Consider the following 230,686-nt stretch of genomic DNA (forward strand, 5'->3'; position numbering starts at 1 on the left):
CCTGTGCAGCCTTCTCAATCAGTTCGATCAGCTGTCTTCTTCGGATCACATAAATACCTGTAGAAATAGTATTATATGGGGAAACCATTGGCTTCTCCTCAAATTCCTCAATCCTGCAGTCCTCATTCATGCGAAGGACACCGAAACGCTCAACCTCGGAAGGATCCGGACATGTAGTGCATACAACGGTAATGTCAGCGCGTTTCGCAATGTGATATTCCAGAACCTTGTTATAGTCCATCTTGTACACGCAGTCACCGGATGCGATGACAACATATGGCTCATGACTGTTCTTCAGGAAATTGAGATTCTGATAAATAGCATCTGCAGTTCCCTGATACCAGAAACCGTTTTCTTTGGTGATAGTAGGAGTAAATACGAAAAGACCGCCCTGCTTTCTTCCGAAATCCCACCATTTGGAGGAGCTTAAATGCTCATTCAGGGAACGTGCATTGTACTGAGTCAGTACAGCTACTTTCTGAATGCGGGAGTTCGCCATATTACTCAGGGCAAAATCTATGCTTCTGTAGCTTCCGGCAATAGGCATTGCTGCAATTGCCCTTTTGTCTGATAATTCTCTCATGCGGTTATTGTTACCGCCGGCTAAAATAATTCCGATTGCTCTCATGCTTTGTCACCGTCCTTTGTTGCAATTACCTGTCCGCTTTCCAGAATGCCATCCGGATAATCTGCCTGGGTGGTCACACCGGAAATCGCCGTGTTCTTTCCAATCTTAACATTATCCGGAATCACGGAGCCTTCTCCTATGGTCGCAATGCCAAATGCATATACCGCAGGTTTCTTTATATTAGGTGCTTCCTCGCCGCAGCCAAGAACCACATCATTTCCTATGGTTACGTCCTCTGCCACAATTGCCTTTTCCATGTTTACATTCTCACCGATGGTTGTATTCCGCATGATAATGGAATCCCGGATCACACTGCCCTTTCCGATCACAACATTCGATCCGATTACAGAATTATGTACTTCGCCATAGATTTCAGAGCCTTCACCGATAAGACATCTGTCCAGAACGGCCTCTTCTGAAATATACTGCGGCTGGATGATATCCCCCTTGGTGTAAATCTTCCAGAATTCCTCATAAAGATTAAACTCAGGAATAATATCAATCAGTTCCATATTTGCTTCCCAGTAGGAACCAAGAGTTCCAACATCTTTCCAGTAGCCATTGTATTCATAGGCGAAAAGGCGCTGTCCTTTATCCTTGCAATATGGAAGAATATGTTTACCAAAGTCACAACTCTGCTGATCCTTCAGTGCGTAAAGCGCTTCCTTCAGAACCGGCCAGCTGAAAATATAAATTCCCATAGATGCCAGATTGCTGCTTGGATGCTCTGGTTTCTCCTCAAATTCAGTTACACGGAAAGTCTCATCCGTTACCATGATGCCGAAACGGCTGGCTTCCTCAATAGGTACAGGCATACAGGCAATGGTCACATCCGCCTTATTTGCCTTGTGGAAGTCGAGCATAACCTCGTAATCCATCTTATATATATGATCTCCTGAAAGGATAAGCACATAATCGGGATTGTACTGCTCCATATACGCCATATTCTGGAAAATGGCATTGGCTGTTCCTGTGTACCACTCGCTGTTTGTGCTCTTCTCATAAGGTGGAAGTACGGTTACACCGCCTTCAGTTCTGTCCAGGTCCCACGGAACACCGATACCGATATGGGTATTCAGTCTCAGAGGCTGATACTGTGTCAGGACTCCAACTGTATCAATTCCTGAATTAATACAGTTACTTAACGGAAAATCAATGATACGGTACTTACCTCCAAAAGCTACTGCTGGTTTGGCCACTTTTTCTGTCAGTACCCCAAGTCTGCTGCCTTGGCCGCCGGCTAAGAGCATGGCAATCATTTCTTTTTTAATCATGCTATCACCTCTTGTTGTAGTTATGATTTATCATTATACCATACTTCCCATATTTAATAAACATATTTTACAATTTATTTGTTGATATTTTACTTTTTTTATCGTTATTGTACATGTTTTTTCGACACAACCGAATCTCTGATTGTTTTTTTTATTCATTTTGTACAGTAGTATTACTGTGTTTTGCGAAGCATACTGCTGTGAAAATCGTGAACAGCGACACTGTAGGAAAGGGAAATTATTGTATTGGTTACCGACTATCCAAAGAAATACTTTGCAATTTTCACAGTTCGGGGTATAATAAATGAAAGTAATTGTAAAAATTCATAACGATTCAGGAGGCTTTTCCTTCAATGAATATTGAATCGCTTCAAAAATGATTAGCATAAGGAGATTAACATGTATCAGATAGACTTCCATAAACCGCTTCATATCCATTTTATCGGTATTGGCGGAATCAGCATGAGCGGACTTGCTGAGATCCTTCTCGGCGAGGATTTCAAGGTTTCCGGCTCTGATTCCAAAGAAAGCCCGCTTACGGATTCCCTTACCAGGAAAGGTGCACGCATCTTTTACGGACAGCGCGCTTCCAATATTACAGACGATGTAGAACTTGTAGTTTACACTGCAGCCATTCATCCGGATAACCCGGAATATGCCAGTGCAGTGGAAAAAGGCATTCCAATGCTGACCAGAGCCCAGCTTCTTGGTCAGATCATGCGCAACTACGATACCCCAATCGCAGTTTCCGGAACCCATGGCAAGACCACCACTACTTCCATGATCTCCCAGATTCTTCTGGAAGCAGATGCGGATCCGACCATCAGTGTTGGCGGCATTCTTCCTTCTATCGGGGGAAATATCCGAGTAGGTCAGTCCGAAACATTTGTCACAGAAGCCTGTGAGTATACCAACAGCTTTTTAAGCTTTTTCCCGAAGATCAGTGTGATCCTGAACATTGATGCTGACCATCTGGACTTTTTTAAGGATATTGATGATATCCGTCATTCCTTCCGCAGATTTGCCCAGCTGCTTCCCGCAGACGGAGCCCTGATCATCAATGCGGATACGCTGCATTATCAGGATATTATCAAAGACCTTTCATGTAAAATTATTACATATGGTCTGGAGCATGAAGCTCAGTATCAGGCCACAGATATCACTTATGACAAATATGGACATGCATCCTTTACCGTTCTGAAGGATGGCAGAAAGGCCGGCAGTTTCTATCTGAAAGTTCCGGGCAGCCACAATGTTTCCAATGCCCTGGCAGCAATTGCTCTGGCTCGGCTTCTTCAGATTCCGAATGATGTCATTGTCAAAGGACTTGGCAGTTTCACAGGAACAGATCGCCGTTTCCAGTATAAAGGCGAAGTAGCAGGCGTTACCATTGTTGATGATTATGCGCATCATCCAACAGAAATCCAAGCTACTTTAAACGCTGCACACAATTATCCACACAAGAAGCTGTGGTGCGTATTCCAGCCTCATACTTACACACGTACCAAGGCTCTTCTTCCGGAATTTGCACAGGCTCTTAAGCTTGCCGATCATGTGGTTCTGGCAGACATTTATGCAGCAAGAGAAACAGATAATCTTGGAATCTCTTCCAAGGATCTGCAGGCACGGATCCAGGAGCTTGGTACTCCATGCGAATATTTCCCAACCTTTGATGAGATTGAGAATTTCCTGCTGAATAATTGTGAAGCCGGAGATCTGTTGATCACAATGGGTGCCGGAGATGTTGTTAAAATCGGAGAACAGTTACTTGGAAAATAATTGATTGCAATTTCAGCGGTTGTCATGTCCTTTTAAGACCTGGCATCCGCTGTTTTTGTTTTACCATTTTTATTGTCTCTGATCTGTTTTTCCTGGCAAAACGTGCATACCTTCTCATATCCACGGTCACAGACTGTTTTTGCCAAAAATAATTATCCACATTGAAAAAAGCTTGGAAATTCAAGAATTTAATAGTTATCCACATTATCCACAGGCTTATGCACATTTTTGCACTGGCCTGCATGTGGATTCTTATGTGTATAAAGTGCTTAACATAATACTACGACATAACTCGACAAAAATCACAGTTTTTCTTTAATTTTCCGCATTTTTCGGGTTTCCCATAAACATTATGTGCAACTTGGTTTCCACATTATCCACATTATCCACATAGTAGTCCACACACATTTTGTAAAAATCCCGGCAAAAAATCTCCTATTCTCATTTAAAAAGGGGTGTGCTATAATGCAAACACAATGAACAGTGATGATTCATATTCCCAGATAAGGAGTGTTTCCATGATCAGGTTACATAGTACAGGGCTTAATGATGCCACCATTTTATCCAATATTTTTATCGACCGTTTTATGCCAAAGGCAAATGGAGAATTTGTAAAAGTCTATATTTATCTGCTCCGTATGCTTGGCCGCCCGGAGGAAGCTTTCGGGCTTTCCCAGATGGCAGATTCCCTGTTCTGTACAGAAGGAGATATCCTCCGTGCGCTGAAATACTGGGAGTCTGAGAAGCTGATTACCCTCTTATACGAGGAAGCTGAATTGACAGGAATTACCTTACAGGCACCGTGGAATGAAGCAGATATGCTGGCTACGGTGACTCCCGCAGGTATCTGTAACGCTGGTTCGCTCGGAGATGTGCCTGATGCTTATCACATTTCTGCCCCAGAACCCACAGCCGGCATTCCCAGTGTCCCCACTGATAAACCGTTGCAGACTGATCAGGTCTCCCGCCGCAGCACCGATCTGCCTGTCCCCCCTTCTTTCTCCAAACCACTTTCCGAAACGAAAGCGCTTACCCCGGATCGGGTGAAGGAGCTGAAACAGAATGAAGATATTATCCAGCTTCTTTACATTGCCGAGCAATACCTCGGCAAAACGCTCACCCCCACAGAGACACGCAAAATCCTGTTTTTCTACGACGAGCTGCACATGTCTGTAGATTTGATCGATTATCTGATCGAATACTGTGTAGGACGTGACCACCGCAGCATCCGTTATATCGAGACGGTTGCCATGGCATGGAAGGAGGAAGGAATTACCACAGTTGAAATGGCAAAGGATTCCACCTCCCGCTACAGCAAAGAATATTTTTCTGTTCTGAAAGCGATGGGAATTGCCAACCGCAATCCTTCAGACGCGGAAATTTCGCTGATCAATACCTGGACCAGGGACTATGGTTTTGCCATGGAATTGATTCAGGAAGCCTGCTCACGGACAATTCTGCAGACTGGACAGCCAAGTTTTCCATATGCAGACAAAATTCTGCAGCGCTGGAAGGATAAAAACATCCGAACTTTAGGGGATGTCCGTCTTCAGGATGCCCAGCACCAGAAGCGCAAGCTGGAAAAAGCAGTGTCGAAGGCAGACAAGCCGAAATCCGCAGCCCCAAACCGCTTTAACAATTTCCATCAGCGTGACTACGATTTTGCTGAATATGAGAAGAAACTGCTTAACAAACCAAATTAAATCCTGGAAACAGATTTTTCTTTAAAACACATACGAACGTCTTATAACCTGGAAGGAGAATTTACATGCCCTTACAGAATTACCAATACGATACTATAATGCGGGAATACAACCGTCGCCAGGCCAGGAACCGCCGCATACAGGAAGAGCATCTTGCTGAAGCCTATGAGAAAATTCCCCGTCTGCGTGAAATCGACGAGGAAGTAGCTACTTTAAGTGCCAGGAAGGCCCGGGCCCTGATCAGCCGCCAGGAAGTCGGCATTGAAGATCTTCGCAATGATATTGCCCTGCTTTCCCAGGAACGCACTGCATTACTGCTTTCTTCCGGCTATCCTGCTGATTATTTGGAGATGAGCTACACCTGCCCTCTTTGCCAGGATACTGGCTATATCGGCAGCCAGAAATGCTCCTGTTTCAAGAAGGCAGAGATCGAACTTCTGTATACACAGTCAAATTTAAAAGAAATTCTTGAAAAAGAGAACTTTGACCACTTTTCTTTTGACTTTTATTCTGATACAATAACAAATGATTCAACGGGACTCACCGAACGTGAGACTGCACGTCGCGCGTATAAGATGGCGAAGGAATTTGTCGCTGACTTTGATAATTCTTTCCAGAACCTGTTTTTCTACGGCGACACAGGTGTGGGCAAGACCTTTCTTTCCCACTGCATCGCTCACGATCTTCTGGACAGTGCACACTGTGTACTTTATTTTTCTTCATTCGAGCTTTTTGATTTTCTTGCAGGCTCTGCTTTTTCCAGAGGCAGCGACGCTCCCGATGATGAACCGATTTTTGACTGTGACCTGCTGATTATTGATGACCTGGGTACAGAGCTTACCAACAGCTTTGTATCTTCACAGCTTTTCCTGTGCATCAATGAGCGGATCATGCGCAAGAAATCTACGATTATTTCCACAAACCTGAAGCTGGAAGATTTCTCAGCAACTTATTCTGAGAGAACCTTTTCCCGCATCGCCAGCAACTATCAGATGACCAAGCTTGTGGGAAAAGATATCCGCATTCAGAAAATTTTTTTAGGAGGAAAGTAAAGAATGGCACAAGAAGAATTGACTACACTTCCCGTTGGAAGACTGGGATTAGTTCCTTTGGAAAGCTGCAGGAGCCTTGGACAGAAAGTCGACGAATGGCTCGTTAAGTGGCGTAAGGAGCGTGAGCATTCAGAATCAGATTCTTTCGCCTTTGAAGGATACAAAAGAGATTCCTATACAATCAAAGTTCAGAACCCTCGTTTCGGTTCCGGAGAAGGTAAATGTGTGATCACCGAGTCCGTGCGAGGAGATGATGTTTATATTCTTGTAGATGTATGTAACTACAACATCTCATATCCAATTGGCAAATACACCAACCTGATGTCCCCAGATGATCATTATCAGGATCTGAAGCGTGTAATTGCAGCTATTGGAGGAAAGGCCCGCCGCGTGAATGTAATCATGCCATACCTTTATGAGGGTCGTCAGAGCAAGCGTATTGGAAGAGAGTCTCTTGACTGTGCTACTTCCCTTCATGAACTGATAAATATGGGAGTTGAAAATATTATCACTTTCGACGCACATGACCCACAGATTCAGAATGCCACCCCACTTCATGGATTTGAGACTGTTCAGCCTTCTTATCAGTTTATCAAGGCTCTTCTGAACCATGAACAGGGACTTCATATTGACAATGAGCATTTTATGATCATCAGCCCGGATGAGGGCAGCATGAGCCGTGCGATCTATCTTGCAAACATCCTGGGTGTTGATATGGGCATGTATTACAAACGCCTTGACTACTCCAAGAATATAGGAGGAAGACATCCGATTGCAGCCTATGAGTTCCTTGGTCCAAATGTAGCAGGCAAGGATATGATCCTGATTGATGACATGATCTCTTCTGGTGACACTATCCTGAAGATTGCTTCTCTTCTTAAGGACAGGGGTGCCGGCAGAATTTACCTTTGCTCCACGTTCGGTCTGTTTACAGACAACCTTAAGAAATTCGATGAAGCACATGCTGCTGGTGTATTTGACAAGCTTCTCACTACCAATATGGTATATCAGTCTGAGGAACTTCTTGCAAAACCATATTACATTTCCTGTGATATGAGCAAATACATTGCACTGATCATTGATACACTGAATCATGATATGTCTGTAAGCCATCTGCTGAATCCAGTTGACAGGATTAAACGCTGTGTAAACAAATATATGGCACAGTATGAGAAATAAATAAAATAATTTGAGGCTGACCCTTCCAGGTGTCAGCCTCTTGTTTTGTTATCATTTATTTGTAACTGTTCAGTACTTTCACAGTTACATGCTTCGCGATCACTTAACATTCACTGTAACAGTTTTCTAAAAAATGTCAGCCATATCCTTATTATTGGTAAAAAGCAGCACCTGTCTGGGCTGTTTTTTCAGCCACCTGAAAACTGCCATAAGCTTATCCTGATTCTTCCCATGGAAAATATCATCCAAAATAACTGGAAAAACAGTTTCATTCGTGAACAACTCAGCAGCAGCCATCTGAATAGAAAAATACAGCATTTCAAGGTTTTCCTTTTCCAGATTTTCTGCCAAAACAGTTCCCTCTTCCAGACACAGTTCCAAACTCTGTCCCTCATCTCCATAGAACTCTATATATTTTCCATCTGTAAGTTCCCTGAAAATTTGGGATGCTCGTATCCGAATCTTTCTGCCTTTCTCAAGATAAATACTGCGTGACAGCTCTTTAATGGTATCCATAGCCAGGTTCAAGGACTGTGTTTCCAGATCTTCAGAAGTAGGAAGTGACATTTCCAGCTCAAATTCCTGATATTCGCTCTGCAAATTCGTAAAAGCAGTCAGTTTCTCACCGTAAATTCCATCAATATCTTCTTTACTGGATTTCAGCTTTTCCTGCTGTGACTGCAAATACACTTTTTTCTTCTTTAGCTTTACAAACTCCATATGCAGCTTTCTTCGTGCAGTAAGTGTATAAACCATTGCCACAACAGCAGCAATGATGCATACATCCATTCCTATTTTAGACATCTCATCAGTTAACTGAAATCTTCCAACAATACCAATAATTCCCACAATAACGGCCAGAATACCTGCTATCACCATTCCCAGATTCTTTTTCTCTATAGTCTGCAGCTGTTCTTCAATCACAGTGGCTTCTTCTTTCCCTGCTGCCGAATAGATTTTTGCCTGCGCCTGAACCACCTGCCCCTTCTGGTCCCGAAGTCCATCCAGGTCATTCTGCAGACTTTCCAGTTTCTCGCTCAGTTTTTCCTGTTCTCTCTGAACTGCTTTCCTGCCACGTTCTTTCTGGGTGAGATATCCCTTGCGCCACATCTTCAGCATCTGCTCCGTTCTTCCAAGATCCACCAGACCATCTCCGCTTTTGCTGAGAACAGCCAGTTTATTCTGTAGTTCCTTTGCCATTTCCCTGGAAGAACTACCGCTAAGTGATTCTACCATAACAGTATTGTCGAACAGGTTCTCACTAAATCCCCCAAGGATCCTCTCGAGGGCTCCATTTTCCCCATTTAAAATTTCTCTGGTATCTTCACAGAACAGCTCACAATTATGGATTCCTGCCCCTGTTTCCCGCGTCAGGCGGTAATCTTTTCCATTGTGCTGAAACCATATAGTTCCACCATATTTTTCCCGGGAAGCTTCAGTTCCTGCTTTTTCATAAATTCCATTCTTTTCCTGCATTTCCTCAGGCACTCCAAAGAACATGCTCTTCACAAAGATAAACACAATGTTCATTTCTGTTTCTTTTAGTCCATAGAGCACATTTACTCCAGAGGTCAGTTCTATGTCTTTTTCCCGAAGCCCACCAAAATTATTTATTAATATGCGTTTAAAAATCATATAACCTTATTCCCTCGCACATACATCTCAATTTTACACTGCAATACATATTTTCTGTTACTATCTGCTTTGTGTCAGCTGGAATGTCTTGTCTCCAACAGTGCCTGCAAACCATAGTACAGGGCCTTATCTTCCACTGTATTTCTGTTTTTTTCCATAAAAAAGCAGATATAATCCCCTATCAAAGTTCCGGCATATTTTTTTTGCAGTTCTTCCAGATCATAAGCAGGTCTGGTCTCATCCAGTACTTCTGTAATATTTCCAAAGGATTTCAGTTTTTCCGGAATCAGAAAAAGCTCTGGTTTTCTTTTCCCTTGAAGAATTACACGATATATATTCAGTCCGCCTTTTTTAAATATCTCATCCTTCAAAGCTTCTTCAATAGATAGCTGGGTGCTTTCTTCATTTACATTGAGAAGAAGCTGACTATAGGTTCGAATAGAAAACGGCACAAATCTGGTTTTCACTTTTCCATTTTCAATCCTTCCCTCAATGTAGCCATGTGCTCCCAGATCATTGCTTTCAATTGGCTCAAGAGCTCCGCTGTAAGCAGCCACATCTCTTATTACGTTCTGGGGAGTATGGAAATGACCCAATGCAATATAATCAAAACCTGCTCCTGCAAGCGCAGCTGTATTTAATGGGCAATGGCTTTCATCACCGCCATGAGCTATAAGAATATGCACTCCATTATTTTTCACAGGGCGTACGCCATCATACAAGGGCTGTCTGATCTGTGAATGTTCATAGCTCATTCCATAAACATATACCTCGAATTGCGTATCTTTCACACAGGTTACCTTCTCTTCTGGAAAAAAAGTCACATTCGGTGCCCAGGTGAAAGTTCTGTAAAAAGAATTTTCTTTCAGATAATCCCTTTCTCCTGCCATTAAATATACCCTTGTTTCCGGTATTCCGGAAAATAACTCGTTTACTTCTTTCAATTCATATGGAAGTGGCTGACGATGGAACAAATCTCCGGCTATAAATAACAAATCCACCGGATTTTCGCGGATACCCGCAATAACCCGGCGGAATGTTTCCCAGATTTCATTCTCCCGCTTGTCACTCCATGGGCAGCCTCTGTCGGGCACTGCACCAAGATGTACATCTGCAAGATGAATAAATCTCATTCTTTTACCTCGTTTTATAAATCGCAGTTGTTAACTGTTCTCGGGAATGGAATTACGTCACGGATATTGCCCATTCCTGTGAGATACATTACACAGCGCTCAAATCCAAGACCAAATCCTGAATGACGTGTAGAACCATATTTACGCAAATCAAGATAGAAGTCATAGTCTTCTTCCTTCAGCCCAAGCTCTTCCATACGAGCTTTCAACTTACCATAGTCATCCTCTCTCTGGCTTCCACCGATAATCTCACCAATTCCAGGAACCAGGCAGTCCATAGCTGCAACAGTCTTGCCATCCTCGTTTGCTTTCATATAGAATGCTTTAATTTCCTTTGGATAGTCTGTAACAAAAATAGGTTTCTTAAAAATCTGTTCTGTCAGATAACGCTCATGTTCTGTCTGCAGATCACATCCCCAGGATACTTTATAATCAAACTTGTCATTATTCTTCTCGAGAAGCTCAATTGCTTCTGTATAAGTAACACGACCGAACTCAGAGCTTGCCACATGGTTCAATCTGTCAAGAAGTCCTTTGTCCACAAAAGAATTGAAGAAGTTCATTTCCTCCGGAGCATTCTCAAGAACATATCCAATCACATATTTCAGCATCGCTTCTGCAAGATTCATGTTGTCTTCAAGATCAGCAAATGCACACTCAGGCTCGATCATCCAGAACTCAGCTGCATGACGTGTGGTGTTGGAGTTCTCGGCACGGAAAGTTGGTCCAAATGTATATACATTACGGAATGCCTGTGCAAATGTCTCACAGTTCAACTGACCGCTTACAGTCAGGTTTGTCTCTTTCCCAAAGAAATCCTGAGAGTAATCAATATTTCCCTTATCATCTGTAGGAATATTATTCAGATCCATGGTTGTAACCTGGAACATCTCACCTGCACCCTCGCAGTCACTTCCTGTGATCAGCGGAGTGTGTACATAAACAAAACCTCTCTCCTGAAAGAATTTGTGTATTGCATATGCACAGAGGGAACGTACACGGAAAACAGCCTGGAAGGTATTTGTTCTGGAACGAAGATGTGTGATCGTTCTTAAATACTCAAGACTGTGGCGTTTCTTCTGAAGCGGATAATCTGGTGCAGATGTTCCCTCTACAGAAATCTCTGCAGCCTGGATCTCAAATGGCTGTTTCGCCTGTGGAGTCGCTACCAGAGTTCCCTTTACAATAATCGCTGCGCCTACATTCAGTTTGGAAATCTCAGCAAAATTGTCCATTGTATCATGGTAAACGATCTGAAGGGTCTCAAAATATGTTCCATCATGGAGAACAACAAATCCAAAGGTCTTGGAATCACGAACGCTTCGTACCCAGCCGCCTACGGTGATTTCCTGATCCAGGTATTTATCCCGTTCTCTGTAAATCTCTTTTACTGTTGTAAGTTTCATAATTAGTTCCTCTTTCTCCTCATTTTTCCAAACACTCATTTCTCTATAGTATAGACTATTCCTCTTATTCGCGCAAGGATATTTTTCCAGGGAATAAAAGAAGATCCTGTCTGTTAAGCTTCGACACTTTTGGACAAAGATCTTCTCTTCTGTAAGTATTTTCCTATTGCAAAGTTGCCTCATTCTCAGTATTTCTCTGAACGTTTAATGCAATATAAGATAATCCAGACAATACTTAAAAATTCGTTTGTAAGTCTTGGTGGTGTAATGAAGTCCATCATCGTCTGGCAGGTCAACTCCAGTTCCACTAATATTGGTACCATATCCATTCTCCATCAGATAAGAATACGTATCAATATATTCGAAAGTGCTGCCAAGAGCACTACCCACAACAGAATTGAATTTGCGGATTACTTCTTCTTTTCGGATTGCATTCTTACCAAGATATTCGATTGTCTTACTGTTTACCGGATTCACCGACATAAAGAACAGCTTGCAGTTCTTTTTCTGTAAGCTCTCAGCAATCTCCTGATAATAAGAAATATAATCATACATATTTCCAGGATCGTTTACTCCCAGATTAAAAATAACCGCAGTCGGTTTCAGAACGGAATAATTCTCTTCTGCAATAGAAAGAACCGTATTCATTCCCTGAGACTTCAGCCATTCAAGGCCCTTTCCCTCTTCGTATACAAAATCAATATCACGCAGCAGATTCGACTCATAATACCCTGAATTTAAATTTTGCAGCGTTCTCTGCATACGATTGGTACGGGAGTCTCCTACAAAAATAATGTGATTGTACCCCCGGCTGCTGCCATTTCCAATCTTCCAGCTGCTTGCGGATTGCAGAAGCTCTGAAAGAGTCAGGTCTTCCTCAGCGGAACGGTTAAACACAACTGCATACAGCTTTATGTTGCTGTTTACTGTAATAGTATCACCAGCTTCATAACGCGGTGCTGTGCTTTTTCCTAACTGGATATCCCATCCCATAAAGGTGTATCCGGATGCATTTCTTACAGACGGCAATGTATAAGAACTTCCAGATGCTACATTCTCTGTCTTGTAAACGGTTCCATCATTCTTGCACAAAGCCACCGTAAATGTTGTATCAGACTCGTAAACAGCATATAATTTTATATTTTTTTTGATTCGAATCTTCTGTCCCTCTGTATACGCCGCTTGGGAAGCATTCTTTTTAGTACTCCATCCAACTGCCTTATAGCCGCTTTTTTGTGGAAGCTCTGGCAAGGTAAGATATCCGTTTTTTGTAACAGCTTTGTTTAGTTTCTTAAATACTGTACTGGTGCTTCCGGTATTATCATAGAAATAAACTTTATATATACCAACTTTTTTACGCACCGCGTACAGATTTATATTCTTTTTCAGACGTATTTTTTTCCCCGCGGCATATACCGCTTTGGTATCGTTTTTCTGAGTGGACCAGCCAAGATTTTTGTATCCGGTAATTGCAGGAACTGCCGGAAGCTTAATTTTTTTCCCGGCACTTACCTTTATACGCAGCTTGGAATAAGATGTTTTTCCACTTTGATTCCAGAATCTGACAACTACGTTCTTAGTGGCCGCCTGTACAGACTGAACACCACTAATCCCAATTTTTCCATCATTTCTAAATGAAACTCCGAACAAAATCAACATTGTGGCCAACAGAACCCGGAAAATCCTATTTTTTCTTTTTGTTTTATTTTTCATAGGCACTCCTCTGCTTTTTAATGTCTCTCCTGCTTTCATCATCTGCACAGAAAATAAATAGTTCTTATTTCATCTTCTGTGCTGTCTTCAGTATAATCAAACGGACACATTCTTTCAACCCCAAAAGATTGTCTTTATGATTTGGTTACAAATTTTCAATAAAACGCATAAATGCAGCTCTGCCCTCTCCTGTACATTTGTAAACACCAGCATCTTCCAGCACGTGAACAAACACATTTCCAACTTCTTTATGAAGAACCTCTTCAATATTGTCTTTATCAAGATGATCGTACTTCGGAAGGAATTCTTTTACCCACTGCGCATGTTTTTCAATCTTCTCATTAGAAGCAACATCCTTGCCATCCAGAATATATTCTTCCAAAAGCTCCAGTTCTTCTTTTAGTCGCGCAGGGAGAACTGCCAAGCCCATAACCTCGATCAGACCGATATTCTCCTTCTTAATATGATGGTACTGTGCATGCGGATGATATACGCCAAGAGGATTTTCTTCTGTGGTAATATTGTTTCGCAGAGTCAGATCCAACTCATACATATCACCTTTTTTACGTGCGATCGGAGTGATCGTATTATGAGGTTCACCATCCGTTTCTGCAAAAATGAATGCAGCCTCATCTGTATAGCCTCTCCAAACCTCCAGCACATGAGTTGCCAGATCAATCAGGCGCTTCTCATCTTTATGACGGATACGAAGTACAGACAGCGGCCATTTTACAATACCAGCCTCCACATCCTCATAGCCCGGAATAGTTACATATTTCTCAATTTCAGCCTTTGCCATAGCAAACGTATAATGGCCGCCCTGGAAATGATCGTGACTGAGAATAGAACCTCCCACAATCGGTAAGTCTGCATTTGACCCCAGAAAATAATGTGGAAACAGCTTCACGAAATCAAACAGCTTGATAAATGTGTTTCTCTCGATTTTCATAGGTGTGTGCTGGAAATTAAATACAATACAATGCTCATTATAATAAACATAAGGAGAGTACTGCATTCCCCACGGACTATCATTGATTGTGATCGGAATGATTCTGTGATTCTCTCTTGCAGGATGATTTGCGCGGCCTGCATATCCCTCATTTTCCGGACAAAGCAGACATTTGGGATAGCTGCTTGATTTGATAAGCTTTGCCGCAGCAATAGCTTTCGGATCTTTCTCTGGCTTAGAAAGGTTGATTGTAATATCAATTGCTCCATAAGGAGAATCCACAGTCCATTTCTGGTCTTTCTTTACACGATAACGACGAATATAATCACTGTCCTGGCTTAATTTATAGAAATAATCTGTTGCTTCTTCCGGAGATTTCTCATATTTTTCCCAGAAAGACTTCTGTACCTGAGCCGGGCGGGGCATAAGACAGTTCATTAATCTTGTATCAAACAGATCTCTGTAAACCACACTGTCCTGAATCAGACCACGTTCTACAGCTTCGTCTAACAGTTCTTTCAGAACTTCTTCCAGATTAATATCAGAATATTCCTCTGCCGGTTCTGTGTATTCATCTTCTTTAAAAACATCAAGAAGAAGATTTGTTGTATAGTTTTTCTCACAGGCAGGAGTCAGCCCTGTCTCAATTCCATACTGTACCAGTTTTTTAATACTTTCGCTTAGCATTTTTCTGTCCTTTCCTGTTGCTTTATTTTTAACAGTCTGTCCTCCACCACAGACAGACTGTTAACCACCACTTTGCTGCATCTTTCACATCTAGCATTTTTTGCATACATGTTCAATATCGGACTGTACTGGCTTTCCCAACAGCCACTTTAAAGCTTCAGTTTCTCAACATAACTTATAAAAATATTGCCGGCCTTTTCAAACAGCTCCGTACTGTCATTCATACCGTAAGGATAAGTTTCCCCTTTCTGCGGATCGTACAGATATGTGTTATATTCATCATATCCAATGATCACAACACTGGTATTATCCTCGGTCTTGGCAATTACCGGACGCTGGGCGCTGACCTCATATAAGACACTGTCTAATGTACAACCAGACAAATCAATGATAGTACCCTCATCCCCAAGAGCCTCCTGCAGTGCTGTAACATCCAGGGATGCACTCTTCATTGCTTCCGGCACATCCTCCAGATTAAGAGTCAGCTTTGTCTTCTTATTTCCACGCTCCCATACATACTGCTGAGCACGATTCAGCACAACACCAGTCTGATCATCTGCTCTTTGAAGCGCAAGTGCAGGATCTGTGAATGTACTGTCCAATCCTCCTTTTGCATAAACATAGTAAATATCTTCCTCAGGAATCTGCGTATCCAGAATAATACGGTCATCACCTATATTTTTCATTTTTGCATAAACGACTAACGGTTCCTGAATTTCAGGCGTTTCAGTGAGAGCCAGTCGTATCTGAGTTCCGGTTCTGGAATTTGTCACAAGTTCCACGGATACAGTATTGGTCGAGGCTTTGGAATTATTCAGAATATTATCCTTGCTTACTGCTTTGTATCCTTTTTTTGTCTTCTTGGACAACTGAAATTCCATCATAGTGTTTCCCATGGTAATATCAGTTACATACAATCCATCCTGATGATATTCTTTTTTCAAAGTTCCATCAAATCCTTCAATACGGACCGTATGAATCCCCGTAGTCTCATGACCATTATCGTCTGCGATCACATCTCCATCAACTACGATTCCATAAACAAGATCTTCATTCATAAATCCATTCAGCACTAAAGACTGTCCTGAAGATGGTGCAAGACTCCTGGTTTCTAATGTTTCAAAATCTATTTCTTTTATATTTCCGGCGCTTTCACCTTCCTGAATGATCCATGCAGCATGTGCACCTGTATCCGAAACAGCAAAGTCATCTATTTTAATTCCTTCCTCAAGAACCTCACTGGTACCATCTGAAATGTTTATCTTATAAAGCTTATTTGCAAATAAAAGATAAAGAGCATTTTCTGTACTGACATAGGATAATGTTCCAAGATCCTCTTTCAGGAATTCGTAGGATTCTGTAGACGGAATAAATACTTTTTCTTCCACCACATTCTGATCATTGCTGTAATGATATACACAAACACCACAGTATCCTTCCCGAACGCCTCTGTTCATATATCCATAAAGAACAAAGTCCACATCTCCGTTATCTTCCACACGGATGATCTTTATATTATGCTGGTATCTGGAATCCCTGAAATCTCCATCCGTTTCTTTGCGAAAACTGAAAATTCTGGAAAATTTTCCATCATCAGGAGAATAAGACCATAAATCCCCTTCCTGAACGAAAGCAAGAACTCCTGCGTTTTCATTCATCATATATTCCACATTTTTGTCTCTGACTCCAAGTAAAAGCCCCTTGTCGGAAATGCTGATGGAGCTTTCCTCAAATACCTGTGATGCACTTCGTTTAAAATCCAGAAGCATGATTCTGGTTTCAGTATAACGCATCCGGTAAAATTCTGTCACATCATAGATTTCCTGGTTTCCATTTTCATCCAGTGCCGCAATCTGATATTCAACAGAAAGACTGGCTGTGGTTTCATTAATATCCTTCACTACAGGAATTCCCTTTCTGTAAATCTGAGGGTTCAGATTGCCCCAGCTGATCTGGGCAAATGTAGAATTGATATTAATGTCTGTATAGTTGGTAGACGTACTGGATGTGTCTGATTCCAGGTAAGCAGTCAGATCCTCGGCGGACGCTTTATCCAGACATTTTTCATAAAAGCTCGCAACAAACTTCACGTACTGAGCAGCATTCACATTGGATCTGGAAACTACTCTTGTATAGTAATAAGCTGTTCCCTTATTTGTCTCAAGAGATAATTGCAAAGAATACTCCTGATTCATCAAAAGATCACTGCTCAGCTTAATTGTTGTTGTCAGATAGCTGTCCTGTTTATCCAGACTTTTAATCTTACGGTTTTCCAGTACCTTACTGCCATCTGAAGTACGTATCTCATAGGAAAGGCTTTTCACCTTTGTATCATAGGCATTTATGACAAAGGACAGTTCCTTGGATGTATCAATAGGCGTCACACTGTCCCTGGTAAAATCAGACTGCATAGGCTGTGCATAACCATACATCCTGTTTGCATAATTTCCATCAAAATCAACCATTACCTCCGGAAAAACCGGATCATTCATATCAGAGCGGTCATCCGTAGTCTCACTATTCAGCAGGAACGAACTTCCTGCCACGCCGAGAACAAAAACAAACAGGAGAATCACTGCTCTGCGTAAAAATTTAATCATTCTTTCTCCTCTTAACTCTCTGATTGTACCTCCCCTTCACGGTACAGAAGTCTTTCCAGTGTAGGATTTATATGCAGTTCCTTCATAAGCTGCACTGTACTCTTCATATCTTTTGGTTTGCCTGTCTTTACAGCACGGATCAGCAAATTCTTGGGTGTATGCTCCATATCAATAAATTCCAGAATCTGAGTTTCGTATCCCATACTTTCCAGCAGATTGGCTCGAATTCCATCTGTCATCAAAGCAGCCATTCTCTCCTTAAGAATGCCATATTTCAGTACAGGCTCCAACACTTCATTTTTTATCTGTCTATTTACCTCATGCTGACAGCAGGGTACAGACAAAATAACTTTCGCTCCCCATTCCACAGCCTTCGCAAGAGCATAATCTGTAGCTGTGTCACAGGCATGCAAGGTTACTACCATATCAACAGAAGAAACACCTTCATAATCAGCAATATCTCCCTGATAAAAATGCAGTTTTTCATATCCATACTTTACTGCAAGATGATTACATTTTTCTATTACATCTGTTTTCAGATCCAGACCAATAATATTTACATCATAACCTTTCAGTTCTCTCAGATAGTAATACATGGCAAATGTAAGATAGGACTTTCCGCATCCAAAATCAAGAATGGTCACTTCCCGCTGTTGATCCAGTCTTGGAAGAATGTCCTGAATAAATTCCAGAAATCGATTGATCTGTCGGAACTTATCGTATTTTTGGGTAATAATCCTGCCTTCCTTATTCATAACACCAAGATCAACAAGAAAGGGGACTGGAATATTTTCCTTAAGTATGTACTGCTTTACACGATTGTGGGCCAATATCTGCGTGCCCTTGCTGAAGGTCTTGTCCTTTCCGAAAGCCAGACCTTTTCCATTTTCGGGATGACGTCTGGTCTTTATGGTCATCTTTCCTTTTTTGCTTACCAGAATAGTTCCATCCAGCGCCATCCCACTTGCCTGAAGCTGAGAAAAATCATGCTGCAGCCCCGCTTTTAAATATGAGATCAGTTCCTCTCTGGAATAATTTTTATGGAGCACCTTCGTCCCTACAGTTTCAGAAGCCTGATAAACCACCTTCCCCCGGATTTCTACCGGGCGTATTTTTACTTTGGATGGTCCGTCCCCTCTGCTGCCGCTTAGGATAGCTTGACACAGCTGTTCATTTATCTGTTCCTCTAAATATTCATCTATTGTTTTCATTTTTATTATAAATATTTTCTTTTATATTCTGTAATCGTTACTGTTCACTCCGCTCACAGCAACCTCTAATTGTCATTTTGATGCGTCTTATCTGTAAAAATCTCCCCTGCATCTTCTTCGTCGGCATCTTCTTCGTGATATTTCATGAAAAAGAAGCACTTCTACCAGATCACCAAGAAGTCCATCAGACATTGCTTCCATATCAGCCTCTGATCTTACTTCATCCACGATCTTCCTTCCAAGGTGATACAACATAAACCTGTCAGGATATTCATCGTAAAGCCGGCTGCCTTCATAATCCTGAAGATCACATTCTTCTTCCACTTTTTCCTGTATCTTTCTGGCAGTGTCCGGATAGTAGGATTTCATCAGAAAAAATTCCTCTTCTTGTTCCTTTTCTCCCCGGTAGAGCAAGGGATTTGCATAGCTTGTGTAAAATGGATAAAAATCTTTATATATCATATCAGCAATTTCGATTCCTTTTCCATTTCACTCTCATTATATGCAAGCTTCCGTTTTTCGGTCAATTGCACCATTTTTCAAATACGCGCCAGCATATTTAAAGTAAGCCTCACACTATGGTCAACAGCTGCTTTCTCAAATTCGCTGTAATCCATCTGCGCACTTCCATCAGCCTTATCAGAAATAGCACGGACAACCAGAAACGGAATTTCATTTAAGTATGCTGCCTGTCCAATGGCTGCACCTTCCATTTCAGTCGCATATGCTGAAAACTCTGATACAATTCGATTCTTAACATCCTGATCGCAGACAAACTGGTCTCCAGAAGCAATTCTTCCTTCAAATACCTGAATATCCGGATTTACTTCCTTACATACTTCTGCAGCAAGTCTGCGGAGATTATCATCTGCATTAAAGAAAAATACAGGCATTTGCGGAATCTGTCCCTTGCGGTATCCAAATCCGGTAGCATCCATATCATGCTGTACAACATCTGTGGAAAGAACAATATCACCGATATTAATATTTTTATTTAAGCTTCCTGCAATTCCTGTATTAATGATCGCATCTACTGAAAATACATCTGCCAGAATCTGAGCACAGATACCAGCATTTACCTTGCCAATTCCGGAACGCACTACAACAACCTTTTTCCCAGCAAGTATTCCCTCATAAAAATCCATGGAAGCTTTTTTTATAATTCGTACATCTTCCATTTTTTCTTTTAAAATCGCAACTTCAACTTCCATTGCGCCAATAATACCAATTGTTTTCATTTAGCATTCTCCTCTGTTTTTGAAAGTTAACTGCTTCTTCATCTGACATTATACCAAAACTTCTTGCTATATCCAACTTAAATTTGGCATGGAAACTTATAATATCTTCTGCTATAATGAGAGAAGGTGCAAAGCTATTGCTGTTCATAACCTGACCAGCGTTCCTGAGCTCCTGATTTTACATAACGATTGGAGGAAAAAACAATGGAATATAAAACAAAAGGTGTTTGTTCTATGGCAATTCAATATGATATTGATGATGAACAGAAAGTTCACAATGTGAAATTTATTGGTGGATGTTCTGGAAATACACAGGGAGTTGCCAAACTTGTAGAAGGTATGCCGGCGAAAGAAGTAATTGCACGCCTGGAGGGAATCCAGTGTGGACGCAGACCTACTTCATGCCCAGACCAGCTTGCCACTGCTTTAAAAGAAGCGATTTCATAATTACTTCCCCGGGATTTTTGTCCCGGGGATTTCTTTTCAGACTGTAACACTTACCCATCAGTTCTGTCCCATTTATCACATAAAGATTGGACATCCCTTGAAAACTTCTCCAGATCTTTGTTTGCACAGCCCTCGTTTTTGCGTATGACGGAAAGCAGTCTGTATCCAAGCGCAAGCAACTTTTCGTATACCTTTGCAGCCTTAGATGCTTTTTGTAACGCAGCAGGCTTCTGTATCTTAACGCCCTCTGCCTCGTACAGAAATTCGCCTTCAGCCAGATCAAATTCTGTTCCACTGAATGGCGCATATGCATCATAGTTCATCTCATCACGCAGTCTTGCAGCAAACAGTTCTGTCACAGTATCCTCGCCATGAGTAACAAACACTTTCTGAGGCTTTACTTCAAATGCTTTTATCCAGTCAACCAGACCATTTACATCTGCATGGCCACTGATTCCCGGCATACGGCAGATTTTTGCTGCAACGTGCACCGGTTCACCAAAGAGTTTTATTTCCTGAGTTCCTTCCAAAAGGGCGCGTCCCGGAGTTCCAACAGCCTGATAGCCCACAAAAAGAATGGTGCTGTCCTCCCGCCACAGATTATGTTTCAGGTGATGTTTAATTCTTCCTGCATCACACATTCCACTGGCAGAAATAATCACCTTACAGTCATCATCGAAATTGATTGCTTTTGAGTCTTCACTTGTTACGGATATCTTCAAACCAGGAAAGCTAAGAGGATTGATTCCTTTTCGAATAAGTTCCAGAGCCTCGTCATCAAAACAATCATATTTATGAATACCGAAAATATTTGTTGCTTCATTTGCAAGAGGGCTATCTACAAACACTTTAAAATTATCATGCCCGTGAATAAGGCCTTCTGCTTTTATCTGTCTGATAAAATACAGCATCTCCTGCGTTCTTCCCACTGCAAAAGAGGGAATTACCACATTACCGCCCCGGTCAAAGGTCTCCTGAATGACATCTGCCAGAAGGCGCACATAATCTGGTCTCTCTCCGTGGCTCCGGTCTCCGTATGTAGATTCCATTACCACGTAGTCTGCTTTTCTAAAATAGGCAGGGTCTTTTATAAGCGGCTGATTTTTGTTTCCTATATCTCCCGAAAATACAATTGTTTTTTCAACTCCAGCTTCACAGATATTCACCTCAATACTGCTTGATCCAAGAAGGTGACCTGCATCAATAAACTTTACTCTCAGCCCCTCGCCAAGAATTATTCCAGTCTCATATGGACAGCCTACAAAATTACGAATAACCCCTAATGCATCCTCCATGGTATAAGCTGGAACAAATTCAGGCTTCCCCTGACGTTTTGCCTTGCGGTTACGCCATTCTGCCTCAAACATCTGGATATGGGCACTGTCACGGAGCATAATATCGCAAAGATTACAGGTTGCCTCTGTGGCATATACAGGTCCTTTAAAGCCTTTTGCGTAAATAGCAGGAAGATTTCCGGAATGATCCATGTGTGCATGTGTTAAAAGCACAAAATCTAATTCTCCCGGAGGCACAGGAATATCTTTATTTTCATAATAATCAGGTCCCTGTTCCATTCCACAGTCTACAAGAAACTTTTTTCCTGCTGCTTCCAGATAATAGCAGCTCCCGGTAACTTCATGTGTTGCTCCAATAAAAGTGATCTTCATACAGATTCCCCCTTTTACCCGAACTCTTACTTATATTACATATATTTTTCTGTTTTTATGGCATAACATCTTCACTATTTATAATATGCTGAACAGAGCTGACAAATTTCGCTGAATCAGCCTGGCTTGCCATACTTCCGGCAAGAATACCGATTGCAGCAAGAACTGCAATCCCTGCTGCCTTTCCATATTTGTACCAGGGTTTATTTTCTTCTTTTTCAAACTGACGTAGCTTATCAGAAAATCCTGCAATAAAATCAATTTCCTCAGCTGAACTTTCTGTTGATTGAGCATCTTTTAAATTTTCCTCTTTGGACGCCTCGTTCCGGAATCCTGGAAACTTCACTATTTCAGCAGTCTTTGTATCATTATTCATAGCTTTTGCAGAATTGGCCTCATTTATTTTATCTTCATCCAGTTTGCCTTCTGCTTTCATTTTCTTTAAAAACTGCTGATACGCCTCATCCAGTTCCTCATCCGAAATCTCAAAATCATTTGCAGCATTTCCAAGAAGACTTTCTTCTATCATTTTTGCTTCTTTGATCATTTCAGCTTCTAACCGACTGTCGGTTTTCTCTCCTATCTTTTTTTTGTTCATTTTTTTCTCCCAGATTTTTTTCTTTTCTTGACAATTCCCTTTTAGGGGTTCATATTTATTAAATAGGTCGCTATTCACAAAGTGAACTGTAACTATTAAACACTTATTCAGGAGGATCCTATGAAGCATATTATCCTTACCGGCGGTGGTACTGCCGGACATGTTACCCCGAATATTGCTCTGATTCCCGCTTTACAGGAAAAAAGTTATAAAATTTCTTACATCGGCTCCTACAATGGTATTGAAAAACAGCTTATTGAGGAGCTTGGTATTCCTTACTATGGAATTGCTTCCGGTAAATTAAGACGATATTTTGATTTGAAAAACTTTTCAGATCCATTTCGCGTTATAAAAGGCTATTTTCAGGCTAAAAGTCTTATGAAAAAATTAAAGCCTGATGTAGTATTTTCCAAAGGTGGCTTCGTAACAGTACCAGTGGTAATTGCCGCAGGCAAACGCCACATTCCGGCAATCATTCATGAATCTGATATGACTCCGGGACTTGCTAATAAGCTTTGCCTTTCTTCCGCCACAAAAGTCTGCTGTAACTTTCCAGAAACTGTAAATAATCTTCCAAAAGATAAGGCAGTTCTTACAGGTACTCCTATTCGTCAGGAGCTTCTCCATGGTAATAAAGAACACGCTCGCGCATATTGTGGTTTTACTTCAGATAAACCAGTTCTTTTGGTAATTGGCGGCAGTCTGGGTGCTGCTTCTGTAAACGAAAATGTACGAAAAATTCTTCCTGAACTGCTGAAAGAATTCCAGGTTATTCATATTTGCGGCAAGGGAAAAACGGATGAAAGTATCCAGCTGACAGGTTATGTCCAATATGAATATGTTCAGGAACAGCTTCCTGACATGTTTGCATTGGCAGATGTAGTAATCTCCCGTGCAGGAGCTAATGCTATCTGTGAACTTGCCGCACTTTCAAAGCCAAATCTCTTAATTCCATTGTCCGCAAAGGCAAGCCGCGGTGATCAGATTCTCAATGCCCGCTCCTTCGAGCGCCAGGGTTACAGTATGGTACTGGAGGAGGAAGAGATTACAGAAGCGTCTCTCTTAGAGGCAATCCGCAAACTCTATCAGGAACGTAATAAATATATTGCGGCTATGTCTGCAGGCAAAAACTTAAATTCTATTCAGCATATTGTGAATCTCATTGAAGAATGTATTCATTCCTGATTTTACACTGCATACCTCTGTTATTTAACAGAGGTATGCTTTTTAATTTTACTCTTTTTCCAGTCTTAAAATTTCTGCTAAAAGCCATTTTCTGGCTCTAAGTACTCTGTTATTTACATTATTTCTTGTATAGCCAAATTCGCGCGCTACTTCTTCAGTAGATACACCTTCCATTACAACTCGCATAAAAATCATATAGTTAATTAAATTTTTCCGTCGCAGGCCTTCAAATGCCATTGATAAATATTTCTGTTTTTCCAGCCCCAGTAATGCCGCTTCTGCGCTTTCTGTAGTACGATACTGCAATTCAGCCACATCATTGTCAAACATTACTTCCCGCTTTACATATGATTTTCTCAGGTAGTCCCTTCCTTTATTGGTTGTTTTCCATACCACCAATGCGTGAAGCTTTTCTTCGCTGGAAGCATCCAGTCTCTCTTTTATTTCGTAAAAGTATGAAAATACCTCCTGTGTAACATCCTCGGCTGTAAAACGGCTTTGTACAATTCCATTTGCGATTTTAACAGAGACTTTATAATACCGTCTGTAAAATGTGTTAAATTCTTCGCTATTCATCTTGTGTACCCCGTTTTCTAGCAGCTTTTCAATTTCTCCAGGATTTCATTTTTCACCTCGTCTGTTAAAGTTCCAGGTTTCCAGGTAATTCCCACCTGATCTCCTTCATATCTCGGAATCAGATGCATATGAAAATGAAAAACAGTCTGTCCTGCCGGTTCGCCATTATTTTGTACAATGTTAAAACCATCGCACTTTAACGCCTCGGTCATTTTTGTGGCCATTTTCTTTGCCAGAATCATTGCTTTCGCAGCCATATCATCTGATATCTCATAGATATTAGCCGCATGCGCTTTCGGCAAGATCAAGGCATGTCCTTTACTTGCAGGACCCAGATCCAGAATTACTCTGAAGTCTTCATCTTCATACAATGTTGCTGATGGAATCTCTCCGTTTGCAATTTTGCAAAAAATACAATCACTCATAGTCTTATCCTCCCAAATAGAATATATAAATTATACGTCTGATAATAGCGAAAATCACATTTTTTTCCAAAATTTTTTAAAAAATTTTTGGAACAGTATTTTTTATTTCTGTCGAATAATCTCGATTTTTTAAGTACGATTTTATTTGTCATTTGTCCACTTCAATGATACACTTCACTTGAGGTGAGCTTATGAAAAATAATTTAATCTTAAACAAAAAACAGGATGAATTTCATCTGATACTATCACAATTTTCCCATGAGATACGCAATCCCATAGCACTTATTAACAGTGAGATTCAGATGATTGAAGACACACATCCTGAAGTTGTCTCATTTGATTACTGGAATGATATTACAGCTAATCTGGAGTATACCAAAGAATTGTTAAATAATCTTTCGGATTACAATAATGCCCATAAACTTGAACGGAAAAGAACTGCTTTTACTGCCTATCTTAAGGAAATTATTTCCAGTATCCAGCCCACTTACCAGTACCTGGGCATTACCTTAAAAACTGATATTTCGCCCTCACTGCCTGCCCTCTTTATTGATCCCGTTAAATTAAAGCAGGCTTTACTGAATCTGCTCAGAAATGCAGCAGAAGCAATTTCCTGTGCTGATGGAAAAGTAAAATTATGTGCTTTTTCCAGTGACCAAAGGGTACATATTGTCATAACTGACAATGGATGCGGCATACCGGAATCACAGCTGAATGAAATTTTTACTCCATTTGTAACATTCAAAGAGGGTGGAACCGGACTGGGGCTGGCAATCACCAGAGAGATCATCCAGGCTCACAGCGGAAACATTTATGCAGAAATTGAATCCGATGGGGAAACATCCTTCCACATTGTTCTGCCAGAAAAATTTCCCGGATGATAAAGAACTGCCGCCAGGATAAATCCACAAACCATGCCGCCAACATGGGCTGCATTATCTACACCAGTACTTGTAAAACCGAAATACAATGAGAATCCGGCCATGATCATCATCTGTCGTACGGAAATATCCTGAATTCTTCCATGATTTCGAATAACTACATAAAGCATTGCTCCCATTACTGCAAAAACGGCACCAGAGGCACCAGCTGACACTGCATAATCCGCTGATTTCATTTCCGTAATAAAAGAAAAAATATTTCCACCAAGACCGCCAAGAAGGTAAATTAAAATAAATTTAATCTTCCCTACAACCGGTTCCAGGCGCTGTCCCAGTACAAAAAGGACAAGCATATTATTGGCAATATGATAAATTCCAAAATGCAGAAACATACAGGTAAATAACCTGTATATCTCTCCATTTCCAAGAATCAGCGGTGGATAGGCGGCTCCACATTCAATCATGTGAGCAGTATTTTCTGATCCGCCGGTAAAATCAACAATAAGAAATATCAGTATATTCAGAAGTATAAAAAGAACCGTTATTGGTTCTTTTTTTATTTCTTCCACGCCATCACCTCGATATTTTCAGTCTACTTTCGAGACTGTTTTTGTTACTTTCTGATAATAGAATAAGTATAGCACAATTTCTCTGATACCTCAACAGATCAGACCCGGTAAATTTATAAATCTGTTATTTTATTTCAGAAACACATACCTGGCCTGCGCAAAGTCTATCTGATCCTGATCCTGAAGGCAATATTCCTCATCCCCTCTTAAAATTTTACCATTTACAGATGTTCCATTGCGTGAATTCAAATCCGTAAGATAATATTCTCCCTCCCGTTTCCGTATCTTCGCATGTATCCGGCTTACTGTAGGAAGATCGATCACCGCATCCGCTGCATTCTCCATTTTCCCAATTACCGTAAGTTCATTCTGAAGATAGATCGTAGCAAGTTCACCAGGTTCACGGCTTACAAGAGTTGCCGGTCCAGTAACAATATTCGCAGATAACACCACTGTTTCGCCGCAATTTTTTTGTGATATTGATATTTTTTCTTTTTGGTGCAATACTTCTGCTGTATTTTGCATTGAAGTCGTATTTCTTTCAATGCTATCTTTAAAGTTCACCTTATCTTTTCCTGAGTCTTCACTCACTTTTTTATTTTCTCTTTTATTCTGTATTTCCAGATGTCCCTTTTTCTCATGTCTGATGCAATTCTTATTCTTTATAACGGACACACCCCAGGTACACAACATTCCAATTACCATAATCCCAGCTGCCACTCCCAGAATAACCTGCATAGATACCCTCGGCAGATACCCCAGTGTTTCTGCGGCCACAACCACCAGTGCAAAAAATCCAGCTGCTACACACCAAATCAAAAATCCTTTAGACGTACCCCCAACATCTTTTTTCTTTTTTTCAGATAATTCTTCCTCCCAAAGCAACTCTTCCAGATGTTCTTCCTGAGGCTTTTCCTCTTTTGACTCCCCATAATTTTCAAACAGATCAATTTTCTCACTGCCATCTGAATTACACCTTTTCTCTGTCATAGTGCCTGATTCCTGCAAAATTGAGGAACCAACTGTTTTTTCTATTTCCTCTCTATCCTGATAAAGTTCCTTTTTTATATATTCCAAATGAAAACTGTCTTCCAAAGCTCTTCTGTATATTCCATACCCAAGCATTACAGCCTTTGAGTCTTCATGATCCAGAATCGGAAGAATATACTCTGTCAGTTCCTGAAATTTCTGTCTCACATCTTCATCATATCCAGGAAGATAACAAAAATAGATCTGTCTCTTTTCCACATCTACATACATATACTCTGGCTTCAATACTAACCTGCATGGATTCAGCAAATATTCTGACATATCTTCCATCACCTGCACAAATCCACCCAGGATCATCTGAAGATCTTCGTAACCCATTTTCTTTTCTTCATAAAGAGAAAGCAAAGACTGTTTGGAGGTAATGTCATAACACACCATAAACTGTCCATCAACTCCCTGCACTCTGCATTTAAGAATAGATGGAATCGAATTGCCAACCAGCATTCTCATCTGATAAGAAGAAGTATCTGGTTCTTCATTTTCATACAGCACAAGATAATTTCCATTTATATCTCTTTTATATTCTGATTTCATTTTTTACCCCTTCAGCTTATTTGACACCTCAGAAAGTCCCTTTACTTTTCGGATCCAGGTTACCGGTTTTATTACTTTTACACTTCCCTTTACCTGCAAATGACTGTTAAATCCTCCATATATGGAAAACATATCAAGATCATACGTTACCTGCACTTTTTTTCCTTCGCTGACCTGAAGTTTCAGGTTTTTGCTTTCATAAAATCCAGTGTTTCCAAGTTCTTTTCCTTTTTTTAATGCTTTATCACGGCTTTTCCCTTCTGGCCGTGCCGTTTCCAGACTGCCGTCAAGAGCTGCTTCGTAAGCCGCGGCTGTGAGCCAGACCTTATTATGTACGTAAAAAAACAAATACAAAGTTATCATCACAACCAGCAAAAGCAACGACATTAAAAGTGCTGCTTCTATTGTCATGCTTCCCTTTTTCATTCTCTTTTTCAATAAATCAAACCTCCAATATATCCCAACATAAGGAATGGAACGAAAGGCATCTCCGTCTTTTTCCCTTTGCCTGACAGAAATAACACCACAATCCCCCAAAAACAGCAGAAAAAAAGTCCCAATAAAAATGCTGACAATAGTTTCTCAAAAGGCAGTACTGTCCCAAGCGACAGAAATAAAAGACCATCTCCCATCCCAACAGCGCCTTTCGAGATGATACTGAGCCCGATCACAGCGGCCCCCATACAGACATTCCATACCAAATCCACACTCACAGTTCCAAGAAAGCAGGCTCTTATCATTCCCACAATTCCAAATACACCAATTGACAAAAGTGAAACTTCTCTTGTACGTATATCTTTCCAACTGTTAATTCCAAGAAATGCAAGAATGCAAATTCGTTCCATTATTTTATTCCCCTTTCATTTCTTCTTATTAACCACATCGTTTACATGCATGCAGATTACCAGCTTCCGACTCTTTTACCAGACGTACGGACCTTTTCAAGCCGCTGCAATTTTTGTCATTATGATATCGGTTTCCAGATTTTGTGATATAAACTGTACTTCCTGGAGCTTGCCCTCTACTGCAGCTTTCACATGCATGATATTTCTCTCCATTTTCATTTCGTCTGGAAGAAACATTTCCACCCGACACTTTAGTAACCGACAGATTGAGGTGACTGCAATTCAGCTTTTTGTGATACACCGAACCTGAAACCGTTACATACACCATATTTTCCGGTTTTTCATTCTCTTCACTATTCCCATTTCCTCTGTCCACGCCAGTCCAGGCATGAACCCTCACCTTGTTATACTGCCATTTAGCCGGAAGCGGTATCAATCCGCCAATTGGCTTGTATTTGTAAACATCAGGAAGCGTAATTTCTTCTACTCCGTCGCCTCCCACCACATACGCATACATTCCGGCTTCCTTTGCACTCTGGCACAATTTGCTCAAGTGTTCCGTCTGAATTCTGTATACATCCATAAAATGTATCATTGTCACCATTCCAAAGAAAAAGAGTGGAAGGGCAAAGGCCGCTTCTATCGTGAGACTGGCTTTTTTTACCTGCTCTTTTATTTCTTTCCCAAAGGCGCACAAAGACACTTTTCCGAAAAGACTTCTGGCAGAAAACGGGGACTTTCTGACAGACCGGATTCCCAGAGAACTCTTCCTTCTTGTTCTGCTCCTTAGAGCCTGTATATCTTTTCTCTTTTTTCTTTTAATCAATTTTCCATCTCCTTTCCGGGAAAGCATCCTTCTGCGCCTTTCTTATATAGTAATATGGCAAAAGACGATCTATTTTCCAGCTAAATATAGTGATATTCCCGCGTTACGGTAAACACTTTTCTTTTATTTGCCTTTACATCCACAGAAGCCTCCAGTGCAGTAATGCAATGATCCAGACAAAATTCATTCCAGTCTTCCATCTCCCGAAACGAACTTTCAATCATATCCATACCCCCTTTAACTTTTTGCGCCTTTGAAGTTGTCAATAAAAATATCTGCAAATAATCCTCATAGGATAACCCGTTTACATCGTTTTGCCTGTCCGTATCCAGCTTATCTACCAATGCCGGTAGCCCCTGCAGCGACAGCTGCCAGTTAGAGGCATTCTTAGTTAAAGGCACTTTTCCGCCGGCAAATAGCTCTCTTACATCCAGAATACTTTCAGCAAAAGCCCAGCATAGGATCAGCGCACCTTCAATCACCACAACTGCCGGTGGAATAAGAAATGCGGCTGCAATTGCCGCTGCCATGGCATGAATCTGCCCCATCATAAGCGCATCTGAAACCAGATATGCAACATTAAGTCCTTCCCGAACCATCAAAAGTTTTTTCGCTACATCTTTCAAATTTGCCTCATCACTGTTTTTCTTTCCAATAATGTACTCAATCTGATAGCTTAAGCCGCTCTTTCCTGGTTCTATATAGTTTCCCAGTTTTTCCATAAGATATTGCTGATACAAAACCTGAGAAAGCATACTTCCATCTGCTTTTACGGAATCCTCCATTGCCAATCCTGTTTCAAGTTTTCTTCCTGAAACCAATTCTTTAGTTTTTACCTTTTTGTCAGAAACTTCTTTTCCAAAAGGGAGAACCAGATCCAGAAGTCCCATTTTTCGTACTTTTCGAATTACTGGAATAGGATTTTCAACTTTTGCAGGAGGATTCTTTTCTGTCACAGACGGAAGCATTTTCCCATCTGTAAACCCATCCTGCCCATTCTGCTGTTCCTGTTTCTTTTTTTCTTCCAGCAAAGCCTGACTTTTTTGTTGTGCAGTATCCATTTCACTTTCATAATTTTCAATGGTTCCTTTACTTTCTATCTCATTGCCTTGTCGCTCCGCTTCAATTGTCTTTTTCTGCATATCTTGAATTTTGTTTAAAAGGAGCTTTGCCCCATGGCTTCCAAGAGTTTCTTTCATGTATTGGACTGCCTGCTGATAAAAGACTTCACCTTCTGAATCTGTCATCAGAAGATAACCGGAAATGCCACCCTGCTGTACTGACAATTTCTGACTATTTTGCTTCATCACAGGCTTCATATAAGATTCCAGATTATCATATATAGAGGCCAGATTCATTTCCTTTCCCCCACAGGCTCCGTCAACAGCGAACAAGTCAAAATCCTTTAAAAGGGACTTGTCATATTGTCCAAATAAAGAATACAGTCCAATATCTATCCCATTCAAAATCTGAGTTCTGGCCGCAGCCATTCTTGCTGACTCGAGTCCTGAGCTCAGCAGGGACAGAATAAGTCCAAGGGTTAAGGCCAGAAAAACAGTAATACTTCCTCTTTTTACCATGGCGCACCTCTCCTTTTCAAATCATTTTGTTAGTTGGAAATCATTTAAATAGAATTACTTTGCTTTGTGATCTTTGACAGAATATTCTTCACAAGACTGGTCAACTGGTCTTTAAAAATCATGACCAGTGCAATAAGAACTACAAGGATCAGAATAATTTCCACAACGCCTACAGCATCTTCTTCCCACAAAAATTCTCTCATCAGTCTGCGCAGTTCGCTCATATTTCTCACCTCCCTCAGCCTGAAAAATTTCCTTTGGCACTTTTCTTTTTAAATATGAAAATCGGCCTCCGGATTGGATTTATCCATAAAAGGACAGACAGGCCGGCAGCATAACAATAGCCATTACAACGCCCAGCATCAGTATCATTGGAAATAACAATTTGGTAGTTGCCGCTTCTCCTTGAACTTTTGCTTTTCTTTTCCTGTCATCCCAGGCTTCCACAGATTCTTTTTCCAGCATTTCTCCCATATGACGGCTGCCCTTCTGAAGATTCTGGATCAATAATGTTGCAAATGTTTTATATTTTACATGTCCGCACCTTTCACCAAAGCGGCGATAGGCTTCCATTTCTGAAATTCCACTCTCCATTTCATGGCAGGCAGTAACAATCTCTTCATATGCAATACGTTTTTCATTTTTGTTTTTATAATCCGAAGCCATCTTCCTAAACGTATTTCGAACAGTCATTCCAGCCTGCACCAACAAGGTGAACTTCATGATCAGTCCCGGATAGTCCATCATCAGTTCTTCATATCTTTTCGTTCTGGCTTTCTGCTCTTCTCGCGCAATTATAACAATCATGACAAATGCTGCTGCAAGGAAAATTGCTGTCAACATGTTTCCGGTAGTATCATAAGGTATTTTCCACTCCAGTTTTCTTCCTTCCCAGTCAGATGGAAGATAATAATACTCAGAGTCTTCCAGTTCGCTGTTATAATTTGCTACAAATTCCAAAAGCTTCTGTTCTTCGTCTTCCTCTTTCGTCAACACTTCCGGCTGCCCGGTATCTTCCTTTTCCAGTTCTTTTTCCGGGATCTGTACATAGACACTGCCTGTTTCTTCTCCTTCCACGGATACCATAAATTTTTCTTCATAAGCATTTTCCTCCTTTTTCAACTCATAACCGTCTTCAAATACCTGTCCGCCACCTTTTGTCCAAGTCAGCAGTCCTCCTGTTATATTTCCTGCCAGAGCAACCACAAGAAACATCTTTCTGCCTTTTACCGTACCAATGTTTTCTACATGGATCCAACCTAAAGTACTGCATACGGTCAAAAGCAATAATATAACAAAAATGACAATATGGAGCCACATCCACTACACCTCGATTTCCACAATTCTTTTCCCCATCCAGTAAGCAGCTCCATATACTGTAAGACAGACTGTCATTGCACAGATTCCAAATGGATTTCCGTAGAGAATATCCAGAAATCCCGGTGATGCCAGCTGCAGATAAAGAATAATTCCTGCCGGCATAAGACTCATGATCATCTGTTCCGACTTCTTCGCAGCCAGAGTCGCTTCAATTTCTTTTTTTACATCAATCTTATCGCCCAGCATTCGAGCCACTTTCTGAATTACATTTCCAAGATCACCACCGCTTCTTTTTGCTGTATACAAAACTGAAGCAAAGTTTTCAATATCCTCAACCTTACAGCGCTGCCCAAGATCCAGAAATAATTCTTCTACCGGCACACTCACTCTCTGTTGTGTCTCTATATAACGAAATTCAGCTACAATATCTTCATTCTTCGGATATAGCTGCTCTAGATCACGCACACAGGCAGAAACTGCATTTTCCACAGAATATCCAGCCTGTACCGCCACACTCATAGAATTCAATGCATCCCGAAACTGATAATTAAGGCGCCGTTTTCTTTCTCTGATCATCTGTTTCTTCTTCCACTTCAGAAAGAACACAGAAACCGGAACCACAAGTAACATTACCCAAGGTGTTTGATAGAACAAATAATCTACAGCACCACACAATGCTGCACTTTCTCCTATATATTTTAAAATTTCTTTCTGAGAATATCTGTATTTTCCATAATCAACTTTCTGCCTGATCATAATTTCACCCCCGCCCGTTCCAGTTTTTCTCTGTGCAGGAGAGGCTCCACAGGCACCAGACCACACCCATCCTGCCATTGATACAATGGTTGTATCCTGATTTCACCATCCGCATACGCACATACTTCTGAAACTTCCAGAAGTTTTCTTGATTTATCGCGCATACGTCCCAGATGCACAAGAATATCTACGCCAGAGGCGATCTGCCTTCTTACCGCCTGAAGCGGCAGATCCAGTTCCGCCATCAATGTCATTATTTCCAGTCTGGCCAGCATATCACGGCAACTGTTTGCATGAGCTGTTCCAAGACTGCCTTCATGCCCGGTGTTCAGTGCCTGAAGCATATCCATAGCTTCCCCACCCCGTACTTCTCCTACGATTATTCGATCCGGTCTCATACGAAGTGCAGACTTAATAAGATCTCTTATACTTACTCCCGGTGCTCCGTTTATGGTCGCTGTCCGGGCTTCAAGGCGCACCAGATTTGCAATCCCTTGAAGCTTCAGTTCTGCATTGTCCTCAATAGTGATAATCCGTTCATCTTTTGGTATGTACTCTGACAAAGCCCCCAGGAATGTGGTCTTCCCACTTCCCGTTCCTCCGCCAATTACAATTGAATACCGGGCCCTTACCAGTTTTTCCAAAAAGGACGCGCACTCTGGAGTTATACTTCCCAGTTCAATCAGCTTTTCCATTGTAATTGGAGTATCCGGAAAACGTCTTATTGTCAGAATTGGACCATTTAATGCTACCGGAGCCACAACCACATTGACTCTGGCGCCATTTTCCAGTCTGGCATCTACTATAGGAGATGATTCATTCACAATGCGATTGCATTTTCCCACTATCTGTTGTATCACATCCTCCAGCTTTTCCTGATCTGTAAAAGACTTCGGCCACCTTGTCAGTTTTCCTTTTCGTTCTACAAAAATAGAATCCGGACCATTCACCATAATCTCAGTTACAGTTTCATCTTCGATCAATTCCTGTAATACATCAAGCTTCCTGACGGAATAAAACAGTTCCTGGCGAAGCTGCACTTTTTCTTTCAGGCTCACTCCTGATTCCCGCAGAGTGTTTACGATCAGCTCATCAATCGTTTCCAGAATTTCCTGGTCTGTAAGTTCCCGGTAAACATCCAGCTTCTCCATGAGCATTTGTCTTAGTTTGCGAAAGATTTCCTGACTCATTCCTTTTCCTTTCTCAGAATTTCCCTGACATAATCTCCAAGTTCACTCCACAGCAGCCCTTCAATATAATTCTCCGGTGCCACGTTTCCTCCATGAAAAGGCGGGCGTACCTTTACAGTTCTGGTAAGAATCTGCGGATAATCCCAGATTCTTATCAGGTTTTCGAATTGGGCAATCTTGGATATGGATACCGGATCAGACAGCACTGGCATATAAATTCTCCGGCACATATCCAGAACTTGAAAAGTCCCATCTACAGCCCCTCCAATATCCAGAATCACAAATTCGTAATTACTGTGAAGTACAATCTCCTGTATCAGTTTTTCCCAGTCTTCCCATGCAGTTCCTCGTATGTCCTCTGGCGTACGTACAGGCGGAATGAAATCCAGATTGTTTATTGTCTGTACCATACTGTTCATCTTATAAATCAGATTTCCATTTTCCTGCCGTACAAAATAAAGAAGATCACTTAAATTCTGTGCGAACCCTTTTCCCAACATTTCTTCAAAGCCGGAGTATTCCTCCAGATTCAGATAAAGAACAGCTCTTTCTTTTGCCAGAATCTGTCCTAATGTAAGTGCAAACGATGTTTTCAGGCAGCGCCCCAAAGGAGAATATACTGCATAAATTTCCGTGGTCTTTTTCAGTACAGGAAAAACAGCCGGAGCTACTGCTTTCTCGGCTCCGTAACACGCCATCACTTCTCGCACAACATCTGAAGAGGCCTGATATTTATACACACTTGGATAACGGTCCAGATCCGGTGGGTGCACGCCTTCCGAAAGTATAACAATTTTACCAATTTCCAATTCCTGCACCTGACGGCACATAGCCTTCTGGGAAATCAGCAGCAACTCTATGTGATTCATTTTCCCATAGGCGATCAGACTCTCTACGTTGGTAAATGCCTGAATCTCAAATGGGATATTTTTCTTATGATTAAGATAATCCATAAAATTCAAGGCATAATCCACCTCAAGATCACAGACAGCAAAAATATTCTTCTTCAATAGACACCTCCCGCATAAAGCAATGCACTTAAAAATATAGGAACTGTGAAATGAAAGTTTTCCAACGGCATACCGCTTTTGTAATAGGGTTCTCTTTTTCCTGTTTTGAAATAAACACTGATGTAATGTAATAAGTAAAGAATTCGCTGGCAGACAATGCCGCTTGAAATCATAAGAGCAGCTGATATGACAGCTCCAATCAGAAAGGAATAGGAAATGCAATTGAGAATTTTCGTCGGTCCGATCATGCTTCCAATAACACTCAAGAGCTTGATGTCTCCGGCTCCCAGCATTCTGAATATGAATAAAATCCCCAGAATCAGTATCGGTACCAGCAGACCGCATATCCAAGATCCGAGACTGCTAACATCCATTTTCCATATTCGCGTAAACAAACTGACCAGTACACAAAAAAGCAGCCAGCCATTGTCTACCTTCGCTCTCTGAATATCCATCAGAGCGGCGCAGCCTGCCGCTATAGCAGGAAATATTCTGTAAAAAAGCATAGACGTACCATCCCTTCTTTTACATAGATTTACTAATAACAGGAGGCTATCTTGAAGTATTTTAGAGCCTGTTTGAGAAAGGCTTTCTGTATTTTATCTTTCGTAGAATAGGGAATAGTCGATCTGAAAAGATGACCTTCGATACCAGATGACTTCTGGTGAGTCTTATTATAGGTTCTCTATCTCCATTTGTCCAGTCTTTTTTTTACAAATTTTTCTAAAAAAACTATAAACCTTTTTGTTCTTGCAGTATAATATTAACGGAGGTAAAATTATGACAATATTAACATGTCTTGGTGACAGCATCACCGATTGTGAACACTGCTTTTCCAGAGATTTCCTTGGCAATGGCTATGTAAAAATGCTGTCAGACTGTCTTAAAAGGGACGGCTCAGACTATCAGGTACGCAATTATGGCACTGACGGCTTTACTATAAACAGACTTCTGCAGAGAATTCAGGGTGATTCTGATTTTACAAGTGATATTATAACAATTTTAATCGGAATTAATGATATTGGATTAATAATGAATACGGACAGAACACCGTTTCAGCAGAGGAATATGCTTTTTTCTTTTTACAAATGCTATGCAGATCTTATAACAATATTAGCAAAATCAAACTCGCGCATTATTTTAATGGAGCCTTTTCTTTTTCCCTGGCCTGCCTGTTATAGAACCTGGCTTCCTTTTCGCCAGAAAATATCACAAATGATCCACCAGCTATCAGAACAGTTTCAAATTCCTTATCTTACATTGCATGAGGAATTGAATGAAAAGGCGCGTCGTTATGGATATTCAGAAATTACTACAGATGGGATTCACCTTACTGAGCAGGGACAAAAATTTCTGGCAGACAGATTGTATAAATTAATTTGCGGCTATTCACCGTACTAGTACATCGTTTTCGAAATAACTATACCACTCACTTGTCTGTGAATCCGATTGCACAGGTATAAAAGCCTCGGCGTAGCCCGCTACGCCTGCGTTTTTATACCTGCACACTCGAATTCACATCCTACGCGATTGGTATAGTTATTTACGAAACGATGTACTAGAGCGTGTTTGAAAAAGGCTTTCTGCAAGATGTGTAAAAAGCAATCTGTCTTATAACAGACTATTTTCAGTTGCATTGCTGGATACAATTATGTATAATGACCCTAAACTTATAAAAGAAGGTTTTTTTATGGATAAAATCATTAAAGAAATTGAAGATATGTCACTAAATGCATGGCCCTCCCATAAAATGGAGCTTTATGATGGATGGATTCTCCGTTTTTCCTATTTTTATACACATAGAACAAACAGTGTGGAGCAGTTCGGAACTTCTACCCTTTCCTGGAGGGAAAAGGTTTCTTTCTGCGAAGCAGAGTATGCCCGACTGGGCAGCCCTGCAATTTTTAAGATCAGTCCTCTGGTTTCTCCGAATTTTGATTATCTTCTGGAAAACCGCAACTACGAAATCCAGCATACAACAAATGTTATGGCAGCCTCACTGGATGGAGCAGATCTTTCTGCGCCTTGCGATCAGGTAACTCTTACTGACGATATTCCAGATATTTGGATTGAAAGTCTTTTTGATCTGAAAGGCACCATTAATCCTGTTCACCGTGCTGTAGTTCCATCCATGTATCATGCCATCGTAAAAGACACCGTATGCGCCTCCATCTGGAGTAACGGAAAAATTATTGCAACCGGGCTTGGCATTCTGGATCGAAATTATATTGGATTGTACGCTATCCATGTTCGCGAAGATTTCAGACACAAGGGTTATGCTCGTCAGATTTGTACTGCACTTCTAAAAGAAGGAAAAAAGAAAGGCGCAACTAAGGCCTATCTTCAGGTAGTAGAGGGAAACACTCCAGCACGTAATCTTTATGAATCACTTGGACTTCATTATCTCTACACCTATTGGTTCCGGGTTCAGACACATACAAACTGAAAACTTTTCAGAGCATGTTTAAAAAAGGCTGCGATCAGTGTTTATCCTGATCACAGCCTTTTATTTGGGAATCGTATTTTTTGACTTATTCAACAAGTTGATTTCTCAAACAATCAACTTTCCAGTAAGTGCATTGCTTCATAATCCATCTTATGCCATATTATTTAATTTGGGGTTTTGTATATAATTCAGATCCTGGACTGCTGCCATTTATACGGTCTTCTTCTCCAGCTTAGCAGGTCTTATGTTTCCTACAACCATGCCTGTAAGCGGGCTGTAATAAAGAAGACTGGTAAGTACGGAGTAGATTGGAGTCATGATTGCAAACTGTACAAGACGTCCTGGCATAATTGCATAGAAGTTTGCTCCGATCATTACCAGTCCTGCAGTGGTCAGTCCAAGTGTTCCCACTACGCCAGAGACTGCAATTGCGACACACATAACAACAGTCTTTACTTTTCTGTTCTTTTCAGCCATTAGTTTTCCAGCCAGTCCGGGGATCACACCCCAGGCAACTGCTGATAAAGTAATCAGTGGATTAACTCCATAGCCTTTCATAAAACATCCAATAATATCGGCAACAGCACCTTCTACACCACCAGCTACAGGTCCCATCCAAAGACCTGCCAATACAGTGGCGACAGTCCCCAATGTAATTCGATATACACCAAGATCAATTACCAGAACGCGTGACAGCACAAGCTGGATTGCTACCAGCAGTGCAAGGAATACAAGAGTCTTAACACTCCATGTCTGTTTGTTTTTACGCATAAAAAAAACACCTCCATAATGATTAAAATAACAGAGTAGTTACCATAAATAATAATCCCTCCACATTATGAGATGTTCTCACATGTAGCAACGGGTGCGGAAAATATATCGTAAACAGTCCTGCTGCTTTTCGTTTCACGGCGACTCCCCAGCCAATGAACACTTGACGCATAAATTCCTACTTCGCTATTATTTATTTAAAATGATTATAGCACAAAATATAGAAATTTCAATATGTATTTGTTATAATATTCACATAAATAAATTAGTCGTTACTGTTTACTGGTAATGTTCCGCGAGTGTTTTTTGTGAACAAAGTTCACAGAAAACCCGAGAATCTTAGCGCGAAATCATGCGAATGCATGATTTCTGTGCATCGCGAAGCGCGTTACTGTTCACTGACAAATGTTTGTGCATACTCTCCTCTTTTTCGCATATTCTAAGAATATCTTCCCTTATATAGGAAAAATATTTGACAAAAAGGAGTGTTTCTATGAATATAAAATCCACAAACAAATCATCCTGCCAAAAACAGTCGCCACTACAGAATCCTTACAATGTTTTTTATAATAATTACATGAATACAAATGCTACTACAGAATGTACAGGACTTGGCTATCGTATGCCAGATAACTCGGAGGAATGGAATGCATGCCGAGAGGTTTTCGATTTTCTTCCTGTACCATTTCCGGATTCGGAGGATACAAAGCAACAATGAAAAATTTCACAAAACTATTACTTGGCTCTTTGGTACTGTTCTCTCTGTCAGGATGTACTGCCGGTGATATAATCACCAGCTATACTTCTACTTCTGATCAGAGTGAAACCACCTTACAGAACACTTCAGAAACGCCCAAACAGCGTGTTTATATGGATGAAATCAAAGGAACCCTTAAGGATTTCACCGGTGCCACCCTGACTATGGAAAGTCAGGAACAAACTTACGTTTTTGATCTTTCTGAAGCAACTTTGGAATGCGAAGATGGCATGATCACTGGAGATGAAATCAGTGTCATTTATGAGGGTCAGCTCTCTAACAAAGATACCAGCACTGTAAAAGCATTGAAAGTAGTAGACGACTTTCACAAAAAGCATCAGCTGGAAGTACGAAAGGCCTATGGGGAAGTACAGAGTCTGACTCCAAATACCATTACCATAAAAAATAAAAAAGGCAAAACAGCCACCTATCCAATCACTGGAACTGAACAATATTATCAGAATGGCATCCGCACCGGTGTATGGGTATACATTCATTTTAAAGGCAAGTTTGCTTCCAGTCAGGATACCCAAAGTTCTTCTCTTAATGCCAGTCATCTGAAAGTACTAAGCATTTCAGATATTGATCCGCTTACACTTCCAGATCCAACACCAACACCAGATCCTGCACAAGTTTCTGCCGATGACTCAGCAAAAGAACAGCAGATTCATGCAGAAATTCAGAATATTTCCCTGAATACGCTCACAGTTCTTCCCTCTGGCTCTGACAGCACAATAAATGTGGACTTGTCTCAGATTCCTTCTTACTTTAAAGGTGGAACAGCACCAGGCTCCTATGTAACCATAACTTGCACTGGACAATTTCAGGGAAATTCACTGGATGGTGTTACTGTTACAGCAGTCACCGGTGATGATCCGGATTCTCTTGGAAGCCGGGAAATTACCAGCTCAGTCAGCGGTACAATTATAGGCCATACAGCAAATACCGTCACACTTCAAACTGGCGATGGCGCAACCATAACCTGCTTTACAGAAGGGGCAAAGGATACCTCCACCAGTAATATGGAATCCGGCGCAGGTATCTGCATTACCTTTGATCCTACAAAATCCAAAAATTCCAACATTTATACATCTATCAAGATTCAGGACGCCTGAAGGTGTCCTGAATCCTTTTCTCTCCATCTGCCAGCCAGGCTCTCACATCCCCGGATTCTCCCAGAATGTCCATAAATGCCTGGTATTCATCCATTAAGCCCTTCCCATGTAAGACCATATAAGCTCCTGCATCACTTCCAAGAGCCACCTTTGCTCGGTACTTGTATGCCAGACGAAGGTTCTTTGCGGCCAGTTCTATAATAGGATCAAGCACTGATTCCTTATATCTTCCACATCCACGAAGATTTCGAATTGTCACAAGAGTAGGAACCCATACACTATCACTGTCAGCTAATTCTCTGATTGTTTCCGGATCAATATAATTTCCATGTTCTACTGAATCCACACCAGCTTCCACAGCTGCCTGTACACCATAAATTCCATTGGTATGGCTCATCACCGCCATCCCTTCTTCATGGGCAATATGTACCATCTCGCAGACTTCCTTCCTGTCTAAAGGCGTTCCGGTAATCTGTCCATGGTTATTAAAATCCAGAAGTCCTGTGGTCATAATTTTAATAAAATCTGCCCCTTTGTTTTTCGCTTCTTTCAAAAGGACATGGTATTCTTTCATAGTGTCAAAACCTTTTCCCACGATAGAGCCATAGTGTCCATTTTTATGGATGGCAAAAATAGGAGTACGATAATCAATTCCATATTCTGGTGCCAGTTTCCTGGCTCTTTCCGATACTCCTAATGCATCTCCACCATCTCTTACAAAGACAATCCCCAGCTCTTCATAAGCTTTCAAATGTTTCCGTATCACTTCATCGTTTACATGATCCTTATGAATAGAAATTGCATCTTTATAATTCAGTCCATCCATGATCAGGTGCGCATGACACTCTCCAAACATTTCTTCCTATAACACTGATTATCTTGAAAAATAATTCAGCTTTTCCTTTCTTCCGCAGAGCGTGTTTGAAAAAAGGACTTCTGCAAGATGTGCGTCACAATTTGTGGGAGATTTTGTCCGGAGGAGGGCATCGTAGCGGGCTATGACAACCGAATTCGGGCAAAATATACCGCAAAGTGGGGCGTACAGATTGTGGGAATGCTTTTTCAAACACGCTCTAATACGGATTTTTTTCAATCCTCTTTTATTATTTATTGCAACTATTCAGCGGGTGCTATTCCGCAAGGTGCTTTTGCGAAGGAACTGAACAACTGCTATTTATTTTCGAAAAAGGCTCGAATTTCTTTCTCGGAAGCCTGCACAGACCCCTGTACAAAGAAAGGCTTACCGCCTCCCCTGCCATTCAATACTGCATTCATCTCTTTTGTAAACTGACGTAAGTCTCCGTCTTTTTCTCCCATAGCATACTTATAGCTTCCATCTGCATTCCTGGAGAATACTGCACAACGCCCCTTACAGACCTGTAAAATTGCATCTGTAAGCTTCTGAACGCTTCCTGCTTCCATTCCTTCCTGGAATAAAAGCACATTCTCTTTTTCTTTCCATTTAGCAGCTTCGCCAACGATAAATTCTTCTTCTAACGCATGTACTCTTCCCTTCAGAGCAAAATTTTCATCCTGAAGCCTTGCTACCGCTGACGCTGTTTTGTCCATTTTCGCAGACAGCTTCACGGAAATCTGACGATTCTGTTCATTTACCATATTCAGATAATCAAGCACTCGCTTACCTGACAGCATTTCCATACGAACCCCCTCACGGAATTTCACCACAGAAAGCAACTTCACCATTCCAATTTCTCCAGTACGCGTCACATGAGTTCCGCAGCATGCGCAGGTATCTGCTCCTGGAAAGCGCACAATACGAACCCATCCGGAAAGCTCTTTCTTGCTTCTGTAATCCAGATTTTTAAGTTCCTCCTCTGTAGGATAAAAAATCTCAACTTCCTGGTTTTCCCAGATAATCTGATTCACTTTCGCTTCGATTTCGGCCATTTGTTCTTCATCCAGCATTCCGTTGAAATCGATGGTGATCACATCGCTTCCCATGTGGAATCCCACATTGTCATATCCAAATGCTTCGTGTACCAGCCCACTTACAATATGCTCTCCGGAATGCTGCTGCATAAGATCAAATCTTCTGCCCCAGTTAATTTTTCCTATTACATCCATACCGACTTCCAAAGGCCCATCTGTATAATGAATTAACTCTCCATCCTTCTCATGAACTTCCTTAACATTTATTCCGCCTAATATACCGGTATCACTGGGCTGTCCGCCTCCTTCTGGATAAAAAGCTGTCTGGTTTAAAATTATTTCATAGCCTTTCTTGCTCTCACGACACTCCAACACCTTGGCGGTAAATTCTTTTTTATATACATCTTCATAATATAACTTTTTTGTCTCGTACATAAATGCTCCTTCTTTCATAAATTAAACAGCAGGATTTATTTCTATCTTTTATTCACGAAACTGATTATAGTCTATTTATGCTCTTCCCGCAATTTTTATTTTTTCTTTGTATTTAGTCATTTCAGGACGTGTTCAAAATATGCCGCAATCTCCCACAAAGTGTGACGCACACCTTGCATAAAGCCTTTTCAAACACGCTCTAACCCATCCGATATCTATGAATTCTCTCATGCAAGCATGGCTCATTCATGGTTTCCATCCGGGACTTTCATAGTAAAAACACCTTGCAAAATAGTACCAGCTGAATAATTACAAAATTTTTATTTATTTTTGAAGAACTTTATCAGGCAGTCGCGTTATAATTAGAGAACGGACAGGAAGGAGGCTGATAACATTTCACAGGAAGAATATCTGGAATATCTGATTGACCAATACCAGAATCTGATATATTCCATATGTCTGAAATCAGTAGGTAATCCTTTCGATGCAGAAGACCTCACTCAGGAGGTATTCCTGTCTGCCTACAAAAGTCTCGCCCACTTCGATGGGCTTTATGAAAAAGCCTGGCTTAGCAAAATTGCAGTACGCAAATGCCTTGATTTCCTAAAAGCTGCCGGACGCCGTTCAATTCCAACGGAAGATATTTATTTCTCACAGCTTCCTGATCTGGAGAATCATTCTTCCCCAGAGGAACAGTATCTGCAGTCTGATTCGGAACAGCAGGTATTTCGGATATGCAGCAGCCTGAAAAGTCCTTACAAGGAAATTGCCATTGCTCATTTCTGTAAACAAATGTCCGTAACAGAAATATCGCAAAAAGAAGGCAAAAACCCTAAGACCATTCAGACACAGCTATATCGTGCAAAAAACATGTTGAAAAAAATGTTGGCAGAAAGGAGCGATTAAATGCATATCAATAGTAATGACCTGAATAATTTTCAAAATGAAGAGATGAACACTGATGAAATCATTGCATTTCTGGAACATATGAATCACTGCGACTACTGTCTTAACCAGCTTGTGGACGAATATACAGATCATGCATCCTCAGCTCCCGCCTATCTGAAAGGAACAATTATGGAACGTGTTACAGCTCCTGATATTCAGATACAGAAAACAGCAGCGGATGCCACCTATAAAATGCGGTTTTTCTATGAGGGGCTCCGCACTGTAGTCGGAGTCGTACTTGCACTGGTTATGTTGTTCAGCCTTGGGCAAATGGACTTCGTCTCGCCTCAGCTTCCGCAGTCCACAGCCAAATCATCTGAAACGCGCCGGGAAATTAGAACTTCATTACGTAATTTTTCAAATGGAATTACAGATGGAATCTCTGATGCTCCCCAGAAAGTTGTCAACTACATTAATTCTATTTCAAATACAATAACAAACGGAGGTAACTAACATGCAAAAACAAAAAAAGGGATTCCTGCTTTTTATCTCTTCCCTGATTCCTGGTGCGGGAGAAATGTATATGGGATTCTTTAAGCAGGGAATCAGCATTATGACTCTATTCTGGGCTATTATCGCAATTGCCGGAGGGCTTAATATCTCCTCTCTGGTTATCTTTCTTCCTGTATTATGGTTCTACAGTTTCTTCCATGTTCATAACTTGAAAGAACTGCCGGAAGAAGAATTTTACGCGATAGAGGATAACTATATTCTGCATCTTGACCGTATATTTCAGAATAATATCAGGCTCTCGCAAAAACATATTAAAATTGCGGCAATTCTCCTGATTGTTTTCGGAGTTGCTGTTTTCTGGAATGGTTTCCGTGATCTGCTCTTCTGGATTTTACCAAATTCTCTGGCTATTATTATACAGGATATCATGTACCAGATTCCTTCTGTTATCATTGGAATTCTGATCATCGTTGCCGGTTATCAGCTTCTTACAGGAAAAATCAAAAGCATCTCTCCTGACGAAAAAGCTGATTGTAAAAAAGATGTGTCAGAACATTATTGGCAGCCATATCGTCCTTATCAACAGCCTGTTGATAACAGCGCTCCACAAATGAATACAAAATCAGCACCTGCCTCAACAGTGTCTTCAACAACACAGCCAGATCAGAATGCGGATAATGTAATAAAGAATACCGATATCAAAATTTCGGATACTACTTCAGTTCAACCATTCATTACTGCTGAGCCAGACAATAATTCTGCAAAATAGAGTAACTATTCCAATAAAAGTCAGGTATCTGCCACATAATATTTCTAATAACTTTACCGCCGATAAATTTATTTTATCGGCGGTATTTTTATTGAGATTTCTCCAAAAGCCAGCTTACTCTGAGTGCCATCAGTCTCCTGAACCAGCAATTTCCCATCTGGACAAATCGCTAATGCTCTGGCACTTCTGCTGCTTTTATTATCTGTAATTGTAATTTCATTTCCCGGAACAATATTATGTTCCACGTATTCTTCTGACAATTTCAATTCCCGGGTTTCTTCCAGAAGATAGTTCACAATCTGCGCTGCAAGGCGGTTCCTGTCCGCAGTTCTGGAGGATTGTTCATCTTCGTAGATTCCTCCGGCAATTTCCTGAAGCTCTTTGGGGAATTGTTCCTGCTCAACGTACAAGTTCAGCCCAATTCCTACAATTGCAAATTCTATATTTCCACTTTCAAAATCTGTGACCGCCTCTGTAAGAATACCACAAACCTTACGGTTATCCTTGTACAGGTCATTTACCCATTTAATTCCAAGTTTTACACCGCATACTTCTTTCACAGCCTTATACACTGCAGTAGCTGCTGCAGTAGTGATCAGAAGACTGCCCTCCAGTGTCCCCTTCGGTTCCAGAATAACACTGAGATAAATCCCATTGCCTTTAGGAGAATAAAACTCCCTGCCTCTTCGTCCTCTTCCTGCTGTCTGCTCCATGGCAACAACAAAAGAGCCGTGTCCAGCCATTCCGCTCACAGCCAGCTGCCTGGCCTCCAGATTGGTAGAGCTGATTGCATCAAATATTTTTATCTCAACCTGTGGATCCTCCAGAAAAAGTCTGATTCCCTCTGCTGAAATCAGATTACTCTCTCTTGCAAGCATATATCCCTTATTCGGTCCGGCCTCAATGGGGTATCCTTCCTGGCGCAGACTGTTCACAGCTTTCCAAACTGCGGCTCGTGTACAGGAAAGCTCCCTGCCAATATCCTCGCCAGATAAAGTTTCACCTTTATGCTGTTCTAATAACTCCAAAAGTCTGGATTTAACCGTCATGCTTTTATCCTTCATAATTCTCCAGGGCTTTTCTTAAAAAATCCCGGTATTCTTTTCGCACATTCTCCGGTGAAATCACTCTCACGCTATTTCCAAGGGCAGCAAGCCAGCCATAAAACTGTGTACTTACATTCACCTGTACCCTGGTGACGGAGTGCTCATTGTCCTTGGACATGATCATAATATCCTGCCCAAATCGATCAATCATTACACCAACAAGATGGTTCTCAAATTCCAGATTAACTTTCTCTTCACGGCCTCCAAACATTCCAAAAGTACCGGCAGCAAATCTGGCACTGTCAAATTTCCGGAAGAGTTCGGCACCATTTCTTGCTTCATTCTCTGTAAGGATCTTCAACATTTTGTCTACGCGGTAATGCTTCACAATGCCACTCTTCTCATCAACTCCTATCAGATAATAATTACCATCCTGCCATATCATCTGCCATGGACTGATCTGATAGCGAGCTCCACCTTTCTTCAAATGTTTCTCCTTGGACACTGTCCATTCTGTATACTGGAAGCTGATCTGTCTGTTCTGTGAAATTGCTCTGTGTATCTCATCTACATTATAATAAATGCTCTCGTTTGTATTCTTCACCTGATCCAGTACGATTGCCTGCCGCTGCAGGTCTTTGGCCTGATAAATACTGGTAAGGTGCTCCAGTTTCTGGATCAACTGCCGCGATTTCCCAACAGTAAGAAATCTGGAAAACTGAACAGCATCTACAAGAAGCTTCAGCTCTGCAGTCTCAAACTCACGGCTTGCAAGATAAAAACCTGACGGTCTCTCTCTTCGATTCATAATATCCATTCCAAACACACGCAAAGTCTCTATATCGTCATATATCGTCTTCCGCTCTGCATGAATTCCCAGACTCTCCAGATAGGAAATCAGATCTTTCACACTCATGGGATGTGCCTCATCTGTTTTCTCAGAAAAGACTCGCATAAGATATAAAATTTTCAGTTTCTGCTGGAAAGATTTTGGCATATCCTTACTCCTATTTATCTGTCAATACCGCTACGACTCCAGAATATAATACCATAAAAGCAAAGAGCAGAGCAATAAGATCTGCACCATGAAAATCATAATTAAAGATCATAGCTCCCCCGATCATGAGCTCCAACGTAATAAAAAGTCCCAGTATCATGGCTGTGCTCCCGGAAAATTTCCTGCCGCGGCTCTCCTGTGTATCCTCCATATATCCCTCTGCAAGGGCAGCTCTTCTGCTGTTAATATTTCTGCCTGATTTCCACATAATATCTCCTCCGTTTCCCAAACTCCAATATCATCCGCCATCAAATACCGAACGTATTTTCCGAACATATTTTCTTTATGAGACTAGTCTACCACAATATCAGTCCTATAAAACGGTATGAATCCATCATTTTCGAATATCTGTTCGTTTTTGAGTGATAAAAAAACGTCTGAACCTGTTTTAAACAGAACCAGACGTTTTCCTTTTTACAAAATCTAAATGAACATGTTTACAGGCTTATTTATTCGCTATACTTTCATAGTAGTTAATCCACAAACATGTTTTTACATAAATCCGGCGAACACAGAAGCGGCGATAACAGTAAGAAGTCCGGCAACGGCAATTGCCAGGCTGCTCATAGCACCTTCTACAGGACCCAGTTCCATTGCCTTAGATGTACCTATGGCATGGGCTGAAGTTCCAAGTGCCAGACCTTTCGCGATAGGCTCCTCAATTTTTGCCACTTTAAGAACTGCCTCCGCAATCACATTTCCCAGCACACCAGTGATAATAATAACTGCAACCGTGATCGTAACAAGTCCGCCAAGTTCTTCCGATACACCCATTCCAATGGCTGTAGTAATGGATTTCGGAAGCAGAGTAACATACTCCGAATGGGAAAGTCCAAACAGCTTTGCAAAAATCAAGACACTGACCATACTTGCAAGTACACCGGAAACAATTCCTATAACGACAGCTTTCAGATTCTTACGAAGCAGAGTAAGCTGTCTGTAAAGCGGTACCGCAAGACATACTGTAGCAGGAGTAAGCAGATAACTGATATACTGACCGCCTGCATTGTAGGTCTTATAATCCACCTGCATAAGCTGAAGCATTCCCATTACACATAGAATTGCAATCAAAAGAGGATTAAACAGCGCCATTTTAAACTTTTTCTTCAGTAAAAGACCGACCTCATATCCAGCCAGACTTAATGCCGCCCCGAAAAACAGGGAATTTTCTATAAAATTTATCATTTCTTATCTTTCCCCCTGTCCTTTCTGATCACAAACTGAGTACTGCGTCCAGTAACTACCATTACAATGACGGTTGTCAGAATTGTTATGAGCACAACAGGAAGCCAGATTGGCTGCAGATCACCCCACGCTTCCAAAAGTCCCACACCTGCAGGAACGAACATAACCGGCATAATTTCAACCAGAAAATCTGCTGCTTCTTCCACCTGCTCAAGTTTCAGAATTCCGCTTGCAAGTGCTCCAAGCATCAGCACAAGACCATATACACTGGCCGGCACCGGAAGAGGCAAAAGGATATGTAATCCCTCACCCAACGCTGAAACCAGCAAAATAATACAAAATTGCCTCAGATACTTCACTTTTTGTCTTCCTCCTCGCTGTCTCCACAAAGAAGTTCATTTGCAATTTCCAGATAAGGCTGAAGCTCCTCAAGAGAAGCCCTGCCATTTCGCTTCATCTTTGTAATCCCTGGATACTGTGCAGGGATAGATCTTGTCATATTTCTGTCACCGTAGATTTTCACCATATCTCCATTTTCCAAGGTATCCCCGGCAATTAATTTATCATTTTTGTTATAAATTCCTTCCTTGGGAATCGCTGCCTTGAAAACAGTTTTTTTATCCATATCTACGAATACCATTTCCTTCAGTATATCTCCGGCTTCCACATAAATAGCTCTTATAGCTTCATTTTCCAGACGTGCTTCCTCCTGTTTGTCTTTCTGTGCCTGTCTGGCAACCAGATTCCAGAACGAGCCGCCTACTACGCCAAAGATCACCAGAAGAATGACAATTCCTACAATGAATTTTACATCGATTTCTTTTTTCTCCACTGCAAATCCTCATTTCTTTCATGGCTTTTTCTTCTGCCCTATTATACATTATCTTGTTAAAATTGCAATGTCATCTTTCGACAATTCTCTCCCCTGTTTTTCCCAATTTTTCTACAACATAATTGTAAAACTGTGTTCTGGATATTCCTTTTTTCCACATTGCGACTGTTCAGAGCACGATTTTTTCCACCTGCCAGCTGCCGTTTTCCACGGTCATAACTGCCATGGTCACGTCTCCACCAAAGCGGCTTCTGCCGCAGCTTCCAGGGTTCAGCCACAGCCTTCCGTCAATTTCTTTTGCAAAATACTGATGACTGTGTCCAAAAATCACCACCTGGGTATCCCCTAACTCCCAGGCAACATCTTTCCTGTCATGAACCATAAAGAATTTCACATTTCCCACTGTAAAGTTCAAGCTTCTTCGCAGATTCTGTGCCCAGTATCCATCATTGTTTCCTCGCACTACATATAAAGCGCCCAATGATCTTATAGTATCCAGAAGCTCCGGTCTGTCCACATCTCCAGCATGAAAAATGCAGTCACAGGACTGTAATATGTCCAGAACTTCTGTCCGTAAAAGACCATGTGTATCTGAAATAATTCCAATTTTAATTCTCTTATTTTCTATCATTTCACCGTTCCTTATACCACATTCATCTATATTTTTTCAAAAAACAGCCTTTTCCTCAAAACAGACAGATTTTCCCATACTCGCCGTCAAATCCAGGTTTACAGATTACTTCTCTGTTTCTAAGTTTCCGAATGCCTGAAGCAATCATGTGACTACTTTCTTTCTCAATATCCGCAATGGGAATTTCCCTTAAAATATCAAATTCATTTCCCAGTTTCTGAAGCATCTTTTCATATTCACCAGTGACTGTTTTGGTGGTTACAGCCTTTCCAACACAGGCAGAAATCACCTCAGGAAGAGGTACAATGCTCTCAAAAGGTCTGGCATTTTTTCTCACAAACCCATTTTCTCTATCAGCCAGATCCATAATTCTGTGATTCACTCCCATAGTCAGTTTTTTCCCACATATAGGACATATTCCATGATACTTTTCTGCTTCTTCCGGACTCAGACAGATGTGACATTTTCTGTGTCCATCATAGTGATATTTTCCCTCTTCCGGGAAAAATTCCAGTGTTCCAAGAAAACCTTTTCCATATTGGACAGCACCATAAAGTCCCTGATAGGACAATTCAATGTCCAGTAAGTTAGCCTCTCTTCCAAGCTTTGATGGAGAATGTGCATCTGAGTTTGAGATCAGCTGAAGTCCATCAAGTGCAGATAAACGCCAGTTCATAGGTGGATCTGAAGATAATCCCGTTTCCACAGCATGAACATATGAAGTAAGATCTTCAAAACATTCTTCCATGGTATCAAACCCTGATGCGGCACCAAAAAGCCCGAAGTGGGGAGTCCAGATATGTGCCGGAACCAGCATTCCATCGGCACAGTTTTCCAGTAAAATTTCCAGAAGATCGTGACAATCAAGTCCCAGTATTGGCCTTCCGTCTGAGTGAATATTTCCAATCTTTTCCAGTCTCCCAGCTATTTTATCTGCTTCTTCAAGGCCGGATAAAAGAAGTACATTATGCACCTTGCGGCACTTTCCATTCTTCTTATAGATAGAACTGATCTCCCCTGTAATTACGAAACGGGGAGCTCCCCCAGGAAGCATTTTCGCCTCTTCCAGCACATATTCATCTCTTAACCGATACAGTCCACTTTCTGCCGGAACCAGCTTTTCTTTCAGTTCCTCCCGCCAGGCAGGATGGGTAAAATCACCGGTTCCCACTAAAGAAATTCCTTTTTTTCTTGCCCACAGATCCAGATATTCCGGGGTTCCAAGCTTGCTTGTTGCCATGGAATATCTGGAATGAATGTGAAGATCTGCGATTATTTCCACTTAATTAACTCCATTTCCGTCATTTATATTTTGATTTGCAACTGCTCAAAATTCTCAAAACTATAGAAAAAAACACTTTCCAATGTGTTCTTTTTATTTCTTTTTATACCAGTTTGTAATCCATTTTCCTGCTGCTGTCAGATTCTTTGAGGACCATTTTCCTGTATTACTGCAGCCGGATTTTATAAATGCAGAGCTTTCTGCCTTATTTGACAGGCTCCATGCCATATAGCTGATATTGTTTTTATCCAGGAAAGTCAGCCACTTTTTTGCTTCAGCTTTATCAAGTCCACCATTTCCAGAAGCATCACAGATACTAAACTCGGATACAAATAACGGCAGTCCTTTATCAAGGGCAGCCTGTGCTTTATCTCTCAGCCATTCCTTATGTGTTGCTGCGTAAAAGTGCAGGGTGTACATTACGTTTTTCCTGTATTTCTTACTAACCGGGGAAAGCGCAGCCTGATCTACATCCTGTGACCAGTTGGGCGTTCCTACCAAAATCACAGCTTTTTTGTCATAGGTGCGGATACCTTTTATAATCTTTTCAGCGTATTTTTTTATTGTACTCCAGGATGTTCCTCCATTTGGCTCATTACAGATTTCGTAGATCACATTGGTATTATTTTTGTATTTTTTTGCCATTTTTTTGAAAAACTTCAAAGCTTCTTTCTGATTTTGCTGAGGGTTTCCATCACTTAAAATATGCCAGTCAATAATCACATACATACCTGCATTTGTGGCGTATTTTACACCGTTATCAATACACGCTTCCAGCTTACGCCGATTGGATGCATCCCCGGTACAATAGCCGTTATATTCAGCAGTATACATGGCAAGACGCACTGCATTTACCTTCCAGTTTTTCTTCATAAAAGTAAATGCACTTTGATTTACATACTCTGGATACCAGGACAGACCATGGGTGCTGATACCTCTAAGCTGTACTTTTTTCCCACTGCTGTTTACAAGCTGTGTGCTTTTTACCTGTAATCTGGGAAGCTTGGACGCAGCCGCTACCGGTACACAGAATGCACATAAAAATACGATTGCAATAAGCAAACCGAACCATTTTTTTCCTTTTTTTCTCATTAAAAACCCTCCTCCATTAATCTCCAGCCGTTGTCTTTTAGCCACTTTTGTCTTTCCCGGTAATCTGGAAGGATCTTCTCAACTTCTTTCCAGAATGCCTGGGAATGGTTCATTTCCCTACGGTGACAAAGCTCATGGACCACCACATAATCCAGCACCTCAGGAGGTGCCAGAATTAACAGCCAGTTAAAATTCAGATTTCCATTTGCGGCACAGCTTCCCCATCTTGTTTTCTGTTGACGCAGGGTAATTTTCCCATAGCTTACCCCTAACTTTTCTGCATAATATGCCACTCGCCTTGGAATTACCACGCAGGCTTTATTCTGCAGATGCTGTCTTTCCAGGGCAGACAGCTTTTGTACGTTCTCCTTCTGTGCATCTCTTTTCTGGATTTTTTCCAGATTTTTCAGGATCCATTCTTGTTTTTCTTCCACAAATTTCTGAATTTTTGCTTCGGAAAGACGGAGAGGCGCGCGTACAACAACACTGCCATCAGCCTTAATTTCCAGGCTCATAGTTTTGCGGCTGCTGCGGATGATCTGGTAGGAAATCTGAGAGCTCAGCATAGGATTTTCTCCATGTAAGCGTTCATTTGCTGCTCCAGTATTTCCATCTTTTCCCTGGTGTCTTTCTCCTTATATTCCAACCGCTTTATAATCCTGGAAATGTAATCCTTTTCTTTCATGATCCGCCATGTTTCCTTAAAATTCAGGTCATAATACTGCGCTGCATAGGATACCCAGTAATCTACGGATGTAATCCGGTCAGGAGATGAAACTGCCTCTTTTCTCAGGCAGGATTCCCATACCTTTGGAGATATTTTGCCTTCTCCGGCATGCTCCTGAGGGACACCGATCATAGCCTCCACAGAATCCACCAGCTTCACTCTGCAATTGTCCAGCTTGTCTGCATCGCGGATCATTTTTGCGTGGAAAAGAGTTCTTTCGTCCTGAATTCCTTCCAGCCTGAAATCACTGTGTCTGGCAATTGCCACGCGAATGAGCTCATCATAGCTTCGGTCTTCTATGAATCTGCTGATCATCGGATTTTCTCCCTCAAATAACAGTTGTACACCGAATGCAGCGTGATCCATAGTGTCCGGTGAAAAGCTGTTATAAAGACGAAGCTGTTGGAATCTTCCAATATCGTGAAGCAGGGCAATAAGCTCCGCAAGCTGTTGGTCTTCCTCATTCAAATGCATTCTGTGACCAATTTCACGAGCACTTTTTACCACCCCATATGTGTGAATGATTTTTAATTTTATCTTTTCATCTTCTCTGTCATATCCATTTAAATAATCCTCGAAAACGCCTCTTGCATGTTTAAAATCTATCTTCAAAATGCCTTCCTTTCCGCTGTATCTTTTGCACATCCAGAGCGAATATTAAGTAACCGCTTTTGTCAATGTGCAGATACTGAACAGCAGCTCTTTTAATCCTTATTATAAACCACCTGGTTTTCTTTTCCAATAAAAGCGTCAGATTTTCGAAAATTTCTACAGACTTGCGAAGGTTTGATGCATAACGTATAATACAAGACAATGATAACATATATTAATTATAAGCAAACAAATTTCGCTATTGTTTACATTTCGTTACGGTTCACTGGTAACGTTCCGCGAGGCGTTTTTGTGAACAAAGTTCATAGATAACACAATTCTGCATGCTTCGTGAAACTTGTGGATAATACTCATTTTCAGGGAGGATGCCATGGCAGATAAAATACCTGATATTTCACCAAACGTAGACGAAACCATGAAGGAGCTTGAAACCCATGGTTCTTTTGAGCTGCCAGTAGAAACTTATACAGATAATTGTGAGATTTTCCGCTCCTTATACAACCACTGGCATAAAGAAATGGAGATCATCTGTATTGACAAGGGAAACGGGCTTGCAAGGCTTAACCGGGAAACACTGCGTCTGAAAGAGGGAGATCTTCTCATTGTCAACAGCGGTGTTCTGCATGGAATCAAGTCAGATTCCAGACATATTTTATATTACAGAAGCGTGGTGTTTGACCTTAGCTTTCTGGCGGGTCCTGCAGGGGATCTCTGTCAGGAAAAAGTAATCTCCCTGCTTATGGAGAACCGGGCAGAATTCACCCATCTGATCACTCCTGCCAATGAAAATTATAATAATATTTTCCATCTTTTCTGCGAGATCCATAAATGCCACAAGGAAAAACCGCCCTTCTATTATATGAAGCTGAAAGGACTTTTCTATGGGCTTTTTTATGAAATGCTGGCAGGAAATTACATCATTACTACAGATGCCGAACAGAACAGGAATCTTTTATCTGTAAAAAAGGTCCTGGACTATATCAGTGCCCATTACCGTGAGCCTCTGTCTGTAAAGGAACTGTCCGGTCTTTCCAATTACAGTGAATTCTATTTTATGAAGCTGTTCAAACAGTATACCGGAAAAACAGCAGCAGCCTACCTGAATGACTACAGACTTGAAAAGGCAAAGTCCCTGCTTTTGCATACAGATGCATCTGTGACGGACATTGCTCTAGATGTAGGTTTTAACAATACCAGTTATTTTATAAAAAAATTTCAGGAAGCCAATCAGCTGTCCCCTCACAAATTCCGCAAAAAAATGTCATAACAGAACAGTTTTGTTGTATTTTTCTAAGAGATGCATATGCTAATATAACACCATCGAACAAAGGTGATGTCCACGGCATCAGGCATACCGGTGGATTTCAGACGAGCATCATTCACACGCTCTCGAAAGGAGAAAATAATTATGAAAGCTTTAGAAACTATGATCCAGAACATGTTCCACAAAGACTGCGCAGCATGTACCGACCAGGAAGTATACGAAGCACTTCTCACCTATACAAAAGAGCAGTTAGCTGCAAAAGGCTATCACGATGGCAAGAAAAAAATTTACTATATTTCTGCCGAATTTCTCATTGGTAAGCTTCTTTCCAACAATCTGATCAATCTTGGAATCTACGATGAGGTTGCAGAATTTCTGAAAAAAAATGGCAAATCTCTTGCAGAAATTGAATCCGTTGAGCCGGAACCATCTCTTGGAAATGGTGGTCTTGGACGTCTGGCTGCATGTTTCCTGGATTCTATTGCAACACTTGGACTTCCTGGAGAAGGTATTGGTCTGAATTACCATCTTGGACTTTTCAAACAGGTTTTTGAAGACAATCTTCAGCATGAAGTACCGAATCCATGGATCACTCCTGATTCCTGGCTGACTGCTACAAATGTAACTTATATGGTTCCTTTCAGAGGTTTTTCCCTGAAATCTACCATGTATAGTATTGATGTTGCAGGCTATGAAAACAAAGCAATCCACCTTAATCTTTTTGACATTGATCTGGCAGATGAGTCCATGGTTCATGATGGAATTACCTTTAACAAAAAGGATATTCTCCACAATCTGACACTGTTCCTGTATCCGGATGACAGTGATGAAGATGGACGTAAGCTTCGTGTTTACCAGCAGTATTTCATGGTCAGCAATGCCGCTCAGCTGATTCTGGATGAGGCAGTTTCCAAGGGAAGCAACCTTCATGATCTGGCTGATTATGCTGTTGTTCAGATCAATGACACTCACCCAAGTATGATCATTCCTGAGTTCATCCGCCTTCTTGGTGAGCGTGGAATTGACTTTGATGAAGCTGCTGAAATCGTTTCCAATGTATGTGCATATACCAATCATACAATTCTGGCTGAGGCGCTTGAAAAATGGCCAATCCATTATCTGGAAGACATTGTTCCACAGCTGGTTCCGATTATCCGCAAGCTGGATGAAAAGGTAAAAGCCAAATATCCGGCTGAAAATCTTGCTATTATTGACAGCAATAATCTGGTTCATATGGCACATATGGACATTCATTATGGCTTCTCAATCAATGGTGTTGCAGCCCTTCATACAGAGATTCTGAAGAACTCCGAGCTGCATCAGTTTTATGAAATTTATCCTGAAAAATTCAATAATAAGACCAATGGTATTACTTTCCGCCGCTGGTTAATGTATTGCAACCAGCCACTGACCAAGTTTATTTCTTCACTTATTGGAGAGGGTTATAAAAAAGATGCCGATGAACTGAAGAAGCTTCTTGCTTACAAGGATGATCAGAAGGTTCTGGATCAGCTGCTTGAGATCAAGACAAATGCAAAGAAAATCTGCAAGGATTTTGTTCTGGAAAATACTGGTATCGAGATCGATGAAAACAGTGTTTTTGATATCCAGATCAAGAGACTTCATGAGTATAAACGTCAGCAGTTAAATGCTCTTTATATTATTTATAAATATCTGGAAATCAAAGACGGAAAGAAACCGGAACGACCGATTACTTTCATCTTTGGTGCAAAAGCAGCTCCTGCTTATTACATTGCAAAGGATATCATTCATCTGCTTCTGACTCTAGAAACCCTGATTCAGAATGACCCAGACGTAGCACCTTATATGAAGCTTGTTATGGTGGAAAACTACAATGTAAGTGCTGCTGAAAAACTGATCCCTGCTTGCGATATTTCCGAGCAGATTTCCCTGGCTTCCAAGGAGGCAAGCGGTACTGGAAACATGAAGTTTATGCTGAATGGTGCTATTACTCTTGGTACTATGGACGGAGCAAATGTGGAGATCAGTGATCTGGTTGGCAAGGATAATATTTATATCTTTGGTGAGTCCAGTGATGAAATTATCAAGCATTATGAGAAGATGGATTACAATTCCAGAGCAATTTATGAGGGAGATGCTGATATTAAAAAGTATGTAGATTTTATTGTCAGCGAGCCGATGCTGAAGCTTGGTAAAGAGGAACATCTGAGAAACTTCTATAACGAACTTTTGAATAAAGACTGGTTTATGACTTTGCTGGATCTCAAAGATTATATTAAAGTTAAAGATCAGGTATTTGCAGATTATGAAGACCGTAACAGCTGGGCAAAGAAAATGCTTGCAAATATCGGTGAGGCAGGATTCTTCTCTTCTGACAGAACCATTGCACAGTATAATAAAGATATCTGGCATTTAAACTAAAAAGTGCATCCCGCGGCAGTATATATAGCTGTCGCGGGATTTTTTTTAACAATATTCACATTTTCACTCTGAAGTATTACTCTTTTTCTGTTACTGTCTGCAGAGTCAACAGTGATTTTTTTCCCATTACTGGTCACTCCGTGACCAGTAACTTTTTCCTAAGTTCATACAAAATAGCGCAGCATAAACTTGCAAAATCGAAGATTTCCAATTACAATGAATACATCATTCATGAAAGGATTTTACAAAATGACAAAGGAAGAACTCGCTCTTGAAGTAATAGATCGATTAAAGAAAGAATACCCCCTGGCAGATTGCACTCTTGATTACGACGAAGCCTGGAAACTGTTGGTTAGCGTACGGCTGGCAGCACAGTGTACAGATGCCAGAGTCAATGTTGTAGTGCAGGATCTGTATGCCAGATATCCGGACGTAGCCGCACTTGCAGCAGCTACCCCTGAAGAAATTGAAGCGATTGTAAAGCCTTGCGGACTGGGAAAAAGTAAAGCCAGAGACATCAGCGCATGCATGAAAATCCTGCATGAAAAATACCATGACAATGTTCCATGTGACTTTGACGCTCTTCTCGCCCTCCCCGGTGTAGGACGCAAAAGTGCCAATCTGATCATGGGCGATGTATTCGGTAAACCAGCTATTGTCACTGATACACACTGCATTCGTCTCACCAACCGGATTGGCCTTGTGGATGGAATCAAGGATCCTAAGAAAGTTGAAATGGCACTGTGGAAAATCATTCCGCCGGAAGAGGGAAATGACTTCTGTCACCGCCTGGTAAACCACGGACGGGAAGTCTGTACTGCCAGAACCAGGCCTTATTGTGACAGATGCTGTCTCGCTGATATCTGCGCAAAAAACGGAGTAGACTAAAGCAAAGGCTTTCTGCAGGATATGCAGGTTTTAAAGCTCCCTATAAAAAGGAAGCATTTTCGCCCGGATATTTTCTCGAAAATGCTTCCTTTTACGGTTATTCTCCCACACTTCTTCTCAACGCAAACATAAAAATCTTCTCAAATCCCACACTCACTGCAATAATGACAATTGTCCATGCAAACAGGTCTGGTGTCTCCAGATACACCTTGGCTTTGTATAATTTTTCACCGATGGAACCAGCAGGAATGCCGATTACTTCAGCCGCAATTCCCGCTTTCCAACAGAGACCAAGTCCCAGTTTACAGGCAGTAACTGCATATGGCATAACCTGGGAAAGATAGATAAATTGTAATTTTTTTCCCACTCCCGCTCCAAAGGAATCTGCCATCTCCAGAAGCTGTTTGTCCGTCTGCCTGATTCCTTCCAGAATATTTGTATATACCACTGGAAAAACCATGAGAAACGAAATAAAAACGGATAAGTTTCTGGATGGGATCCAAATCAGGCACAGAATGATAAAAGAAGCAACTGGCGTAGCTTTTATCACCATGATCAATGGCTCCATCAGCACTTCCACAGCAAAAAAAGCAGAAGAAAGCGCCGCCAGAACCGTTCCCAGGATCAAAGCCAGAGAAAATCCCAGTATAATCCTTACGAAACTGAACACCACAGATTTCCAGAAATCTCCCATTACAATCAATTCGGTAAGTCTCTTTATAACAGAAACAGGAGATGCCAGAAGGATCTCCTGTTTCAGCCACATACTGGTCAGCTGCCATACCATAATCCATACAGCAGCTGCCACAATTTTATAAAATATCCGATATTTTTTTGCCTTATCAGCGTTTATAATAGAAGTCCTCATCTGGTAACTGACCTCCGATTGTTTCCGGATTCTGCTCATTTAGTGTGTTCAGATAGCCGGAAAGAATGGTCTGCATTTCGTCGCCCTCCATGAATACAATACTGCATTCCGGAATGGCTTTTGCTGCAACTTCTGCCGGAATAATATCATGGTTTCCAATGATCTGGGCAGCTGCTTCTGTATCAGAATTTACAAATTCTACAGAGTCCTTATATGCATCCATAAACGCATCAATATCTGCTTCATGCTCTTTCAGATAATCATTTCTGGCAATTACAACACCTGTTACCAGCCTGCTTCCATCTGTTGCAGAAGACTCCCAAAGCTCATTCAGGTCAAGGGCCACACGAAGGTTCTCATTCTTCATAAGTGCAGTGGTTACAAAAGGCTGTGGAAGAAGTCCAACTGCTGTCTGGTCTTCTGCAAGCGCTGCTACAACCTCTGCATGCTCAGACTTGTACTCAATGGTCACATCCTTCTCCGGATCCAGTCCATTAGACTTCAGAACAGAGTTTAACGCATACTCCGGAGTCGCACCTTTACCACTGGCATAGATCGTTTTTCCCTTTAAATCATCTACAGACTGGATGGAATCACCATTCTCCACCAGATAAAGAACACCAAGAGTATTTACTGCCAGAACGCTGACGTTTTTATCTGTTTTCTGATATAAAACGGAGGCTAAATTGGATGGAACAGCTGCTACATCTACCTGTCCCTGAACGATCATTGGAACAATTTCATCTGGAGATGCAGCAAGGGAAAACTCGTAATTCTCATCGTCCAGAAGCTGTGCCATTCCCATTGCAGTAGGTCCCTTCAGTGCCCCAATTTTCATTACAGAACTGTCTGAATCCGTCTCATCAGCCGGCTCTTCTGATGTCTCATCTGCCGCTTCCGTTTCTTCATTCTGTTCTTCTGCCAATACAATATTTGCGCTTCCAATACCTCCAGCCATTGTTCCAACACCAAGTGCAGCGGCCATAAACCATGATAATGCTCTTCTCTTCATAGAATGTCCTTTCCGGATCTTTACCTGATCCCATCAGTTCGTAATAGGTTACTGTTCACTGGTAACATTCCGCGAGGTGTTTTTTGTGAACAAAGTTCACAGAAAACCCGAGAGTTGCGGCGCGAAATCATGCAAAGCATGATTTCTGTGCATCGCGAAGCGTGTTACTGTGAACGGAGTGAACAGTAACCGTAATAGAAAATATACTGCTGCAGCAGTCAGATATTTGTCTCTTGGATTTATAGTCAAACTATATGCGTCATAATCATTATCCAGATCAAAATATGGGCTTCAAAAAAGAGAAGTTCAGCTTTATCACAGTCAAAATGCCCTGGTTCTACCGATATTATGATTTATACTGTCTAAAGAAAAGGGTCAGACTGTCCAGGGCCTTGGCAAGGACAAGCGCTTCCTTCTCGTCCAGTACATCAAGCACTGCATCTGTCATTTTGCGGTGAAATTCCGCATGGTGATGATATGCCTTTCTTCCTTTCAGGGTGAGATGGATAAATACCACACGGCGATCCTGCTCACTTCGCTCCCTTGTGGCGTATCCCTTTTTTACAAGGCTGTTCATGGAAGTAGTCAGGGAACCTACGGTGATATTCAGTTTGGCCGCAATGTCGGACATTTTGTTCCCGCCAAGGCCTACAGCTTCAATAATATGCATATCATTATTCGTGATATCCTTATATTCTTCCGTAATGATCGCCTGCTCTTCCAGCTCCATAATCTCGTTGAACAGATGTACCAGTACATCATTAATAACTTCCCTGTTCTCCACTCTTTTCTCTCCTATAATGTGACAACATTATTTTCTATAAAACATTCAAGCAAATATTTACGGTAAGTATATCACAATTTGATATGTTTTTCTACAATTTTACAAATTTCTAAAACGAGTATAGCGCTTATTCAGTAATTTTTCCGGATCAAGCAACTGATAAGTTTCCAGGAATTCTTCTATTCTGTTTTTCAACTCTTCCATGGTATCTGCCATATTTTCTCTGGTAAGAGGCTGATTCTCAGGGATTACCTGCTCAATAATTCCAAGCTCCTTCAGATCTGCGGCTGTCAGCTTCATTACTTCTGCGGCTTCCTTTGCCCGTGTGCTGTCTTTCCACAAAATAGATGCAAAGCCTTCTGGTGAAAGAATTGAATAAATGGAATTCTCCATCATCCAGACCTGATCACCTACGGCAAGAGCAAGGGCTCCACCGCTGCCGCCTTCTCCGATTACAATAGAAAGCACCGGAACTTTAAGGCTGGAGAGCTCATACAGATTTCGGGCAATTGCCTCTCCCTGGCCTCGTTCTTCCGCCTCCAGTCCACAGAATGCCCCAGGTGTATCCACAAGGCAGATCACTGGTCTGTGGAACTTTTCTGCCTGCTTCATAAGCCGTAGGGATTTTCGGTAACCTTCCGGAGAAACCATGCCAAAATTATGGGCAATATTCTCTTTTGTACCATTTCCTTTTTCCTGGACAATCACAGTTACAGGCTTTCCTGCCAGGTATGCAATACCGCCAACCAGAGCCGGGTCATCACCAAAAAGTCTGTCTCCATGAAGCTCTGTAAAATAATCAAACAACCATGGAAGATAATCTTTTCCTGTTGGGCGTTCTTTGCTTCGTGCAAGAGAAACATGCTCCCAGGCAGATTTTTTTGCTGTGATTTTCGTCGTAAAATCCACATTCAATTTGCTGTTTACAGACATGCTATCAGCTGAATCAGATTTTTTTACAGAAATATTCTCTGCATTTTCCTGCCCGTCCAGACTTTCTGCGCAGTCATTTTTACAGTGCATTTTCAAGAGTCTGGCCAGTGTTTCTTTCATGTTCTTTCGTTCTGCAATCTGATCAATAAATCCATGTTCCAACAGAAATTCTGAACTCTGAAATCCTTTAGGAAGCTTCTGCCGGATCGTTTGTTCTATCACTCTGGGACCTGCAAAACCAATTAATGCACCTGGTTCTGCCAGGATAATATCTCCCAACATGGCAAAGCTTGCTGTCACACCACCGGTAGTTGGATTCGTAAGGACACTGATATAAAGAAGCCCGGAATCGCTGTGTCTTTTTAAAGCTGCGGAAGTCTTTGCCATCTGCATCAGGGATACAATTCCTTCCTGCATTCTGGCACCTCCTGAGCAGGCAAAAAGCACTACAGGCAGACGTTCCTGTGTTGCCCTTTCCACTGCTCTGGTAATTTTTTCTCCCACATTTTCTCCCATACTAGCCATGAGAAAACGGCTGTCACACACTCCAAGCACTACAGATATTCCGCCTATTTTTGCCTTTCCTGTGACAATTGCTTCGTCCAGGTTTGTCTTTTCCTGAAGCTTTTTTACCTTCTCTTCGTACCCTTTATAGGACAAAGGATTACTTATTGGCATTACCCTATCCCACTCTTCAAAGGTTCCTTCATCTGCCAGCATTTCGATTCTTCTCCTTGCATGAACACGGAAATAATTGCCGCAATGCGGACAGATATAGGCATTCTTTTTCACCTCATCTACAAATACAGCGGCCTTGCAGGCATTGCATTTCTTCAGCATACCATCCGGCACTTCTGGTTTCAGTTCTTTATCTGCACCTGCAGATTTGTTTGCAATTGTACGTTTAAAGGCATATCTAAGCTTCATTTACCTTCACTCCTCCGATCTGATGACTCTCCAGAAAGCCGATATCAAATACACCTTTCTGATAGTCCGGATCGTTCATAATTTCAAACTGATAGTCTACATTTGTATCAACACCCTGAATGATCATTTCTCCCAGAGCGCTTTTCATTTTTGCAATTGCTTCCTCACGGTTATTGCCGTGTACGATCAGCTTTGCAAGCATGGAATCATAATACGGTGGAATCTGATAACCATTGTAAATTCCTGTATCTACCCGGATTCCCTGGCCTCCGGGAAGATGAAGATCCGTGATTGTTCCAGGTGACGGGCGAAAATTTTTCCATGGATTTTCGGCATTAATACGACATTCTATAGCATGTCCCTGAATATGAATATCTTCCTGGGAAAAAGGCAGAGCTTCCCCGGAAGCAATCCTTAACTGCTCCTTAACCAGATCCAGACCGGTAACCCATTCTGTCACAGGATGCTCAACCTGAATACGGGTATTCATCTCCATAAAATAAAATTTCCCTGTCTTTTCAAGGAGAAATTCAATAGTTCCGGCATTTACATAATGTGCTGCTTTCGCCGCTTTTACTGCTGCAATTCCCATCTCTTTCCGCAGCTCTTCTGACACTGCCATAGAAGGAGATTCTTCAATCATTTTCTGATGATTTCGCTGAATCGAACAGTCCCTTTCTCCAAGGTGTACTACATTTCCATGACTGTCTGCAAGGATCTGAAATTCAATATGTCTGGGATGTTCCACAAAATGCTCGATATACATGGTTCCATCTCCAAATGCGATCTGAGATTCCTTCTGGGCTGTAAGAAATGCCAGTTCAAAGTCCTCCGGAGAGAAGGCAGTTCTCATACCTTTTCCACCGCCTCCAAGAGCTGCTTTTATGATGACCGGATAGCCAATCTGACTGGCCTCTCTTGCTCCTGTTTCCACATCCAGAATAGCTTTTGTAGTGCCGGGGATTACTGGAACTCCTGCTGCTTCCATGGTATTTCTGGCAATCTGTTTGTTTCCCAGATTCTGGATTACCTGTGATGGAGGTCCCACAAAAGTGATGCCGCACTGCTCACAAATCTGGGCAAATCTGGCATTTTCAGATAAGAAGCCAAATCCAGGATGTATTGCATCTGCACCGGATACTATGGCGGCACTGATAATACTTTCCATATTCAGATAACTTTTAACAGAAGGTCCCGGTCCAATACAGATGGCTTCGTCTGCAAGCTGCGTATGCAGGCTTTCTTTGTCTGCCTCAGAATACACTGCAACTGCTTCTATTCCCATTTCCCGACAGGCGCGGATGATCCTTACGGCAATTTCTCCGCGATTGGCAATTAATAACTTTCTGATCATAATTTCACCCTTCCGAGTATCGTTATATATATCTATCTAGCCCACCATAAAAGTAAGTTCCGCTTTCACTACAACCTTTCCATCCACAGTTGCCACAGCCTCTCCAACACCCATAGGCCCTTTCTGTTTCATGACTTTCATTTCCAGTTTTAGCTTATCTCCAGGCTGAACTTTCCCTTTAAACCGGCACTTATCAATGCCGCCAAAGTAAGCAATCCTGCCTTTGTTTTCAGGCTTGGAAAGAATCGCGACCGCACCTGTCTGTGCCAGTGCCTCCACGATCAGAACGCCTGGCATTACCGGCTCCTGGGGAAAATGTCCTTTAAAAAAATCCTCCCGGAATGTGACACATTTATAGCCAACAGCAAATTCTCCCGGTTCATAATCTTCGATGTAGTCAACCAAAAGGAACGGGTGACGATGAGGAAGGATTTCCTCAATTTGTTTTATATTTAAGTGATTCATATCTGCTCCTATTTCATTGAAAAACAAATGTATTTATCCTATTTTTGATAAAATGGTCTGCGTGTCAAAAGGGATTCTGACCTTTTAACATGGATATTATAAAATTTAGCTTCTTTCCATATCAACGGATTACAAATAACGGCTGTCCATACTCTACAGGCTGACCGTTTTCAACCAGAATTTCTGCAACTTCTCCATCAAAATCGCTTTCAATATCGTTCATCAGTTTCATAGCTTCTACAATAGCAAGAATCTGTCCTTTTTTTACTATATCTCCCACTTTTACAAAGGCAGGAGCATCCTCAGATGGAGCTGCATAGAATGTTCCTACCAGAGGAGATTTCACAGTATTTCCTGTTGGTTCTCCGTTGGAAATCATTGTATCTGAAGCCTGTTTTTTCTCACTTGCAGAAAGTTCTTTATCCGCCATTTTTCTATCTGGAGCCTGTTCTGAAATGCTATACTTTTCTCCATATACGAAACCTTTTTCTCCTGTTTCAGCACCAGATAATATGTTATTTTGCATGGTTCCAGGTATGATCACAGGTGCAATTTTATTATTTAAAGTCAGTTTCACTCCATCACTTTCATAGCAGAAAGACTCCAGATGAGAAGCTGATACATGGTCAACCAACTTTAATATCTGTTCAAATTCCATGATTTTTTCTCCTTATTTACAGCAATTTCTGCAGCAATTCATACTTTAAATGTAGCTGTTCAGTACCTTCAAAGTTACAGGCTTCGCAAACTGATATTACTCACTTTTACCTGTATTTTTTCATTAAAAGTACTGCGTTATGTCCACCAAATCCAAGAGAATTACTCATAGCATAATTTACTTCCTGCCGTGTTGGTCCGCCGATACAATAATCGAGATCCAACTCTTCTTCTGTCTCCTTTGTGCCTACAGTCTGATGAATAAAACCTTCCTCAATGGACTTCACACAGACAACAGCTTCCACACCTCCGGCGGCTCCTAAAAGATGTCCGATCATAGATTTAGTAGAATTGATTTTTACCTTCTTTGCCGCATCTCCAAGTGCTGCTTTAATGGCTCTTGTCTCAAAGAGATCGTTGTGATGTGTACCGGTTCCGTGCGCATTAATGTAGTCGATTTCTTCAGGTTGTACACCAGCTTCTTTCATGGCATCCGTCATAGCATGCGCCGCTCCGCTGCCGTCTTCAATCGGAGAAGTAATGTGGTAGGCATCGGCAGTTGCGCCATATCCCACTACCTCAGCATAGATCCTCGCACCACGTGCTTTTGCATGCTCAAGTTCCTCCAGAACAACAACTCCGGCTCCTTCTCCAATTACGAAACCGCCTCTTTCTTTATCGAATGGAATGGATGCACGATATGGATCCTGACTGGTGCTAAGAGCGGTCAGATTCGTAAATCCAGCCACACCAACCGGGCTGATCGCACCTTCCGTTCCCCCTGCGATCATAACTTCTGCATCGCCATACTGGATTGCACGAAATGCATCTCCGATACAATGTGTTCCAGACGCACAGGCAGTCACTACGTTGGTGCATTTTCCCCTTGCACCAAGCGCAATGGATACGTTTCCAGCGGCCATATTGCTGATCATTTTGGGAACAAGAAGAGGGTCAACCTTGGATGGTCCGCGCTGGATCAGTCTCTGATCTGCTGCCTCCATTGCAGGAAGGCTTCCAATGCCAGAACCCACAATTACCCCGATGCGGAAAGGATCTTCTTTTTCCATTTCAATTCCTGCATCTGCCATAGCTTCCTTTGATGCAGCCACTGCATACTGGGAAAACAACTCCATTCGTTTGGCAGCTTTAAAATCCATATAATCTTTTGCATTAAAATTTTTTACTTCTGCAGCAAGCTTCACCTTAAAATCTGCAGTATCAAATCTGGTAATTTCTCCGATTCCTACCTTACCTGTTTTTACACTTTCCCAGAAGGCCTGCACATTATTTCCCACAGGTGTTACTGCTCCAAGTCCAGTCACCACTACACGTCTTTTACTCATAACATTCCTCCGTCTACGCACAAAACCTGCCCTGTAATATATCTGGCTTCCGGTGATGCCAGGAATGCTACTGCCTTGGCTACATCCTCCGGTTCACCATAAGTTCCCATAGGAATATTCTTCAAGGTTTCTTCTTTTACCTTATCAGAAAGTACATCTGTCATGTCCGTTCTGATAAAGCCAGGAGCAACGGCATTTACGGTAATTCCTCTTGATGCAAGTTCCTTTGCTGCAGTCTTTGTGAGACCGATCACACCTGCTTTTGAGGCTGCATAATTAGCCTGTCCGGGGTTTCCGCCGATGCCAACAATGGATGCCATATTTACAATGCGTCCGCTTTTCTGCTTCAACATCTGTCTGGTCACATGACGAATGCAGTTAAAAGTTCCTTTAAGATTTGTATCTATAACCCTGCAGAAATCTTCCTCACTCATTGCCATCAGAAGCCCGTCTTTTGTAATTCCTGCATTATTCACCAAGATATCTATCTGTCCATATTTTTTTACTGTTTCTTTAATAAAAGCACCGCAGGCATCAAAGTCAGATACGTTGCACTGACTGGTTTCAGCCGAACCTCCGGCAGCAATAATCTCTGCTTTCACTGCCTCTGCTTTTTCTTTTGAACCATTATAATTTATAACTACAAATGCTCCCTTAGCAGCAAGTTCAAGAGCAATTGCTCTTCCGATTCCACGGGAAGCACCTGTTACAACTGCAATCTTTTTTTCTGCATTCATTCCTTGTTTTACTCCTGTAAAGTCAGGTGAATATCATATTTTTCCAGCACGACAAACATTAACTTTTCCTTTGTTAACCACTTCTGAATTTCTCCGTATCGGCTGCTTCTGATAATACCTGTATTATTTTAATTAACTGTTTTTGGTCTTATTTTCTACTGTGTATAAGATCTGAAATCTGTTCAAGATCTTCCACATTCTGAATATTATAGGTCTTCATTTCCGGCGCTATTTTCTTCATAAAACCAGCCAAAGTCTTTCCGGGACCAATTTCTACGAAAGTATCCACACCCTCCTGAATCATCTTTTCCACACTCTGCTGCCAGAGAACAGAGGAAGAAATCTGCCTTGCAAGAAGATTTTTTGTCTCGCTGATGTCTGTCACATACTGGGCGGTCACATTGGTCACATAAGGAATCTTCAGACCGGAAAGCTCTACTTTTGACAGTTCTTTTTCCAGTTCTTTTCCTGCATTTTGAAGCAAAGAGGAATGAAAAGGGCCACTTACTGCAAGGGAAAGTACACGTCTTGCACCGGCTTCTTTCAGCTTCACAGAAGCTTCTTCTACAGCAGGTTTTGGTCCTGTGATAACAATCTGTCCAGGGCAGTTATAATTGGCAATTTCAGCCTTTGTTCCTGCAATTGCGTTCTGGATCTTATCTGCATCAAGACCTATAACAGCTGCCATAGAGCCTTCTCCTGCCGGCACTGCGTGTTCCATAAGGATTCCTCTTTTTCGCACAGTTACTATGGCATCTTTCACACTCATTCCACCTGAAACAGCAATGGCACAGTACTCTCCAAGGCTTAATCCGGCAGTTATATCCGGATGAAGCCCACACTCCTCCACCACTTTTTCCATTGCAAGACAGGTGGTTACCAGTGCTGCCTGCGTATATTCCGTAAGGTTTAATCTGTCATTTTTTTCAAAGCAAAGAGCTTTCATATCCAGAGAAAGCCATTGACTTGCCTGGTCAAAAACCTGTCTGGCAGAGGGATACTTTTCATAAAAATCCTGTCCCATTCCAGCCTTCTGTGCTCCCTGTCCAGGGAAAAGAAATGCGATCTTACTCATAAATTCCAGTTCCTTTCAACAACGCATCCGTCTCTTTTACCAACTTTCTGATCAGTTCCTGACAGCTCATCTGCTCCTTCACAAGTCCTGCACTCTGACCAGCCATAACGCTTCCCATTTTCACATCTCCGTCTACAACAGCACGGCGCAGGCTGCCAAGCGTCATCTGCTCCAGTTCCTCAAACGGAACTCCTTCTGCCTCTTTTTTCAAGTATTCTTTTGTCATCTGATTGCGGAGAGCACGTACCGGATGACCGGTGGAACGACCGGTTACCTTTGTATCAATGTCCTTTGCTTTCAGTATCATATCTTTGTAATTCTGATGTGCCCAGCACTCTGTGGTTGCCACAAAATGAGTTCCCATCTGAACGGCTTTTGCACCAAGCATGAAGGCTGCTGCAATCCCTCTTCCGTCTGCGATTCCACCAGCTGCAATAACCGGAATGTTCACTGCATCTACGACCTGAGGCACCAGAACCATTGTGGTTGTCTCACCGATATGGCCGCCGGATTCACATCCTTCTGCCACTACGGCATCCGCTCCGCATCGCTCCATTCTCTTTGCGTGAGCCACAGAAGCAATAACCGGAATGATCTTTACTCCTGCTTCCTTCCACATTTTCATGTATTTCTCAGGGTTTCCTGCACCGGTTGTAACCACTGGAACTTTTTCTTCCACAATTACCTGTGCAATCTCATCTGCGTATGGACTCATCAGCATAATATTCACACCAAAAGGTTTATCGGTCAGTTTTTTCACCTCCCGTACCTGCTGACGAACCCAGTCTGCAGGAGCGCTTGCGGCTCCAATCAGCCCCAGCCCGCCAGCTGCTGAAACAGCTGCTGCCAGATGATATTCTGCCACCCAGGCCATGCCGCCCTGAATGATCGGGTATTCAATTCCAAGTAATTCCGTAACTTCTGTTTTCATGAAATTCTCCATTCTGTAATTCCGTTATACCATGCCCACCTATGGCAAATACATGCCGGAATCATCCTGTAAACAACATATATTTCTTGACATTCCGGCTTATTATTTATGTATACTGCCAAAGCCTGAATACAAAATTTCCAAATTACTGGCGACTCTGAAGATAGCTTTCCACATCACCGATGGTCTTAATATTCTCAAGATCTTCAGTAGGAATCTCTACCTCAAACTCTTCCTCCAGTGCCATTACCATCTCAAAAAGATCAAGGGAATCTGCTCCGAGATCTTCTTTGAAAGATGTTTCTGCTGTCATTGTACTTACGTCTGCTCCTAATGAATCTGCTGCAATTTCTTTGATTTTTTCTAACATTTTTTTGTTCTCCTTATTTTGTTTTTTAGATTTTCAAATCCATTTTTCAACTTTTTATGATTCAAAGCTTTACATGGTTGCTGTTCACTTTATATGACCAGAGTGTGTTTGAAAAAGACATTCTGCAAAATATACTGTAAAATAGGGCGCGCAGATTGCGGAAATGATTTTCAAAACGCTCTCTAACAACCTGTATTTATCAGCCTGAATTACCTGATTTCCAGAGCAAAGCAGCTTTTTTATCTGCTATAGTTTTATTTTTCAAAGCCCTGATACACATTTTTACCACTGAAGCAGGCTGGCTCCATAGGTAAGTCCACCGCCAAATCCTGAAAGGATAATCCAGTCTCCTGAATTTAATCTGCCTTTTTTATTCCACTCATCCAGGAGAAGCGGAATGCTTGCGGAGGATGTATTTCCCAGATTTTCTATATTCATCGGATACTTTTCCAAAGGTTCGTTCATGTGTTTTGCCACTGAAGCAACGATTCTTTTATTCGCCTGATGAAGCATGTAAAAGCGGATTTCTTCTTTTGTTTTTCCTGCTTTTTCCAAAACCTCCATAATCACTTCCGGAACTTTGGAAACTGCAAATTTGAATACTTCTTTTCCATCCATCTGCATGTAAGTTGAAGAAATATCTGCGTCTTTTTCTATAAATTGCTGCTGATTGCGGCTGACACAGGTAAGGGCTTCGCCTTTACTTCCAATAGAATGAACAGCCTGGGTATAGACTGCATTTTCTTCCGCTTCCAGCACCACCGCACCGGCGCCATCGCCAAACAATACGCAGGTACTTCTGTCCTTCCAGTTTGTAAGATGGGAAAGAGTTTCAGAACCAATTACCAATGCCCTGCGATAAATCTGCTGCCCCAGATAGGCTTGAGCTGTATTCAATGCCAACAGAAATCCTGTACATGCACCGTTCAGATCAAAGCAGGCTGCGTTCACTGCACCGATCAGTTTCTGCACTTCACAGGCAGCACATGGCATAATCCTTTCAGATGACATGGTAGACACCAGGAGCAAGTCAATCTCTTCCGGTCGCATTCCTGCATCTGAAAGAGCTTCCTCAGCCGCACGAGCTGCCATATAAGCAACGGTCTCTCCACCGCTTGCAATATGTCTTTGACCGATTCCGGTTCGCCCACGAATCCACTCATCACTTGTATCCATCATGTGGGACAGTTTGTCATTGTCCCACACCTGAACCGGCCTGTAGGAACCGGTTCCCTTTATTTTTCCAACCATAATACCCTCCAGGTATGTTGTGTAGTTTCTTGTTTTTAATTTAAAATAGTTTGATTATCAAAGTATATCATATTTTTGGGCTTTGTCAATAAAAAATACTGTCAAAACCAAACTTTATTTTGTTTCGGTTCTGACAGTATTTAGGGGTTATTTCTTTACTTTGACTTTGCAGGTAATTTTTTTGTTTCCTGACTTCACTGTAATTGTAGCTGTTCCTTTCTTTTTCGCAACTATTTTTCCTTTTAAATTTACTGCTGCTACTTTGGAATTGGAACTTTTATAAGTTACTTTTTGCTGGCTGGTGACTGGTGTGAGAGTAACTTTCAGCTGAAAGCTTTTTCCTTTTCTGGCAAGGATTATATTCCGTTTATTCACGGAAACAGACGTTGTTTTTACAATGCCTTTCTGCACTTTTACCTGGAAAATCCTGCGGCTTCCGTTGGTATAAGTGATGGTTACCGTTGCTTTTCCGGCTTTTTTACCAGTGATTTTGCCCTTCTTATCCACTTTGACAATTTTCTTATTGGTGGTGCGGACTGACTTTATTTTACCACCGGACTTGTAGGTTTGTTTTACCCGTAAGGTAAGTGTGGTGGTAGTTTGCACGGGTGTCGCAGTCGGCACTGGGGTTGCAGTCGGGATTGGAGTGACGCTTACAGTGGGTATCGGTGCTACGCTCGCGGTTGGGGTCGGTTCCGCACTTACGATCGGCGTCGGTTTCACGCTTACGGTCGGAGTCGATTCCGCACTTGCAGTCGGGGTCGGAGCCACACTTACGGTTGACGTCGGTTTCACGCTTACGGTCGGAGTCAGTTCCGCACTTGCAGTCGGAGTCGGTTCTACGCTTACGGTCGGAATCGGTTCTGCACTTACGGTTGGCGTCGGTTTCACGCTTACGGTCGGAGTCGGTTCCGCACTTGCAGTCGGAATCGGTTCTACGCTTACGGTCGGAGTCGGTTCTGCACTTACGGTTGGAGTGGGTATCACGCTTACGGTTGGGGTCGGTTCCGCACTTACAGTCGGGGTCGGTTCCGCACTTACAGTCGGGGTCGGTTCCGCACTTACCGCCGCAGTTGGTGTCACTGTAGGCACAACTGTAACTGCGGGCTCATTTTTCCCCTTATTATCTGCATAACTCTCTTCTGCCAGAACCGGCAAAATAAACACAGGACCAGCCGTTTCTGCTGAAGTAGTAGAAAAACTGGTATACTCCACACGCTCCTCACCAATGGTAATATATTGCCCCTTTGTAGCCCTTCCTACCAGCAAATACCGTGAAGATGGCGGGGTTCCCACATCATCCCATGTGGCATCCACCAGATACCAGTTTCCATCATCCATCTGTACATAATTCCACATGTGCGCTCCAGGAGTTCCTGAAGAAGTTCCCCTGGCTGTTCCGCTGACACAGGCACAATTTATTCCCATATAATAGCAGAAAATTTTCATGGATTTCGCATAGCCCTCGCAGACAAATGCAGGATCTGCATCCAGAAACAACGAGGCGGCAGAATGCACCCACAAAGTATTATCGTTCCTGTAAGTAACTCTCTGACAGATATAATCATGAATCCGCTTTATTTTCTGCTCCATATCCATGCCCACAGTCTGCTCATTCAGCTCTGCAACAGCACTCTGAACACCACCCATAAAATCCCCCATTCGAGTATGGGCATTCTCACTGATTTCCCTGTTCGCCGGTTTAAAGGTGAAATTCTTAAAGGTTCCCCTGTATCCGGTAGAAGAGGATCCATCCCGAACACAGCTGACCCGGTATCCATAGTTGCTGCCCCTGAACCAGAATGCCTGTGGATAATCATAGGAAAAAGCATCTGAAGCTGCCTGAATGGCTGTTTTCACATCATCGGTAGCCTGTACATAGCTTTCTCCTTTTCTCTGAAAACTGCCATCCTCAACAACTGCTTCAAATGTAATGGTATCAGGAAATTCAAAAAGAAAATCAACACTGTCCAGATACTGGCTGTAATCCACCACATAATTCTGCACCAGAAGATCATACAAGGCCTTTGCATTTCCATCCAACTGAGCACCATAGCTATCCGTGTAATAGTCCAGAGAAAAAAGGCTGATGCCGCTGTCAACGGAATCTCCTGCAATAGCACCGGAGATGATCTCACCAGATTCTTCTGCCTCAATCCTGTCATTTTCCTCTGTGGAAATTTCAGCCTGAAAGCCATTTAAATCCTCATTCCCCACTTCAGGAGCAGCTGAAAATTCCTCCTCGTTCTCCTCGTCAGCCCATATTTCTTCTACTGCCCCAAAGCCTTCTGCATCCTGCATTTCTGCGGCAACGCACAGGGGCTGAGCAGCCATGACAAATGTTGAAAGTATAACCAGTAAGCGCTTCCGTTTCTTCATTTATCCCTCTCTTTTCTTATAAATCATTGCATATTTATTTCCAATTCGTTATAATATTTTAACATGAAATTTTATTTTTGTGTGAATAGCAGAGCATATTTCACAAATATTTTTTACACAGGAGATTCTATATATGAATAAAGAAAAGAAAATACCAGGACATATCCTCTCGCTTTTTATCATTCTTCTCTCTATCAGTGGTGTATGTCTTCTTATGTATAAAGCCCAGTTTCGGTTTAACCTTCATCAGCCCATTGAATATGTTATGATGACAACTCACAAGCCCACAGGTACCATAACCTTGACCTCGGATTCCCCCGTTCTTACAGAGACATTTACCTGTACAGTTCCTGAGTTGAAGATGTTTACACTTGAGGGCACTGCAAAAAATAAAAATTCCGATGCCCGCCTTTTCATCACTCTGGCAAATGCAGATTCCGGAGAAATTTATTATCAGGCAGAACACGCACTTTCCGTTTTCCGAGCAACAAAAAAGAAAGAACTGACCTGCGATCTGCCCCAGCCAGTAAGTGCCTCTGAAAATGCACATTTACAATTAAAACTGGAATTAATAAATGGGGACAAAACGGTTCTTTCTTTTACATCAAATGAAAAACAGGCCCTGGTTCAGGAGTTTAACAACGATACAAACAGCCATACAAATATTATTTATTCCTTCACTTACGGCGACAATAATTTCATGCTTTATTTTTATATTGCGCTGTGTGTGATCTTGCTTTTATTTATAATAATGACATTTTATCTGATCATTATCCGCCAGATGACTGTGACGAAATTTTATATTCCTGTTGCTTTATTTCTGGGACTGATTTTCCAATGTCTGGTTACTGTTCACGGAGTTCCGGATGAACCAACGCATTTTGATGCAGCTTACAGCCTTTCTAACAAAATGCTGTTTGTAAAAAATACGGAAACCCCAGGCAATACCATATATAAACGGCGTTGTGATGCTCAGTTAAGCGATATGTTAAGCAATGGACTGGAGACGAACTCCTACTACCAGCTTCTGTTTCACAGCTTTGAGTTTGCTTCGGATACGGATCTGATTGAAATTTCCTATGTAAGCACATCAGGTCTGGTTCCTGCAGTCGTTTATGTTCCGGCTGCAATAGGACTTAGTATTGGACGGCTGCTGCATCTTTCCCCCATGCTTACCTTCCAGCTGGCAAGGATCTGCAGTCTTGTGGTATTTATCCTTCTGGTCTATTTAGCCATTTGCATTGCACCATTTGGAAAAAATCTTCTGGGAGCACTTGGGCTTTTGCCTATCACACTGCAGCAGGCAGCTTCTGCTTCCTATGATTCTGTGATAAACGGGTTCATCTTTTTGTTTACGGCACTGTGTTTTTACCGTTTACATAACCCTAAGCGAAAAAAAAGTTACCTGATCGCTCTTGGATTTCTGGCACTGTTCATTGCAATTGTGAAAGGCGGGGTTTACCTTCCACTTTTGTTATTGCTGCTCATGTGTTTTTCCCATGTGCCCCATCATCACATGCATAAAAAGATGCGCTGGATCGTTCCTTTATGTATCTGCGTGGGAGCTGTCCTTTTAATTGCAGTTACTTTAATTAAATTTATGCCTATGTTTTCTGCAATGTTTGCCACAGATATTTCTGCGGATCCGGAAAATACTATTTATCCGATTTCATATGTATTCCAGCACCCGCTCCAGACCATTTATATTTTATGGAATACGGTCATCCAGTGCAGTGACACCATTCTACGAGGCTTATTAGGTGGAAAATTATCCTGGCTGGATATTAATATCAACTGGTCCCTTTTAATAGTATTCCTGATCATTCTTTTACTGCTTGTAAACGTAAAAGGAGACGCCCCGGTTTTCACCAGGAAAAACCGGACATTTATCGCCTTTAGCTGTCTGGGATCTTTGCTGCTGATCATGTTTTCCATGATGGTCGGTTATACCACAATGGATTGTGATCATATACAGGGCATTCAGGGACGTTATTTTCTTCCTCTTGCTCCAGCGCTGTTTTCCCTGTTCTCTACAGCTATGGTGTCTGTGGATCATAACCGCAGCTGTAAAATATGGGAAACTATGATGGTGATTGAAAGTCTTGTTGTTGTACAGGCTATAACAATGATCATATAACAAAAAGTGGAAGCCTTTTTTGTGCTTCCACTTTTTATTATTTCTCCAGGCAGACATATCTTCTCTAGAGCGTGTTTGAAAAGGGCTTTCTGCAAGATGTGCGTCACAATTTGTGGGAGATTTTGTCCGGATGAGGGCGCCGTAGCGGGCTACGACAATCGAATTCGGGCAAAATATACCGCAAAGTGGGGCATGCAGATTGCGGGAATGATTTTTCAAACAGGCTCTAGCGTTACTACCATATATGAACGTTCGTGCTTCGCACTGCTGTCCAGAACTTTCATAATAATTTGTTATACTGCTCCTGTATTCTCTGCAGTTCCATTTCAAAGTCCTGCCGGTTCTTCTGAACCATTGTCTGCAGGACCAGTCCGGAAAACAATGACTGAATTGCTCCCAAAACAGCAAAACCACATACGATCAGAGTAGGAATTTTTCCCACGCGTCCGGTTTCAAGGAAGGTTACAAATACCGGGATAAAGAATCCAATTCCAAGGATCAAAAGCACTGCTGCCACCAGTCCGAAGAATGCCATTGGCTTATAATTGCGGTATAATTTGGCTATGGTTTTCAGTACCCGGAAGCCATCTGAATATGTATTCAGTTTGGATTCACTGCCTTCGGGACGATCTCTGTACTCAATCACTTCATTTTCGATATACATGTTCTTATCAACTGCGTGAATGCTCATTTCAGTCTCAATCTCAAACCCCTTGGATAATACAGGGAAGGACTTTACAAACTGGTAGCTGAATGCTCTGTAGCCTGTCATGATGTCGTTTATCTGGGTTTTAAACATAATGTTAATGCATTTACGCACCAGACTGTTTCCAAAATTATGGAATGGCCGCTTATTCTCTGTAAAATAAGTAGATGACAGACGATCTCCCACTACCATATCAACCTTTTTATTCAATACCTTCTCAACCATTGAGGGGGCAAACTCTGCGGGATAAGTATCATCTCCGTCTGCCATGATATAGCACTGTGCATCAATTTCACGAAACATCCTGCGAATAACGTTTCCTTTGCCCTGCTGATATTCATATCTGACTACAGCACCTGCTCTGCGGGCAATTTCATCTGTATGGTCAGTGGAATTATTATCATATACATATATTACCGCTTCCGGCAATACTTTCTTGAAATCTGTTACAACCTTTTCTATGGTTTTGCTCTCGTTGTAACAGGGGATTAGTACTGCTATTTTATCCATTTTAAATGTTTTCCTTTCCGGTGATTCTTAAGTAAGTTTTCTTTACGCAAAAAATCCGTCGATTGTCTTGTAGCTTTATTTTACTACATAGGCAATCGGCGGGCAAGGGGATTGTTCCCCAAACTATCCGATCAATACTTTTTTCCCCTCAATGTGAACCTCCAGAAATTTTCCGCCTAAAACTCGCACCACAGCCGCAGTTGTGGTGCATTCCTTGTCTATTCCTTTGTTTCTCTCTCAGTTTCTTCCACATTCAGGAAGTTCATTATCTCCTCATAAGACCGTCCACTCTTTACAATTGCTGACAGGATTTCATCTTTCCTTATCGTATCCCGCTTGTCCAATAGCTCTTTCAAAACTGCGGTTGCATGGTCATATCTTTTCTTCGCTGCGATCACATCCGCTTCCACTTTGTAAAGCGTACATTCGCAATCCGCTTCTCTACTTGCTCATGAACGCAGTCGCTTCGCGATCTGTCAGTGGGAGCTTTCAATTCCCACTGACAGAAGCATCCCCCTCACCTGCTGCTTAGTGCTCCGCACACTTGAAGCGGGGGAATGCTTATCTGCGTTCAATCTTTTCATCCAGGGCTTGATCTCCTACTTTTTACTGTAAGCTTTTCCGTCACTGTAATAAATATGAAAGTTCCTTTTTTTCGTGTCTCCCTCGCATAAAAAACGCTTCACTATCATACCGTATACATCATACCTGTCAACATATTTCCCCCGGCTGTTCTCAAAACCGCCCTGATTTTCCTCTATGATTCCACGGATAAAGTCCTTCATTCCCTTCTTTTTCCGACGTGTGATTTTTCGTAAGTGACTCAAAACCACTATATTACATTATATCAGGAGAAACGTCTGGAGTCACTACACCATGTTTTAAGACACTTACAATCATTTACACTGTAACAACATTTTAACTAAAGAAGAAGTTTCATTTTGCAATTTTTCTATAATTAATTTTTCAGATGGCATTAACAATTTTTCTACAAGACATAATAGCAAAAAGCAATATATGTATGCTTGAATTGTAGTACTTATAGTTATTGAAATGTTGAATATACCAAGAATCTGCGGAACCAATTCCTTTATTATAAATTCATTTCCACACAAATACAAAGATGCTCTTCCTAATCGTTCCAATATTTCTACACCCGATAGAAAATACGAAACTCTAAGAACTAAAAATATAGAAGGAAGCGGAGTGATAATTTCAAACATCTTTCCAATTATATCATTTAATCCAATTATTTTAGACAATAAATTATTTTTCCAAAATAGGGAAAACGAATATATAAAACATAATAGCAGAGCAATATTTGAAATCCATTTTACAAGTGATTTCTTACTTCTAAAAAGTTTAAGGACCGGCTCATATGTAATAAATCCTATACAATAAAAAATAGTATAGTATAATGCACTATCAATATTCCAATACCAACTTGGTTGTACGGTGGGAGGTGGAGAAATCAAAAACTGTGAGAACATAAATAAAATTAAGCATGTAATAAATATAATAATTTTTTTATTCATTTTCTTTATAAAAGAAAATAATATTTCAATAACAAACAGACAAGAAAGAAACCATAATCCGCCCCCAAAATTTATATGATTTCGAATATCCCCTTTTAATAAAAGCATTAAATTCTCGTGTATATAAACATTTGTATTTATCAATACAGCATTATATAGAATGCCTAATATAGCGAAAAAGAAAAAAGGAATTAAAATATTAATAACCTTTTTTTGAATATTTTCTAATATTGTTTTATGATTAAAATTTTCAAGGCATCCAGACAAATAAAAAAATAAACATACGTGAAAACTAAAAACCCAATTATATGCATTTCCTGTCACAACTCCATAGTGTCCTAAATAAATAAAAAACATTCCAAAACATTTTGCAACATCAATTCATTGAATACGTTGTTTCATACTTCTTTCTCCCATATAATAAATTTGTGACTATAAATAGTAAGTGCAGTCTGAAACGCGTTATTGCCAAGATTTACAAATCTGCCCATGAAATAACCCCTCCATAATAACAAACCGCCGATTACCATGTAGGTTTATTTTACTACATTGGTAATCGGCGGGCAAGAGTGGAAAAATGTTCTTTGGGATGATATTCTCTATACGAGTTGATATTCACCAGCATATCGGGATCAAATGTCAAATTACATTCTTCAATTATCATTCCAACCCCTATCGTATAATTAATCAAATTATTCCATATCAGCATTGTATTCTAATTCATGTAAATATGGGAAAACGTGTACTACTTCCAAGATTTACAGAGCTATCCATAATAACCAGCGTCGATTACTATATAGTTTTTACATAGATAATCGACGAACAAAAGTCTAATATAATTATGCATTTTCTATAATCTGGCCAATATTTTCTTGCTTAGCTGCTGCATCGGCTTTTCTACGCATAAAAAAGAAAGCAGCGCTATTATGCATGTAATGCCAATACAAAATACCAATAACCAAATTTCTCCTATTACAATGCTGCTTTTATTAAACAGATATACTATGATCTGCTGCACAAAAAAACCATATAAATATAATCCATATGATATATCAGCCTGCGAAAAGCATTTTGCAAAGGTCGGTTTTTCCACCAATGCAAAGGAGAATATTGTATATGAAAATGTCACATATTTTAATATACAAAAGGTAAGCGATCCTGGGTTCAGACAGGACAACAGGAAGGCTGCCAAAATACTTACCTGAATATTTAACAATTTCTGCATACATGGAAAAGTGAATAACACTCCAATCAGATACCACGGAATCAGTTCCATCGCAGCCCATATATCTGTCCCATATATGACACAACGCCATTCAGGATGATACAAAAGTTTTACCATTTGTAGACAACATAATACAACGGTAATCACAGAAACAAAAGCAAAAGAATATCTCTTCTCCTTTTTTTTTCCTGCAAGAATCAAAATAATCGGAACCAAAATATACATTGCGAATTCTATAGGCAGAGTCCATAATGAACCATTTACTGCATTGGGATATGGATTTGTTTCAAACACTCCCGGCAGTGAATATGCTGGAAATAACAATATATTTCGCAGATAATTTCTAACCAGTGGTGACTGAAAATATTCGTTGATTGTAAGTGTTGACAGGATTGGTCCAATCACATAAGCAGCAACTAATGTAAATGCAATAAGCGCAGGAAAAATTCTAAAAACTCTTTTCGTCATATACCGTACCGGATTAGAATCTGATTCCCAGCTTTTCGCAATAAGAAATCCACCAATCAAAAAGAAGATTTTTACTCCGAGCGCCTGAATTCCTTCTCCCCATAATGTAGGAAGGGTATAGCCACCAATATATGCCATATGTCCAGCCATAACCATTATTGCAGCAACAAACCTAATGATATTAAAATTATTATCTCTTTTCTCCCTCGCCATTAAATAATTTCTTTCTCCATTTCCTCTTATATTTCACTTATGTGGATACATCACTTTGATTTTCTTTCCTGTTCTAATGCATCCGCACATTCTTTCCAGCCTTTTTTCGCACTTTCTAACGCTTCCGCACATTCTTTCCAGCCTTTTTTCGCATTTTCTAATGCTTCCGCGCATTCTCCCCAGCCTTTTTTCGCATTTTCCAATGCTTCCGCACATTCTTTCCATTCGGTACGGGTTTCTTCCAATGCCCCTGCACACTTTTTCCACTCAACACGAGTTTCTTCCAGTGCGGCTGTACTTTGCGCCAATTTATCCTCTACATTTTTAAGCTCCGCATTTTTTTCACTCACCATTTGCTGCGATTGCTCTAATGCTTGCTTTAATTCATCAATGTCTCTCTGATTTTTTTCCTCAAAGGCTTTCGCTTTCTTTAACTCATCTGCACACTTTTTCCATCCTTCTTCTGATACAAAGACCTGCTCTTTTAAAGTTCTTCTCTCATTTGGAAGCATTGAAAAATCCTTTTCCTGCAAATCTGCCCCTGAAAAATCAAGCACCTGATTCAGCTTTCCTACAAGATCATTACCCTTTTCCTGTAAAAGTCCTTCTAGATGATTGGTGTTTGCCTCTTTTTTGTTTTTATAATAGGTCAGTACAAACAAATGCTGAATCGCATTAAACCATGGATTTAACTGAATCAGTTCATACACGTTTGGATACTTTTTCTCCACTTCCTGCATAAACTCGGTTTCCCCGAAAGTACTTCCTATATATTCACAATCCAGTGCAAAGTCTGCTGTACTATTAATATCTTCGATCCACTCAATAAAGGAATGTCTGGTAAAATATTTCGTGTGTGTATTATCCAGCACACCCGCTTCGCGATAATTAAAATGATCATTAAGCAAATTTAAAAATATATCTGCATTATTCACATTTGGAACACTGATCAGGATTTTCCCTTTATCTTTCAAGTATCTGACTGAGTTTTCAATAACCCTTGTAGGATTTATTACATGTTCAAGAATGTCGATCAAGGCAATATAGTCAAATTCAAAAGACAGACTTTCTAATTCTGCAAATCCTTCATCCGCATAATCAGGCGCTTCAATATTTGTGCAGAATATCTTATTATATTTATATTTTTCCGATGCATTTCGACATGCTTCTGAATCAATATCGATTCCATATAATTGGCATTTTTTATTCAGTAGCATAGCACCAAATTTGCCCTCACCGCAGCCAATATCAAGCACTGTACTTTCTGCATTTACCTGGCGTGCAAGTATCGCAACATTTACATTGTCATTATCTTCATTCACTTTGAATTCCTCATTATGATATCTGTTTTCAGACGAGCGCCATACTAACTGATTCTTTTTTCCATTTCCGAATTCCACACGATCACATCCTTTTATAATGTTATTTCCCTGTTGTCATTAAAATTTTATTTATTTTCGTGCTATCGCCATAAATAATCTTGGAATCATAAGGTCTGTCAGGAAATGCTCCATATTTCAATTTAATCGGAAGTCCCTTTTCTTTAATGAATGCTTCCACCTTATCTTTCAGAGCAACTGGATTTCCTGTGCAGACATTTATAATTCCAGTAATTTCATCCTGTGTGCTTGCAGCTACGATTTCCATTGCAAGATCTTTTATGTCAATGAAATCATATTTGTTTTCACCTGAAGTAAATGGAAATTCTTCTTTTCCATCTTCTACTGCCTGAAGCAGCTTTGTGAAAATAGAACTGTTTCGTCTGTCATCTCCCAGAATGTAATATGCTCTTAACCAGTAAATCTTCACATCTGAATTCTGGGTTAGCAGTAAAAGAGACTGTCTCAATGCATTTTTTGCAATACCATACTGTGATAATGGATTACACGGAGTATTTTCATCCACTGCACCTTCCCAGAATCCAATCTCATGCATGGTTCCCATAACTGCGATTCTTTTGCAGCCGCCATCAATTAAATTCTTCAGAAATGTAAAATGCTTTGATAAGTTTTCCATATGCTTTGGTGAATTATGCACAAATCCATCCTGCCATGCTAAATGAATACATAAATCAGGACATTTTACCTTTTCATAAATTCTGTCATCACCGGAAAATATATCCACATCCAGAATTTCAGCTCTTGAGTCAATTTCCTTATGGTTAAAGTCAATTGCATAAACCTCATGACCTTTTCCCAACAATTCTTTTACTACATATTTTCCCATATAGCCAGCAGCACCAGTTACCAATACTTTCATTATCTTACCCTCCTGATCTAAAAATACCCTTTGTTATGTAGTTTTCTCTTTTTAAAACATTTTTTCAATGGGAAAATATTCAGCAGCGTATTCACCCATCCTTTGGTTTTCACCCGCCGTTCAAATTCCCCTTTCACATTCACAACATCGAGCAGTCTTTCATCTTTAAGTTCCCACACGATTTCCGGATCTGAGTTAATGAAAAATACTCCCTCTTTCGTCTCCAGGCCGTTATGTACACAATCCTCTAACGTAAGTACTTTTTTCTCTCCGTTTGTAAACCAGATATCCACACTGAAATTTTTCAGCATAAACAGTCCTTCTTCACATAAATCGAATCGCATTGCTGTTAAATCATTTGTTTTTTCTTCAAATAGAAACCAGATGTCAAATTGCGGTGCTTCTGCCTTATTCACGGCCTGAATCACCTGATTATTGCTAAACCTTTCACCTTTACTGAAGAAAAGTTGACTTACCATTTCGCCATTGGCATTTACAAGATTCTGAGCTGCACCAGCTGTTGACAGCTCTATGATTCTTCTGATATTTCCTGCCGGCAGAATAATATTCTGACTGTTGTAAGTCTCTTGTACAGAATGATACGTTGCATCCCAATTTTCCTGATCATGCAAGGTGGCAGATGTTTCAATGTTTTTCCAGAATCTGTAGATTGCTGTCGGTGCTTCAATATCGGAAACGCCGCATAAAAAAGCGGTTCTCATAAAATATTCCCAATCTTCTGTCACATTAAGGCTTTCGTTGAATATAATTCCTGCCTTCTGAAAAATATTTACAGGAAACGCCAGAGTCATCAATGGGCATCTGTTAACAGATAACTGATTGATCAAATTAAAGGGAACACAGTAGTTTGCAGACGGAGCAGCCACTGCACAATATCCCAGTTTTTCCAGATTTTCCCAGTCCTGTGCAAATGCAAAAGAATGAAGAATACGGCCCTCGTTTTCTTCTGCACACTTTTTAAATTCCTCTACCCAGTTTGAGAAAAGAATATCATCATCATCAAAAACAGCTGCATACTTGCCCCACGCATGGGAAAAACCATAATTCAGCGGAGTTGTTCTGGTTCCTTCATTCAGACGAAAGAATCTTATTTTCTTTCTGAATTCCTCTTCCTGATCTTCCAGAATTTCTTCGATCAACTTACCATGTTCTTCATCAGCTTTATGCGCAATCAATAATATTTCAAAGTCCTGGCATTCCTGCGCCTGCAGACACAGCAGGGCTTCGCGCAATCCCTGCTCTCTCTTTCCCTGCGTACGGATAATAACGCTTAAAAAAGGAGAATTTTCCTTTTTTTCACCTTGAATGACAGGAAGATATTTCTCTTCGTATAATTTCTGGTTTTCTTCTGTATTTAAATGCTCTAATCCTTTTAAATACAGCCCAACATTACTGTTCGCTGAAAATTCACCAATAATATCTTTCCAACTATTATTATTTTTATTATTCATACTCATTTCCTCAAAGCAATTAGTGATTAAACTTAAATCGCATCTTACAATATTCATCCCCTAAAAATCTTCCGATTTTATGTTCTGGATCTATCATTTGGGGTAAAGTACCCTCTTTTTCTCTTTTACGATATTCCTGCGCTGCTTTTTTTTCGCTTTCACCACCATGAGTCAGATACTGCTGGCAAAGCTTTTCTGCCCTTTCCGGATTTGACCATTTATAGGCAAGAAGCATGGCTGCTTCTGCAGAATAATATATTTCTGCGGATGTAGGCTGCCAGGTTCCTGATAAGGACAGATTTTTAGCATGATATACAATAGCGGATGGCATATAAATGATTTTATAACCAGCCAAGCGCACACGCCAGGAAAAATCCAGGTCATCACAATATAAAAAGAAGGTTTCTGCATCAAAACCATTTATTTTATTGTATACCTCTGTTTTAAACACAGTACAGGCAGTAGATGCCCATTCCGTTTCTCCTGTTTTTGTATTATATTCCTTTGCATGCTCCAGCGGAGTCTGTCTTGCCTCCACCATTCCAACCTCTTTCAGTTTAAGAGGTTCCATCAGCTTACACAGACAGGTTGGCTCCAAAATAACATCTGGATTCATGATCATCATAATATCAGCATCTGTATTCTCAGCCATCAGATTATGACCTTTGGCAGTTCCGGAATTAAATCCAAATACTTTATATTCAAATTCAATTTCCGCCTTCAGCATTTCACGGATATCTTTCTGTGTTTTTTCATCCAGAACAGGAGTTGGTGTAGAGTCACCATAAATAAGCCTCACCTGCAGATCTCCCACGCGTCTGTGATAGACTTTTACAGCCTGCTGAAGGGCTTTCATTGCTTTCACCAAAGCGTCTACCTGATTTCCATAAATTACAGATTGAATTTGTAATTTCATTATTATTTCTCCCATATTCGTTTTTTTCCATATACAGCCAGTCTTGCTGCACTCACAGGAATCTCATAGGATTCGTGTTTTTTTCGTACTGTTTTTAATGCCTCGTCTAATTGATGCTGTCGTTCTTTCTGAATCTTCTGTTCAAAAGGAACTCTATACAAAGATGTTGTTTTTTCCACACAAATATACTTTGTCCTTTGTGCATACCTTACCCATAAATCCCAGTCCTCCAGATAATCCAGTGAGCTGTCAAAGCCCCCAAATTCTTCATAAAGACGTCTCGAGAACATAATGCATTGTATTGGTATAAAATTATGATAACACAGCTCTACTTCATCAAATGCAGTCGTATATCGCTTATTATAAGCTTTAATATGGTATTTGTACGGAGAGGTGCTTTCTACAACAACCGGAGTCTCAAATCCAAATGCATATGCTGCAAGATATTTTCTGTTCTGCGCCAAAGCCTGTACCAGGGTTTCTACATGATCCGCAAAAAAGATATCATCATCGTCCAGAAAATTAATATATTCCCCGGCTGCTTTCGATAATGCAAGATTTCCCGCTTCTGAACGTCCGGCTTTCTTTCCGGTGGAATAATATCGGATATTCAAATCTGAAAATTCTTCTACGATCATTTTTTCAGCAGAAGCCTCACCATCTTCCACCACTATAACCTCTATATTGGAATACGTCTGATTTCGGATGCTGATCAACGCTTCTCTTAAAACTTCTGCACGCTGACAGGTTCGCACAATAATGGAAACCAAAGGACAAAATTCACAATCCTTCTGTGTTTGGATTTTATTGTCACGCGTAATTTCATAATCCCACTCCAGGAACTGTCCCACCTGCGCCCTGGCATAACTTTTATTATTAAAAGAAGAGATACATGAAAAATGTGCCGCAAAAGCCTGAAGCAATTGTTTTTTTGCTCCCGGATAGGGGGCCCGATGTAAAAAAAACACTATTGCAAACTGAAAATAGCCTCTCATCACATCGGAAAAGCTGCCAAAACGATATCGCAGCAGCAGATTATTAATCAGAGAATTTACATACTGCGCCGGCTTCACCGCTCCAATGCTTTCGTACGAATAATGCATTATTTTCACAGTCGGACAATATTTAATTTTGTAATCGGATGCTCTCAGACGCCAACTGAAATCCACGTCCTCCGCATACATAAAAATATTTTTATCAAACCCCTGAAGTTTTTCAAAAATTTCTCTGCGTACTGCAAATGCTGCTCCGGACATCCAACTTGTAATGCCAGTAACAGGATCATAAATTTTGGGATGCTCATATGGCAGCTGTCTGAATTCCCAGGCTCCGATTTCTTTCGATGACTCTGCAATTATCTCTTCCAGCCGCTTAAAAGTATCTTCGAATACCTCTGTATCAACGTTCAAAAAGCAAACAATTTCATCCTTTCCAAAGGATGCTCCCAGATTATTAGCATTTCCAAAACCCTGATTCTGTTCCTGCTGAATAATCTCAAAACGGCTGAAGTCGTATTTCTTTTTATAAGCAGTCAGCAATTCTACCGTCTGATCACTGGAATGATTATCCACAAAAAACAACTTCAGATCTGAAGAAAGTGCCTTTGCCTTCAGCAGAGAATCCAGGCACCTTTTTATCCATTTTTCAGAATTATATGTAACAATTACAATATCCATATTTTACCCACAAATTCTATAAAAACATTACATTTTCCTGTCGATTAGAAAAGGCTCTGATCTTGCTTGGAATTTCAATATAAGAAGAATTGTAACCTTGATTTACGACTTCCAGTTCCATAATACCATGAAGCCAGGTAAGCATTTCATGCTTAGACTGTGTACCCTGACCTACCGCTGCTCCTACCAGATAAACACCATTCATGATACGCGGCAATGTATATTCGTACACGATCTCAATAATGTCATTTTTCTTTCCGTTGACCACTTCGCCCTGATTAATAAAATTGTTAATATCAAACAGAGGAAGTCCTTTGTTATTCTCCAACACAAATCCAACAATCAGGCTTGGTGCATCTTTCATACACTCAATTACTACATGAGTTCGATAAGTTTTATCAACGTACAGTCGATTTACCGCTTTATCTTCGGAATCTGTAAAAAACAGAGAACGGATTGCCACACTGTCATTGTGAAAACGATCCTCCACAAAACTGATCTTGGGATATTTTCTCTCTTCATCAATTTTTTCCATGAAGACATTCCCTGCAACTTCATCCTGAATATGTCCGGCCACATATTCTGCTGATTTTCGCTTTTCGTCCATATACATATCACAAATATGCGCAGCTTCGCCAAAGGCTCTGACCGTACCATGATCAAGCCATAAAACTCTGGAACACATCTGGCGTACACTTCCGATATCATGAGATACAAAAAGAATCGTAACGCCATTTCGTTTTAACTCATCAAATTTTTTAAAACACTTGTTCTGGAAGAAAATGTCTCCAACACTCAGTGCTTCATCTACAATAAGAATATCTGGTTCCACATTAATCGCAACTGCGAAAGCCAAACGTGCAAACATACCGCTTGAGTAAGTTTTCACCGGCTGATTGATAAAGTCTCCAATATCCGCAAATTCTACGATTCCGTTAAGGCGCTCATCCATTTCCTTACGTGAATAACCCATCATACGGCCATTCAAATATATATTTTCTATTCCAGAATATTCTTCATTAAAGCCAGCTCCAAGTTCCAATAAAGCAGAAACCTTACCTTCTATCTGAATATTTCCTGCTGTCGGACTTAAAACTCCGGTTACAATTTTCAGCAAAGTAGATTTACCGGCACCATTCGTTCCGATAATCCCCACTGTCTCGCCTTTTTTCACATTGAAGCTTACATCCTTAAGCGCCTCAAAAGTTTTACTCTGCTTCTTGCCAAAGCCTAACGCTTCCTTTACACGATCAGACGGTTTATTATATAAGCGATATGTTTTATTCAAATTTTCTATATTCACTGCATAATTTTGCATTCCTAATATCCTCACTTCTATAATACGTCAGCAAAATGCTGTTTTAATTTTTTGAAGCAGCTCATTCCTATTAAACAAAAAGCCAACGCAATCAGCCAATAATACAAATTCCATCCGAATCCATATTCCCAAAAGCATTTTCCACTCATCAATGCGTCACGATAGCCTCGTACCGGATAAAACAAAGGATTAAAGTTCAGTGCCCACTGTACCTTTTCATCAAAAATACTCATCTGCCATACAATCGGTGTTATCCAGAAAACAATCTGTAGAACAATGGATACGATTTGAACGACATCCCTAAAAAAAACAAAAAGTGATGCAGTGAAATACGATATTCCAATGCATACAAGAAGCATGTAGACAATATAATAAACTAACTGTAACCAATACACACTTGGCATCTGTCCATATACGATAAATAATATCGCTGTAAAACCAATTAAAAATAATTGTACAAAAAACACAGATACAACTCTTGCAACTGGCAATATATTAATATTAAACAAAACCTTTTTTACAAGATAACTGTATTCTACTAAGCTTGAAGTTGCATTTGTAATAGAATCACTTACAAAAAACCATGGCAATAAGCCGGATACCAGCCATAATATGAATGGATAGCCGTCTACATCTCCATTTTTGAATCCAATCTGAAAGATGAACCAGTATATTAATACCGTAATAACCGGCTGAACAAATGCCCAGAAAAATCCCAACACAGAACCGGCATATTTTGTTTTAAAATCATCCAATGCAAACTGACTAACAAAAAATAAATTTCCTTTCAATTTCTCACACCATTTTTTCATGTATTCCACCTGATCATTTCAAATATTTGTCCTTTTAAATCGAAGTTATCTTATCATATATGTATATAAAACGCAAGAAAACCACATGAAAAAGTATCTCTCAGACTTACTCTTCTCCCAGCATCTCCAAATAAACCTCACACGCCCCCACAGTCTTCTCCATCATAAACCGAATCCGCTTCTTTTCTGTCCCATAGCTTTTCTTGGTTGCTGCACCGCTTTCATGTTTCACCGACATGGAAGGATCATACACAATATTATAGCCTTTTCGCTGACAGCGCAGCGCCAGTATATATTCTTCGTAGAAAAACCGGGTTTCCGGCTCAAAGGCTTTTTCTTCTTTTTCGACAAATGATGGAGTAAAAATAAGACAGGCGCCAAAAGGGACAATATTTTTCTGAAGCTGACTATAAAGTGTCATATGTTGTTTCTGATTTTCTATCTTGTTTTTTTCCGCTTTTTGAAGCATATGGTAAACAACAGGATACATGACTGGATAAAAACGTAACGCCAGGCGGTTCATTTTTATAGTATATTCTGCTTCTTCTTTGGTTCTAAGTCTGGTATCCATTGGGTTCTGATGTTCACCGGTACTCTGCCTGATCACATCGGGACCCAGAACATAGCATTGATTATTTACATAACTTTTTTCCAGTCTGCTGATAAAGTCTTTTTGTGTAAATTCAATGTCATTATTCAAAACAATGATATAGCTTTTCCCAAAATGTTCTCTGGCGTACTGATACCCTTGATTATTTGCATAAGAAAAGCCGCCATTTTCTTTTATCTGCAAAACCTTGATTCTGGAATTCCCCTGATATTTTTGGAGCAGTTCCTGTCTGTCTTTTTCTTTTTTCTGAATGTCGTTGTCTACGATCACAATCCGGATACGTTCCTGCTGTTCCATTGCCAATATAGACCTGACACAGGTATCCGTTACTGAATAATCTTTATAATGTAATATCACAAAGCTTACGTATTCCATTTGTTTTCCTCTTAATATTTCTACTGAAATTTTACTTCAACATTTAAAATATGAAGCATTGGAAATAGCACGCCACACAATCTTTTTTGTTATTTTTTTTTACTGATCAGCCAGCCAAAGGGCCTAAGAAGTTTCGTTTTTAATAAAAGAATCAATACTTTTACTGCTGCTTTCTGCGTAAATGGAATGTCCACCTTTGCATTTAGCTTTGCTTTACTGTTTTTCCAATAAGCTGGAAAATACATATTTACCGTACAGCTGATATAATCGCACAATTCCCTGATTTTCTCCCATCTTGCTCCCGGGGCGAGCTGAAACAGACAGGTTGCAAAAATCCTCATAACAAACAGCTCATAGAATTCCGGACTGTTCTGAATTCCAATTTTATTTACTCTGGTTAAAGTATTTTCCAGGCCTTTATACGGAAGAGAGTATTTTTCCAAACCTTTGAAATTGTGAATCGCTGACGATGCGTGCTGCACATAATAATACCCGCATTCCGGCAAGGTAGCGATTCTTGGACATACAGCAGAAAAAAACAAAGAAACCGGCATATCCTCCCCTCGCTCACCGCTTTGAAATTTCACGTCATACTTTTCCCACAGTTCCCGTTTGTATAAATGGGAACATACTGCTGAAATTCGGAATGTCCACTCCTCATTTTCCAAACGTTTATACACACCCGGAATAATCTTATTCAGCTCTTTTCCACCTTCGTCCACATAAGTCAGGCCACATATTACCATATCAAGAGTTTCTTTTTCCGCAAGACTGTACATTTTTTCAATATAGTCTTCCTGCAGGTAATCGTCTCCATCCACAAATGTAAGGTATTTTCCGGTCGCTTTCTCTACACCCAGGTTTCTGGCTGCTGCCACGCCTTTATTTTCCTGTTCTAACAGAATAATCCGGCTGTCTTTCTGCGCCAATTTACGCAGAATTTTCCCGCTTTCATCTATACTCCCATCATTGATTATAATGATTTCCAGTTCGGGTAAAGTCTGCGCCATAACCGAGCAGATACATTTTTCTACATATTTTTCACTATTATATACTGGAATAATGACAGATACTTCCGGCATGATTTTCTCCTTAATTCTCTTCACACCTCATTAGATTCTTCACTCTTCTGGTAAACCTTCTCAATCATTTTCGCAACCCACCCCGGCCAAAATTTCCGGAACATATATAAGTCTTCCGCTCTTCTTCCGTTTTCCTCAATCAGTTCCGAGGTTGTGGATTCCTGATGGATCCGGTGCTCCATTCCTGCCCTTGCAGTGTATGCAAACTCGCCTTTTCGCCTGGAAATTTCTTCCCATGCCTGCCAGTCAATGTTGCTTTTCATGTTATTTTTAAAGGAAAAACTGTCCAGATTTTCTTTTACAAGGGTGACTGCAGGGCAACAGATAGCCGATCCTATGGAGAGAATTCTCCTTCGAACAAAACGGTTTTTCCAAAAGCAAGTCAGTTTCAGAGGAGTCAGAAGCAGACGTTTCACCTTAAGAAGCCGGTTAGTTGTCACCGTTTTTCCATTTCGAAGTTCATTATAGTCTGTAAAAATAATAAGAGGATGACGACATTTCTTCGCAGCTGCCAGTACATCCTCCGTGTAGTTTACATAATATCTGTCATCCTGATGAGCGAGGGTTACAAGCGGTGTTGTTGCACAGCTATAGGCAAAATTCCAGTCTCCGGCAAGACCTTTTTCACCGTGGTTTATATGAACAGGTATTCCATACTTCTCACCAATTCCATATATATATGAATTGGGAGTTGAAGTCGCGATCAGAATTCTGGTTCTGACCTTCTGCGCCAGAAGAGACTGTACACATTCTTCCAAATACGGACTCTCACCGTACGCGCATACCGCAAATGTATGAAGATTTATTTTATCACTATTATCAAAATTCTTTAATCCCATATTTTTCATTTTCTCTATAAACTTTTAGATATATTCATTCCAGAACATGTTTGAAAAAGGCTTTCTGCAAAATATCCCCCAAAGTTGGGAGTACAGACTGCTGGAATGATTTTCAAGGAAACCATTGGTCATCTTCCCTCTCCAATACCAATTTCAGCCTCTATCTCCTGCTTTTCTACTTCTTCCCGTTCCAATAACGTCTCTTTCTCATCTACTTTATCAATCTTCTTATTCTCAGCCTTGGAACGAAGCGCAACTTCTGCAGATAACACTCCAATCTTGTCTTCCAGCTGAGATACAATAATAGATAAGGTAAATATTTTTTCCACCAGCAGGAAAATGATCACCAGAAACACCAGATTACTTGGTGACATAATTCCGAATATACGACACAATTCATAGGAAATTTCCGGAAAGATTGCCAGCAAAAGTAAAATGGCCGCGAAAAAAATCCAAAAAATAGCGTCCTCCATTTTGACTTTATTTTTTCGGATTTTCCGAAGAATCCATCCAACAGTCAGAACAGAGGCAATAATAAGTAAACCTTTCAGCGTGTCGCTCATTTTTTGTCTCCTTTCTCTCGTTTACGCACCCATTGAAAAATAAAAATAGAAAAGAACATTTTCATCATATACCAAATGGAATTTTTGAAATCCAGGTAGCTGGTTCCGGCAATTCGCTCGTGCATTTCTACCTGCACTTCTTCAATCTTTACCCCGCAATTCAAAAGGTATGCCAGAGTGTCCGGTTCCGGACTGTAATTGATGTCGTAGCCAAAGCGTTTGATCATGCGTTTATTAAAAAGGCGCATTCCGGAAGTTACATCTCCAATATATTTCCCGCCTGTGGTTATCATGATGGCATAGGTAAGCAGCTGGCTTCCAATCATTCTGGAATTAACAGGCTTCCGCTGGGTTTTAAATCTGGACCCGATCACAATGTCACAACCGGTCCGCTCCATCTCCGTAATCATATCCTCTATATACTTTGGATCATGCTGACCATCGCCGTCCAGCTGGAGAACGTAATCATATCCATAATAGTTCGCATAGCGCATACCGCTTTTGATCGCGCCGGAAAGTCCGGTGTTTACAGGAAGATCCATGAAATTATAACCGCGGCGGGCACATATCTTACGGGTGTCATCGGTGGAGCCATCATTGATCACCACGTAATCATATTGCGGATAATTCCTTTCCAGATTGTCTACTACCTTTTCTATGCATCCAGCTTCATTGTAAGCTGGTATAATGATCAGAATTTTTGATATTGTTTTTATTGAAGCCATGAATTCTCCGTTCTGTGTTTCTCCACAATCTCCACCAGTTCCCGCGCTCTCGCCTCAAAGGAATATTTCTCCTTAATCACCGGCCACTGCTCGTCGACTTTTGCTTTCACTTCTTCATAGTTGTTCTCAATTTTCTTCACGCACTGGTGGAATTCTTCTTTATTGCTATAGTACAGCACTGCTTCCGGAAAGATTTCCCTGAGCTCATCGCAGCAGTCAGATATTACCGGGAGACCGCAGGCCAGGGCATCGAAAATGCGATTATTCACAAACTGGTAATCCAGCATGTCTTTCCAGTGGTCATTCAATGTGACGCGGGCACTTCGGTAAAGGGCGGGAATCTGGCTGTTTTCGATAAAAACGTCCTGTACCATGATCTTATCCGGACCTAACATGGCTTTCCAGCCGGCACCCCAGATTTTCAGCGGAAGTTTGTCCTGGGCTGCCCATAATACACATGGGCGGGCCACACCACGGGAATTTCCAATAAATAAATAATCTTTTCCACGGCTGCATTCAGCTGCCTGATCCGGGTAAAAAAGCTCAGTGTCTGTACACTGAAGCAATGGATAAACAGGAACCGTAAGCTTCGCCTGAAGCTCCCTGGCATAATGGCGGGAACCTACGCATACAATATCATAGAGCTGGTATTCTTCTTGAGTAACCATCTCCGGGTGGCTGATATTCCACATAATGTAGAGGCATTTGGTGTTCCGACGATCCGGACGGTAAAATTCGCAGCCTCGAAGTACAAGAACCACATCTGCGTTCACTTCACAGTCCCAGTCTTCGTGCAGGTCAATTATAGTGTACATTCCCATTCGATCCAGGTAACGTTTCAAGGCAACTGCATACGCATAATCGCCCCAACGGATCTTTTTTTCCTCAGGAGCAGGACATTTGATCACCCAGATCTGGCGTTCTTTCGCTTCACGCTGCACCTGTGCAGCCCGTTTTCCCCAGTCGTCCCGGCGATGCAGTTCCTGTGACACATATTCCTTCAGTTCCAGCATGGACTGGCTGTTTTTCTGAAGCTCCAGGAGGATTTTTTCCTGGCGTTTATTCTCTTTTTCCAGTTCACGCAGCTTATTGTCCATATAGGTGCGGCTTACCGGAATAAAGCTTCGTAATTTCTGTTTCAGGGTATTCCAAAAGCTCATATAGAAACTCCTTGTATAATAAGTTGTCAATCGGTAAAAATCTGTTTTTGAGTCTTTAGTTTTTATTATAACGAAATATGACAGGAAACGCAACTCCCCACAGCAAATCACCAAACAGGACAGTAGCGCAGCGTTACTGCTCACTGGTAACGTTCCGCGAAGCGCGTTACTGTGAACGGATTGAACAGTAACAGCGCAGGCGCTCTGCAATTTTCTCTTGAAACAGTAACCCTTCACAATTTTTTCACGTTTTTTTCTACCATTTATCACTAGGAAAGTAATTTCGAATTTGCTATAATAGTTTCACGACATCAGAGCATGTTTAAAAAAGGCTTTCTGCAAAATGTGCATCACACTTTGTGGGATATTTCATCCCCATCTTTATTCAACAAACGCATCAAACTTTTCTGACATTATAAATCTTAGGAGGATACCGAATTCATGCGAAGAAAAAAGAGCTTACTAATACCGGCTGTGCTGGCTTTTTCCCTTTGCACCGGTGCTGTTGTTCCAGTACTGGCGGAGGAGACCGCACAGACAGCTGATGCAGCAGATAATGAACAAGAGGCACATACACAAAGTGCTACGGATACTTCTGATACCCCTTATGAAAAAGGCACCATCACAGACATTGATTTTCAGAGTGAGTGGCTGAATCTGAAATTCACACCGCCGGAAACAGTTGTCATGAATACAGAGGAAGAGCTTCAGTCTGTTATGAAGCAGGGCCAGACCACCCTGGAAGAATCTTCCGGCGTGGAACTTGGAGAAGATGCTTTGTCCGGCACTGTTTATGAAATGATGGCTTCTTCCATCTCTGGTTTTCCTAATGTTTCCTTAGTTGTCGAGGATGCTTCTCTGGAGAATATGACTGTTGACCAGTATTTTCTGGCTGCACAGCAGATGTTGGATGCTACCGGGATGGGCTATACTTATTCAGACGTAACAGATATACAGATTGCCGGGCAGGATTTCCGTGTTATGGAAACAAGTGTGGCAGTCAATGACTATGAAATTCTTCAGAAATATTGTACCCGCAAACAGGGAGGAAAGTTTGTCTCCATTATTTTATCATACACCACAGATACCACAGCAGAAGCAGATGAAATTCTGGCAGCTTTTACTCCATTAAATACAGACACGGAGGCTGCGCCTGCAGAATAAACTATGGTCTATACTCCCTTAACCATAAAAGCCATAAAAATTGCATATAAAGCACACGAAGGACAATATGACCAGAGTGGGGTTCCTTATATTCTTCACCCGGTTCATCTTGCAGAACAAATGACAGATGAAACTACCACCTGCATTGCCCTGCTTCATGACGTTCTGGAAGATACTGCCCTGACTCTTCCTGATCTGGAAGCGGAATTCCCAAGAGAGATCACAGAGGCAGTCCAGCTGCTTACACACGCTCCTTCCGATGATTATCTGGATTATGTGCGCAGACTTTGCGAAAATCCGCTGGCTCGTAAGGTAAAGATTGCGGATCTCGCCCATAATTCAGATGAAACGCGGCTTTCTTCCGTCACGCCGGATCCAATGCAGCTGAAGCACTGGCGGACGAAGTATGCAGCTGCAAAGGAGATCATACGGGAATACGAAAATATCCCATAAAGTACAACTCCAGACTATGTAAAAAGGTACTCTGTTATATTAATATCAATTATGTTGATACCAATATAACAGAGTACCTTTTTTATATTTTGCAAAAGCAACTGTTAAATTTTTATTATTTCACCCGCAAAATCGACCTCACCAGTTCCAGATGCGGTCTGTCTGCATCCTTCTGGAACACGGCAACATGGTTCAGGTCTGCGCCTCCATCTGTATATGCCGGAAAAAGAAAGCCGCACTCCGGCTCGCCTGGCTCGTATTCATCTGCAAGTGGACAAATTACACAGATCAGATATTCAAAAACAGTTTCTGATTCCCCCAGCCGCTCCTTATCTGCTGCCTTTGCCGGAATATCATATCTGTCGTGGAAAATATAAACTGCATAAGGTCTCCTGCTTTTATAATTCTCCATTACAAGATCATAGAAGCTGTCCATAAGAGCATCGTTTTTCAGCCCACATTCCCGGATTGCCATCAAAAGCTGCCACACGGTTCCTGGCCTTCTGTCTGCATCTGCAAATTCATAACGTTTCAGATTTACATTTGTTGCTGCAAAAGGAACTACCTTGGCAAGCTCAATGTTTTTCTTCTTTTCTGCGGCAGACAGCTTTAAAAAATTCACGTTAAAGCTGCCGTCAAAGTCCCCGTCCTTATCCACATAACATCCCGCAATCCTTGTAAAAGAACTCCGGGCAACATTCATCCTCCTGGTCAGCGCCAGCATATCTTCACGGTCGATTTTGTTGGTCATGGTTTTCTCCTGTGTATACGCAAAATGTTTTTTCTATTTTACCATTCCTATGCGCTATACACAACTGAAAGTAAAAATATCTCCATTTAAAACGCTTTTCTAATCCGCTCCAACGCCTCCGTCAGCGTTGCCCTTGGACACGCCACATTAATCCTCTGGAATCCTTCGCCTGCTTTTCCGAAAATCTTTCCACTGTCAAGCCAAAGTCTGGCCTTATTAAGGATCAAATCCTCCAGTTCCTCAACAGTCAGGCCTGTCTCACGGAAGTCCAGCCACACCAGATACGTGCCTTCCAGATCTGTCATCTTCACCCCAGGCAGATATTTTTCCACATACTCTTTTGTGTAATTGATATTCGCCTCCACATAAGCATGCATTGCCTGGTACCACTCTTCCCCCTTGGAATAAGCAGCCTCTGTTGCCACCAGTCCCAGAACCCCAAGCTGGCTGGTTCCTGCCGCATCCAGCTGCTTCCGGAATCTTCGGCGAAGCTCCGGATTGGGAATAAAAATATTGGAAATCATCATACTTGCAAGATTGAAAGTTTTACTTGGGGAAGTGCAGGTAATGGAAATATCCTGAAACTCCTTTTTCAGGCCGGCAAACACCTGATGCTTTCCCTTAAAAACAAAATCCTGATGGATTTCATCACTGACAACGGTCACACCATTCTTTACGCAGATATCTCCTATTTTTTCCAATTCTTCTGCGCTCCACACTCTTCCCACCGGATTGTGCGGATTGCACAGGAAAAACAGTTTTACATTTTCCTCCACGATTTTCTTCTCAAAATCCTGAAAATCGATGTGATAACGGTTGTCTTCTCCCTGATAAAGATTGCTGCTCACTACTTTTCTGCCATTGTCCTGAATAACCTCTGAAAAAGGATAATAAACGGGAAGTTGGATCAGCACACTGTCTCCCGGCTGCGTATATGCTTTTACCGCCATCGCCAGGGCAAAAACAACTCCTGGTGTTTTGATCAGCCAGTCCTCCTGGATCTCCCAGTTGTGGTGAAGCTTCATCCAGTTTGCCAAGATTTCAAAATAAGGGGTCTGCACCTCACTGTATCCGAAAATTCCCTCTTTTGCACGCTCTACCAGCGCATCCTCAATATAAGAAGAGGTCTCAAAATCCATGTCTGCGACCCAAAGAGGCAGCACATCTGCCGGCTTGCCCCTTTTTACTGCAAAATCATATTTCAGACATCTGGTATTTTTTCTGTTAATCACTTTATCAAAATCAAGATTTCTTTCCGCCATATAATTCTTCCTCTGTTTCTGCAAATACTTTTTCAAATTCATCAAGAAGATCCTGGGCATCCTCGATTCCAACAGAGAGGCGAAGGGTTGCCTCTGTAATTCCGTTGCGTTCCCATATCTCCTTCGGCACATCCGCATGCGTCTGGGTAGTTGGATATGTGATCAACGTCTCCACACCACCAAGACTTTCTGCAAACTTGATCATCCGCACTTTTTCCAGAACAGAAAGGGCAAACTCCTTGCTTTCCAGCTGGAAGGTAAGCATGGAGCCAAATCCTCTGGCCTGCTTTTTCATGATCTCATATCCCGGGTGTTCTGGTAAGCCCGGATAGATTACTCTGGTCACTGCGCTCTTTGTTTTCAGCCATTCTGCAATTTTGAAAGCATTTTTCTGTGCCTGCTCCATGCGGATTCCAAGAGTTTTGATACCGCGAAGAATCAGCCAGCTGTCAAAAGGAGCCAGGCCGGAGCCTGTGGTTTTAATAAGAAAACGAAGCTTTTCGCTGATATCCTCTCTGTTGGTTACCAGAAATCCTGCCAAGGTATCATTATGTCCGCCCAGGAATTTGGTTCCGCTGTGCACTACAATGTCCGCTCCCAGTTCCAGTGGATTCTGGAAATATGGAGATAAAAATGTATTGTCTACTATGAGAAGGAGATTATGTCTTTTTGCAATTTCTGCAAGTGCCGCAATATCAGTGACATTCATCATGGGGTTGGTTGGAGTTTCAATATAAATTGCTTTTGTGTTTTCATTTACATAACTTTCCACATTTTCTTTCCAACAATCGATTCTGGAAAAATGGATTCCGTTTTTCGAAGAAACATTGTCAAAAAGCCGGATGCTTCCGCCGTACAGGTCTGCATCTATGATCAGATGGTCTCCTGGTTTAAACAGCTCCATTACCAGAGTGATTGCTGCCATTCCAGTGGAAAAAGCCAGTGCGTCAATTCCGTTTTCCAAGGTTGCTACAATTTTTTCCAGATGCTCTCTGGTCGGGTTCTGCAGTCTGCTGTAGTCAAAGCCTGTACTCTGGCCTACTGCCGGATGCTCATATGTTGCTGTCTGATAAATCGGAAAACTGATAGAGCCATAATTGTTACAACAGCCTTCCTCTTCTTCCAAATGTAAACATTTTGTATTGATTCCTCTTGCCATGATTTTCCTCCAGATTCGTATGATCGCGTTCAGAGAAATGTTTTCTCTCTTTTTTGTCTGAACATATCATAGCAAGATAAGAGGATTTTGTATAATTCATTTTACCTTGAGTTCGTTATAGAATATTGCTATATCTGATTAGATATGTTAGATTTGGTGTATTGCCAATTTCAGAGCGTGTTTGAAAAAGGCTTTCTGCAAGATGTGCGTCACAATTTGCGGGAATACTTTTTCAAACACGGTCTAAAACACCCTCTGCACCAGCAGCATATACAAAATCGTTCCACCGCCAATACTAAGCAGTGTATTCTTTTTCCACTTATGCAAAAATACGATAAACAAAATCGCAATGGCTTCTGGCAGCCCATAAGGTCCGCTTCCGTTCCTTCATAGTTACACTCTTCGCGATGCACAGAAATCATGTTTCCCATGTTTTCGCGCCGTACTTCTTGGGTTTTCTGTAAAAGAAGTTCACAAAATATCTCTTGGGATGATATCTGCTGAATAGGAGCAGGCATTAATTACCGGCCAGTTCCCTGATAGCATCTGTCAAGGTCGTGTACTGCTCTTTCACCTGCGCGTAAAGCTCATCACTTCCTGCGGTTTCTCTTCCTCTTAATACCTCCGTAAGCTCTGCACTGACCTTATACAATTCTGTAAATCCAAGGTTCAGGCACACACCCTTCAGGGTATGGGCTGCACGGAATGCTTTCTCTCCATCCTGTGCGGCAAGACCATCTGTCAGCTCCTGAAAACTTGGATCATTAAGAAATTTCACCGCAAATCTTTTCACAAGCGCTTCGCTTCCCAGTCTTTTCAGAACTCCATCGTAATCTGAGCCAACTTTCTCATAACATTCTTTTATTGTCATTCCAGCCTCCTTAATTTTCATTCCGGTTCCCTATGTAACTGCTTTCTGCACTTTATTATATTAAATTGAAAGAAATTTGTCCACAGGTTTCTAGAGCGTGTTTGAAAAAGGCTCTGACATTACGCATCAGACCTGGAATAAGCATTCTTCATCTGATTACTCAGCTCATAAAGCACTTTATTCAGTGTGTCAGAAGCCTCTTTTTTCACCATATCCGCAATTTCCTGGTTGGCCTGATGGCGAAGGGACATTCGCTTTGCTGCGTCAGACTCTTTTTCCAGAAGAGCGTCATATTTGCCAATTAGCTGGTGGCCTTTTGACATTACACGCTCCTGATAACGTTCAATATGGAAAATGGAGCTCTTATAAGAAGCATCTGCCATGGCACCGATCATGCGGCTTACCCAGTAGAAACTGTCAGTGGTTACTTCCCTGGTGGTGCTGGAAAAATAGTCCGGAGTGGTATCAATTGTGGCATAAAACGGCACCAGCACATTAAATGCATTGGATGCAAACGCAACCCATTCCAGAATATTGCAGTCCTTTTCCATGCCTGGTCTCATCTGGATCAGAGACAGGAAATCTGTACGGTTCACACCGATAGAACGGAATGCTCCGCGCTGTTCTTTTTCTCCATAGGAAGCATATGGATCATAAGAGGTTCCCTGATAATGGGAGGACAATACATATTTCACATCCTCTACAGTAATCTTTTTTTCCGGAATCATGCACCATGGCAGATCATCAGAATATGGAGTAAATTCTGCATTTACGCCATCCCAGATTTTTGTCTTCGGATTCAGGTTTCTCAGCATATACCATGCACGAGGAGTATTATAAACATGGTCGGAATCGTCATGGCTTCCGAACGCATCTCTTGGATTCAGTACACCATCCATGGAAAGATCCAGGTGATTTTTGCTGATAAATTCTTTCAGGTCAGCGGAACACATGTATTCCAGATCCGCATATTCCTCACATGGGCACCGATATTTTTCCTGATCCCGCAATGCCTTTTCCAAGTCAAATTTATCAATTCCAAGCTGATTTGGCATTACTACATATGCCTCATCCGGAACCTTTCTTGCCATCCAGTGATGGCCGCCGATGGTTTCCAGCCACCAGATTTCGTTTTGATCCTGGAAAGCAATTCCATTCATCTCATAGGTTCCGTATTTCTCCAGAATGCTTCCAAGGCGGATTACCCCTTCGCGGGCGCTATGGATGTATGGAAGAACAATGGATACAATATCTTCCTCTCCGATTCCACCGGCTGCTTCCTCCTTACCGTCCTTTGCAGGCTGATAGGTTACCAGAGGATCCGCGCCAAGTACCCGGGGATTGGAGGTAATCGTTTCTGTAGCAGTCATTCCCACATTTGCCTCATTTACACCGCTAGCTGCCCAGATTCCTTCGCCGTCTACTGCATTTGGCACAGATGTATAGCCCATTGGATCATCTGGAAGATCAATTTCCACATGAGAAATCACAGATTTATATTTCCGCGGCTGTTCCTCCGGATGAACCACCACAAATTTTTTTGGCATATAATGACCGGAACCGGAATCGTCATTTCTTGCGATCATGGTAGAACCATCATAAGATGCCTTTTTTCCAACTAAAATTGTAGTACAACCCATTTAAATTTCCTCCTGAAAATATTTCGTAATCTACTATGCTCTATGTTAGCACAATCGGGCATTTTATGGAATACAAGATTCCGGAAATCAATTATTTAACGGTTGTATTGCCTGCCATTAAGCTTTATACTTATCTTATTCCCGTAGCAAAATGATTCGCGAAAGAATCCTGCCCATCAGGGCTTTTCTATAACTTAAAGGAGCATTCCTTATGCAGACATCTAAAGATTATTTGCATGTTTTTCTTGATATGGGCGACGCACTGTTAAACAGCGGCGCAGAAATTTTCCGGGTGGAGGACACCCTGAACCGGATGGGCTATGCCTGTGGTGCTACCCATATGAATGTTTTTGTCATCACGTCCAGCATTGTTATTACTATGGAATTTCCCGGAGATGGCGCACGGACGCAGACACGGCGCATTCATGAATGTGGGGGGAATGATTTCACCAAGCTGGAGCAGCTCAATGACCTGAGCCGCCGTTTCTGCAGTCATCCGGTTTCTGCTGCGGAGCTGCGAAATGAATTTGAGAAGATCAATGCAAACAGACCTAAGCCTCTTTGGAAACTGCTTGGAAGCGTTCTTGCAGCCTGCAGTTTTGCCCTTTTCTACGGCGGCACTATTCCGGATGCCATTACTGCCGGCATTGCTGCAATCCTGATATGGAGCCTGCAAAAATATCTAAGACCAGTATGTATGAACGAGGTTACTTTCCAATTTGCAGCGTCTTTTCTCACAGGCTGCGCCATTTGCGGATTTACTTTGCTCTGTCCTTTCCTTCACATGGATAAGATCATGATTGGTGATATTATGCTTCTGATTCCAGGACTTATGTCAACTAATGCGATCCGCGATGTACTCATTGGTGATACCCTTTCGGGTATTATCAGGCTGATCGCCGCGTTACTTCTTGCAGCAGCACTGGCACTTGGTTTTATGGGCGCAATTATTCTTTTTGGGAGGTTTGGACTTTGATCACAATGACGGTTATACAGCTGATTACCGGAGCTATCGGATCTGTGGCTTTTGGTCTTCTTTTTCACATGAAAACTAAATATCTGCCGCTGGCTGCTGCCGGTGGTTTTCTTAGCTGGCTGGTCTTTCTCTTTGGGAAGAGTCTGTGGGGAAGTGTTTTTCTTCCGGCACTGCTGGCTGGTTTTATTGCAGATGTGTATGCGGAAATCCTGGCAAGAATCTGCAAGGAAACTTCCACTTCTTTTTTCGTTACTTCCGTGATTCCATTAATTCCCGGAAGTACCCTTTATTACTGCATGAGCAGTATTGTAGAGGGAAATCCCATGCAGGCACTTAAATATGGGAGGGACACCTTTCTCTTTGCATTTGGAATCGCCGCGGGGATGAGTATTGCGTGGGCGATCTGTTATTTTCTGAGAAGTGTTAAAGCACGATAATTTCTTATTCACAGTTTCCGGATTTCCACCTTGCGATTCCGCCAGCCCTTTTTCCAAACCATGAGAAAAACCTGAAAATCCAGGCTGTCTCTGGCTGTTGTAAAGGGCTCTTCTCTTAATATCTCTGCATGGATTCCGTCCCGGGTCAGTTTTTCCTGCAGTTTTCCCGCTTTTGACAGCAGGCTTTTTAACTGCTGATCAGCCTCATTTCCAAAAGTCCGGTCAGGATAAGCCGCCGCTGCGCTTTTTATTTTTCCGGTAAGAAGATCAATCACTGCACTATGCTTATTCTTGTGCAATACCCTGGCAAAAATCCTGGCGATAAATGGAGCTGGAAATTTCTTATAAACATGCAATAACCGAAGCAGAGAAAAATCCCGAGCTTCTTTTGCTAGCTCTTCCATTACTTGAAATGCTGCTGCAGACGGCTTCCAGGGGTCTTCCTTTGGCACAATATACTGTTTCGGCACTGCAGGATAACAGCAATAATTCAACGGTGGAAAGTCCGCCAGCTGCACAAGTGCCCTTTCTTTTTCTGTGCAAAACTCTTCTCCCAGATATTCCAGCTTATCTCTTGCAATGGCGATCCGATATTCCAGCTGACGCAGATATTCATACCCAGGTACCCAGAAATGACCGATTTCCCCATAGTTATAAAGATAAACCTCCAGATCCAGCATTCTGAAAAACAGGGTGACTACGTTCTCCCCCTGCCATACTACCAGTATATATTCATCCCCTTCCTGACTTAAGGATGATTTCAGAGGACCTTCATAATTCTCCAGATAAGAGCCTGTAAGTCTGGCGTCCCGGAAAATGAGAAAGCTTTCTACGGCATCATTCATCAAATAAACAAGGCGGATATCACCTGGATTTTTCTCTTTTCCCACTCTGGCAAGGCTGTCTTTTTCGCCCTGTTTTCTCTCATTATTTTCATATGTCTCATAACATTCCCATTCAGCCTGTGCTCCGTTTTCTTTCGGAAACAGCAATTCAAATTGCTCCTGTTCCAAAAGCTCCTCCAGCATTTCAAATGTATCCTGCATCTTATGATTACCTCAAACTGTTCGATTCCTGTTTCCAATTTCACTTTTTATTATATGGGTATCTGACAGAAATGTCAAAATAACGACAACAGATATATAGCTATAAAATAAATAGCATACAATTTACAGCTTACATTTTTCATATATTTTCTATATACTTTATATTATGGATAAAGAAGCTGTCGTTCCATAATATAAGAACCCGCAGGCAATCAGGAAGCGGTGAAACCGTTCCATAGATTGCCAGAGCATGTTTGAAGAAACTGTTTGAAAAGGGTTTTCTGCAAGATGTGCGTCAGAATTTGCAGAAGATTTTGTTCAAATTGGAAAGCAGCTTAAATGCGTGTAAAATCACAGGTAAGCCAGTTCGGCACCTGTTAAAAAGATTGGAGAACGAATATGAATCAGATTGATTACGAAAACTTAGGATCCCGAATGAAAGAACTGCGAATCAAAATGAAGCTTACCCAGGCGGAAGTTGCCAAAGCTCTGAATGTAACTCCTGGCTACATCAGCAACGTGGAGAATAACCGTACTGCAATGTCCCTGCGTATCCTTATTTATTATGCAAGACTGCTGAACATCTCCCTGGATTCCCTGATTGGCAGAATTGATTCTGAATACCGTGAAACTGCCCTGGACCGCGAGATTTCCGAGCAGGTACATAAAATGAGTATTCCAGAGAAACAAAAGCTTCTGAAAACCATGAAGGTATGGATGGAAGAAGATTGATTCTGAACGTAAAAGGGGCTGTCTATTTCCTGACAGCCCCTTTTGTAACTTTATGGTGTTTATAGTATTATATCAGATTTTATTCCCCCCCATTTCTGTGATAGTATCACATACTTTTCTTTTTTGCCTTGCGGACCAGTTTTCGGATCAGGACTACAATAAGAATAATAATTACAAGGAAGAGCAGGCAGATCAGCACGATCATTACTGAGAATCTATTGGGATTTTTCACCAGATCAATAATATTTGTGCTGTCATCTACAACCTTACGGTTATGAGTGACTGCATAATATTCCGGTACATTGGCAATTCCATCCCCGTCTATATCTTCAAAAGACTGCATATATCTTGCAATAGCATCCCACGCTTTCAATTCCCTGCCATCTTCCATGATTGCTTGATCTTCCAGATTTTCAATTGGATTTCCGTTCTTATCCTTTGGTTCAAGAGACAACAGACCATAGGACATTTTCATTACAGAGCCAAGCATTTGTCCTGTATACAAGTCAGTCACAACATGGTACAGTTTATCATCCTGAATTTCAATTCTTTCTCCATCTTCTCTGGTCAGATAACAGTCCGTCACCTTATTCAGAATCATTCGATGAGGATTATATGTAAAATTCAGTCCGCTGCAATACAATCTTGCAGTTGTCATAAAATCCGAAACAGAAGCGTCTACTTCTGCTGCCAGCTTCAATTCTTTTCCTGTCAGATATGCATTGATAAGAGGATATCCTGCCACACCGTCTTTTCCAATTCCCAGAGAAAAAGAATTGTAAACATCCTCTACTGTAATATTGCCTTTTGTATATGTGTCACGGACCGTTCCGCTTGGCACAACCGCTACGTCTACCGGATTCCCATCGTAATACTCTGAATTTTCCACAGCATATACATACGCATCAGACATAATATCGCCAAGATTCAGTTCTTCATGCTTTGTTCCCATCTCTTCCAGACTGTTAAATTCAATATCGTTCTGAGCCAGAACTTCATCCCTGGTGTACCCAAAATCTGCAAGATAATTGGTGTCTACTGTATCCATTAATTCATCAATCCGTTTCTGTGTTTCCTGATCCGGCTTGATCTCATCAGACACAGGAATCAGCTCATAGGAAGTCATTTCCCAACGCCCGTCCTCCTTCTGTGTCATTGAAAGTGATCCAAGGTTTCTCCCATACTCACCGCAGGATACAATATATGTATTCCCATGCTTAATGGCTTCATTCAGCTCTGTATGGGAATGTCCACTGATGATCAGATCCAGATCCGGCACCTTTTTTGCAAGGATTTCATCCTCTGACTTATCCTCGTCCTCCCAGGTTCCGCCGTGAGACACACATGCGATCATATCCACATTCTCGTTTTTCTTAATCTCAGCTACCGTCTGCTTTACTGCTTCTACCGGATCTTTAAACAGAAGTTCACATGTAGGCGCACATTCCAGGGCATCTTTTCCAAATACACCAACCACAGCAATTCTCGTATCACCCTTTTGAACCACAACATAATCTTTCACGCCGTACGCTTCAAACGCTTCTTTGATCTGCTTCTGCCCATCTTTTAAGCCATCTTTCTCCATAGCATCCCAATCCACATTGCACACTACGATCTCCGGCACTGTCTCACCGGAATTTATGGCTGCTTTCAGCATATTTGCCAGTCCCTTTGACCGGTAGTCGTATTCGTGATTTCCAAAAGTAGTCACATCATACCCCAGATATCCCAGCATTCGAAGCTCCGCTGCCTCCGTATCATATACGGTCTGGATCAGTGTACCCATGGAAAAATCTCCGCCATCCAATACCAGGGTATCTGGATTGTCTTTCTTCTTTTCATCCATCAGGGTTTTTATTTTCGCAAAACCGCCAACTTCTTTTTGCTGTCCATCTACAATTGTTGAAAAGCTGTCCAAATGGGAATGAGTATCATGGGTAAACAAAACGTCTACCTTTTTCGTCCCAGCTGCTGTCACAGGAATATCCAGTACAAGCAGAAGCAGTGTTGCAATTGTTAATACAATTGACAAAATTCGTTTCCGTGTCTTCATAACTTCTCCTTTTCATTCAAAAGATCTTCATCTGATTTCTATAGCATATCTTCTGCCAGCATCTCCTGATATCCGGCTGTCCTGTATTTTCCGATCAGCGCTGCCACCGGCTTTAACCTTTCATCCGTTATTCGTTCCAGTATTTTCAGCCGCTTAGGTGATATGACCTCTTTGGACCTGCATCTTTCGTAATCCGTGGCTTCCATATGCCAGTAATAAAATTCGCCCTTATAATACTGTGACAGTTTCTGTGCGATCAACACACCTTCCGGATCCAGATCTCCTGCATAATAAATCCGTGTTTCGGATTTTGCAAGTAAATCCAATGCCATCAAACCTGCCAGTCTTGGCTGACCGTTCATGCACATATATGCTTTTTCCTTATGATCTGTTTCTTCTTTTCCGCAAAGCATGGCAAAAACCGAAGGATTTTCCACAATATATATTTCATTTTGGGGACAATAGAGTGCATCCCATTCTGTAAGCACTGCAAGAGGAACCTGTACAATATGCTGTTCTTTCGCAAAACCTGCCATACCTTTATGATAATTTCCATCTTTTTTCACAGCCTGCACCTGATACAGCATGGTATAATTGGAAACATCATCCAGCATGATTCCTGCCAGCAGATAACTTTTCTGACGCTTATACGCAGGAAATATTGCAGATGTCTCTACTGTAATTCTTCGTATTTCCAAATCCATCTGTATGATCTGATATAAAAAATTCCCATCTGCTGTTCCAATATCAAACGCATGTGGATTGCCTGTCCGCATAGCTGCAAATACGGCAAGGTACATCTTTGTGCTGCGATATGGCAGATTGTTATAGATTTCTGCTCCAAGCCGCAGCATCTTGTCCCATTTGGCCAGTTCCTGACTCCCGTTGTCTTTCACAATGCTTCGCAACGATTCTAAGGCTGTCTCTACAGGAGTTCCTTCATAGTCTCTCTGAAAAATCTCCCATATACGCTCTTTTTCCTGTTCCCGTAAGGATTTTTGCTCCTGTCTTCCAAGCAGTGGCTCTTCAAAAAAATTCTCCAACAGGCATTCCGGCGTTATCTCTTTATATCTGCTTGTTTCCAGCGCCTGTCTGAATTTTTCTGAGGACACCGTTACACTTTTCTGACTGTGAAAAGATTTTCCAAAAAATCCTTCCAGTTCTTCAATATCTGTTGGTTTCAGATTCTTCAGAATTACTTTCCCACCAAACCTTCCGTAAGAAATATATTTCTCCCGGAAGCCTTTCAGAACCTTCTCCCAGACCGGGCTCAAGTGAAAATAAGCCAGACAGTCTTTCATTTTATTTTCAGATTTATACTCCTTCTGCCTGTCCAAGCTCTATTCCTCTCTGTTCAACTTCTTCCTCGTGTTCTAACAATTCTTTCCTGTGACCATTCCATAAATAAGGCATAACGGTTACAAATTTCGCATTTCCCGGACGGATTAACTGATAGATTGCCAATGCGTCCAACGTATCACAATCTCCCCACAGAACCTGTGAGTTAATAATAAAATCAAACCGGAATTCTGTCATCAGACGGAACATATCGCGAATATTTTTATTATCTACTCCGGCAAATGCCTCGTCCAGAGATATCAATCTCGGTGCATCTTCTCTTCCTCCCTGATACTTGGCCACAACTGCTGAAAACAGCGGTACATACATGGACATTGCCTTTTCTCCGCCACTGAAGGTTCCGAATACACTATTTGTCAGCTCCTTCTGACGTTCCCCGTTTTTCTGGGAAAACAGCTGGAATTCAAACCATTTACGGTAATCCAACGTATCCTTCATGATCTGATAGAAGGATATCATTCCCGCACTGTCTTTCGCATTTCTTCGTGCCTCTGCCACTTTGGAACGGAAATGGGCAGACAATCTGGCTGCCTCATCTTCACTCATCAGCCGATAATCTTTCTTCAGTAATTCTACCAGTTCTTTCGTATCCAGCTGGTCTTCCTGTTCTGCAGTCTTACTTCGCCATCTAAGGCTAAGCTTTAATCCGCTGGAGGTATTCATACCGTTCATCAGGGAATTCATTTTCTGTACCCATGTATTGGAACCGTTAATCTTTCCACGGATTTTTCTGCTTACCGTATTGGCAAGAATGTCTTCAAACAACTCCCGGTCTCCATCTTTGATCAGATTCTCCAGCTCTGTAATGTCTTCTTCAAGATGCAAAAGAAGACTGGCAAATGATATCTTTACGCCTTGATATCTGGCCGAAATGTCCAGTCGTTTTGCAGGAAATTCCGTTTGTTCTTCTTCCGTAAACAACTCATTCTGCATTAAATGATAGTCTGTAAGAAAGCCTCTGTTTTCAAAATATACCTTATTCAGATCGCGGATCACACTGTCTTTATCCAGCGCTTTTACATCTGATTCCAGATAACTTCTGATATGTGCGGCATCTTCCGGTATCTCTTTTGGTATTTCCACATAATGCAAAGCCTTTTCCATATCATAGCATTCTGAAAAATATTTCGTTTTCTTTTCATATTCTTCAATTTTCTTCTTGTTTTCGTCTAAACGCAGTGTCAGTTGTCCCACTTCGTCTTCTTCATGTGTCTGTCTGCTTACGCATACACGTAATTGCTCCGGATAATCCTGCAGCCAGTTAATACATGCATCAAGCCGTTCTTTAATTTCTTCGTAATCAGTCAGACGCAATTGTTCCTGAATGGAAGTCTGTTCTTCTGTCTTTCTCCTGATTTCTTTTTGAATTTCCTGCAGATCATACCGTATCTGTTCCATATCTGCATCCAGATCTTCCAGATGTTCTTTTCGCTCTCTCAGATACATCAGACTTCTAAGATACATTTCATGTGCAGCAATCAGGCTGATCAAATGCTTTCCATATTCTTCTGCTGCTTTTTTTGCTTCTTTAAATATATCATAAGAACAGGTCAGATATAGTGCTTCTGCAATTTCCAGTGCTTTCTTTTTCTTTTCTTTCAGTATCTCGGCCAGTTCACGGATCTGAAATTCCAGTTTATCACTCTCTCGCTTCAGCTGTTCGCACTCTCGTTCCTCGGCCTGCAGCATCCGAAGTGCTTCTCTCATATCTGTGTCTTTCGGAAGATTATCGTATTCTTTTCTGAGAATAACTTTTCTGTCAGACAGCTTTCTATGCAGTTCCTCCAGCTGCTGTAATGCAGTTTCCAACTCTGTGATTCTCTGTCTGCACTCTTCTATCTTTGCCTGTCTGTGTTTTTCACGGGCCTTTGTTCCAAGGAATCCTGCCTCATATTCTCCTGTTACAGTTCCGGCAAGCACTCCCATTCCGTAGGTTCCATCTTCTGCAACGGTAAACAAGCTCTCACTATCATATGCAATGCTTCCCAGGATTCCGGTGAGACGCTGATTGGAAAATATGTCATTCACTTCTTCATTCAGTTCCAATACATCCAACAGACTTCTGTCTGGCTGCAGATTCTTCTGACTGTTCTTGCAGATAAACAGATAATGATCTTCACATCCTTGTTCTGTTTTCAAAACCTGCTCTTTGTATTGCTCATCTATTACCAGTGCATCCAGAATTCCCATCTTTAATAAAGCTTCTTCCAAACGGTTACAGGCTTCTTCTTCCAGATTATCTCCAAATTCTATGACCTTGTAAAATTCCTGATATGGAATTCCAAGAGCATCCAGTCTCTTACGGTTACGTATAACTGCCTCTGAGCGTTCCGGCTGTGGTTCTTTCTGATTCTCCCATTCGGCCAGATCTGCCCTTACTTCTTCCAACTCTTTTTTTGTATTTTGGCTCTCTGTATCATTTACCGAAAGTTCAGATTCGATTTCCCCATTTTTCTTGATCCATACATCTGCAATCCTCTGACGAACCTCGGCAAAATCAGAGGATTCCTTATACGTTTCGGCAAATATACTTAATTCTCTTAATAATTCTTTTTCTAATGCCAGCTCCTGGTTTGCACCGTTCCACTGATACAATGCTTCTTTCCATTCATTCTGTGTCTGCACAAATACAGATTCCAGTTCTGACACTTTTCTCTGAAGAGTATCCAGTTCACGAATCCGTCTTTCTCTTTCTTTTATCAGATCATCCTTCTGTCTTTCCAGACGATCTGTCTCTGCCAGTATCTCTGTTCCCTCATTAATTTTTTCTTTTGTGTTATCAAATTGCTGCTGGTGTAAATTGAATTTGTATGGTTCTTCCGGATGTTTTTCCAGCTCTTCCTTCATAAATGCATGCTCTTCAAAGGCCATGGTATCAGCCTCATCCTGCATCTCTTCTATAAGCTCTTCCAGTTCTTTTTCTTTCTCATATTTCCTGTCTTCTTCTGTTTTAATCTGATTCTGTGCATCCTGATATTGAGTCTGTTTCTGCTCCAGGAATCTCTGCTTTTCTCCCAGGTTTTTCTGTTGTCCGTTTAATTCTGTAATCAGCTCCGCTTCTCTTCGCTTCAATGCTACCGCGTCGCTTTTGTTCAGAGATTCTTTCTCTTTCTCCATGGACTCACGTTTCACATCCAGATTCTGATGTTCTATTTTCAAGTCTTCTATCTTCTGTCTGCATTCACGTAGCTTTTTCTCCTGTTCATTTTGCCGCGTCCTTGCATTTTCCAAATTTAGTCCAGCCTGTTCGCAGCGTTCTGCTTTTTCATATAATAATTTCTGATTATATTTTGAAAATACTGCCTGGATTTTTTCTGCTGCCTGTCTGGCTTCTTTCCTGTTTTTCAGATTCATGGTCATGGTATCCATATTTTCAATGGCTTCCGACATAGGACGCAGGTCATCATCAGACAGAGGCTGAAGGGAATCACTTAAAATATCATTGATTACAGATGGCTTAAAATCCTTGGAAAGCTTCGGTGTACGCAGTTGAATCAGAAGATCTATCATTTCCTTATATTCTTCTGTTGTCTCAAATCCAAAAATCTGGCGGTTCACATACTCCATATAGTCAACCTGCCTGTCGATAACGCGGCCGCCATCCCCAATTCTGTTTTCCAGTTCTTTTTTTGAAAGTGTAACCTTTTCGCCTGAATCCTTATACAAAAAGAAATCCTTACCGATACGTCTTCCATCGGTCAGACTAAAATACCATTTATCCAGATTCTTTCCTCTTCTTGCGCGGATACCCATTCCGATGGTCAAATATGTATCACTGTTTTGTCTTTTAAGTTCCAGATACAGATAGCCTGTGCGTTCTTCACGTCCGTCATCTTCTTCCAGAAGATAGCTGCTCATCTTACGGTCCCTGGAGCCGAAGGGATCCAGTCGTTCCGGGCTCATATTTCCATCCAGAAGAAGAGGCACCACACTCTGCATAGTTACTGATTTTCCCGATCCGTTTGAACCTCGAAGGAGCATTCTTCCCTTCACAAACGGGAATTCCTGTTCGTCATAATACCAGAAATTAATCAGTCCGATCTTATTTGCCTGCCATCTGCTATTCATCATTTCTTCCTCCCATATAATCCTCCGGATAGCTTCCCTGTATTTTTCCGGTGAGCGGACATATTTTTATCTGATGAGCGAGTTCTTCTTTTCTTATGAACATCCACAACTCCATCTCATCCAACACACTTTTTACAAATTCCCCTTCCGGCATCTCGCGATAATTTTTCGAAAATCCACTTCCATATTCCTGTTTTATTTCTTTTATCATATTTTCAAATTCAATCTGATCTATAAGACAGGTTTCATCCAATCCGGTCTTCCATTGACCCTTCTCAATTTTCTTGCGTATTTCACGAAAACACAAAAGCAAAATATCGGATATGGAATTATTGCCGGGAAATACCGTTCCCATCCTGCAGTCGTCTCCGGATAGCAGATATGCACTTCCTTTATGAATGTGCACATGACAGTCAAATATCTGCTCCAGTTCTTCGCTTAATCTGCGTCCGTAATATTTCAGATATTCAAAATCCTCCGATGAGCCATCCGCTTTGTACATACCAGGTGCAAAAATCAGTCTTTTATAAACCCTGTGTCTTCTTGCAAAGCCTCGGTCTTCATCCACTTCAAACCAGTCACTTTCCTGAAAATCTTCCGGTTTCGTATATTCCATAATGTCTTTTGAAAAGCTCTTCATAAAATACCTGGATGCCCCTGTATTTTCATAAAGCACTTCTCCTCCTTCATCGTCCATGAATGCCTCGTCTTTTCCATCTGTAACTCCAATAAGCCCCTGATCTGCTGCAAATCTCATTACACGAATCAGCTTTCTTCTGTTCGTATACAATGTCCAGTCAGAGATTTCCCCAGGCAGATTTGCTGTAATATATTCCGTCAGCTGTGATATGATAAACTGCTCCTGTGCATCTCTGTCTTCCAGAAACATCAGCAGAATACAGAGATATGCATATTCTTCTTTTGAGGAAAATTTCTGGATCCCCATAAAGCTTTCCGGTATCACCGGAATCTTCTCCATCTTTATCAGAAGTGAATTGTCAATGATCTGGCAGCCCATTTTCTCTGTAGTAAATTTACGCAGTTCTCCAAGGGCATCTCTTAATTTATAATAGGTTTCCTTATCTCTGGATTTTAATACCCATCTTTTATTTAACAGGATCTCCAGTTCCTTCATCACGTTTCCTCCTGAAATACAATTGACAAATCAGGCATAGTAAAATTACCATCCAGACAATGCACAACACAGGTCTCATCTGCCCGGCTTCTGTCTAATATGTATCTTCTTCCATCATCCGTTCTTGCAGAAAAATCCGCAGATTCCATGGCATCCGACAGCCATTTCAAAAGGATCTCTCTGATTCTTGGTTCCAGCACCGGTAATTCTCCAAAATGAATCCTTCCATTTACTTCCAACGCCTGCAATTTTTCCATTTCTTCTCTCTGTTTTTCCAGCATTTTACGTCTTGTTTCCTGCTTTTGCTCTGCTGATTCGCGGATCGCACTTCTTCTGGATTTCTCCCTGTATGTACGTATCCTTGGCTTTAAACTGATTTCCATGGGTTGTTCTTCGTATACTCCGATATTCATGCTATCCGTTTCACGTACCAGATCTCCGGCAATATGCTGCGGGCACTCCATGCCAAATACCATTGCAGACATTTTGTGGGCTTCTTCCATATCCTGGCATTTCAAAAATAATTCTGCCACTTTGCGGTATTCTTCTTTTCTGTTAGCACCTAATGCATTCTTTTCACTTAACTGCGCTGCATATCTTGTGATCCTGCGAATAATATCATTTGTTGCATCAAAAAGCTTTCCCGCTTCATTCTCCTGACCTTCCTTTCCTACAAACCAGTCATAGATACTTTGATAACGGCCCTTTACTTTCTGCCAGATCATTTCCTTCGATACTTCCACATCCATTCGCGGTATCGACAATTCATAATCAACTACTTTTTCAAATACCTGATTTTTCATCTCTTCCTTCTGCATGCATAAGCTTTCTTCTATCACACCTACATTTCTCTGTAATCCCTTAATAAAGCTGCGCAGATATTCGATCAACCGGTCTTTAAACACCAGAAACTGTTTCGTATGCATCATTTCTTCTGCCCGCACACTGTTCAGATCTCTGATATAGTCCTGATAATTCTGATTCAGACGTACAAAATCATTATTCAGATCTGTCCACCAGGTATATACTTCATTTTTATCTCTTTCCACCATCTCCGGAAACCGTTCTATACCTCTTCGTATCCGCTCCAATAATGTGGGCTCTAAGGATGCACCTTCAATGAACAGGTTCTCAAGTCTAAGCACCAGACGTTCTATCTCTACACTATATTCCGTCATCTGATAGCGGTACTTTTTATTCTTAAATTCTTCAATCGATGCCACCTTTTTCGTATCCTGGATCGTATTCAGATTCTTCCATTCTGTCAACATTGTAAGATCCTGCTGACACTGCTCTGGTCTGTAATCTGCAAAAAAAGGATCCTTTATCATTTCTTCGTAAACCTCTTCCTGGTACAACCAGTATTTCAGTTTCTCGTAATGTTCAAAAAAAATACGCATAATACAGCGATATCTGCTTACATTATCTGCATTTAAATATTTCGCTTCTGTCAGTGGTTTGATTAATTTATCTGATACCTGCATGAGGCCTCTCCTTCTTTTTATACATGGGGTTACTTATATATAATGTCGGAGGCAAAAGTCCCCGACTACGATACTTGCGGATTGTTTCACCGATTACATTGTATCAAGACGTTGGCCAGTCGACCAGTCCTAATCTGTAAAAGCTGCTATTTTTTTGCACGAAAAGAGGCTGCAGGAATTCTATCCTACAGCCAATTTCGCTTTTTTGTTTATTTCACTTTTTTATTCGAACTCGCAGAGTCTGGTTTGATTCAGATTATTTCAATACAGTTATCTATACTATTGTGTATTGATAAACTGTATCTTTTCCACACATTATTTTTCGTTTCACACATTTTTAGTACCAATCCAGTACCATTGCTATATTGTCATTATTGTGTGTAGTTCTGGTGGCTTGCAGGTTTGTTTACTATTCACAGAATAATTTTCTGCTGACTTACTTGTCCACCTATGGAAATTATAATGTCCAAGCGATATTTCAGCAAGAAAAAATTTTGTTGTACTAGTCGTTAGTACCACGATTGTTTTCTATGTACTGAGCAAAATCAATTACCTTTGCTTGCTCTCTCTTAGCAGCAATCCCTAATCGTTCCATGTCTAATTTAAAAAGTTCACTCGGATATCCATACGCATCAAATCCCTCTGGCTGGCAAATATCTCTGTTCAGATACTCACTAAGTTCCCATTGATACTTTGCTTCTTTCTCCAGCTTCTTACCAAAATACTGTGCATCCATTACCATTCTGTTAATGCCACCAACCGATTTCCTACCATGAGTTTTGGTTACAGTTGTATCGCCTGACATTTTAAAATACTGCCCTATCTGTTCCTCGGAATATCCCATTTCCTGCATCACGCCATGAATCACACTGCGGATATACATTGTATAGTAATTCCAGTTTCTTGGTTCAATATCTGTCATTGCTATTGTATAACGATTACTGGCATTCACAATAAACAAAACATTTCTTCCTTTTATTTTCGTCAAATGTGTGTCCCAGCAGAACACAAGTGAAGCACCTTTGCTTTCTTCAATCTTTGTTGTTTTTAGTCGATCTTGAACTGCTTTTGTTGCACCAATCTCCATATGTATCACCTGCTCATCTCAAGTATTCTTTTTACTTCATTCTGTAATTCATCACTAAAGTCTGATAAATCATCATATGTAATTACTTTCAGTCTAATGAGACGAACAATATCCCATATTGCCTCTGATTTACTCATCTCCATGATAACACCCGGATGGCGCTTATCTTCTTTTATCCGTTTTTCAAGTTCCCAGAATCTTTCTGATGCAGGCTTTTTATCATCATTCAGAAAATTTGCATACTCTTTAACAAGACCTTCCATATAATTTTCCTGCCATCCTGATAATCTTTCTCGAAATAATTTCCAATCTTTTTTGCTTATGTCCATGATTTTAAACCTCCTCAGCCTCATGTTAGTCTCAACAAACAGTGTCAAAAATGAGACTGACTTGAGACTGTACTCATACAATTCAACCACCAATGCCGATTTTATCGCTTTTCTGCCATATTATGTAGTCTCACCAAGTCTCAAATATCATGAGACTTCGTTGAGACTAACTCTGGAATATCCTTGAGTAAAAGTTTGGGTGTTACATTGAGTGCCAAATTTACTGTCATTTACTTACCTAATTTTCCATTTTCCACCATTATCTGGACCTTTTCGTTCTATGATACCTTTATCCTTTAATTCTGATATATATCTAGCAATTGTTCTATCTGTAACATCTAATGCTATTCTTAATTCATCAATAGAAATATTCGGGTTCTCCGAAATCATTTTCAGAATCTCATATGCTTTAGCAAGCTTCTTCTTAGAATACTCTGGCATTAACTTCTTAATTTTTTCTTCCGAAATTTCTATGACATTTTCTATGACATTTTCTATGACATTTTCATTTGCCTGTGCTGCATAACTAGAACCATAATTCAGATTATACAAAGTCAATGTAAAATCATCATTATCTGCATCAAAGACAGGCATCTTGGACTCATCAAATTCAACCTGCCCCTCGTAATCTGCCAATATTTTCTTAAATCCACTACCTCTACGCTCCATGTACTTCAAGCGGCTGAATATATCAGCTAATATCGGATTTCTTCGCTTTGATGGAATTTTCAATAAATCTTTTCCCTCTAAAGATATTCCGCTTACCATTCCACCCGGTGAATATATTTCAATTCTGTCATCAAACATATCTATATGGACTTCGCTGCCTATCTCCATATAATTTCTATGAATCAATGCATTTACTACCCCTTCAAGCACTGCACGATCCGGATAATCAGGCATTTCAATTCTGCCGTCATCAACCTTACGCCATGCTTTCTTGGAATTATTTCTGACAAAATCTGTTCCTGCCTGTAATAGTGTGACAAGACTTCCCGTATATTCCTTATCATCAAGTGCATCTACAATTCCAGATGCCTTCGTAAGTCCATTCCATCTTGTGCAAAATAATCTGGAATGGCGAACCGGAGATTCATCCGCTAAAAGTGCTCCTGCATTCGTCAGATTTCCTTTTTCATCAACCAAACCAAAAGATTCATAATCTGTATCTTCAAATGCATTTCCAGTTCTTTGCTTATATACCGATTTTAATTTTGTGAAAGACATATTGCCAAAATCGTATCTTGACTTCAGACTATCATAACTTTCACCACTTCCACGAAGTACCAACTCTCTTAACTGTGAAGGTGTCGCCGGAACACTTTCATTTCCAATACGCATAAATGCAATAAGTTGTCCATCGCCTTCATAATAGCATGGTGTCTGCTGCCCTTTCATAACTTCTACGATAACAAATGTCTTGTCTTTATCTTTTTCAAATGAAAGCTTAAACTCTGGTATAGGATTAAGGTGTGTTTTAATTATTTCACTAATTTTCTCTGCATCACCTTCAGCATCCGAAAGACCAACCAACACATCATCGTTTGCCACACCAAATACCAGCCTACCACCATAACAATTTGCAAATGCACTTATACTCTTGCACCAGCTTTTAGGTTTCTTTATCTCAAGTGCAACCTTTTTATCGTAATCTGTGGCTTCGCCGATTAGCTGCTTTATGTCCATGAATTCACTTCCTTCTTTGCAAAAATTTTTCTGCGTAATATTGCATAAATAAAACATTATGATTAGAACTTTATTTTACATAATATTTCTCTTTTCCCTTATTATATCCAATATTTTTCCAAGTCCGACATATAAATCACTATTGTCTTCACAATACCTCTGCAATCCAATTATATTCATTATTAAATAATCCAGCCTATGTAATTCAGATCCCAAACAAAGCTTATTATAAAACCCTTCTATAGTTGTATTTTCTTTAAACTCATCATTTATCCGAATATAATATTTGTCATCTCTTATAAATACATTCTTAATTTTTTCTCCATCCGGATTCAATGTATCCATTTCTTCCTTTTCAATCCAAAATGAATTTTTATTATGATTACAGTCATGACATGATAAGATTAAATTTTCCATATAACCTGCATCTTTTTTTGTAGCAAATATAGGAGCTTTTTCATATAAAAAATGATCTATTTCAAATTCAGTCTTTTTTATCAAATCAATTGAAGCTCCACAATATGCACATTTCCCATTATATGCTTTAATAAATTCCAACTTAAATTTCTGAGAATTATCACTAATATATCTATGCATATCTTTTGCATTAGGGTGCTCTATTTCAACTAATTTTTCTACTTCTTTCTTTTTTTGTGACACATCAATTAATTCTGGACAATACTTTGTTCTTCTGTAGTCCATATTCCTATCCCTCTACTTTTGTCTGCAACTCTTGAAACATTTTTATCACATCATCAATATCATTCTTAGTAAATTCATCAAATTTTCCTTGACCATTAACTGAATTCACTATTTTTTCGACCATAACTTTTTCCCAGCTAGTATTCTTTTGCAATTCTGAGGTAATTTTTCTAACTTCAAAAATATTTCTAATACATTGGTCCAATATTAGGGGAAGCTTTTCATCATAATATTCCACTGGCGTCTTTCCGCATTTAGGATCATATTTAGAAATTGTTTCATAATCTGGGGCGATTTCATTTTGCGTAATAACAATCACCTCTATAAACGGAAAATATTTTTTTAGAATAATTTTAAATTCTTCTCCTGTAAACTTTCCTGCTATTGCTGTTCTATTTTCAAATAATTTTGAGTCTATAAAAATTATATTTGCTGATTTAACATCCGGATTATTAATCAAACTCTCGTATCCTGCATCTGGATTGAATTTAATATCTAAAGATTCAACATTACAACTCGAATTCTTATATTTATCCAAATATTTGGATAATGAAGTCTCCGGATAATCATCTATATATATAATTTTTAAGTTTTCCATTATATTTTTCCTCCTATAGTGAATTCTATTTCAAATCCCTTTTCCCCACCTATTTTCTGTATTTCTCCCCCTGACATTGTACATGTATTATTTACAATCCACATTCCGAGACCATGCCCGTTAGTTCTTGTAGTTTCATGTACCTCTAATATTTTCATCGGATCCGTTTTATACTTATCATCAAGTCCTTTTCCATTATCACAATATTTAATATTTAAAAATCCATTAGCCTCATTTATAAATATGGTGATCATTAGTTTTTGCGTATTTTCATTTTGCTGCACACTATTTAAAATCAGATTATCAAAAATAACCTGCAATATATCTTCTGAAATCTGATAAACAATATCTTCATCCATTATAATTTCAATACTAAGCCATGCGTAATCTCTTTCCCACACTTTTTTTATAACAGTTAAGATATCTGCTATACTCTGGTACCTAATCTCAAACTGTTTTTTTTCTATTTCTTCCAACATAGTGTCCATGAATGTCACCAATTTTCTTCCAACAACATCATTACTTTCCAACAAATAAGGTACATTTTTATAAGATTTTCTCGTTTTTTCAGAAGAATTCAATTCATCCCACATACCATATTCTTTTAATGCATCTACTATATTATTGTAATTATCATATATGGCATTTCTATCATTTTTCATTTCATGTGCAATGGATGAAGCTTTTAATCCCGTTGTTGCTAATACATTTAAAATTCTTACATCATATTTATATCTAGCCTCTACCGCTTCTTTATCTTTCTGATATTGTTTTCCCTCCTTTTTATAACTTTTGATTTCTGTTGCTAATTGCTTTGCTTCTTCCTTTGTTAAACCACTAACAGATGTCGGTCGGTTTAATACTCGATCAGAAATAGGTGTTGCTTTTTGCCCATCTATCTGATTCTTAGCATTTATTTTTCTAACAATATTTTGTCTATACCTTTCAAATTCTTTAATGCCTACTAATATTATTTCAACAAATAACTGATAATAAATATTTTCATCTAAGCCTTGGCGGTTAGCCATATCCTGAAGCACAGCATTCTTCTTTTTATCTATCATGACATAACCTGCCATCTGATTTTCTCTCACACGCCATGCACCCGTTGGATGAGAAGCTGCCGCAGGGGATTTTCTAGATCTTTTTCCAAGTCCTAACCAATCTTTCCTTCCTTCATATGAAGATATACTAAATGCATTCCTATATAATATTATTCCACTTTCAATATTTTTAGGTGTGTTTAAATACTTGTATAAAAATTTCTCTTTTTCATCTTTTGATGTGGAAATATTAAAGTATAAATTTGCTGAAAATTCGCCAATATCATTAACCACTGTTTGTATATCAGCATCTAAAAGCTCCGTAATTTTGTTTCCTTTCAACTCATTAACAATATCCGTTTTCGTTTCATATTTTTTTATATCAATCCCTGAACAATATTTTAAAGCCTCATTTTCGAACTCATCTGACTCTACTGATGTCACTAAGATTCCTTGGTTATACTTTAAAACAATATTACTTCTACAATTGATTCCGACTTCTGCTTTAGGAAAATGTTCAACTACAATTTCATCATAATTATCTGAAATGATTCTTATCTCCATAGATGTATCATGATAAGTTCTTTCTAAGTACTTATTTAAATTTTCTATGCGTTTTTTATTCCACTTTTCCCTTAATCCTATTATTTCTATATCTGTTCCTTTAGTGTGAATGTCATAGTTCTCATCTAAAACAGATGTATTCCAATCTGTTTTCCAAATTACACCAACAGAATCTATTTTTTTTGATTTCAAACGTACTCTATACCCTAGTCTCGATAATGCAAATCTTCCAACACCTTTCGAACCAGCTTGAATTCTTTTTTTATTATTTTCATCTATTATTTCATATTCTTTGCTACTTTTACCTATATGCATCCAATGTTTTTTTATATCGTCTGCATTCATGCCAATGCCATTATCTTCAAATCGAAGTGTGTCATTCTGAAATGTAATTTTTAAATTCAAGGCATTAGCATCATATGCATTCTTAACTAATTCAAGTATTGCAGCCTCATCTGTAGAAAAATTCTGTACACCTAACAATTCCGCTATCGTACTATCTTCTATAACATATTTTAATTCTTCCACTCAAGCCACCTCCTAAAACATATAATTCTCAATATCCTTCGATGTTATTCTCACCGATTTGCCACTTATAGGTATTCCAATTTTAAAAACATACTCTTTAAATTCGTCGCTTCTAAGTATTCTCATTGCATCTGTCAATGTATATTCATTATTATCTTCCTTTTGCACGATATACATTCCCGCATATGGTATACATTCCTGCTCTAATTCATATACGTCTACATCATTTGTCACAACTGTTGAAATCAGAAGTTTTTGTCTATTCAAGCCACTCAGGGCTTGTGAGCGACCATACTCATACCATTTTGCATTATTATCACTTTGCCTTTTATCTAAATCATCACGAAACTCATTAAGATACGCCGTAGCCCCAGGAAATAATCGTTCAAACTCACCATCATCATAATGTACTAACTCATTTTCGTCATATGTATACGGAAAAATAATTTTTTCATGTTTAATATATCTAAGCGTTCGAGGTGTTTCAGTATTTCTTACTACTTCTCTTTCAATAGTATGATTACCACAAACATAGCCATTATCCACTTCGGTATATGCCCCGTCTGACAGAACATATGCTTTATTTAGAAGTGTTGCCACAACATGTGACACCTTAAAATAATCCCCAAATCGATGTTGTCCCACTTCATTCTCATCTGCAAAAAACCACTTTTCATCTAGTTGAGCAATAGGTATATCTATCGCATTTTCCATACTCATGTCCTGATAATGCAAAAGCTCCTGCTGACGTTGTTTGTCTAACACCATAATGGATGACTTAACTAATGCCTTATCAAATATTTTAACTTGTTTGTAATCCTTTATTTTGGCAATGTACGGACTCATAAAAATCCTCAGATTATGTCCAAATACAGTCTTATAAATACTACTTGGAATAAGATAAGACATTTTCCCGTTATCTGCTAATGAATTAATACTTTTCTCTATAAATGCATAGCAATAATCAAATTTTCCTTTGACACATGTAGAGAAATTACTCTTTACAAACAGCTGTTCCTCCTCTTTCAATTCACTGTATGTAATATAAGGAGGATTTCCAACAATATATTGAAATTTAATAGTAGTATTCCACTTCAAATAATCTGCATTTATCACTTTCCAATCAACTTTGTCAATATCGTTACGTTTTAATACTTTATCTAAATTATCAATACACTTTTTATACTGTTCTTCATCAATCTCGATTCCATATATGTCTTTTGCTAATCCATTCTTTATTCTTGTTCTAGACAAACCATTTTCCTTACAATCATCAATATACCTTTGAACTACCGCAACCAGGATGTTGCCATCGCCACAGGAATTCTCTAGTATTTTTTTTCCATATAAATTATGGGTATAACCCACACTATCTAGTAATTCTATTACATAATTTTCAGGCGTAAATACCTGGCACTTCTTGTTCATAGTTTTCTCTTCACTTTCTCTATTCTTCCTTGCTCAATATTCATATCTGATTGAATGGTATTTCTTCCTTAATGGCAGAGCTTAAATTATCGTAATTATCAAATAGTTCTTTACTAGCATCGGTAGCGTCATATGTATAATCACCGACAATTTTACGCCACCTCTTTATACCTCATAAACACATACTCATAAATTTTCTGTCTGTATGCAAATATTTCATTATCAGAATAACTCTCTGGTAACTCTTCCCAGAGAATTGCTCCTATATATGTTTCTATGTCATCCCTTGTTTCCTGTTTCTCTGTCCAATGGTCAAGTTCAGATATCTTTGCTTTTATCTTTTCCAGCAAGTCTACCGCAACTTTCTTTATTTTATTGATATCTTCTTTTGAAAGATTTTCATTGAAAAGCATATCATACAATGACAGTTCCTCATCACTTGTAAAGCCTTCTCTGACATAACGCTTTTCTTCCTGATTCATGGAATTAGCCAGATTCATCAAGTCCATAAATGTTTTTTCAATGATTGCTCTGTCCTGCTCATTATTATATTCATCAATGATTGTCTGATATCTTTCATAATAATCCACACGACTTGGATTTTCTTTGAGCATGCTGTCTAATCTTGTTTGAATTAGTTCATCCAAATCCGTAATAAGCAGATTCTTTTTCTTTGTCTTTGCAAACTCTCTTCGAAGCAAATCAAAATCTATTCTACTAATATCGAAACGCTTGGCTATGTCGTTATTATTAGATTCCTGTTCAATCATTATATATTCACCCAGAATCCCATTAATCTGAACCATCAAATCGACATTGTCAACATGCCTCTTCTTTTTCTTTAGTTCATCAGCTATTGCTATGAGTGCATCTTTTCTATCTCTATCCACATCTGATATATCATCTCTATCGAGATACTTCATCATTCGGTTGATTTCATTTGCATATGTCGTAAACTGCTTGCGTGATTCTCGGCTATCAGAAACAGCATTTGCTGCTGTCTGTAGTAATGCTAATTTTGAAAAGTCTTTTGCCTTAATCAAATCTTCCAACTCAAAATTTCTGCTACATAAAAATTCTATAGCTGCTGATATAGTTCCCAGCACGTGCTCTATAAGTTCTTCCTTATCTATTGTTGGATCAGTCTCTCTTCCTCCAACATTTGCTGTATAATCTGCAAGTGCTTTACGAAGTGCCTTTACTATGCCAATATAGTCAATAATAAGTCCGTTACTCTTGCCCTCTGCCACACGATTAGCTCTTGCTATTGTCTGCATGAGAGTATGTGCTTTCAATGGCTTATCAAGATATAAGCATGATAAGCACTTTACATCAAATCCTGTAAGCCACATAGCACATACAAACACTACACGAAGTGGATTATCTTTATCCTTAAACTCCTTATCGAGTTCTCTTTTCTCCATCTTCTCACGATGTGGTTTTATATCAAGATTCCATTTTTTAAATGTCTGAATCTCATTCTGCTCCTGAGAAATAACAACTGCCATTTCAGTTTCTTTCATCCATTTAATCTTGCGTTCCAGTTCCTGTGCTTCCTGCTGTGATACTTTTGATTTTATGCCTTCTAATCGTTTAATTTCTTCTTTCCAATAATCCTGCACAAGGTTATACATACGAACACAAGTCACTTTATTCAGACACACGAACATAGCCTTACCGCTTGTCCACAAATCCGAATAATGCGAAACAAAATCTTTTGCTACTGACTGAAGTCTTTGCGGTGCTGTCATAATATGAATTTCTTTCTTAAATTCATGCTCCAGCTTTTCTGTCTGGTCTGGATCTAAATCTGCTGCCTCAATCGCATCCAATATCTCATCCGTAATATCCGGATTATCTAAATCCAAAATCTTCTCTCCACGATTCTCATAATACAACGGAACTGTTGCTTTATCCTCAACTGCTCTCTTAAAATCATAGATAGAGATATATCCACCAAATGTTCTCTCTGTAATATTGTCATTCGATAATAATGGCGTTCCAGTAAAACCAATACGTGCGGCTGTAGGCAGCAAATTCATCATATTATCTGCAAATATTCCATACTGACTCCTATGTGCTTCATCGGACATTATAATAATGTCATGATCTGGTATAATTGACTGTACATCTTTCTTATTAAATTTCTGAATCAAAGTAAATATAAAGCTAGGATTTCCTTGCAATTTTGTTATAAGGTCATCACCACTCGTAGCAATATACTTTGCAGCCTTTGTTTTTCCAAGTAATCCACAATTTTCAAAAGTATCGCTAATCTGTGTATTTAACTCATCCCTGTCTGTCAAAATCACAATCGTTGGAGAACCTGCAAATTTTCGCCTAATTTTCTGTGATAAAAATACCATAGAATAACTTTTACCAGAACCTTGTGTATGCCAGAACACACCAAGTTTTCCATTATTCAATTTGCGTGCTTCATACGCCTTAACAGCCTCATTTACACCCAAATACTGGTGATTTCGTGCTAGAATCTTTACTGTTTTTCCATCTGAATGGTCAAATAATATGAAATTTTCCAACAAATCAAGAAAGTTATCCTTTTTGCATATACCTCTAAGCATCGTTTCAAGTGCAACATTACCTTCTTCCTGCTCAGACAATCTTTTCCACTCATGAAAAAATTCATATTTGCTACCTAATGTTCCCACTTTAGCCTCTGTTCCATTGGACAAGATAAGAAATGCATTATAATAAAACAGATGCGGTATTGTATCAAGATAGTCTGTATAGTTATCTGTGTATGCATTCTGCACATCTACAGAGTTCTTCTTCAATTCTATAAAAAGAAGAGGTATTCCATTTACAAACCCCACAATATCTGTGCGTCTCCGATAAAGATCTCCATGTATTTTCATTTCCTTAATAGCAAGGAAATCATTATTCTCTGTATTTGTAAAATCAATTACAATTGCCTTCTTTTCCTCACTCTGACCATTCGGCTTTTTCACTTTCACTGGAATACCATCTCTTATGTGTCTATACTTTTCCTCATTTATCTGCATAAGAGAAGCTGATGACATATGACTTTCAAATGTTTTTATAGCATCTTCAAGTAATGCTGGAGTAAGCCATGGATTGAGTTTTAAAAGTGCCTCCTTGAGATATTTCACAAGAAGGATTTTCTTATATGATTTCCTGCCAAATGTGCCAGTTTCACCCAGAACTTCTGTGTTATAGGCAAGTTCTACACGCCAACCAAATTCATCTTCAAGAAGGTGACCAGCACTTTCCTGTACTAATATATTTTCAGAATAATCATAGCTCATAATAATCTCCTCCTTCCTTTATCTCATCATAAATACAACAATCATCATTTATTTTAATAATCAACAAAATCATTATCTTTAATAACGTATAATAATCCGCTATCATTATATTGTTATCTGGCACAATAGAATCATGGATATAGCGATTTCTAATAGCTTTTCCATCACTAAACTCAGAATTATTCAATATATAATCAAAATATTTATATTCAGGTTTCGACAACAGTTTATCATCTACATAAATATCACCATTTTTAATCAATTGTTTTAATAATGGTGATTTTATATGTTGTAATGAAATAACTTCTTTTTCGTAAAACTCATGTAAAATAAATACTCTTTCCTTGTTATAATTAATAACATTATCTTCAATATATATTGACCCTTTTTCGATTAACCAATTTAGTGATGCTATGTTATATGGTTCACATTCTGACAATTTTATATCTTCATTTGATATAAGCTTAATAAGAGAGTCATATTTTGATTTTGTTTTTTCGGTATACCCAAGCATGCTCTGCGATGAAAAAAACATATTCATCTCTTTAATAAGTTCACTATTTATAACATAACAATATTTATTTTTTATTCGACTTGGGATATCTTTTATTCTTGGTGAATCTGTTATATATTTAAAAAGCTCAAGATCAATTTCTCCATCATCGCACAACATTTTATACTTACTTAGTACTCCATCTATACCTGATGCAAGAGTTTTACATTTACTAAGTATGCTATCAGCTGGGTTTGGCATATTACATGTATAATCTTTAATATCAAATTCCTGTAATAAATAGGTCTCAAAAAACCACTTTATAATGTCTTCAATGTTGATATCAAGTTTAATCAATTGTTCAACATAACCCCTCATTTGGATATCAGATAAAGATTCTAACATATCAAATGCTACATCCTTTTTGTACATTCCAACACCTCTAACTTCAAAAATCTCCGTAAGAGGATGTCTTTCTCCATGACTTGAAACGCATGTGAGTCTTGCTTGACTATCTATGTATTCGAATAAATATATGAAGTTGTTTAGCAATGTTGGGTAATCAGTATTATCCTTTACCCATCCTGTGTCATACTCTAGAATCCATTTACTATTTTCAATTTGGATATTCTTAACATTTTCAAATGGACCAAAAGTAACACCAAAACCATAGTTATGAAAAATCGCCGATTTATTATTCTCCCAAAATTCGTTATTCCTCTTGTCCGCCATTTTTTTCATTTTCGGAGTAATCGGTAACTCTTTTGTATATTTAGCATTTAAAATAAGTTTCATAAAATTCGGGTTAATATCATCACTTTTAAGATAATCTTCGATAAGTTTTACCCTTTTCTCAATAGTAAAATGTCTTGGAATATATACCTGTATTTTTTTATCATGTTCTTCTAAATAATAAGAAACTACAAATTGCAACCCATATTGTTGTTCCTCTAGCAATATAGTTATCTCTTCATCAAAGTACTCTACAAATGACTTATCCTGTAGTATATTATAAGTATTCCAACGCAGTCCTTTTAGCACATCACATATTCTATTCTTAGAAATACACTTGTAGATATTAAACTTATAAAAGAAATTTATAAAATCATCCCAATATCCCACATAACAATTATTAAAAGTATCAACCACATTTTCTTCTGTTATCTGTTTAAATCTCTCATAAACTACAGTATTTAAATTCAATGTTTTCGCTTTATATCTCTGATATTTTTCTTCTGACCAATCCGGAATGTCTGTAACTTTCTCAAAAAATAATTTTGTATGATAAAGTTCAATCACTCTATTAATATCAGCTAACTCTATCTGATTTTGAACATAAGAATCCAAGATAGCAGTCACCTTTTGTTCATCAGCACGATAACAAAATCTAGCGTTGAAGTAATCTTTATGTTCAAAATCATTCATTATTTATACCTCCACTTCTCCACTCATCAATCTTGGTAATAATCGGTCACGAGCTTCTAAAAGTAAAACATTTTGATTCAACAAACTCTGCCTTTTATCAAAATAATTCTGAAATGGAACATATAGTTCATCTGGTCCAACTAACAAATCAATAGCATCTATATGTTTCTTTCCTAAATGTGATACTGTAGCACCTACTATTGTCTTCTCATAATATTTTATTGGTTTACGAATTGCCCATAATAACCACCCTTGCATTTCTTTTTTCTTAGGGCGAAAACAGCATGTACGTTGCACTAAGTATGCATTATCACCAGACCAAGAATTAATATGAAATTCCCCATCCATTCCAACTATAATATCGCCATTACCTATTAAATATTTTTCTTCTGTTTCTTCTGTCGTATAGTCCGAAGTGATTCCTGCTGGAATATTTCTTATTCGAACAATTGGTATACCTTTTTTCATATCATTAAACTTTGAACCATCAAAGGCATAACCATATTGAATATCTGCAATATCTACCAATCTTTTTCGTTTCCAACCTTCTGGCACCCCGTCAATTATCTCTGTATTCTCATATCTCGGAAAGTGTAAATCTACAAACCATTCTCTGTACAGACGTTCTGCTGCTTCTTCCAATAATTTAATTTGTTTTTTGTTGTTCTCAATCAAATCATCGTATGAAGATAATATTTCAGCAATTCTTTCTTGTATTTCAATTTTAGGAAGATTCACTGGCATATTTCTTATTATTGGAATATTCACATGCGCTACTGTTGCCCCATTTGCTGTTCCTAACAATTCATACTGTTGCTTTGGTGCTAATATATAGTACGCCAAAAATTGAGGGCACACTTTTTTCTTATCTGGTCGAATCAATACAGTTCTTTGCCCCAAACATACTTCTTGTCCTGCACGTATTATTGCTGCATTTCCTGCCGGTGCTTCTCTAGCAAAAATAATGTCATCTTTTTGCGGAACAGCCCTTATATTTCTTTTATCATATGTAGCTTTAGATACCCGCTGAACTCCATCTAAAATCAATCGTCCTCTTCCAACATTTGGTGTTCTTATTATAGGATATCCTTCTCCTTCATTAGGTGCTGTTGAATGAGGACAATCTACTATAAATTCACATATATCATTCAATACCATCACCTAACATCTCCTTCATATTCTGTGAGATAGTATTCATCAAATTATTTGATTCTGCCTGCAATGCTAAAAGTTCTCGATGTATTTCTGTCATTCGCTCTTCAAAATCCACACCATCATCTTCCACAGGTGCTACACCAACATAGGCACCCGGAGTGAGAGACCACCCCTTTTCTTCAATGCTGATTCCATCTTTATCATCATATTGGGCGTCATTTGTTGTATATGCGACTTTACATAATCCAAGGATATCGTGATACTCTCCTTCTCCAAACTTTTCATATAACCAATTAGCTTCTTTTGCTATTGTAAGTCTTTCTGCAAGTTCAGAAATTCTATCATCGTATTCAGTCTGGAATTTTTTCTTTTCTCGCTTATCTGCTGCCTCAACTGCTGTTTTGGCTTCTGCACGAAGTTCCTTTAATCTTTCAGTCAAATCATGAACCTGTTCATCAAATAATTTGTCACTTCCAAGTGCATTTTTATATTCATAAAACAATGCTGTATATTTTTCGTTTTCTCCACGATATAACCAAACAATAGCATTCAGATTTTTAAGCTGCCACTCTGACCATTCATTCAGCGTACGATCAACCACTGTATAATAGTTTCTCGCATCAATAAAGAGAACTTTATTCTTCAATTCTTTCTTTTTGCCTTTATCAAAAAACCATAATGAACATGGAAGGCTCTTTGTATAGAAGAAATTGTTGCCTACACTTATCATCACATCTACATGACCTGTTTTAACAAGTTTTTCTCTTATATCCTTATCGCTTCCCTGACTATCTGTTGCAGATGAAGCCATTACAAATCCAGCTCTGCCCTTTTCGTTAAGATAAGCATAAAAGTACGAAATCCATAGATAATTTGCGTTTCCAATTTCTTTATACTTGTTTTCTTTCGGGCATCCAAACGGAAGTCTTCCCGCATTGGATGTTGATTCTGCCTTTACCTTGTCCACATTGAATGGTGGATTTGCCATTACATAGTCACAGCAGCCTTCAAGGTTATGAGCATCATGATAAAATGTATTCGCTTCATCACCAGATTTTATTACCCCTGTAAGTCCATGAACTGCCATATTCATAAGACAAAGCTGCGCATTATATTCCACTTTCTCCTGTCCATAAAATGTCATACTACTATTTGCTTGCAAACCAGCTTCATTTACAAAGTCGCCTGTCTGTACAAACATTCCACCAGAACCACATGCTGGATCTAGAAGCACTCCTGATGTCGGCTCTAATATATTAACTATCATTTTTACCAAAGATTTTGGCGTAAAGAATACTCCGTCATCCGAAGCTATATTTTTTGCAAATTTATTAAGGAAATACTCATAAATCCTACCTATTACATCTCCACCAACTTCATCAAGTGCGTTGTTATTGAATATGCGAAGCAGCTCTCCCAGCAGTTCATCGGAAAAATCCGTATAACTTTTCGGCAATACACCTGCTAACTGTTCACTTTGCTGTTCTACAAGTTCCATAGCATTGTTTACTACCTCACCCAGACTATTCATTGCCTGTCCAGCAATATTTTTCAAATCAGCTGATGCTATATTTTCAGGAAGATTCACAAGATAATCATACTGTGCTTCTCTTGGCAAAAACAGTGCACTTTTAGCAGAAAAATCCTTGGCTTCTACAGGCATTTTTCTGCCATTACGCATTGGTCTATCCTTTAATATCTCTGCTTCCACCAATTTAAATCGACTATACGCATATCTTAAAAAGAGTAATCCCAGCACCGGCATACAATACTGGTTTGATGTCAGTTTAGAACCTGCTCTTAGTAAATCTGCTGATTCCCATAAATCAGCTTCTAACTTCTTTATACTTCTGTTATCCATTATTTTTCTCCTGTTTTTCTATATCTACAATCTGAACAACATCACCGATATCACATTGAAGCACTTCACATATTTTTTCTATAACTGTCAATGTGACTGGCTCGTTATTCGTCATTTTTGCCATTGTTCCCTTACTAATCTTTGCCTTGCTACATAAGGCACCTTTATTCATTTCCTTATCAATCAAAATTTTCCAAAGATTATTATACGAAATTGTCATACCACACCTCAATTTTGTTTATATGTTCTTAACAATATAGGGCTTTTACACCTCTTTAAGCATATCATATATAGTCTATTTTTTCAAACCTCAGGAATATTTTTTTGTACTTTGCAAGAAGTAGAGGAATCATCTCCCTCTGCCCCTATTCCATACCTTATCTTCTACCTTTTCCTTCCCTACATCCCTGCCAACGCTCTCATCATAAATTTTCTGAAACTCCTCATAAATCTCATCTCCAGCCATTCTTATCCCCAGCCTCTTCATAACATCTGAAAACAGCCTTATGCTTCCACTTACATCTGCAATATCAAGCACAAATATATCCGCCTTAACAGCGGCATTAATTTCTTCATATGCCCCACATGCAGATAACCTTTCAGCAATCCGTTGAGCCTTATCCGACGCTCCTTGAGTAACAGCCACCTCATCCTCTATACTCTTTCTCTCACCTGCATAAATCTGTTCCGAATCACCATCATCCATTTCACGAGATTCCACAACATATAAGTCTGCCTGTTCTTTTTCAATATCACTATATTGGTCCGCAACAGAAGCATCTTCCTTCCGACATATTTTCGTATCAACATCATCAATATCAGTAGTTCCCTTTTTCTTAACCTCAACCACATCCTCATGCTGTTCCATCCCCGGTATCTCAATCTCCTTATCTCCAACAATCTCCTCATTCTCCGACACCGCATAATAAGCTGTATACAAATCTTCTTTCACAATGCCATCAGCAAGCTGCAACTTCCTCTTAATCTCTCTTTTCTCCTGCTTCAGCTCATCCAGTTCTTCCTGCACTTCCACATGCCATATCTGATATTCTCAGTACTGCTCTTCATTCTTTATACTGCGTTTCCGACTAGAGCTTTCTCTGTATATTTCCTTCTGCCTGTCCTCAATCTGCTGAATCTTTTCTTCCTGCTCACTTATGAAATCCACAAGATCCACAACACTTTTGATGTCATTCTTTACAAGTAGCAGATATTCGTCCTGCAACCGATGAAACCTCTTCAAATCCTCTGTATACTTTGCTCCGCCGACTACAAAGCGCTTCTGCTCTACAATCCTTAACCTGTATAGCTTTGCATAAAACTTCTTCTGGAATGGTGACAGCTTCGCCCTGTGCAATCCTCTGATATCCGACGAATAAAAGTAAGGCTTTGCCATCCAGGGCATATCCACATGATGCCTTAACGTCTCCTCTGAAAACATTTCGTCTAGCTTTGCCAGTTTATGATAATATCGAAATCCCGGTGCCTGCACTTCCATCCATGCGTCTTTCTTGAATACATATCCAAGCCGTTTCATCAGATATTTAAAATGCTCCACATTCCCGGCTGCATATGCACACATCTTGGCATCCCTGAGAATTATCTCTTTCATTGACATTTCCTTTTCCCACTTGTCCCTGCTGATATTCTTTGGATTCCTGCTGCACTCTGCCGGCATTCTCCAAACACTCCAAATGAATATTTTGAGTGGAAAATAACATGGCCTCAGGCGTAAATGAAACTATTCATACACAGCTCACTTTAGTACCAAAATAGTACCACAAGGCAAAAAACAAGCTCGCAAATGCCCATTTTACTAGGCTTTGCGAGCTTTTGAAATGTTCCGGGGCACACCACATTATCCTCAAAGGGCAAAATCCAGTATCCTCACTATCCTCACATCCCACAGCAAAGCCACACTGCAAAACCCTCCGGCACTGCAGCGCAATTCCACAGCACATTCCGCAGTGCTAATCCTGACAATCCAACTTCTATCGCGTCCCATATAACAGTATCATCTTACACAGCAACACTATCGCAATGTCACTTTCGCAACATCATCCAAAGCATCCCACACACCCTGCAACACCAGGAAATATCAACGTTTCGCAGTGTTACCCATGCCTTTGTAGTTTCGCAGCAAACTCACGCAGTGATGTTTCGTCTACTTCTATTCTATACAGAAAGCTGTAAAAATCCACGTGGATTTTTACAGCTTTTTCCGATATCACGTTGCTTATTTACGCCTCATTTTATCTGAGTCAGAATCCTGTGCGACCGGGGCAGAAATGACAAAAAAAGAACAGCAACAGAGCTACGCTGCGGTATTACTCTCTGTTGCTGATAGGATAATCATTTTTGCCTTTTACAGGATAATGGGGTGTGCCCTGTGATATATATTTTATTCGAACTCGACAATCACTAATCAATTTTGTTTAGAGATTATTTGTTGCCGTGTTCGCTTTTCTTTTAATTATTTGATTTATCCATATTATCCTGCCTATACAGGCTAATGTTATCATTTTGTTATCGGCATTGATAACACACGCCCTGTAACTGTGGATAATAGCAATATATACCAACTCAAATTATAAGCGGTTTTGCTTAGAAAATCAATAATCTTATTGTTAAAAAAACATCTGCCATACTCTCATAGATAACAATGACAAAATATAAAACGGAAGTATATATAGTAACCTTTGCAGTCGGTTCTTTGCTGTATATATTATAATACTCTGAATCGGTATCCATATCCAAAGGATAATACTAAATAATTCAATTTTATACGCTATCCAATAACAGAGCATTGGAAGTAACAACAAGAACATTCCAATAACTGACTTACATTGTAATTTTTCTTTTAAAGAATATCTGAGCGGAAATCCTTTTCTAACTAAACGTAATTCATTTTGCACATTATAGCTGACAACATTCTGTCCTAATATCAATATAGAAAACAATAATACATACTCAATATATTTTCCGTCTATCTGCGATAATAACATTGTGATTAAAACAATCGCAAAATACTGATACATAATCTGTTTCTTTCTTCTGACAATACTAACCACCTCATAAACCATCAAAAAACGATAGCGGCTGCCATAATATTTCTTCATCAGTCCTTTCATTTCTTTCTGATTATTTTGGAAGAACACTTCATCCTGCGTTTGCAAAACTGTATCATATTCTCTATTCAAAAATCCATATAACATCTGATTATATTGTTGAAAGAACGGGATAATTGCTTGATAGCTAAAATAAGGATATAAAATAAAATATAATCCGTAAATGATCAATAATATACTGGTAACAAATACACTTCCATAAAAAAAACAAATCATTACTACTGCCAACATACATATATTCATAATATCCCGATATTTATATTGTGTTGATAAAACCGTATGCATATTGACAATTGGGTTACAAAGCATAGCCACAATAAACTGTCTTAAGACCATTCCCTCCATTGGAAAAGCCCAAAATAAAATCAACGCAACACTCAACGTCAGTACCATGCTTTTTCCTATCTTCTTCACTCTCCAAATATATGTTTTTTCTATTTTCCAAATATAAGTTTCAGGAGAAATACGCATTCTTGGTATTGTTCCAAACAAATTCATAAACAAGAAACAGAGAATACCATATGGTATAAAAACAGCAATATCCATTCCATAGTTTTTCTGAATCATAGATTGCAATATAAGAATACATGGCACAATAGCAATCAGTATAAGATAAGCACCTATATTTCGTTTGACCATTCTAACTGCAAATTTGAATCTCTGTTTCAAAAGCAACTGATACATACTTACTCCCCTTCAGATAAAATTTTTGCTATTTCCTCTCTGTCAACTTCCTCCATATTGATTTCTCTAATTTGTCCGTTATGTAACAAAAGACACTTGTCACAAACATTTTGTAAACACTCTATATCATGGCTTGAAATAATGTAAATTCCTTTTTCTTTCTTGTGAAACTCCACTATTACATTTTCTAAAAGTTTCATTTGGACAGGATCAAGTCCTGAAAATGGTTCATCAAAAATAGTAATTTTTTCTTCTTGTATCATTGCACAAGCATTATTTAACCGTTGCATTGTACCTTTTGAAAGTTCTAACGGAGAATAGTTCTCATACTTTTTTAATCCCAACCCATCTAAAATCCTCTCGATTTTATCAAATGCCTCTTGTTTTTTTATCTTTCTGCTTGAAGCAATCAAAAAAAGATTTTCATATATCGTCAACTCATTAAAAAAACTTGGTTGATCCATTGCATAGGCGACCGGCATATCAAGATAATCAACCTTATTCATCTTTTTTCTGTCGATAGAGATTACTCCTGTATAATTTTTGTCATAATTCGAAAGTATATTTAAAAGAGTAGTCTTTCCAGCTCCATTTCTTCCAACAAGTCCATAAATACAAGCATTTTCAAATGTATAGTTTAAGTCCGAAAAAACAACCGTTTCACCATATTTTTTACTTAAATTTGAAATCTGAATCATAAAATTTCTTTTCCTCTCAAATCCATTTTCGTCAGCCCAACGACTAACAATCCAATAAAAACTACTGTGTCCACAAATAACAGTACAACAATATTTTTTACCACTCCGAAAGTAAAAAGTATGGAGAAAATTTCTACCGACAACACAATAAAACACATATAATTTGTCAAATACTCTGTTATAATATCTCCATAATAATTGTTCATCTGTAATTTGGCATAAATAAAAGGTTTTAATAAATAACGGATTATAATACAGATAACGGGACAAATAAAAATCCAGTTTTTATTCACCAAAGATGTTGCCACACCTTTACTCCATTGTACCGGAATCTTTACTGGCAGCTTAGAATAAGACAACGCCCCAATAATCAAGCATAATACGGTAATCGTTATCCAAGTAAGCATACTTCCCCATATATACAAAAAGCTGACTGAATCCAATTTGAAAACAGTTTGATTATCTTTCCAATAATCCTGCAACTCTGTTACATATTGTTCTACCTGTAATTTTTCATAACTAATACTTTCTTCATCCAGCATTTTTTCGCACATGAGTTTCGCCTTATTCAAATCAGTAATCTGACTTTTTAATACTTCATTCTGCTTCTCAAGCGTTTCCTGCAAAGTTACTTTCCCAGATATAATACTTCGTATATCCTCAATAGAAATTCCCAATGTACGCAGATATGCTATCTTCTTTATATTTTCCACATCATTTTCAGAATAATCTCTATAACCATTACTTTCATTTCTTGAAGGCTCAACGAGTTTTTCCTTTTCATAAAAACGGACATTAGAACGGGATAAACCTGTTCGTTCTTCTACATCTTTTATTGTCATGTTATGCACTCCTTTCAAGCAACTCTATTTTATCTTAAGAATAAGCTATAAACAAGGTTTACAGTCAAGCATTTATCCAAAATCTCTTTTCTTTTAGTTATAAATCAATTCGGCGTTCACAACCTCTCTTGCACACGCCTGTATATTGTTCATTCTCACCACCCATTCCATCTGATTTTCTGCCTTTAACTGTTCCGTGATCCCCTGTGCCTGTTTCATCTGATCTACAATCCTTTCAAAGCGTTCCTGAGCTTGTTCTTCTATATCTGCAAGATAACTATTCAGCCTACCACTTGTAAGCAGAGTAATATAAACTACTTTCTTATGTTCTTTCAGATAGCGTTTATGTCTTTGTCCCCATACGCCGATGAATCTTTGTTCTTCGTCCTCCGGCAAAGCAAGACAGGGGATAAGATAATCCCCATGTCTGATATAAGTGCCACCCATTTCTTCAAATATTGTTTTCTTCATAATCGTTTCCACCTTTCTTATCGTTCTCTATCCATAGATTTTTTCTTAACTTCCCATATTTCCCACCTTGGCGGCAGGATTGGAACGCAGTTCATAATACCGCACCGCATGATTGAAGATAGCGGACAACTGATTGTGCAGTGTTTTCAGATAGGTCTGTGAATATGGCTTTTTCTTCTCATCCCGATAGGCAAGCATTTCATTCTGCCATGCGATAACCTCTTTTGTAGAAATCTCGCTGATTTTCAGCTTGCCGAAATAAGGTAAAATCTTCGTGCGGATGATATGCTCTTTTGTCAGCCATGTGTTCTCCTTCAGACGGCTTTTCATATCCCGGATATACAGTTCGGTAAAGGCTTCAAAACTCATATCCATACGATTGTCGGCTTTCCTGAGCGAAGTGCCGATGTACGTTTAGCACAATACGAAACTGGAACAAGAAAACCGAAGGCAGAACTTACTGCTGCACTGGCACAGGCTCTTGATGTTTCTCCTCATGCCCTCGATGTGCCTGATATTGACAGCTATATCGGACTGATGCACACTTTATTTACCCTTGAAGATTTGTACGGTCTGACTGTCAGTGAATCAGCAGACGGAGAAATCTGTCTGAAAGTGGATACTTCCAAAGGCAAAGACGCTCACGAACTCCGGAAAATGCTGTACGCCTGGAAAGAGCAGGCTGACAAGCTATCTTCTGAAGAAATCAGTAAAGACAAATACGATGAGTGGCGTTACCATTACCCGGAATTTGATACCACGCAAATTTGGGCGAAAGTTCCTTCGCAGGAACTTAGTGCCGCTATGGTTGAAGCCTTCAAAGACAAACTCAAAACCGATGATTGAAAGCAGGTGTACTATGGCGTCAAGTAAAGATTATTTAACCTTTGTATTAGAACAGCTATCCGATTTGGACAGCATCTCCTATCGGGCAATGATGGGCGAGTACATTCTCTACTACCGTGACAAAATCGTTGGCGGTATTTACGATGACCGCTTACTTGTAAAACCCGTATCCTCTGCCATTTTCCTTATGCCGACAGCAACTTACGAATTACCCTATGAGGGAGCAAAGGAAATGCTTTTAGTCGATGATGTTGACAGCAGAGAATTTCTTTGGTAAGCGCTTAAATCTTGGGTAGCTTTACTGTCTACGTTTTTAAACTCATAATGATAGTAAATAGATTTTTACTACACTCCGCTTGATAGGATGTAGAAATTTACTACATTTGGAGGTTTCATTATGAGTAAGAAACGTGCTCCAGGGCGTTCCCTGGACGAATGGATGGAACTGGTAACCGAATGCAGACAAAGCGGCCTGACAGATGTTGCATGGTGTAATGAGCATGGGATATCTCCCAGCTGTTTTTACAATGCAGTTACCCGTCTCCGCAAAAAAGCCTGTCAGATACCGGATCCAGCCCCCAAAGCCAGCACTCTTGACCTTACATCCCATAAACAGGATGTAGTCCAGATTGCTATAGAACCGGAGTCTTCTCCGGCAGGACTGATCCCAGATAATGGAAACAGACCTATGCACCTTGACAATTCACATACGATTGAAATCGAAGCAGACGGATTGCTTATACGAATGAGTAATGAGATCAAACCGTTACTTCTGAAGATGCTTATGGATACGCTTAAGGAGTCGTTATGTTAGCGGATATCTCAAGTGTTGATGCGATCTATATCGTCTGTGGCAGAACAGATATGCGCAAGTCCATTGATGGATTATGTGCGATCATCCAGGAACAGTTTTCGATGGAGATCGACCATGCACTTTTTCTTTTCTGCGGCCGTAGATGCGACCGTATCAAAGCTATTTTAAAAGAACCTGACGGGATCGTTATGATCTACAAAAGACTGACCGCCCAGGGATCTTACCGGTGGCCCAGGAATAAATCTGAGGTCCGGAATCTTACATGGCGGGAGTTCGACTGGCTGATGTCTGGCATTGATATTGAGCAGCCCAAAGCGATCAAGGCAACGTAAAAAAGATGCACATAAAACTCTTGCTTTTTGCTGTATTTTCGGCACTTTCAAGGTCTGGTAAATCCGCTGTTTTGCTAGGAAAAGCCACTGTTTTCTGGTATAATGGAAACATCAGAAACAGGAGGAAAAAGCAGTGGCAGACAGTTCCAAAGATATCCAGCTCCGTGAGCTGAAGGACATGATAAACGATCTCAAAAAGATGATAAAAACACTTCAGGCAACTGTCGATGCTGCCAATAAACGGGAAGCGGTTCTCACCCAGGAACGAGATAATCTGAAAGAAGAGATAGACCTTCTCCGAAAAAAACTGTTTGGCACCTCCAGCGAAAAAAGAACTCTCAATATTCCAGGACAGTTAAACTTTTTCAACGAGGCTGAACTGGAACAGGATCCGGAGGCTGCAAAAGCAGAGGATCTTGAAACAATTCTTCCGGAAAAAACAGCAAAAAAGCGAAAAGCAAGAGCTACAGATGCGGAGCGTTTTAAGGGAGTTCCTGTTGAAAAAAAGTATCTGGAACTTTCTGAGGAAGAGAAACTCTGCCCTGTCTGTGGTACCCCACTGAAAGAAATCGGGGAAGAGTTTGTCCGCCGAGAACTGGTTTTTGTACCGGCAAAACTGAAAGTATATAAATACTACAGTAAGAGCTATGAGTGCCCGCAGTGCAGGCTTCAGGATATTCCGATTATTAAAAAAGGAAAAGATGGCAGAGCTCATATGCTTTATGGAATGGCTTCTGCCGGAACGGTTGCCTGGGTAATGTACCAGAAGTTTTGTAATGGTCTTCCATACTACCGTCAGGAAAAAGACTGGAAACAGTATGGCGTAGAGATCACCAGAGCTACTATGGCAAACTGGGTGATCCGAAATTCTGAAGCATTTTTTCTTCCTATGTATGAATACTTCCACAGGAAACTTCTGGAACGAGGATTCGCGATGGCAGATGAAACGCCACTTCAGGTTCTGCATGAACCGGAACGCCGTGCACAGACCAAGTCATATATGTGGCTGTTCCGCAGCGGTGAAGACGGAGGACCACCTATTATCCTCTATAAATACTCGGAGACCCGAGCCGGGGATAATGCCGTAGATTTTCTTCACGGCTTCAAGGGTTATCTGATGTGTGACGGCTATAGTGGATACAATAAAGTTCCAGATGCCAAACGCACAGCCTGCTGGGCACACATCAGAAGATATCTGACAGATGCCATTCCCAAGGGAAAGGCTCTGGATTATACCCAGCCATCCGTACAGGGAATGCTGTACATTAACCAGCTCTTCCACCTGGAAGATGTGATCAGATCAAAGTATTCTTCCTTCGATGCTATCAAAAAGGCTCGTCTTGAAAAAGAAAAGCCGGTAGTAGAAGGCTTTTTGTCGTGGCTTGATCAGCAAAGCCCTATCCGTGGAAGCAGAATGGATAAAGCTGTCACCTATATTCAGAATCGCCGCTCCTATCTGTCCACCTATCTGGAAGACGGCCGCTGCAGTTTTTCTAATAATCTCAGTGAAAATGCGATCCGCCCGTTTACAGTAGGCCGTAAAAACTGGCTGTTCTGCGATACACCAAACGGAGCCCAGGCCAGCGCTATCGTGTACACAATGGTAGAAATGGCAAAAGCCAATGGAGTAAACGTCTATCACTATCTTACTTATCTGCTGGAAAAACTGCCTGATGACAGGATGAGTGATGATGAATTAGAACTTCTGGTGCCATGGAACGAAACCGTCAAAGCTGAGATCGAACGTCGTGCAAACGAATCAAATCAATCATATGTGAATTGTCAAGGTGCTCCGGCTACTGAAAAGTAGTCGGGGATTTTTCTATCATACCTAAAAATTAAGCGCTTACTTTCTTTGCAACCTGTTTCTGTCTATGTACGATGAACTTCCTGCACCAAAGAAAAAGACCCCCCCCTCCAAAAAATAGCGACAAAAAGCCCTTAGCCATGAGTTTTATACCCACAGCTAAGGGCTTCGTTTATAATATGGATTTATTTGTTGCACAACCACCTGTCATCATTCTCTAACCCTAAAACCACTGGATTACAAGAATAATGACTCACATGCAGCTGTTATCAATTTGTTATCAAAAGACTTCTTGAAGTGCTGCAAACCCGCATAAATACTGGGTTCTTAAAGCATTTCAAACTATTCAAACTCTTTTTCTGGTTTACTTTTTCATGTTACTTTATTGTTATTGCGTTTCAAAACCGCATCATTTTGATACGGTTTTGTATCTTATTAATGTGGTTACAAAGCTGCTGTACCCAAATTGTACCCAGAATAGCATATAAGCCGAAGCTCGTTTTCACGTTGCTAAACAATACCCCAGCTTTTATACGCTTCCTCTGAGTAACACCCCAAAGCGCCTCCTTTAGGATACTTTGAATTAACAACAGAAAACTGATTAATCGCGTCAAATATCGGTTCTTTTTTAAACGGTATATGTATACAATGTGCCCTTTCATTTTTTATTCGTTCCGCCAAAGATTTTGTCCACATGCTATTCAATTCTGAAGGTGCGCCAATCTTAGAATACCCTGGATATGCTATTATGATTGGCAACTCATAATAATCAACGGCCTTTTCAATTTCCCAATTAAGAATTCCTCTGTCATAATTTGTCTTATCCGATATAATCAGAAGAAAATTCTTACTCGCTGATAATCTAGTTTCTAATCTGTTAAAAAGCGTTGCTTTTGATGAGCTATCACGTACCTGATAAGTTTTTTCATGTGAATTAGTAAACCTAAAATCTATACTTCCAGATTTATTCCATGCCTTCAGCAAGTTAAAATAATGAATATCGCTTTCTGTAGGATCTGTCGATCCCTGCCCGTCAAAGGCAACATATGTACCTGTTCTGTTCACGTGTGGTTCCTCCCTATAACATTTTCAGGTTCATCAAACCTAATTTTTCTTCTTTATCACTTACAACAATATGTATATCGCAATCTATTTCATCCTTAAAAAGCTCAATTGTTTTAACAATATAGACAACTAAGTCATTTACACTGCCTGCATCAGCCCCTCCCGTCCCAATTACAGGCATATATGTAGAAAACCCTTGAGAGCGTTCTGAAATATACTTTACTAAAGAAGCTATAGCTTTTATATAGTCTATCTTTTCGACATGGGCTCTTAATTCATTGTCAAAATATGTTAGCCCCAAGATAAAGTACTGTTCATTGTTGAGACCATTTATTTCAGCAACCGATCCGACATCATATCGACGCAAGTTTCCACTTCGTTTTTCTTTTTGTTTGAGATCTGTATACTTATATCCATGCAATGACAAATTGTTTTGTATCTCATTCGAGACTGTATCTGAATCCCTATTGCCTTGCTCATATATTCGCTTAAGTGCCATACCGTGAATTTTTTTTGACCCTATTAAATCATCATCCACAATCGTGTCGAAACATCGATTCCCAGCAAAAGCAATGTTCTTCTCTTCATTTGGATCTCCGCTATTAAATAAATCCCCATATTCCACAAACAACGAATGATTTGAGTGAAGATCAAAAATTTTCACTTGTTTTCTTTGATTCGTATAAATCGTGACCCCTATTACTATAGCAAAATAGATTACCATCAAAATAAGCACGGCTACAATTATTCGCAGAACTACATTATCAATACAATTTAACATAATATCTGTAGGTGTAACTAATGTAACAAACCCCCAAACAGAAAATAGGACTACTGCGATTTTGTTACTTTTAGAAAATATGTAACGCCAGTTATATCTCATTGTACGAAATAATATTTTCATCGTATCTCTCCTAGAACTACTTCTCTCATTGGCCTAAATGTATCTAAGATATCGTTTCGAGGTTCTGTTTTATCATAAAAACTTGTGTAATATTTTTCTTCTTTATGCTTTGTGTAGAAATTTCCGATTTCCCAAGCACACCATTGGCGAATGCTGTTATTATTACCTCGAATTCGTAACTCACTATTCGTTGTTCTCAGGAACAAAAACTGATTGCTATCTTTTAAAGCATCTTCCAATTTCTCCTTGGTGGCGGAACTGTGATTATTTGCTCCATCCCACATCCAATTAACATATAAAAAGCCAGATCGAAGCCAAAAATAGTAAAACAAAGCTTGAGTTAACCCCTTGTCGTAATATGCGTATGACAAAAAGGTTTGCTTTCTCGCGGTACGAATGATCTCATTGTCCGAAAGCCCAATAAAATTGGTTTCTATAACTTCTTCTTGATAATCTGCAATAGCCTTTAACAAGTATCTAAAGTATGTTTTAAATGAGTTGGAAGAAGACTGTTCTTTTTCCATTTTTTTTACTCATTTGTTGCTGTATTTGATTTGTTATTCTCTGCACGAACAATAAATCTTGGACTTCGTTTGCATTACGATCAAAGATTCCTTGATATTCTTCCATTTGAGGCATTCTTTCCTCATTATTAATAATGTCTTCAAAGCCCCATATGAGTCTTGCAGAATCATAATACATATTCTTAACTGATAAGTAATCCCTAAAGCGTACTATTCCATCATCACTTTCTATTGAATCTCCGCTTTCCATAAAAAGATTATATCTTGTCAAAGAACTTAATCCCATACTGTATCCCTCTCATCTTTATCATGTGATTACATGGCAAATAGCTATGTCGCTATTGCGTTATAGTTTATACTTTAAATAATCTTCCGGATTTCCATCCAGACACTCAAATCCGTAAATATCTCAGTCTCGCTTACCTGATCCGTAAACAAAGATTTCTGTAACACGGAAAAATCCTTCATCATCATAAACATAATTGTTCATAATAATTTAAGTTAATTCTGTAAAACATTTTTCATTCATTTTTTTCATCACTTCGCTTGTAATTTCTGAAATAATATTATAAACTCGTTTTGCTGCCTTATCTTGGTCATTCGTTGTATCAAGAATTTCTATTTCCATCTCTGCCTCTATATCAGCAAAAACATACTGATAAAACTTATTTGTATCAAACTGCATTTCTTTTTTATTGATTTCAAACGCTTCTTTCTTCTCATTAGGATTCATATTTACAATCATATATTTCTCTTCGTCTGTTCTAAATTCATATATCTTTTTCATACCGCTTTAACCTTCCTTGTATTGTTTGCAAACCACCTTCAATATTATCTGCTACTATTTTTAGTATGCTATAATCATCATTCTCATACTCCAAAGCTCCAGATTGTATCATAAATTTTCCTTTGTCCTTGCTTAAATATATGACATTATCAACATCTAAATTAACTATAAATTGAGGATTATGTGTTACCATAATGACCTGTCTTTGTGATCCCATTCTTCTAAATTGATCTAAAACCTTTTCTTTTATAGCACGTTGTGAAATATGATCTTCTGGTTGGTCAATTATATATAACCCTTTATCTCTCATTTCTCCACTTAATAAAGTAAAATACATTTGTGCATCAAACCCAGATGATACTTCATCATAAACATCCATATTTTCTTCTACAATCGTATTTCTTATTTTAAAATCAGTATCCAATCTCGCAGTAACTTTATCTCTTAATACTTGTAATGGCACTACTTCATCCTCGTTTGGATACTTCTTTATCATTTCTTTTAAATCTACTTCTGTGATAGTCTGAGTGTCTATCTCTTTTCCTCTTTTAATAATAGATTTTAAAATATCATCAATATAATCATTATTTATTATTTCAACTTGCAATTTAGAGATAAATCTGTACTTATCTACAGGATTAGTTTCTGGAACAATTACAGTCTCAGCAATATCAGGCGCATAGCTTCTTAAACCGCGTTTTTTTATCAATAACTCTGCCATATCCTCAATTGCAATTTCTTTTTCCTCAATATAATCCGAAAAAACGGCTTGTTCATCTGTAATTTTTCTAATATATTTTGCCTTATAACTTCTAATATAAGTATTAAAGGTATTTATTTTTTCATTTTCTCTTTTACACTTATCCAATTTTTCAACATATTTCTCATTCATCAACTTGATCATATCTAATGTTGTTTCAATATGCTGTCTATCTGAATCTAATAAAGCAGTATTACTTAGTAACTGGTTCAGATTTTCAATCACCTTCCCGAATGAATCTACTAAACCTTGAAGAACTTTAGTATCGATTTTTTTTACATTGTCTATAAAGGTAATACTTTTATCTATAGATTCATTTGTGGGAATAACAAATGTCGGTAATTTTTTAATATCTTCATCATAAGAAAACTTTTTTTGTAATGCATCAAATAATTTTTCTATTTCCTGCTCAACTTTATTTCTATATTTGAATGCATTGATTTTATTTGGATAAAAATTAGATAAATACTTGTCAGGTTTTAAACCATCATCATCAAATATACTTCTAATTTCACCTTGCTGATTAAATCGAAAAATATCTTCCTCTTTAATAAATGTCTTAAATAACAACTTATTTTTTTGAATATATTTCTCATAACCTGCATGCAACCTTCTATCAACCTTTTTGCAATCATTTGTTATTGCATTCAAAAACAAAGATTTACCAACAGAATTATCACCGATAATTACATTCAATCCTCTAGATAAAGGAATCAAATTTTCCTCTCCGTCTATTTCCACAATAATCTCTTTTATATATTTCTCATTCGGATTATAAAATGAATTTTCCAGTTCAATCCTATGGTGGTCTGTTACCGCCATCGCTAACCCCTTGAATGAAGGTAATGATTTAATATATGTAAATTTAAATTCTGCCTTTTCATCCTCTTCTGTATAAGGGTAATATTTCCATCTATGACAGTCTGATCCCGTAATAAAACGTAATTTTTCTTCTAGTTTATTTTCTGTCAAATATGCTTTATTGTATATCTCATTTTTCTTATTTCTAAATTCATATGCATCAAAATAATCCATAAAAACTAATTCATTAAATATATCTTTACCCAATGACATTACGTCATTAGCATGTGGTTTATGTTGTGTAGTTAACGTCTTTTTTTGATGCGCTATCATAATAAAATCAATATTTATATCAGAAAGTATTTCAAAATAATCCTTTCTTGTATAAGCTTCTTTTGTCTTTTTATAACTACTTGCCCCTTTTCCCTTCAGCATTATTTCTTCAATTCTTTTAACTTTTTCTTCGTCTTTATCATCAAATATTGTGACAATATGTATGACCTTATTATCTATAAATTCTACCGAAAATTCTATTCCCGGTAAAACTTTACTAATACAATTGTCTTTTTGTTCTTCTTTTTTTAATTCTGAATATATTTCATAATTGAAACTATCATGATCTGTAATCGCACACATCTCGACATTATTATCAATTAATCCCTTAACCAATACAGGCAGATTGCTCAATGTATTTTCTGCAACTTTTTGACCATCTTTCCCTTTTGAAAACTCGGAATGGATGTGTAAATCTATTTTTATTCCCTTAGTCGCTATTTTTTTCATATGTTCTCCAATCTACATTTTCCCCAAATTGATAAAATTTTTATTCTTCTCCTAAAACTACAAATATCTTCAATGCCACTTTAGATATTAATTTTACCATTATATACTGTTTCACATTTCACTATTATCGTACCAAAAATATCCTTACTCGAAAATCCTCGTTATATCCTGATACCGATTTACCACCCGATAAATCTCCACTGCTTCTTTTCCAACCTTATACAGCACAACATAATCTTCCCACACTACATACTTATAATCCGTTTTAAAACTCACACGCTTAGTCAAGTCTACACCAATGTAAGGAAACTGCTGTATATTCTCAAACTGGCTGTAAATCTCCTGTATTGTTTCCAATGCTTTATCTGCATTATCCTCAGCAATATAATCCTTAATAGATTTCAAGTCCTTTGCCACTAACGGATTAATCCGTAACTTCATCATGTTCTATTCTCCCACCATTGTCTTTAGTTCATCCAATGACAACCAACCTTCTCCATCCTTGACAGCCGCCTCTGCCTCTTGCAACTTTTCTAAAAGTTTCTTTTCTGCTTTGTCACGCTCGTAATCTTCTATATCCATCACCACAAATCTGCCCCTACCATTTTTAGTAAGGAAAACAGGCTCCCCCACTTGGCAGTTCTTCAACACTTCATTGTAATTTCTCAAATCAGATACTGGTAATATATTTGGCATAGTTACCATCCTTTCCAAATGAATACTATATTTCATCCTTTATTATAGCCAAAAGTGCTGTAAAAATCAACGAATGTTTTTACAGCGTTTTATTTCTAATGCTCGATCAAATCGATTAAATTTGTATCCGTATCCTAATTTAACCTAAATTATTATCATTAGACCATTTTTTGATTAAACCGATACCCCACACCCCAAACCGTCTGTATGTAGATTGGCTTGCTTGGATTATCTTCTATCTTTTCCCGTATGTTGCGAATATGACTCATAACAATGTTGTAATCACCGGAATATGGTTCTTTCAAAACATTATCATATATCTGTTCTTTGCTGAATATTATCCCGGCATTTTGAGCCAACAACAATAAAATTTCAAATTCTGTAAATGTTAAAATGATTTCTTCCTGTTGCTTTTTCACCAATCGCTTTGTGATGTCTATTTCCAAACCCGAAAAAATCAAATTTTTCTTTGCACTTACAAACGATTGAAATACCCCTGTTCCTGTACTGACATAAGATATTATATGATTCAGTATTTCATCCTCACCATCTTCAAATGTCAGTATCATTATTTTCCCAAATCTATCACCTCTATTTGCTTTTCATTGAAAACATTAAACCTCTGAACTTAACTTTTCAATTAAGCGCTTTACATCTTCATTTTCACAGATTTTTGAAAATGTTTCATCTTCAGAAAGACCTCTTAATATCATCTCTTTTCTCATTTTTTTAGATGAATTGTCCTGTTTAAATTTTATTGTTGGCGAAAATAAAATCGGGTTAGGAATTACCGTTTCATCTGTTATACAGCTTTCTAAATAACGAATAATGCTATCTGTTGCCTTATCTTCATATCCGGCTCTATTGTATACTAAAGCATATACTAACTCGCTTGATTTCCCCTTCATTTCGAATGTTTCCTCTATTTTTTTATAAATTCTGCATAATTCCAGTGCTTTATTGTCATCTGTCTGTACTTTTTCTATCATCAATGACAGGTACATCAATATTTGATTTGCTAATGAAAACATTCTTTTTTGAAGCAACTCCAACGCTTTATCATTATTCCCTCTTCTCAAATATATCTGTACCCAGAAATGTGTAATATCCCCAATATTTTCTGGTAACTGTTTGAGTAATGTTTCTGCTCTGTCCAGTTCATTATTTTGTATTGCAAGTACTGCCAAAGCTGAAATCGCATTATTCATATATGCCGGATTTTTGCTTTCATATATTTCTTCCAACAACTTTTTCTTCTGTTTCTCCCATTCATTTCTTTGAGTTTCCGTACACTCTGGATGCATTACTTGAAAAGAAGTGATCAGTGTAACAGCATGAAATTTCATAGACACACTATTCGGATATTGACATAATAATTTCTGTAACTTTTCATTTGCCAATAAAACATCGCCATTTCTTTCAATTTTTATTATTTCATTTGTGTACGCTTTTACTTTTTCTTCTGTCATTACTTCATCATATTCCAACAATGTATCTACATTTGTGTCCAAAGCTCTTGCCAAAGGACATAATAACGTAATGTCTGGATACGAATTATCCGTCTCCCATTTGCTAACGGCTGGTGCCGAAATTCCCAAAGCCAATGCCAATTGCTCTTGTGTCATTCCTTTCGCTTTTCGCAACTCTGCTATTTTGCTTCCAATTTTCAATTCCATTGACGTTCTCCTTTCCAGTTTTACCCCAGCTGGTAATCATAGTATAGGTTATATTATCTCTTATCACAATGGAGACTTAGTTAACTCATTTTTACATTTTTTTAACCACCAGTTATTTTTTCACATTCGCCTTTTACACCGTATCTTCTAACAGTTTCAATCTATTCCTTTCCAACAATAATAACATGGAACCATATATCTTTATCCTGATTATAAAATCCCTTATTCTGATTAGTGCATAAAATAAGCAGTGTTCTGTATTTTCCTTATTACAGACCGCTGCTTATTTTATTAGATTAATAACCAACTTTCACAAATCTGTATATAAACTATTTTGCAAAAGTTATCCCTCGTTCTGCAAAAATCTTTTTTGCCACAAAAATGGCATTTAATACCTTCGGAAATCCTGTATAAGGAATACACTGGATAAATGTTTCAATAATTTTTTCCGGAGCAATTCCAACATTTAAAGAACCATTTATATGTACTTCTAACTGCGGCTCACATCCACCTGCTGTTAATAAACTTGTTATAGTAATCATTTCTCTTTCTTGCAGACTAAGCACCTCTCTTGGATAGATATCACCAAAAGCAAACTCAATTATATATTTGCCTACAGCCGGGGCGACATCCTCAAGTGACTTTATAACATTTTCACCTCCTATCCCGTCAATTTTTCTTAACTGTTCAATTCCTTGTTCAAAACGTGTCTGTTCCATTTGCTTTTACCTCCTAAATGTTTTATAATTTAGAGAATATTACTTAAACCATAGTTTAAGTCAAGAACTTTTTTGAGGTGACAATATGACAATAGGCGAAATATCAGAAAAGACAAATCTTCCTGAAAGCACACTGCGTTACTATGAGAAAAAAGGACTGATAAGAGTATCACGTGATAAAAATGGCAGACGTAATTATGAAGAAAGCGATATTGAGTGGATTAAATTTATCCGACGCCTAAAAGAAACCGGCATGCTCCTAAAGGATATCCAACTATACTCTGACTTACGGTATCATGGTAAAAGCACAATGCCAGAACGCTTGAATATCCTTCAATCACATAGGCAATATGTATTAGATCAGAAGATGAAATGGGAAGAGTATCTGCAAAACCTAGACAACAAAATTGAATTTTATAAACAATCCATACAGAAAAATGGCATCTAAATGTGAAAAATCGAGGAGGCTCTTACAATCTCCTCTGCCCTCGCCCGGATATTATTCATCCTCTGCACCCAAAGCATCTGATTTTCTTCTTTCAGCTGTTCTGTCACTCCCTCACGTTGTGCCATTTGCTCCACCAGCACATCAAACTGTAATTCTGCCTGCTCCTGCACCATGAGCAGATGTTCCTTTAGTTTCCCACTTAGAATCATCCCCTGATAGATGCCACTCTTATTTTCTTTCAGATATTGTTTCCGCATCAATCCGAACTTTCTCAGTTCTCCGTCCGGCTCCGGATCAGGTATTAAATTAGGTATCAAATAATCTCCACATTTCTCATAAGTCAAATTCATGTTCCATTCCTCACTTTCTCCAAATTCACATTTCCTGCTGTAATTTTTTCTTTTTATCCGGCACTTTCTGTTGTGTTGTCTTTCTCTGTCGATTCTGCTCCTCTGCATCCGCTTTCTTCTCTTCCAGTTTTTGCTTGAAGGATTTTGGTGTCAGCGATTTTACAAACTCTGCAAACACCTCTCCAAGACCTCTTGATGCCACAAACTTCTTTAGCTTCTCAATCTGGTCAGTAAGGGTTGCTGTTTTCTTCTCCAAAGCAAATATTTTCTTTTCATATTTTTCCAATAAATGATTTCTTGATACTGCCCGGCTGAAAGCATCCATAATCTTATTCCAATCACTTTTCTTTACCTTGACGTACTCCTCTCCGCCAAACAAATTATTAACCGGAACTGCAACACTTTTCATGCTCTTGGTTTCCGCATCCGCTTCCTTTGAAATAACCTTTAAAGTAGATGCTCTCAAATCATGCTTTGCAAGAAATTCCTGATTGCTTTTATCCCTTTCTTCCAATGCGTCAACCTGTTTTGCAAGTTCCTCGGCTTGTAAAGCAAGCTCTCTGTTATGTATCTCTATTTTCTCCGCCTGTTGTTCCAGTGTCTCCACTTCTCTCATTGCAGCTTTATACTCCGGCAAACTAAGATTATCCCTCTGTATTCCAAGCACCTCTATCTCAATACCTTTCTCCTTGCAAAGCTCCGTCAAATAGGCTCGTTCTCTTTTTTGCCACGCTACTGTTTCATTTTCCTTTTTACTGACTGCCTTTGCAAAACCCATCTGCTGTAATGCCTTGGTAAGACTGTTGCGTGTTTCCATGCCTGTTTTATATCCATGCGCCACCGGAATATAATCAATGTGCAAATGTGGTGTTGCTTCATCCAAATGCATGACACAATTAAACAGATATAAGTTCGGATTTCGTTCCTGAAATGTTTTTGCATACTGCTCCAATATTTCGGTGGCTATCTTTGCTTCCTCCGTCAGATTACCGTTTTCATCCACTACAGGAGTATCTTCCTTTTTCCCTATCTGAACAATATTTTCATAGAATGTCTTTTCCTTATTACCGGAATTTTCTATCTCCTTCAGATAATTTTCTTTTCTCCTGTCTTTACGCTTTTGCGCTGCATTATAATCCATAAGTGCCTGCCCAAAACATTTTTCATATGCTTCTTCTAATGATTCCTGCATATAAATCCGGTTCCAATAGGTCCGTTCGGGTACCACATTCTTGCTGATAAAATCTCGATTATTATGTGTAAGATGCCCTTTCCCTTTTGGGAAAGAAATTGTTTTTGCTCCCAATACTCTCACCTTCTTTCCTTTTTGCGTGCCAGCTAACTATGGTTTTGTTACTTTTGTCAAAAGTAACGCCTTATTACCTTTGACACTACGCATCAAAGGTAGGCGCTCTGCGAGGCTGATGCCACTTGTGAAGTGGCATAGTCTATCGAAAAATACATTCCGATAGACTGCTCATTCCGGCAAAATGCGCCGTCATTCGCTATGGGTGACGGTACCGAAAAAAATGCTTTCGGTACCGTATCATAGGCTTTCACTTTGTAAGTGAATACCAATCGCCAAAATGGGTTCCCATTTTCGGTACCGCCTATTCACCCATTGCAAGCGCCATTGACATCATTGCATCCGACATATCCGTCTCCGGCACTTGCTCCGTTTCTTCCTCATACGACTCTCTGTAAGGCGTATTCTCGACAGAAACAGTTCTAAGGGCTTGTTCACCAAGTTCCTTCGCCAACTGCCTTATAATCGCTCTTTGCATATCCATAATTCGTTCTGCAACGCTTTCCTCAATATGTTCCGCCGCCACTTTCAGCCCGTCATGAAAAACTTCCTCCGAAAGAATCTTTCCGTTTGGAACATTTCCTTCCCTTGAAGTTTTCTCAAGCTCCCCTGCGTAGAAGCAGTGCTCCTCCACTTCTCCTGTCTCCCCGTTAGATACCCTGCCATCCAAAACTAATACAAAGGCATCTGAAAGTGCCTTTCCATAGGAGCTGTCCTTACGGGTTAAACTCTGTAGATACTCCCAAGTCCGACGTTGGTTCTCATCCTCCATGCAAAAGCGTACATTGCTTGATTTATAAGTTTTTTTCATGCAGTTTTTCCTTTCATACGCTGCTTCATTTCTGCCAACGCCTCATACCCTTTTGCATTTGCACAAATATCGGAAATGACAGTTACATTTTGCTTTTCTGTCAAATAAGAAAAGTTTCTCAGCAGACAACCACCACCGCCAATGATATAGAGATGAACCAGATCTTCCTTATAGCCATGTGCCACCAACTTTTTCATAATTTCCTCTATATAGCTTTCCGCAATTCGTTTTGTAACCATCACTTCTTTCGCCTATGCCATTTCTAAGCAGAGGTTCTATTAACATTTCCGGCACTTCCACACCGCTTCGCTTGGATAATTCTTTTTTAATTTTCTCCATGCACTGATGTACCCCGAATACTTCTATGCTAATACTCTTTTCAATCGGTCTGCCATCATGAATTTCGAGAATGCTCATGGTTCCGTTGCCAATATCCACCAGCATATTCATTCCCGGCATTGCACCCTGATTATGAACAGCCGCCAATCCTTGTGGAAAAATTTCCACTCCACACAGATGCACCTTGTAGCGTTCCTTTTGGAACATAAAATCCAGTTCCTTTTCCTGCATCAGATATGCTCTCCAATCGGCTGCTTGTGATTTTACCCACGCAAGTGGAAGTCCTGCCGCAAGCACCACCTCTGCCTCATGCAACCCTCGGAATTTCAGTTCCTCTGCCAGTCCTGCCAAAGTCAAAATATAAAAATCATCGGAATCCGTTTTGTTTCCCTGATATACCAAGTGGCTTTCTCCAATCACATAATATTTATCCCGATATTTTACAAAGTTGGTACTGACAATCGGTTCCTCATCATACGCTTCCACTCCGGTTGTAAATACTCTGTGGGCGGTCTTGATATTCCCATACCCATGATCTAAACCGATATAAATTTTTCCTTTTGCTTTTCCGTTGTTCTGAATATAATTTTTCTCCATTAAAATGTCCTCCTAATTGTCCTGATTTACATGCTCGTTTACACGGTTTGTTTACAAATACTCTTTTAAATAATTTCCGTTTACACGGTTTACAAATCCTCAAATCCTTAATTTTACTGCATTCTTTCGTAAACCTGATTGTTTACATTTCCGTAAACGAACGCCTGTAAACAGAATTTGTAAACGCAGCCTAAAAAACTTTTATCTTTCCTCAAAAGGTATTACCACATCCTCCGGCAGATTCTGAAACTCATTTTTACCTGCCACCCTGCGCCACCCTCTTTGTGTGCCATATCCGGCAAATCTGTGGGAAGAAATTTTTTCCCACCCGACAATGCTATGGTTCATGACATTATTGATTTCTTTCAGTTCCCAATCCTTTGGTGTGTCATACTCGTGAGAAAATGCTTCCTTGTAAATCATAATGCTGCATACATAATCCTCTGCCAGTTCATCCAGCCAGTTCTGTATTATTCCCACCTTTGCATCCTCTGGCATAAAATCCTTCTGCATCTCCTTTAAGTACTCTTCCGTTTTCCCAGATAGTTTTAATTCATGAAAACCGTTCCGATATAGTTCCATCGCTTCCGCCCATGCCTGACGTATGTATTCCCTAGATTCCTTTTCATCCTCAAGAATGTGCTTTTCTACCCATTCCGGATGCACCAATACCGGTGCAAATCTCCGGTTTCCAGTACGGTCAAGGGGCAGAAAGTCCATATTGTTAGAAGTTCCGACAAAAACGCATTGCCTTGGTCTGTCCTCCGGATGCGTCTCATAGGGAATTTTATAGGTTTCCTTCTGCCTGCTGATAAAAGACTTAATATCCTCTATGCTCTTGGCATTAACCGTTGCCATCATTTCCGACATCTCAATAATCCAGTGTCCCTGCATCTTCCGGTAGACATTATCATCATCCATCCGTTTCAAATCATCCGAGAACCACTCATCATTGATGGCTAGGAACCGGAAGAAAGTAGACTTTCCTGCCCCCTGCCCTCCCACAAGACACACCATAATTTCAAACTTACATCCCGGCTCATACACCCTATGGATAGCTGCAAGCATGAAAAGTCGCATGATTTCTTTTGTATAATCATCACAATCAGCACCCAGATACCTGGGCAAAAGATTATCTATTCGAGGTTGTCCATCCCATTTCAGCTTCTCCAGATAATCTCGAATGGGATGATATCTGTTTTCACTTGCCACAATGTTCATTGCTTTGTTGATGTTGCGGTCATTTTTCAGACCATAGTTCTTTTCCAAGTACCAGTGTATCTGATACACATCCGTATCCGTTAAGCTGGAAGACGTACGTTGCCATCCGAGATTACCAACAATATCAATCTTTCCGGACAGTTCATTTTTTCTGATTGACCCCTTCAGCAAAGGATCACGATGAAATACGAGCATGCAATTATTGATTGTCTGACAGGAATTGCCTTTATCATTTCTTGCTAAATCTGCCCGAATATCCTCCACTGTACTCATTTCAGAATCAAGCACTTCCCCGATTTCGTTCCATGATATGTTGTCTTCTGATTCTGACTCTCTCTGCAACCTCTTCCACCTCTTTCCTGCCTTTTATAAAAAGTTCCTGTTTATCCTCTGTACTACCCATGCATAAAATATCCAGCCAGTAATTCATAATCGGCTCTGCATGAAGCATCTGTGCATAGTCCTCTGAAAAAATAATATCTGGTGGCTTTCCCATTAGAAAAAGTCCAACCTGTTCTATTTCCGCTAATCTGCTTTTTAGAAGTTCAATGCTCTGATTACACCATCTTTGAAAACGTTCCTTAATCTGTATGATTCTGTTGCGCTCTGCCTTTTCTCTGCGAATGTGCTCCTTTTCTTTTGCGCTTAACTCCTTATTCCCTTTAATCTCTATTGGAAGGCAAAAATCATCAATCAGTTTTCGTGCCGCACCATATTGTGATAGTCCAAACATTCGTGAAACATAATCAATTACATCTCCTCCTGCACCACATGCAAAACAATGATAATTGATATCTATCTTCATACTTGGGTGCTTATCATCATGAAAAGGGCAACAGGCTATCCCATTTCTTCTAACCTGCAGACCATAGTTTTCCGCTGCCTGCTTCGCCGTCAGATACTCTTTTACCTCTGAAAAAATATTCAATATGCAATTTTCTCCTTTCCTCCGGAGAAAGCCTTTGCTATAATAAATGTGTGTGTTGGATAGAAAGGCTTTATCCTTTTTATTCATAGATGCCCTTGTTACCAGCAGGGGCATTTTTATTCGCTTCAAGCAATTGTTTTACCAGCTCCAGCAACAATCCCTCCTCTTCTGTATTGCCATCCTGCAAATGTATCAATATCTGCTCCAATACTTTTGCCACCCTGACCGACATATAGTTTCCAGCAATGACCGTTACTTCCTGCCCCAATACTGCTTTCCTGTAATATTCCCCTTTGGATATCCCTGATAAAACAATCTTCGCTTCCACCTGATTTTTCTCTTCGTCACTCAGCCAAAAGGCAATTGTATTATGCCGGAACCTGTCCTCTCGTTTACAAGCCACTCTCCTCACCTCTTTCCACTTTTCCAAGCCTATCTGCAATTTTTTCCTGCGCATCCATAGACTGATGACAATAGGTTTCAATCGTAGTTGTAACCTTTCCATGTCCTAATCGCTTTGCAATCTCAACCGGGCTGAATCCCATCTGCACAAGCATACTTGCATGACTGTGGCGGATACAATGAACTGTAATTTTCTTTACCCCAGACAACTTAATTCCACGCTCCATTTCATGCTCAAAGAAGCTCTTTGTCCGTCCGGCAAAAAGACGTGTGCCCGGTCTCACATGATATAATGTCGCAATGTATTCCTTTATCTCATCCTGCAATTCCTTATGTATCGTAATCACACGAACCGAACTTTCCGTCTTTGGTGCTGTAATCAAATCTTCTCCATCAAGCCTTGTTAGAGATTCGTCAACCGTTAAGGTTCCCTGTTCAAAATCAATGTCTTTCACCTGTAACGCCAACAATTCTCCTATCCGCATACCCGTCCAAAATAAAATCTGAAAACCAATCCAAGAATCCTGCTTATCCATAATTGCATCTGAAAACTTCTGAAATTCCTCAAGAGTCCAGTATGGTCTTTCATCCGCTTTGCTCTTTCCCATGCTTCCGGCTTTACGGCAGGGATTGGAACGCAGATCATAGAAATTCACCGCATAATTCAAAATCGCACTAAGCTGATTATGTATTGTTTTCAGATAGGTAGGCTTAAACCCTTTTTCTATCAGTTCTCCCTGCCATTTGCGTATCATGGGGGCTGTGATTTCGTTAATTGGAGTCTTCCCGAAGTATGGCAACACCTTGTCATTCATTACATACTCTTTCTGCTTCATAGTAGTTTTTCGTAAGCGTTTTTCCATATCTGCCTTATAAATCTCCCAGAAATCAGCTAACGTCATTGTCGGATCCGACGATTGCTGCAGCATGAAATGTGCATACCATTCTTCTGCCTCTTTCTTTGTCTTAAAACCCCTTTTCTGTGATTTCTTTTTGGTTCCTGTCCAATCTGTCCAGCGATACTGTATCCGCCATGTACCATTCGGATCTTTCTTCGCATTACAGCTCATGCACTTACCTCCTTTGCTCCGCCATACCATTTTTCCTTAAAATACTCCACTGGAATCTTTCCGGCAATTGTGAGAAACCCCTTGCTTGCCAAATCCTTATTCATTTCTCTAAGGATTTTGTATGATTTCCCCATGCTTACACCAAGCATTTTTGCAATATCCTCTGCACTATAATAGATTTTTTCATCCATGTTTTTTCCTCCTTGTTTTTTAATCGTTTCTGTATAGTATCATTTTGTTGCGTTTTTATATTATCGTAACTTTTGTTTCGTGTCAATATCTTTTTGCTTTATTTTTTTCTTCTTGTGTGTTATCCTATATTTGATATTGAACAGTTTCACAAAAAATAGCTTTAGAGCAGGAGGCATGTTTTTATGACAGTCGGGGAAAACATAAGACGTATCCGACAGGAACGTAATCTTACCCAAAGACAATTAGGAGAAATGGTTGGTGCAAGTGAAGCCTACATTCGCGCCTACGAGAGCGGCAGAAGAAATCCCAAGCCATCCTCCCTTGAAAAAATAGCAGACGCTTTATCTGTCAATCCCGAAGTACTGGCAAACTCTGATTTTGATGGTATTAAAGCCATACACAGACTTTTTCAGATATTCCGTCAATATGACGGACAACTCTTTGAATGCCAGGATAAAGATGGAAACGATATGGTTGGAATCAGCTTTGGAACATTGTCTTTGATGCGATCTTGGTTAGACCGCTATGAAGAATATATGGAAGAAGTCGAGAAATGCAATGAAATCAAAGATGTTAAGAAACGTGGGGAAGCTCTGCTCAAAGCAGAGGCTAACTTTAATCTTTGGATGGATATTTATCCGGAGTCAGAGCCGTGGCAGGAACGACTAAAGATTCAGAAGGCACATGATGAAGTTATGGATAAGATTGGATCAAGCATCAAAGATTAACCTAATACTTTATTTGGAAAGGAATCAATATGAATAAAATGAAATTCATACATATTTCATCTGATGAAATAGATAGTATCACTCATGAAATGTTTTTTGATTACACAGACGAAATTATTGGAAAATCTAATCCTTTGAATGGAGAGCGAAGTTTTGTCCTTTGTATAATTGAACAGATTGTTGCCTTATTAAAACGTGATTCAAAAGATGATAAAATGATTATCACTCATATCCAAACACTTTTAAGGGCTAGTTTATCTCATAATGAATATCAAAATTATTTAAAATTTATTGCTCCAGCAAAAATAGCACAGCACAAAGATTTAGAACCACTTTCAGATATTGAAAGATATGTACTACATGAACTTATTCAAAGTAATTATCATGAATACCTTTGGAAGAGTGATTTTGTTTCCTGCTGTTATACAGCAATGAATGCTTTTTTGATTTCTGCTTATTGTATCATTTCCAAAGGCCTAAATCAGCATATATCAACCATCGATATAACTGTAGATATCTATGATACTGTTATTGACATTACACTTACCCTAGTTGAAACAAAGCCTGATGTTATATTGGTTGATTGGCATAGTATCAATAAAATAAATGACTTATATATGTTATACCTTACTCAATATGCAGGACTTGAAAAATCTTCTATTTTGGATTTAGTATCGGCTGATGTAATTGAAAAAGAATATTACACTAAAGACGAACGCTTTACAATAGCACCCAGTATACTAATGAAACAATATTTATCCATCATAGAACGAGAAGTTAACATTATTATTCAGCTTTCTAAATTGCCAAACACTGAGAATAAGCACTATAATTGGTATGACATGAAAAATTTTGTAAAAAAACGTGGAATCGAACTTGAATATGTTCCCTTTCGACTTTACAAGGCACTTGATGCCCTATATAAATTTCGCAATGAATCCATGCATGGTGAAACAGATATCACAAATGAAGATTATGAAATTTTATTATCATATAAAAACCAAAACTTGTTTATGGGATTATCTGTAAAAAAATTGGAGCTAAAAGGTATCGTAATACATCCCACGGTAGAAGAAATCGGTGAATATACGGGTATTGCCCCCAAAAGTACGATTGCAAATGAATCAATAAAAAAAGAATAACTACAATTTGTACCCAAATCGTACCCATCGGCATCTAAAAAATCCCTACAAAGCCTATAAATACAAGCTTTGTAGGGATTTACCTTTTTATTCAAACTCCCTGTAATCATAACATAATCGTTAAATATATAATTGTCTTTTGCAGATTTTTATATTCATAATATCCAAATTTCACGCTTTATTCATAGTTTCCGATCAAACAGGTATCATACGGGTATCACGAATATTTCTCCTTAATTGCTCTATCTACATGGTGCTAGCACCATGTAATTATTACACCAATAAGGAAAAGCTATCGGCGCTCCCGGGAGTATCCTAAAGTTTGTGTAAACCTCCAAACTGATGTAAGATAAAATTACTCAGTTTGGAGGTTATTTTTATGGCAAGAAGAAAAGACAGCCCACAAAAAGCTGCAATGAGAGAAATGATGCGTGACTATCTGAAAAATAATGATATCAGCATCAAAGATGGCACCGATGTTAACAGCATCATGCGTGACATGATGTCTGTCATTTTGGAAGGTGCTTTGGATGAAGAACTGGATGAAGAATTAGGATATTCCAAGTATGACTATCGAAACAAAGAAACAGACAATAGTAGAAATGGACATTCCAGCAAAACCATGCACACCAGTTATGGAGATATGGATGTGGCAATCCCAAGGGATCGTAATGGTGATTATGAACCTCAGCTGATTAAAAAATATCAGAATACCGTAACTCAGGACATGGAAGAAAAAATACTTTCCATGTATGCCAAGGGAATGACAACTGGAGACATTGAATCCCACATGCGTGAATTATACGATATTGATATTTCTGACAGCACAATCAGCCGGATCACAGACAAAATCCTGCCGATTGTAAAAGAATGGCAGGAACGCCCTTTGGAAGAAGTGTATGCTGTAGTATTTATGGATGCAATCCACTATCACGTCCGCAGTGAAGGACGTATTGTAAAACGTGCGGTTTACATTGCCCTTGGTATCGATATGAATGGGAAAAAAGATGTTCTTGGAATGTATGTTGGAGAAAACGAAAGTGCAAAGTTCTGGCTTTCTATCATGAATGGATTAAAAAACAGAGGCGTTGAGGATATCCTGATTGCATGCGTTGATGGTTTAAATGGATTTCCACAGGCAATCGAGGCTGTTTATCCAAAAACAGAGATTCAGCAGTGTATCATCCATCAGATCCGTAATTCAACGAAGTTTGTTTCATACAAAGACATCAAAAAACTGATGGCTGATCTGAAGCTTGTATATGCAGCTCCGACGGAAGAAACCGCTTTAAATGAACTGGAACTGTTCAAGGATAAATGGGATTCCAAGTACCCAAAAATCTATAAATCCTGGCATGATAATTGGGCAACCCTGTCCACTTATTTCAAATATCCGGAGGCAGTAAGACGGCTGATTTATACCACAAATGCCATTGAAGGATTCAACCGCCAGCTCCGGAAAGTGACTAAAAGCAAGGCGGTATTTCCGTCGGATGACAGCCTTTTGAAAATGCTGTATCTGGCAACCATGGATATCACGAAAAAATGGACCGGACACAGGCAGGACTGGGGACAGATCCATTCCCAGCTTGAAATTTATTTTGAAGAACGTCTGGCAGGGCGGAACCTGTAAAGCAGTCAATTTTAGGCAGGTTTTATTGACATGCCTAAAAACTACTGTATAATGCAGATATGGGCAGAATCCGGAAAATCGGCTCTGCCCATTGTAACTATTCACAAATCTTATATCAGTTTTTAACGTTTACACAAAACTTGAAACGGTCTCGCGCTCCCTCAACTTCTCTAATATCGCCATAACGTCCGGCTGCGTTGGAGTAAACTTAATACCTCGCTTCAACATCCCCATAACTTTTCTCGCTTTTTGCTCAATCTCTCTGGCGGTATGCTCACTCGTCAACATCAGATGATTTCCGGCGATTGTATATTCCCGTTCTATGTATTCTTCTGTTATCGGAAACATATCTTGTATCAGAAATGCGCTCTCCCGGCTGTCGTCCAGTTTGACGATATGAAGAATGTCGCAAGATTTCCCGTTTTTTTCTTTTTTCTCCATAATCCGTCTGTATTTGTCAATGCGGCTAGACAATGGTATCATCCAATATATCCCGGTACTTGTATCTTCAAGGCAGTAATAATGTGGTCTGTTTCCTGCCTTATTTCCTTTGAGATACGGATCTGGCATATCTTCAAAAAATTTATCCTTGATAATGTAAAAGCCTGTTTTCTTCATTTGCCTGTCCTCATTACGGAAAAGTCCCTCGCCTTGCGGCGAAGGACTATACTTTCGACCCAACCATTTATATACCGCATATCGGTCAGCGGTAAACTTTCAACCCGACCATTTATATACCACATATCGGTCAGTGGTAAACTTTCTTTGTACCTACATTCTAGCAAGCGCAAAGAGGAAAGTCAATAGAGCTTTCCATTAAAATTATATGCTAAGGACCACTAATATATACTTATCCCACAGTAAAAAAATTACCGTCTTTTATTACCTGCTGTATTCATGCCTTGCGAAATTTGTCTTTTTACCTCTGGCATCTTCATCGCCTCAGAGATAAGCGTATTCATCATATCACTACCTAATTGATTTTCAAACTGTTTTTGTTGCAACTCTAATTGATTCTTATGTTCTAACTGCAATTTATCAATTTCCATTTTATGCTTTTCTTTTTCCTTTTCCAAGTCCAACTCATAAGTCTTTTCAAGTTTTTTAATATCCTCTCTGCTCTGCTTTCTTGCAACAGCATAACTTGCAAAGCCAGAAATCAAAGCACAAACTACTGATACTATGTACGGCAAATAATTTTCCATATGGAATCCCCCTATCTCAAATGCTTCTGTAGAAAGATAGGAACAGGTATTACCTGCCCCTATGCTTCTTTTTCCTTTTCTGCTGTTTCAGTTCAAACTGCCGCTGTTTCTCTGCTTCCCGTTGTTCCCGGCTCACAGTCTTACGTTCAGTTTTTAACTGCTCCTGCTGTAATTTCAAAGCCTGTTGCGACTTCGTGCCGATCCCGGTATTCTGTACCTGTTTCCGCACTTCTCTCTGTACCCGTTTCGGATTGCGAACAGCTTCTTTTACATCAGTTGCCACAGCCGGACTAAATTTCAGTCGATAGTAATTTCTCAAAACAAAATCGTATACCTCATAATCTTTCGGCTCCGCCCCAAACGTAACCTTGCATACAGATAATTTCCCCTCCGATATGCGTTCAAACACACCTATCCAGAATGGTTCCTCAAAAAATACTGTCAATCTGCCTGATACTTTGTCCATGACAATTCCTCCTTAAAAATTGTACTGAACAAAGAACGGACGACCCAAGGAGGGAGGGCTACTTACACCAAAACGGTGCGGCCGGACTACCTACCGGCTCTATAAGAGATGTTATCCCTTACGTTGTGTTTTTATCTCTGCTCTTTGATTTTAGCATATTATCAGCAATTTTGCCACAAGAAATAAGGGGCACAGCCGCCGCCATACCCCAAATCCCTACCGTTCCAATGCTCTCTCGATTTTCTGCTTCTGCCCTTTCAAATCATTCTGCTTCTCATACAAGCTCTCACGTTCTTTACAGAGTGACTTCATGTGCTCCAACTGCGTCCGCACTCCCTCCCGGCAATCCGGCTCTATCCGCTTATATTCCCCGGTTATACTTCGTATCTCGTTATTGTTTGATTTTATCTGCTCCGACACACATATCCAGTCAATTAGATTGCGTACTTCTATATCTGTATCATACAAATCTGTTTCTGAAAGGATTTTCGCACACAGCCGAACCATAACTTTTTTCTCCATATCTGTCATTCTATCAATCCCCCTATCTGCTCATATCAAATACACGTTTCGGACGTTTATTTTCCTTTTCTGCCCATTCCAGAGCCTTAGACCGCTCAACTATCGACTGCACCTGTTCTCTGCCAAAATAGCGTTCCAAACGCCCCAAATCTTCCGTTTTCTCCTGCAATCGGTCAATAATGTCGCTCTGCTCCATGACCTTATCTGTCAAGCGACTGATCTGCTGCTCCTGCCGGGTAACTTTTTCTTTTAGTTTCTTTCCCTGTTCTGCAAGCTGGGCGCATTTAATTGTCAGTGCTTTTATCGTTTCTTTCAATTTCTCCACAAGCGGAAAAGCTTTTTTATCCTTATAAGCCTTTGCAGACATCAACGCCGCCGGTTCAGGCAGCTGCCACTTCTCATCCTCGTCATAAGCGTGTATGTTCCGTTCCATGACCGCCTTAGACTGAACCATTTTTTCAATATCTTGTTGCAATTTCTTCTGTTGCTTCTCCAATTTCACATTATCAGACAGCAGCTTTTTCTTGTCCTCTGCCAGCGTTGTCGCCTGCTCCTTCAGCAAATCACTTATTTCCGAAAGTTCCGATACTTCCTGCCGGATTGCTTCGCCCTTCTGCCGTATCTGCTCTGTTTCCTGCACTGCTTTTCTATGCTGAATCTGAATATCTGATAATCGCTCTTTTCCGTCAGAAATAGATTGCTCCAATTCTGCGACTTCCTTTGCCCGCTCCTTTTTCTCAAAGTCCAAAACAGATAAATGCTTTTCATGTGTGCCTTTCTTCTCCCACTCAATCCCATGTTCCAGCATGACAGCGGCAAGCTGTTCTTTCTCATAAGCTACCCACTGATTTAATTCCGTTTCCCGCCTTGTACCGCCTTTAAATCCGAGAGCAGATAACGCCTGTTTCAAAGAAACTCTTGTATCAATCCCCCGCCTGCTTCCTGTCGTATACGGTACAAAATCTATATGCAAGTGAGGCGTTGCTTCGTCCATATGAAGATAGGCACTAAATACTCTTAACGTAGGATTTCGCCGCTGGAAATCCCGCATATATTTATCCAGCACCTTTGCCGCAAGTCGTCCGTTCTCCGTCTTTGCCCCCATGTTGTCCTTATCCCCAATTTGCAGGATAATCTCATGAAATGGCTTCTCCTGTTTGCCGGAACGGATTTTCTCATAATAATCGTCAATCCGGCGGTCACTTCTGGTCTGCTTCTCATTATACCGGGTGAGCGCTTCATCAAACAATTCGTGATATACGTCCTTAACATTTTCATTGCAATATTCCACGTTCAGACAGCTTCGCTCCGGGTCAGTATTCTTTGCATGGAATTTTCTGCTATTATGGTTGACAGAGCCTTTTCCTGTCATAAAGCTGATAGTTCGTTTCAATCAATATCCTTTCTCCCTTTCCGGGCAATCAGCGCCGGATACGGCGCATAAGCTTTGTTACTTTCGTCGAAAGTAACGCAAAAGCACTTTTGACAGCCGTTCCGTCCATCAAAAGCTGCCTTTGCGCCCTGCCGGGGGCTTTTCCGTCCTACGGACGGGGCGGCTGTTGCCGCCGCTTTACTTCCGCCGCTATAGCTTTTCGGATAGCCGAAAGTACATTTTCTATCGTATATTCATCCCATCCGGCAAGCCATATCAGCGTCCACATTTCTGCCTCAGTCAATTCTATATCTCCGAATATTTCATTGAGTTCGGCAATCCTCCGGGCTTCACTCTCGTAGAAATATTTGTTCACGTTCTGGCTGTCGTATCATATTCGCCCTCCTTTTCAAGACCGCAACAACGCAAGGTCTATATCTTTTGCAACCTTGCAGACACCAAGCCCGCAAATTCTATATACTCTGTATTGTTGCGCTGTTGCCTTATTCCGGCTTGATTTTATCCAGTTCCCAATACCACGAATTGTTTATCCGCTTTGCTCTGATACTCAATTCCTTTTTCGCATTTTCAAGCGTCCGTCTAGATATACCCTGTTCCTCTGCAAGATTGAAAATCTCATTACTCTGCATGGCATTGTTTGTTTCTGCCACTTCCCGGAGCAGACGCTTCGCCTGTTCTAGCTTATTCGCTTTCGGAGCGATACCGCCCAACACTTCATCGGCGGTAATCTCATAATCTCCGAGCCAGTGAAAACCGTCCTCCGACAACTCAAAGGCTTTCGGGTGCCCAAACGCCGCCAGATTGTTTTTTATCTGGACTACCGCCCTTATATTCGCTTCGCCCTCCACTCTGCCGACCAGCAGGACGCTCCTTGCCACCGCAAAGAAATCAATGGAACCCATGCCCCGATATGCTGCCTTATTTCCAGCCGCTTTGTTCATGTGCCCTACAAGTACAATGGCACATTGATATTTCTCCGCCAGAGTCGCCAGCTTCTTTGTCATATCCCTTGCTTCATTTGCCCGGTTCATATCCATACCGCCGCCGAGATACGCCTGTATCGGGTCTAAAATCAGTAACTTCGCCTTTGTCCTTATGACTGCTTCTTCTAGACGTTCATCTATCATGGAAAGTGATTTTATGCTCTCGTCAATGGCGGAAATATTTTCACAATTTGCTCCTGCCGCTTCCAAACGGGGCTTAACCGTATCTGCAAGCCCGTCCTCCGCACTCTGGTAAATCACATTCAGCGGCTCCGTCAGTTTCATTTTGCTGTCCAGACCCTCGCCTTTTGACAGCTTCGCCGCTATGTTCAGCACAAGCGTTGTCTTACCGTCCCCCGGATCGCCTTGTACAATCGTCAGCTTTCCATAAGGGATAAACGGAAACCACAGCCACGCCACCTCCTGCGACTGTATCTCCGACATTTTAATCATCTGTAATTCTGTTCTCGTTCCTGCCATAATGTCCTCCGTTTTTGAAAAATTCGTTGTCACCGGAAGAAACCTCTGCTATACTTGAATTGTGATTGTTGATAACAGAGGTTTTCCAGTTATCACAGCCCTAACAGTTGCCGCTGTCAGGGCTTTTTTCTTCGCCTTGCCACAGATACCTTGCACCGTCCAACATCCAAAGAATTGCTTTCAGCATATCTTCATAGGCTTCCCGCAAATCTCTGATTTCTTCGGAAGTAATCCCCGGCTTTTTGCCATCAATTTGCTCCGCCAGTTCCACCAGCCGATTCTCCATTTCCTGCAACCGTTCCACAATCTGATAAACTGTTTCTTTCTTGCCTACCACGCACACCCGGTTATAAATGCAGGAACGGACAAAATAATCTTTTTTCTTCATGCCGCTTGTGAAAATCTTTGCTTCGATTTCTTCCCTCTCTCTCGGAGAGATACGGAAACTGATTGTCGGATATTTGTGTGTGCCGCTCATTCCTCTGCGCCCTCCTTAAATTCTTCATCCAGCAATTTTGCCATTTGTGTCTGTTCCGTCGGGAACATATGAGCATAGCGATAAGTAATATCCACGCTTTCATGCCCCACCCTATTTCCGATTGATACCGCCGAAAATCCCATGCTGATAAGCAGTGATACATGAGAATGTCGCAAATCGTGGATTCTAATGCGTTTCACTCCCGCTTTTTCCGCCCCTCTTGTCATTTCATGGTGCAGAAAGCTTTTTGTCAGATGAAAGATACGGTCAGTGGGAAGAATCCCGTACAATCTGCCGATATAATCTTTCAGTTCTTCACATAAGAAATCCGGCATACTTACATTTCGTTTGCTTTTCGGAGTCTTTGGGTCTGTAATTACATCTTTACCCTCCAATCGCTGATAAGATTTTGTTACCCGAATGACTTTGTTATCAAAATCAATATCCTGCGGCGTGAGAGCTAACAGTTCGCCCACTCGTAAACCGCACCAGTACAATATCTGAAACGCATGATAGGAATATGGTTTGTCCTTTACCGCTTCAATGAATTTCAGATATTCCTCTTTTGTCCAGAACAGCATTTCCTCCGCTTTTCCCTTTCCCAGTGACCCCGCCTTTACAACAGGATTGCTTTTCAGTTCATAGAACCGTACCGCATGATTAAATAGTGCGCTCAATTCTGATTGCAGAGTTTTCAAATAAGTCGGAGCATAGGGCTTTCCTTTTTCATCACGATAGGAAATCTGTTCATTCTGCCACTGGATAATATCTTTCGGACGAATATCACGCATTTTCTTGTCCTTGAAATAGGGCAGCAGCTTTGTCCTCAAGATATGCTCTTTTGTCAGCCAGGTATTGTGTTTCAGCTTCGACTTCATATCTCTTGTATATGCCTGAACAAATTCCTCGAAAGTCATATCCAAGTCAGCCGCTTCTTTCATACGGAAATGCCGTTCCCAGTCTGTTGCTTCCCGTTTGGTCTTAAATCCCCTCTTAACTTTCCGGCAATTCTTACCAGTCCAGTCATAATAGTGAAAGGACACATACCATGTTCCCCGCTGTTCGTCTTTGTACGCCGCCATAATCTCACTCCTTTCCTAATTCGCCTGCGCCATGCCATAAAATTTTTCTTCATAGTATTTTCTGCTCACTCGTCCGGCGATTGTGATAAAACCTTTTGCTTCCAGTTCTTCGTTCATCTGCCGCACCAGCTTATAAGCAAATGGTTTGGAAATGCCTAAGTCCTGCGCCACTTCTCCGGCCGTTACAAATAAATCATTTTTCAAATACACGTCCTCCTTATAGCTTTTTTGTTAAATCCCATATTTGCAGTATACTTAACATTTATGTTATTGTCAATAGCTTATTTGTTAGACTTATCTTTTTTATTAAATTTAGCATTTCTGATAAGTCGTTATTGCTCTATTATTTCATATATGCTACAATATAAAAAACAGCAAAAGCTTAAAAAGGGGAAGTTATGAACTATACAATCCGGACAATGAAAAAGCAGGAATTTCCATTGCTTGAAGATTTTTTATATGAAGCAATCTTTATTTCAGAAGGTATGGAAGTTCCACCCAGAAGTGTTATTTCCTTACCAGAGTTACAGACTTATATTAAAGATTTCGGACTATTAAAAGATGATTTTGCGTTAGTTGCAGAAATAGAAAAACAAATCGTTGGTGCTGTTTGGGTACGCATTATCAATGATTACGGACACATTGACAGCAGCACTCCCTCTCTTGCAATTTCTCTCTATAAAGACTACCGAAAACATGGAATATGAATTGCCATGATGAAAGAAATGCTGAATTTGCTTAGAAATCATGGATATAAAAGTGTTTCTCTTTCTGTCCAAAAAGCAAATTATGCTGCCAAAATGTATCAAAAATTAGGATTTAAAATTGTAAATGAAAATAAAGATGAATGGATTATGATATGCCATTTATAGATTTCAGAAAGGACATAGATTATGTTACTAGGAGAACGAATAAAAAAAATCCGCACATTCCGAGGACTGACACAACGGGAATTAGGCTTAAAGCTAGGATATGAAGAACGCAATGCTGATGTTCGTGTAGCCCAATATGAATCCGGCTATCGGGTTCCCAAAAAAGATACACTCATAGAAATTTCTAAAATTTTGAACGTCAATTATATAAACTTTGTTACGGAAGTTCCTGGCTGCGCCGAAGATATTATGCAAACTTTCTTCTGGCTTGACGAGGACAACCGCAATGCTTTTCATCTGTTCCAGCTTGTCCGCAATCCTGGCAAGTGCAATTCCTTCGATGATAAGTCTGTCCGATATAATGATACTGATGAATGGCCCGCTCATGCCCCTGTCGGTATGTGGATTGATTACGGTCTGGTAAATGAATTTCTGCGTGAATGGTGTCTGCGGAAAGAACAACTAAAAAGCGGAGAAATTTCAGAGGACGAATATTTTGAATGGAAAATCAACTGGCCTGCTTCCAGCAGCAGCGTTGATGAACAGGGAAATGACAAGAAAAATAACAGTTATGATTGGAGAAAATATAATGGATTATAATAATATTTATAATTTTAAAAACCCTATTCGGCATTTTATAAATATAGACAATATAATTTTCCCAACAAGTCCAGCTTCCATAGACATTGATGATACTTGTTGGACAAAACCTATCAAATTTACCATACGAAAAAATGATAATAGCTTTCGCACCTTGAAGCTTCCCAATATTATTTCTTTAACTTGTGCTTATGAACATTTTAAAACATTTCCACACTTTGATGATCCGCAACAACTTGACACTTCTCATAAACGATTATCTGTTCGATTAAATACAGGGGATTTTGCGATTGGGGAATATGATGTTCAATTAGAAAATGACTTTGAAGAGCTATGTGTCTATGACAATCTAATCAAATTAGATATAAAGGAATTCTATGGGCGATTATATACTCACTATTTAGATTTTAATGGCTTACCTGACCGCTATATTACAAATATGAATTTTGGAGCTACAAACGGCTTGATTATGGGTAACTATTTATCTCTATATTTTGCTGAACAACATTTAACAAAAATAAGTTATGTTCTTGAAAATGCGCTTGTAGAGCAAAATATCGTTTGTGATTTTACATATTTTTCCGATGATTTTTATTTCTTTTGTAACAAAGAGGACGTAAGTAAAATAATCCAAATATTTTATTCTGTTTTAGATCAATTCGATTTGCAAGGAAACGAAAACAAATATGAAATATGGGATTATGAAAAATTTAATTCTTATAATGTAATTGCAAGATATTGGAAAAAATTAATTGCACATTGTAATACACATTACAGCAGCGAAAGTTCGCAAAATAAATTGGTTTTTATAAATCAAATTGTGTACCGTATATCTCAATTATACGATGAAAAGCAAAAAAGAGTATTTATTAACAACTTTTTTAAAACAAAGTATTTCAGAACACTAAATTTAGAAAAATTCATCACAAAAGAATATGACTACCATCAATTATGTTATATTTTTAGAACTTCTCCAGAATCACTATTATATTGTATTGACAAGTTTCGCTATATGAATAACTTTGATAAAAATAAAGTAAAGAAATTTTTCAAGATACGGTTTAAGGAATCCCTAAAAACTTCGTTTCATGAAGAACAACTATACTATTTTTATGCAATTGGTGAATTAGGGTTTACAGATATATTAGCAGAAAATACTGAATTAGTTTTGTGTTCAAAAAATCAAGTGCTAATTTCATATTATCTTAGCATTCACTTATTTTCTGAACAGGATATTAATACTTTAAAGAATAACACAGATGAAGCATATTGGTTTCAAAATTATCATTTAATTCTATACACCCCTAATTTGTTAACAGATTTAGAAAATAGTATATTATCCTATCTAATTCCAGAAAAATGTCGTCCCGTACCAAACGAAAAATCATCTGCTGTCAGGCGCAGAACAACCTATATGGAATTTTATAAAGAAAACTTATCTAACGGAAAAGCACTTATTCAAAATATAAATGATATAGAAATTGCTATCCATGAATATCTAGATCTAAGATTTGAAGAAGAAGAAAATCTATTTTTTCAATAAAACAGGTATCAAAAAGGTATCACGCCACATACTAAGAGCCAGGAAGTCCGCTGTTTATGCGGCTTCCCGGCTCTCTGTTTACTATTCAAACTCAATCGTTCCCGGTGGCTTACTGGTCAGGTCGTAGAATACGCGGTTAACTCCCTTAACTTCATTAATAACACGATTCATAACCCTGTTCAGTACTTCATACGGAATCTCTGCGGACTCTGCTGTCATAAAGTCAATCGTCTTCACTGCTCGAAGTGCCACCGCATAATCGTATGTTCTGAAATCGCCCATAACGCCTACGCTTCGCATATTGGTAAGAGCTGCAAAGTACTGGTTCGGCATCCAGGATGGTTCTTTGCCGTTCTCAATTTTATAAGCTTCTGCTGCCTTATCAATTTCTTCACGGTAAATGAAATCAGCATCCTGCACAATGCGAACTTTCTCTTCAGTAACTTCGCCGATAATACGGATTCCAAGTCCCGGTCCCGGAAATGGCTGACGGAATACCAGCTTCTCTGGAATTCCAAGCTCCAGTCCTGCTTTGCGGACTTCATCTTTGAAGAGGTCACGAAGCGGCTCAATAATCTCCTTGAAGTCTACGAAATCAGGAAGTCCGCCTACATTGTGATGAGACTTGATCACTGCAGACTCTCCGCCAAGACCACTCTCTACCACATCTGGATAGATGGTTCCCTGCGCAAGAAAATCAACAGCACCGATCTTCTTAGCCTCTTCTTCAAAGATACGGATAAATTCCTCACCAATGATCTTACGCTTCGCTTCCGGCTCAGTAACTCCCGCAAGTTTATCATAATATCTCTGCTGTGCATTCACACGGATAAAATTCAGGTCAAACTGTCCATTAGGACCAAATACACCCTCAACCTCATCGCCCTCGTCTTTACGAAGAAGGCCATGATCTACAAACACACATGTCAGCTGCTTGCCAATAGCTCTGGAAAGAAGTCCTGCTGCTACAGAAGAATCAACACCGCCAGACAGTGCCAGAAGGACTTTGCCGTCGCCCACTTTCTCACGGATTTCTTTAATTGTATGCTCAACAAATGCATCCATCTTCCAGTCTCCGGCACATTCGCATACACCAAGTACGAAATTGGATAACATCTTCTTTCCTTCTACTGTATGGAGAACTTCCGGATGAAACTGGATCGCATACAGTTTCTTCTCCGCATTCTCGGCTGTAGCCACTGGACAGTCTGCTGTATGTGCAGAAATCTCAAATCCTGGTGCTGCTTGGGAGATATAGTCTGTATGACTCATCCAGACAATTGTTTTCTCTGATACTCCTTCAAAAATTCTGGAGTCTTTTTTGTCAACCAGCAGCTCTGTTTTGCCGTATTCACTTACATCTGCTTTCTCAACTTTACCGCCGAGAACATGCATCATAAGCTGTGCACCGTAGCAAAGCCCAAGCACCGGAATACCAAGTTCGAATAATTCTTTCTGGTAAGTCGGTGAATCAGCTTCGTAACAACTGTTCGGTCCACCGGTAAGAATGATTCCCTTTGGATTCATGGCTTTGATCTTCTCAAGATCGGTCTTGTAAGAATAGATTTCACAATATACATTACATTCTCTGACACGTCTTGCAACCAGCTGATTGTACTGACCACCAAAATCAATTACAATAACTAATTCTTTCTTCAAGGTTTTCCTCCTGTTTTTCCCTATAAATTCTCATTGGAATCGTTACTGTTCACGCTGGAAAATCTCCGGTAAACAATAACCTTGAATCTTCTTTCCATTATAAATGAGTATTACAACTTTTACAACGACTAATTTTCTTAGCTGAATAAAATTTTCAATATATCGTAGATAGATTTTATCACCATGAAGTTGGGTTTAAATGCACAGCTTTTTCATACTGTATATTCCTAAGCCGGTCACTTCAGGTGCGTTCCAGTTTATAAGTTCTTTAGATTTTCCTCATATATTTTTCAATTTGTCCTCACAGATTCATCACAAATTCCGCGTATATTAATAAACAAATAAAGCGAAAGCTTTTTTACATAGATTATAAATATACTTTTTCTTTTTCATACTTGCCGGGCCAAAAGGTCCGGCCCTCCTTCTTTTAGGAGAATTTTCGGAAGTTGCTTACGTCGGAGAATTCGAATTTGATTTTAAATTTAACATAAAAAATCTCGGTCTTTAGAAAAGAACTGTCTTGATACTTCTTTTCTGACCGGGATTTTTATAATTCAGGTTCACTCTTCTTTTAGCGAAAAAACACTGAGCCACAATAAAGTGTAGCCCAGTGTTTTTTCTTATAACTCATCAAGCCCATAATCTTCAAATTGGAGAGTTTCTTTATCCAATTTTAAAGCTGATCCGGTTTCTCAATTGTATAAACACTCTGATCCTGGATCGCCGTTGCTCCGGACAGATCTGCTGTGTCGCTGTAGGAACCAGTTGTAATGGTGTACTCGCTGTCGCCCTGTACATACACAGTTCCGTCTGTACCCTGAATTGTTACAGTTTTTCCATTACTATCTACAATTGTTCCCTCATTTTCCAGAGATGAGACAGTACTGTCGCCAATTACAGTCCAGGTGGAATCTGCGCTTACATAAACGTTACAGTATCCCTCTCCGCCTTCGCCTGCATAACTCTCATCATCTACAACTGCACCTGTCAGGCTGCTGCCATCTGTGAGATAAAAATCCAGATCACTGATAGAATCCCAGATCACATTTCCTTGCATATCCTGACTAATACCGGTAAAGTGGCAGTCAGCTCCGTTTGCTCCAGACTGTCCCCATCCTCTCTGGTTGGTATTACCTGTACACTGCAGGAAAAACTCATTCTCGTCGTTATAGTTAATATCTACATTATTTAAAGTAATTGTACTCTCTGTATTGGTTGTATAGAATACACCGCCGTTCTCAGAAGTCAGGCTGCCTCCATCCATCTGAAAAGTACTGTTTCCGACCTCAGAATCACCAGACATGCTCTGGTAAAGGATTACAGTCCAGGTATTATCATTCTGATCCAGATCACTCATATTTCCTGTCAAGTCACAATCATAAAGGTGAATAGAATTCAGACCTTCGATACAAACAGCCTCTGAACCATTTGCTGTCAGAGTTGCATTGCTTACCGCAATATCAGCTGTACTGTAAATAGCCGGGGAACCAACGCCATTGGAAACATAGTTTCCGCCATCAATCACCATTGTTCCGCCGCCTCTGTCACTTCGGATTGCTGCAGACGACTCACCATTTGTCTCCACATCCAGATTCCATCCGTAAAGAGTACCGCCGCCAGCTACATGAACACCGCCTGATGTATCCTGGGCAGTTTTTACAGTTGTATCAGATGCATATACAGTTCCATCTCCATATGCAAAAAGCCCTGCACCGCCAGCTGCATCTGTAGTCACACTGCCATCTTTCACATAAGCAGTACCGTCTGTTGCCAGAACTGCTGCGCCTACGCCATAGAAGCTGGAATTGTCTCCGCCCTGGCTGTCTGCAGAAGTTCTTGTAATCGTATCATTATCAAGTGTTACGTTTGCTCCGGAAGAAATCAATGCTGCATTCTCGTCAGTTCCTGTTGACTCAATTGTCTCATTTGATACAGTTGTATCTTCTATATACTCATTTACCGCAGTATAGCTGTCCACACCCTGAGACTGTCCACCAGGACCTCCCTGACCCGGAGCACCTTGACCATCACCACCAGGACCTCCCTGGCCACCCATTTCCATGGACATTACTGTAATGGAAGCTGCATTTCCATCTTCATCTAACGTGACAGAAACGGTATCGCCCTCCTGAATATCAGAAAGTGAAATTTCCTCAGCCTCTGCAGACTGTCCATTTTCCTCTGGAGCACCGCCATCCCGAGCATCCCCGTCTGGTTTCTCCGGTGCTTCTCCATCAGAAGAATCTGCGCTCTGGTCATCTCCTTCCGACTTCTCCGGTGCTCCGCCATCAGAAGAATCTGCGCTCTGGTCATCTCCTTCCGGTTTCTCCGGTGCTTCTCCATCAGAAGAATCTGCGCTCTGGTCATCTCCTTCCGGCTTCTCCGGTGCATCGCTATTCTGTCCATCTCCGCCAGGCTGCATGCCGCCCGCCTGTTTTGTGATCACAGTATCTGCAGTAACCGTAATCGTCTGCTCCTCACCAGTCAGATCCAACATAGAAGGCGCCTCGCCATCCTGATTGTCACCTTCTGGTTTCTCAGGCGCCTCTCCGTCCTGGTCACTCGGCGCTTCGCCACCCTGACTATTCGGTTCTCCGCCGTTCTGACCATCATCACCAGGCTGTCCCATCTCCTTCATAGTCCCAACTGCAATGGTAATCTCAGAATCGGAAACTGAAACCGACTTAACCTCACCAAGTACCACATTCTCCTGACTCTCCTGATTCTCCTGACTCTCGTCACTACTCTCACCCGAAGCATCCGCCTCAACACTTTCATCTGTTGTATCTACTGCATCTGCAGCCGCCTCGGTCTTACTGTCCTCAGCATAAACCATCGTCGGTACAGAAGTAGTTGCTACCATAATTCCCATTAAAACTGCCACATATTTACGTTTCATACCCATTTAATTCCTTTCTGTATTTGCCTTGTTTTGTGTTCCTTATGGCTAATAATATACAGACAAAATGTGTTCAACAAATGGGCATTATGTGTTCATTCTATGGGGAATCTCGCAAGAAACTGTGAATTGATGTCTCATAAGCTGCGAAGCAGCATTCGGTTATGAGCAAGCAGCGAAGCGGACCTGGAATATCCGCTTGACCATACATATAGAAAAAAAACAGGGTGCCTCATGCACCCTGCTTCATCCTCTTAATAACTTTTAATCGCGTAAATTCCTCACGCTCTTTCTCCTCCAAAGCATTGGAAATATCCTTGGTCAGAGCCTCGAACTTCGGAATCGTAATATTCTTCAGCGCATTCGCCCTCTTCTGAGTCTTCTTAATATTACTAGCCAGCCGAATCGCCGAATTCTCAATCATAGACAGCTTAATGGAAAGCTCCTTCACCCTCTCAAAAGCCGCCTTCGCCTCATCCAGAGACATCTTCGTACTATAATAAGCATATGTCGGCACATTTCCCGACTTATCATACTCCACCAGCGGAATCTCCGTACCCATAACACTACGTGTCTTAATACGAATAGAATTCTCCACCGGCACCGTATGGGAAATCTGATCCACAAACGCGATACCCATCTCCATATTCGCTTTCTGCAAAGCCTCATACGCAGTCCGGAACGTCTCATCAATCTGTCCCTGGATATCCTTCGCCTGATCAACCAGATTCATCATCTCACGAATCAGAATATTACGCTTCTTATCCATCAGTTCATAACCCTGACGGGAAAGAGCAAGTGAATTCTTAGCCAGAATTAAATTACCCTTGGTAGGAAAGGTATTCGGATCCATTCAAGTCACCTCACTCTTTATTTGGTAGTCTCGTGATAATACTGATCCAGAATCTTGGTATCAATACGGTCAAGCTCATCCTTCGGAAGCATACCAAGAAGCTCCCAGCCCTTATTCAGAGTATCGATAATACTTCTGTTCTCTGTATCTGTCTGACCGACAAACTCAGCCTCAAATGCCTTACCAAACTGAAGATACTTCTTATCCAGAGGAGAAAGCTCATCCTCACCAATAACAGAAGCAAGGGCTCTCGCATCTCCAACCTTTGCATAACAGGAAAACAGCTGGTTGGCAACGTCCTGATGGTCCGCTCTTGTGAAGCCCTCACCAATACCATCCTTCATCAGACGGGAAAGAGACGGCAGAACATTGATTGGCGGGTAAATACCCTGTCCATGAAGCTGTCTGTCCAGAACAATCTGACCCTCAGTAATGTAACCGGTAAGGTCAGGGATCGGATGGGTAATATCATCATTAGGCATGGTCAGAATCGGGATCTGTGTAACAGAACCTGTACCACCGGAAACAATACCTGCACGCTCATATAAAGTAGCAAGCTCACTGTAAAGATATCCAGGATAACCTTTACGGGAAGGAATCTCACCTTTGGAAGAAGAAACCTCACGCATTGCCTCACAGAAAGAAGTAATATCTGTAAGAATAACCAGAATATGCATACCTTTTTCAAAAGCAAGATACTCTGCTGCAGTCAGGGCGATCTTCGGAGTCAGAAGACGCTCAACAGTAGGGTCATTTGCCAGGTTCAGGAACATAACAACGTGATCGGAAGCACCGCTCTCCTCAAATGTTCTGCGGAAAAACTCTGCAACATCATACTTAACACCCATTGCCGCAAACACAATGGCAAAATTCTCATCAGAATCAGCGCCCAGAGAAGCCTGACGCACGATCTGTGCAGCCAGCTTGTCATGAGGAAGACCGTTTCCAGAGAAAATCGGAAGCTTCTGTCCACGAATCAGGGTGGTCAGACCATCAATTGCGGAAATACCGGTATTGATATAGTTACGCGGATACTCACGGGTAACCGGGTTCAGCGGCAGTCCGTTGATGTTCAGGCTGACCTCCGGTGTGATCTCACCAAGACCATCGATAGGCTGTCCAATACCGTTAAAGGTACGTCCCAGGATTTCCGGGGAAAGCCCGATTTCCATAGGATGACCACTAAGACGTGTATGAGTGTTTCCAAGGGACATATTATCTGTACCCTCGAAAACCTGAATTACTGCTTTATCTTCGTATATTTCAATGATACGGCCAAGCTTTTCGGTACCGTCATCCATACGGAAGGAGACGATTTCCTCATAGGAAGCGTTTTTAACGCCTTCCAGAACTACAAGAGGGCCGTTTATTTCACTAAGGCCTAAATATTCGATTGCCATAAAAAACTTACCTCCCTATCAGCCGTTTCTCTCTAATACGTTATCGTAGAATCTGTCGATGTCAGCCTTATACTGGTCAAACATCTCAGGTTTGTTATTCGGAACATCATATTTGATAGCAATGACACGCTCAAAAATATTATCCTCCTTCAGTACGGAAACCGGCATTCCCTGATTTACAAGGGAGCGGCACTTCTCGTACAGATAAAGGATGATCTCCATCATATTGAACTGCTTGCTCATCGGTACACAGGTATCCTCTGCATGGAACGCATTCTGCTGAAGGAATCCAAGACGGATAACCCTTGCAATCTCCAGAGTCAGCTTCTGGTCATCCGGAAGAACATCACTACCGATCAGCTTAACGATTTCCATCAGGGAACTCTCCTGGTTCAGAATCGCCATCAGCTGATTACGGTCGCTTACAAATTTAGCAGAAACATTATCTCTGTACCATGGGGTTAAATCCTCCAGGTACTCACTATAACTTGTAAGCCAGTGGATAGCCGGGAAATGACGGGCATAAGCCAGAGATTTATCCAGTCCCCAGAAACAGCGGACGAAACGCTTTGTATTCTGTGTAACAGGCTCGGAGAAGTCACCACCCTGTGGGGAAACTGCACCGATGATGGAAACAGAACCCTCTGTTCCATTTAAGTTCTGCATCATACCCGCTCTCTCATAGAAAGCGGAAAGCTTGGAAGCCAGATAAGCCGGGAAGCCTTCCTCTGCAGGCATTTCCTCCAGACGTCCGGATAACTCACGAAGAGCCTCAGCCCAACGGGAAGTGGAGTCTGCCATGATGGCAACGTCATAACCCATGTCACGATAATACTCAGCCAGTGTAACACCTGTATAAATAGAAGCCTCACGGGCTGCAACAGGCATGTTTGATGTATTGGCGATCAGAGTGGTACGGTCCATCATCAGGTTTCCGGATTTCGGGTCGATCAGTTTACTGAAATCCTCCAGAACCTGTGTCATCTCGTTTCCACGCTCACCACATCCAATATAGATAATGATATCAGCGTCAGACCACTTTGCGATCTGGTGCTGTGTCATAGTTTTTCCAGTACCGAAACCGCCAGGAATCGCTGCTGTACCACCCTTTGCAATTGGGAAAAGGGTATCCAGGATACGCTGTCCGGTTACAAGCGGCACGCTTGCAGGGAAACGCTTGTAGGTAGGTCTTGGCACACGGATCGGCCATTTCTGCGCAAGTGCGATATCGCGCTCACTGCCATCAGAAAGACGAACCGTTACAATCGGGTCAAGGATGGTATATGCTCCGTCCGGAACTGCCTTGATAACCTCAGCCTCTCCAATTGTTGGCGGAACCATGGATTTATGAAGAATGGAAGCTGTTTCCTGAGTCTCGGCAATGATAGTACCTGCGCTTACCATATCTCCAACTTTAACAGTTACATGAACATCCCATTTCTTAGCAGTATCAAGGGAATCAACACTTACACCACGGGAAATATATTTTCCGGAGGATTTTGCGATCTCCTCCAGAGGACGCTGGATACCGTCGAAAATGTTATGAATGATTCCAGGTCCCAGAAGAACGGAAATAGCATCGCCTGTTCCCATTACTGTATCGCCTGGCTTCAGTCCTGTTGTCTCCTCGAAAACCTGTACGGTAGTCATGCCCTTTTTCAGACCAATGACCTCACCGACCAGCTTCTCAGGTCCAACATAAACCATCTCGGAAATCTTAAATCCCGGGTCGCCTTTCAGATAAATAACAGGACCGTTAACGCCGTAGATAATACCTGTTTTATTCATGGCTCAGCCCTCCGTCAAATTTGAATTCTTTTTTCAGCTTCTCATAAGCGCTCATGAAAGAATTGTCGATCAGGATATTTTTCGCCGGGATGGTAGCTTTGATACCGCCCATAAACGGCTCCTTGGAAAGCTCAACTGTAAATCCTGTCTTTGCAACGATAGAACGCTGTAATGCTGTATCTTCCGGGGAAAGATAGATGAAGATTTCATCATTTCCCGCAAATTCTCTTGCCTTCTGGATTCTTGTACAAAGATAATCCTGATATTCAGGGCTCTCCATAAAGTCCTCCAGATGATTCTTAACCTCTACAAAAAGCTCATTTCTAAGCTCATTCTGTTTGGCTGTCCAGTCACGTCTTAAAGTCAGCTGCTCAGCAGAAAGTGCCTTGTTTACCTCTCGGGTAGCATTTTCTGTCTCTGCCTTGATCTGTGCCTCGGCATCCATTTTTCTTGATTCTTTATGCTTTTCAAACATTTCTTCCAGACTCTTCTTATGTGCTTCCAGTGTATTCTCAGCCTCTGTCTGGGCTTCCGCAACGGAAGTGTCGTAGAAATGCTGCAGTTTTTCTTCAATTGTCATGCTTGGTCTTCTCCTGCCTATAACTTTAAGCCAATGGCTTCGTTAACATATCCGGTAATAAAATCAGGTTTGCGGCCTGTACCATGCCTGTCAGGGATTTCGATGATCAAAGGCGTTTTATGGTTCAGCTTTACATCGTCCACGATCTGGGGAAACTCCCTGCCGAATTTCTCGGTCAGGAGGAGAATCCCGATTTCCTTGTTGGCGATTGCTTTTTCCAGAGCGTCCTTCAGTTCGTCACGCTCATGGACTACCACGCCTTCCACACCTGCCAGTCTCATCCCTGTGCAGGTATCGATGTTGTCACTGATCAAAAACATTTTCATAATTATAATTTACCGATGATCATGAAGGAAATGATCAGACCGTAAAGAGCAACACCTTCGGCAAGACCTACGAAGATAAGGGATTTACCAAGAATGCTCTGATCCTCGCTGATTGCACCAAGAGCTGCACTTGCCGCACTGGCTACGGCAATACCACCACCAATACAGGAAAGACCTGTAACAAGAGCTGCTGCAATATATCCAAGACCTGTTGCAATACCTGCATCAGCGCCTGTTGCAGCCTGTACAGAAGAGCTTCCTGCAAACATAACCATTGCTGCTACTAACATGGTACCAAAGAAGAAAAATGCGTTTGTTGCGATTGTTGTTTTGTAACGTCCACGGCTCTTCTCGCCGATGAAATAATAACCAAATGGAACGATAATGCTTAATACAAGCGCTACTGCTAAAATAATCTGTGTCATAACTGTCATGATAATTGACCTCCTCGTGTTTTAACATTTGTAATGTCACTGCATTTCACAGAGACATTTGATAAATATTTCACTACCAGCGGCAGTTTACTTTGCCTCCGCGTCAGAACGGAACGGCTCGAATTTTCTTCCGCTTCCTTTGTAGAAACGGCTAAACATCTCGTAATACTCAAGTCTCAGTACCTGGATACCAACGATCAGACCCTCAAGACCGCATACGAAAATATTTCCGAGAACAATCACTACCCAGTTCGGGCTTCCGTTCTCAGCACCGGCCAGCATCAGTACAACCTGCATCATAGCTGCATGGCTGACTGCATAAGCTCCGATACGCACGAAAGAAAGTGTGTTGGAGAAATAGCTCAAAAGGACTTCGAACATCTCGAAAAATCCCTGAACAATAAACATTCCCACACCGCCTTCAAAAGCTGCCGGCTTCTTTTCCACAAGGTTTGTAAGAGGCTCTTTTAAGAACATTACAAGCAGCGGAAGGATAAACATAATGCAAAGAACAATACCGCCAGGAAGCTTATGGCCTGTCATGAACAATGCAATTACAATCACTGCGGATCCATAGAATACAAGGCCTGCAACAGAGTTGGTATCAAACCATACTTTCTCTGTATCCTTTGCTTTCAGGGAATTCATAATATTAAAAATCATGCACAGAAGAATGATTCCCATACCAAAGCCAATAGCGATAATAAATACGGTATTCAGTTTTCCGATAAAAGGCACATTCATCATGGCATCCATAGGCCTTAACCATACAGGCTCTATAATATCTTCAAATCCGAAGACGCTGCCGAACATGAAGCCAAAGAATGTGGAAAAGATACCTGCACAGCTGATGATTCCGGCAAGATCAATATGCTTGAATCTGTAAAGAAGATATCCGCCGATCAATAAAACCAGACCCTGTCCTGCATCTCCGAACATTGCGCCGAAAATAAAGGAATAAGTAATGGCGATAAACCAGGTTGGATCCATCTCTCCATAAGCCGGAAGGCCATACATTTTGGTGTACATTTCGAATGGCTTGAAAAGCTTGGGATTCTTCAGCTTGGTAGGCGGTGTCTTATGGGCATCCTCCTGCTCATTCTCATCAATCAGACAGAAAATACGTGAATCTCCGGAAATATCATTCTGGAAAGCCTTAGCATCCTTCTCTGTCATCCAGCCACAAAGGATATAAAATGGTTCCTTCGGCTTATAATCGACTGCTGCCTCTCCCTTATTGTCCCCATGTGTGCATGCTGCCAGTTTACGGATATCAAAGTTCCGTGAAAACTGGGAAAGTGTATGTTTGCAGGAAACAATGTCGGATGCATTTTTTCTAAAGAAAGCTTTTCTTGCCGCTTTGTTTGCATCAAGATCTGCAATTGTTTTCTTGTACTGCGCTTCAAGTGCTGTGTATGCAGCTCTGGCAGTTCCATCATACTGATCCGGTACAAAGATTTTTTCAAAGTGCATAGCAGAATATACGGCATGAATTCGCTGTGCTTCATGAACGGGAACAAAATAAATTCCCCAGATATAACGGTCATCTTCATCACATTTAATGAAAATCGTATCCAGATTATCATAAATGTATGTTTTAAATTTATCGAAATAATCTTTCTCGATCCGTCCAAAGCGATAATGGATATAACGCATTTTCAGGATTGACTGCACATCAAAGTCTACATTTCGGAAAGGATAGATGATACGAAGTGATTCTGCCAGAGAATCACGTTTCTCTTCCAGTTCCTGACGGGTCTTGTTAAGGACATCCGCTTCATCTTTGATCTGCTGTACGAAAGAGAGAGCTTTTTCGATTGGCAGCTTCTTCGCAGAAGCCTGCTCCGGGTTCTCAACCTCTTCATAGAAGCTTCCGACTGTGCTTAAAGCTTCTTTATAAGGATTGATTTCAAGATAAGGGGAAAGATTCTTCACATCTGTGAGCTCAGTAAGAGCATTCTCCAGATGAATCTCATACCGGCTGAGGTAATTATTTACAACTCGGTCGATATCCTCTCTTGGCCCGGTAATGCTGACAAATTTCATTTTCTCAATCACATTGCTACCTCCGGGTTACTAATTGTTGTGAACATAATGCATTGCCTCGTCCGGATCAACCTGGTAACGAACACACTCCAGTGCGATGGTCAGACGGTTTACCTCATGCTCTTTGTGGTAAAGATAAGAATACAAAACAGCTACTGAATAAGGATCCTTGCGAGCCTCTTTCTCAAGCACGGTACGGAGCAGACTATTATAAAGCTCCTCCATGGAGATCAGGTTCAGCTGCTGATATTTCCTGCCGTACCAGGTACGGGAAAAGATCTGCTCACCTTCTTCTTTGCTGGTAGCTTCCACCAGAGCTGTGATTTCTTCTTTCTTTAGTTTATAATTCACGGGAATCAGCTGTGCGTAGATGGCTGCCGGCTCCATTTTGTAATAACGCTTGGATCGCAGGATAAACTGCAGATTCAGCATATCAAACTTCTCACCATAAGCCTTGGTGATCTCGTCCAGATCGTTTCCCTTGAATAACTTTTTGCGGACACTCCAGATCTGATTAAAATAATAAAGATCAAGAGCCATTCCGTAGTCAAATAAAAGTCCATTGCCGTTCTCATATACGCTCTGAAGCGGAGCATAGAATTCATTGCCCTTCAGGGCTGTCATGAACTCATCCATATTTCCGGCACCTGCCACTCTGTCAATGTCCAGCTTGGAATGGTGCAGGAAAAAGTCGCGGTAAGGACTCATATCCACAGGATCGGTGCTTCTGTGATCAAAGAGATTTGTCATGATCTCTTTCAGAACACGGATTTCGTAGCGCTTGGAATAAAGTGCCAGGAACTTGCGCTGCTCCTTGTTTGCAAAATTGTAAATGCGGGAGAAATTTCCGAAAATGGATTTCTTCAGAAGCTTCTCGATCTCACCTCGGTGAAGATTATTCTCATCAAGGTCTGACCATGCTTTCGCATATTCCGGCGTTTTCTTCAAATAAGCGGCTACCTGTGGAACGTCCGAAAAGCGGACGATTTCCTGAAGCTGTTCATCTGTCACCAGATGACTGCTCATAGCGCGTATTTTCGTGGAAATTCCGCTGTAGGAAAGAACGCTTCCCATTACATCACTTCCTCCTGAATGATCTTTTCAAAAATTTCTCTGGAAAGGCGTTCGTGATTCTTCGCATAGTAAGCGTCCAGCTGACTTAAGGCAGCCTGAGTGTCTTCCCGCAGGGATGACAGGCGCTTATCCTTCTCACCCTCAAGATTCCGGCGAATTTCCTTAATCTGCTCTTCTGTCTGTTTCTCCAGCTGGGTGTCGAATTCCTTGGACTGCCTTTCCATCTCAGCTGAAAGAGCTTTCTTCTTCTGCAGTGCATCCTTCATAATGGTCTCTGCAGTTGTCTCTATCTCGGATAACTTACCGATTATCTGTTCCATTTTTCCCCTCCTTTTTCAAGTTTTAAGTATCTTACACCCATTTTGATGAAAATACCAGTCAAACTTTGCCTAAAATTTTCACAAAAATTCAATACAATTCCAGATGTTTTGACTAAAAATTAACGATCTTATCAATTCCTGTCATATCGAAATTTTATACTAGGTACACGTATTAATTATAAATAGGAAGAAAATGCATATTTATACAGAGTTCTCCCACATTTTTCCGTTTACTTTTCTTATTGACGCATTTCATATTCAGTCAAAATTAGTCAGTTTTTTCAATTAAAAGAACTTTGCGTTTTCCCCCTGACATAGAATGTGTTTGAAAAATCACGATATCAATATTATTGCGGAAAAGCAGGAAATCATGTATAGTAGTTTTGTTAAGAATGAATACAATTTCAGCTGATTCTGACAAGCATTTTTTACCACCCGGTAACCTTTTGCAAAGAGCCGGAATCAGTTTCATACAGCTATAAATATAATTACAGGAGGAACCTATGCGACTTAGAAATATACCAGGCGCCAAAGACGCAATTGCAGAAAGTATCTACGTGATCCAGAATCCCCAGGAGAATAAGGGAAACTGGGACAAGGTTTTCCCACAGAATCAGCCTGTCCATCTGGAGGTTGGCATGGGAAAAGGCCGCTTTCTTATGGATATGGCGAAGCTCCATCCGGAAATCAACTATATCGGAATCGAAATGTATGACAGCGTACTCCTTCGTGCCATTCAGAAGAAAGAAGCCCTTGCAGAAGAAGGACAGGAGCTTTCTAATTTAAAATTCATGCGCATGGATGCAAGACTTCTTCCCGAAGTTTTTGAAAAAGGCGAGGTTTCCAGAATCTATCTGAACTTCTCTGATCCTTGGCCAAAGGCCCGCCACGCTTCACGCCGTCTTACCTCCCGGGAATTTCTTGCCCGCTACGACAAGATTCTGAAAGAAGACGGAACCATCGAGTTCAAAACTGACAACCGCGGCCTGTTCGACTTTTCCCTGGAAGAAGTCCCGGAAGCCGGATGGAAGCTTGAAGCACATACCTTTGATCTTCATCACAACGAAGAAATGATGGTTGGCAATGTAATGACCGAATATGAAGAAAAATTTTCTTCTATAGGAAATCCTATCTGCAAGATGATCATTCGTCGTTAAATGTTTCACGTTGCTGTATTTCTTTTCATATTATAAGGAAGAAATATCTGGCAGGAGTTTTTATATGAAGCGAACCAGATCTTTGCAAAAATTTGCTGCTCAATTTGGCTATGAACATAAAAACAGAAGCAATCCCTTCTCCGGCATAAAGAAGCATGCCAACGAACTGTCCAAACTGCTGGACAGCATGTTTCCCAAGGACAAAAACGACAAAGAAAAATCATAAAAAGGAAGCCAAACAAATGAAAAATTCTCCGACAGAAGTGAAAAAGAAAGAAACGGAAGAGCGCAAACGTCAGGAAGAGCTGGAAAAACAAAAGCGTAACGAAACGTACCAGCTTCTTGGCGGTTCCCAGAATGACAGTGACGCAGACGACGATTCCTCATTAGACGGAAATATCCAACAGCTGGAAAATTACAGCTACTTTGACGGCGACAAAATTCTTGAATCCCTAAAGCTTGCCCCCAAAGACCGAAAAAACGGGGAAGCCATCTATCGCCAACAGAAAATGAATGTCACAGATATTTCCTGCGGCTACGACAGGATGAACGGTCAGCGCCTTGGCCAGATTGAAGCAACCTTCCAGACTGGCAGAGATATCTTCGGCGTCACCCTTCTTTTCTCTCACGAGGAAGTTACTTATGCAAGATGCGGATGCCCGGAATGCCACAGAAAATACTGGGGCTGGTATTCTGATAATTCCAGGTGCCAGTATACAGCTGCACTTGCCTTCTATATTCGTGATTATGTAAACCACAGCAATTTTTCGGATGCCACTGACATGAACGGAGACTATCTGCTGAACTCCTATCGCAGAGGACAGCTCAAAAATGGCCAGAAAGAAACACCGGCCCAGGTTTCTCCAAGCGTTTCCCTGATTCCAAGGCTGACTCAGAATGACAATAAACTTTCCGTTTCTTTTAAAGTGGGCACTTCCAAAATGTTCGTGGTAAAAAAACTGGATGACTTCTGCCGCCAGGTTCGCAACGGTGAGATCGTTCAGTATGGAACCAGCACCCAGATCAGCCACAAAACGCAGGATTTCACAGAGGAGAGCCGCAAATGGATCCGCTATATTGACCGGATCGTACGCGAGGAAGAGCAGTTCGTAGACAAAATCCAGAATTCCGGCATCTATTTGCCAAAGAAGTTTAATGTTGGCAATTCTCTGGATCTTTTTGGCTGGCGTCTGGACAGTTTTTACGACAATGTCGGCAGTGAGAAAATAGATTTTGAAGATAAAACTCCGGATGCAGCCCGTAAAAAAGCCCAGCTTCACTGCAAAACAGGGAATCCACGGATTTCCATACGGATTCTGGATGCCTCTAAGGATAAAAAGCAGTTTGACGGTGTCACAGTAAAGGGATACATCCCAGAGCTTTTTCAAGGTATGGACTCTTCATACTTTATCCAGGATGACAGCTTCTGCAAAACAGAACCGGCCTTTATGGAAAAGGTCCGTCCATTGACAGCGCTTTCCAGAAATGGAGAATTCCACTTCCAGATGGGACGTAATACATTGTCTAATTTTTATCACAATGTGCTGCCTCAGCTTCAGGAAGTGGCGGATATTACGGAGGAAAATCCGGAGAAATTCAGGCAGTACCTCACCCCTGAAGCGCACTTCGTATTTTATCTGGACATGGAAAACGATAACGTTATCTGCAAGGTAAGCGCCTTTTATGGAAAAAGGGAATTCTCTGTAGGAAAGCTTTTACTTCATGAGAACATCTCCCCGGACCAGCAGTTCCGTGATTTTCCTCTGGAAAACAGCATTCTGGATCAGACAATGGAATGGCTTCCTTACTATGATCCCGACTTTGACGTTCTTCACTGCAATCATAACGAAGAACTGAGCTATCAGATCATGGAATCCGGAACTGCCGCCCTCATGGAGCTTGGCGAAGTACGCTGCACCAACCGTTTCCGCAGCAGACACACCTTAAAGACTGTAAAGGTTTCCGTTGGTGTGTCCGTATCCGGCGGACTCCTGGATCTGAATATTTCCACGGATGATATTTCCAGCCAGGAGCTTCTGGATATCCTGAAAAGCTATCAGCTGAAGAAAAAATATTACAAGCTGAAAAGCGGCGAATTTGTCAATCTTCAGGAGCAGAACCTGGAAATGTTGGCAGAACTGATGAAAACCCTTCATCTCACCCCAAAGGAATTTGTCAAAGGAAAAATGCACATTCCGGCATACCGCACCTTATATCTGGATCAGATGCTGGAGAGCAACGAAAACATATATGCCAACCGCGACCGTCATTTCCGTGAAATCGTAAAAGGCTTCAAAACCATTAACGATGCCGATTTTGAAGAGCCGGAAAGCCTTTCCAGAATCATGCGAAAATACCAGAAGAACGGTTATAAATGGCTGCGTACCCTGGAAGCATGGAAATTTGGCGGAATTCTCGCCGATGATATGGGACTTGGAAAAACATTACAGGTAATCGCAGTTCTTCTCGCAGCAAAGCTTGAAGGCAAAACCGGCACATCTCTGGTAGTGGCTCCTGCTGCCCTTGTTTTTAACTGGGGTGAAGAGCTTGCCCGATTTGCCCCACAGCTGAAGGTTTCCCTGATCGCAGGAAGTCTGTCTGAGCGTCAGGCGAAGCTTCAGACATACTCAGATTTCGATGTTCTGGTCACCTCTTACGACCTTTTAAAAAGAGATATTGACCAGTATGAGGAAAAAGAATTTTTATACCAGATCATTGATGAGGCACAGTATATCAAGAATCACACAACAGCAGCAGCCAAATCTGTAAAGGTGATCCACAGCCAGACCCGCTATGCACTCACAGGTACACCAATTGAGAACCGACTCAGTGAGCTTTGGAGTATTTTTGATTATTTAATGCCAGGATTCCTCTACGGTTACGATACCTTTAAAAAGGAATTTGAAACTCCGATCGTAAAGAACGACGATGAGTCTGCCATGACCCGCCTTCAGAAAATGGTGTCCCCATTTATCCTTCGCCGTCTGAAAGAGGATGTGCTGAAGGATCTTCCTGAAAAACTGGAAGAAGTCCGCTACGTGAAGTTTGAGGATGCCCAGCAGAAGCTGTATGACGCCCAGGTTGTACATATGAAGGAAAAAATTGCCCAGCAGGACGAGGGCGAATTTAATAAGAGCAAATTGTGGATTCTGGCTGAATTGACGAAGCTGCGACAGATCTGCTGCTCTCCTTCTCTTTGCTTTGAAAATTATCGTGGCGAATCTGCCAAGGCTGAGAGCTGTATGCAGCTGATCCAGAGTGCTATTGATGGTGGGCACCGTATGCTTTTATTTTCCCAGTTTACTTCCATGCTGTCTCTTCTTCAGGCAGCACTGGAAAAAGAGGGGATTCCTTATTACATCATCACTGGGGAAACCTCCAAGCAGAAACGACAGGAGCTTGTGAAACAGTTCAATTCTGATACCACTCCTGTATTTCTCATTTCCCTGAAAGCAGGCGGCGTTGGACTGAATCTGACAGGTGCAGATGTGGTTATCCACTATGACCCCTGGTGGAATCAGGCTGTCCAGAACCAGGCCACTGACCGTGCCCACCGCATCGGTCAGACAAAGAAGGTCACGGTGTACAAGCTTATCGCCCGCAATACCATCGAAGAAAAGATCCAGAAGCTCCAGGAAGCAAAGCAGGATCTGGCAGAGCAGATCATCAGCGGTGATATGGGACAGCTGAGTGGTATGAGCAGGGAGGATATTCTGGAATTGTTGTAGGAAATAAGGTACTATTGCTATTTAGTGTGTTAAAAGTTGTTCAAGGCGGACGCATTCGGACAATGGTGATTGCTCACTCGCCGGCGCAACGCTCCAGCGAACTAACTGCTAACTGCGACTAAATCGTTCAGGAGAGCCTTCACGATTAAGTCTCCGTAAGCAATGGATTTCGCCTACGCTAAAACCGCGCCTGAAATGGCTCGCTAGAGCAATCACCATTGCCCGAATGCTGTGTACTGGCTGGGACTTATTTGTACACAGGAACTTTCAACAGGTGGGGAGGGGAAGTGACTGGTTTCCCTATACTGTATCGGAAACGAAAATTTATGGGAAACTTGCTGGAAATTAGCGGCTTTTATAATTTCTATGAAGTATTTGCACAATTTTTAGGCTGTTTTGCAAACAAAAACTTGACATATTATTTTATGTGTCTTCGATACCCCATTTAGATGGTTGATACTTCGCAGCTTTATTGGTTTTACCTAATCTATCATTGTCAAGAAAGTATCGGGAAACCAATCACTTCCCCTCCCCCTCGTTAAAAGTTCCTAAATAACCTCAGTTCCAGCCGACACACAGCATTTGGGCAATGTGTATTACTCCAGCGAGCCATTTCAGGCGCGCTCTTAGCGTAAGCAAAATCCAGCGCTTACGGAGACTTATGCGTGAGGGCTCTCCCGAACGCATTAGTCGCAGTTAGCGATTAGTTTGCTGGAGCGTTGCGCCGGCGAGTGAGTAATACACATTGTCCAAATGCGTCCCTCCTGAAGAACTTTCAACACACTAAATAGCAATCGTAAAAGTTTTCGAAAAAATTTAAAAAAATTATAAAATTCCTATTGACTTTTGTCCTACACTTGATATATAATACATCTTGCGTTGAGGAAATAACAAATCAACGAAATAGGAAATGCGCCTTTAGCTCAGTTGGTAGAGCACCTGACTCTTAATCAGGGTGTCCAGGGTTCGAACCCCTGAAGGCGCACTGAAAGCACTGTTTTTGCGGACAAAGCGATTGCCGCGGGGACGGTGTTTTTTTGTGCCCTTAAAGCCAGTAAAATCAACTCTTGCCGCTTCACATCCTTCTCTAATCAATCTCTCCAATCGTTCCGACTCCAGTTCCAATACCTGTCCACCCATAATCTCACCAATTCCTTTCTTCACCCGGGGGGGATGCCTTGAAAATATAATCTGCAATTCTGTCAATCAATTCAATCAGATCTCGATAGTGTTTCTCTTTTCCCACATCCAGAAGTTCTTTCTCCAGTCTTTCCCCGATAAGTCTATATTCCTCCATCAATTGCTGAAATATGCTATCGTCTTCATCAATTTCTTTAACTCGGAAAACTCCGATATTTATCTTTTGTAAAGTAAAAAATCCCTTCCTCCTTATGCCCTATTTTGCATGAATACATTTTATTTTTCTATCCCAATTTTTCAGAAACCTAGAGCGTGTTTGAAAAATATTACTTTAAGCTTGAATCTCTTAAATAAAACCAATATACTCATATTAGAATTTTTCTGTATCGTCCAAGAGGTCGAAGCTGCTTCTGCAAAAATGAACAAACTTCAGGTTATACCCAAAATTAAAGAAGATCAGAAAACAAAGGAGGAAAAGAAATGCTTGAAAAAGGGAAAAAATTTTTAAACATCTGCTTAAGCACGTTCCTGTTGCTGTCAATAATATTCCTGTTCAGTGTACAGAATGTAAAAGCAGAGGAAGAAACGGATACGATCAATCCAGATGAAATCCAGATGTCAGTAGACAGCCTGCTCACAGGCATCAGCTCCAAAGGATTTCATCCAAGCAAAGGAAACTATCTTTCCATTCGTGCCGGAGTATCATTTAACACCGAACAGGACCTTGAGGGCACAGCCATCAATGTACGTCTTAGGATTCTAAACAAATCTGGTAAATATGTTTATGAAAAAACATACAAAAACATTGGCGGAACAAATTTCTGGGGCGATCCGGTCACTTCTTTTGACCATAAAACCATTCGCCTTGACTGGAACGGAAAACCCTCAAAAGGAAATGAAGCTGGGAAAAAGCCCACAGCCTACGCATCAAATGGCACTTACAAAGTTGAGCTTTTCTATTATGTAGAAAAGGACCAGATCTGCATAAAATCTGTCACCAAAACCAAAAGTTTTAAAGTATCTTCCAAAGCCCCATCCGGAAGCAAAGGCCTCGCAGCTTCCACCACAATTCCAGAATACACCGGAGTCGATACTGTAGACTACATGGCAGAAAAAATGATCCAGTCAGCCAAAATAAAGCTCACTATGAGCCAGGATGAAAAAGTTCGACGTATCTACCACTGGATGACTGTAAACTTCAAGCATAAACACGCCGATGAATTTGTAAAAGCCAAAAATTACTACGATCTCACCAGCACCAAAGCCCAGAAGCGGATTAAAAACTACAAGAAAAAGACTCTCCAGAACTACCAAAACGGCAAACTTATTTTCGGTGGCTCCTCCTGGTCATCCTTTATGGCTCCTTATATGCAGAAACGCGGCGGAGTCTGCAGCGACCAGGCCGCAATCTTTGTCATCCTCTGCAACCACGTAGGCGTAGATGCCGGTGTCTGCAACGGCTACTATAAGAATCTGGATGGCACCAGAGCCGGCCACAGTTGGAACTATGCCATCGTAGATGGTAAAAAATATTACTACGATGTAGACGTAGAAATCCAGAACTACAGTAAAGGTCAGGGCGATTACTACTGGTATAAAAAAACCTTAAAACAGGCAAAGAAAAATCATATCTTCCAGTAACGCCAAAATAATATCAAAAACATTATAAAGAAAGCCCTTTGCAGAGGAAATTTTCTCCGCAAAGGGCTTCTTAATATAATTCCATATTTTACCAGAATCTCATTGTAACTTCTCTATAGTTTTTCGGAGCTTCAGGCAAAATATGCCCTGTAATGAACAATTTATTTTGTCAGACATTTTATGTTTTTTACCTCTAATTGTAATATTTTCCGCGAATATTCTATAATATTTTGATTTTGTAAAAGTCAATACCTTTTTGCCGATTTCTGTCGAATTTTACATTTTCATAACAATAACCAAAACATTTGTTTCGATTCCCATTATGTAAATCAACTCATCCACATGCTTTTCCATGTGGATAATGTGGATAACTTTGTGCATAACTTGATTTTTCAACATTTTTTCATATTTTTGAAAGTGGAAAACTTTCTACCTATTAATTCACCTATCCACATTTTTTTTAAGTCTTTGTGCAATCTGCTAATTTCAACACTTTTCGACATTTTCCCTTGCAAAATATCGTATTTACAATACCTTACAAAATACACACAAATCAATTTTATCCTCTCACCATTCCCCTTTGTATCGTGGCATGGTTACCGTTCGCAACCTTCACAGTAACAAGCTTCGCAATGCACAAAAATCATGCTTTGCATGATTTCGCGCCGCAATTCTCGGGTTTTCTGCGAACCTTGTTCAAAAAAGCACCTCGCGGAATGTTATCAGCGAATAACAACGTTGCAGACTCCCGTCACTGTACAAAAAGGCCGGGGAAACCTTCCCCGGCTGTAAATGTCAGAACAGGATAACCGGATTTCATATCTGTTTTATCAAATGCTCCGCTCCCTCACTCTTATTCACTAAAGAAGCCGTCCGCTTCAATGTAAGTTCCTACTCCCACAGGCGCCTCATAATCATAGTTGGAAATCTTGATTCCAGACGCAGATGTACTTGCATGGATAATCTGTCCAGTTCCAATGTACAGTGCCACATGGCTGATTCCGCTTCCATAGAAAATCAGATCTCCTGGCTCCAGATCTTCCACGCTTTTTTTCGCTGATTGATTATACTGATCTGCTGCTACTCTGGGCAGTGAATAGCCAAACTGTGCAAACACAGACATTACAAACCCGGAACAGTCTGCTCCGTTTGTCAGACTTGTCCCACCGTAAACATAAGGATTTCCCTCAAACTGCAGCGCAAAATCCACGATTTGCTGACGAAGCTCTTCCTCAGAAAGTACCTCCTCTGCCTCTGCAGTCTCTGTCATCCCAGCTACAAATGCCTCGCCCGCCTTTTCCACAGCAGCCTTAGTCGCTGCAAACGCAGTCTGTGGAAAAATCATCTGAGAACAGACCGTTATACACATTGTCATTCCGCAGATCAGTTTTTTCATTTTATTTTTTAACATTCATACACCTCTCAATTTATATAAAATCACCCTTCAAAATGTTACATTTATATTAAGCATATGTAACAATTACGCATAATATCACAACAATCTGTTACCGTCAATTTTGCTCCCACAAATAAAAAAATCGCCTTTTCCGTGAAATCCAACAACTTCCCCATGACATCCCCAACTAATTTCGTCATTCCCGTCAGTCTTGTACACAAAATACACATAATCTTAAAGCCATGGAACCAAATATTTCGCATACTACACTGAAATTCTCAATAATATAGTAGAAATCCCCCAGAGCAGAGGGCATCCTATGTCAAACAGACCAAAATTCACCGCCGCTATTCTGGCTTTTTTTCTTATTATCTGCTTCACATTTTCCTGGCTTTTCAGTCATGTCTTCTCCGAAAATGCCCGCTTCGAAAACTTCGCGGAGTCCATATTTGAAAAAGAGGTTTCCGGAAACGCCCTGAATCTTCATTATTCCCTGGCTTATCCGGAAAAACAGGGCATCTCACGCCCCCGCGCTACCCTTGGCACAATACATCCCAACAATGAAAAAGCCTCTGCCCAGTGCCAGGAATATGTAAAAAAGCTGAAAAAATTTTCCCAGTCAAAGCTCAGTACTTCCAATCGCCTGACCCTTGATCTGCTCCTCCTTTACTACCACACCGAAGCCTCTCTGGGCGACAATTATCTTTTGGAAGAGCCGCTTAGCCCAAGCCTCGGGATCCAGGCGCAGCTGCCTGTACTGCTGGCCGAATACTCCTTCTACACCAATCAGGACATCACCGACTACCTGAATCTGCTCTGCAGCACAAAAGAATATTTCCAGAGCATTCTCGCCTTTGAACAGACAAAATCTGATGCCGGATTTTTTATGTGCGACGAAACTCTGGAACGCATTCAGGACCAATGCCGTGCTTTTATTCAAAACCCGGATTCCAATTATATGCTGGAAATTTTTTCACAGAAACTAAAAGCCTATGGAAAGCTTTCCGAAAAGGACCAGAAACAGCTGAACCTGACCCATAAACAGATTCTGAAAGAAAAGGTTCTCCCCGCATATCAAATGCTGATAGAAGGTCTGGAGCAGCTTCGGGGAACAGGCAAAAATACCGGAGGACTGGTCAATTTTTCCGGTGGAAAGGAATATTACCAATATCTTCTAAAAAGCCAGGTGGGAATCTACATACCTGTGGAAAAACTGGAAAAGCGCCTCACCCAGCAGCTTTCCACCGATTCTCAGGAAATTTCAGAACTTTTGAAACAGCATCCACAACTTCTCACATTGCTAAATGAGAAAATGGATTTGCCAGATATGGAGCCCACACGGGTCATGGAGCTTCTGGAAAAAAATATTCAGCAGGATTTCCCCTCCACTGCTTCTGTAGATTTCGAAATCCGGTCTGTACATAAATCCATGGAAGAATTTCTCAGCCCGGCGTTTTACCTGACACCGCCAATGGACACAGGAGCGCCAAATGTTATTTACATCAATCATGGACGGCAAATTTCCAATCTGGAGCTTTTTACCACGCTGGCGCACGAAGGCTTCCCCGGTCATCTTTACCAGACCGTTTATTTCGGACGACAAAGTCCATCCCATATCCGGTATCTCATCGATTACAGCGGATACGTGGAAGGCTGGGCCACTTATGTGGAAAGTTACGCGTATGATTATGCAGCAGATTATCTGTCTGCCGGCACCTTATCCTCACAGGAAGCTTCTGCTTGCACGCGACTTTCCTGGCTGAACCGCAGCGTGAATCTGTGCATTTACTCCCTGTTGGATGTGGGAATCCATTACCACGGCTGGACTCCTGCGCAAGCCGCCCGCTTCCTGAAACTTTTCGGAATCCGTGATGCTGCTGTCACGGCCGAGATTTACCGATATATCACCGAAACACCTGCTAATTATCTGAAATACTATGTGGGATATCTGAATTTTCTGGATCTGAAAGAAGAACAGCAATCCCTCCTTGGCGAAAACTTTGATCTGAAAAGTTTTCATCAGAAGATACTGGAAATCGGCCCTGTGCAGTTTCCGGTTTTGCGAAAATACATGAACGAGAAATTGTGATTGCCTCTGAAGCTGCAGTATTTTCGCCCGGCTTCTGCCTGCCAGATCCACGCGCAATATTACCCGAAAATTCCCGAAATGCTGTAACATTTTTTTAAATATTTATGTAATAACTTCTTTCTTTGAGCACAATAATTTGCTATAATGAACTCACATTGAAAATATGCAGGAGCAATCTGATTTTCTGATCCTGCTGGTCATATTTTCCTACATTAGAGAAGGGCAAAATCATGAAAAAACGAGATAATCTCCCATTAAATTATAAAGAACGCCTGAATTCCAGAACCAGCTTTCTGGTATCCATCGCGGTTCTGGTGGTTCTCTGCCTGGTGTTTAACCAGATGGACTACACCATGATCCGCCAGCCAGCCGCCCAGGCGAAAAAGGCAGCTGACTTACAAAAACAGAAGGAAGAAGAGGCAGCTGCCACCACCCAGGAAGTCACTACAGCCACAGTCCTTGCAGTTGGGGATAACCTGGTTCAGCCAAGTCTTCTTGCATCCGGCCAGTCAGAAACCGACGCCTGGAATTATAACAGTGTTTATGCCAATCTGAAATCTGATATACAGGCTGCCGACATTGCTATGGTCAATCAGGAAACACCTTTCACCACAGACCACAGCGCAGTCAGCGGTACCGCGCCTTACGCCACTCCTACAGAGGTTGGCGACGCACTTGTAAATGCCGGATTTAATGTGGTCACATCTGCCACAGCACTGATCGATGACAATGGTTCTTCCATGATCAACGAAACTTTAAATTACTGGGAAACCAGCCATCCGGATGTCACTCTGGTTGGTATTCATAAAAACCAGTCCGGTATAGACGCTCCGAAGATTGTAGAAATTAACGGAATCAAGATTGCGTTCCTTAACTATACCTTCCCGTCATATGGAAGCCAGACTGTAAGCTCCGGCGACAGCACCGATAATTCCGATGGTTCTGCAAACGACTCTGCCAGCTCGGATACTTCCGACAGTTCAACAGGAGATGCAGACAGTTCTGGAAGTACAGATACATCCACTTCCGGAAAAGGCTCTATGATTGACACGTTCAGCACTGCCGATGTTGCAGCCGCCATCAAACAGGCCAAAGCTTCCGCAGACTGTGTGATTTTCTCTGCAAACTGGGGCAAGACCGAAGAACCAATGCCTACCGAATACGAAAAAGAATGGGCCAACTTCCTTATGGAGCAAGGTGTTGACGTTGTGATCGGAACCAATCCGAATGTGCTCCAGCCATATGGCTACCTTACAGATGACTCTGGTCACAACATGCTGATCTACTACTCCCTTGGCAACTTTGTTACTGGTCAGGAAACACTGAAGCAGCTTCTTGGCGGAATGGCAGCCTTTACCATTCAGAAGACCGTAGACGGCGATCAGACCAGCATCCAGATCCAGGATGCCACACTGACACCGCTGGTTATGCATTACAGCTACGATACCCCGGAATATGCACCATATAAGCTGGACGATTATACGGACGCTCTTGCAGCTGCACACAGCGTCCGCCAGTCCATCGGAGATGAGTTTTCCCTAGAAAACCTTCAGACAAAATATGATGAAATCATGTCCATGAACGTCACACCATCTACTAAGACGGATCTTCTGGATGTCACATTTGATTCCGACGGAAATATGCTGGATTCCAACGGAAATTACGTGGAGGATAATGATTCCATCACCTCCTCCTGGTACTATCAGACACTTGCCACCCAAAGCAGTTCCAGTTCTGACGGCTCTGGATCAGGCAATTCCGGATCAGACAGCTCAGACGCATCTGATGACAATTCAGAAGGTTAAATGTGCCCCATACCAGGTTCAATATTACTAATGACAAAATCTGCAGTACTATAATATATAGGCTGCAGATTTTTGTTATTCCGGCATTCCAAACATTTTTTTGTCATCAAATGGCTGGTATACAATTCCTATTTACTGCAAATCAGATAGTATCTATGTCTTATTGTCACGAAAACCAGTCATTTATCACATATAGGTTGTTTTTTCAGACAAAATCAGATAAAATTTATAGTAGAGTAGTAACGATTCCGCACATTCACAGTGATATCCTTCTGGATACACAGAAATCATGTTTTATACGATTTCGCGCCGCATTTCTCGTTTTTTCTGTGAACTTCGTTCACAAAAACACCTCGCGGAATAATGTCTGCTGAATCGTTATGTAGAATAATTAATAAAATCATTTTCGGACAATAACTGTACAAATTAACGAAACCACTATGTCTGCTCACACAGGCACCACCAGATATGAAATCCATGGTTTCTGCGCCAATGCACTCCTGCTATTGGCATCAGGTGGCATTCGTTTACATAATTTTTCCAGTCATTGACCGGTCAAAAAGAAAGGAGTTACAATATGGGACTTATTAAAGCAGCACTTGGCGCCGCAGGCGGTACACTTGCAGATCAGTGGAAAGAATTTTTCTACTGTGATGCCATCGACAATGACGTTCTGGCAGTAAAAGGTCAGAAACGCACATCCAAACGTTCCTCCAATACCAAGGGAAGCGACAACATTATCACCACCGGATCCGGAATCGCAGTCGCAGACGGACAATGTATGATGATCGTAGAGCAAGGCAAGATCGTTGATATCTGCGCGGAACCAGGCGAATACACCTACGATGCTTCTACCGAGCCAAGTATTTTCTCCGGAAATCTGGGCGACGCCATCATGAACACTTTCCACACCATTGGCAAGCGTTTCACATTCGGCGGTGACACTGGCAAAGACCAGCGTGTTTACTATTTCAACACCAAAGAACTGGTAGACAATAAATTCGGAACTCCGAACCCGATTCCATTCCGTGTTGTAGACCAGAACATCGGTCTGGACATTGATGTTTCTGTCCGCTGCAGCGGTGTTTATTCCTACCGCATTGCAGACCCGCTTCTCTTCTATTCCAACGTCTGCGGAAACTTTGAACAGCAGTACGACAGAGAGCAGATTGAGGGACAGCTGAAGACAGAATTTATCTCAGCTCTTCAGCCGGCATTTGCCAGCATTTCCCAGCAGGGAATCCGTCCAAGCGCACTTCCGGCTCATGCACTGGAGCTCTGTGATGCCATGAATCAGGCTCTCACCCAGAAATGGAGTCAGCTTCGTGGTCTCGTGATCGTATCTGTTGCCATGAATCCGATCACTCTTCCTGAGGAAGATGCCCAGATGATCAAAGAAGCGCAGCGTATGGCTATCCTCCGCAATCCTGCCATGGCAGCCGCTACTCTTGCAGGAGCACAGGCAGACGCCATGAAGACAGCAGCAGGCAACGCTGGCGGTGCCATGACCGGTTTCATGGGCATGAATATGGCAGGCATGACTGGCGGTTTTAACGCACAGAATCTTTACGCTATGGGACAGCAGCAGGCAGCTCAGGCACAGCAGATGGCACAGCCACAGCCAAATCCGGCCGTATCCCAGGCTCAGGCAGGCGGTTCTGCTCCGGCAACTGACCAGTGGAAATGCTCCTGCGGTGCTATGGTTTCCGGTAATTTCTGCCCGGAATGCGGCGCGAAAAAGCCTCAGACACCTGCAGCAAATGCAAGCTGGACCTGTTCCTGCGGCGCTGTAAATACAGGCAAATTCTGCACCAACTGCGGTTCTCCTAAACCGGCTATGAAGCCTCGGTACCGCTGTGACAAGTGCGGCTGGGAACCGGAAGATCCAACCAATCCACCAAAATTCTGTCCGAACTGTGGCGATCCATTTAATGAAAACGATACCCAGTAAAAAAGCAGCATAAAAGGAGATGAACTATGTCCGATTTACTTGAATATAAATGCCCCTGCTGCGGCGGAGCAATCGAATTCAACAGTACGCTCCAGAAGATGAAATGTCCTTACTGCGACACTGAATTTGATATGGAAACCGTCAAAGAATTTAACGAAGCAGCAGCTAACCAGCAATCTGATGAATTGAACTGGGAAAGTGCTTCAGACAACTCCTGGAAGGAAGATGAAGCCAGCGGAATGTCCGTTTACATATGCCAGTCCTGCGGCGGAGAAATCGTTGCCGATGAAAGCACAGGTGCTTCTTCCTGCCCATTCTGCGGCAATCCGGTAGTAATGTCCGGCAAATTTTCCGGTACCCTGCGTCCGGATTTTATCATTCCGTTTAAGCTGGACAAAAAGGCAGCCAAAGAAGGTCTGGTCAAACATCTTCACGGCAAGATCCTTTTACCCAAAGTATTTAAAAAGGAAAATCACATTGACGAGATCAAAGGTGTTTATGTGCCTTTCTGGCTTTTTGACACCGACGCTTCTGCAGATATCCGCTATCATGCCACCAAGACCCGTTTCTGGAGTGACAGCGACTATGATTATACGGAAACCAGCCATTACTCTGTTTTCCGTGCTGGAAACATCGGGTTCGACCAGATTCCGGTAGACGGTTCTTCCAAAATTGACAATGATTTAACAGAGTCTCTGGAGCCTTACGTAATTTCCGAGGCTGTGGACTTTGCCACTCCTTACCTGGCAGGATACGTTGCGGACAAATATGATGTATCCGCAGAAGAATCTGCTGAGCGCGCCAACCAGCGTGTAAGAAAAGCCGCTGAGGATGCTTTTCGCGATACGGTCATCGGTTATGACAGCGTTACCCCTGAAGATACCCGTATTCAGTTAAAAGGCGGTAAAACCCACTATGCCCTTTTCCCGGTATGGCTTCTTTCCACCACCTGGAAGGGCAACCACTATCTGTTCGGCATGAACGGACAGACTGGTAAATTTGTAGGAAATCTGCCTGTAGATAAAGGTATTTTCACTAAATGGTTCCTTGGACTTACTGCAGGTTTTTCCGTTGCTGCTTACGCCATTGCATGGCTGATTCACACATTTTGTTAAGGAGGAACATGCCATGAAAAAACAATCATTTGGAATTATTCTGGCGGCAGTGCTGGGAGCAGGAAGCCTTTTCAGTGCAGTTATTCCAGGCACGGATGCGCTTTTTACTACTGCTTTGCCAGGTACGGGAGCTGTTACGGTACAGGCCGAAGCTTCCAACAGCTTTGGCGGATCCGGCAGTGAGGAAGATGACTCTTATCAGGACTTTGCAGCCTCCGAATTTTCCCTTGTCCTGGACGAGGCGGATCTTCTCACAGATGAAGAAGAATCCCAGCTTCTGGATAAGCTGGAAGCCATCACCGGGGAATACAATCTGGAAGTGGCAGTTGCCACAGTAGAGTCGAAAGACGGCAATGAGATGAACTACTTTACAGATCATTTCTTCGATGAGAATGGTTACGGAACCGGCGAAAACCACGACGGAATCCTGTTCATGGTCAGCATTGGCGACCGTGAATGGCACATTACCACCCACGGATATGGTATGACTGCGTTTAACGATGACGGACTTGCTTATCTGAAGGAAAATGTAGAGCCTCTGTTAAAGGATGAAAACTTCTACGGCGCTTTCGATACCTACGCAGATCTGTGTCAGGATCTGTTGGAAATGGCTGCTAACGGGGAGCCTTATACAGAGCCCTTTTCTCCCATATGGATTCTCATTTCCCTGGGAATCGGTCTTGTGCTTGCGTTTCTGTGCACCATGGGCATGAGAGCCCAGCTGAAAAGCGTACGGACACAGGACAGCGCAGTGGATTATGTGCGCCAGGGAAGTATGGCACTGACAAGATCAAACGATATTTTCCTGTATCACACAGTTACCAAAACAGCGAAACCGAAGGATAGTGACAGTTCCTCCGGCGGCTCAGACAGCGATCACGGAGGTACAGGCGGAAGCTTCTAAAAAGATTCCTTCTTGCAGAATTGCACTGCGGCAGGTCGCCTCGAACGACACCTCCCCTTCCGCCGCAGTGCGATTCTGCCTGGTAATAGGAAATTCCAACAGCATTTCCTATTACAACATAAAAAAGAACTCGATTCATACATGGCAAATAAATGTACTTAGAGCCTCTTTGAAAAAGACTCCCGCATTTATTTACTTTGAATCGAGTTCTTTTTATATATCAGCTAAACAGACATTTCACCTTCCGGCAGCATCACCATATAGGAAAGCCAGCCGGATCAGTCGTCTTCCATCTCCTCTTTCTTCTTTGCAGTCTCAAACACATAGTCATTTCCCGGAAGAACGGCGTTCAGCAGGATTCCTACAATTGCAGCAAGTGCAAGTCCTGTAAGAGTAATATGTGCGCCTGCGATGGTAAATGTAAGTCCATCGGAAATGCCAAGACCACAAACCAGGATAACCGCTGTAATAACCAGGTTACGAGAACGTGTCAGGTCTACTTTGTTCTCAACTACATTACGGACACCAACAGCAGAGATCATTCCATAAAGAATAAAACTGATACCACCGATGATCGCAGACGGAAGGGAACTAATCACCTCAGCCATCTTCGGGATAAAGCTGAGGATAACTGCATAAATAGCAGCCAGACGGATTACCTTCGGGTCGTAAACACGGCTCAGAGCAAGAACACTGGTGTTCTCTCCGTAAGTTGTATTTGCAGGTCCACCGATCAGTGCTGACAGAGAGGTTGCAAGTCCGTCACCCAGAAGTGTACGGTGAAGCCCCGGGTCTTCGATGAAATTGCGGTCAACCGTTGCGGAAATAGCAGAAATATCGCCAATGTGCTCCATCATGGAAGCAATTGCGATCGGTGCCATTGCAAGGATTGCAGTAATGTTAAATTTGCAGAGGAAGAATTTCGGAACACCTACGATCGGCGCACTTGCTACTCCTGCAAAGCTGAGGATAGCACTTCCATCTGCGTTTGTCATACCCAAGGCATTCATGATCAGGGCAACCACATAAGAAACAACAATACCCATCAGAATCGGAATAATACGGAACATTCCAACGCCCCAGATGTTGAAGAAAATAACAGTTCCAAGTGCGATCAAAGCAAGGATCCAGTTCTGGGATGCGTTGCTGATTGCAGACGGTGCAAGGCTAAGACCAATACAGATAATAATCGGACCAGTTACAACCGGAGGCAGATAACGCATGACGCGCTTTACGCCAATTACCTTAACGATCATTGCAAGTACCAGATACAGAAGTCCTGCTACAAACACACCACCGCATGCATATGGAAGCTTCTCTCCATAAGACATGTTGGCAAAAATTCCGGTGTCAAGCTCTGCAACGGTGGCAAATCCGCCAAGAAATGCAAATGATGATCCTAGGAATGCAGGTACCTTCAGCTTAGTCAGTACATGGAACAGAAGTGTTCCAAATCCGGCACAGAACAGGGTTACCTGAATGGATAAGCCCTCGCCGTGAAAATAGTTGTTTACCAGGATCGGCACCAGAATGGTAGCGCCAAACATGGCGAACATATGCTGGAGCCCCAGAATCAGCATCTGTGGGATTCCAAGCTTTTTGGCATCATAAATGCCCTCAACTCTGAATTTCATAAATATAGTTCCTCCTTTTCCCTTAGAGCCTGTTCACGACCTGACTAACACGCTTCACAATGCACAGAAATCATACATTCGCATGATTTCTGCCAATACGGTCTATACTGTGAACAGCAATCTTGTTATAGTATAAAGTATGCGACAAATTTTTACAATTATTGACTTTCTATAGAAAGTGCGATATGATTTTTACAGTATTCCCATAGAGCATTTTCAACACGCTCTGGAGCATATTTGAAAAAGGTTCTGAAGGGATTGTTGTTGCATAGGGCAATGGCAACTTTATCACACTACGGAGGTTTTTATCATGTCAAATTTTTCAGATATGGACAATGTTTTTATTATGGACCACCCGCTGATCCAGCATAAGATTTCCATTCTTCGTAATAAGGAGACCGGAACAAACGAATTCCGCAAACTTATTGAGGAGATTGCAGTTCTTATGGGTTTTGAAGCTCTTCGCGATCTTCCTCTTGAGGATGTTGAAGTTGAGACTCCTATTGAGACTTGCAGAACTCCTATGATTTCTGGTAAGAAGCTTGCTGTTGTTCCTGTACTTCGTGCAGGTCTGGGTATGGTAAATGGTATCACCACTCTGGTTCCGTCTGCCAAGATCGGTCATATTGGTCTTTACCGTGACCCGGTTACTCATGAGCCTCATGAGTACTATTGTAAGCTTCCGGATCCTATCGACCAGCGTCTCATCGTTATGGTTGACCCCATGCTTGCAACTGGCGGCTCTGCTATCTCCGCTGTTAACTTCATCAAACAACATGGTGGAAAGAGCATTAAATGTATGTTTGTTATCGCTGCTCCGGAAGGTCTGAAACGACTTCATGAGGTGCACCCGGATGTGCAGATCTATGTAGGACATCTGGACAGAGAACTGAACGACCGCGCTTATATCTGCCCGGGACTTGGCGATGCAGGCGACAGAATTTTTGGTACTAAATAGATTTTTGACCAGAGCATATTTGAAAAAGGCTGAATTCCGGAAATTATCTCATTTCCAGAATTCAGCCTTTTTTTGCCCGATCATGCTTTTTCCATCTTCGCCTTATACTCTACGCAAAGCATGGTAATATCATCAAACTGCGGTGCCTCTCCCACAAAAGCATCAATATCTTTTTTCACTTCAGGCAGAATTTCTGATGGTGTTCTGTCTTTTACACGATTCAGAACCTGCTCCAGACGCTCCATTCCATAAAGCTGATTTTCTACATTTGTAGCCTCAGTCACACCGTCTGTATACTGGAAGATCAAATCTCCCACATCCAGCGTCATACTGCCGGCTTTATAGTTCATATCTTCAAATCCAGCAAGGACAAAGCCTGGACGGATCTTATATGCCTCAAAACTGCCGCCTGCTTTACAGATAAATGGCATTTCATGTCCAGCATTTACGAAACAGAACTCTCCTGTCACCAGATCCAACACACCTTCAAAAGCAGTGATAAACAAGCCTTCACTGTTTGCCTCACAAAGAAGATTATTTACAGTAGAGAAAACCTCCCCCAAATCTCTTCCTGGTGTAGTGTGATCCTTGATAAGCGTTTTTCCAATGACCATAAAGAGCGCAGCCGGAACACCTTTTCCGGATACATCGGCCATAACAATTGCCAGATGTGTCTCATCTACCATGAAGAAATCGTAAAAATCACCGCCAACTTCTTTTGCAGGTGTCATAGTTGCATAAATATCAAATTCCTTACGATCCGGAAAGGCCGGGAAAATACATGGCAGCATGGATGCCTGAATATTCCTGGCAATATCCAGCTCAGTGCCGATTCGCTCCTTCTCGGCAGTCACTTTGGACAGATTGGCAATGTAATTTTCAAGCTCTTCCATCATAAAGTTAAAAGAGTCACTTAGTGCCTCGATCTCATCACCAGTTTTCATGGTAATTCTCTGATTCTCAAACTTTCCGCTCTCTGTAATCTCCTGGGTAAAATCAGCCAGCCTGCTGATCGGTCTGGTGATTGTCTTTCGCACAAAGACAATATACGCAGCCATCGTCACTGCGATAATGCAAAAAGAAATCAGCAGCATATTGATAAGAAAGGAATTCAGATAATTCCTGACCTCTTTCATATCCAGAATATACTGAATTTCTGCCAGAGCCTTTCCATTCTCGTCCAGAATCACCGAAATGCCCGTGTAATTATAGCCATAGCTGTTGTCCGTCACAAGCGGATGATCCACACCTTTATTCTGCTGATACTGGTTCCATATGGTAATATATTTCTCCATGTCAGCAGGATCATCAGGATTTGCAGCATCAGTGTACAAAATGTCACTTCCATAGGCAATCTGATTCGCAGGATCATCTCCCAATTCCTCAACCAGGGCATCTATGTAGAAATGAACACTGTCTTCATCCGGAACAACCAGAGACAGATATGTAACATCGCCATCCTTTTTCAGCTTGTTAAACAACGTAACCATTTCCGAATATTCTTCTGTCTTGTCCCCGCCTTCTGCCAGGATTTTCTTCACATCCGAAACCGACATCATATCTGCAATACTATTGCTGTTCGTCATTACCCTCTGTGCATATAGATTTTCCAGATAGGATCTGGAGCTTCTATAGCTGAAAAGAGAAATGGCAATGGTAAGGATTACACCGATCACGCCAAGTGAAAGTATAAATTTAGGAAGAAGTTTTATTTTCATTTGCAATTCCTTTCCTTAACTTTCTTAAAATAGACCTCTGCATCACACTTGCAGCGTCCTTTGCAATATGGACAATAAAGTTCTTTTTTATTATACCAGATCATCTTTGCAGAAAAAAGATGAACAAACTTACATTCCTGAAGTGCCCTTTCCAGAGGAACTTTACCGCCTGCATTCCAGCAGATGATAAACACTTCCCCTATGCCCTTCTCCGCAAACTGATTCAATGCATAGTTCATAAGCCCAACTGCCAGACCCTGTCTGCGAAATGCTTCTTTTATTCCTACTGACTGAATCTTGCCAACAGGTGCCAAAGTATCCTGCTGGCATACCCGTTGGATTTTCTGTTCCGTAAGCCTGGTATCCTCTGCAATCTGCTTCTCATTGGTAAGATAGTAATAAATATATCCTGCAAGCTCTCCTTCTGCAGTTCTCAGCAGAAGGAATGCCCGTTCACTGCTTCCAATGGCCTGCTCAAGCTCTTCTTTCTGATACAGATTTTCGCCTACGCACCTGTCCATAAGCTGCAGTGTTTCCTCAATATCCTCTTTTTCCAATGAATACAGACAAAATTCTCTGCCAGAAGCCCCAAACCTCCCTGTCTTTTGTGTCATAAGCTTCCCTTCTCACAGGACAAAATCTGCATGCCCATTGTAATCTCCGATTCCTCACTCAGAATCAGCTGCTGAAGTTCTTCATAATTCTTCTTCAGCCAGTTCTGCCAGTCCTGATATTTTCTGTTATCCGGTTCTTCCGCCAGCAAGATTTCCACATCCTCGGGCAAATAGGAAAAAAAGGTCTGGAAAATATCTTCTTTTTGCTGCTGTTCGCCTTTGGCAGCGGAAATCTCCTTGCACCAGACATGGATATAATCGTATCCGCAGTTGGTCAGCCAGCCGGGAACGGCCTGACCGGTTTCTCTTTTTCCTGCGTATTTGTCCTCTTTTAAGATATCCAGAAACTGTCCAAGAAGATTCTTTTCATCTGGAGCCAGAGTGGATATGCGGTCATTGCTTTCTGTGATAAAAATCACTCCGCCTTTTTTCAAAAAATTCTTCAATGTGCGAAGCAGCTTTTCCCCATCATATAAATGCATTAATACAAAAGAAAGACAGATCAGGTCAAATTCTCTGTCTTCCGGTTCTGCGCAGAGCTTCTGAAGGTCCGCTGAAAACGAATCCCGATCCGCATCCATCTGATAAAAAGAAAATTTAGTATTTCCGAATTGACTGTTGGCTCTTTCCACAAGCTGCTGATTATACTCCAGGCCAATCACCCTGGAAATCCTGTCATCTGAAAAGCGGTGAAAGGTTCTGGTGCCATCATTGCAGCCAATATCCAGAACAGAAAGTTCTGATTTCCCCTTAAAAAAATGCTCTAACGCAGGTTTCTCTGCCTGTGACAACAGCAAATTCTGTCTTCTCAGTCGTTCCCTCTCTTTTTCTTCCTGAAATACTAACTGACTTTGCACTACTTGTCTCCTTGTCCGTCAAAATTTACGCTCTGAATAATAACCGCTTCGCATTCTCTTCCGTCACTGCAATTACTTCTTCTGCAGTAATTCCCTTAATCTGCGCCAGGGCTTCTGCAACATAGGGCAGATTCAAGGAAGAATTTCTCCTGCCTCGATTGGGCTCCGGTGCCATATAAGGGCAGTCCGTTTCCAGAACGATCTGGGACAGCGGCGCTATGGCAGCTACTTCTTTCAGCTTCTTTGCATTTTTGAAAGTAAGCACGCCGCCAATGCCAAGACAAAGTCCCATTTTCAAATATTCCGCCGCAATCTCCTTACTGTAGGAAAAGCAGTGAATGATTCCTCCGGACATATCTTTTTTCATATATTCCTTTACAATCTCCAGAGTGTCCTCGGCTGCATCCCGGCTGTGGATCATAAATGGCAGCTTCTCCTCCCTGGCAATGTCCATCTGCGCCCGGAACATCTCCTGCTGCTGTTTATGCTCTGCCTCTTCCTTATGCCAGTAGTAATCCAGACCGATTTCTCCGATGGCGACCATTTTCTCCATATGGGAAAGACGCCGGATCTCATCCAGAGTATCCTGTGTCATAATTCCTGCATCGTCGGGATGAACCCCCACTGCGCCATACACAAAAGGATACGCTTTCATCAATTCCAAGGTCCCGCCAAATCCTCCGACGGACGCGCACACATTTACAATACAGCCCACTCCCCCGTCTTTCATGGAAGAAAGGAGCTGATCTCTGTCTTCGTCAAATGCCTCATCATCATAATGTGCATGTGTATCAAATATCATTTTTCTGCCTCATTTTTCTTTGAGATACAACAATTATAGCATACAAAAATTATACCAGTAAAGTGTTATAAACCGCTTTTTGAAAGTTCTATTTCAGTGTTCCGGTCTTCTCGGCGGCTTCACATCACTTTATAAATTTATAAAAAGCGGACATGTTTACTGGTTCACTGCATCCATAGCAGGAATAAATGCTGTCATCGGCTCCGTCCTTGGCGCAAAGCTTAATCTGATCCTCTCAGCCAAATATCTGCAGATAATAATGGTACTACTCCTTCCCGTTGCAGCGGTCTTCATCCTTGCCAACAAAAGCTTAGGCGAAGAAAGCAAGATGGACACCCTTTCCAGAAGACAGCTTGCAATCCGGGCGGTACTCATTGGTCTGATATTAGGTGCCTACACAGGTTTTTACGGTGCCGGAGGCGGTGCATTTATTTTGCTTGCTTTTACCACGCTTACCAAACTGGATCTGATCACAGCTTCCGGCAATACCAAGGACAGTGACGGAAAATGAAAAACCAGATGAAAATGATCGCATATGCTGTTGAACCGGAAGAACTTCCTGTTTTTGAGAAGTATTACCAGAATTACAATATAGACCTTAAGCTTCTCAGCGAAAAACCTACACTAAAAAATACTGCCCGTGGTTCCATCATTGATTCAACAGCACTTATCAAAGCACTTGAAAGCGGCCATATTGCAGGAGCAGGTCTTGATGTAATTGATGGAGACCGGAATATTTATTACCGGGATCACAAAAATCAGATGATTATACATCACGAAATGGCAATCTTAAACTCTATGCCTAATGTACTTATGCTGCCTCACGCCGCATATTTTACAGATCAGGCACTGGAAGATATGGTGCACAACTCTCTGGTTGTAACAAGCCAGTATTTTAAAACTATGAAAGAGCAGCCATAAGCAGTCTTCGTCAGCCCCCAAACTAAGAATCCCCTCCACAAAAGCAACTGCTGCATAGTGGAGGGGATTCTCATTTACTATAAAATTTATGAATATTTACTGCCTTGCACAATTTCCAGCTTCCCCGGTCATAATCTCAATACCATGACCAAGAGCTCCAATAATGTATTCCAGACTCTCCTTTACTGCTTTCGGACTGCCTGGAAGATTAATGATCAGAGTCTTTTTTCGGATTCCGGCTGTAGCGCGGCTGAGCATGGCGCGGTTTGTGATCGTCATGCTGTAAGCGCGGATGGCCTCCGGGATTCCCGGAACCTTACGTTCTGTAATATCTTCGGTGGCCTCCGGCATAACATCCCGCGGGGAAAAGCCAGTTCCGCCAGTAGTCAAAATCAGTTCTGCCTGATTCTCATCTGCGATTTCCGCCATTCTCTTAGAAAGCATGGCACGGTCATCTGGAAGAATATCCATAGAGACTACCTGATAGCCTTCTCTTTCTACGATTTCCTGAATCGCCGGACCGCTTAAATCTTCCCGCTTACCCTGAAATCCCATATCACTGGATGTGATAATTGCTACTCGCTTCATTTTTCTCCCCTTCATTTTTTATTTCTTTGAACAAAAAATCCCCACTCTTACCGCCAGTTTTCTCTACCAGGTGAATATCTGTCATCACCATATGCTTGTCGATTGCCTTGCACATATCATAAATTGTAAGAAGAGTCACCTGAACACCTGTAAGTGCTTCCATTTCCACGCCTGTTTTTCCGTCCGTCTTCACAGTACAGAATGTACGGATAATCCCATTCTCCTTTTCCAGTTCAAAATCAATGGCACATTTGGTGACCGGAAGCGGATGGCACATTGGCACCAGATCTGAGGTATGTTTCACAGACATGATTCCGGCAACACGGGCAACGCCAAGAACATCCCCCTTTGCCACAGTTCCTGCAGTAAGATGCTCCATAATCTCTGAGCCCACCTGGATTGCGCCTGTGGCAATGGCAGTTCTGTGCGTGACCGGCTTGTCCGAAACGTCTACCATTACTGCATTGCCGTTTTCATCGAAATGGGTCAATTTATTTTCCATAGCATTTTCCTTTATAACAATATTGATAATATTTTTTATCTTTGATAGCATAATACCAGGAACAAAAATTAACCTTCTGCCCCTGGCACTACTCTTCTGGATTATGTTATATTTTATTCCGCAAAAATTCTTTTTCAAACACGTTCTAGCAAATCTCAGATCCTGCCGGCATGTTCTTCTCCGGGCTGACAACACATACATTTCCGTCAGCATCCTCTGCGCAGAGAATCATTCCCTCACTAAGAATTCCCGCAAGTTTAGCTGGTTTTAAGTTGGTTACTACCATAACCTTTTTGCCAACCATTTCCTCTGGTGTATAGTAAGCCTTGATTCCAGATACGATCTGGCGAACCTGGCTTCCAATCTTAACCTGGGAGCAAAGAAGCTTCTTGGATTTCTTCACCGCCTCACAGGCAATAACCTCACCAACCTGGAACTGAAGCTTTGCGAAATCATCAAATGTGATCTCCGGCTTCGCCTCAATATCTACAACCTTCTCCTCTGGCTTTTCTTCCTTCGGCTCTTCTTTCGGTGGATGAAGCTCGTTTACTTTTTCCATAACTTCTTTGATGTCCATACGGGCAAAAAGGATCTCCGGTTTATCTGTTACCTTGTTTCCTGACGGATACAGTCCAAATGTCTTCAGATCCTCAAGAGTTCTCTCTGAAGCATTTAACTGACCAAGGATTCTCTTTGTTGTGTCCGGCATAAAGGACCCAAGAAGAGTGGTTCCAATGCAAATGCCCTCAACCAGATTGTAAAGAACGGTTGCAAGACGATCCTGTTTGGATTCGTCCTTTGCAAGTGCCCATGGCATTGTCTCATCAATATATTTGTTGCAGCGTTTGAAAATAGTGAACACTTCTGTGATGGCATCTGCTACACGAAGTTTCTCCATCTTTGCATCAACCTTTGCAGGAACAGAAAGAATGAAGCTCTTCAGATCATCGTCAACAGGTTCTGTTACGCCTTTATTCTCTACCACGCCGCCAAAGTATTTGTTTGACATGGAGATGGTACGGTTTACCAGGTTTCCAAGAGTATTTGCCAGCTCGGAATTCATACGCTCTACCATCAGCTCCCAGGTGATCACACCATCGTTGTCAAACGGCATTTCATGAAGTACGAAATAACGGACAGCATCAACGCCGAAGAAATCAACCAGCTCGTCTGCGTAGATAACGTTTCCTTTGGATTTGCTCATTTTTCCATCGCCCTGGAGAAGCCACGGATGACCGAATACCTGCTTCGGAAGAGGCAGATCCAGTGACATCAGGAAGATTGGCCAGTAAATAGTATGGAAACGGATGATATCTTTTCCAATAAGATGAAGGTCGGCAGGCCACATCTTGTTAAACAGTTCAGAATTGTCTCCATCGCAATCATAACCGATTCCGGTAATATAGTTGGTTAGGGCATCCAGCCATACATATACAACATGCTTCGGATCAAAGTCTACCGGAATTCCCCATTTGAAAGAAGTTCTGGATACGCACAGATCCTGAAGTCCCGGAAGAAGGAAGTTGTTCATCATCTCGTTCTTACGGGATTCCGGCTGAATGAATTCCGGATGTGTCTTAATGTGCTCAATCAGACGGTCTGCGTATTTGCTCATTTTGAAGAAATAAGCCTCTTCTTTGGCTGGTACGCATGGGCGTCCGCAGTCCGGACATTTTCCATCTACAAGCTGGGATTCTGTGAAGAAGGACTCACATGGAGTACAGTACATTCCCTCGTACTCTCCCTTGTAGATGTCCCCTTTTGCATACATTTTCTTGAAAATCTTCTGAACCTGTTTCTCATGGTCTTCATCTGTGGTACGGATGAATTTGTCATAGGATGTGTTCATCAGATCCCAGATGCTCTTGATCTGACCGGATACGTTATCAACGAATTCCTTAGATGTAACACCTGCTTCTTCTGCTTTCAGCTCAATCTTCTGGCCATGCTCGTCAGTTCCGGTCTGGAAAAATACGTCGTAGCCCTGCTGTCTTTTATAACGCGCAATGGCGTCTGCCAGAACCGCCTCGTAGGTATTGCCAATGTGCGGCTTGCCGGATGTATAGGCAATGGCTGTGGTGATGTAATATTTTGGTTTACTCATTGTATTTCCTCCTTTTCTGTGTAACAAAAAGAGCTGGTTAAACTTCTCCTTCCTGTCACAACATAAAAAAACGTCTTCTCAAATATACTGAGAAGACGAGTTATCCCGTGTTACCACTTCTATTCATTCCCGCCTCACGGTACAGATGGAAAAACCATCTTCGGGAATCTCACCGGGTACCTTCATACCCTTACGCTATAACAGGCGTTCCTGTCGCAGCCTAAATTACTTCAACTGCGCCCCTCCAAAGCCATCTTCCATCTGTTCCATACACACCCCCTCTCAGCCTGGAAAAGCAACTCTTAACTGCTCATCTCCCGGGGGATTCTCTGTAATGCGGTACGCAAATGTACTCTCTTTTTCTATGGGTTTGGCTTATAAATTCATATAAAAGAGCGTATCACATTTTAATGGGTTTGTAAACCCAAATTTATCATTTTACAGCGATGCAATATTTATAATTTTAGTGTAAATTTAGCCAAATTACTATTGACAAATTTGCAATTATCTTGTATATTAATATCAGTAACAATTACTATTATTGAGAGAAAGGAGGAATCAGATGGCCACATTGAAATACAGCCGCCAGAGAGAATCTATTAAGGAGTTTCTTACTGGCAGAACCGACCATCCCACCGCTGATTTTGTTTATGAGAATATGAAGCAGATTTATCCAAACATCAGCCTTGGAACTGTATACCGAAACCTCTCTCTTCTCGCTGATCTGGGTGAAATACAGAAGCTTTCCAGCTTTGGCGGAGCAGACCGATTCGATGCCCGCACCGTTCCCCATTGTCACTTTATGTGCACCCGCTGCGGCAGAGTGATGGACGTATTCAGCGAACATATTGATAAAAGCCTTGAGAGTATTGCAGCTGACTTTAAGGACGGTCAGATTTCCGATTATAAAGCAAGATTTTTCGGAATTTGCAAGGAATGCCTGAAGGAAGAGTCTCACTAATCAGTTGAATAAATTTTTCATTTTCTGATCATAGCTATTCTGTAGGGAATTACAGCCGCTCGACAAGCAATGGCCACAGCACCAAACTTTAAGTGAACATTCGATCCTGTTAGAAAAAAGTTTCAATAACTCTTGACAAGCAAGAAACAATATGTTACCATAAAACAGTAATGATTACTATTATTAAAGACAAAATAAAATTTTATATAAGAAAAGGAGAATTTAATTATGGCTAAATGGGTATGTAGTGTATGTGGTTATGTTCATGAAGGTGACACAGCTCCGGAAGTATGTCCAATCTGCAAGGCTCCGGCTGAGAAATTTACGAAACAGGATGATGAAATGGCATGGGCAGCTGAGCATGTTGTGGGCGTTGCTAAAGGTGTCAGCGAAGACATCCTTGCTGATTTAAGAGCAAACTTCGAGGGCGAGTGCTCTGAGGTTGGTATGTATCTTGCTATGGCACGTGTTGCTCACAGAGAAGGATATCCGGAAGTTGGTATGTATTATGAGAAAGCTGCTTATGAAGAAGCAGAGCACGCAGCTAAATTCGCTGAGTTATTAGGTGAAGTTGTTACAGACAGCACCAAGAAGAACCTTGAGATGCGTGTAGCAGCTGAGAACGGTGCAACAGCTGGTAAGACTGATCTTGCGAAACGTGCTAAAGCAGCTAACCTTGACGCAATCCATGATACAGTTCATGAAATGGCAAGAGACGAGGCTAGACACGGCAAAGCATTCGCAGGTCTTCTTAAGAGATACTTTGGAGAATAATTTTTACCGGGGAATCGCATAAAATAAAGCTTTTTATAAAAGGGAATCACTTTCGTGATTCCCTTTTTGGGCAGACTTCCGTCATTTTTAATATGTAAATCAGGTGTCCCTAACCCATTTTTCACTCTTAAAAACTCTCAAAATGTGTCTCTCCCGTTTCGTTTAATTTGTGCGGACCACAGCCCCTCCCAGCATAGCTTTTCTCTCTATTTTTTACTTAATTTTCTGTAAATTCATACAACGGCATATTGTTCTCATCATATAAAACAATCATCATAACCGCATTCACCTCGCCGGTTGCACTTTCAAAGCATAATAAATAATAGCCGTCACGGTCTAATGATTTCACAATATAACGTTTTTCCTGATTTCCAGATGTAATTGTTCGGATCAGTTTTCCATCTTCGATTCGCCAGCTTCCATTAATCTCAGGCCAGTTGGGATTTATTTCTTCTCTTGTGCGATAGCTGTCATCTGTTCCAAAGCTTCCAAGCTGTTTTGTATTACCATCTGCGTCATATTCATAAAGGTCTCCGGCACCAGTGGTTCCGCCAATTGCCCAGTTGACCGTATAATACCGGAATCTGCATGGAAAAATGGAGGATAATTCCTCTTCTGTTAAAGTCTCAAACTCGTCTGCATGAGCTTTGAAGTAATAAAATCCACTTTCATAGTCATTATCCGCATCTGTATGATTCACATATGCAGCAATAAAATCATCTTTGGATTTTATAACCTTCTCCGCCTGTGCAAGCTCTGCTTCCTGTTTTTTCCTGCTGCTTTCCTGCGCTTCTTCTATTTCATGTTTACTTTTTCTTTCCTTCCTGCCTTCCTCATCTAACGGCGCACCATATCCGCCTTCATCAATTAGCTCTGCGATATTGCCTGCTTCCAATGCAAAGCTATATTTAGATGAACCAAGATTCAGTACACAACGTATATCATTTCCTTCATATAAACATTTCACAATATCTTCTCCTGAAGATCCGCTGACATAAACATTGCCATTGGGTTCCTCACCTAGCAAACCATATTCATATACCGTATTTATACTTCCAACTTTTATTTTCAATTCTTTAGAATCAGAAGAAAAATAAGTAGCAGGGGTATCCTTATACTCTAAAAGTTTAAAAGATAAATCATAACAATAATCAAATTCATCAAAATTAATATATGCTGTGACAAGCAGATCACTACCGGTTGTTGCCGTGTTGCTAAAGGTTCCGGAAACAACCGTACTTATAACAGATTGCCCCGTTGCATCCCCGAAGTCATCTACTACCGCAACTTTTCCCCAGGAGTTATTGTTTCCTTCATCCGTACTGGAATCCTCTTCTATTTCTGAAACTACCTCTGCATTCTCTTCCCCATAGGAAAGCGTTGGAGACATAAATACACACCCCAATGCCAACGCCAGCGCTAATGTTCTTTTCTTCATCCTTTGACCCTCATTTTTTGTAATTTTATTTGAGACTGATAAGTTATCATATAATAATAGGAGGAAGGAAAGCAATTACCTGAAAGCATAGTACAAGAAGAAATTATTACTGTTCACGACCTTCACAGCAACACGCTTCGCGATGCACAGAAATCATACTTTGCAGGATTCTGCTACTGCAGCAGGGAGTCTCGGCGGCATCTGCCATTGTGCCGTAATATAAAAAGAGTTACAGACCGCAAAATGATTAATCTGTAACCCTAAAACTCTTATTAAAATATTACTTGAACGCTATATAAAAAAGCCCTCACAGAGCATTACTCCGAAGCAGTCTCAAAATTTGCCTTCGCCGTATCCACCGAATGCTCTGCTTTATTATCAATGTCCACATCATTTTCTGAGAAAGTACTTCCCGCGAAATCAAGGACTTCATTCCCAGGTAGATTCTCAATGCAGACCGCCGTTCCATTTCCGGTAAATGTATTATTCAGATAGTTGGGCGCTGTACCATAAGCCATGCTGCTGTTAAACTTCAGTGCAATTTTATTATTGGTAAAAGTACAGTCCATTGCATTTACCCAGGCTTCATTATTGGCAATTGCAGCCGTATCCCAACCATTAAAACTGCATTTGGAAAGTAAAGTAAGACAATACGCGTTCACCCCAATTCCAGAATTCCCTTTAAACTGGATTCCTGACATTTCCGCGTAATTTCCATTCAATCCGCGCAAGCTGACGGTTCCTGTGAAAGTAGTCACGTCATCTCCGTCTGAGCTGCCATAAATTCCCCACACATGATTTCCAAAAACAATATCACCATCATAAGTTACTGCCGGAAGATGAAGGTAAACCGGAGTTTCCGATGACACCTCTTCCTCAATGGAAGCCAGCAATGCATTCAGTTCCTCTGTGGTCTCCATAGGCGTATCCTCTGAAAAATAGGTAACTGCTGCTTGCTTTTCAATGGTAAGCCGTGTGCTAAGAGAAATCGTATCTCCGTTTTTCATCGTCAGGTTCCACAAGATATCGTTAGTACCGCTGTCTGAGGTATAAATAATATCAGAAACATATGCTGCATTTGGAAAACTCTCGTTATGAACCGGTTCTACATAATCTACCTTCCGGGAATTTTCTCCAGGTTTTGTATCCACCTTACAGGAAACTACCTTTTCTGTAAATTCTTCCCACGCCAGTTCTCCAGTCTCCTGATCCAGAACATACAGCTGACATGGAAGGGCACTCTCCATTCCCTGTGCCAGTGTATCAGTACGTTCACCCTGGGCATGTCCTGTTACTCCATCATCTTCGGAAAAATTCAACAGCATTTTATAAGATTTTCCTTTGTCTTTATAAACCACCTGCGCCCCTCCCTCATAGGACTTCGGACGGTGATGCAGGGAAAAAGCTGCTCCAACAGCTGCCAGAAGCACTACCACAGCAGCTGCTCCAAAAGCCGCCTTTCTCCATCGTTTCGGTGCTTTTATCTCCTGTTTTTCCTTCTGGACTGCTGTACAATGAGGACAAAAAGAAGCATTGTCCGGAAGAGGCTGTCCGCATTTTATACATTTTTTACTCATATTTTTCTCCTATTACGATATATTTATGGTTAACATACCTTATAGCTGGTACATCGTTTTCGAAATAACTATACCACTCACTTGTCTGTGAATCCGATTGCACAGGTATAAAAGCCTCGGCGTAGCCCGCTACGCCTGCGTTTTTATACCTGCACACTCGAATCCACATCCTACGCGATTGGTATAGTTATTTACGAAACGATGTACTAGTAAGTAATTATCCATCTTGTATTATAAATTTACAGGCTTTTTTCCAGAGACCATAAGCTTTTTATGCTTTACAAAACCTCCATCAGATGAAGGATATTCTTGTATCTTTTCTCCGGATTTACCATGGTACAACGCTGGACGATCCTGCCCATTCTTCCGCTGGCAAGCTTCCTGGAGGGATGTTCCCCAGTCAGCATAATGTTCAGCAGAACTCCCAGTGCATAAATATCCGCACGCCCATCAGACTGGGAGAGCCCATACTGTTCCGGTGCTGCAAAGCCTGTGGTTCCAAGAATCTGTGTATCTTCTCTGTTTTCATTTTTATAAATTCTGGAAGCATCAAAATCGATAAGAACCGCTTCGGTTCCACGTATGATCACATTATCTGGCTTTACATCTCTATGTACAACTCCCAGGGAATGAAGCACCCACAAAGCCATGCACAGCTGGCGGGTGATCTGCTTTGCCTGTGCCGCTGTCAAAAGTCCGCCCTGTAAAATCTCCCCCAGCGTATCACCTTGCACATATTCTTCCAGAAGAGCTGTTTTTCCCTCCTTTTCCCCCACCTCCATGATCTGGAGCAGATTGGGACAGGATACCGTAAGAAGCTTCCGGTACACTTCACTGCTGCCGGAAAAATGTCTGAAAATATAGCGGTTTCCGCTTGCCCTGTGGCGTATCAAGGTTACTTCGCCCCGCTCGCTTTTTTTGATCAATGTGACCCTGTCATATTCGTCACAAACTGCGCCTAAAAGACTGTCATAAATTTCCATATTTCTCCTTATCACCAACTATCATTCCCCAAATGGACATATCACCTGCACGCTATGAGAATCAGCTGTTCCTCGCCAATGGCACTCCCACAGCTATGGAACACTGCCAGAGGGTAACAACCACTATGCTGACTGCATATTGTTTTTCAGAATTTTTTATAGTATAGTTTTATTTGATTGTATTGTTAAAATTATTTTAACTTATTGACAAATTATTGTAAAGGCGCGAATATGAAAAAGAAAAATACAGATGGTTTACAGCAGGAGCTTATGGATTCCCCGGATCTGAGCCAGTTTCTGTCCCAGAACCAGGAGCAATTTGAAAATAAGAGTGTGGCAGAATTATTAAACCGTCTGTTCGAGAAGAAACATATCTCTAAGGCAGCGCTTGCCAAACAGGCCGGTATGAGCGAAATATATCTCCATCAGATTTTCGCAGGCCGCCGTAATCCATCGCGGAATCGTCTTCTGTGCCTGTGTTATGGGCTTGAAGCGACGGTTGACGAAACCCAGGAACTGCTGAAGCTTTGTGGAATGGCACAGCTTTATCCGAAATTAAAGAGAGATGCCATTATTTATTATGGATTGCTTCATAGGCTTAAGTTGTTTGAAATTAATGATAAACTATTTGAGGAGAATGAAGAGACGTTGTTTTAATTCTCTTCCCCCAACGCCTAATGATACAAAACTTAGATTCTACATGTTACAAAGCACGTTGTTGTGCACAGGTTACTGTTCCCTGGTAACATTCCGCGAGGTGTTTTTCGTGAACAAAGTTCACAGAAAACCCGAGAATTAAGTTTGCGCAGCAAACGCTACTTCTTGTGCTTGTCACAAGAAGGTTCGTCTTTCTGTGCATCGCGGAGCGGTTACTGGTCACAGAGTGAGCAGTAACGTGCACAGCAGAAGTTGTTATTTGATTTATAATTTCTTCTTGCCACCACTTTTATAATGTGCTATTATACCACCAGAAACAAAGGGGAATGAATGTCTCCCCGGGATCATCCCGAACCGCTTATTAAGCTGATGACTTCTGTGATAACAATTGTCGCAGGAAGCATCAGCTTTTCTGCGTAAAAAGGAGGAATTTATAACAATGTTAACATCTCTGGCTTTTATTTTTCTTGTGGGACTTTCCTTGGCTGCTATTTGCCAGGCACTGAAACTGCCACGTATTATCGGTATGTTGATCACCGGTATTTTACTGGGACCTTATGTGCTGAACGTATTGGATCCGTCGATTCTGTCCATCTCATCGGAGCTGCGGCAGATCGCGTTGATCATTATCCTGCTGAAAGCGGGACTTTCCCTGAATCTTGCCGATCTGAAGAAAGTGGGACGTCCTGCCATCATGATGGCCTGCATTCCTGCAACTTTCGAAATCCTGGCTTACTTTTTGCTGGCACCGTATTTTCTGGGAATTACCAGACTGGAAGCGGCTGTGATGGGCGCTGTAATGGGTGCGGTATCCCCGGCTGTAGTTGTCCCAAGAATGGTACAGTTGATGGATGAAAAATACGGCACAGCCAAAAGCATTCCCCAGATGATCCTGGCAGGCGCTTCCTGTGATGATATTTATGTGATCGTGCTGTTTTCCACATTTTCTACTATGGCACAGGGCGGCAGCGCACATTTGAAAGATTTTATCAACATTCCGGTTTCCATTATCCTGGGTATTGCACTTGGAAGTGTGGCTGGTTATCTTCTTTCCTTGTTTTTCGAAACTGCTTATGCGCACAGTCATATGGTGCGAAACAGCATGAAAGTGATCGTAGTAATGGGCGTGGCTTTCCTGCTTATGTCCATTGAGACATGGCTGAAGCCTGTGGTTTCCGTCTCCGGACTTCTGGCTGTGATAAGCATGGCTTGTGTTTTGAAGCTAAAATGCACCGCCTCCGTTTCTGCCCGCCTTTCCCAGAAATTCGGGAAACTATGGCTGGCTGCTGAAGTCCTGCTTTTTGTACTTGTAGGTGCTTCTGTAGATATCCGCTATACCTTAAAAGCCGGTCCTGCTGCCCTGGCCATGATCTTTGCAGCACTTCTGATCCGTACCCTGGGCGTTTCTCTTTGTGTTACCGGAACAAACCTAACATGGCGGGAAAGACTGTTCTGTTCCATTGCCTACCTTCCGAAAGCAACCGTACAGGCAGCGATTGGGTCTGTTCCAATGGCTATGGGACTTTCCTGCGGGCAGATCGTGCTTTCTGTGGCTGTACTGGGAATTCTGATCACTGCACCACTTGGAGCAATCGGGATGGATTGCAGTTATAAGAAGCTGCTTTCCAGGGAAATCGATAAAAGCCAGATATTCTCTAGCTAACATATAACGATACAGGAAAAGTGGAACATTCTGTTTATTAATTTTAAAGAATGTTCCACTTTTATTTTTTACTCTATTCCAAATTCTTCCATCAGATGTTGACAAAATTCTGGGTCTTTTGCTATTCTTTTACAATCTTCTATGCGATTTTCTTCTAATAATTTATCTATCAATCGTGCCATAGAACTTCTTCCCTCTGCTCTTCCCTCCGCTCTTCCCTCCGCTCTTCCCTCCGCAAGACCCTGGGTTCTGCCCTCAGTAAGTCCCTGGGTTCTGCCCTCTGCGAGTCCTAATTCACGTGCCGCCTCTTTTTCCATTTCCATTTCTTCCCATCTCTGCATATATCTCACACTCACTTCCTCACTGGATTTGATACTGCATATACGCTTCTGCATCTTATGTATTCTTTCGCTTTTACAGCCATCTGCCATGTCCTGAGTGGTATGTTCAATATAATGAAGCAATTCTACCAGCTCCGGACTTACTTCATCTGTCAGTTCTCCTTTTATTATATAGTTTTCTATATTGGAAGTAAAGAATAACTGTGCACCGTTTTTCTGTTTTTCCTCTATAACCATACCTTACAAAATCACAGCTTAAAAGTAAAGTTTTATCGTTCGAAAAATTATCCCATAAAATTACAAAATCCGCTCTGGTCATTTACATTTCCAGCATATATAATGATGTCAGATGCATAAGACCGCTCACAGAACACTTTTTGCAAAGAATCGCAAATTTATTTTCATATTTTACGGAGGCATTTCCCATGATAAATTTTGATTTTTACACTCCTACCAGAGTTCTTTTCGGTGCAGACCGGGAAAACGAGGCTGGCAAACAGGTTGCCGCATTTGGTGGGCATAAAGTTATGATCATTTATGGAAAAAAAGGAGGACATGTTGAATCATCAGGACTATTGGAACGTGTACATCAGAGCCTGAATGGAGCCGGACTTTCCTATATAGACTTTAGTGGCGTGGTTCCCAATCCTCGCCTTTCCCTGGTAAAAGAAGGGATCCGCATTGGACGGTCGGAAGGTGTTGACTTCCTTCTGCCAATTGGAGGCGGCAGCGTAATTGATACAGCAAAGGGAATCGGTTACGGAATCGCCAATGATTTTGAAATGGAAGATCTGCTTTACGGTCGTGTTAAAACAGATAAAAACCTGCCCATTGGCGTTATTCTTACAATCGCTGCCGCAGGCTCTGAAATGTCTTCTTCTATGGTTCTCACCATTGAAGATGGTATGATGAAACGTTCCTACGGGCACGACTGCTCCCGCCCTAAATTTGCTATTATGAACCCCAAACTTACCTATAGTCTTCCCGCTTACCAGACAGCCAGCGGCGCAGCTGATATTATGATGCACACTATGGAGCGTTATTTTACCCCTACAGACACAGATACCAGCCTTACTGACCGGATTGCAGAGGGACTGATGCTTTCCGTTCGTGATGCCGCCCAGGTTGCTGTAAAAGACCCTGAGAACTATGACGCCCGGGCTACTCTCATGTGGGCCGGAAGCCTTTCCCATAACGGTCTGACTGGTGCCGGACGGGTATCTGATTTTGCCACACATAAGATTGAGCATGAACTCGGCGGTATGTTTGATGTAACTCACGGAGCCGGACTTGCAGCTGTCTGGGGAAGCTGGGCGAGATATGTGTATAAGACAAATCCGGGAAGGTTTGCACAGTTTGGTGAGAAGGTTTTCGGAATTGATGCTTCCCAGACCAGCGATTCTGATATTACGGATACTGTTCTCGCATCCATCATTGCCTGGGAGACCTGGTGCCACTCTATAGACATGCCAACCACCCTCACTGAACTTGGCATTTATCCAACCGATGCCCAAATCGAGGAAATGGCTGAGAAATGCGTTTTCGGCAGAAACGGACACATTGGCTTCTTCCAGCCGTTGACGAAAGAAGATATTGTGGCAATCCTGCAAATGGCGAAATAACACCAGCCTGACTCGAAACACAGCATAGAAAAAGAGCATTCACTTCCTCACTGGATTTGTCATTTCTTATTTCTGTGCCACCGCTTCGCCCAGTCGGTTATAAATTGTTTTCGCGTCCAGAATGTGCGGCACTCCCGTAGCGTCCGCCGCGGCGCCTGCAGTTACCAGAATGTACTCCCTGCCATATATCTGTGCAAAGCTTGCCAGACAATGCCCTGCCTCAGAGGTATACCCGGTTTTGCCACCCAGAATTTCCCCGCCGGTTACCGATGTATCCGACATATTTTTAAACATGGTACTGTAATAGGTAATTCCATCCGGATGTACATTGGTAGCTGGCGTAGAATGGAAATGGCTTTCTGCCACTTCACGGAAAGTATCATTATGTAACGCATACTTAAGCAGCAGCGCAATATCATATGCTGTACTATAATGCTCTGGATCATGTAAGCCAGTACAATCCATAAAATGGGTATCCTTCATCCCAATGGACTTGGCCTTCTTATTCATCTTTTCCACAAATGCTTCTTCTGAGCCGGATGCTTCATCTGCCAAAGCCAGACAACATTCTGCTCCGGAAGGCAGCATTACGCCGTAGACCAGATCACGCACTCTCACGCTCTCCCCTGGCTGAAAGCCTGCCTGTGTGGCATCCTGTCCATCCAGAGCATAAAAAATATTCTCACTTAAAGTAATCTCATGATCCAGATCTGAAAATGCTTCCAGCGCCACAATTGCAGTCATGATCTTCGTCATGGATGCCGGATAAATCCGCTCTTCCCCATTTAGATTTCCAATGACCTTTCCGCTTTTTACATCCATTAAAAGCACATTTGAGCTGTTCACTCCCGACACATCCAGTTCCGTCGCAGGCGGTCTGTCGAAAATCCCGAGCACTCCCGACACTTTAGCACTAAGTCCTCTATCCCAACAAAACGCCAAAGCCAACACTGCCAGAATCAAAACTTCCACCAGCGCACTAATCAAAACCCGACGTCTCTGTTTCTTTCTACGAATTCTCCTCTTCCGCTCCATCTGCGCCCGTTTGCTTCGCTCATCCATTTAGACTCTCCTTCCATTTTCCACTGCTTTTATACGCTCTTCTTACTTTCGTCTATTTCTATACTCTGCCACAGCAAAGCACCATCTTTCACCTCAAGCTCCATTCCAAATTTTCTTTTTGTATCGCTGGTATTTTCCATACTACCACATCTCTCTTTATAATTTCTATAAAAATGAAAAAAATAAGAGCAAAGTACACATACGCATACCTTGCTCAGTCCTTTTAGTCAAGCGAATATTCGCAATCCGCTTCACTACTTGCTCATAACCAAATAACTGCTTCGCAGTTTATCAATTAGTTTCAAGACCCTTCTGGCACAAATACGAATTTCTTCTTCTGAAAGCTCCCCGCTTCTGTAACCATCCAGAATACTTTTATGATCATTCTCACTTCCCGGCATGATAATATCATTTCCGGCAGCTGTGCACTTCCATGGAATACTTCCGTCCTTGGGTTCCGTAGTATTCCAGTCCGACATGATCACGCCCTCAAATCCCCACTCATCACGCACAATTCTGGTACACAGATCCTTGCTGTTTGCGGCATGTACCCCATTTACCAGATTATAGGAGGACATAATTGCCGCAGGTTTACTCTCCTTTATGGCAATCTCAAATCCACGACAATAAATCTCACGAAGGGCCCTTTCAGAAAGATGAACATCTACTCCCATACGATTATCTTCCTGATTATTGCATGCAAAATGCTTAATCGTTACCCCGCATCCTGCTTTACTCTGAACCCCTTTGGTAACTGCTGCGGCCAGACTTCCTGCAAGCAGCGGGTCCTCTGAATAGTATTCAAAGTTTCGTCCGCACAGGGGATTTCTGTGAATATTCATTCCCGGTGCCAACCAGAGATTGACGCCAAATTTCTCCATTTCCTCAGCTATCATTTCTCCAAACTCTTTCAACAACTGCCGATTCCAGGACTGCGCCAAAGCTGTACCAACCGGAAAAGCAGTACAGTACTGATAATACGTATCTGCATTTTGGTGAGGCTTTTCTGTTACCAGAAATCCATTTTCCAAAGAACCAAGAACACCGATTCCATAAACAGAATCATTCTCGCGATTTACCTCATAACTTCTTTGCAGTCTGATACCAGCTGGTCCGTCTGCCATGATCAATACCGGAACTCCATATTTTTCATAAAGAGCTTCTGAAGTTTCGCCAGCTGAACCAGGCACTTTAATCCCTGCTGCTCCAAGATTGCTGCTAATACCACCAGTATTTCCGTATAAAAGTGGGATCAATTCTTCTACAGGCAGCTCTTCTGCCAGAATTTCCAGCGAGTTTCCCATGACCAGAGACTCTCGGTCAACATTTCCAGCCTTTTGTTTTCTCTGCAATGCTTCAAACTGTATGGTGGGAAAATCAGCATTTCTACTTTTCTCCAGCTGCTTTTCTGCAGCCTTTACATTCTTTGAAGCTTCCAGTTTTTCAGATAATTCAACCAATGCTTCCAGTTTCTGCGTCTGCTCCAGAACTACATCCTGGTTCACATTTATAAAAGCCTCCAGCTTCAGATTGGCTGAATTATTTCCAATCCAGAGACCATACTTTCCTGTTTCCACGATCCAGGCATTTGCATCCTCAAAAAAGCTTGCAATAGTTTTTCCATCAAACAGGATCTTTAACTCCTGTTTTTCTCCCGGCTTTAATACATTTGTCTTTGCATATCCAACCAGGCGATGGTATTCTTTCTCTATCCTGCCCCGGGGAAGTGATACATACACCTGTACAACTTCTCTTCCTGCAAAAGTATTTCCAATATTCTCTACAGATACATTTACTGCAATCTTATCCTTGTCAATTTCAATACTGCAAAACTGAATCTTAAAATCTGTATAAGAAAGACCGAAGCCAAAAGGAAAAAGTGGCTTTACACCAAAACTATCGAAATACCGATAGCCCACATAAATTCCTTCTTTATATTCTTCCAATTCCAGATTTCCATTCAGATAACTAAAATTCTCTGCAAATGGCACATCCGCATATTTTTTTGCCCAGGTTGTTGTAAGCTTTCCGCTTGGAACAGCTTCTCCAAGAAGGATCCTTGCAACCGCACGTCCCCCCTCCTGTCCAAGCTGGGAAATATTGAGGATACCTTTTATCCACTGCGCTTTTTCCAGAATATCTGTAAGCTCCACAGGACCACCGGCATTTATAAGCAGAACAATAGGCACACTTCTGCTGTTTAGAAAAAGAATATCTTTCTCTTCTCGTTCACTAAGATAATAGTCACCTTTTTCAAGACGACGATCTTTTCCTTCACCAGAAATACGGCTGATTACATAAACAACAATTTCAGCTTCCTGGATATCCATTTCAGAAACAGGACGCCCCTCCGGCATGATAAATGGATTGGATGCATAGGCATCAAAAGGATTATTTACATGCTTTGCTTCTTCAAGAATTTTCTCTTTCCATATAAGTCTCGCTTTCTGATAGCGATGTTCATAATCATCCAGCCAGTCCCTGCTGGTGATCCGAATTCCGGATTCTTCCATTCCTTCGTAAATGGTAATATTCTGCCTGTTATTTACATCTCCGGAACCAATCCCCCCTTTTACAGTTTTATCCGCACCGATGCCCAGAAGGGCAACCGATGCAGATAATGAAATGGGAAGAATATTTTCATTTTTCAATAGAACAATGCCTTCCTCTGCCGCTTTTTCTGCAAAAGAGCTATGCTTTTTCTCGCAGACAGATATTTCCGGATTCAAAGTCCCACTGTGCTTAAACTGTGTAAACGCCATTACTCTTTGACACCACCAAGGGTAACACCTGCAATAATATACTTGGAAAGAAGCAGGTACACAACAATGATCGGCACGATCGCAACTGTGATCATCATGTAAATTTTACCCATATCAAAATTCATATAATCAGCACCACGAAGAGTAGCGATCAGAATCGGCACCGTCATTTTACTCTTGGACTGGATGATCAGGGCCGGTACAAAGTAGTTGTTCCAGGAACCAACAAATGTAAAAATCGCCTGAACTGCAATTGCAGGCTTCATAATTGGAATCACAATGCGATTAAAGGTATGGAATTCTCCGGAACCATCGATTCTGGCAGCCTCCACAAGAGAAAGCGGCAGAGACGACTGCAGATAACTGTACATAAAATAAAATACAGCTGGAGATGCAATGGAGGGAATGATCAGCGGCAGAAGGGAATCATATAATCCCATCTTCGTAACCAGACGAAGGAATCCCATTGCAGTAACCTGCGTTGGCATTACAAGAATTGCCATGATAAATGTAAAAGCAACCTTTCTTGCCTTAAACTCATAAGCATAAAGACCATATGCCGTAAGGGATGAAAAATATGTACAAAGTGCGGCACTACAGGAAGATACGATCACACTGTTCAAAATTCCCCGAAACATTGGAAAGCTTCCGTCGTTTGCCACGTTTTTCAGATTCTCAAGGAAATATTTTCCTGGAAGTGCTGAGAAACCTTTCTGCAGATCCCCATGAGATCTGGTTGCATTAATTATCAATACGTAAAAGAAGAACAGGCACATAAAAGACAGAAGAATCAGTACGATATGTGCGAAAACTGTTCTGAATTGGCTTCCTGCTTTCTTCTTCATCTTCTTAATCTTCTCCTTTCTTCCTTAGCACGTTTTTTTGCAGCCTTTTTGGAACCATCCGGATCATTATCATTGGTCATGCGATATACGATGAAGCATAAAATACCACTGATAATAAACAGGTAAACAGATAATGCACCAGCCATACCATAGTTCTTACTCTTCAGATGACTGTTCAGGAACATGATCAGCGTCATAGACGTTCTATCTGGATTACCCTGTCCATTTGTCAGGATCTGTGGTACATCAAACATCTGAAGACCACCAATTATAGATGTGATCAATGTATATGCAAGAATCGGTCTGATCAGCGGCAATGTAATATAATAGAAACGTTGAATACTATTGCAGCCATCCAGGTCAGAAGCCTCAAAAATATCCATACTGATACCCATAACAGCCGCCATCAGCATAATCGTTGTATTTCCAAACCACATAAGGAAGTTCATAAAGCCAATTAATGATCTTGTTCCAACTACAGATCCCATAAAATCAATAGGGTCTTTAATCCATCCAAGAGACATCAGAATAGAATTTATTGGTCCGTTTGTAGAAAACATAGTAAAAAATAAAAGTGCAAATGCAGATGCCATAATCAGGTTCGGCAGATATATTACCACTTTAAAAAACTGTTTTCCTCTTATTTTCAAACGGGCATCTGTAAACCAGGCTGCCAGAACTAACGCAACCACAATCTGCGGCACAAATCCGATCAGCCACAGAATCAATGTGTTTGCTCCATATTTAAACATATCGGATTTCAGCAGACTGATGTAATTTGCCATTCCAATAAAATTGGGTCCGATTTCTTTAATTCCAGAACGGAAATATTCAAAAAAGCTGTAACGGACCGTATCAACCAATGGAATCAAAGAAAAAATCAAATAGATTATAAAAAAAGGAAGGATAAACAGGTAGCCCCATTTTCCATAATTAATGCTTTTCTTGTTTTTCTTCATAACAGTTCTCCTTTACACACATCTTACAGAACAGGAGAGAATCCTATGTTACAGGATCCTCTCCACGTTCCTTATACCAATTTTCAAATGTCACATGGACATTATTTTTTTAATAGTATTCTGCAAGATGTTTTTGCAAACAAAATCCTCAGAACTATCTACATTATTCCGGCCATTTAACCTCAGAGATCTCAGGATAACGCTCTTTAATAGCAGTCTCAAAGTTTGCCTTTGCTTTATCAAAGTCAACATTTCCCTGGAAATAATCACTGAAGGAGTTCTGGATAAGCTCTACACATCCCTGATCATATGCAGAAAGCGGTGCAATCTTAATGTTCTCTGCAACAGGTGCAAAATATGCAAATGGGTTCTGTCCGCCAAGGAACTCAGAAGAGAAGTTTGCATCATCTGTAGCAGCCTCTGCCATACCACTCTTTGTATTTGTGAAGTCTGAATAATCCTTAGAAATCTTTAACAGGTTGTCTTTGTCTGCAGTCATAGCAAGGATAATGTCTTTTGCATGCTCTGGATTATCAGTACCTGTTGCTGCATGAATGTAAGAACCGCCCCAATTGTATTCCTGCGGAGGATTTGTAACTGCCCATGAGCCTGCATCGCCATCCCAGTTTGGACTTAATGTAAAGTCGATTCCCCATGCCGGAAACAGGAATGCAAATACTTTTGACTGGGAGCCCATAGCTTTGTTCCAGTCATCGTTCCACTGTCCTTTTACAGTAGGGTTAAGGAAACCTGCATCCAGCCACTCTTTTGAATCATTTACCCAATCCATAATCTTCTGGTCAACTGTAATGGTTGTCTCACCAGGCTGTACCCAGGACTGTGCGATGCTGTTTCCATATAAACGGAAGGTGTCTGCATAAGAAGAAAATGTGTAGTAACCTTTCTCCTTCAGTTGAGCAGCAGTCTCTTTCATTGTATCCCAGTCTTTTACTTTCTCGCCTACTTCTGCCGGATCATCTGTTCCAAAAACTTCTTTTGCAATATCACGACGGTATACCAGGGTTCCTGGGCAGCACTGCCATGTAGAACCTCTCTGTACTCCGTCAGAGTCAGAAGCAGTTGTTCTTGTGAAATCGTACTGATCTGCAAGATCTGTATCCGGGTCAATTCCAAGATCTGTAAGCGGCATTGCTACATCTGCATCTTTGTCTGTATATTTGAAAACATAATCGGTCTCAGTTAAGAAAATATCTACTTTATCATCATCAGATGCATCAGCCTGATTCAGAAGCGCCTCATCAAGCTTCTGCTGGTAAACACCATCCTGGTTTGGGTTGATGATCCAATGGATCTCAGTTCCGTCTTTTAAGGTTGTAACAGTTCCATCGCTGGAAGTGGACTCAACTTCTGGATAAATAGCCTCCAGACGTGTACGGAACTCATCGTTCCAGGAATAGATGTTAATAACCTTTCCCTCTTCTCCTTCTGCATGTGCTACGGTTGCTGTTGCAGCCATACCGGTAACTGCCATAACAGCTGTAAGTAACATAGATACTGCTCTCTTCTTCATATAAAAGATCCTCCTTTTTTGAGCATTTTCTTAATGCTGTATCTCTTTGGTGCAATAAATATACCATTTTTATTTTTGACATTATATTATTTCTCTTAACAAAATATCAGATTCATGTCATAATATAAAAAATGACACATTTTTGTTTTGGAGGGGATTACATGGCAATATCAAAAGACTGGTACAACACAGAATTTGAAGAAAACGAAACTGAATCCAAGCACAGGCCGCCTTCTGTTGAATATTCCTTTTATACGGCAGTAAAAACCGGAGATATGGAAACTGTCATACAGAACTGTAATGCAGATTCTTTTACGAATCTGGAGGGAACCGGAGTCCTTTCCAGAAACCCTGTCACGAATCTGAAATACCACTTTGTGGTTACAGCTGCGATGCTTACCAGATATTGCATTGACGGAGGGATGGAGGCAGAGCAGGCCTACCGGCTTAGTGACTTTTACATTTTAAAAATGGATTCCTGCACTTCCCTGCGACAGATTGCAGACCTTCACCACACTATGGCAAAGGATTTTACCGGAAAAATGATCCTGCAAAAAAAATTATCCGTACTTTCCAAGCCAGTTATGCAGTGCATTGATTACATCTATGCTCATATAAAGGACCGTATCACCATAGAAGACCTTGCCTGCCACACCGGTCTTTCCCAGAATTATCTATCCAGGGTATTCAAACAAAATCTTGGAATTTCCATCAGTGACTACATAAGGGAGAAAAAAATAGAAAAAGCCACACATCTTCTTCGCTACTCGGACAAAGCAGTAGTTGACATCGCCAATTACCTATCCTTCTCTTCCCAGAGTCACTTTATTCAGGTATTCGAAAATTTCACTGGTCTGACTCCAAAAAAATACAGGGATAGGTATTATAAATCCATGTGGTAAGCTGACCTAGAGCGTGTTTGAAAAAAGCTTTCTGCATGATGTGCGTTACAATTTGTGGAAGATTTTGTCCGGATGAAGGCGCCGTAGCGGGCTACGGCAACTGAATTCGGGCAAAATATACCGCAAAGTGGGGCGTGCAGATTGCGGGAATGATTTTTCAAACAGGCTCTAGCACGTAAGGCTCCTGCAATGCATAATTCTCCGCCTTACATAAAAAGACCGGATATTCAGGAATAACCTTTATTTATGCATTGTTATTCCTGAATATCTGGTCATTTTTCTAATTCTTTATCCAGATTAGTTCAAAATAATATTAATTTCATGTACTTTTTCCAAAGTCAGTTTTTCTATTTCAGAGCGCTTCAGGCGAGCCTGCCTGCCGCCTTCTGCCGACAGCAAAGTACCATCACAAAAGGCTTCTTTTATCTGCACTTTATTCCATTCTTTTTTCTCCCTGTTAAAAATATGAATGGAAAATTTCCTTCCGGCAAATTCTATTTTCAAGGAAGCTTTTCCTTCCTGATCGTACTGCTCAGGCATAAGTGCAGGTGCTATCACCATATCGCCCAGCTGGCCTTTTACTCCAAAAACTTCTGTTATCATGGTCAGCATATACCAGCTTGCAGCTCCGGTCAGATATGCGTATAAGCCTCTTCCCTGATTATCGAAATATTCCGGGATTCCCGGGTACATTTTGCTGCGTTCAAAATCCATTGCAGTATCAAGCAGAGTCTGAAGAACTTTGTATCCTTCTTTGGCGTGACCGGTTTTGTACAATGCATTGGCATACATAACTGCCATATGGGAAAAGACGGCACCATTTTCCTTTTCTCCATATGCAAATCCAAACATTCTTCCCAGGTCAAATTTTTCCTCTTTGAAATCTGTATTCAGGCGGTAGCCGCCGGCTTTCCTGTCATACAGATATGCATCTGCACTCCTGCAGATTGCCTGTATCTGTTCCTCTGTAGCGGTACCACTCATGACAGCAAATACCTGTCCGGTAAGCATCATTCGGGTGTTACACTCTGCACCAGCTTTATTGTCGGTTTCATCTGAAACCGCGCTATATTCTACTTTTCTTCCATGATTATCATAATATCCATTAAACCAGCCTTTATCCCCATCCTGGATCCATTCATTTTTCCGAATATTTTCCACGAGCCAGTCTGCTTTTTCTTCCAGATTGCTGCATACCATTTTCAGAGAAAGCACTACTTTATTTCCACTGAGATTATGGGCACTCAAATCAGTATATTGCTTCAAAACCTTCTGTTTTTTCTCAGGGTTTTCATATAACTGTTTTCCACAGGCAAACAGACATTCCATTTCTTCTGCAAGCTCAATCCTGTTAATTCCCTGAACACTCTCTATTTCTCTAAGCACATAAGCGATATCCTTCAAATTTCCGGCATAAGCACAGGTAAAGGCCACACTCTCACCTTTTTCCCAGGCCATGTCTAAGGCATCATTCCAGTCTGCTCCATGCAGACACATTTCATTATGATCTCCCACATCAAAAAATGCGCACAGATTTTGAAGAAGAATATGTTCCAGAACAGTTCCATGATATATTTCATTAGCATCTGTTTTCTGTAAATTACCATAACTGCTGTTCCATTCTTCATCATGAGCTGTTCCGCGTTTTGACTGAAGATCCTTAAAATATGGAATCTTCTCAAATAAAACATCAAGATCCCCGGTCTGATCCAAATAAAGCTTCGTAGTTACAAACGGCCAAAAGCTATGATCCATCCATACAC

General features: G+C 40.8%; 220 protein-coding genes, 1 tRNA gene, 6 pseudogenes and 2 riboswitches (1 of these 229 cut by a window edge). Of the genes and pseudogenes, 57 read left to right on the top strand and 170 right to left on the bottom strand.

What is annotated here, in order from left to right; translation table 11 throughout:
- Together AB5706_RS00005 and AB5706_RS00010 are read right to left on the bottom strand one after the other, a co-directional pair.
- Positions 1-628, bottom strand: a 628-nt coding sequence (locus AB5706_RS00005) for a glucose-1-phosphate adenylyltransferase family protein (RefSeq protein ID WP_368365642.1), incomplete at its 3' end; no start/stop codon positions are given.
- Complete coding sequence (locus AB5706_RS00010; RefSeq protein WP_118577984.1) at positions 625-1,902, bottom strand: glucose-1-phosphate adenylyltransferase; 1,278 nt, start codon at positions 1,900-1,902, stop codon at positions 625-627. The genes AB5706_RS00005 and AB5706_RS00010, both read right to left, overlap by 4 nt.
- Before the next feature lie 399 nt (positions 1,903-2,301).
- Between AB5706_RS00010 and murC the strand changes: the two genes are divergently transcribed.
- The 4 genes from murC to AB5706_RS00030 all read left to right on the top strand — a co-directional run bounded on the left by murC (position 2,302) and on the right by AB5706_RS00030 (position 7,615).
- On the top strand, positions 2,302-3,681 hold the full coding sequence (gene murC, locus AB5706_RS00015) for a UDP-N-acetylmuramate--L-alanine ligase (RefSeq protein ID WP_173719060.1): 1,380 nt from the start codon (positions 2,302-2,304) through the stop codon (positions 3,679-3,681).
- Between the two features lie 518 nt (positions 3,682-4,199).
- Positions 4,200-5,384: a DnaD domain protein gene (locus AB5706_RS00020; RefSeq protein ID WP_227200611.1), complete on the top strand. Its 1,185-nt coding sequence runs from the start codon at positions 4,200-4,202 to the stop codon at positions 5,382-5,384.
- A 65-nt stretch (positions 5,385-5,449) separates the two neighbouring features.
- Complete coding sequence (locus tag AB5706_RS00025; RefSeq protein WP_148462214.1) at positions 5,450-6,436, top strand: ATP-binding protein; 987 nt, start codon at positions 5,450-5,452, stop codon at positions 6,434-6,436.
- A 3-nt stretch (positions 6,437-6,439) separates the two neighbouring features.
- A complete protein-coding gene (locus AB5706_RS00030) occupies positions 6,440-7,615 on the top strand; it encodes a ribose-phosphate pyrophosphokinase (protein ID WP_148462213.1) in 1,176 nt (391 codons plus the stop codon).
- A 126-nt stretch (positions 7,616-7,741) separates the two neighbouring features.
- On the opposite strand, the gene AB5706_RS00035 is transcribed toward AB5706_RS00030, so the two are convergent.
- The 9 genes from AB5706_RS00035 to AB5706_RS00075 all read right to left on the bottom strand — a co-directional run bounded on the left by AB5706_RS00035 (position 7,742) and on the right by AB5706_RS00075 (position 20,187).
- Positions 7,742-9,250 (bottom strand): AAA family ATPase, encoded by a 1,509-nt coding sequence (locus tag AB5706_RS00035; RefSeq protein ID WP_148462212.1) that lies wholly within the window; start codon positions 9,248-9,250, stop codon positions 7,742-7,744.
- Positions 9,251-9,324: 74 nt separating this feature from the next.
- Positions 9,325-10,383, bottom strand: coding sequence for a metallophosphoesterase family protein (locus tag AB5706_RS00040; protein ID WP_173769806.1), 1,059 nt, complete (start codon positions 10,381-10,383; stop codon positions 9,325-9,327).
- A 14-nt stretch (positions 10,384-10,397) separates the two neighbouring features.
- Positions 10,398-11,789 carry an asparagine--tRNA ligase gene (gene asnS / locus AB5706_RS00045; RefSeq protein ID WP_173715850.1) on the bottom strand — a complete coding sequence of 464 codons (1,392 nt, stop codon included), beginning with the start codon at positions 11,787-11,789 and terminating at the stop codon, positions 10,398-10,400.
- 204 nt (positions 11,790-11,993) lie between these two features.
- The gene (locus AB5706_RS00050; RefSeq protein ID WP_173773067.1) at positions 11,994-13,502 is read right to left on the bottom strand and encodes an InlB B-repeat-containing protein; all 1,509 of its coding nucleotides are present in this window, start codon (positions 13,500-13,502) and stop codon (positions 11,994-11,996) included.
- 145 nt (positions 13,503-13,647) lie between these two features.
- The gene (galT, locus tag AB5706_RS00055) at positions 13,648-15,138 is read right to left on the bottom strand and encodes a UDP-glucose--hexose-1-phosphate uridylyltransferase (protein WP_118577991.1); all 1,491 of its coding nucleotides are present in this window, start codon (positions 15,136-15,138) and stop codon (positions 13,648-13,650) included.
- 149 nt (positions 15,139-15,287) lie between these two features.
- Positions 15,288-17,738, bottom strand: coding sequence for a cysteine peptidase family C39 domain-containing protein (locus AB5706_RS00060; protein ID WP_173715848.1), 2,451 nt, complete (start codon positions 17,736-17,738; stop codon positions 15,288-15,290).
- A gap of 11 nt (positions 17,739-17,749) precedes the next feature.
- Positions 17,750-18,949 carry a methyltransferase gene (locus AB5706_RS00065; RefSeq protein ID WP_173715847.1) on the bottom strand — a complete coding sequence of 400 codons (1,200 nt, stop codon included), beginning with the start codon at positions 18,947-18,949 and terminating at the stop codon, positions 17,750-17,752.
- A gap of 87 nt (positions 18,950-19,036) precedes the next feature.
- Positions 19,037-19,411 carry a hypothetical protein gene (locus tag AB5706_RS00070; RefSeq protein ID WP_118577994.1) on the bottom strand — a complete coding sequence of 125 codons (375 nt, stop codon included), beginning with the start codon at positions 19,409-19,411 and terminating at the stop codon, positions 19,037-19,039.
- 77 nt (positions 19,412-19,488) lie between these two features.
- Positions 19,489-20,187 carry a 5'-methylthioadenosine/adenosylhomocysteine nucleosidase gene (locus AB5706_RS00075; protein ID WP_118577995.1) on the bottom strand — a complete coding sequence of 233 codons (699 nt, stop codon included), beginning with the start codon at positions 20,185-20,187 and terminating at the stop codon, positions 19,489-19,491.
- Between the two features lie 204 nt (positions 20,188-20,391).
- Between AB5706_RS00075 and AB5706_RS00080 the strand changes: the two genes are divergently transcribed.
- The gene (locus AB5706_RS00080) at positions 20,392-20,634 is read left to right on the top strand and encodes a TIGR03905 family TSCPD domain-containing protein (RefSeq protein ID WP_118577996.1); all 243 of its coding nucleotides are present in this window, start codon (positions 20,392-20,394) and stop codon (positions 20,632-20,634) included.
- A 50-nt stretch (positions 20,635-20,684) separates the two neighbouring features.
- Here AB5706_RS00080 and AB5706_RS00085 read toward each other — a convergent pair whose 3' ends face one another.
- Both AB5706_RS00085 and AB5706_RS00090 read right to left on the bottom strand, forming a co-directional pair.
- A complete protein-coding gene (locus AB5706_RS00085) occupies positions 20,685-22,301 on the bottom strand; it encodes an MBL fold metallo-hydrolase RNA specificity domain-containing protein (RefSeq protein ID WP_118577997.1) in 1,617 nt (538 codons plus the stop codon).
- Positions 22,302-22,356: 55 nt separating this feature from the next.
- Positions 22,357-22,899 carry a hypothetical protein gene (locus tag AB5706_RS00090; RefSeq protein WP_173770895.1) on the bottom strand — a complete coding sequence of 181 codons (543 nt, stop codon included), beginning with the start codon at positions 22,897-22,899 and terminating at the stop codon, positions 22,357-22,359.
- Between the two features lie 120 nt (positions 22,900-23,019).
- Between AB5706_RS00090 and AB5706_RS00095 the strand changes: the two genes are divergently transcribed.
- Positions 23,020-24,084 carry an undecaprenyldiphospho-muramoylpentapeptide beta-N-acetylglucosaminyltransferase gene (locus AB5706_RS00095; RefSeq protein ID WP_173719051.1) on the top strand — a complete coding sequence of 355 codons (1,065 nt, stop codon included), beginning with the start codon at positions 23,020-23,022 and terminating at the stop codon, positions 24,082-24,084.
- A gap of 48 nt (positions 24,085-24,132) precedes the next feature.
- On the opposite strand, the gene AB5706_RS00100 is transcribed toward AB5706_RS00095, so the two are convergent.
- A complete protein-coding gene (locus AB5706_RS00100; RefSeq protein ID WP_118578000.1) occupies positions 24,133-24,660 on the bottom strand; it encodes an RNA polymerase sigma factor in 528 nt (175 codons plus the stop codon).
- A gap of 17 nt (positions 24,661-24,677) precedes the next feature.
- Positions 24,678-25,085, bottom strand: a complete 408-nt coding sequence (locus AB5706_RS00105) for an HIT family protein (protein WP_118578001.1) — start codon at positions 25,083-25,085, stop codon at positions 24,678-24,680.
- Positions 25,086-25,276: 191 nt separating this feature from the next.
- On the opposite strand from AB5706_RS00105, the gene AB5706_RS00110 reads away from it, so the two are divergent.
- Entirely contained in the window at positions 25,277-25,966 is a 690-nt protein-coding gene (locus tag AB5706_RS00110) for a sensor histidine kinase (RefSeq protein WP_368365643.1), read from the top strand.
- Here AB5706_RS00110 and AB5706_RS00115 read toward each other — a convergent pair.
- The 12 genes from AB5706_RS00115 to AB5706_RS00170 all read right to left on the bottom strand — a co-directional run bounded on the left by AB5706_RS00115 (position 25,897) and on the right by AB5706_RS00170 (position 36,152).
- Entirely contained in the window at positions 25,897-26,535 is a 639-nt protein-coding gene (locus AB5706_RS00115) for a rhomboid family intramembrane serine protease (RefSeq protein WP_270413477.1), read from the bottom strand. The genes AB5706_RS00110 and AB5706_RS00115 overlap by 70 nt on opposite strands.
- Before the next feature lie 129 nt (positions 26,536-26,664).
- Entirely contained in the window at positions 26,665-28,119 is a 1,455-nt protein-coding gene (locus AB5706_RS00120) for a DUF6382 domain-containing protein (RefSeq protein WP_173770897.1), read from the bottom strand.
- Positions 28,120-28,122: 3 nt separating this feature from the next.
- The gene (locus tag AB5706_RS00125; RefSeq protein ID WP_233455982.1) at positions 28,123-28,557 is read right to left on the bottom strand and encodes a TadE/TadG family type IV pilus assembly protein; all 435 of its coding nucleotides are present in this window, start codon (positions 28,555-28,557) and stop codon (positions 28,123-28,125) included.
- The gene (locus tag AB5706_RS00130; RefSeq protein WP_173770898.1) at positions 28,554-28,964 is read right to left on the bottom strand and encodes a prepilin peptidase; all 411 of its coding nucleotides are present in this window, start codon (positions 28,962-28,964) and stop codon (positions 28,554-28,556) included. The genes AB5706_RS00125 and AB5706_RS00130 overlap by 4 nt, the downstream gene beginning before the upstream one ends.
- A gap of 28 nt (positions 28,965-28,992) precedes the next feature.
- A complete protein-coding gene (locus AB5706_RS00135; protein ID WP_173770899.1) occupies positions 28,993-29,790 on the bottom strand; it encodes a hypothetical protein in 798 nt (265 codons plus the stop codon).
- Positions 29,791-29,870: 80 nt separating this feature from the next.
- Positions 29,871-31,370: a DUF5702 domain-containing protein gene (locus AB5706_RS00140; protein ID WP_173770900.1), complete on the bottom strand. Its 1,500-nt coding sequence runs from the start codon at positions 31,368-31,370 to the stop codon at positions 29,871-29,873.
- Between the two features lie 44 nt (positions 31,371-31,414).
- Positions 31,415-31,594 (bottom strand): Flp1 family type IVb pilin, encoded by a 180-nt coding sequence (locus AB5706_RS00145; RefSeq protein ID WP_118578007.1) that lies wholly within the window; start codon positions 31,592-31,594, stop codon positions 31,415-31,417.
- Between the two features lie 79 nt (positions 31,595-31,673).
- Positions 31,674-32,690: a type II secretion system F family protein gene (locus tag AB5706_RS00150; protein WP_173770901.1), complete on the bottom strand. Its 1,017-nt coding sequence runs from the start codon at positions 32,688-32,690 to the stop codon at positions 31,674-31,676.
- A 3-nt stretch (positions 32,691-32,693) separates the two neighbouring features.
- Entirely contained in the window at positions 32,694-33,446 is a 753-nt protein-coding gene (locus AB5706_RS00155) for a type II secretion system F family protein (protein ID WP_173719046.1), read from the bottom strand.
- Positions 33,443-34,636 carry a CpaF family protein gene (locus tag AB5706_RS00160; protein WP_118578010.1) on the bottom strand — a complete coding sequence of 398 codons (1,194 nt, stop codon included), beginning with the start codon at positions 34,634-34,636 and terminating at the stop codon, positions 33,443-33,445. Before AB5706_RS00160 ends, AB5706_RS00155 begins: the two co-directional genes overlap by 4 nt.
- Positions 34,633-35,646 carry a P-loop NTPase family protein gene (locus AB5706_RS00165; protein ID WP_118578011.1) on the bottom strand — a complete coding sequence of 338 codons (1,014 nt, stop codon included), beginning with the start codon at positions 35,644-35,646 and terminating at the stop codon, positions 34,633-34,635. Before AB5706_RS00165 ends, AB5706_RS00160 begins: the two co-directional genes overlap by 4 nt.
- A complete protein-coding gene (locus tag AB5706_RS00170) occupies positions 35,643-36,152 on the bottom strand; it encodes a prepilin peptidase (protein WP_118578012.1) in 510 nt (169 codons plus the stop codon). Before AB5706_RS00170 ends, AB5706_RS00165 begins: the two co-directional genes overlap by 4 nt.
- A gap of 274 nt (positions 36,153-36,426) precedes the next feature.
- Between AB5706_RS00170 and AB5706_RS00175 the strand changes: the two genes are divergently transcribed.
- Both AB5706_RS00175 and AB5706_RS00180 read left to right on the top strand, forming a co-directional pair.
- Positions 36,427-37,047 (top strand): SGNH/GDSL hydrolase family protein, encoded by a 621-nt coding sequence (locus tag AB5706_RS00175; RefSeq protein ID WP_173770902.1) that lies wholly within the window; start codon positions 36,427-36,429, stop codon positions 37,045-37,047.
- Positions 37,048-37,336: 289 nt separating this feature from the next.
- Positions 37,337-38,092: a GNAT family N-acetyltransferase gene (locus tag AB5706_RS00180; RefSeq protein ID WP_173770903.1), complete on the top strand. Its 756-nt coding sequence runs from the start codon at positions 37,337-37,339 to the stop codon at positions 38,090-38,092.
- A 210-nt stretch (positions 38,093-38,302) separates the two neighbouring features.
- Here AB5706_RS00180 and AB5706_RS00185 read toward each other — a convergent pair whose 3' ends face one another.
- Positions 38,303-38,863, bottom strand: a complete 561-nt coding sequence (locus tag AB5706_RS00185) for a folate family ECF transporter S component (protein WP_173770904.1) — start codon at positions 38,861-38,863, stop codon at positions 38,303-38,305.
- Positions 38,864-38,949: 86 nt separating this feature from the next.
- Positions 38,950-39,051, bottom strand: a riboswitch (THF riboswitch).
- A 463-nt stretch (positions 39,052-39,514) separates the two neighbouring features.
- Between AB5706_RS00185 and AB5706_RS00190 the strand changes: the two genes are divergently transcribed.
- On the top strand, positions 39,515-40,735 hold the full coding sequence (locus AB5706_RS00190; RefSeq protein WP_226836618.1) for a hypothetical protein: 1,221 nt from the start codon (positions 39,515-39,517) through the stop codon (positions 40,733-40,735).
- Here the strand turns inward: AB5706_RS00190 and AB5706_RS00195 are convergent.
- The 3 genes from AB5706_RS00195 to AB5706_RS23020 all read right to left on the bottom strand — a co-directional run bounded on the left by AB5706_RS00195 (position 40,716) and on the right by AB5706_RS23020 (position 43,060).
- Positions 40,716-41,591 carry an amidohydrolase family protein gene (locus tag AB5706_RS00195; RefSeq protein ID WP_148462186.1) on the bottom strand — a complete coding sequence of 292 codons (876 nt, stop codon included), beginning with the start codon at positions 41,589-41,591 and terminating at the stop codon, positions 40,716-40,718. The two genes, AB5706_RS00190 and AB5706_RS00195, sit on opposite strands and share 20 nt — an antisense overlap.
- Before the next feature lie 18 nt (positions 41,592-41,609).
- Positions 41,610-41,828 carry a DUF6783 domain-containing protein gene (locus AB5706_RS00200; protein ID WP_472515464.1) on the bottom strand — a complete coding sequence of 73 codons (219 nt, stop codon included), beginning with the start codon at positions 41,826-41,828 and terminating at the stop codon, positions 41,610-41,612.
- A gap of 77 nt (positions 41,829-41,905) precedes the next feature.
- A complete protein-coding gene (locus tag AB5706_RS23020) occupies positions 41,906-43,060 on the bottom strand; it encodes an alanyl-tRNA editing protein (RefSeq protein ID WP_148462185.1) in 1,155 nt (384 codons plus the stop codon).
- Positions 43,061-43,483: 423 nt separating this feature from the next.
- Between AB5706_RS23020 and AB5706_RS00215 the strand changes: the two genes are divergently transcribed.
- From AB5706_RS00215 to AB5706_RS00225, 3 genes are read left to right on the top strand one after another with little or no spacing between them, the layout of a single operon-like run.
- Positions 43,484-43,966, top strand: coding sequence for an RNA polymerase sigma factor (locus AB5706_RS00215; RefSeq protein WP_295261191.1), 483 nt, complete (start codon positions 43,484-43,486; stop codon positions 43,964-43,966).
- The gene (locus AB5706_RS00220; protein WP_148462184.1) at positions 43,967-44,461 is read left to right on the top strand and encodes a hypothetical protein; all 495 of its coding nucleotides are present in this window, start codon (positions 43,967-43,969) and stop codon (positions 44,459-44,461) included.
- Position 44,462: 1 nt separating this feature from the next.
- Positions 44,463-45,230, top strand: a complete 768-nt coding sequence (locus AB5706_RS00225; protein WP_148462183.1) for a hypothetical protein — start codon at positions 44,463-44,465, stop codon at positions 45,228-45,230.
- A gap of 68 nt (positions 45,231-45,298) precedes the next feature.
- On the opposite strand, the gene AB5706_RS00230 is transcribed toward AB5706_RS00225, so the two are convergent.
- The 11 genes from AB5706_RS00230 to AB5706_RS00280 all read right to left on the bottom strand — a co-directional run bounded on the left by AB5706_RS00230 (position 45,299) and on the right by AB5706_RS00280 (position 53,694).
- Complete coding sequence (locus AB5706_RS00230; RefSeq protein ID WP_306797064.1) at positions 45,299-46,294, bottom strand: biotin--[acetyl-CoA-carboxylase] ligase; 996 nt, start codon at positions 46,292-46,294, stop codon at positions 45,299-45,301.
- Positions 46,284-47,273 (bottom strand): helix-turn-helix transcriptional regulator, encoded by a 990-nt coding sequence (locus AB5706_RS00235; protein WP_173734981.1) that lies wholly within the window; start codon positions 47,271-47,273, stop codon positions 46,284-46,286. The genes AB5706_RS00230 and AB5706_RS00235 overlap by 11 nt, the downstream gene beginning before the upstream one ends.
- A gap of 10 nt (positions 47,274-47,283) precedes the next feature.
- The gene (locus AB5706_RS00240; RefSeq protein WP_148462181.1) at positions 47,284-47,541 is read right to left on the bottom strand and encodes a hypothetical protein; all 258 of its coding nucleotides are present in this window, start codon (positions 47,539-47,541) and stop codon (positions 47,284-47,286) included.
- Between the two features lie 284 nt (positions 47,542-47,825).
- Positions 47,826-48,518, bottom strand: coding sequence for an LrgB family protein (locus AB5706_RS00245; RefSeq protein WP_148462180.1), 693 nt, complete (start codon positions 48,516-48,518; stop codon positions 47,826-47,828).
- Positions 48,515-48,877 (bottom strand): CidA/LrgA family protein, encoded by a 363-nt coding sequence (locus tag AB5706_RS00250; RefSeq protein ID WP_118578807.1) that lies wholly within the window; start codon positions 48,875-48,877, stop codon positions 48,515-48,517. Before AB5706_RS00250 ends, AB5706_RS00245 begins: the two co-directional genes overlap by 4 nt.
- Entirely contained in the window at positions 48,874-49,350 is a 477-nt protein-coding gene (locus AB5706_RS00255) for a hypothetical protein (RefSeq protein ID WP_118578805.1), read from the bottom strand. Before AB5706_RS00255 ends, AB5706_RS00250 begins: the two co-directional genes overlap by 4 nt.
- Before the next feature lie 169 nt (positions 49,351-49,519).
- Positions 49,520-49,981 (bottom strand): metallophosphoesterase family protein, encoded by a 462-nt coding sequence (locus tag AB5706_RS00260; protein ID WP_118578803.1) that lies wholly within the window; start codon positions 49,979-49,981, stop codon positions 49,520-49,522.
- Positions 49,982-50,036: 55 nt separating this feature from the next.
- Positions 50,037-51,263: an endonuclease Q family protein gene (locus AB5706_RS00265; protein ID WP_237963719.1), complete on the bottom strand. Its 1,227-nt coding sequence runs from the start codon at positions 51,261-51,263 to the stop codon at positions 50,037-50,039.
- Positions 51,264-51,356: 93 nt separating this feature from the next.
- Positions 51,357-52,355: a glycoside hydrolase family 5 protein gene (locus tag AB5706_RS00270; RefSeq protein ID WP_237963717.1), complete on the bottom strand. Its 999-nt coding sequence runs from the start codon at positions 52,353-52,355 to the stop codon at positions 51,357-51,359.
- A complete protein-coding gene (locus AB5706_RS00275; protein ID WP_226814855.1) occupies positions 52,355-52,921 on the bottom strand; it encodes a M48 family metallopeptidase in 567 nt (188 codons plus the stop codon). The genes AB5706_RS00270 and AB5706_RS00275 overlap by 1 nt, the downstream gene beginning before the upstream one ends.
- The gene (locus AB5706_RS00280) at positions 52,915-53,694 is read right to left on the bottom strand and encodes an HD domain-containing protein (RefSeq protein WP_306467726.1); all 780 of its coding nucleotides are present in this window, start codon (positions 53,692-53,694) and stop codon (positions 52,915-52,917) included. The genes AB5706_RS00275 and AB5706_RS00280 overlap by 7 nt, the downstream gene beginning before the upstream one ends.
- A gap of 370 nt (positions 53,695-54,064) precedes the next feature.
- On the opposite strand from AB5706_RS00280, the gene AB5706_RS00285 reads away from it, so the two are divergent.
- From AB5706_RS00285 to AB5706_RS00295, 3 genes are all read left to right on the top strand, one after another.
- Positions 54,065-54,961 carry an AraC family transcriptional regulator gene (locus tag AB5706_RS00285; protein ID WP_226836606.1) on the top strand — a complete coding sequence of 299 codons (897 nt, stop codon included), beginning with the start codon at positions 54,065-54,067 and terminating at the stop codon, positions 54,959-54,961.
- A gap of 135 nt (positions 54,962-55,096) precedes the next feature.
- On the top strand, positions 55,097-57,361 hold the full coding sequence (locus AB5706_RS00290) for a glycogen/starch/alpha-glucan phosphorylase (protein ID WP_472515468.1): 2,265 nt from the start codon (positions 55,097-55,099) through the stop codon (positions 57,359-57,361).
- 249 nt (positions 57,362-57,610) lie between these two features.
- Positions 57,611-58,249: an endonuclease III domain-containing protein gene (locus AB5706_RS00295; protein WP_187566123.1), complete on the top strand. Its 639-nt coding sequence runs from the start codon at positions 57,611-57,613 to the stop codon at positions 58,247-58,249.
- 97 nt (positions 58,250-58,346) lie between these two features.
- Here AB5706_RS00295 and AB5706_RS00300 read toward each other — a convergent pair whose 3' ends face one another.
- The 14 genes from AB5706_RS00300 to AB5706_RS00365 all read right to left on the bottom strand — a co-directional run bounded on the left by AB5706_RS00300 (position 58,347) and on the right by AB5706_RS00365 (position 73,338).
- The gene (locus AB5706_RS00300; protein WP_148462177.1) at positions 58,347-59,117 is read right to left on the bottom strand and encodes an ABC transporter permease; all 771 of its coding nucleotides are present in this window, start codon (positions 59,115-59,117) and stop codon (positions 58,347-58,349) included.
- Positions 59,092-60,129: an ABC transporter substrate-binding protein gene (locus AB5706_RS00305; protein ID WP_237963715.1), complete on the bottom strand. Its 1,038-nt coding sequence runs from the start codon at positions 60,127-60,129 to the stop codon at positions 59,092-59,094. The genes AB5706_RS00300 and AB5706_RS00305 overlap by 26 nt, the downstream gene beginning before the upstream one ends.
- 346 nt (positions 60,130-60,475) lie before the next feature.
- Positions 60,476-60,913, bottom strand: coding sequence for a MarR family winged helix-turn-helix transcriptional regulator (locus AB5706_RS00310; RefSeq protein WP_330602502.1), 438 nt, complete (start codon positions 60,911-60,913; stop codon positions 60,476-60,478).
- Between the two features lie 99 nt (positions 60,914-61,012).
- Positions 61,013-62,773, bottom strand: a complete 1,761-nt coding sequence (locus tag AB5706_RS00315; protein WP_368365644.1) for an acetyl-CoA carboxylase carboxyltransferase subunit alpha — start codon at positions 62,771-62,773, stop codon at positions 61,013-61,015.
- On the bottom strand, positions 62,763-64,127 hold the full coding sequence (locus AB5706_RS00320; RefSeq protein WP_148462174.1) for an acetyl-CoA carboxylase biotin carboxylase subunit: 1,365 nt from the start codon (positions 64,125-64,127) through the stop codon (positions 62,763-62,765). Before AB5706_RS00320 ends, AB5706_RS00315 begins: the two co-directional genes overlap by 11 nt.
- A gap of 36 nt (positions 64,128-64,163) precedes the next feature.
- Complete coding sequence (fabZ, locus tag AB5706_RS00325) at positions 64,164-64,592, bottom strand: 3-hydroxyacyl-ACP dehydratase FabZ (protein ID WP_118578791.1); 429 nt, start codon at positions 64,590-64,592, stop codon at positions 64,164-64,166.
- A 121-nt stretch (positions 64,593-64,713) separates the two neighbouring features.
- Positions 64,714-65,250, bottom strand: a complete 537-nt coding sequence (gene accB, locus AB5706_RS00330; protein WP_118578789.1) for an acetyl-CoA carboxylase biotin carboxyl carrier protein — start codon at positions 65,248-65,250, stop codon at positions 64,714-64,716.
- 106 nt (positions 65,251-65,356) lie between these two features.
- Positions 65,357-66,595, bottom strand: coding sequence for a beta-ketoacyl-ACP synthase II (gene fabF / locus AB5706_RS00335; protein ID WP_227200596.1), 1,239 nt, complete (start codon positions 66,593-66,595; stop codon positions 65,357-65,359).
- On the bottom strand, positions 66,592-67,332 hold the full coding sequence (fabG, locus tag AB5706_RS00340) for a 3-oxoacyl-[acyl-carrier-protein] reductase (protein WP_227200587.1): 741 nt from the start codon (positions 67,330-67,332) through the stop codon (positions 66,592-66,594). Before fabG ends, fabF begins: the two co-directional genes overlap by 4 nt.
- Positions 67,333-67,480: 148 nt before the next feature.
- Positions 67,481-68,407: an ACP S-malonyltransferase gene (gene fabD / locus AB5706_RS00345; RefSeq protein ID WP_148462170.1), complete on the bottom strand. Its 927-nt coding sequence runs from the start codon at positions 68,405-68,407 to the stop codon at positions 67,481-67,483.
- A complete protein-coding gene (gene fabK, locus AB5706_RS00350) occupies positions 68,400-69,338 on the bottom strand; it encodes an enoyl-[acyl-carrier-protein] reductase FabK (RefSeq protein WP_118578783.1) in 939 nt (312 codons plus the stop codon). Before fabK ends, fabD begins: the two co-directional genes overlap by 8 nt.
- A 145-nt stretch (positions 69,339-69,483) precedes the next feature.
- On the bottom strand, positions 69,484-69,708 hold the full coding sequence (acpP, locus tag AB5706_RS00355; protein WP_118578781.1) for an acyl carrier protein: 225 nt from the start codon (positions 69,706-69,708) through the stop codon (positions 69,484-69,486).
- Between the two features lie 282 nt (positions 69,709-69,990).
- Positions 69,991-70,959 carry a beta-ketoacyl-ACP synthase III gene (locus tag AB5706_RS00360; RefSeq protein ID WP_368365645.1) on the bottom strand — a complete coding sequence of 323 codons (969 nt, stop codon included), beginning with the start codon at positions 70,957-70,959 and terminating at the stop codon, positions 69,991-69,993.
- A 147-nt stretch (positions 70,960-71,106) separates the two neighbouring features.
- The gene (locus AB5706_RS00365; RefSeq protein WP_368365646.1) at positions 71,107-73,338 is read right to left on the bottom strand and encodes an Ig-like domain-containing protein; all 2,232 of its coding nucleotides are present in this window, start codon (positions 73,336-73,338) and stop codon (positions 71,107-71,109) included.
- Between the two features lie 133 nt (positions 73,339-73,471).
- Here AB5706_RS00365 and AB5706_RS00370 point away from each other — a divergent pair, with 133 nt between their 5' ends.
- A complete protein-coding gene (locus tag AB5706_RS00370) occupies positions 73,472-75,475 on the top strand; it encodes a DUF2142 domain-containing protein (protein ID WP_368365647.1) in 2,004 nt (667 codons plus the stop codon).
- Between the two features lie 96 nt (positions 75,476-75,571).
- A pseudogene (locus AB5706_RS00375) lies at positions 75,572-75,655 on the top strand (DUF6783 domain-containing protein); the annotation flags it as partial.
- A 100-nt stretch (positions 75,656-75,755) separates the two neighbouring features.
- Here AB5706_RS00375 and AB5706_RS00380 read toward each other — a convergent pair.
- The 19 genes from AB5706_RS00380 to AB5706_RS00470 form a co-directional block, all read right to left on the bottom strand.
- Positions 75,756-76,691, bottom strand: a complete 936-nt coding sequence (locus tag AB5706_RS00380; RefSeq protein ID WP_148462165.1) for a glycosyltransferase family 2 protein — start codon at positions 76,689-76,691, stop codon at positions 75,756-75,758.
- Between the two features lie 218 nt (positions 76,692-76,909).
- A complete protein-coding gene (locus AB5706_RS00385) occupies positions 76,910-77,089 on the bottom strand; it encodes a hypothetical protein (protein ID WP_226836596.1) in 180 nt (59 codons plus the stop codon).
- A 201-nt stretch (positions 77,090-77,290) separates the two neighbouring features.
- Entirely contained in the window at positions 77,291-77,476 is a 186-nt protein-coding gene (locus AB5706_RS00390) for a hypothetical protein (protein ID WP_148462163.1), read from the bottom strand.
- 111 nt (positions 77,477-77,587) lie between these two features.
- Positions 77,588-78,607 (bottom strand): acyltransferase family protein, encoded by a 1,020-nt coding sequence (locus tag AB5706_RS00395; RefSeq protein ID WP_368365669.1) that lies wholly within the window; start codon positions 78,605-78,607, stop codon positions 77,588-77,590.
- Between the two features lie 469 nt (positions 78,608-79,076).
- Entirely contained in the window at positions 79,077-80,132 is a 1,056-nt protein-coding gene (locus AB5706_RS00400) for an acyltransferase family protein (RefSeq protein WP_187566112.1), read from the bottom strand.
- Between the two features lie 50 nt (positions 80,133-80,182).
- Entirely contained in the window at positions 80,183-81,532 is a 1,350-nt protein-coding gene (locus tag AB5706_RS00405) for a class I SAM-dependent methyltransferase (RefSeq protein WP_270413456.1), read from the bottom strand.
- Between the two features lie 22 nt (positions 81,533-81,554).
- Positions 81,555-82,391, bottom strand: coding sequence for an NAD-dependent epimerase/dehydratase family protein (locus tag AB5706_RS00410; protein ID WP_148462159.1), 837 nt, complete (start codon positions 82,389-82,391; stop codon positions 81,555-81,557).
- Positions 82,392-82,408: 17 nt separating this feature from the next.
- Entirely contained in the window at positions 82,409-83,863 is a 1,455-nt protein-coding gene (locus AB5706_RS00415; protein ID WP_195380266.1) for a glycosyltransferase family 2 protein, read from the bottom strand.
- 19 nt (positions 83,864-83,882) lie between these two features.
- Positions 83,883-84,779, bottom strand: coding sequence for a glycosyltransferase family protein (locus AB5706_RS00420; RefSeq protein ID WP_187566109.1), 897 nt, complete (start codon positions 84,777-84,779; stop codon positions 83,883-83,885).
- A 2-nt stretch (positions 84,780-84,781) separates the two neighbouring features.
- Positions 84,782-86,455 (bottom strand): glycosyltransferase, encoded by a 1,674-nt coding sequence (locus tag AB5706_RS00425; RefSeq protein ID WP_368365648.1) that lies wholly within the window; start codon positions 86,453-86,455, stop codon positions 84,782-84,784.
- A 16-nt stretch (positions 86,456-86,471) separates the two neighbouring features.
- Positions 86,472-87,773 carry an ABC transporter ATP-binding protein gene (locus AB5706_RS00430; protein WP_148462155.1) on the bottom strand — a complete coding sequence of 434 codons (1,302 nt, stop codon included), beginning with the start codon at positions 87,771-87,773 and terminating at the stop codon, positions 86,472-86,474.
- Between the two features lie 17 nt (positions 87,774-87,790).
- Positions 87,791-88,585 carry an ABC transporter permease gene (locus AB5706_RS00435; protein ID WP_148462154.1) on the bottom strand — a complete coding sequence of 265 codons (795 nt, stop codon included), beginning with the start codon at positions 88,583-88,585 and terminating at the stop codon, positions 87,791-87,793.
- A 106-nt stretch (positions 88,586-88,691) separates the two neighbouring features.
- The gene (locus AB5706_RS00440) at positions 88,692-89,570 is read right to left on the bottom strand and encodes a glycosyltransferase family 2 protein (RefSeq protein ID WP_148462153.1); all 879 of its coding nucleotides are present in this window, start codon (positions 89,568-89,570) and stop codon (positions 88,692-88,694) included.
- 89 nt (positions 89,571-89,659) lie between these two features.
- Complete coding sequence (locus AB5706_RS00445) at positions 89,660-90,652, bottom strand: glycosyltransferase family 2 protein (RefSeq protein WP_148462152.1); 993 nt, start codon at positions 90,650-90,652, stop codon at positions 89,660-89,662.
- A 20-nt stretch (positions 90,653-90,672) separates the two neighbouring features.
- The gene (locus AB5706_RS00450) at positions 90,673-91,491 is read right to left on the bottom strand and encodes a glycosyltransferase family A protein (protein ID WP_368365649.1); all 819 of its coding nucleotides are present in this window, start codon (positions 91,489-91,491) and stop codon (positions 90,673-90,675) included.
- A gap of 128 nt (positions 91,492-91,619) precedes the next feature.
- Entirely contained in the window at positions 91,620-92,054 is a 435-nt protein-coding gene (locus AB5706_RS00455) for a DUF2304 domain-containing protein (RefSeq protein ID WP_148462150.1), read from the bottom strand.
- Complete coding sequence (locus tag AB5706_RS00460) at positions 92,051-92,779, bottom strand: glycosyltransferase family 2 protein (protein ID WP_195991162.1); 729 nt, start codon at positions 92,777-92,779, stop codon at positions 92,051-92,053. The genes AB5706_RS00455 and AB5706_RS00460 overlap by 4 nt, the downstream gene beginning before the upstream one ends.
- Complete coding sequence (locus AB5706_RS00465) at positions 92,767-93,939, bottom strand: glycosyltransferase family protein (RefSeq protein ID WP_368365650.1); 1,173 nt, start codon at positions 93,937-93,939, stop codon at positions 92,767-92,769. The genes AB5706_RS00460 and AB5706_RS00465 overlap by 13 nt, the downstream gene beginning before the upstream one ends.
- A gap of 322 nt (positions 93,940-94,261) precedes the next feature.
- Positions 94,262-94,318: a DUF6783 domain-containing protein gene (locus AB5706_RS00470; RefSeq protein WP_368365670.1), complete on the bottom strand. Its 57-nt coding sequence runs from the start codon at positions 94,316-94,318 to the stop codon at positions 94,262-94,264.
- Between the two features lie 62 nt (positions 94,319-94,380).
- On the opposite strand from AB5706_RS00470, the gene AB5706_RS00475 reads away from it, so the two are divergent.
- Both AB5706_RS00475 and AB5706_RS00480 read left to right on the top strand, forming a co-directional pair.
- Entirely contained in the window at positions 94,381-95,103 is a 723-nt protein-coding gene (locus AB5706_RS00475) for a hypothetical protein (protein WP_368365651.1), read from the top strand.
- A 3-nt stretch (positions 95,104-95,106) separates the two neighbouring features.
- Positions 95,107-95,556: an HD domain-containing protein gene (locus AB5706_RS00480; protein ID WP_118582867.1), complete on the top strand. Its 450-nt coding sequence runs from the start codon at positions 95,107-95,109 to the stop codon at positions 95,554-95,556.
- Positions 95,557-95,671: 115 nt separating this feature from the next.
- On the opposite strand, the gene AB5706_RS00485 is transcribed toward AB5706_RS00480, so the two are convergent.
- The 7 genes and pseudogenes from AB5706_RS00485 to AB5706_RS00515 all read right to left on the bottom strand — a co-directional run bounded on the left by AB5706_RS00485 (position 95,672) and on the right by AB5706_RS00515 (position 101,239).
- Entirely contained in the window at positions 95,672-96,307 is a 636-nt protein-coding gene (locus AB5706_RS00485; RefSeq protein ID WP_330661182.1) for a DUF4317 family protein, read from the bottom strand.
- An 86-nt stretch (positions 96,308-96,393) separates the two neighbouring features.
- A complete protein-coding gene (locus tag AB5706_RS00490; protein WP_187566103.1) occupies positions 96,394-97,569 on the bottom strand; it encodes a MalY/PatB family protein in 1,176 nt (391 codons plus the stop codon).
- Positions 97,550-98,728 (bottom strand): PLP-dependent aspartate aminotransferase family protein, encoded by a 1,179-nt coding sequence (locus AB5706_RS00495; protein WP_368365652.1) that lies wholly within the window; start codon positions 98,726-98,728, stop codon positions 97,550-97,552. Before AB5706_RS00495 ends, AB5706_RS00490 begins: the two co-directional genes overlap by 20 nt.
- Positions 98,729-98,843: 115 nt before the next feature.
- Positions 98,844-98,954, bottom strand: a complete 111-nt coding sequence (locus AB5706_RS00500; RefSeq protein ID WP_368356938.1) for a DUF6783 domain-containing protein — start codon at positions 98,952-98,954, stop codon at positions 98,844-98,846.
- 17 nt (positions 98,955-98,971) lie between these two features.
- A pseudogene (locus AB5706_RS00505) lies at positions 98,972-99,106 on the bottom strand (AzlD domain-containing protein); the annotation flags it as partial.
- A 139-nt stretch (positions 99,107-99,245) separates the two neighbouring features.
- Positions 99,246-99,599: an Hpt domain-containing protein gene (locus AB5706_RS00510; protein ID WP_148462144.1), complete on the bottom strand. Its 354-nt coding sequence runs from the start codon at positions 99,597-99,599 to the stop codon at positions 99,246-99,248.
- A 119-nt stretch (positions 99,600-99,718) separates the two neighbouring features.
- Positions 99,719-101,239, bottom strand: a complete 1,521-nt coding sequence (locus AB5706_RS00515) for a C69 family dipeptidase (RefSeq protein ID WP_173770930.1) — start codon at positions 101,237-101,239, stop codon at positions 99,719-99,721.
- A gap of 211 nt (positions 101,240-101,450) precedes the next feature.
- Between AB5706_RS00515 and AB5706_RS00520 the strand changes: the two genes are divergently transcribed.
- Positions 101,451-102,215 (top strand): threonine/serine exporter family protein, encoded by a 765-nt coding sequence (locus tag AB5706_RS00520; protein WP_173715802.1) that lies wholly within the window; start codon positions 101,451-101,453, stop codon positions 102,213-102,215.
- Between the two features lie 5 nt (positions 102,216-102,220).
- Complete coding sequence (locus tag AB5706_RS00525) at positions 102,221-102,652, top strand: threonine/serine exporter family protein (RefSeq protein ID WP_148462219.1); 432 nt, start codon at positions 102,221-102,223, stop codon at positions 102,650-102,652.
- An 8-nt stretch (positions 102,653-102,660) separates the two neighbouring features.
- On the opposite strand, the gene AB5706_RS00530 is transcribed toward AB5706_RS00525, so the two are convergent.
- Positions 102,661-103,698: a DUF3878 family protein gene (locus tag AB5706_RS00530; RefSeq protein WP_173770931.1), complete on the bottom strand. Its 1,038-nt coding sequence runs from the start codon at positions 103,696-103,698 to the stop codon at positions 102,661-102,663.
- Positions 103,699-103,965: 267 nt separating this feature from the next.
- On the opposite strand from AB5706_RS00530, the gene AB5706_RS23025 reads away from it, so the two are divergent.
- On the top strand, positions 103,966-104,037 hold the full coding sequence (locus AB5706_RS23025; protein ID WP_373119314.1) for a DUF6783 domain-containing protein: 72 nt from the start codon (positions 103,966-103,968) through the stop codon (positions 104,035-104,037).
- 60 nt (positions 104,038-104,097) lie between these two features.
- Positions 104,098-104,430 (top strand): helix-turn-helix domain-containing protein, encoded by a 333-nt coding sequence (locus AB5706_RS00535; RefSeq protein ID WP_173735011.1) that lies wholly within the window; start codon positions 104,098-104,100, stop codon positions 104,428-104,430.
- A gap of 106 nt (positions 104,431-104,536) precedes the next feature.
- Here the strand turns inward: AB5706_RS00535 and AB5706_RS00540 are convergent, their stop codons facing one another.
- The 24 genes and pseudogenes from AB5706_RS00540 to AB5706_RS00655 all read right to left on the bottom strand — a co-directional run.
- Positions 104,537-106,483 (bottom strand): bifunctional metallophosphatase/5'-nucleotidase, encoded by a 1,947-nt coding sequence (locus AB5706_RS00540; RefSeq protein ID WP_173770932.1) that lies wholly within the window; start codon positions 106,481-106,483, stop codon positions 104,537-104,539.
- Between the two features lie 38 nt (positions 106,484-106,521).
- Positions 106,522-107,820, bottom strand: a complete 1,299-nt coding sequence (locus AB5706_RS00545; RefSeq protein WP_173770933.1) for a DUF2399 domain-containing protein — start codon at positions 107,818-107,820, stop codon at positions 106,522-106,524.
- A complete protein-coding gene (locus AB5706_RS00550) occupies positions 107,798-111,913 on the bottom strand; it encodes a TIGR02680 family protein (RefSeq protein WP_226814846.1) in 4,116 nt (1,371 codons plus the stop codon). The genes AB5706_RS00545 and AB5706_RS00550 overlap by 23 nt, the downstream gene beginning before the upstream one ends.
- Positions 111,903-113,045 (bottom strand): TIGR02678 family protein, encoded by a 1,143-nt coding sequence (locus AB5706_RS00555; RefSeq protein WP_173770934.1) that lies wholly within the window; start codon positions 113,043-113,045, stop codon positions 111,903-111,905. Before AB5706_RS00555 ends, AB5706_RS00550 begins: the two co-directional genes overlap by 11 nt.
- A complete protein-coding gene (locus tag AB5706_RS00560) occupies positions 113,045-114,529 on the bottom strand; it encodes a TIGR02677 family protein (RefSeq protein WP_173715796.1) in 1,485 nt (494 codons plus the stop codon). Before AB5706_RS00560 ends, AB5706_RS00555 begins: the two co-directional genes overlap by 1 nt.
- A 502-nt stretch (positions 114,530-115,031) precedes the next feature.
- Positions 115,032-115,616, bottom strand: coding sequence for a DUF6933 domain-containing protein (locus tag AB5706_RS00565; RefSeq protein ID WP_173770935.1), 585 nt, complete (start codon positions 115,614-115,616; stop codon positions 115,032-115,034).
- Positions 115,617-115,621: 5 nt separating this feature from the next.
- Positions 115,622-115,945 carry a hypothetical protein gene (locus AB5706_RS00570; protein WP_173770936.1) on the bottom strand — a complete coding sequence of 108 codons (324 nt, stop codon included), beginning with the start codon at positions 115,943-115,945 and terminating at the stop codon, positions 115,622-115,624.
- Positions 115,946-116,179: 234 nt separating this feature from the next.
- Entirely contained in the window at positions 116,180-117,631 is a 1,452-nt protein-coding gene (locus tag AB5706_RS00575; protein WP_173770937.1) for an ATP-binding protein, read from the bottom strand.
- Between the two features lie 75 nt (positions 117,632-117,706).
- The gene (locus tag AB5706_RS00580) at positions 117,707-118,333 is read right to left on the bottom strand and encodes an HNH endonuclease (protein WP_173770938.1); all 627 of its coding nucleotides are present in this window, start codon (positions 118,331-118,333) and stop codon (positions 117,707-117,709) included.
- A 4-nt stretch (positions 118,334-118,337) separates the two neighbouring features.
- Positions 118,338-118,931, bottom strand: a complete 594-nt coding sequence (locus AB5706_RS00585; RefSeq protein WP_173770939.1) for a hypothetical protein — start codon at positions 118,929-118,931, stop codon at positions 118,338-118,340.
- Positions 118,931-121,066, bottom strand: coding sequence for a sensor histidine kinase (locus AB5706_RS00590; protein WP_173770940.1), 2,136 nt, complete (start codon positions 121,064-121,066; stop codon positions 118,931-118,933). Before AB5706_RS00590 ends, AB5706_RS00585 begins: the two co-directional genes overlap by 1 nt.
- 12 nt (positions 121,067-121,078) lie before the next feature.
- Entirely contained in the window at positions 121,079-122,494 is a 1,416-nt protein-coding gene (locus AB5706_RS00595; RefSeq protein WP_173770941.1) for an Eco57I restriction-modification methylase domain-containing protein, read from the bottom strand.
- 152 nt (positions 122,495-122,646) lie between these two features.
- The gene (locus tag AB5706_RS00600) at positions 122,647-125,781 is read right to left on the bottom strand and encodes a type I restriction endonuclease subunit R (RefSeq protein WP_173770942.1); all 3,135 of its coding nucleotides are present in this window, start codon (positions 125,779-125,781) and stop codon (positions 122,647-122,649) included.
- Positions 125,771-127,699, bottom strand: a complete 1,929-nt coding sequence (locus tag AB5706_RS00605) for a hypothetical protein (protein WP_173770943.1) — start codon at positions 127,697-127,699, stop codon at positions 125,771-125,773. Before AB5706_RS00605 ends, AB5706_RS00600 begins: the two co-directional genes overlap by 11 nt.
- Positions 127,700-127,702: 3 nt before the next feature.
- Positions 127,703-128,857 carry a restriction endonuclease subunit S gene (locus tag AB5706_RS00610; RefSeq protein WP_173770944.1) on the bottom strand — a complete coding sequence of 385 codons (1,155 nt, stop codon included), beginning with the start codon at positions 128,855-128,857 and terminating at the stop codon, positions 127,703-127,705.
- Positions 128,844-130,715, bottom strand: a complete 1,872-nt coding sequence (locus tag AB5706_RS00615; protein ID WP_173770945.1) for a class I SAM-dependent DNA methyltransferase — start codon at positions 130,713-130,715, stop codon at positions 128,844-128,846. The genes AB5706_RS00610 and AB5706_RS00615 overlap by 14 nt, the downstream gene beginning before the upstream one ends.
- A complete protein-coding gene (locus AB5706_RS00620) occupies positions 130,708-130,935 on the bottom strand; it encodes a helix-turn-helix domain-containing protein (protein WP_173770946.1) in 228 nt (75 codons plus the stop codon). The genes AB5706_RS00615 and AB5706_RS00620 overlap by 8 nt, the downstream gene beginning before the upstream one ends.
- A gap of 129 nt (positions 130,936-131,064) precedes the next feature.
- The gene (locus AB5706_RS00625) at positions 131,065-131,748 is read right to left on the bottom strand and encodes a hypothetical protein (RefSeq protein ID WP_233455980.1); all 684 of its coding nucleotides are present in this window, start codon (positions 131,746-131,748) and stop codon (positions 131,065-131,067) included.
- Between the two features lie 18 nt (positions 131,749-131,766).
- Complete coding sequence (locus AB5706_RS00630; protein WP_233455979.1) at positions 131,767-132,327, bottom strand: hypothetical protein; 561 nt, start codon at positions 132,325-132,327, stop codon at positions 131,767-131,769.
- 1,015 nt (positions 132,328-133,342) lie between these two features.
- Positions 133,343-134,527: a hypothetical protein gene (locus AB5706_RS00635; protein ID WP_015540723.1), complete on the bottom strand. Its 1,185-nt coding sequence runs from the start codon at positions 134,525-134,527 to the stop codon at positions 133,343-133,345.
- Positions 134,528-134,529: 2 nt separating this feature from the next.
- On the bottom strand, positions 134,530-135,225 hold the full coding sequence (locus AB5706_RS00640) for an ATP-binding cassette domain-containing protein (protein WP_173770947.1): 696 nt from the start codon (positions 135,223-135,225) through the stop codon (positions 134,530-134,532).
- Entirely contained in the window at positions 135,222-136,067 is an 846-nt protein-coding gene (locus AB5706_RS00645) for a MerR family transcriptional regulator (protein ID WP_015540721.1), read from the bottom strand. Before AB5706_RS00645 ends, AB5706_RS00640 begins: the two co-directional genes overlap by 4 nt.
- Before the next feature lie 93 nt (positions 136,068-136,160).
- Positions 136,161-136,538, bottom strand: a complete 378-nt coding sequence (locus tag AB5706_RS00650; RefSeq protein ID WP_173770948.1) for a TnpV protein — start codon at positions 136,536-136,538, stop codon at positions 136,161-136,163.
- 48 nt (positions 136,539-136,586) lie between these two features.
- Positions 136,587-136,913: pseudogene (locus AB5706_RS00655) on the bottom strand (tyrosine-type recombinase/integrase); the annotation flags it as partial.
- On the opposite strand from AB5706_RS00655, the gene AB5706_RS00660 reads away from it, so the two are divergent.
- The 5 genes and pseudogenes from AB5706_RS00660 to tnpC form a co-directional block, all read left to right on the top strand.
- Positions 136,869-137,384, top strand: coding sequence for a helix-turn-helix domain-containing protein (locus AB5706_RS00660; RefSeq protein WP_173770955.1), 516 nt, complete (start codon positions 136,869-136,871; stop codon positions 137,382-137,384). The pseudogene AB5706_RS00655 and the gene AB5706_RS00660 overlap by 45 nt on opposite strands.
- Positions 137,385-137,397: 13 nt before the next feature.
- Positions 137,398-137,661, top strand: coding sequence for a TfoX/Sxy family protein (locus AB5706_RS00665; RefSeq protein WP_173770949.1), 264 nt, complete (start codon positions 137,398-137,400; stop codon positions 137,659-137,661).
- A 120-nt stretch (positions 137,662-137,781) separates the two neighbouring features.
- A complete protein-coding gene (tnpA, locus tag AB5706_RS00670; protein ID WP_173773059.1) occupies positions 137,782-138,198 on the top strand; it encodes an IS66 family insertion sequence element accessory protein TnpA in 417 nt (138 codons plus the stop codon).
- Entirely contained in the window at positions 138,192-138,530 is a 339-nt protein-coding gene (tnpB, locus tag AB5706_RS00675) for an IS66 family insertion sequence element accessory protein TnpB (protein WP_055058750.1), read from the top strand. The genes tnpA and tnpB overlap by 7 nt, the downstream gene beginning before the upstream one ends.
- A 133-nt stretch (positions 138,531-138,663) precedes the next feature.
- Positions 138,664-140,277 (top strand): annotated as a pseudogene (tnpC, locus tag AB5706_RS00680) (IS66 family transposase); the annotation flags it as partial.
- 570 nt (positions 140,278-140,847) lie between these two features.
- Here the strand turns inward: tnpC and AB5706_RS00685 are convergent.
- The 11 genes from AB5706_RS00685 to AB5706_RS00735 form a co-directional block, all read right to left on the bottom strand.
- The gene (locus AB5706_RS00685; RefSeq protein WP_118752367.1) at positions 140,848-141,402 is read right to left on the bottom strand and encodes a TIR domain-containing protein; all 555 of its coding nucleotides are present in this window, start codon (positions 141,400-141,402) and stop codon (positions 140,848-140,850) included.
- Positions 141,403-141,415: 13 nt separating this feature from the next.
- Positions 141,416-142,306, bottom strand: coding sequence for a macro domain-containing protein (locus AB5706_RS00690; RefSeq protein WP_173773058.1), 891 nt, complete (start codon positions 142,304-142,306; stop codon positions 141,416-141,418).
- Positions 142,303-142,830: a hypothetical protein gene (locus AB5706_RS00695; RefSeq protein ID WP_233455978.1), complete on the bottom strand. Its 528-nt coding sequence runs from the start codon at positions 142,828-142,830 to the stop codon at positions 142,303-142,305. The genes AB5706_RS00690 and AB5706_RS00695 overlap by 4 nt, the downstream gene beginning before the upstream one ends.
- Entirely contained in the window at positions 142,796-143,116 is a 321-nt protein-coding gene (locus AB5706_RS00700; RefSeq protein WP_226855687.1) for a hypothetical protein, read from the bottom strand. The genes AB5706_RS00695 and AB5706_RS00700 overlap by 35 nt, the downstream gene beginning before the upstream one ends.
- Before the next feature lie 210 nt (positions 143,117-143,326).
- On the bottom strand, positions 143,327-143,617 hold the full coding sequence (locus AB5706_RS00705; RefSeq protein WP_173773057.1) for a hypothetical protein: 291 nt from the start codon (positions 143,615-143,617) through the stop codon (positions 143,327-143,329).
- Positions 143,601-145,961, bottom strand: a complete 2,361-nt coding sequence (locus AB5706_RS00710) for a hypothetical protein (protein WP_173773056.1) — start codon at positions 145,959-145,961, stop codon at positions 143,601-143,603. Before AB5706_RS00710 ends, AB5706_RS00705 begins: the two co-directional genes overlap by 17 nt.
- 144 nt (positions 145,962-146,105) lie before the next feature.
- Entirely contained in the window at positions 146,106-146,405 is a 300-nt protein-coding gene (locus AB5706_RS00715; protein WP_173773055.1) for a type II toxin-antitoxin system RelE/ParE family toxin, read from the bottom strand.
- Positions 146,406-146,408: 3 nt separating this feature from the next.
- On the bottom strand, positions 146,409-146,657 hold the full coding sequence (locus AB5706_RS00720; protein ID WP_173773054.1) for a type II toxin-antitoxin system prevent-host-death family antitoxin: 249 nt from the start codon (positions 146,655-146,657) through the stop codon (positions 146,409-146,411).
- A 158-nt stretch (positions 146,658-146,815) separates the two neighbouring features.
- A complete protein-coding gene (locus AB5706_RS00725; protein WP_179988256.1) occupies positions 146,816-147,226 on the bottom strand; it encodes a winged helix-turn-helix domain-containing protein in 411 nt (136 codons plus the stop codon).
- A 45-nt stretch (positions 147,227-147,271) separates the two neighbouring features.
- Positions 147,272-148,333 carry a helix-turn-helix domain-containing protein gene (locus tag AB5706_RS00730; protein WP_173773053.1) on the bottom strand — a complete coding sequence of 354 codons (1,062 nt, stop codon included), beginning with the start codon at positions 148,331-148,333 and terminating at the stop codon, positions 147,272-147,274.
- Positions 148,334-148,662: 329 nt separating this feature from the next.
- Complete coding sequence (locus AB5706_RS00735; protein WP_173773052.1) at positions 148,663-149,052, bottom strand: carboxymuconolactone decarboxylase family protein; 390 nt, start codon at positions 149,050-149,052, stop codon at positions 148,663-148,665.
- A gap of 85 nt (positions 149,053-149,137) precedes the next feature.
- Here AB5706_RS00735 and AB5706_RS00740 point away from each other — a divergent pair, with 85 nt between their 5' ends.
- The gene (locus tag AB5706_RS00740) at positions 149,138-149,500 is read left to right on the top strand and encodes a MerR family transcriptional regulator (protein ID WP_173773051.1); all 363 of its coding nucleotides are present in this window, start codon (positions 149,138-149,140) and stop codon (positions 149,498-149,500) included.
- Here AB5706_RS00740 and AB5706_RS00745 read toward each other — a convergent pair.
- From AB5706_RS00745 to AB5706_RS00790, 10 genes are all read right to left on the bottom strand, one after another.
- Positions 149,497-149,850 (bottom strand): TnpV protein, encoded by a 354-nt coding sequence (locus AB5706_RS00745; RefSeq protein ID WP_173773050.1) that lies wholly within the window; start codon positions 149,848-149,850, stop codon positions 149,497-149,499. The two genes, AB5706_RS00740 and AB5706_RS00745, sit on opposite strands and share 4 nt — an antisense overlap.
- Positions 149,851-149,875: 25 nt before the next feature.
- Entirely contained in the window at positions 149,876-151,156 is a 1,281-nt protein-coding gene (locus tag AB5706_RS00750; protein WP_173773049.1) for a plasmid recombination protein, read from the bottom strand.
- Positions 151,157-151,460: 304 nt separating this feature from the next.
- On the bottom strand, positions 151,461-151,967 hold the full coding sequence (locus AB5706_RS00755; RefSeq protein WP_173773048.1) for a hypothetical protein: 507 nt from the start codon (positions 151,965-151,967) through the stop codon (positions 151,461-151,463).
- Entirely contained in the window at positions 151,964-152,164 is a 201-nt protein-coding gene (locus AB5706_RS00760; RefSeq protein ID WP_173773047.1) for a hypothetical protein, read from the bottom strand. The genes AB5706_RS00755 and AB5706_RS00760 overlap by 4 nt, the downstream gene beginning before the upstream one ends.
- Positions 152,136-152,903, bottom strand: coding sequence for a ParM/StbA family protein (locus AB5706_RS00765; RefSeq protein WP_173773046.1), 768 nt, complete (start codon positions 152,901-152,903; stop codon positions 152,136-152,138). Before AB5706_RS00765 ends, AB5706_RS00760 begins: the two co-directional genes overlap by 29 nt.
- Positions 152,904-153,104: 201 nt before the next feature.
- The gene (locus tag AB5706_RS00770) at positions 153,105-154,397 is read right to left on the bottom strand and encodes a virulence-associated E family protein (protein WP_173773068.1); all 1,293 of its coding nucleotides are present in this window, start codon (positions 154,395-154,397) and stop codon (positions 153,105-153,107) included.
- Positions 154,398-154,404: 7 nt separating this feature from the next.
- Positions 154,405-155,052, bottom strand: coding sequence for a CHC2 zinc finger domain-containing protein (locus AB5706_RS00775; RefSeq protein ID WP_173773045.1), 648 nt, complete (start codon positions 155,050-155,052; stop codon positions 154,405-154,407).
- A 79-nt stretch (positions 155,053-155,131) separates the two neighbouring features.
- Entirely contained in the window at positions 155,132-155,455 is a 324-nt protein-coding gene (locus AB5706_RS00780; RefSeq protein WP_173773044.1) for a plasmid mobilization protein, read from the bottom strand.
- Positions 155,445-156,524 carry a site-specific integrase gene (locus AB5706_RS00785; RefSeq protein WP_173773043.1) on the bottom strand — a complete coding sequence of 360 codons (1,080 nt, stop codon included), beginning with the start codon at positions 156,522-156,524 and terminating at the stop codon, positions 155,445-155,447. The genes AB5706_RS00780 and AB5706_RS00785 overlap by 11 nt, the downstream gene beginning before the upstream one ends.
- Entirely contained in the window at positions 156,521-156,715 is a 195-nt protein-coding gene (locus AB5706_RS00790) for an ICEBs1 excisionase (RefSeq protein WP_173773042.1), read from the bottom strand. Before AB5706_RS00790 ends, AB5706_RS00785 begins: the two co-directional genes overlap by 4 nt.
- 183 nt (positions 156,716-156,898) lie before the next feature.
- On the opposite strand from AB5706_RS00790, the gene AB5706_RS00795 reads away from it, so the two are divergent.
- The 3 genes from AB5706_RS00795 (at position 156,899) to AB5706_RS00805 (ending at position 160,219) form a co-directional block, all read left to right on the top strand.
- A complete protein-coding gene (locus tag AB5706_RS00795) occupies positions 156,899-157,444 on the top strand; it encodes a helix-turn-helix domain-containing protein (protein ID WP_173773041.1) in 546 nt (181 codons plus the stop codon).
- Between the two features lie 29 nt (positions 157,445-157,473).
- Complete coding sequence (locus AB5706_RS00800) at positions 157,474-158,586, top strand: hypothetical protein (protein ID WP_173773040.1); 1,113 nt, start codon at positions 157,474-157,476, stop codon at positions 158,584-158,586.
- A gap of 415 nt (positions 158,587-159,001) precedes the next feature.
- On the top strand, positions 159,002-160,219 hold the full coding sequence (locus tag AB5706_RS00805) for an IS256 family transposase (RefSeq protein WP_177284388.1): 1,218 nt from the start codon (positions 159,002-159,004) through the stop codon (positions 160,217-160,219).
- 129 nt (positions 160,220-160,348) lie between these two features.
- Here AB5706_RS00805 and cptIN read toward each other — a convergent pair whose 3' ends face one another.
- The 10 genes from cptIN to AB5706_RS00855 all read right to left on the bottom strand — a co-directional run bounded on the left by cptIN (position 160,349) and on the right by AB5706_RS00855 (position 167,038).
- On the bottom strand, positions 160,349-160,837 hold the full coding sequence (gene cptIN / locus AB5706_RS00810; protein WP_368365653.1) for a type III toxin-antitoxin system CptIN family toxin: 489 nt from the start codon (positions 160,835-160,837) through the stop codon (positions 160,349-160,351).
- 251 nt (positions 160,838-161,088) lie between these two features.
- Positions 161,089-161,424 carry a hypothetical protein gene (locus AB5706_RS00815; RefSeq protein ID WP_118640012.1) on the bottom strand — a complete coding sequence of 112 codons (336 nt, stop codon included), beginning with the start codon at positions 161,422-161,424 and terminating at the stop codon, positions 161,089-161,091.
- 49 nt (positions 161,425-161,473) lie between these two features.
- Entirely contained in the window at positions 161,474-161,890 is a 417-nt protein-coding gene (locus tag AB5706_RS00820) for a YjdF family protein (protein ID WP_368365654.1), read from the bottom strand.
- A gap of 216 nt (positions 161,891-162,106) precedes the next feature.
- A complete protein-coding gene (locus AB5706_RS00825) occupies positions 162,107-162,421 on the bottom strand; it encodes a hypothetical protein (RefSeq protein WP_118600130.1) in 315 nt (104 codons plus the stop codon).
- A 13-nt stretch (positions 162,422-162,434) separates the two neighbouring features.
- Entirely contained in the window at positions 162,435-163,805 is a 1,371-nt protein-coding gene (locus AB5706_RS00830) for a plasmid recombination protein (protein WP_472515465.1), read from the bottom strand.
- Positions 163,806-163,953: 148 nt separating this feature from the next.
- Positions 163,954-164,088, bottom strand: a complete 135-nt coding sequence (locus AB5706_RS00835) for a hypothetical protein (RefSeq protein WP_368365655.1) — start codon at positions 164,086-164,088, stop codon at positions 163,954-163,956.
- A gap of 199 nt (positions 164,089-164,287) precedes the next feature.
- Entirely contained in the window at positions 164,288-165,268 is a 981-nt protein-coding gene (locus AB5706_RS00840) for an AAA family ATPase (RefSeq protein ID WP_368365656.1), read from the bottom strand.
- 100 nt (positions 165,269-165,368) lie between these two features.
- Positions 165,369-165,746: a plasmid mobilization protein gene (locus AB5706_RS00845; protein ID WP_118143265.1), complete on the bottom strand. Its 378-nt coding sequence runs from the start codon at positions 165,744-165,746 to the stop codon at positions 165,369-165,371.
- On the bottom strand, positions 165,743-166,828 hold the full coding sequence (locus tag AB5706_RS00850; protein WP_368365657.1) for a tyrosine-type recombinase/integrase: 1,086 nt from the start codon (positions 166,826-166,828) through the stop codon (positions 165,743-165,745). The genes AB5706_RS00845 and AB5706_RS00850 overlap by 4 nt, the downstream gene beginning before the upstream one ends.
- Positions 166,829-166,843: 15 nt before the next feature.
- Positions 166,844-167,038 carry a DNA-binding protein gene (locus tag AB5706_RS00855; protein ID WP_463671828.1) on the bottom strand — a complete coding sequence of 65 codons (195 nt, stop codon included), beginning with the start codon at positions 167,036-167,038 and terminating at the stop codon, positions 166,844-166,846.
- A gap of 188 nt (positions 167,039-167,226) precedes the next feature.
- On the opposite strand from AB5706_RS00855, the gene AB5706_RS00860 reads away from it, so the two are divergent.
- The 4 genes from AB5706_RS00860 to AB5706_RS00870 are packed head-to-tail and all read left to right on the top strand — an operon-like array spanning position 167,227 to position 169,843.
- Complete coding sequence (locus AB5706_RS00860; protein WP_472515466.1) at positions 167,227-167,535, top strand: GNAT family N-acetyltransferase; 309 nt, start codon at positions 167,227-167,229, stop codon at positions 167,533-167,535.
- Between the two features lie 6 nt (positions 167,536-167,541).
- Positions 167,542-167,700 carry a GNAT family N-acetyltransferase gene (locus AB5706_RS23030; protein ID WP_472515467.1) on the top strand — a complete coding sequence of 53 codons (159 nt, stop codon included), beginning with the start codon at positions 167,542-167,544 and terminating at the stop codon, positions 167,698-167,700.
- Between the two features lie 21 nt (positions 167,701-167,721).
- A complete protein-coding gene (locus tag AB5706_RS00865) occupies positions 167,722-168,300 on the top strand; it encodes a helix-turn-helix domain-containing protein (protein WP_368365658.1) in 579 nt (192 codons plus the stop codon).
- A complete protein-coding gene (locus AB5706_RS00870; protein WP_368365659.1) occupies positions 168,197-169,843 on the top strand; it encodes a hypothetical protein in 1,647 nt (548 codons plus the stop codon). The genes AB5706_RS00865 and AB5706_RS00870 overlap by 104 nt, the downstream gene beginning before the upstream one ends.
- An 81-nt stretch (positions 169,844-169,924) precedes the next feature.
- Here AB5706_RS00870 and guaA read toward each other — a convergent pair whose 3' ends face one another.
- From guaA to AB5706_RS00925, 11 genes are all read right to left on the bottom strand, one after another.
- Positions 169,925-171,502 carry a glutamine-hydrolyzing GMP synthase gene (gene guaA / locus AB5706_RS00875; RefSeq protein WP_148462113.1) on the bottom strand — a complete coding sequence of 526 codons (1,578 nt, stop codon included), beginning with the start codon at positions 171,500-171,502 and terminating at the stop codon, positions 169,925-169,927.
- Between the two features lie 673 nt (positions 171,503-172,175).
- Positions 172,176-174,401 (bottom strand): hypothetical protein, encoded by a 2,226-nt coding sequence (locus AB5706_RS00880; RefSeq protein WP_368357187.1) that lies wholly within the window; start codon positions 174,399-174,401, stop codon positions 172,176-172,178.
- 232 nt (positions 174,402-174,633) lie between these two features.
- On the bottom strand, positions 174,634-175,254 hold the full coding sequence (locus tag AB5706_RS00885) for a V-type ATP synthase subunit D (protein WP_118579368.1): 621 nt from the start codon (positions 175,252-175,254) through the stop codon (positions 174,634-174,636).
- Between the two features lie 17 nt (positions 175,255-175,271).
- Complete coding sequence (locus tag AB5706_RS00890; protein ID WP_118579365.1) at positions 175,272-176,654, bottom strand: V-type ATP synthase subunit B; 1,383 nt, start codon at positions 176,652-176,654, stop codon at positions 175,272-175,274.
- A gap of 18 nt (positions 176,655-176,672) precedes the next feature.
- Positions 176,673-178,442: a V-type ATP synthase subunit A gene (locus tag AB5706_RS00895; RefSeq protein ID WP_118579362.1), complete on the bottom strand. Its 1,770-nt coding sequence runs from the start codon at positions 178,440-178,442 to the stop codon at positions 176,673-176,675.
- Positions 178,435-179,022, bottom strand: a complete 588-nt coding sequence (locus tag AB5706_RS00900) for a V-type ATP synthase subunit E (protein ID WP_270413438.1) — start codon at positions 179,020-179,022, stop codon at positions 178,435-178,437. Before AB5706_RS00900 ends, AB5706_RS00895 begins: the two co-directional genes overlap by 8 nt.
- A 17-nt stretch (positions 179,023-179,039) precedes the next feature.
- Positions 179,040-179,348 carry a V-type ATP synthase subunit F gene (locus AB5706_RS00905; protein WP_117851005.1) on the bottom strand — a complete coding sequence of 103 codons (309 nt, stop codon included), beginning with the start codon at positions 179,346-179,348 and terminating at the stop codon, positions 179,040-179,042.
- Between the two features lie 2 nt (positions 179,349-179,350).
- Positions 179,351-179,782, bottom strand: coding sequence for an ATP synthase subunit C (locus AB5706_RS00910; protein ID WP_118579356.1), 432 nt, complete (start codon positions 179,780-179,782; stop codon positions 179,351-179,353).
- An 87-nt stretch (positions 179,783-179,869) separates the two neighbouring features.
- Positions 179,870-181,840 (bottom strand): V-type ATP synthase subunit I, encoded by a 1,971-nt coding sequence (locus tag AB5706_RS00915; protein WP_368365660.1) that lies wholly within the window; start codon positions 181,838-181,840, stop codon positions 179,870-179,872.
- Between the two features lie 18 nt (positions 181,841-181,858).
- Positions 181,859-182,902: a V0D/AC39 family V-type ATPase subunit gene (locus AB5706_RS00920; protein WP_118579353.1), complete on the bottom strand. Its 1,044-nt coding sequence runs from the start codon at positions 182,900-182,902 to the stop codon at positions 181,859-181,861.
- Positions 182,902-183,222 (bottom strand): hypothetical protein, encoded by a 321-nt coding sequence (locus tag AB5706_RS00925; RefSeq protein ID WP_118579350.1) that lies wholly within the window; start codon positions 183,220-183,222, stop codon positions 182,902-182,904. The genes AB5706_RS00920 and AB5706_RS00925 overlap by 1 nt, the downstream gene beginning before the upstream one ends.
- Before the next feature lie 503 nt (positions 183,223-183,725).
- Between AB5706_RS00925 and trmB the strand changes: the two genes are divergently transcribed.
- The 4 genes from trmB to AB5706_RS00945 all read left to right on the top strand — a co-directional run bounded on the left by trmB (position 183,726) and on the right by AB5706_RS00945 (position 189,092).
- Complete coding sequence (trmB, locus tag AB5706_RS00930; protein WP_173716936.1) at positions 183,726-184,379, top strand: tRNA (guanosine(46)-N7)-methyltransferase TrmB; 654 nt, start codon at positions 183,726-183,728, stop codon at positions 184,377-184,379.
- Between the two features lie 64 nt (positions 184,380-184,443).
- Positions 184,444-184,605 (top strand): hypothetical protein, encoded by a 162-nt coding sequence (locus tag AB5706_RS00935; protein WP_173719405.1) that lies wholly within the window; start codon positions 184,444-184,446, stop codon positions 184,603-184,605.
- 16 nt (positions 184,606-184,621) lie between these two features.
- Complete coding sequence (locus tag AB5706_RS00940) at positions 184,622-188,107, top strand: DEAD/DEAH box helicase (RefSeq protein WP_368365661.1); 3,486 nt, start codon at positions 184,622-184,624, stop codon at positions 188,105-188,107.
- Positions 188,108-189,019: 912 nt separating this feature from the next.
- Positions 189,020-189,092, top strand: a tRNA-Lys gene (locus AB5706_RS00945).
- A gap of 159 nt (positions 189,093-189,251) precedes the next feature.
- On the opposite strand, the gene AB5706_RS00950 is transcribed toward AB5706_RS00945, so the two are convergent.
- Positions 189,252-189,407: a hypothetical protein gene (locus tag AB5706_RS00950; RefSeq protein ID WP_226837795.1), complete on the bottom strand. Its 156-nt coding sequence runs from the start codon at positions 189,405-189,407 to the stop codon at positions 189,252-189,254.
- Positions 189,408-189,727: 320 nt separating this feature from the next.
- Here AB5706_RS00950 and AB5706_RS00955 point away from each other — a divergent pair, with 320 nt between their 5' ends.
- Positions 189,728-190,888, top strand: a complete 1,161-nt coding sequence (locus tag AB5706_RS00955; RefSeq protein WP_195698966.1) for a transglutaminase-like domain-containing protein — start codon at positions 189,728-189,730, stop codon at positions 190,886-190,888.
- Positions 190,889-191,741: 853 nt separating this feature from the next.
- On the opposite strand, the gene AB5706_RS00960 is transcribed toward AB5706_RS00955, so the two are convergent.
- The gene (locus AB5706_RS00960; protein ID WP_148463726.1) at positions 191,742-192,299 is read right to left on the bottom strand and encodes a C40 family peptidase; all 558 of its coding nucleotides are present in this window, start codon (positions 192,297-192,299) and stop codon (positions 191,742-191,744) included.
- A gap of 304 nt (positions 192,300-192,603) precedes the next feature.
- On the opposite strand from AB5706_RS00960, the gene AB5706_RS00965 reads away from it, so the two are divergent.
- The 5 genes from AB5706_RS00965 to AB5706_RS00985 all read left to right on the top strand — a co-directional run bounded on the left by AB5706_RS00965 (position 192,604) and on the right by AB5706_RS00985 (position 200,148).
- On the top strand, positions 192,604-194,373 hold the full coding sequence (locus tag AB5706_RS00965; RefSeq protein WP_173718508.1) for a DUF885 domain-containing protein: 1,770 nt from the start codon (positions 192,604-192,606) through the stop codon (positions 194,371-194,373).
- 230 nt (positions 194,374-194,603) lie between these two features.
- A complete protein-coding gene (locus tag AB5706_RS00970) occupies positions 194,604-196,178 on the top strand; it encodes a CapA family protein (RefSeq protein WP_195983355.1) in 1,575 nt (524 codons plus the stop codon).
- 577 nt (positions 196,179-196,755) lie between these two features.
- Complete coding sequence (locus AB5706_RS00975) at positions 196,756-198,129, top strand: SPFH domain-containing protein (RefSeq protein WP_173718510.1); 1,374 nt, start codon at positions 196,756-196,758, stop codon at positions 198,127-198,129.
- A 26-nt stretch (positions 198,130-198,155) separates the two neighbouring features.
- The gene (locus AB5706_RS00980; RefSeq protein ID WP_173718511.1) at positions 198,156-199,244 is read left to right on the top strand and encodes a TFIIB-type zinc ribbon-containing protein; all 1,089 of its coding nucleotides are present in this window, start codon (positions 198,156-198,158) and stop codon (positions 199,242-199,244) included.
- 13 nt (positions 199,245-199,257) lie between these two features.
- Entirely contained in the window at positions 199,258-200,148 is an 891-nt protein-coding gene (locus AB5706_RS00985; RefSeq protein ID WP_148463722.1) for a TPM domain-containing protein, read from the top strand.
- A 278-nt stretch (positions 200,149-200,426) separates the two neighbouring features.
- On the opposite strand, the gene AB5706_RS00990 is transcribed toward AB5706_RS00985, so the two are convergent.
- Positions 200,427-201,782, bottom strand: a complete 1,356-nt coding sequence (locus AB5706_RS00990; RefSeq protein WP_118579324.1) for a uracil-xanthine permease family protein — start codon at positions 201,780-201,782, stop codon at positions 200,427-200,429.
- Between the two features lie 328 nt (positions 201,783-202,110).
- On the opposite strand from AB5706_RS00990, the gene upp reads away from it, so the two are divergent.
- On the top strand, positions 202,111-202,740 hold the full coding sequence (upp, locus tag AB5706_RS00995; RefSeq protein ID WP_118579383.1) for a uracil phosphoribosyltransferase: 630 nt from the start codon (positions 202,111-202,113) through the stop codon (positions 202,738-202,740).
- A gap of 80 nt (positions 202,741-202,820) precedes the next feature.
- On the opposite strand, the gene AB5706_RS01000 is transcribed toward upp, so the two are convergent.
- The 4 genes from AB5706_RS01000 to AB5706_RS01015 are packed head-to-tail and all read right to left on the bottom strand — an operon-like array spanning position 202,821 to position 206,731.
- Positions 202,821-204,458, bottom strand: a complete 1,638-nt coding sequence (locus AB5706_RS01000; protein ID WP_227198948.1) for a SpoIIE family protein phosphatase — start codon at positions 204,456-204,458, stop codon at positions 202,821-202,823.
- The gene (locus AB5706_RS01005) at positions 204,455-205,072 is read right to left on the bottom strand and encodes a GNAT family N-acetyltransferase (RefSeq protein ID WP_173718512.1); all 618 of its coding nucleotides are present in this window, start codon (positions 205,070-205,072) and stop codon (positions 204,455-204,457) included. The genes AB5706_RS01000 and AB5706_RS01005 overlap by 4 nt, the downstream gene beginning before the upstream one ends.
- Positions 205,069-205,929 carry a class I SAM-dependent methyltransferase gene (locus tag AB5706_RS01010; protein WP_368365662.1) on the bottom strand — a complete coding sequence of 287 codons (861 nt, stop codon included), beginning with the start codon at positions 205,927-205,929 and terminating at the stop codon, positions 205,069-205,071. Before AB5706_RS01010 ends, AB5706_RS01005 begins: the two co-directional genes overlap by 4 nt.
- 25 nt (positions 205,930-205,954) lie before the next feature.
- Positions 205,955-206,731, bottom strand: a complete 777-nt coding sequence (locus AB5706_RS01015) for a TatD family hydrolase (protein WP_368365663.1) — start codon at positions 206,729-206,731, stop codon at positions 205,955-205,957.
- 79 nt (positions 206,732-206,810) lie between these two features.
- Here AB5706_RS01015 and AB5706_RS01020 point away from each other — a divergent pair, with 79 nt between their 5' ends.
- Both AB5706_RS01020 and AB5706_RS01025 read left to right on the top strand, forming a co-directional pair.
- A complete protein-coding gene (locus AB5706_RS01020; protein ID WP_173735403.1) occupies positions 206,811-207,242 on the top strand; it encodes a TSUP family transporter in 432 nt (143 codons plus the stop codon).
- Positions 207,239-207,652 (top strand): NAD(P)-dependent oxidoreductase, encoded by a 414-nt coding sequence (locus AB5706_RS01025; RefSeq protein ID WP_173735404.1) that lies wholly within the window; start codon positions 207,239-207,241, stop codon positions 207,650-207,652. The genes AB5706_RS01020 and AB5706_RS01025 overlap by 4 nt, the downstream gene beginning before the upstream one ends.
- A gap of 96 nt (positions 207,653-207,748) precedes the next feature.
- Here the strand turns inward: AB5706_RS01025 and AB5706_RS01030 are convergent, their stop codons facing one another.
- The 3 genes from AB5706_RS01030 to metG all read right to left on the bottom strand — a co-directional run bounded on the left by AB5706_RS01030 (position 207,749) and on the right by metG (position 210,846).
- Positions 207,749-208,240 (bottom strand): MogA/MoaB family molybdenum cofactor biosynthesis protein, encoded by a 492-nt coding sequence (locus AB5706_RS01030; protein ID WP_173735405.1) that lies wholly within the window; start codon positions 208,238-208,240, stop codon positions 207,749-207,751.
- The gene (moaC, locus tag AB5706_RS01035) at positions 208,209-208,742 is read right to left on the bottom strand and encodes a cyclic pyranopterin monophosphate synthase MoaC (protein ID WP_173735406.1); all 534 of its coding nucleotides are present in this window, start codon (positions 208,740-208,742) and stop codon (positions 208,209-208,211) included. The genes AB5706_RS01030 and moaC overlap by 32 nt, the downstream gene beginning before the upstream one ends.
- 145 nt (positions 208,743-208,887) lie before the next feature.
- Positions 208,888-210,846 (bottom strand): methionine--tRNA ligase, encoded by a 1,959-nt coding sequence (gene metG / locus AB5706_RS01040; RefSeq protein ID WP_368365664.1) that lies wholly within the window; start codon positions 210,844-210,846, stop codon positions 208,888-208,890.
- A 562-nt stretch (positions 210,847-211,408) separates the two neighbouring features.
- Between metG and AB5706_RS01045 the strand changes: the two genes are divergently transcribed.
- Both AB5706_RS01045 and AB5706_RS01050 read left to right on the top strand, forming a co-directional pair.
- Positions 211,409-211,807 (top strand): Fur family transcriptional regulator, encoded by a 399-nt coding sequence (locus AB5706_RS01045; protein WP_118577930.1) that lies wholly within the window; start codon positions 211,409-211,411, stop codon positions 211,805-211,807.
- Between the two features lie 228 nt (positions 211,808-212,035).
- Complete coding sequence (locus AB5706_RS01050; RefSeq protein WP_148463755.1) at positions 212,036-212,581, top strand: NADH peroxidase; 546 nt, start codon at positions 212,036-212,038, stop codon at positions 212,579-212,581.
- Positions 212,582-212,798: 217 nt separating this feature from the next.
- Here AB5706_RS01050 and AB5706_RS01055 read toward each other — a convergent pair whose 3' ends face one another.
- From AB5706_RS01055 to AB5706_RS01065, 3 genes are all read right to left on the bottom strand, one after another.
- Entirely contained in the window at positions 212,799-214,019 is a 1,221-nt protein-coding gene (locus AB5706_RS01055; protein ID WP_173718528.1) for a hypothetical protein, read from the bottom strand.
- A 317-nt stretch (positions 214,020-214,336) separates the two neighbouring features.
- Positions 214,337-215,596 (bottom strand): zinc ribbon domain-containing protein, encoded by a 1,260-nt coding sequence (locus AB5706_RS01060; RefSeq protein WP_368365665.1) that lies wholly within the window; start codon positions 215,594-215,596, stop codon positions 214,337-214,339.
- A 278-nt stretch (positions 215,597-215,874) separates the two neighbouring features.
- Positions 215,875-216,579: a serine/threonine-protein kinase gene (locus AB5706_RS01065; RefSeq protein ID WP_368365666.1), complete on the bottom strand. Its 705-nt coding sequence runs from the start codon at positions 216,577-216,579 to the stop codon at positions 215,875-215,877.
- A 231-nt stretch (positions 216,580-216,810) separates the two neighbouring features.
- On the opposite strand from AB5706_RS01065, the gene AB5706_RS01070 reads away from it, so the two are divergent.
- Positions 216,811-217,236, top strand: coding sequence for a helix-turn-helix domain-containing protein (locus AB5706_RS01070; protein WP_148463803.1), 426 nt, complete (start codon positions 216,811-216,813; stop codon positions 217,234-217,236).
- A gap of 313 nt (positions 217,237-217,549) precedes the next feature.
- Positions 217,550-217,622, top strand: a riboswitch (Fluoride riboswitch).
- Between the two features lie 53 nt (positions 217,623-217,675).
- The gene (locus AB5706_RS01075; protein WP_148463492.1) at positions 217,676-218,899 is read left to right on the top strand and encodes a cation:proton antiporter; all 1,224 of its coding nucleotides are present in this window, start codon (positions 217,676-217,678) and stop codon (positions 218,897-218,899) included.
- 68 nt (positions 218,900-218,967) lie between these two features.
- Here AB5706_RS01075 and AB5706_RS01080 read toward each other — a convergent pair whose 3' ends face one another.
- Positions 218,968-219,477, bottom strand: a complete 510-nt coding sequence (locus AB5706_RS01080; RefSeq protein ID WP_173717004.1) for a hypothetical protein — start codon at positions 219,475-219,477, stop codon at positions 218,968-218,970.
- Positions 219,478-219,665: 188 nt separating this feature from the next.
- Between AB5706_RS01080 and AB5706_RS01085 the strand changes: the two genes are divergently transcribed.
- Positions 219,666-220,862, top strand: a complete 1,197-nt coding sequence (locus AB5706_RS01085) for an iron-containing alcohol dehydrogenase (RefSeq protein WP_195590125.1) — start codon at positions 219,666-219,668, stop codon at positions 220,860-220,862.
- Positions 220,863-220,928: 66 nt separating this feature from the next.
- On the opposite strand, the gene AB5706_RS01090 is transcribed toward AB5706_RS01085, so the two are convergent.
- The 5 genes from AB5706_RS01090 to AB5706_RS01110 all read right to left on the bottom strand — a co-directional run bounded on the left by AB5706_RS01090 (position 220,929) and on the right by AB5706_RS01110 (position 228,021).
- Positions 220,929-221,924, bottom strand: coding sequence for a D-alanyl-D-alanine carboxypeptidase family protein (locus AB5706_RS01090; RefSeq protein WP_226821653.1), 996 nt, complete (start codon positions 221,922-221,924; stop codon positions 220,929-220,931).
- Between the two features lie 254 nt (positions 221,925-222,178).
- Entirely contained in the window at positions 222,179-224,686 is a 2,508-nt protein-coding gene (locus tag AB5706_RS01095; protein ID WP_195590127.1) for a glycoside hydrolase family 3 protein, read from the bottom strand.
- Entirely contained in the window at positions 224,686-225,531 is an 846-nt protein-coding gene (locus AB5706_RS01100; RefSeq protein WP_148463496.1) for a carbohydrate ABC transporter permease, read from the bottom strand. Before AB5706_RS01100 ends, AB5706_RS01095 begins: the two co-directional genes overlap by 1 nt.
- Positions 225,528-226,490, bottom strand: coding sequence for a carbohydrate ABC transporter permease (locus tag AB5706_RS01105; protein ID WP_148463497.1), 963 nt, complete (start codon positions 226,488-226,490; stop codon positions 225,528-225,530). Before AB5706_RS01105 ends, AB5706_RS01100 begins: the two co-directional genes overlap by 4 nt.
- Before the next feature lie 163 nt (positions 226,491-226,653).
- Complete coding sequence (locus AB5706_RS01110) at positions 226,654-228,021, bottom strand: ABC transporter substrate-binding protein (protein WP_173769696.1); 1,368 nt, start codon at positions 228,019-228,021, stop codon at positions 226,654-226,656.
- A gap of 161 nt (positions 228,022-228,182) precedes the next feature.
- On the opposite strand from AB5706_RS01110, the gene AB5706_RS01115 reads away from it, so the two are divergent.
- Positions 228,183-228,923: a helix-turn-helix domain-containing protein gene (locus AB5706_RS01115; RefSeq protein WP_148463499.1), complete on the top strand. Its 741-nt coding sequence runs from the start codon at positions 228,183-228,185 to the stop codon at positions 228,921-228,923.
- Here the strand turns inward: AB5706_RS01115 and AB5706_RS01120 are convergent.
- Positions 228,905-229,024, bottom strand: a pseudogene (locus AB5706_RS01120) (DUF6783 domain-containing protein); the annotation flags it as partial. The gene AB5706_RS01115 and the pseudogene AB5706_RS01120 sit on opposite strands and share 19 nt — an antisense overlap.
- Here AB5706_RS01120 and AB5706_RS01125 point away from each other — a divergent pair.
- A pseudogene (locus AB5706_RS01125) lies at positions 228,974-229,102 on the top strand (DUF6783 domain-containing protein). The pseudogenes AB5706_RS01120 and AB5706_RS01125 sit on opposite strands and share 51 nt — an antisense overlap.
- Positions 229,103-229,220: 118 nt before the next feature.
- On the opposite strand, the gene AB5706_RS01130 reads toward AB5706_RS01125, so the two are convergent.
- A protein-coding gene (locus AB5706_RS01130) for a GH36-type glycosyl hydrolase domain-containing protein (RefSeq protein ID WP_173769695.1) crosses the window boundary here: on the bottom strand, positions 229,221-230,686 show its 3' portion. It continues 1,378 nt past the right edge of the window; 1,466 of the gene's 2,844 nt are visible here — the last part of the coding sequence; its start codon lies off the right edge, out of view; the stop codon is at positions 229,221-229,223.

Source organism: Ruminococcus sp. RTP21484sp1_RTP21277st1_D2_RTP21277_210401 (assembly GCF_040924225.1).
GTDB lineage: Bacteria > Bacillota > Clostridia > Lachnospirales > Lachnospiraceae > Blautia_A > Blautia_A faecis.

What these genes read in the sequence shown, in the direction of transcription:
- AB5706_RS01095 (WP_195590127.1), bottom strand. Translation starts at nt 224,686, where the DNA reads ATGGCGTTTACACAGTTTAAGCACAGTGGGACTTTGAATCCGGAAATA.
- AB5706_RS00390 (WP_148462163.1), bottom strand. Translation starts at nt 77,476, where the DNA reads ATGAAGGACTTTATCCGTGGAATCATAGAGGAAAATCAGGGCGGTTTT.
- AB5706_RS00490 (WP_187566103.1), bottom strand. Translation starts at nt 97,569, where the DNA reads ATGGCGGAAAGAAATCTTGATTTTGATAAAGTGATTAACAGAAAAAAT.
- AB5706_RS00220 (WP_148462184.1), top strand. Translation starts at nt 43,967, where the DNA reads ATGCATATCAATAGTAATGACCTGAATAATTTTCAAAATGAAGAGATG.
- AB5706_RS00080 (WP_118577996.1), top strand. Translation starts at nt 20,392, where the DNA reads ATGGAATATAAAACAAAAGGTGTTTGTTCTATGGCAATTCAATATGAT.
- tnpB (WP_055058750.1), top strand. Translation starts at nt 138,192, where the DNA reads ATGTTAGCGGATATCTCAAGTGTTGATGCGATCTATATCGTCTGTGGC.
- asnS (WP_173715850.1), bottom strand. Translation starts at nt 11,789, where the DNA reads ATGAAACTTACAACAGTAAAAGAGATTTACAGAGAACGGGATAAATAC.
- AB5706_RS00195 (WP_148462186.1), bottom strand. Translation starts at nt 41,591, where the DNA reads ATGTTTGGAGAGTGTCATGCGCACCTGATCATGGATGGACTGAATTAT.
- AB5706_RS01005 (WP_173718512.1), bottom strand. Translation starts at nt 205,072, where the DNA reads ATGACACAAAAGACAGGGAGGTTTGGGGCTTCTGGCAGAGAATTTTGT.
- AB5706_RS00895 (WP_118579362.1), bottom strand. Translation starts at nt 178,442, where the DNA reads ATGAATAAAACAGGTATTATCTACGGCGTTAACGGTCCTGTTATTTAT.
- AB5706_RS01085 (WP_195590125.1), top strand. Translation starts at nt 219,666, where the DNA reads ATGATAAATTTTGATTTTTACACTCCTACCAGAGTTCTTTTCGGTGCA.
- AB5706_RS00485 (WP_330661182.1), bottom strand. Translation starts at nt 96,307, where the DNA reads ATGACCAACAAAATCGACCGTGAAGATATGCTGGCGCTGACCAGGAGG.
- AB5706_RS01070 (WP_148463803.1), top strand. Translation starts at nt 216,811, where the DNA reads ATGAAAAAGAAAAATACAGATGGTTTACAGCAGGAGCTTATGGATTCC.
- AB5706_RS00515 (WP_173770930.1), bottom strand. Translation starts at nt 101,239, where the DNA reads ATGGGTTGTACTACAATTTTAGTTGGAAAAAAGGCATCTTATGATGGT.
- AB5706_RS00815 (WP_118640012.1), bottom strand. Translation starts at nt 161,424, where the DNA reads ATGGAAAATTATTTGCCGTACATAGTATCAGTAGTTTGTGCTTTGATT.
- AB5706_RS00725 (WP_179988256.1), bottom strand. Translation starts at nt 147,226, where the DNA reads ATGATACTGACATTTGAAGATGGTGAGGATGAAATACTGAATCATATA.
- AB5706_RS00630 (WP_233455979.1), bottom strand. Translation starts at nt 132,327, where the DNA reads ATGAAAGAGATAATTCTCAGGGATGCCAAGATGTGTGCATATGCAGCC.
- AB5706_RS00100 (WP_118578000.1), bottom strand. Translation starts at nt 24,660, where the DNA reads ATGAATAGCGAAGAATTTAACACATTTTACAGACGGTATTATAAAGTC.
- AB5706_RS00380 (WP_148462165.1), bottom strand. Translation starts at nt 76,691, where the DNA reads ATGGATAAAATAGCAGTACTAATCCCCTGTTACAACGAGAGCAAAACC.
- fabG (WP_227200587.1), bottom strand. Translation starts at nt 67,332, where the DNA reads ATGAATGCAGAAAAAAAGATTGCAGTTGTAACAGGTGCTTCCCGTGGA.
- AB5706_RS00150 (WP_173770901.1), bottom strand. Translation starts at nt 32,690, where the DNA reads ATGTGGCTCCATATTGTCATTTTTGTTATATTATTGCTTTTGACCGTA.
- AB5706_RS00705 (WP_173773057.1), bottom strand. Translation starts at nt 143,617, where the DNA reads ATGAAAAAGATATATGAATTTAGAACAGACGAAGAGAAATATATGATT.
- AB5706_RS01050 (WP_148463755.1), top strand. Translation starts at nt 212,036, where the DNA reads ATGGCTAAATGGGTATGTAGTGTATGTGGTTATGTTCATGAAGGTGAC.
- AB5706_RS00520 (WP_173715802.1), top strand. Translation starts at nt 101,451, where the DNA reads ATGCAGACATCTAAAGATTATTTGCATGTTTTTCTTGATATGGGCGAC.
- AB5706_RS00160 (WP_118578010.1), bottom strand. Translation starts at nt 34,636, where the DNA reads ATGAGTCAGGAAATCTTTCGCAAACTAAGACAAATGCTCATGGAGAAG.
- AB5706_RS00845 (WP_118143265.1), bottom strand. Translation starts at nt 165,746, where the DNA reads ATGAGCGGCACACACAAATATCCGACAATCAGTTTCCGTATCTCTCCG.
- AB5706_RS00840 (WP_368365656.1), bottom strand. Translation starts at nt 165,268, where the DNA reads ATGGCAGGAACGAGAACAGAATTACAGATGATTAAAATGTCGGAGATA.
- AB5706_RS00180 (WP_173770903.1), top strand. Translation starts at nt 37,337, where the DNA reads ATGGATAAAATCATTAAAGAAATTGAAGATATGTCACTAAATGCATGG.
- AB5706_RS00935 (WP_173719405.1), top strand. Translation starts at nt 184,444, where the DNA reads ATGAAGCGAACCAGATCTTTGCAAAAATTTGCTGCTCAATTTGGCTAT.
- metG (WP_368365664.1), bottom strand. Translation starts at nt 210,846, where the DNA reads ATGAGTAAACCAAAATATTACATCACCACAGCCATTGCCTATACATCC.
- AB5706_RS00850 (WP_368365657.1), bottom strand. Translation starts at nt 166,828, where the DNA reads ATGGCGGCGTACAAAGACGAACAGCGGGGAACATGGTATGTGTCCTTT.
- AB5706_RS00285 (WP_226836606.1), top strand. Translation starts at nt 54,065, where the DNA reads ATGGCAGATAAAATACCTGATATTTCACCAAACGTAGACGAAACCATG.
- AB5706_RS00270 (WP_237963717.1), bottom strand. Translation starts at nt 52,355, where the DNA reads ATGAGAAAAAAAGGAAAAAAATGGTTCGGTTTGCTTATTGCAATCGTA.
- AB5706_RS00710 (WP_173773056.1), bottom strand. Translation starts at nt 145,961, where the DNA reads ATGAAAAAAATAGCGACTAAGGGAATAAAAATAGATTTACACATCCAT.
- AB5706_RS00645 (WP_015540721.1), bottom strand. Translation starts at nt 136,067, where the DNA reads ATGACAATAAAAGATGTAGAAGAACGAACAGGTTTATCCCGTTCTAAT.
- AB5706_RS00075 (WP_118577995.1), bottom strand. Translation starts at nt 20,187, where the DNA reads ATGAAAACAATTGGTATTATTGGCGCAATGGAAGTTGAAGTTGCGATT.
- accB (WP_118578789.1), bottom strand. Translation starts at nt 65,250, where the DNA reads ATGGAATTTGAACAGATATTAAAGTTGGTTGACCATGTATCAGCTTCT.
- fabD (WP_148462170.1), bottom strand. Translation starts at nt 68,407, where the DNA reads ATGAGTAAGATCGCATTTCTTTTCCCTGGACAGGGAGCACAGAAGGCT.
- AB5706_RS00880 (WP_368357187.1), bottom strand. Translation starts at nt 174,401, where the DNA reads ATGAAACGTAAATATGTGGCAGTTTTAATGGGAATTATGGTAGCAACT.
- AB5706_RS00570 (WP_173770936.1), bottom strand. Translation starts at nt 115,945, where the DNA reads ATGGACATAAGCAAAAAAGATTGGAAATTATTTCGAGAAAGATTATCA.
- AB5706_RS00460 (WP_195991162.1), bottom strand. Translation starts at nt 92,779, where the DNA reads ATGGCTTCAATAAAAACAATATCAAAAATTCTGATCATTATACCAGCT.
- AB5706_RS00170 (WP_118578012.1), bottom strand. Translation starts at nt 36,152, where the DNA reads ATGCTTTTTTACAGAATATTTCCTGCTATAGCGGCAGGCTGCGCCGCT.
- AB5706_RS00425 (WP_368365648.1), bottom strand. Translation starts at nt 86,455, where the DNA reads ATGGATATTGTAATTGTTACATATAATTCTGAAAAATGGATAAAAAGG.
- AB5706_RS00085 (WP_118577997.1), bottom strand. Translation starts at nt 22,301, where the DNA reads ATGAAGATCACTTTTATTGGAGCAACACATGAAGTTACCGGGAGCTGC.
- AB5706_RS00540 (WP_173770932.1), bottom strand. Translation starts at nt 106,483, where the DNA reads ATGAAGACACGGAAACGAATTTTGTCAATTGTATTAACAATTGCAACA.
- AB5706_RS00185 (WP_173770904.1), bottom strand. Translation starts at nt 38,863, where the DNA reads ATGCGTAAAAACAAACAGACATGGAGTGTTAAGACTCTTGTATTCCTT.
- AB5706_RS00715 (WP_173773055.1), bottom strand. Translation starts at nt 146,405, where the DNA reads ATGATGAAGTTACGGATTAATCCGTTAGTGGCAAAGGACTTGAAATCT.
- AB5706_RS00735 (WP_173773052.1), bottom strand. Translation starts at nt 149,052, where the DNA reads ATGGAACAGACACGTTTTGAACAAGGAATTGAACAGTTAAGAAAAATT.
- AB5706_RS00480 (WP_118582867.1), top strand. Translation starts at nt 95,107, where the DNA reads ATGGTCTATACTCCCTTAACCATAAAAGCCATAAAAATTGCATATAAA.
- AB5706_RS00525 (WP_148462219.1), top strand. Translation starts at nt 102,221, where the DNA reads ATGACGGTTATACAGCTGATTACCGGAGCTATCGGATCTGTGGCTTTT.
- AB5706_RS00615 (WP_173770945.1), bottom strand. Translation starts at nt 130,715, where the DNA reads ATGGATAACAGAAGTATAAAGAAGTTAGAAGCTGATTTATGGGAATCA.
- AB5706_RS00065 (WP_173715847.1), bottom strand. Translation starts at nt 18,949, where the DNA reads ATGAAAACAATAGATGAATATTTAGAGGAACAGATAAATGAACAGCTG.
- AB5706_RS00105 (WP_118578001.1), bottom strand. Translation starts at nt 25,085, where the DNA reads ATGAGTGATTGTATTTTTTGCAAAATTGCAAACGGAGAGATTCCATCA.
- AB5706_RS00910 (WP_118579356.1), bottom strand. Translation starts at nt 179,782, where the DNA reads ATGACAGTTATGACACAGATTATTTTAGCAGTAGCGCTTGTATTAAGC.
- AB5706_RS00635 (WP_015540723.1), bottom strand. Translation starts at nt 134,527, where the DNA reads ATGTATCAGTTGCTTTTGAAACAGAGATTCAAATTTGCAGTTAGAATG.
- AB5706_RS00620 (WP_173770946.1), bottom strand. Translation starts at nt 130,935, where the DNA reads ATGACAATTTCGTATAATAATCTTTGGAAAATTTTGATTGATAAGGAA.
- AB5706_RS00455 (WP_148462150.1), bottom strand. Translation starts at nt 92,054, where the DNA reads ATGAGCGACACGCTGAAAGGTTTACTTATTATTGCCTCTGTTCTGACT.
- AB5706_RS00145 (WP_118578007.1), bottom strand. Translation starts at nt 31,594, where the DNA reads ATGAGCGAACTGCGCAGACTGATGAGAGAATTTTTGTGGGAAGAAGAT.
- AB5706_RS00225 (WP_148462183.1), top strand. Translation starts at nt 44,463, where the DNA reads ATGCAAAAACAAAAAAAGGGATTCCTGCTTTTTATCTCTTCCCTGATT.
- AB5706_RS00955 (WP_195698966.1), top strand. Translation starts at nt 189,728, where the DNA reads ATGCTTGAAAAAGGGAAAAAATTTTTAAACATCTGCTTAAGCACGTTC.
- AB5706_RS00495 (WP_368365652.1), bottom strand. Translation starts at nt 98,728, where the DNA reads ATGGCAAGAGGAATCAATACAAAATGTTTACATTTGGAAGAAGAGGAA.
- upp (WP_118579383.1), top strand. Translation starts at nt 202,111, where the DNA reads ATGGACAATGTTTTTATTATGGACCACCCGCTGATCCAGCATAAGATT.
- AB5706_RS00700 (WP_226855687.1), bottom strand. Translation starts at nt 143,116, where the DNA reads ATGGGATTAAGTTCTTTGACAAGATATAATCTTTTTATGGAAAGCGGA.
- AB5706_RS00475 (WP_368365651.1), top strand. Translation starts at nt 94,381, where the DNA reads ATGCGAAGAAAAAAGAGCTTACTAATACCGGCTGTGCTGGCTTTTTCC.
- AB5706_RS00960 (WP_148463726.1), bottom strand. Translation starts at nt 192,299, where the DNA reads ATGTTAAAAAATAAAATGAAAAAACTGATCTGCGGAATGACAATGTGT.
- AB5706_RS00770 (WP_173773068.1), bottom strand. Translation starts at nt 154,397, where the DNA reads ATGAGTACAGTGGAGGATATTCGGGCAGATTTAGCAAGAAATGATAAA.
- cptIN (WP_368365653.1), bottom strand. Translation starts at nt 160,837, where the DNA reads ATGAAGAAAACAGGCTTTTACATTATCAAGGATAAATTTTTTGAAGAT.
- AB5706_RS01055 (WP_173718528.1), bottom strand. Translation starts at nt 214,019, where the DNA reads ATGAAGAAAAGAACATTAGCGCTGGCGTTGGCATTGGGGTGTGTATTT.
- AB5706_RS01115 (WP_148463499.1), top strand. Translation starts at nt 228,183, where the DNA reads ATGGCAATATCAAAAGACTGGTACAACACAGAATTTGAAGAAAACGAA.
- AB5706_RS00755 (WP_173773048.1), bottom strand. Translation starts at nt 151,967, where the DNA reads ATGAAAAAAACTTATAAATCAAGCAATGTACGCTTTTGCATGGAGGAT.
- AB5706_RS00320 (WP_148462174.1), bottom strand. Translation starts at nt 64,127, where the DNA reads ATGATCAGAAAGTTATTAATTGCCAATCGCGGAGAAATTGCCGTAAGG.
- AB5706_RS00940 (WP_368365661.1), top strand. Translation starts at nt 184,622, where the DNA reads ATGAAAAATTCTCCGACAGAAGTGAAAAAGAAAGAAACGGAAGAGCGC.
- AB5706_RS00440 (WP_148462153.1), bottom strand. Translation starts at nt 89,570, where the DNA reads ATGGAATACGTAAGCTTTGTGATATTACATTATAAAGATTATTCAGTA.
- AB5706_RS00465 (WP_368365650.1), bottom strand. Translation starts at nt 93,939, where the DNA reads ATGAGCTTTTGGAATACCCTGAAACAGAAATTACGAAGCTTTATTCCG.
- AB5706_RS00155 (WP_173719046.1), bottom strand. Translation starts at nt 33,446, where the DNA reads ATGATCAGGCAGAAAGTTGATTATGGAAAATACAGATATTCTCAGAAA.
- AB5706_RS00510 (WP_148462144.1), bottom strand. Translation starts at nt 99,599, where the DNA reads ATGACAATAAAAGAATGTTATGAGAAAGTTGGCTCAGATTACGATGGA.
- AB5706_RS00695 (WP_233455978.1), bottom strand. Translation starts at nt 142,830, where the DNA reads ATGGAAAAAGAACAGTCTTCTTCCAACTCATTTAAAACATACTTTAGA.
- AB5706_RS00740 (WP_173773051.1), top strand. Translation starts at nt 149,138, where the DNA reads ATGACAATAGGCGAAATATCAGAAAAGACAAATCTTCCTGAAAGCACA.
- AB5706_RS00575 (WP_173770937.1), bottom strand. Translation starts at nt 117,631, where the DNA reads ATGGACATAAAGCAGCTAATCGGCGAAGCCACAGATTACGATAAAAAG.
- AB5706_RS00760 (WP_173773047.1), bottom strand. Translation starts at nt 152,164, where the DNA reads ATGAAAAAGTTGGTGGCACATGGCTATAAGGAAGATCTGGTTCATCTC.
- AB5706_RS00175 (WP_173770902.1), top strand. Translation starts at nt 36,427, where the DNA reads ATGACAATATTAACATGTCTTGGTGACAGCATCACCGATTGTGAACAC.
- AB5706_RS00450 (WP_368365649.1), bottom strand. Translation starts at nt 91,491, where the DNA reads ATGGGATTAAAGAATTTTGATAATAGTGATAAAATAAATCTTCATACA.
- AB5706_RS00730 (WP_173773053.1), bottom strand. Translation starts at nt 148,333, where the DNA reads ATGGAATTGAAAATTGGAAGCAAAATAGCAGAGTTGCGAAAAGCGAAA.
- AB5706_RS00120 (WP_173770897.1), bottom strand. Translation starts at nt 28,119, where the DNA reads ATGAAATCAGAATATAAAAGAGATATAAATGGAAATTATCTTGTGCTG.
- AB5706_RS00110 (WP_368365643.1), top strand. Translation starts at nt 25,277, where the DNA reads ATGAAAAATAATTTAATCTTAAACAAAAAACAGGATGAATTTCATCTG.
- AB5706_RS00050 (WP_173773067.1), bottom strand. Translation starts at nt 13,502, where the DNA reads ATGAAAAATAAAACAAAAAGAAAAAATAGGATTTTCCGGGTTCTGTTG.
- AB5706_RS00975 (WP_173718510.1), top strand. Translation starts at nt 196,756, where the DNA reads ATGGGACTTATTAAAGCAGCACTTGGCGCCGCAGGCGGTACACTTGCA.
- AB5706_RS01080 (WP_173717004.1), bottom strand. Translation starts at nt 219,477, where the DNA reads ATGGTTATAGAGGAAAAACAGAAAAACGGTGCACAGTTATTCTTTACT.
- AB5706_RS23030 (WP_472515467.1), top strand. Translation starts at nt 167,542, where the DNA reads ATGATGAAAGAAATGCTGAATTTGCTTAGAAATCATGGATATAAAAGT.
- AB5706_RS00020 (WP_227200611.1), top strand. Translation starts at nt 4,200, where the DNA reads ATGATCAGGTTACATAGTACAGGGCTTAATGATGCCACCATTTTATCC.
- AB5706_RS00555 (WP_173770934.1), bottom strand. Translation starts at nt 113,045, where the DNA reads ATGAAGGAACTGGAGATCCTGTTAAATAAAAGATGGGTATTAAAATCC.
- AB5706_RS23020 (WP_148462185.1), bottom strand. Translation starts at nt 43,060, where the DNA reads ATGTACGAGACAAAAAAGTTATATTATGAAGATGTATATAAAAAAGAA.
- AB5706_RS00820 (WP_368365654.1), bottom strand. Translation starts at nt 161,890, where the DNA reads ATGGACAAAGTATCAGGCAGATTGACAGTATTTTTTGAGGAACCATTC.
- AB5706_RS00435 (WP_148462154.1), bottom strand. Translation starts at nt 88,585, where the DNA reads ATGAAAAAATGGTGTGAGAAATTGAAAGGAAATTTATTTTTTGTTAGT.
- AB5706_RS01045 (WP_118577930.1), top strand. Translation starts at nt 211,409, where the DNA reads ATGGCCACATTGAAATACAGCCGCCAGAGAGAATCTATTAAGGAGTTT.
- AB5706_RS00095 (WP_173719051.1), top strand. Translation starts at nt 23,020, where the DNA reads ATGAAGCATATTATCCTTACCGGCGGTGGTACTGCCGGACATGTTACC.
- acpP (WP_118578781.1), bottom strand. Translation starts at nt 69,708, where the DNA reads ATGTTAGAAAAAATCAAAGAAATTGCAGCAGATTCATTAGGAGCAGAC.
- AB5706_RS00650 (WP_173770948.1), bottom strand. Translation starts at nt 136,538, where the DNA reads ATGAAGAAAACAATATTTGAAGAAATGGGTGGCACTTATATCAGACAT.
- AB5706_RS00800 (WP_173773040.1), top strand. Translation starts at nt 157,474, where the DNA reads ATGAATAAAATGAAATTCATACATATTTCATCTGATGAAATAGATAGT.
- AB5706_RS00235 (WP_173734981.1), bottom strand. Translation starts at nt 47,273, where the DNA reads ATGCCAAAATCTTTCCAGCAGAAACTGAAAATTTTATATCTTATGCGA.
- AB5706_RS00400 (WP_187566112.1), bottom strand. Translation starts at nt 80,132, where the DNA reads ATGGCGAGGGAGAAAAGAGATAATAATTTTAATATCATTAGGTTTGTT.
- AB5706_RS00690 (WP_173773058.1), bottom strand. Translation starts at nt 142,306, where the DNA reads ATGAAAATATTATTTCGTACAATGAGATATAACTGGCGTTACATATTT.
- AB5706_RS00600 (WP_173770942.1), bottom strand. Translation starts at nt 125,781, where the DNA reads ATGAGCTATGATTATTCTGAAAATATATTAGTACAGGAAAGTGCTGGT.
- AB5706_RS00030 (WP_148462213.1), top strand. Translation starts at nt 6,440, where the DNA reads ATGGCACAAGAAGAATTGACTACACTTCCCGTTGGAAGACTGGGATTA.
- AB5706_RS00230 (WP_306797064.1), bottom strand. Translation starts at nt 46,294, where the DNA reads ATGAAGGATAAAAGCATGACGGTTAAATCCAGACTTTTGGAGTTATTA.
- AB5706_RS00605 (WP_173770943.1), bottom strand. Translation starts at nt 127,699, where the DNA reads ATGAATGATTTTGAACATAAAGATTACTTCAACGCTAGATTTTGTTAT.
- AB5706_RS00260 (WP_118578803.1), bottom strand. Translation starts at nt 49,981, where the DNA reads ATGATAGAAAATAAGAGAATTAAAATTGGAATTATTTCAGATACACAT.
- AB5706_RS00980 (WP_173718511.1), top strand. Translation starts at nt 198,156, where the DNA reads ATGTCCGATTTACTTGAATATAAATGCCCCTGCTGCGGCGGAGCAATC.
- AB5706_RS00550 (WP_226814846.1), bottom strand. Translation starts at nt 111,913, where the DNA reads ATGATGAATAGCAGATGGCAGGCAAATAAGATCGGACTGATTAATTTC.
- AB5706_RS01030 (WP_173735405.1), bottom strand. Translation starts at nt 208,240, where the DNA reads ATGAAGCGAGTAGCAATTATCACATCCAGTGATATGGGATTTCAGGGT.
- AB5706_RS00595 (WP_173770941.1), bottom strand. Translation starts at nt 122,494, where the DNA reads ATGAACAAGAAGTGCCAGGTATTTACGCCTGAAAATTATGTAATAGAA.
- AB5706_RS00890 (WP_118579365.1), bottom strand. Translation starts at nt 176,654, where the DNA reads ATGGCAATCGAATATTTAGGCCTTAGTGAAATAAACGGCCCTCTTGTA.
- AB5706_RS00925 (WP_118579350.1), bottom strand. Translation starts at nt 183,222, where the DNA reads ATGGAACAGATAATCGGTAAGTTATCCGAGATAGAGACAACTGCAGAG.
- AB5706_RS00370 (WP_368365647.1), top strand. Translation starts at nt 73,472, where the DNA reads ATGAATAAAGAAAAGAAAATACCAGGACATATCCTCTCGCTTTTTATC.
- murC (WP_173719060.1), top strand. Translation starts at nt 2,302, where the DNA reads ATGTATCAGATAGACTTCCATAAACCGCTTCATATCCATTTTATCGGT.
- AB5706_RS01025 (WP_173735404.1), top strand. Translation starts at nt 207,239, where the DNA reads ATGAAAAACCAGATGAAAATGATCGCATATGCTGTTGAACCGGAAGAA.
- AB5706_RS00430 (WP_148462155.1), bottom strand. Translation starts at nt 87,773, where the DNA reads ATGCAAAATTATGCAGTGAATATAGAAAATTTGAATAAAACATATCGC.
- AB5706_RS00305 (WP_237963715.1), bottom strand. Translation starts at nt 60,129, where the DNA reads ATGAAGAGAAGAGCATTATCATGGTTTATGGCCGCTGCACTTGGTGTT.
- AB5706_RS00140 (WP_173770900.1), bottom strand. Translation starts at nt 31,370, where the DNA reads ATGGTAAAAAGAGGAAGTATTACTGTTTTTCTGGCCTTAACCCTTGGA.
- AB5706_RS00275 (WP_226814855.1), bottom strand. Translation starts at nt 52,921, where the DNA reads ATGCTGAGCTCTCAGATTTCCTACCAGATCATCCGCAGCAGCCGCAAA.
- AB5706_RS01065 (WP_368365666.1), bottom strand. Translation starts at nt 216,579, where the DNA reads ATGGAAATTTATGACAGTCTTTTAGGCGCAGTTTGTGACGAATATGAC.
- AB5706_RS00990 (WP_118579324.1), bottom strand. Translation starts at nt 201,782, where the DNA reads ATGAAATTCAGAGTTGAGGGCATTTATGATGCCAAAAAGCTTGGAATC.
- AB5706_RS00365 (WP_368365646.1), bottom strand. Translation starts at nt 73,338, where the DNA reads ATGAAGAAACGGAAGCGCTTACTGGTTATACTTTCAACATTTGTCATG.
- AB5706_RS00985 (WP_148463722.1), top strand. Translation starts at nt 199,258, where the DNA reads ATGAAAAAACAATCATTTGGAATTATTCTGGCGGCAGTGCTGGGAGCA.
- AB5706_RS00410 (WP_148462159.1), bottom strand. Translation starts at nt 82,391, where the DNA reads ATGAAAGTATTGGTAACTGGTGCTGCTGGCTATATGGGAAAATATGTA.
- AB5706_RS00860 (WP_472515466.1), top strand. Translation starts at nt 167,227, where the DNA reads ATGAACTATACAATCCGGACAATGAAAAAGCAGGAATTTCCATTGCTT.
- AB5706_RS00560 (WP_173715796.1), bottom strand. Translation starts at nt 114,529, where the DNA reads ATGCAGGTATCAGATAAATTAATCAAACCACTGACAGAAGCGAAATAT.
- trmB (WP_173716936.1), top strand. Translation starts at nt 183,726, where the DNA reads ATGCGACTTAGAAATATACCAGGCGCCAAAGACGCAATTGCAGAAAGT.
- AB5706_RS00920 (WP_118579353.1), bottom strand. Translation starts at nt 182,902, where the DNA reads ATGGGAAGCGTTCTTTCCTACAGCGGAATTTCCACGAAAATACGCGCT.
- AB5706_RS00530 (WP_173770931.1), bottom strand. Translation starts at nt 103,698, where the DNA reads ATGCAGGATACATTTGAAATGCTGGAGGAGCTTTTGGAACAGGAGCAA.
- tnpA (WP_173773059.1), top strand. Translation starts at nt 137,782, where the DNA reads ATGAGTAAGAAACGTGCTCCAGGGCGTTCCCTGGACGAATGGATGGAA.
- AB5706_RS01075 (WP_148463492.1), top strand. Translation starts at nt 217,676, where the DNA reads ATGTTAACATCTCTGGCTTTTATTTTTCTTGTGGGACTTTCCTTGGCT.
- AB5706_RS00070 (WP_118577994.1), bottom strand. Translation starts at nt 19,411, where the DNA reads ATGATATATAAAGATTTTTATCCATTTTACACAAGCTATGCAAATCCC.
- AB5706_RS00720 (WP_173773054.1), bottom strand. Translation starts at nt 146,657, where the DNA reads ATGCCAAATATATTACCAGTATCTGATTTGAGAAATTACAATGAAGTG.
- AB5706_RS00580 (WP_173770938.1), bottom strand. Translation starts at nt 118,333, where the DNA reads ATGGACTACAGAAGAACAAAGTATTGTCCAGAATTAATTGATGTGTCA.
- AB5706_RS00300 (WP_148462177.1), bottom strand. Translation starts at nt 59,117, where the DNA reads ATGAGGACTTCTATTATAAACGCTGATAAGGCAAAAAAATATCGGATA.
- fabF (WP_227200596.1), bottom strand. Translation starts at nt 66,595, where the DNA reads ATGAGTAAAAGACGTGTAGTGGTGACTGGACTTGGAGCAGTAACACCT.
- AB5706_RS01100 (WP_148463496.1), bottom strand. Translation starts at nt 225,531, where the DNA reads ATGAAGAAGAAAGCAGGAAGCCAATTCAGAACAGTTTTCGCACATATC.
- AB5706_RS00415 (WP_195380266.1), bottom strand. Translation starts at nt 83,863, where the DNA reads ATGAATAATAAAAATAATAATAGTTGGAAAGATATTATTGGTGAATTT.
- AB5706_RS00905 (WP_117851005.1), bottom strand. Translation starts at nt 179,348, where the DNA reads ATGAAAATGTTTTTGATCAGTGACAACATCGATACCTGCACAGGGATG.
- AB5706_RS00610 (WP_173770944.1), bottom strand. Translation starts at nt 128,857, where the DNA reads ATGGTATTGAATGATATATGTGAATTTATAGTAGATTGTCCTCATTCA.
- AB5706_RS00745 (WP_173773050.1), bottom strand. Translation starts at nt 149,850, where the DNA reads ATGAATTTGACTTATGAGAAATGTGGAGATTATTTGATACCTAATTTA.
- AB5706_RS00420 (WP_187566109.1), bottom strand. Translation starts at nt 84,779, where the DNA reads ATGAAATTACAAATTCAATCTGTAATTTATGGAAATCAGGTAGACGCT.
- AB5706_RS01110 (WP_173769696.1), bottom strand. Translation starts at nt 228,021, where the DNA reads ATGAAGAAGAGAGCAGTATCTATGTTACTTACAGCTGTTATGGCAGTT.
- moaC (WP_173735406.1), bottom strand. Translation starts at nt 208,742, where the DNA reads ATGGAAAATAAATTGACCCATTTCGATGAAAACGGCAATGCAGTAATG.
- AB5706_RS00035 (WP_148462212.1), bottom strand. Translation starts at nt 9,250, where the DNA reads ATGATTTTTAAACGCATATTAATAAATAATTTTGGTGGGCTTCGGGAA.
- AB5706_RS00090 (WP_173770895.1), bottom strand. Translation starts at nt 22,899, where the DNA reads ATGAACAAAAAAAAGATAGGAGAGAAAACCGACAGTCGGTTAGAAGCT.
- AB5706_RS00445 (WP_148462152.1), bottom strand. Translation starts at nt 90,652, where the DNA reads ATGCCGGAAGTATCTGTCATTATTCCAGTATATAATAGTGAAAAATAT.
- AB5706_RS01015 (WP_368365663.1), bottom strand. Translation starts at nt 206,731, where the DNA reads ATGATATTTGATACACATGCACATTATGATGATGAGGCATTTGACGAA.
- AB5706_RS00025 (WP_148462214.1), top strand. Translation starts at nt 5,450, where the DNA reads ATGCCCTTACAGAATTACCAATACGATACTATAATGCGGGAATACAAC.
- AB5706_RS00790 (WP_173773042.1), bottom strand. Translation starts at nt 156,715, where the DNA reads ATGGATGAAAAAATCTATTATAGTGCAGAGGATATTGCAAAAATGCTT.
- fabZ (WP_118578791.1), bottom strand. Translation starts at nt 64,592, where the DNA reads ATGAATCACTTAAATATAAAACAAATTGAGGAAATCCTTCCTCATCGT.
- AB5706_RS00360 (WP_368365645.1), bottom strand. Translation starts at nt 70,959, where the DNA reads ATGGTTGGAAAAATAAAGGGAACCGGTTCCTACAGGCCGGTTCAGGTG.
- fabK (WP_118578783.1), bottom strand. Translation starts at nt 69,338, where the DNA reads ATGAAAACAGAAGTTACGGAATTACTTGGAATTGAATACCCGATCATT.
- AB5706_RS00900 (WP_270413438.1), bottom strand. Translation starts at nt 179,022, where the DNA reads ATGACAATTGAAGAAAAACTGCAGCATTTCTACGACACTTCCGTTGCG.
- AB5706_RS00970 (WP_195983355.1), top strand. Translation starts at nt 194,604, where the DNA reads ATGAAAAAACGAGATAATCTCCCATTAAATTATAAAGAACGCCTGAAT.
- AB5706_RS01105 (WP_148463497.1), bottom strand. Translation starts at nt 226,490, where the DNA reads ATGAAGAAAAACAAGAAAAGCATTAATTATGGAAAATGGGGCTACCTG.
- AB5706_RS00795 (WP_173773041.1), top strand. Translation starts at nt 156,899, where the DNA reads ATGACAGTCGGGGAAAACATAAGACGTATCCGACAGGAACGTAATCTT.
- AB5706_RS00665 (WP_173770949.1), top strand. Translation starts at nt 137,398, where the DNA reads ATGGCGTCAAGTAAAGATTATTTAACCTTTGTATTAGAACAGCTATCC.
- AB5706_RS00785 (WP_173773043.1), bottom strand. Translation starts at nt 156,524, where the DNA reads ATGAGCTGTAATGCGAAGAAAGATCCGAATGGTACATGGCGGATACAG.
- AB5706_RS00130 (WP_173770898.1), bottom strand. Translation starts at nt 28,964, where the DNA reads ATGGAACGAATTTGCATTCTTGCATTTCTTGGAATTAACAGTTGGAAA.
- AB5706_RS00315 (WP_368365644.1), bottom strand. Translation starts at nt 62,773, where the DNA reads ATGAAGCTTAGATATGCCTTTAAACGTACAATTGCAAACAAATCTGCA.
- galT (WP_118577991.1), bottom strand. Translation starts at nt 15,138, where the DNA reads ATGCTAAGCGAAAGTATTAAAAAACTGGTACAGTATGGAATTGAGACA.
- AB5706_RS00040 (WP_173769806.1), bottom strand. Translation starts at nt 10,383, where the DNA reads ATGAGATTTATTCATCTTGCAGATGTACATCTTGGTGCAGTGCCCGAC.
- AB5706_RS00825 (WP_118600130.1), bottom strand. Translation starts at nt 162,421, where the DNA reads ATGACAGATATGGAGAAAAAAGTTATGGTTCGGCTGTGTGCGAAAATC.
- AB5706_RS00535 (WP_173735011.1), top strand. Translation starts at nt 104,098, where the DNA reads ATGAATCAGATTGATTACGAAAACTTAGGATCCCGAATGAAAGAACTG.
- AB5706_RS00965 (WP_173718508.1), top strand. Translation starts at nt 192,604, where the DNA reads ATGTCAAACAGACCAAAATTCACCGCCGCTATTCTGGCTTTTTTTCTT.
- AB5706_RS00240 (WP_148462181.1), bottom strand. Translation starts at nt 47,541, where the DNA reads ATGTGGAAATCAGGCAGAAATATTAACAGCAGAAGAGCTGCCCTTGCA.
- AB5706_RS00295 (WP_187566123.1), top strand. Translation starts at nt 57,611, where the DNA reads ATGACAAAGGAAGAACTCGCTCTTGAAGTAATAGATCGATTAAAGAAA.
- AB5706_RS00010 (WP_118577984.1), bottom strand. Translation starts at nt 1,902, where the DNA reads ATGATTAAAAAAGAAATGATTGCCATGCTCTTAGCCGGCGGCCAAGGC.
- AB5706_RS00245 (WP_148462180.1), bottom strand. Translation starts at nt 48,518, where the DNA reads ATGATAAATTTTATAGAAAATTCCCTGTTTTTCGGGGCGGCATTAAGT.
- AB5706_RS01000 (WP_227198948.1), bottom strand. Translation starts at nt 204,458, where the DNA reads ATGAAAATAAAACTTCTTCCTAAATTTATACTTTCACTTGGCGTGATC.
- AB5706_RS00805 (WP_177284388.1), top strand. Translation starts at nt 159,002, where the DNA reads ATGAGAGAAATGATGCGTGACTATCTGAAAAATAATGATATCAGCATC.
- AB5706_RS00640 (WP_173770947.1), bottom strand. Translation starts at nt 135,225, where the DNA reads ATGATTCAGATTTCAAATTTAAGTAAAAAATATGGTGAAACGGTTGTT.
- AB5706_RS01090 (WP_226821653.1), bottom strand. Translation starts at nt 221,924, where the DNA reads ATGGATGAGCGAAGCAAACGGGCGCAGATGGAGCGGAAGAGGAGAATT.
- AB5706_RS00865 (WP_368365658.1), top strand. Translation starts at nt 167,722, where the DNA reads ATGTTACTAGGAGAACGAATAAAAAAAATCCGCACATTCCGAGGACTG.
- AB5706_RS01060 (WP_368365665.1), bottom strand. Translation starts at nt 215,596, where the DNA reads ATGAGTAAAAAATGTATAAAATGCGGACAGCCTCTTCCGGACAATGCT.
- AB5706_RS00765 (WP_173773046.1), bottom strand. Translation starts at nt 152,903, where the DNA reads ATGGAGAAAAATTATATTCAGAACAACGGAAAAGCAAAAGGAAAAATT.
- AB5706_RS00565 (WP_173770935.1), bottom strand. Translation starts at nt 115,616, where the DNA reads ATGGAGATTGGTGCAACAAAAGCAGTTCAAGATCGACTAAAAACAACA.
- AB5706_RS00585 (WP_173770939.1), bottom strand. Translation starts at nt 118,931, where the DNA reads ATGGAAAACTTAAAAATTATATATATAGATGATTATCCGGAGACTTCA.
- AB5706_RS00885 (WP_118579368.1), bottom strand. Translation starts at nt 175,254, where the DNA reads ATGGATCCGAATACCTTTCCTACCAAGGGTAATTTAATTCTGGCTAAG.
- AB5706_RS00060 (WP_173715848.1), bottom strand. Translation starts at nt 17,738, where the DNA reads ATGATTAAATTTTTACGCAGAGCAGTGATTCTCCTGTTTGTTTTTGTT.
- AB5706_RS00190 (WP_226836618.1), top strand. Translation starts at nt 39,515, where the DNA reads ATGCCGAGAGGTTTTCGATTTTCTTCCTGTACCATTTCCGGATTCGGA.